Below are 226,936 nucleotides of genomic sequence, written 5' to 3' on the forward strand. Positions count from 1 at the left end.
CGATTCCTACACCCACTTCCCGCTGCTGCGCCTGCGCCGCGCGGCCACCGGTGGCTTCGAGCTGGACGCCTCCTTCGTGCCGCCCAGCCTGTCGGTGCGCAGCGCGCCGCTGCTGTTCCTGCAACTGCGCCGCCTGCTGGACGCGCTGCAGGCCAAGGTCAGCGCGCTGTACGGCCACCACCGCGAGCCGAGCAAGCACGTGATCGAATTCCGCTCGGGCGACATGTCCTCGTTCTGGCTGTTGCATACCGCCAGTTCCGCCTTCGCCTCGCTGACGCACTACTTCCAGCATCCGGCGCTGCATCCGGAGCGGCTGTACGAGCAGCTACTGAGCCTGGCCGGCGCGCTGATGACCTTCTCCAAGAGCTGGACCCTGGCCGACCTGCCGCCCTACTCGCACACCGATCCCGGCCCTGGATTCGCCACCTTGCACCAGATCATCCGCGAGCTGCTGGACACCGTGATATCGTCGCGCTACTTCGCCATCGCGCTGCGCGAGGTCAAGCCGTCCTACCATCACGGCATGCTGGACTCGGGCAAGATCGACGACAAAACCACCTTCTACATCGCGGTCTCGGCGGCCATGCCGGCCAGCGAGCTGGTGGACGTAGTACCGCTGCGCTTCAAGGTCGGCGCACCGGACGACGTCGACAAGTTCGTGCTGTCGGCCATGCCGGGCGTGCGCCTGCAACACGCGCCGCAAGTGCCGGCCGCCGTGCCGGTACGGCCGGACGCGCTGTACTTCTCGATCGAGGCCAAGGGCCAGATGTATGAGCGCATGCTGCAAGCGCAATCGATCTCCATCTACGTTCCCGGCGGCATACACGACCTGCAACTGGAACTGGTCGCCGTCACATCCTGAGGTTACGCACCATGAATACCGTTACCGCACCTTCCCTGATGGGCGCCGCGCCGGCGCCTGCTGCCAGTCACGCGCCGCAAACCTTGCTCGACCTGATGTACGACGGCTTCTACGCCCTGTTCATGCTCAAGAACGGCAATGGTCCGCAGGAAAACGCCGAGTTCGCGCACAAGATGACGCAATTCCTCGACGATTTCGGCCGCGCCGCGCGCAAGCACGGCGCCTCGCCGGACGATATCGACGCCGCCAAGTACGCGTTCTGCGCGGCGGTGGACGAAATCATCCTGCGCTCGCCGTTTGCCATCCGCGATATTTGGGAACGCCGCCCGCTGCAACTGGCGCTGTTTGGCGAGCAGCTGGCCGGGGAAAACTTCTTCCACCGGCTCGAAGCGCTGCGCGCGCGTGGCAGCGCCCATTTGCAGGCGCTGGAAGTGTTCCACATGTGCCTGCTGCTGGGCTTCCAGGGGCGCTACATCCTGGAAGGCTCGGAAAAGTTGAACTATCTGACCGCACGCCTGGGCGATGAAATCGCCCACATGAAAGGCAAGCGCGGCGGCTTTGCGCCGCACGCCGAACGGCCGGACCAGGTGGTCCACAAGCTGCGCAGCGATCTGCCACTGTGGGTGCTGTGCTCCGTGTTCGGGCTGGTGTGCGTGCTGGGCTACCTCGGCCTGCGCACCTCGCTGAACCGCAACACCGAGCAGCAGGTGGCAGCCTATAACGACGTCGTCAAGCTGGCGCCGCGCCAGGCCAACCTGACCATCACCCTGCCGTAATGGATATCGCCTCGCTGATCCCCTCGGCACTGGGGCTGTTCGGCACCGGTCTGAGCCAACACGCGCGGCTGCTGACGCTGGCCAGCGCGCAGGACTCGTCATTGCCGGAAGCATTGGTGCCCGAGCGTTTTTCCGGACGCGAAGGCGTCAACGAACTGTATGCGTTTGAAGTCGACGCGCTCAGCACTTCCACCGATCTGGCGTTGGACCAGTTCATCGGCGAGGAACTGACCGTCACCCTGCTGCAGGCCGACGGCAGCCGCCGCGCCTGGCACGGCATCTGCACCGAGGCCGCCTGGCTGGGCGCCGATGGCGGCACGGCGCGCTATCGCCTGTTGCTGGAGCCGGCGCTGGCACTGCTGCGGCTGCGGCGCGACAGCTACATCTTCCAGGACAAGAACGTGCAGGACATCGTCACCGAGCTGCTGGCCGATTACCCGCAGCTGCGCTTTGAATTCGACGTCACGCAAACGCTGGAACCGCGCGCCATTTGCACTCAGTACCGCGAAAGCGACCTGGAATTTTTGCAGCGTCTGCTGGCCTCGGAAGGCCTGAGCTGGCGCTTCGAGCACGACCAGCCGGACGCGGAATCGACCGATGGGCAGGCCAAACACAAACTGGTGATCTTCGACAGCAAGGCCAAAGCGCTCGACATGCCGGGCGGCGCCGAGGTCCGCTTCCACGGCGTGCGCGCCACCGACAGCGCCGATGCCATCGACCAGTTTGCCGCGCGGCGGCAGGTGCAGGCCAATGCCGTCAGCATCAGCAGCTGGGACCCGGCGCAATTGCTGGCGCCGGGCGCCGAGCAACTGTCCTCGCTGGATGCGGGCGAGCTGCCGGCGCTGGCCGTGTACGACGGCGGCGGCGAACGGATCGCCAGCGCCAGCGGCCAGCCCGAACAAATCAGCCAGCTAATGCTGCAAGCGCTGGAACTAGAGAACAAGGTCTTCGAAGGCGAAGGCGCGGTCCGGCAGTTGGCCGCCGGCCACGCATTTGCGCTGACCCAGCACGAGCGCTACGTGGACGACAACCGTTTCACCGTGCTGTGGGTGCGGCACGAGGCGCGCAACAACGTGCCGTCGCAAGTCAAAAAAATTGGCGACCTGATCGAGGCCGGCACCTATCGCAACAGCTTTGGCTGCGTGCGCGAGGCGGTGGCCATCGTGCCGCGCGCGATTGCCGCGCCGCAGGCGGCGAACGCGCTGGGACCGCAGACCGCCATCGTGGTCGGCGCCGGCGGTGCGGTGGCGACCACCACGCGCGATCATCAGGTGCGCATCCAGTTTGCCTGGCAGCGCGGCCAGGGCGCCAATCCCGGCGGCATCGCCCACGATACCGACGCCAAAGGCAGCGCGCCCGGCGACGACAGCAGCGGCACCTGGGTGCGCGTGGCCGAAGCGCTGGCCGGCCCCAACTGGGGCTCGCAGTTCACGCCGCGCATCGGCACCGAGGTGCTGGTCGACTTCATCGACAACGATATGGACCGGCCGCTGGTGGTGGCGCAGCTGTACACCGGCGCCGACCAGCCGCCGTACGCGGCCGGCGTGGAATCTGGCGCCAATCACGGCGGCACGCTGTCCGGCATCCACAGCCACAACTTCGACGGCGGCGGCTACAACCAGTGGCAGCTGGACGACACGCCCGGCCAGGTGCGCACGCGGCTGGCCACCAGCGGCGCCGCCACGCAGCTCAACCTAGGCTACCTGATCCAGCAAGCGCCCGGCTCTTCCCAGCGCGGCGCCTATCGCGGCTCCGGCTTTGAATTGCGCACCGACGCCTGGGCGGTGGTGCGCGGCGCCGAGGGCGTGCTGCTGACCACCAGCGCGCGCGGCGCGCAAGGCAGCGGCGTGGCCTCGACCCAGATGGATGCCGCCGAAGCCGTGCGCGCCCTGCAAGCGGCGCAGGAACTGGGCAAGGTGCTGGGCGACGTCGCCACCAAGCAGAACGCCCTGCTCAGCAAGGATGCGGCCAAGGCGCAGCAGGACCTGCAGTCACGCATCGATCCCAAGGACAAAGGCAAGCACGACAGCGCGGTCAACGGCCAGGAAGCCAGCAAGGCGCAAAGCGGCGCGCGCGTGCTGGATGCGGGCCAGCCGGTGGAAAAATTCGCCGAGCCGCTGGTGCTGATGGACGCGCCATCCAGCATCAACTGGGCCACGCCGGCATCGACCGTGCTGTTCGCGGGCGAACAGTTGCACTGGACCTCGCAGGGCGACGCGCACCTGACGGCGGCGCACACCCTGTCCTCGGTGGCGGCCAACGCGGCCGGCTACTTTAGCCAGAACGGCGGCATCCAGGCCATCGCCGCCAACGGCCCGGTATCACTGCAAGCGCATACCGACCAACTGGAGATCCTGGCCGACAAAGAGGTCAAGATCATCTCGGTCAACGACAGCATCGAAATCAAGGCCAACCAGAAAATCGTGCTGCAAGCCGGCCAGTCCTCGATCACGCTGGAAGGCGGCGACATCACGTTTGCCTGCCCAGGCAACTTCACCGTCAAGGGTGGGCAGCATGTGTTTGATGGCGGCGCCAGCGCCCCTGCGCAGTTGGCGCAGTTGCCGGAAGGCGAACTGCCGCTGGATACCCTGTACCTGGATCACCGTTATCACGACGATCAACCGGTTGCTGGTGCTGAGTACGTTGTCCGTCTGGCAGATGGAAGTGAACGGAAGGGAAGACTGAATGGCCAAGGTCGAGCCGTCATTCCCAACGTACCCGGAGGCTCCGCTCAGGTACGTTTTGGTCCCATGCCGGGCGCTTTCGAACGTGTGGACAAAACACCGATGCCCAATTACGACCCATCTCCTTCAGATGCGAAGATCAGTAGCCTGATTGAAAAATACTTCACGTCGGATACGGCCGAGGCCATTTCATCCACTTCGCCGGGCAAGGGACAAGCGTAATGAGTCAACATCAGAATCCTCCAGCCGGTTGGACGTGGAGTCAGTTTAAGGCAGTATGTGCCGATGTGGGCAGCTGGACTTGGGGCACCGTTCAGGGGGTATTTAACGAAAAGGCTAGCATTACGCAGATTATCGTGGATGCTGTGATCGGCATGATTCCGCTCGTGGGCGACGCGACCGCTGTCCGCGATCTTATTGCTGTAATCATCGGTTTATCCTCGGATGAGGAAAAGCGTAACTCAAAGTGGGAGTGGATCCTGCTCGTGGTGCTCTTGTTCGCCCTGATACCGGTCTTCGGTGGCATAGTAAAGGGGACTGGGCGCATCGTCGTCAAGGTAGCCAAGGAAGCCGCCGTTCTAGCTGGCGCAGCCAGAATGGCGCATCTGCGTGCCGGGGCAATGGAGGTAATCGAGTTTCTTAACCGAATAGGGGTGAAGAATGCCGAGAAGTGGTTGTTATCGCTTCGGATCGCAGATCATACTTCGGAGTTAATCGGTAAATTCACCCATCTAATGGCTACGCTGGACAACGTGCTGAGCAAAGTACGTCCCAGAATTTCCTCCTTCCCTTCTCTTACAGACCGACTTGACTCACTTCGGACTGGATTGGCCAAAGTACGGGATAAAGGTAAAGAGATGATACCGGCCGCGATAAAGGAGTTCGACCAGCAACTGCGTGAAATTCAAGCCTTTATCCGCTCCGGCGGAGAAACAACTAGCAGGGTAGCATTGCACGAGGTTGCTACTGGACAGCGCGCCACCACACGCGTAGATGAGAGGCGACTGATAGAAGATGGAGTGCTGCCGGTCAGGAACACACGCGGAGGCTTTAGCCAAAATCCAGCCAAAAAAGCAGATGCCGCAAAAATAAACAAGCTTTACCAGCATGAGGCTGGCTACCCTGACTTGATGACCTTAGATGCGAATGGGGAGTACAACAAGATTGCGGCTTATGCTGGGAAGATGGTTAATCGTCAGCTGAAGGACGGCGAACAAGTCTTTCGTTTTTTCGGACCGGCCAGGGTAACACATGGCGTACCGGTGGGCGAAGCCGCCGCTGGCGGAGGGTGGTGGGGAATAGGCCCGGCACCGAAGACCGCCAAAGAATGGCGGGAACTCGCGGCAGTCCTTGACAGTTTCAATGGGGATGGCTTCTTTGTTTCGGCTAAGGTAGTGGGAAGTAAAGGTCCCAAAGCGGTTGTTGGGACCGTGTCCGAACAATTTGGCAAGATACTACCGGGGCAGTATCTCCCCGGTGGTGCCACTCAGGCATTCTTTTATTTGGACAGGGCGTTTTCCGATGCGCTCACTAAAGCGGGCCAAGCCTTTACGAGAGGGGAAAACGTGGGCAAGATAATCGATACGGCTACAGGACTCGAATTTACTTTTCACCGTACTGGATGGAAGGACGCGAACGGCATCTGGGGTTACGTTAGAGGGCCAAGCGCGACCACGACACAGACGGCGCGCGTTGGAACTCGTGAACAAGCAAGCAAAGAAAATAAAGAGGTAATCATTCATCCATGACGCAATCCATCCCCAACAACTTGATCATGTTGCCATCCGATATAGAACGCCGACAAATTTTCTATTGGTTGCGGAAACTTAGTTCTGTGACAGCGTGGCGGCGTATTTTTTCATACTATCAAGCGTGGGCTACTGTCGCGGAACAGAGCCTCAGAGAGGCTGACGCACAGGGTTGGGCTGATAAAACCGCCGTGCCGGAAAGCCATTATGTACTGATCCTGAAAGGCTTGGCGCACTGCGAAGAAGGGGTCCTACGACTGGCCAAGGGCGACAAACGGGTATTCAAATTTGACGCGAATGGCGAATTTGCAATGGCAAGGAGCGTTCTATTTCACTGGGCGGAAATGATCACGCGCGTCGCAGAGGGCGAGAACGTCATCGACGAACAACATACGCCGCTCTGGCTGGAATTTACGCAGGCGCTCACCGCCGTATGCCAAGCCTGGCAAGAATGTGCCGATCAAATACTCGAACCTAGATATCTCGGTGAACCGGCACCGACCCACTATGGCCCTTGGCTTCAACAAGAACTAAAAACGATGGATTTTCCCTTGGGACCAGAAAGCGTTCCCGCCCCCGTCGACAACCAGTTTGTCCGCACCAACGATTACGTTCCCTGCTCCGGCATTTGGGAACCTGTCGAGGCTCCCCCTCTTGCCAAGTCATTGCTACGTAGTTTGTTCACTCGGCCGGATGAGCCTCAAGCTCCGTTTAACATTGCCGGCACAATAAATTATCTGCATGGCGGCTCCAAGTCACCGCAAATTACTGTGGAGACTGGCGATGATAGCCAAGATATCGATACGGTATGGCGGTTACTGTGGCGCGATGAGCGTTATACCAACAGCCCCGTGCCGGAGTATGAGGCTGGATATCGTTTCAACTATCCCAAGCAAGCTGTGGACTCACCACCTGCCGTTTCATCCTCTGACGAAATTATTTGGGGAGAGACCGGCTCGGTGGCTCCGGTCAGTGGCAAGTGGCTGGTCGAATCTGATATCAAAGCCAGCGTTGTGCTTGTCAAGGGAGAAAAGCTGCCATTACATGACGGCCGCGAAGTGCGATGGGTGCTTGCCGAAAGAATTCGACAATAAAACCCACGCTGATGATCTTCCGCCGCGAGGCAAAGGAGCTGGAGATGCCGGGCGGCGCCGAGCTGCCCTTCCACGGCGTGCGCGCCAACGACAACGGCGACGCCATCGACCAGTACGCCGCGCGGCGGCAAGTGCGGGCCAACGCCGTCAGCACCAGCAGTTGGGTCCCGGCGCAACTCCTGGTCCGGTGCGGAACAACTGTCGTCGCTGGATGCGGGCGAGCTGCCGGCGCTGGCCGTGTACGACGGTGGCGGCGAACGGATTGCCAGCGCCAGCGGCCAGCCCGAACAAATCAGCCAGCTGATGCTGCAGGCGCTGGAACTGGAGAACAAGGTCTTCGAAGGCGAAGGCGCGGTCCGGCAGTTGGCCGCCGGCCACGCATTTGCGCTGACCCAGCACGAGCGCTACGTCGACGACAACCGTTTCACCGTGCTGTGGGTGCGGCACGAGGCGCGCAACAACGTGCCGTCGCAAGTCAAAAAAATTGGCGACCTGATCGAGGCCGGCACCTACCGCAACAGCTTCGGCTGCGTTCGCGAGGCGGTGGCCATCGTGCCGCGCGCGATTGCCGCGCCGCAGGCGGCGACCGCGCTGGGACCGCAGACCGCCATCGTGGTCGGCGCCGGCGGTGCGGTGGCGACCACCATGCGCGATCATCAGGTGCGCATCCAGTTCGCCTGGCAGCGCGGCCAGGGCGCCAATCCCGGCGGCATCGCCCACTACACCGACGCCAAGGGCAGCGCGCCCGGCGACTGCTGGTCGACTTCATCGACAACGATATGGACCGGCCGCTGGTGGTGGCGCAGCTGTACACTGGCAGCGACCAGCCGCCGTACGCGGCCGGCGTGGAATCTGGCGCCAATCACGGCGGCACGCTATCCGGCATCCACAGCCACAACTTCGACGGCGGCGGCTACAACCAGTGGCAGTTGGACGACACGCCGGGCCAGGTGCGCACACGGCTGGCCACCAGCAGCGCCGCGACGCAGCTCAACCTGGGCTACCTGATCCAGCAGGCGCCCGGCTCGGCCCAGCGCGGCGCGTAAAGTGTGGGTCACTGACATCACGTATTTGCGCACGTATGAAGGCTGGCTTTACCTCGCAGTCGTTTTGGATCTGTTCTCGCGGCAGGTGATCGGTTGGTCGATGAGTTCAAGTATTGATCGTGACCTGGCAATGAACGCCTTGCTAATGGCAGTGTGGCGCCGCCAGCCAACTGACGAAGTCATGGTTCATTCAGATCAAGGCAGCCAGTTCAGCAGTTACGACTGGCGTGACTTCCTTGCTGCACATGGGCTCGTTCAAAGCATGAGCCGGCGCGGGAACTGTCACGACAATGCCGTGGCGGAGAGTTTCTTCCAGCTTCTGAAGCGGGAGCGCATACGACGCAGAATCTATTCAACCAGGGACGAGGCCAGGCAGGATGTCTTCGACTATATCGAGATGTTCTACAATCCGAAGCGTCGTCACGGATTTAATGAAAAGCTGTCGCCAATCGAGTTCGAAAAGCGGCATTCTTTACTGCTGCGGAATGTCTAGGGGAATGGTGGCGATTCAGTCCGTAGTGCTCGATAATGATGAAGATGGAATTTTGAAAGCGCTGGTCATTGATCAAGAAAGCCACACGATCAAATTTCGGTGGCTGACCCATCCGGACGACAAGGAGCATCAGATAAGCCTCGTAGATGACAAATTCTTACTTCAATAATTTAAGACGAGCCATAGCATGCCTGGCGCTGTTGGGGATAGGTACAGCAACCCACGCCGCGTCGCTTGCAGCCACGCCGGTCGATTTAGGCTATTTGCGGGCCCAGCATTTGCGGACCGATGGTGATCTGGTAAGCGCTCAAATGGTTCATGACCAGCGCGGCGAGCATGTTCTTGTCCTTAGCCGCAAAGCAGGTCCTTCATCCACGGCACCAGGCGCTAAGCGGATAGAGCGCATCGCGCTTCAGGCGGCTTACTATTCGCAACGGAACAGCGTGTGGGAAGAGGACTGGACGGTCCGGGACTTTGTTGATTGTCCCGGGTTGGACGCGGCCGCTGATTTCTTCACCTCGGCACTGAGCGTCACCGATATTAACAGCGACGGCACGGCGGAAGTCACCATACCGTATAAACTGTTTTGCGGGGGCGGTGTGGATTCCTACACTGTGAAGGTGATCTTGCGAGAAGGTCCGCTGAAACTCGCCATTCGCGGCGAGTCCGAGGTCAGGCTGCCCGGCCAGGCGCCCTTCGGTGGCGGGCATCAGCTTGATAGACGGCTGTTGACACAGCCTTACAAACTTTATCGGGAACACTTGGAAAAAGTATGGCGGACAGTTTCGGTAGATACGCGACGATGATGAAACCGTCAGTTGCGAGCACATCACCGCGCCGCAGCATCATGCTGGGCCTGCTGGCGATGTCCATCCTGCTGGTTGCTCAAACGGTACCCGCAGCCCAAGCGGAGACGGGAATTCAACAAGTGCAACAGCTGATACGTACCTTTCGCGCCGCGCACGACACCAATGCGATAGCGGAAGCCATCTCGCTGGCTGATCAGCTTTCTGCCCGCCGGTCATCGCGGGTGCGCGCTCTTTGGCAGGAAATTATTCGCGCGCTGGATGCCGAGATCGTTCCAGAGTTCGATAGCGCCGGCCTTCCCTCGCTTAACGTCGCCCCACCGCCAGAGTCTGGCCTGCCGGCCGGTGTTGCGCCCGACAGTATCGCGGACCCGGCGATGCGCGCGGCCTACAAGCAGGCGCTGGCAGAAAATGCGTTACGATTGCAGCGCTACCAATATCAACGTCAACTGCATGAACAGATGGAACGCGCAAAAGCCGGCTTAAAGAATTTACCAGTGACGGGAAGCCTGTGACTGACAACAATGCGCCAGCCGACGGGCGGGATGAGGGACTGCCGACGGACCTCGAACGGCAGAAAATTTTCTTCTGGCTTAAGAAACTCAGTTCGGTTACTGCATGGCGTCGCGTTCTTGAACACTATGAGGCTTGGGCCACTGCAATCAAAGACAGCTTGCACGTTGCACAGCAAAATGGCTGGGATGATAAAACTTCGCTGCCGCAAGCCGAATACGAACGCATCACGGAGGGCCTTGAACACTGCAAGGAAGCAGTCGCGCGTCTGAGCAAGGGCGATAACCGATCATTGGTTCGCCTGTCATCTTGCGCGACATTTATCGGACCAGCCGGAAGTGCCGGCGTTCCAGGTGCGCACCGGCATCACCGCCCGCAGCGGCGAGTCCCCGCCACGCGCTGGCGTTTACATCAGTCAGGACGATGCGAACGCCGCACCGCAATTTGCCTGGCCCGAGCAAGATCGTGGACAGTTGACCGACAGCAGCACCTTTAACGATGTCGGTCTCGCCGCGCTGCACGCGATTGGCCGCGATGGGCTATGGTTCGACGAACAAAAAATGTATGCGTTTGCAGTAGAGGCCGGCATTCGGCATCCTTCATCGCCACAGGGGGTGATCTCGCCAGGCAGCGCTTCTTCAGCACTTGCCATCCTTGCCCATGCCACGCGGCCGTGCGACTGGTACTATGTCGAGATAATGTCCGAAAGCGAACGGCGCTAACGTTCATTTTCGTACAGTTTGGGGCCAGAAACTGCGTGGCACGGGAGTTGCACTGAGCACTGCATTCACACTGCGGAGGTCACAACATGGCGGAACTTACACTGGGCGCGCGCGGCACGGAACAAAGCATCGCGGTCGATATCAATGCGCGCGGGCAGATGGCTGGCATTATCGAGGAGGAGGATGGCCGTCAGCGCGCCATCCTGTACGACAAGCGCCCTGTCGAGCTGGGCACGCTGGGCGGCAACGACGGCTTCACCCGCGATATCAACAATGAAGGCGATGTGGTCGGCACAGCGCAGAACGCCAGCGGCTACTGGCGCGCTTTCGTGGTCCGCCATGGCGAGCGCATGCAGGACCTCGGCACGCTGGGCGGCAATAGCAGCTACGGCGCCGCCATCAACGACAAGGGCCAGGTGGTCGGCTTTGCCGATACCAGCGACGGCTACTATCGCGCCTTCCTCAGCGATGGCGAGCATGCGCCGCGCGACCTCGGCACGCTGGGCGGCAAGATCAGCTACGCGGCCGGCATCAACAACCTGGGCGACGTGGTCGGCACCGCCGCCCTGCCCGACGGTTACCGCCGCGCCTTCGTCTACAAAGCCGGCGGCAGCATGCAGGACATCGGCACCCTGGGCGGCCGCAGCAGCAGCGCCAGCGCCATCAACGACAAAGGCATCGTGGTGGGCGCCTCCGAAACGCTGGGCCGGCGCTGGCATGCCTTCGTCTGGGAGCAAGGCAAGATGACCGACCTCGGCGCGCTGATCGGCTATGGCGACAGCTTCGCCACCGCCGTCAACGAAGCGGGCCACGTGGTGGGCAGCATCCGCGCCGGCGACGAGCGCCGCTCGTTTGTCTACCGCGACGGCAAAATGACCGTGCATCCGGGCGGATACGGCCTGTATCTGGTCAACGCCATCAACAACCAGGAACTGGTGATCGGCGCCAAATACGCCGGCAAGAAATTCAGCGCCTCGACCATGATCTCCAGCCAGCCGGCGGTGGTCACGCACGGCGGCCAGGACATGCTGCTGGCGATTATCGTGGTGCTGAGCACGGCGACCGCCGCGATGCTGCTCCGCCGCCGCTATCGCGGCCTGCGGCTGCGCAGCCTTGCCTTCTGAAACAAAAAAAACCCGCCATTCGGCGGGCTCTATCGTTTCTGGCAAGGCCAGATCAGGCGCTACGTTTGCGGCGTGCCACCACACCCAGCAGGCCCAGACCAGCGACCAGCATGCCGTAGGTTGCTGGCTCAGGCACTGGCGCCAGCGTGACGTTGACCACGCCAGCATAGCTGCCGCCATACGAGGTGCCGGAGATCGTCAGCACCAGCGGACCGCCCGTGCTGGGCACATACGCGCCAGCTTGGGTGAACGGAATGCTGTTGTTGATGCTAAATGGCGTGCCATTCAGGTTAGCCGAGCTGAAGGTCACCAGCAGGTTCGGATCGTAGTTGTAGTTGCCGTCCAACGAAAAGTTGAAGAAGTAGGCCGAGGCGCTGCTGCCCGGAGTCAGCGTGGGGGTGAAGGTGAAGACGTCGGTAAAGCTGCCCAGCACAGGGGTGTCACCAAACGATGCGGTCAGGTGACCCGGTGTGGTAGGCGTCAAGGCAACCGTGAAGGCGGCTGCCGAGGCGACGCAGGAAGAAGCGGCCAGTATAAAGCCTAATGCCAGCGAGCGAAGTTTCATTTTGATTGTCCGGTAAAGGTTTTAAAAAAACAACTTAACTATCAAATAAACAACAACTTCGAACTCAGCATATCCTCTTATAAAAAAACCATCAACGAATAATTTCCAATCTTCATCCTGGTCGCCATAGATCCGCCCTATCCGCGCGTCAACACCCCCTTAAACGGCCGACAGATCCAGTTCGCAACCGGTCGCAGCGACCAGCTGATCCTTGCTGACGCCCGGCGCCAGCTCGGTAACCTTCAGCCCCCGCTCGGTCACTTCCATGACGCACAAGTCGGTAATCACCAGGTCCACCACGCCGACGCCGGTCAGCGGCAGGTCGCATTTTGGCAACAGCTTGTGCGAGGTTGAGCCGTCCTTGGCGGTGGCCACGTGCTCCATCAGCACCACGACTTTTTTCACGCCAGCCACCAGGTCCATCGCGCCGCCCATGCCTTTGACCATTTTGCCCGGAATCATCCAGTTGGCCAGGTCGCCCTTTTCCGACACCTGCATCGCGCCCAGGATCGCCAGGTTGATCTTGCCGCCCCGGATCATGCCAAACGAGTCGGCCGAGCTGAAGTAGGCCGCGCCCGGCAAGGCGGTCACGGTCTGCTTGCCGGCGTTGATCAGGTCGGCGTCGATCTCCGCTTCGGTCGGAAACGGGCCGATGCCCAGCAAGCCGTTTTCCGATTGCAGGAACACTTCCATGCCCGACGGCACGTAGTTGGCCACCAGCGTCGGCAAGCCGATGCCGAGGTTGACGTAGTAACCGTCCTGCAGTTCCTTGGCCGCGCGGGCAGCCATTTCATCACGAGTCCATGCCATAGTAATCTCCGATATTCTTAGTGTGCGGCGCGGATGGTGCGCTGTTCGATGCGTTTTTCCGGCGTGGTGTTGAGCACGATGCGGTGCACGTAAATGCTCGGCAGGTGCACCTGGTCCGGGTCGATGCTGCCGGTTTCGACGATCTGCTCCACTTCCACGATGCAGACCTTGCCGGCCATCGCCGCATTCGGATTGAAGTTGCGCGCAGTCTTGCGGAACACCAGGTTGCCGGCCTTGTCGGCCTTCCACGCCTTGACCAGCGCCACATCGGCCACCAGCGAACGCTCCATCACGTACTGCTCGCCGTCAAACTCGCGGATTTCCTTGCCGTCGGCGACGATGGTGCCGACGCCGGTCTTGGTGAAGAAGGCCGGAATGCCGGCGCCGCCGGCGCGCAGTTTTTCCGCCAGCGTGCCCTGCGGCGTGAATTCCAGTTCCAGCTCGCCAGCCAGATACTGGCGCGCGAATTCCTTGTTCTCGCCCACGTAGGAAGCGATCATTTTCTTGATCTGGCGGGTTTCCAGCAGCTGGCCGAGGCCGAAGCCGTCGACGCCGGCATTGTTGGAGATGGCGGTCAGGCCGGTGACGCCGGAATCGCGCAGCGCGCCGATCAGCGCCTCCGGGATGCCGCACAGGCCGAAGCCGCCCACGGCAATGGTTTGCCCGCTTTGCACCACGCCGGCCAAGGCGCTGGCGGCGTCCGGATAGATTTTGTTCATATGTGTCCCTTGTGATTTATGTTGCGTGTACCTTGCCAACGTTGTTAAATGCGTTAGCAAAGCAGCGATCCAGCATAGAATACGCACATCAAAAGTTCAATACCGTAGAAATACCTGCCACGCCCCATGAGCGCCCAGCCTGCCATCGATTACGAATCCATTTTCCTGCATGCGCCGGTGGGCATGTGCATCTCCGAAAACCGCATCATCCAGTCCAGCAACGAGGCGCTGGCCACGATGTTCGGCTACAGCCGCAGCGAGCTGGACGGGCTGTCGTTCCGCGCCCTGTACCCGACGATGGACGAATTCCTGCGCACCGGCGACCGCATCATCCCGATCATGAACGCCAAGGGCCGCTATTCGGATGAGCGCATCATGCGCCGCGCCGATGGCGAACTGTTCTGGTGCCACGTGACCGGCCACGCCATGAAGTCCAGCGAACCGCTCGGCCCCGGCATCTGGACCTTTGAAGATGTCAGCGAAAAACGTCCGGTCACGGCCGAACTGACGCCGCGCGAACGCGAAATCGCCGCGCTGCTGGTGGAAGGCAAGACCAGCAAGACCATCGCCCGCCAGGTCGACCTCAGCCCGCGCACGGTGGAAATGCACCGCGCCAAGCTGATGCGCAAATTCTCGGCCGCCACCTCGTCGGAACTGGTCCACAAGCTGGTCGGCGTGCAACTCTAGGTTGCCGTCATGCCGTCGTCGGCGGAGATCACCGCGCCGTTGATGAAGTTGGAATCCTCGCCGGCCAGCAGCAACAGCAGGCCATCCAGGTCTTCCGGCCTTCCCGGCCGCTTGCGCGGCAGCATATCGATCAGCTTCTGGCCCTGCTCGCTGGCGAAATACTCTTCATTGATCTCGGTCGAAATATAGCCGGGGCAGATGGCGTTGGTGTTGATGCCGTACTTGCCCCACTCCACCGCCATCGCCTTGGTCATCTGCACCACGCCGGCCTTGCTCATGCAATACACGCCGATCTGCGGCAGCACCCGCAAGCCGGCCACCGAGGCGATATTGATGATGCGGTGCTTCTTGCTCGGATCGCCCTTGGCGCGCGCAATCATGCGCTTGGCGGTCTGCTGCGCAACGAAAAACGCGCCGCGCAGGTTGGTGTCCATCACGAAGGCGTAGTCTTCCGGCGTGACGTCGGCCAGCCGCTGGGTGGTCGACACGCCCGAGTTGTTGACCAGGATATCGATCGGCCCGGCCTCGGTCTCGGCGTGGGCGATGGCCGACTTGATGCTGGCGTAGTCGGTGACATCGAGGCTGACCACGTGGGCGGCGCCACCATCGGCTTCGATCTCGGCGCGCAACTCCTTGAGGCGCTCGGTGCGGCGCGAGGCCAGCACCACTTGCGCCCCCGCCTGGGCCAGCACTTTGGCAAACCGGGCTCCGAGACCGCTGGAGGCGCCGGTGATCAGCGCGATTTTTCCCTCAAAGTTGACTTCTATGCCCACTGGCTGCTCCTGGTGTTGGTGATAATGTTCTATTAGACGTAATCAGACGTAATCAGACGTAATCATTACACAAATCGCCAGTATTAGATTGCGGTGTCTAATAATGTCGCGGAAAATGGCGTCAATCCAAGCGGAAAAGAAGCACGTTCGTGCTAAAATTTTTACATTCACCACAATCACTATAACAACAGACCATGACACAGCCTCAAAACCTCGTAGAACAGTATGGCCCACGCGACGCGATGGAGTACGACGTCGTCATCGTCGGCGGCGGCCCCGCAGGCTTGTCGGCAGCGATCAAGATCAAACAACTGGCCGCTGAAAAAGGCCAGGAAGTGTCCGTCGTCGTGCTGGAAAAAGGCGGCGAACTGGGCGCCCACACCCTGTCCGGCGCCGTGATGGACCCGCGCGCCCTGACCGAACTGATCCCTGACTGGAAAGAAAAAGGCGCGCCGCTGAACACCGCCGTCACCGAGGACCGCGTGCTGTTCCTGACCGAAACCAAGGCCTACAAAACCCCGAACATGCTGCTGCCGAAGTGCTTCGAAAATCACGGCAACTACGTGATTTCGCTCGGCAACGTGGTGCGCTGGCTGGGCCAGCAGGCCGAAGCGATGGGCGTGGAAATCTTCCCCGGCTTCGCGGCGGCCGAAGTGCTGCACCACGACGATGGCTCGGTCAAGGGCGTCGCGACCGGCAATATGGGCGTGAAACGCGACGGCGAGGCCGGTCCGGACTTCCAGCTGGGCATGGAACTGCACGGCAAATACACCCTGTTCGCCGAAGGCGCGCGCGGCCACCTCGGCAAGCAGCTGATGGCCAAGTACGACCTGAACAAGGGCAAGGATCCGCAATCCTACGGCATCGGTATTAAAGAACTGTGGGAAATCGATCCGGCCAAGCACCAGCCTGGCCTGGTGGTGCACACCACCGGCTGGCCGCTGGACAGCAAGACCTACGGCGGCTCCTTCCTGTACCACCTGGAAAACAACCAGGTGGTGGTCGGCTACGTGGTGGGCCTGAACTACGAGAATCCGTACCTGTCGCCGTACGAAGAATTCCAGCGCTACAAGACCCACCCGGAGATCCGTGGCTTCTTCGAGGGCGCCAAGCGCATCTCGTACGGCGCCCGCGCGATTGCCGCCGGCGGCCTGCAATCGCTGCCGAAGCTGGTGTTCCCGGGCGGCGCGCTGATCGGCTGCGACGCCGGTTTCCTGAACATGAGCCGCATCAAGGGGTCGCACGCCGCCATCAAGTCCGGCATGCTGGCCGCCGAATCGGTGTTCGAGGCGCTGGGCGCCGGCCGCCAGGGCGACGAGCTGGCCACCTACCCGGTGGCGTTCGAACAGTCCTGGCTGCACGAAGAACTGCACGTGGCGCGCAACGTCAAGCCGTGGCTGAGCAAGGGCCTGTACCTGGGCTCGGTGATGGCCGGCATCGACCAGATCGTGTTCCGCGGCAAAGCGCCGTGGACCCTGCGCCACTCGCACGCCGACCACGAATGCCTGAAGCCGGCCTCGCAGTTCGCGCCGATCGTCTATCCGAAACCGGACGGCAAGCTGACCTTCGACCGCCTGTCGTCGGTGTTCATCTCCAACACCAACCACGCCGAAGACCAGCCGATCCACCTGACGCTGAAAAACCCAAGCGTGCCGGTCGACGTCAACCTGGCCCAGTACGCCGGCCCGGAGGCGCGCTACTGCCCGGCGGGCGTGTATGAATTCGTCAAGACCGACGAAGGCACCGACCGCCTGCAGATCAACGCCCAGAACTGCGTGCACTGCAAGACCTGCGATATCAAGGACCCGACCCAGAACATCGTCTGGATCACGCCGGAAGGCGGCGGCGGCCCGAACTATCCGAATATGTAAAAAAGCAACACTTTAAGAACAGCGCGGCTCCCCCCCGCGCTGTTTTTATTCTTGCCCCCACCAGGCAATCGGCCCATAATCGGCGGATGGAAAACGCGGTGGACAGCGATTTTTGGCCTCAGGTAAAAAAATTTTCATAAATTTCTTTAAAGCATTTAATGTACTTCCAGATACGGTCGTCTTGTACTTGGGAGAGCACAAAGGATCCGTTGCTCCGAACTGAATCCACCTACCAGGAGTTATTTCATGCTGAGCCTTCACACTAACGCTGCGGCCCTTTCCGCACAGAACTCGATCTCCCGCACCCAGTCGGCGCTGTCGACCTCGCAGACCCGTCTGAGCACCGGCTTCCGTGTCAATTCGGCCATGGACGATGCTGCAGGCCTGCAAATCGCAACCCGTCTGAAAGCGCAAACCAGCGGCATGGCTATGGCTATGCGCAACACCCAGAACTCGATCTCGATGATGCAGACCGCCGAAGGCGCGCTGGACGAGACCACCAACATCCTGATCCGCATGAAGGATCTGGCCACCCAGGCAGCCGACGCTTCGTCGACCACCGCCGACAAAACCGCAATGCAGTCGGAATTCGACGCGCTGACCCAAGAGCTGTCCAACATCGTCGGCAATACCTCGTTCGGCGGCCAGAAGCTGATGAACGACACCACCGGCACCTTCGCTGCCACCGGCGGCGTGAACTTCCAGATCGGTGCATCGAGCGGCGAGAAAATGAACGTTGACGTGTCGACCCAGATCGCCACCATGCACGCCAGCCTGCTGGCCGGCGCCACCAACTACCTGAACACCGGCGTGGCGCCAGCCACCGTGCCAACCGGCACCGAACTGACCGGCAGCGCTTCGGCCACCATCGACCTGCTGAAAACCGCAATCGACGACGTCGGCGCCGTTCGTTCGGCACTGGGTGCTGCTTCGAACCGCCTGGACCACGTGTACAACAACCTGGCCAACGTATCGACCAACACCAAAGCCGCTACCGGCCGTATCATGGACACCGACTTCGCAAGCGAGTCGTCGAACATGACCTCGTCGCAGATGCTGCTGCAAGCTGGCACCGCCATGCTGAAGCAGTCGAACAGCACCTCGTCGCTGGTTATGTCCCTGCTGCAGTAATCGTAGTAATATCCGGATATCTTCTGATATCCGGATTGCTAAAAGGGCCAACCGGAGCTTTTCGGTTGGCTTTTTTTATACCCGCAATACCAGAAATTCCAGAAAGCGAGCCTGATGGCTGTCGATCGTATCGGACCTTCTTTACGCCCGCTTGGCGTCCCGGACCGGCCGCAAACGCAGCCAGGACCGGTCGCGCGCGTGCCGGGCGAAGCACCGATCGATATCGACTTCCCCGTGGGACCGCTCGGGCCGAGCGGCCCAAACGGCACCGGCGGCCCCAATTCCGTCGGCGCCATCCTTGACGCTCCCGACCACCAGCAAGCACTGCCGCCCTCGCACGCCGAGGCGCTGGCTGCCGCCCTTGGCGAAGTGCCGGACGCCGGCGACCCGGCCGCGATGCGCCCCAACCAGGTGTTCCTGTCGCGCCAGCTGGTCTGGCAACCGCCCGATACCAGCGCAATGGCCGCCTCGTGGCAAGTGATGGTGCGGACCTACAGCGAGCAACGCGCCGCCTGGCTGGAACAAGCCACCGGCCAGCATTTGCCCGCCAGCCTGTTCATGGCCGACAATCCCTCCTCCTCGCTGCGCGACGGCCGTCCCGGCACGCCGCTGGTCACCGAAATGGAGCCGTGGCGCTTTGCCGTCTACGCCTGGGGCGCGGAACGGCTGGTGCTGAAGGTGGTGGTCAAGGACGATGAAGAATACGACCGCAACCGCCGCCGCCGCACGCGCGTGGCCTTGCGGCTGGAACTGATGCTGCCCGGCGTGGGCCGCGTGGTGATCCAGATGGAACCGGCCAGCGGCAACGGCGTGGTGCTGGAAGTGGGCGCGGCCCAGACCTCGGCCATGCAGCACATGCGCGACCTGCTGCCGCAGCTGGCGGCGGTGGTCAGCCGTTCCGGCCTGAGCATCCTGCGCTGCCGCCTGCGCCGCGAACTGCCGGCGTCGACCGGCGAGCATTCCCACCCGAGCCGCATGCACACGGCGGCCCTGACCCAGGCCCTGTTCCGCGCAATGGCGGAAGTGGCGGTGCTGCTGTCGCAGCCCACCATCGCCGACGACCTGTTCTCCGAAAGCGCATGACGCCGGAGCGCCCGGCCCATCCCAGCTTCGGCCAGGCGCTCGCCTATTGGCTCAAACTCGGCTTTATCAGCTTCGGCGGCCCGGCCGGCCAGATCGCCATCATGCACCAGGAACTGGTGGAACGGCGGCGCTGGATTTCCGAACAACGCTTCCTGCACGCCCTCAACTACTGCATGCTGCTGCCCGGCCCCGAGGCGCAGCAACTGGCCACCTACATCGGCTGGCTGCTGCACCGCACGCGCGGCGGCATCGCGGCCGGCGTGCTGTTTGTGCTGCCGTCGCTGTTCATCCTGATCGGGCTGTCGTGGCTGTACATGGCGTGGGGCCATGTGCCGGCCATCGCCGGCGTGTTCTACGGCATCAAGCCGGCGGTGACGGCGCTGGTGCTGCACGCGGCCTGGCGGGTCGGCTCGCGCGCGCTGCGCAACCGCTGGCAGTGGACGGTGGCGGCGCTGGCCTTCGTTGCCATCTTCGCGCTGCAAGCGCCCTTCCCGCTGATCGTGCTGGCCGCCGCCCTGACCGGCTGGCTGGCGCCGCAGCGTTTCCAGGGCGGCGCCGGCCACGGCAAGGCAGGCGGCGCGCACTTGCCATCCCTGATCGACGACGACACGCCGCCGCCCGCGCACGCGCACTTCCGCTGGCCGCGATTCTGGCTGGTGCTGGGCGTGCACCTGGGCTTGTGGCTGGCCGTGATGGCGCTGCTGGTGGCCTGCTTTGGCGTCGACAGTGTGCTGGCGCAGATGGCCTGGTTCTTCAGCAAGGCCGCGCTGCTGACCTTTGGCGGCGCCTACGCCGTGCTGCCCTATGTGTTCCAGGGCGCGGTCGAGCAGCATCACTGGCTGAGCGCGGCGCAAATGATGGACGGCCTGGCGCTGGGCGAAACCACGCCCGGGCCGCTGATCATGGTGGTGTCGTATGTGGGGTTTGCGGGCGGCTGGAACACCGCTTTCCTCGGTCCGCAGGCGCAGTTGCTGGCCGGCGCGCTGACGGCTGCGGTGGTGACGTATTTCACCTTCCTGCCGTCGTTCCTGTTCATCCTGCTGGGCGGACCGTTTATCGAGTCCACTCACGGCAAACTGAAATTCACGGCGCCGCTGACCGCCATCACCGCCGCCGTGGTCGGCGTGATCGTCAACCTGGCGCTGTTCTTCGCCTGGCACACGCTGTGGCCGGCAGGCTGGCAAGGCCATTTCGAATGGCCGGCGATGCTGATCGGGATCGCCGCCGGTATCGCCCTGTTCCGCTACAAGCAGGGCGTGATCCGTGTCATCCTGGCCAGCGGCCTGGCCGGCTGGCTTAGCCTACTGTGCCAATGATGCTGACTTCGCGATTCTCAGGAATCTCGTTGTAGGACAGCACATGCAGGCCCGGCGCGAACAGGCGCGCGTAACGCGCCAGCAGCGGACGGATCTGCGGCAGCACCAGCAGCAGCGGCGGCGTGGCCTGCTGCTTCATCTGCTCGCGCGCCACCGGCATGTTGACCTGCAACTGCGCCAGCAGGTGCGGATCGATCGGGTAGTTGTCCAGCACCACCTTGCCGCTCTGGCGCGCCTGGTTCAGCGAACCTAGCAGCATGTTTTCCAGGTCGCCGCCGAGATTGAAGGCTTGCATCTCGGTCTTCTGCCCGAACAGGCTGGTGACGATCTGGCGCCGCAGCGCGCAGCGCACTTCAGCCGCCAGCAGGATCGGATCCTTGGTGGTTTCCGAGCTGTCCACCAGCGTGGTGGCGATCGGCACGATATCTTTCAGCGAGACGTTTTCCGCCAGCAGCACACGGAACACGCGCAGCATCTGGGTGTGGGTCAGCGCCTTGTCCAGCGCCGCCGCCAACTTGGGCGAGATCGCGGTCAGTCGCTCCATCAGCGCCGGCACGTCTTCGTGGCGGAACAACTCCGGCAAGTATTCGCGGATCAGCTTGGACAAGTGGGTGGCAATCGCGCTCGGCGCTTCCACCACCTGATAACCAAGGCCCAGCGCGTTGGCTTTCTCGCTGGTCTCGATCCACGTCACCGGCATGCCGTAGGCCGGCTCGATGCCGGGGATGCCGTCGATCTGGCCGTACACGTTGGGCGACGGAATCGCCATCAGGCGGTCGGCAAACACTTCCGCCTGCGCCACCACGCTGCCCGACAAGATCACCGAATACTGGGTCGGTTTGAGGCCGAGATCGTCGCGCACGCCGATCGGCGGCAGCAGCAGGCCCATCGCCTCCGAGATGCTCTGGCGCACGCCCTTGACGCGCTTGCTCAGCGGCTCGCCATGCGCCTTGTCGATCAGCGTCACCAGCTTGTAGCCGACCGCGATCTGCAGCGGCTGCACCGCCGGCAGGCTGTACCAGTCGAGGTCGGGCGCGCGCTCGTCGCGCAGCGCCGCCTCGATGGCGTCGAGATTGCTGGTATCGGGCTTTTGCACCCGGTTGAGCAGCTTCCAGCCGACATACGACAGCGCCAGCGCGAACGGCGCGAACATCTGCCACGGCATGCCCGGCACCAGCGCCAGGATCAGCATCATGCCGGCCGCGCTGAACATCACTTGCGGCGAGGTCAGGACCTGGTTGCCGACTTGCTGTTCGAAGTCGCCCGAATCCGAGATACGGGTCACCAGGATGGCGGCGGCGGCCGACAGCAGCAGCGCCGGGATCTGGGCCACCAGGCCGTCACCGATGGTCAGCAGCGCGTATTGGCGGAAGGCGTCGCCGAACGACATGTCCTGCATCAGCGCGCCGATCGCCACACCGCCGACCATGTTGATGATCAGGATCAGGATCGAGGCCACGGCATCGCCGCGCACGAACTTGGAGGCGCCGTCCATCGCGCCATAGAAGTCGGCTTCCGAGGCCACTTCCAGGCGGCGCTGCTGGGCCTTCTCTTGATTGATCAGGCCGGCGTTGAGGTCGGCGTCAATCGCCATCTGCTTGCCCGGCAAGGCGTCCAGCGTGAAGCGCGCCGATACTTCCGAGATCCGTTCCGCACCCTTGGTCACCACCATGAAGTTGATGATCATCAGGATCACGAACACCACGATACCGACCACATAGTTACCACCGACCACCACGTTACCGAAAGCCTCGATCACGTGACCGGCGGCGGCCGTGCCTTCATGGCCGTGCAGCAGCACCACGCGGGTCGACGCCACGTTCAGCGTCAGGCGCAGCATGGTGGTGGCCAGCAGGACCGTCGGGAACACCGAGAAGTCCAGCGGACGCCGCACCGATACCGAGCCCAGGATCACAATCAGCGCCAGCACGATATTGAACGTGAACATCACGTCCAGCAATATCGGCGGCAGCGGCAGCATGATCATCGCCAGGATAATCAGCAAGAATGCCGGGGTGGCAAACTTGTGACGGCGTATCTCCGCAATCATGGTTTGGAAAAAATTCACTGCTTAACCTCGCTCATGGATGTAGGTACAACAACTTCTTTTGGACGTTCCGGTTCGGCGGCGCGCCTTCCGGTACGGAATGCTTGCAACTGCAGCACATAGTTCAACACTTGCGACACCGCCTGGTATAGCTGCACCGGGATCTGCTGGTTGACCTGGCTGGTGTTGTAGATGGCGCGCGCCAGCGGCGGCAGCTCCATCACTTCAATCTTGAATTCGGCCGCCAGCTGCTTGATGTACAGCGCCATCTCGTCGACGCCCTTGGCGATCACGTACGGCGCCTCGGCCTTGGCCAGGTCGTACTTGAGCGCCACCGCGTAGTGCTCCGGGTTGACGATCACCACGTCGGCGCTGGGCACGCTCTTGCGCGCGCTGCGCCGCGCCAGCGCCCGCTGCAACTGGCGGATGCGGCTTTTCACCTCGGGCCGGCCCTCGGTCGACTTGTGTTCTTCCTTCAAATCCTGCTTGGACATGCGCTGGTTCTTGGCGAAGAACCAGGCCTGCGCCGGCACGTCGATCAGCGCGAAGATGACGAACACCGCCACCATCGACATCAGTCCGTCCAGCATCAGGCCCGAGCCTTTCAGCATGGCCTGGCCGATGGTCATCATCTGCAGCTGGGTGTAATCCGGCACACTGGAACGGGCGACATGGATCAGCACCGCAATCAGCACGCCGGCCTTGCCGATCGAGATGGCGGTCTCGAACGCGTGCTTGGCGCTGAACAGGCGGCCGATATTGGCCGCCGGGCTCATGCGCGACAGCTTGGGCTCCCAGTGCTTGGTCGACACCACCCAGCCGCCCGGCACCATCGCGCCCAGCATGATAAACAGCGGCACCACGAACAGCGGCAGCAGCATCTTGATCAACAACCACATCGAGCTGCTGAACACGGTCGACATGGCGTTGTCGATGGCGCCCTCGCTGTCCAGCGGCGCAAAGCTCTGGTGGAAGATCTCGTTGAATTCCATCAGGTAGCCGGGCAGCAGGTAGACGAACAGCTTCAGGCTCACCAGAATGCCGATCGCGGTCGACAGGTCGCGCGAACGGACCACCTGCCCTTCCTGGCGCGACTTCTTCAGCTTCTGCTGTGAAGCCTTTTCTGTTTTATCGCCTGTGCTCTCGTCAGCCATGCGCCACCTGCATTTGCTGACGGATCATCTCCAGCACCATATTCGTCATGCGGATATAGTGTTCGGGGATGAACTTCACCACCTGCGCCAGCATCAGCAGGCCGAAGATGGTGATCACGGAAAAGCCCAGCGCAAACAGGTTGAGGCTGGGCGCGACGCGGTTCAGGAAACCAAAGCCGAGCTGCACCACGATGGTGGAAAACACCACCGGGATCGCCAGCAGCATGGCGGCCGAGAAAATCCACGCCACGTTGTAGGCCACCGCTTCCAGCAAGTGGTTGCCGAAGCCGCTGCCGAGCGGCCAGGCCTTGAAGCTCTGGCCGATCACATTGGCGATCACCAGGTGGCCGTCGATGGCGAAGAACACGATGATGGCCAGGGTCGACAGCAGCGCCGAGGTCACGTCCGACGACTGGCCGTTGAGCGGGTCATTCATCACCGCCATCGACAAGCCCATCTGCGACGACACGATGAAGCCGAGCACGCCGATCACCGACATCGCAAAGTGGAAGGCCAGCCCCAGCACGAAGCCGATCAGGCCCTGCTCGATGGTGGCGACCACGCCATGCATGGAAAACGGGTTGATGGCGGCCGGGCCCCAGTCGACGCCGCTGGTCAGCGGCAGCATCAGGATGGACAGCACCAGCGCGATCAGGATGCGCACCGTCACCGGCGTTACCGCCTCGCCCAGCACCGGCGCGCCCATGAACATCGCCAGGATGCGGCAGAACGGCCACCAGATGGCGGTCAGCAGCGGCAGCAACTGGACGAGGACGGATTCCATGAGGCGCGGATGGGGCAGCTAGCCGACCAGGGTGGCGGCGCGGGTAAAGATGGACACGCAGAAGTCCATCAGGTAAGTCGCCATCCAGCGCCCGGCCAGGATGACGGCCAGCAGCGTGATCAGCAACCTCGGCAGGAAGCTCAGGGTCTGTTCGTTGATCTGGGTGGCGGCCTGGAACAGCGCCACCAGCAGGCCGGTGATCAGGCCCGGCACCACCAGCACCACCACCAGCAGCATCACGATGTGCAGCGACTCGACCACCAGATCGACGGCAATTTCAGGCGTCAGCATGGGATGCGCCTCCTCAGTAGGCCTGCACGCTGGTCACCAGCGTATTCACGGTCAGGGTCCAGCCGTCCACCAGCACGAACAGCAGCAGCTTGAACGGCAGCGAAATCACCAGCGGCGACAACATCATCATACCCATCGCCATCAGCACCGACGACACCACCAGGTCGATCACCAGGAACGGAATGAACAGCATGCAGCCGATCTGGAACGCGGTCTTCAGCTCGGACAGCACGAACGCCGCCAGCTTGACGGTGAAGGCGTGCTGCGACGGTTCGGTAATCTTGTCCTCGCCGGCCAGGTGGGCGATCTGCTGCAGCGCGGCCTTGCTGGTCTGGGCCAGCATGAAGCGCGACACCGGCTTCTCGGCGATTTGCAGCGCGGTTTCCAGGCCGATCTTGTCCTGGTCGTAGGGCACGAAGGCGTTGCTCCAGATCTCGTTGCCGATCGGCCGCATCACCAGCAGCGTCAGGATCAGGGCCACGCCGGTGATCACCCGGTTGGGCAAGCCCTGCTGCAGGCCCAGGGCCTGGCGCAGCAAGGACAGCACGATCACAAAGCGGGTAAAGCTGGTCATCATCATGACCATCACCGGGAGCAAGCCCAGCAAGGTCATGATGATCAGGATTTGCATCTTGACCGTCAGTTCGGTCTTCGCTCCCGGCACCACATTGGCCAGCAAGTCGACCGCGTGGGCCGCGCCCGGCAGGCAGGCCAGGCCCAGCAAGGCAGCAACGGGCGCGAGCGCCAGCAGGCGGCGCCGCCACTGCAAGTTCATACTCCAGGTCATGGAGCCATCATGTCGAGATTCAGGCCGTCGAGGTCGATCACTTTGAGGCCGTAGTTCTCGCCCGCCACCACCACTTCGGCGCGGCCGATGGCGGTGCCGTTGACCTTGATCACCAGCGGTTCGCCGGCCAGCACGTCGAGCTCGACCACGCTATCGGGACCGATGTTCATCAGGTCCTGCAGCGAGATGCGGGCCGAGCCCACCTCCAGCGTCAGCGTCACCGGGATCTTGCGCATCATGGCCGGCAAGTCGCGGCGCGCCGGCGCGGCCGGGAGATCGGTCAGCTCGTTGCCGGGCTGGTCGATAATCATCTCTTCGGACAAGTCTTCCAGCAGGGCGTCGCTAGGGTTGGCTACGTTCATGTTCATCATTATTCGGCGTCTTCAAAAGAGGTTAAACAGAGTTTGCCTTTGTGCTCGGTGACGGCAGCCGTAAACAGGCGGGAATCTTCGAGCAAGACGTCGGCTCTTGCCAGGCTGATCGGGATCACATCGCCGACCTGTAAATCGTACAGGCTGCCCAGCGTCACTTCCTTGCTGGCCAGGCGGCCAATCAGCCCGACCTGCAGGCGCTGCGCCAGCGGCGCCACGGCCTTGGGTTTCTTGCCGGCCTCGCGGTCGCGCAGCAGGCCGCGCAGCACGCTGGTCATCAACTGTTTGTCGAGCGCGAACCAGAACTGGCCGCTGGCGCCGCCGGCGATTTCGCTGACGGTGACGCTAATCACCCAGGTGCCCTTGGGCGGGTGCGAACCGGGGGCCGGCTTGAATTCGGCGTCGGCGGCAGCTTCCTCGGCCTCGCCCTCGGCCAGCGCCGGCTTGTCCATCACGGGTAAATTGAGTTCGATGCGGCCGGCCAGGGTGCCACACAATTGTTGCCCCAGCACCACAGCGAGGCGCTCTTCGGTGGCGGTCACGCGCACCGTGCTCTCGTCGACGGCCGGGGCGGCCTCGGTTTTGGCGTCGGCTTTGGCCTCCGCCTTGGCGCCGCTGCCGTAGCGGTAATTGAGCACGCTGAGCAGCACCTTGCGTTCCATCGAGAAGGCGATGTGCCCGGCCGGCGCGGCAAAACTGAGCCAGCGGCTGCGGATCTCGTTGCCCTCCAGCCGGCTGAACGCGACATCCTGCACCTGGAAACCGCCCCAGTAGCGGCGGTTCATGTTCAGGCGCATGGACTGCGCCAGATCGTCACGCAACTGGGCCGCAAAGATATGCAGCAGGTGCACCGGACGGCCCAGCAGACTGGGGTCCAGGACTTGATGTTGCGTCTGTTTTGTCGTTGTCATGTATTGGCCATGAGGTTAATTCTGCCCTACTCCTCCATCATCGCACCATCCAGCTAAAAACTGGTTACTTCAGGCGCAATTTTTTGGCTTGGTTGCTAATCGTAACTTAAAGTAGGACGATCTCGGAAGCAGCATACAGCAAAATTCACATTATTGCTATTAAACAATATTTGACCAAATAATTTCTTCCGAGACAAATAGCGCTTTACAAGAATGTTGCTAGCCGGTAAGCTTAGTTCAAGTAACAGGCAGCGAAACACACTTCAACAATCGGCGCTTACTAGATGATTTGTAACGAAATTTTCCCGAAGAAAACTGTTTTAAACAAAGTGGAACAAAACAGCTGATTCGACACGGGCACCACCGGTAAGCACGCCAGCCCGATCCGCCAGCCAGGCCAGCGCCTGCCCCGGCATCCCAGCTTGAGCGACAGGCTTACCCTAACTTTCTTACAACACTGTGACATGCACAGCAGATGTGTAGCGCGATTGGTATAAGGCAGCAGAATATCTGCCATTGAGCTTGCTGCTTTTCGGCAATCTCGCTATGGTAGTCATCTGGATTCATTGCAGTAAAAAACGGGTAAAAACAGGGGGTAGCACCATGAGCAACGGATTCTCCAGCCTGATTCAGGCCGACCTGGCGTCGCTGACGAGCGCGGCGCAAAACATGGCAAACAGCAGCGCGCAAACCATCGCTGCCGCCAACCAGTACGGGGCGCAGGACACCCAGTCCGCCTTCTCCTTCGCCCAGTCGATGCAGGGCGCCATCGACAAGGTCAACGGCCAGGACGTGGAGGCGGGCCAGAAAATGGCCGACGTCGACTCCGGCAAGAGCGACGACCTGGTCGGCGCCATGCTGTCCAGCCAGGAAGCCAGCCTGTCCTTCTCGATGTTGATGCAAGTGCGCAACAAGGTGATGGGCGGCCTCGACGAACTCATCAAACTCCCGCTGTAAGCCTCTGCGAAAGCACTCAACGTGATCAACACCATCAAGTCCGCCTTTGAGCGCTGGCGCGCCAATCCGTCTGCGGCGGCGGCGCTGTCCCCCAACCTGCTGAAAACCCTGTACCCCCTGCTGATGCTGGCCATCGGCCTGACCGCGCTGGTGCTGATGTACATGTGGAACAGCCAGTCCAGCTACAAGCCGGTGTTCGGCGCGCGCGAGAAAGTCTCGGCGCCCGACATGATGACCGTGCTCGACGGCGACCACATCCCCTACCGCATCCACCCGGAAAGCGGCCAGGTGCTGGTGCCCGATTCCATGCTGGGCAAGGTGCGCATGCTGCTGGCCGCCAAGGGCGTGACCGCGCAACTGCCGGCCGGGCTGGAGCTGATGGACAAGAACGACCCGCTCGGCGTGTCGCAATTCGTGCAGGACGTGCGCTTCCGCCGCGGCCTCGAAGGCGAGCTGGCGCAATCGATCATGACGCTGGACGCGATCTCGCATGCGCGCGTGCACCTGTCGATCGCCAAGTCGACCTCGTTCGTGTCGTCGGATGGCGAGAAATCCTCGGCCTCGGTGGTGGTGCAGCTGAAACCGGGCGCCACCCTGCAGCCGGAGGCGATCGCCGCCGTGGTCAACATGGTGGCCGGCAGCGTCGCCAGCCTGGCGCCGTCGCGCGTCAGCCTGGTGGACCAGGCCGGCAACCTGCTGTCGGCCCACATCGACCTGGCCGACGGCTTTGACGCCGGCACCAGCGGCAACGACGCCAGCAAGCGCTTTGCCGACGAGGTGAAAACCAATATCAAAGGCCTGCTGGGCCCGGTCATCGGCGACGACAACTACCGCATGTCGGTGGCGGCCGCCGTCGACAACGACCGCGTCGAAGAGACCGTGGAAAAATACGGCGCCGATCCGAAAGTCACCAGCGAAGCCATGCGCGAAGAGCAGGACCGCAACCGCATGGTGATGGGCGTGCCGGGCACCCTGTCCAACCGTCCGCCGCCGGCCGCCGCCAATCCGGCCGCCGCCAACCAGCAGACCGCCGGCGGCGCCAACGATCCGAACGCCGCCCCGGCCGACGGCACCGCGCGCAAGAACGCCACCACCCGCCAGTACGCCTATGACCGCAGCATCACCCAGACCAAGCGCAGCCGTGGCCGCCTTGAAAAGCTGAGCGTGGCCGTGGTGCTGGCGCAAGCGGCCGCACCGTTCCCGAAAACCGGCTGGACCCCGGCCGAAATCGCCAACATCGACAAAATCCTGCGCAACGGCCTCGGCATCAACGCCGAGCGTGGCGACCAGCTGGTGGTGTCGGCCATGAACTTCCCGCGCAAGGCCGCCCCGGTCGAATGGTGGGAAGAGCGCGACAATATCGTCGACATCAGCAAGTACGCCGGCTACGCCATCGCCGCCCTGCTCGGCTACCTGCTGCTGGCCCGTCCGCTGCTGCGCCTGATCACCATGCGCTTCACCCCGGATCCACGCGAAGCGGCCCGCATCGCCGCCGAACGCCGCGCCGCCGAGCAGGCTGCCGTGGCCGCCGCCAAGGAAGCCAAGGAAGCCGCCGCCAAGGAACAGGCCGCGCTGGCTGGTACTGCCGCACCGGGCACGCCGGGCGCCGCGCCGGCACTGGGCGGCGTCGCCGGCGCCGTACCGGGCATGCCGGTGGTGCCGCTGCTGGAAAACTACGACCTGCCGCCTCCGGGCTCGGCGGTCGATGTGATGGTCGATCACCTGAAAGTACTGGCCGCGAAAGAACCAGAGCGCGTCGCCGAAGTCGTCAAACAATGGATGCAGAAAAATGGCCGAACTCAATAACATGGATGATGATGGCGGCGAATACGCCATGCCAACCAAGCTGACCCCGGTGGAACAGGCGGCCATCGTGCTGCTGAGCATCGGGGAAGAGCCGGCCGCAGCCGTGCTGCGCTGCCTGTCGCGCGAGGAATTGCTGGAAGTGACCCAGGTGATGTCGCGCATGAGCGGCATCAAGGTCGAATCGGTCAAGAACGCGATGCAAAAGTTCTTTGACGACTACCGCGAGCAGTCCGGCGTGCATGGCGCTTCGCGCAGCTACCTCAAGCGCTCGCTGGACCTGGCGCTGGGCGGCGACCTCGCCAACACTGTGCTCAACAACATCTACGGCGACGAGCTGCGGCCGAAAATGGCGCGCCTGCAGTGGGCTTCGCCGAAATGGCTGGCCGAGTACATCTCCAACGAACACGTGCAGATGCAGGCGGTGTTCCTGGCCTTCCTGCCGGCCGCGCTGGCCGGCCAGATCATCGACGCCCTGCCGCAGGACAGCCGCGACCTGGTGCTGCTCAACCTGGCCCGCATGGAGGAAGTCGACAGCGATCTGCTGCAGGAACTCGATGAACTGGTGGACCGCTGCCTGAGCTCCTTCGATTCGCAGGGCACCAGCGTGGAAGGCATCCGCCAGACCGCCGAGATCCTCAACCGCCTGCCGAGCAACCGCGCGCAGATGGTGGAATTGCTGCGCGCCCATGACCCGGAAGTGGTGTCCAAGATCGAGCTGTCGATGTACGACTTCTTCATCCTCGGCAACCAGACCGAACAGGCGATCACCCGCATCCTGGAAGACGTGCCGCTCGAGCAGTGGGCCATCGCGCTCAAGGGCGCCGATATCGCCGTGCGCGACGCCGTGCTGAAAACCATGCCGAAACGCCAGGCCCAGGCCTTCGAGGACATGATGCGGCGCGCCGGTCCGGTGCCGATGTCGCGTATCGAACAGACGCGCCAGGAAATCATGGCCACCGTGAAAGCGCTGGCCGACGCCGGCGAAGTCGAGATCCAGCTGTTTGCCGAACAGGTGGTTGAATGAAGCAATTCCGCCCTTACCGCTTCCCGCCGCTGGCGCAGTTCACCACCCAGCGCGCCGCCGCGGCGGCCGCGCACGGCCATGCGCATGGCCACGGCGGCGACGGCGGCGCCCAGTGGGCCGCCTCGGTCAGCGAGGGCTTCGAACAGGGCCAGCGCGACGGCTACGAAATCGGCCTCGCACGCGGCCAGGAAGACGGTTTTGAAGCCGGCCGCCAGGCCGGCCAGGAGCAAGGCCGCGAGGAAGGCCGCCACGAAACCCTGGTGGCCTACGACCAGATGGCGCGCCCGGTCGACGCCATGCTCAAGAGCCTGAAAAAACTGCGCTCCGACTACCGCGCCGCCCAGCGCAAGGAAGTGGTGGACCTGGTGGCGAAAGTCGCACGCCAGGTGATCCGCGCCGAACTGGCCTTGCAGCCGGTGCAATTGATGGCGCTGGTGGAAGAAACCCTGGCCTCGATGCCGCCAACCCGCGATGAAATCGATGTCTACCTGAATCCGGAAGAGCTGAAGCGCATCGCCGAGCTCGATCCGAAGCGCTCCAAGCGCTGGAACCTGATTCCCGACGCCCGCCTCGACGCCGGCGAGTGCCGCATCAAGGCTGGCGATAATGAAGTTGATGCTGGATGTCATCAACGTCTTGCGGCTGTCATGGAACAGGTCGATAATCAATTACAGATCGCCGACAGCGGCGATGAACCGGAGATCGAAGAGTGATCGCAGATGCCTTACGCAATCTGGAACTGGGTTCAGTACCTATGGCGACCCCGACGGGTCGTCTGGTAGGCGCATCCGGTTTATTGCTTGAGGCCGTAGGTTGCCCTTTGCACACGGGTCAACGTTGCCAGATTGAGACAGTCGGCGGCGAATGGCTGGACGCGCAAGTGGTCGGTTTCCGCGACAAATTGTCTTACCTGATGCCGTTCAAGAAAGCCGTGGGCCTGACCACCGGCGCCCGGGTGCTGCCCTCCCCGGAAAAAATCAGCCTGCAGATCGGCTCCGGCTGGCTGGGCCGCATGGTCAACGGCCTGGGCGAGCCGATCGACGGCCTCGGCAAGCTGACCGGCGACTTCCCGCTCGATTCGCAGCCGCCGCGCATCCACCCATTGAAGAAAAAACCGGTCACCGAACCGCTCGACGTCGGCGTGCGCGCCATCAATTCCATGCTGACCCTGGGCAAGGGTCAGCGCGTGGGCCTGATGGCCGGTTCCGGCGTCGGTAAATCGGTGTTGCTGGGCATCATGACGCGCCAGACCGTGGCCGACGTGGTGGTGGTGGGCCTGATTGGCGAACGTTCGCGCGAGGTGCGCGAGTTTGTCGACATGTCGCTGGGCAAGGAAGGCTTGCAGAAAGCCGTGCTGGTGATCGCCCCGGCCGACGAAAGCCCGCTGATGCGCGTCATGGCCACCGAACTATGCCACTCGATCGCCGCGCACTACCGCGACCAGGGCAAGAATGTGCTGCTGCTGGTCGACTCGCTGACCCGCTACGCAATGGCGCTGCGCGAAGTGGCGCTGTCGCTGGGCGAACCGCCGGCCACCAAGGGCTATCCGCCATCGGTGTTTTCGGCCCTGCCGCAGCTGGTGGAATCGGCCGGCAACGGTGAAAACCAGGCCGGCAGCATGAGCGCCATCTACACCGTGCTGGCCGAAGGCGACGACCACCAGGATCCGGTGGTCGACACCGCCCGCGCCATCCTGGACGGCCACATCGTGATGACGCGCGAGCTGGCCGAGCGCGGCCACTACCCGGCGATCGACGTCGCCGCCTCGATCAGCCGCTGCATGGCGCAAGTCATCAGCCACGAGCACGTCATGGCGTCGCGCGCGCTGAAAGCCAGCATGGCGCGCTACGACCGCGTGCGCGACCTGATTCCGCTGGGCGCCTATGTGCCCGGCGCCGACCCGATTACCGACAAGGCGGTGCAGCTGCACGCCAAAGTCGAGGACTTCCTGTGCCAGGGCACCAAGGAAGAAGCGCCGCTCGGCCAGTGCATTGCTCAACTTGAAAAGCTGATGACATCATGAGCCAACAAAAAATCCGTAACCTGACCACGCTGGTGGCCCTGCGCAACACGGAAGTCGAGCGCCTGCAGACGGAAATGGCGGAAAAGGCCAACACGCGCGAACGCTACCAGAAGAACCTGGAGCGCCTCACCAGCCTGTACACCAACAGCGGCGCCAGCGGCAACCTGCACCCCGCCCTGGCCGGCAACTGCGGCGACTACAAGCAGGCCGTGATGGCGATGGCCGACAGCCACCGGCTCGACCTGCACATGCACGAGGCCGACATGGCGGTGTCGCAGCAGGCGCTGAACAAGGCCTGGGCCAAGCGCGAGGTGATGGACATGGTGTTGACCAAGGAACAAAAGGTCTACAACCAGCAGCAAACCGTCAAGGAGCGCAAGCAACATGACGAACTGGCAACCCAAGTGTGGCTGCGCGGACAGAAATAAACTGGTTTAAACGCAGTTACAAAAAAACGTTAGAAATATTTTCATAGGGAAACGGTTAAGGTCGCCTTATATCAGGGTACACTTCACTTATCCTTTCCAGGAGCACGATCATGGCAGTCATCAGCAGCCCCACCTACGATCCGAAGACCACTGCGGAGAATCTGGCTAACGCCTACATCGCCGGCACCTCGGCCATTCTGACCAAGCAATCGAACAAGGCCAGCGCCACTGCGACCGGCCTGACCACGCTGAGCTCGGCGCTGAGCGCCTTCCAGACCTCGCTGTCGGCGCTGGCCAACAGCACCAGTTCGGTGAGCGCCAACACCGCCACCTTCAGCAACACGGCAATTGGCACCGCCACCGCCACCTCGAAAGCCGTGCCCGGCACCTACTCGTTCTACGTCGAGCAGTTGGCCACCGCCGGCCAGGTGTCGTACAACGTGGCCGACAGCGCCGCTGCCGGCGCCGGCGCTATGAATGTGGTGTTGGCCGACGGCTCGACCTTCCAGGTCGACCTGGCCAACGCCGACAGCAACGCCGACGGCACCCTGACTGCCAAGGAAATCGCCGCCGCCATCAACATCGCGGCCGCCAATAATTCGCGCGTGACCGCCTCCACCATGACGGTCAACGGCGTGACCAAGCTGGTGCTGAACTCGACCGAAACCGGGGCCGACAATGCTGTCGCCTCGATCGATGTCAGCGGCTTGGGCAGCGCTTCGCTGCAGTCCGACCTGTCCAGCCAGACCGTGCTGACCTCGGCCAAAAACGCCATCGTCTGGGTCGGCGGCCAGGCCGGCACCAAGGTCGAGCAAGCCTCCAACACCTTCAGCGTCATTGATGACGTCAAGTTCACCATCACTCAGGCCCAGGCCGCAGCGGCCACGCCGGTGACCCTGACCGTGGCGGCCGACAACAGCGCCACCGCCACCAATGTGCAGAATTTCGTCACAGCCTACAACACCTTGCTGGGCGTGTTCAACAACCTGACCGCCCCCGGCGATCACACCCCGGTCAGTTCGAGCGACTCGTCCAGCGTTTCGCCGACTGCGGAAGATGCCGCCTTCTACAACGACGCCGGCGTCACCAATCTGCGCGACCGCCTGGCCGGCGCGCTGCGCACAGCCACCAATGGCGTGTCGCTGATTAACTTCGGCATTTCGGCCGCCAAGGATGGCACGCTGACGCTGGACACCAAGCGCATGAACAAGGCCATCGCCGCCAATCCCGGCACGCTCGACACGCTGTTCGGGCGCGCCGGCCTCGGCGTCGACAGCGGTGTGCTGGGCGCCATGAACAAGCTGACGACGTCCTGGACCACCGCCAGCGGCGGCTACATTGTCGAGCGGCGCGCGCAGAACACCCGCACCCAGAGCGACATCGCCGACCGCCAGGCCACGCTGAAGACCCAGTTCGACAACGCTTACCAGCGCTATCTGGTCCAATTTACCGCACTGCAAACGCTGCAGTCGTCGATGACCAGCACCTCGAATATGTTCACGGCCATGTTCTCCAGCGACAGCAGCAACTAGGCATCAGCCCGCCCCCATTTCAGACCCGTACGGTGAATACCATGTTGAACCACGAAGCTTATAGCAGCTACCACTCCACCAACCTCGACGCCCAAGTCGCCCGGGCCTCGCCGATTGAGCTGGTATTGGTGCTCACCGACGGCTTGCTCGAAGAACTGGCGCGCGCACGCGGCCACATCGTCGGCAAGCGCTACGAGCTCAAGGCCAAGAGCCTGAACAAGTGCACCGATATCATCAACGGTCTGTCGAGCTCGCTCGACTTCGACAACGGCGGCGAGGTGGTGGAAAACCTGGGACGCTTATACGAGTATTGCGCCGGCCGCCTGTACACGGCCGGCGTGGCGCTCGACCCGGCCATCATCGACGAAGTGACCACCTTGCTGACCACGATTAAAAAAGGATGGCTGGGCGTGCAGGCAAAAACCAATGGATAGGCAACGCACACTGCTGCAAATGGCGCAGAAAATGAGCGCCGCCATCGCTTCCGAAGACTGGAAAACGCTGGCGGCGATTAACACGTTAATGGGTACTGTCTTGCCGCAGATGGCGGCACAGGGCAACTGGACCAGCGCCGAACGCGCCGCCCTGTCAGCGCTGCGCCAGATGCACAACGAAGCAGTCAAGCGCTGCGACCGCGCCACCAGCGAACTGGGCAAGCGGTTGCACGATATGCAGGTCAACAAAGAGGGCTGGCTGGCCTATGCCCTCGAAAGCGATATAGCAGAAAGCGGAATCCAAGCATGACCACGACAGTCTCCAGCGCAACGGCAGCGGCCAAGGCCGCGCAAGCCGAACTGACCGCCCCGGTGGCCGCCAACAACACGGCGTCCGGCAGCGGCAAGAGCACGGCTGCGGCCGGCAAGCAGAGCAGCAACACGGAGAGTCCCGCCGGCCAGGCCGCAGCCAAGCCGGCGCCAGCGGCCAACGCCAGCCAGGGCGCAGCCGCCAGCGGCAGCCGCCAGCCGGCCCAGGCCCAAGCCGCTAACCAGTCCGACAACCGCAGCCAGGCCGACGCCGCGCACAGCGCAGCCCAGGCCGCCGCACAGGCGGCTGCCGACGCCGCCCCGCTGGCCGCACCGCTGTTTTCCCAGCTGCTCAACCTGGCCGACGTGGCCGCCGACAGCGGCACCGACACCAGCGCCACCGCCGACAGCGATGACAGCACCGGCTCCGGCAGCGCCGCCGCCGGCAATGTGCTGCCGGCCATGATCACCTCGTTGCTGAACGCCGCTGCACCGGCGCCGGCGCCAGTGGCGCCCGCCGCCGGCCAGGCCGACAGCAGCGCGGTGGACGCCATCAGCGCCACCGCCACCCTGAACCCCAGCGCCACCCGCCTCAACCTGGCCGCCGCCAGCGTGGCGGTCAGCGCCCCGGCCCCGGCCCCGGTCGCCGACGACGTCGCCGCTGCCGCTGCCGCCGCCCAGACGAGTGCCCCGGCCGCCGTGGCGCCGCAAAGCGTCTACGGCCAGACCAACAACCCCACCCTGGCCGCCGTGGCCGCACGCCAGTCCGAGAGCGCAGCACCGGCCCCGGCCAGCAGCGACAGCGCCGCACCAGCGGTCGACGCCGACGCCGCCCTGCCGCTGGCCATCACCGGCGCGCCGCTGCGCGAAGCCTGGGTCAACGGTGTGCGCGTGGTCACCCGCGCCGCCGACACCAGCGCCACGCCAGCCGCCAACAGCGCCGCCCCTGCCGCCGCCAACACTGGCGCCGCCAGCGCCGGCGACGAGCGCAGCTTCGCGCTGGCCGGCACCGCCATCAACGCCAACCACGCCAGCGCCGCCGGCCAGGCCGCCGCGCCGGCCGCCGCCGGCAGCAGCACCGTGGTGCTGAACGGCACGCCGGAGCAGTGGCAGCAGCCGCTGCGCGAAGCGCTGGGCGACCGCCTGCAACTGCAGCTGCAACGCAATAACGAGCAGGCTGTCATCCGCCTGGAACCGCCGAACATGGGCAGCATTGAAATCTCGATCCGCCACAGCGCCGGCGCGCTGCAGGTGAACCTGTCGGCCAACAACAGCGAAGTGCTGCGCCAGCTCAACACCATCGGCGACAGCGTGCGCCAGGACCTGTCGAACCGCCAGTTCAGCGACGTCGCCGTGACCGTGTCCTCGTCGCGCGCCCAGGCGCAAGCCGACCAGGGCGGTGGCCGCAATGGTCAGCAGCGCAGCCAGGACGACGGCCGCGCACCAGGCCGCGCGCTGAATGAAGACGACAGCACCGCCACCTTTGCCATGACCGGGGAGTAAGCCACACAATGAATAAAAAAGTCATCATCATCTTCGCAGCGGTGGCCGTGCTGGCCGCCGGCGTTGCCGGCGGCGCGGTCTGGTTCATGTCCTCCAAGGGCGGCGAGGAACACGCTGCGGAAACCAAGGACGCCAAGAAAAAGCCGGCCAAGAAGGAAGAGAAAAAATCGGAGCTGCCGCCGAAGTACCTGACGGTCGACAAAGTGGTGGTGATGCTCAAGCATGAGGCCAACGAGACGGTCACCCACTATCTGTCGGCCGACCTGGTGGTCGCCACCGACGCCAAGCGCGAGAAGGAAACCAAGGAAAACCTGCCAATGCTGCGCAGCGTGGCGGTGAAGACCTTGTCCAACTTGCCAATGGCCAGCGCGCGGGTGATGACCATCGACCAGTTTGCCGCCGAATTGAACAAGGCCTTCGACCACGAATTCGAGGAAGAAGGCCGCGAGAAGCCGTTTGACGAAGTCATGATAGGCAAGCTCATTGTCGAGTAGGCCGTAGCAGCATGAACACAAGTGGAGCGGGCATGGGATATGTAGAGGAATTTGCAGACGCTTATGCCGAAAGCTACAGCGAGCACGGCGCCAGCGCGCCGGCGCACAGCGTGGCCGACGAGCAAAAGCATCTGCTGGCATATGCGCCGCTGGTCAAGCGCATCGTGCGCCAGCTCAATTCGCAGATCGCCGGCGCTATCGACCGCGACGATATGGAACAGATCGGCCTGATGGGGCTGCTCGAGGCGCTGCGCCGCTACGGCGAGCCCGATGGCGCCTTCGGCAGCTACGCCAGCCTGCGCATCCGCGGCGCCATCCTCGACGAGCTGCGGCGCCAGGACTGGCGTCCGCGCGCGGTGCGCCAGCACAGCCACAAGCTGCGCGACGGCGTGCGCGCCCTGACCCGCAGGCTGGGGCGCGAACCGAGCGAGCACGAGATCATGGAAGCGCTGGCGCTGACGCCGGACGCCTACCAGGCTTACCTGATGGATGAAAACGCCGAGCTGATCGCCAGCTTCGACGAGGTGCTGCAGGAAAGCGTCAGCAACGACAGCGCGCCGAGCCCGGAAGACCAGCTGGTGGTGCGGCGCAGCCTGGAACAGGCGCTGCGCGGGCTCGACGAGCGCGAGCAGCGGGTGGTGCAGATGTACTACGAATTTGAGCTCAGCTACAAGGAAATCGCCGCCGTGCTGGACCTGACCGACGCCCGCGTCTGTCAGCTGAACAAGGCGGCGCTCAACAAGATGAAGGCAGTACTGCAAGGCGCCTGAGCCAGGCTTGGCGCTTTGTGGCTAGGGATTAGAAAAATGACGCGGAAAGGCGAATCATCATGCAGCAAATAGTCGGTCTCCTCATAGTTTTAGGCAGCGTCTTCGGCGGCTTCTTCATGATGGGCGGTTCTTTCCATCAGATCTGGCAGCCGATCGAGCTGATCGTGATCGCCGGCGCCGGCCTGGGCGCGCTCGTCATCGGCAACCCCAGCCACGTGCTGAAGGAGATGATGACGCAGATTAAAAAGATCATCACCAAGAAAAAATACGACTCCGAATTCCAGCGCCAGTTGCTGCTGCTGATGTACGAGCTGCTGCAGCTGGCCGCCGGCGGCCTGAAGGCGCTCGACGCCCACGTCGAGGCGCCGAAAGACAGCCCGCTGTTCCAGCGCTACCCGCGCGTGCTGGAAGAGCCGAAGCTGCTGGCCTTCATCGTCGACAACTTCCGCCTGATGGCGATGGGCAAGATCAACGCGCACGAGCTTGAAGGCGTGCTGGAGCAGGAACTGGAGGCCATCCACACCGAACTGGAACAGCCGGCCAAGTCGCTGGGCAAGATCGGCGAGGCAATGCCGGGCTTCGGTATTCTGGCGGCGGTGCTCGGTATCGTGATCACCATGAACACCGTGAACGAAGGCGCCACCTCGGGCGAAATCGCCGAGCACGTCGGCGCGGCGATGGTCGGGACCTTCATCGGTATTTTCTTCTGCTACGGCCTGATCGACCCGCTGTGCAATATGATGAAGCAGCTGGTCAACTCCGAGGCGGCCAACAAGGAAACCGTCAAAGTGGTGCTGGTGACCCACGTCGCCGGCAAGCCGCCGCTGCTGGCAATTGACGCCGGCCGCCGCCTGGTGCAGCTCAACATCAAGCCGAGCTTCGCCCAGCTCGAGCGCTGGATCAACGATCTGGAAGGCCGCGACAGCGCGCCGGCCGATGATAGCTCTCGTCGTGGAGGCCGTGGTGCTAAAGCCGCATGACAAGGCGCATGACCAGACCATCGTCAAGCGCGGTGGCGGCAAGCACAAGCACGACGACCACGGCGGTGCCTGGAAGGTAGCGTTCGCCGACTTCTGTCTCGCGCTGATGTGTTTGTTCCTGGTGCTGTGGCTGATGGCGGCGCGTAACACCGAGGCGCTCGAGCAAGTGCTGACCGAGGCCGACGGCGCCAAGACCGACCAGGGCAAGGGCGTGATGCCGGAGCAGGTGGGCGGCCCGCGCGGCAGCCTGATCGACCGTTTCCCGATGCCGCACTTCGGCACCTCGGAAGCCGAGGGCAAGAAGAAAGCCACGGCCGAAGTGGCCGAGCAGCCCGATGAGCCCTCCTCCAAGGTCAAGTACGACACCCCGGACGACCTGACCCAGCTGGCCAAGGTGCTGACCAAGATGAGCGCCGAGGCCGGCCTGTCGAGCAACCTCGAGTCGGTGGTGACGCCGTACGGCCTGCGCGTGATGCTGCACGACACCGACCGCCAGGGCATGTTCGTGCGCGGCAGCGCGGTGCCGACCGACAAGTTCCGCGCCCTGCTGCGCAAGATGGGACCGCTGTTCCAGCAGATGGAAAACCAGATGCTGATCGTCGGCCACACCGACTCGCTGCAGTACGCCGACACCAGCTACGCGGCGTTCTCCAACTGGACGCTGTCGGCCAACCGCGCCATGTCGGCCCGCTCGCAACTGCTGGCCGGCGGCATGAACCGCGAATCGGTGCTGCAGGTGGTGGGCATGGCCGACCGCGCGCCGCTCGACACCAAGCGCGCCGACGCCGGCGTCAACCGCCGCATCGAATTGCTGATCCTGACCACGGCCCAGGCCCGCACCATCGCCACCATGTTTGGCATGCCGGAAAGCAGTGATCCGCTGATCCACGACGTCGATACCGCCCTGCCCGATGCCACGCTGCTGCAGCAACTGCGCAGCAAGCTCGGCGGCGATAGCCCGCTGCGTGATCCGCGCCGCAACAAGTAAGAGTAGAGTTAGTATGGAAACCAAGCCAACACGAGGCACACGTATGAGAATTACGACTTCGACCCCGGACGGGATGGCCGTCCAGCGCGTGGCCGACAGCGCCCCGGTGGAAGCGCCGGAAGCGGTCGCCGCGCCGGCCCCGGCGCCGCTGCAATCGAGCGTGCTGCAGCCGGCGCTGCAGGCGCTGCGCGAGATGCCGGAAATCGACCAGGAAAAAATCGACATGCTGCGCGACGCCCTGGCCAAGGGCGAGCTGCCGTTCGACCCGTCCAAGCTGGCCGGCCTGATCCAACGCTTCCACGGGAGCGAGCAGTGAGCGTAGTCAGTAACACGGTGGGCGCCCTGTCCCGCCAGGACGCCATGCGTCAGCTGCTGGCCGGGATCGCCGACGATTTGCTCGCCTATCCGGCCCTGCAAGATTTGCTGCAACAACAATTCCAGGCCGCGCTGCGCCACAAGGCGTCCGAACTGGGCGCCGTGGCCGAGGCCATTTCCACCCTGGTCGACACCATGCAGGCCCGGCGCGAGCTGCGCGTGGCGCTGGTACAACGCCTGGTAGGCCCCCAAGGCACCATGCTGCAGGCTTTTGCCTTGCTGAAAAATGCAGCGCGGGAGAGAATGGAAACAGACTGGAGTACGCTGGAACAGGCCGTCATCGCGTGCAAAGCGCTGAGCAAGCGCAATGGCGACCTGCTGGTGGAGCAATACAGCATCATGCAGCGTGTGCTGCATGGCGAGGAGCAAATTTATGCGCCAGCTTAGCGGGATGCAAGCCACGGCACCCACTGCTGCAACCGTGTCGAATGTCGCCGCCAGCCGCCCTACCGCGGCCACTGGCGGCTTTGCCACGTCCGGCGCCTTCAACGCCGCCTTCCAGCAGGTGCAGGCCGACGTCGCCGCCTACATCGCCAAGGGCGACCTCAGCGTTCCGAACAACGCCCAGCCCTCGTCGCAAGCCATGAGCCTGCAGGCGATGGCCTTGCGCAACCGCGCCGCCGGCGCGCTCGAGGACGAGGAACACGGGGTCGACAGCGCCACCCAGCAGCAATTCCTGGCCTCGATCAAGCCGTGGGCCGAGGAAACCGCCGGCAAGCTGGGCGTGGCGCCCGAGCTGGTGGCCGCGCATGCGGCGCTGGAATCGGGCTGGGGCAAGCAGCCGCTGAAAAACGGCACGGCCAGCGCCAACAACCTGTTCGGCATCAAGGCCGGCAGCGGCTGGCAAGGCGACATCGCCACCGCCAGCACCACCGAGTACGAACACGGCGCCATGCTGCGCAAGACCGAGCGCTTCCGCAGCTATCCCGACACCGCCAGCGCCTTCCGCGACTACGCCAGCCTGCTGAGCAGCAATCCGCGCTACGCGGCCGCGCTCAACACCGGCAGCGACGCCCACGCCTTCGCCGGCGCGCTGGCCAGGGCCGGCTACGCCACCGACCCGCAGTATGCGGACAAGCTGGGCAAGGTGGCCGCCCAGCTGCAGCGCAGCGGCGGCCTGGCCGGCGTCACTGCGACGGAGGACTAGCCGTGACCGGCGCAGACACCGGCTCCACCGTGGCAGCGCCCGTCACCCGGGCACGGATCACCGTGCCGCTGGCATTGCGCACCCGCACCGCGTCGCCGCGCCCACCGGCATCGAGCGCCTCGCCCGCCATGCTGACCTCGACTTCCTCGCGGCGCGCGACGATGCGCACCGGCTCGCCGCGCTTGACCAGCGTCGGCGCCGCCAGCAAACCCTTGCGTAAAATCTCGCCGCTGCGCAGCGCGCGCTTGGCGCTCATGCCCACCGCGTCCTGCGGATCGGCGATGCTGTCGCCGATCGAGGAGATGTCGTGGCGCTCCAGCAACACATCCGTATCGGACAGGACTTTCCCGGCCGCCAACTCGCTTGCCATCACAGCAATGCGCGCCGAGATCTGCGCGCGCACGATGAATTCATACCGCCAGCCATTCGCGCCGCTGCAAACGGCGATGAAACGCATGCGCGCCGGCAAGCGCGTATCGGCGCCCTGCACCGTCACCGGCCCGCTGCAAGGGGCTAGCGGCCGTGTTCCCGGCACCACCGTGATGCCGATCTGCGGTTCGCTCAAGCCGGCTGCCTCGGCCCAGCGCACCACTTGCTGGCGCGCCGCCGTTTCGACCATGCCGGGCAGCTGCTCCGCCGCCACCCCAACCGGGGCAGAAAAACCTGGCGAAATCCGAATGCAAAACAGCAACATTGCCGCCGAAACAGTTACAATACATTTGTTGTACATGAGCAATAACCTCTACTATGATGCGAGAGGTCATTCTACAGGGCGGCTTGCAGTTGCCGCCACTCATGTTGACACGTTTTACCGCAACGTCACCACAGGGGAAGAATATGGGCATTAACTTCAAAGATGCAGCCGGCGTCCACGCCGACGCGCTGGCCTTGCGCGCCGAGCGCACGCGCATCCTGGCGGCCAATATCGCCAATGAGAACACGCCCGGCTTCCAGGCGCAGGACATGGATTTCAGCGCCACCCTGGCCAATGTGCAGGCGGTCGGCAACGGCGACCTCGGCGACGGCGGCGACAGCGCGCTGATGTACCGCGTGCCCTACCACCCTACCCGCGACGGCAACACGGTGGAAATCGGCGTCGAGCAGGCGGCGTTCTCGCAGAACGCCACCGACTTCGCCACCAGCCTGACCTTCGTCAACATGAAACTCAAGGGCCTGGCGAAAGCCATCAGCGGCCAGTAAGGCAGGAACCAGCATGTCCTTCAAGAATATTTCAGAAATCGCCGGCTCGGCGATGGCGGCCCAGTCGGTCCGCCTGAATACCATCGCCTCCAACCTGGCCAACGCCGATTCGGTGGCCGGCACCGAGGCCGAGACCTACCGCGCGCGCAAGCCGGTGTTTGCGGCCGTCATGAGCGACGGCCCGGACGGCATGAGCAGCGCCGGCGGCAAGGTGCAGGTGCTGGACGTGGTGCAGTCGGACGAGCCGCTGCGCCAGGTCTACGAGCCCGGCAACCCGATGGCCAACGCCGAGGGCATGGTGTTCTACCCGAATGTCAACCAGGTGGCCGAGATGACCGACATGATGTCGGCCTCGCGCGCCTTTGAGACCAATGTTGAAGTCCTGGGCCGCATCCGTTCGATGCAGAGCTCCCTCCTTAAACTCGGCGAAGGCTAAGTCATGACCGTCAGTCTCCTCAATAACGGCAGCACCAGCTCGTCGACCACGTCCGGCACCAGCATCACCGGCAATGCGTCGAGCGAAGCGTCGAATATGTTCACCAAGCTGCTGGTGGCGCAAATCCAGAACCAGGATCCGCTGTCGCCCACCGATCCGGCGCAGTTCGTCCAGCAGCTGACCCAGCTGTCGCAGACCGAAACCCTGCAAAACCTGACCAATGTCACCAGCGCCAGTGCCAGCGTGCTGCAAAGCATGCAGGTGCTGGCGCTGGGCGCGCAAGTCGGTTCCAACGTGATGGCCGAAACCAAGTCGGTCACGCTGGACGGCGCCACCAAGGTCACCGGCCAGACCACGCTGGCGGCCTCCAGCACCAAGACCACGCTGGTGCTGACCGGCTCCGACGGCGTCAAGCACGAGGTCAACCTCGGCACCCAGGCCCCGGGCACGGTCGCGTTCACCATCGATCCGGCCAAGCTGGGCCTGAAGGCCGACACCTACAGCCTGGCGGTCCAGACCTCCAGCAAGGAAACCCCGGCGGTCGACATCCAGGGCCGCCTGAACAGCGTGCGCCTGTCGTCCACCGGCAGCGTGGTGCTCAACGTCGGCAACATCGGCGAAACCGCCACCAGCGCCATCACCGCCTTCAACGGTTCCACTTCTGCCACTCAAGCTAGTCTCTAAAGGAAGGTATCCATCATGAGTTTCGATATCGCATTGTCTGGCATCCAGGCCATCAACGATTCGCTGGACGTCACCAGCCACAACATCGCCAACGCCGGCACCTATGGCTACAAGGCCAGCCGCGCCAACTTCTCGACCCTGGTGGCGGGCAACCAGGTCACCGGCGTGCAGGTGGGCTCGACCACCCAGAACATCGGCCTGCAGGGCGGCATCCTCAACACCGGCCGCTCGCTGGACGCCTCGATCAACGGCAAGGGCTTCTTCATCGCCAAGGACGCCGCCACCGGCGAAATCCAGTACACCCGCGTCGGCATCTTCGACGCCTCCAAGGACGGCTACCTGATCGACGCCTCCGGCCGCAAGGTGCAGGGCTACCCGGTCGACGTGCAGACCGGCGTGATGGGCGCACAGGGCGATATCACCATCCCGACCGGTGCGATCCCGGCCGTGGCGTCGGAAAAAGTCAGCTACGTCGGCAACCTGTCGGCCGACTGGGTCGCCCCCAGCGCCGGCTGGACCGCGCCGGCCACCGCCGCCGACGCGCCCGACACCGCCACCTTCAATATGTCCAAGGCCTCGGTCATCTACGACACCCTGGGCGGCAAGCATACTTTGACCCAGTACTTCGCCCGTACCGGCGGCGGCAGCGGCGCCTCGACCGCCAACTCGGTCGACGTGCACTATGTGCTGGACGGCCTGGAAGTCGGCACCCCGACCACCATGACCTTCGACGGCACCACCGGCCAGATGCTGACCCCTGACCCGGCCGCCGACGCCGGCAGCATCACCATCGGCCTGGCCGGCACCACCACCGCCAACGGCGGCGTACTGAACGACATCGTCATCAACTACACCGGCACCACCGGCTTTGCCGGCGAAGCGACCACCTCGACCAACAACGCCGACGGCTACGCCTCGGGCACCTTCAGCGGCGTGACGCTGGGCGAAGACGGCTCGGTGATCGCCAGCTACACCAACGGCCAGAAGCAGACCATCGGCCGCCTGGCCGTGGCCACCTTCCCGGACGAAGGCGCGCTGACCGCCGTCAGCGACACCAGCTGGACCACCTCGATCGCCTCGGGCGAGCCGCTGGTGACCGCAGCCGGCGTCGGCATGGCCGGCACCATCAACGTCAGCACGCTGGAACAGTCCAACGTCGACATCACTTCGGAACTGGTGGGCCTGATGACCTCGCAGCGCAACTACCAGGCCAACTCCAAGGTGATCCAGACCGAGTCGACCATGCTGCAATCGCTGATGCAGGCGATCTGAGGACGGATACATGGACGCGCTGATCTACACCGCCATGAGCGGGGCCGAACGGGCCCTGCGCGGGCAACAGGTGCACGCCAACAACCTGGCCAACATCGACACCGGCGGCTTCCGCGCCAATATGGAGCTGTCGGCGGCGCAGGCCGTCAACGGCTACGGCTACGACGACCGCCACATGTCGCAGCTGCAGGCCAACAGCCTGTCGACCAAGCCGGGCACCATGAAAAGCACCGGCCGCGACCTCGACGTCGCGGTGGCCGGCAACGGCTTCCTGACGGTGCAGAGCGCCGGCGGCGAGGCCTACACCCGCGCCGGCGCGATGGTGCTCGATGAGAACGGCACCCTGCGCGTCAACGGCGACGTGGTGCTGGGCGAAGGCGGCCCGATCACCCTGCCCGAGTACACCGCGATCGCCATCGGCAATGACGGCACCATCTCGATCCAGGCGCCGGGCACCACCACCATGCAGGTGATCGACAAGCTGCGCCTGGTGAAGGCGGAAGCGTCCGAACTGACCAAGAACACCCAGGGCTTGCTGGTCGCGCGCGACGGCAACCCGCTGGCCACCGACCCGGGCGTGGTGCTGCGCCCCGGCCACCTGGAAGGCAGCAATGTCTCGGCGGTGGAAGAAATGGTGTCGGTGATGAGCCTGAACCGTACTTTTGAAATCCAGATGAAATTGTTCACGGCCACCGATTCGATGGCCGAAGCCGGCAACCGCCTGATTAGCGGCAGCTGATCCACACGCGACAAGACACGACAGGGAGAAAATCATGAATCCAGCAATGTGGATCAGCAAGACCGGCGTACAAGCCCAGGACCAGAAACTGCAAGCCATCGCCAACAACCTGGCCAATGCCAACACGGTCGGCTTCAAGCGCGACCGCGTGGTGTTCGAAGACCTGTTCTACTCGGTGGAACAGCAGCCGGGCGCGCAGCGCGCCGACAACAACACCCTGACCCCGTCCGGCGTCCAGCTCGGCAACGGCGTGCACATGGTCGGCACCCAGAAAGTCTTCACCCAGGGCGTGCTGCAAACCACCAGCCGCGAACTCGACATCTCGGTGATGGGCAACGGCTTCCTGTCGGTGCGCCAGCCCGACGGCACCACCGCCTACACCCGCGCCGGCCAGCTGCAGGTCGACGCCAACGGCATCGTGGTCAACGCCAGCGGCCTGCCGCTGATTCCGCAGATCACCGTGCCGGCCAACGCCACCGCGCTGAGCATCGGCGAAGACGGCACCGTGTCGGCCAAGATTGCCGACAACGTCACGCCGCAGCAGCTGGGCCAGCTGACCCTGACCTCCTTCATCAACCCGACCGGCCTGATGGCCCTCGGTGAAAACCTGTTTGCCGAAACGCCGTCGTCGGGCACCCCGACCGAAGGCACGCCGGGCACCGCCCAGTGGGGCAAGATCAAGCAGGGCACGCTGGAAGGCTCGAACGTGCAGGTGGTGGAGGAGATGGTCGACATGATCGCCGCCCAGCGCACCTATGAAATGAACACCAAGGTGCTGTCGGCCGCCGACAATATGCTGCAGTACCTGTCGCAGGCAGCCCGCTGATGAAAACCGCACTGCGGATGCAGCCGATCGTGCTGCTGCTGACGGCGCTTTCGCTGGCCGGCTGCGCCGCATTGCAGCCGCCGGCCGTGCGTCCCGGCCCGTCCGACGAACCGCCGCCGGTGGCGCGCAACAGCGCGCCGCGCGGCGTCTCGGGCGGCGTGTTCAGCACCGATGTCGGCCTGTCGCTGACCTCGGACAGCCGCGCCTTCCGCGTCGGCGATGTGGTCACCGTCAACCTGCTGGAAACCACCCAGGCCAGCAAAAAGGCCGGCACCAGCTTCTCCAAGGAATCGGCCGACAATATCAACGCCCCCAACCTGCTGGGCAAGACCTTCGGCAAGGCGGCGGTCGGCCTGGGCGCCTCCAACAGCTTCACCGGCGACGCCACCAGCACCCAGCAGAACGCCCTGACCGGCGCCATCACCGTGATCGTGCAGGAAGTGCTGCCGAACGGCCTGCTGCGCGTGTCCGGCGAAAAAACCCTGACCCTCAACAACGGCGAGGAATACGTGCGCCTGCGCGGCTACCTGCGCGCGGCCGACATCGACGCCGACAACCAGGTGTCGTCGCAGCGCATCGCCAACGCCCGCATCGCCTATTCGGCGCAAGGCACGCTGGCCGAGTCGCAACAGCCGGGCTGGCTGACGCGCTTCTTCAACGGCCCGCTGATGCCGTTCTAAGTTTTGATACACGGGTGATCCCATGAAATTCCGCAAGCTCCTGCCTGCTTTAACCTTCGCCCTGCCCCTCGCCCTGTCGTTGGCGCTGCCGGCCCACGCCGCGCAGGCGCTGCGCAACCTGGTCGCCATCGAAGGCGTGCGCGACAATCCGCTGGTCGGCTACGGCCTGGTGGTCGGCCTGAACGGCAGCGGCGACTCGACCCAGGTCAAGTTTTCCAGCCAGTCGGTGATCAATATGCTCAAGCAGTTCGGCGTCAAGGTGCCGGACGGCACCGACGCCAAGTCGAAGAACGTGGCCACCGTGATGGTGTCGGCGGTGTTCCCGCCCGGCTACCGCAAGGGCCAGTCGATCGACGTGGTGGTGTCCTCGATGGGCGACGCCAAGAGCCTGCGCGGCGGCGCCCTGCTGCTGACCCCGCTGCGCGCGGCCGACGGCGAGGTCTACGCGCTGGCCCAGGGCAATGTGGTGGTCGGCGGCTTCAGCGCCTCCGGCAAGAGCGGCTCCTCGATCACCGTCAACACCCCGACCTCAGGCCGCATCCCGAGCGGCGCCAACATCGAACGCGAGATCGGCACCGATTTCGCCACCAAGCCGACCGTGCGCCTGTCGCTGCGCCACCCGCACTTCCAGACCGCGATCAACATCGTCGACTCGATCAACAAGAAATTCGGCGACATCGCCAGCGCCAGCGACGCCACCAGCGTCGACGTGGTGGCGCCGGCCAACCCGACCCAGCGCGTGGCCTTCATGGCCAAGCTGGAAGCGATGAATATCGAGGTCGGCGAAGACGCGCCGAAAGTGGTGTTCAATTCGCGCACCGGCACCGTGGTGATCGCCGAAGGCTTGCGCGTGCGCGCCGCCGCCGTCACCCACGGCTCGCTCAAGGTGGTGATTTCCGAATCGACCAAGATCAGCCAGCCGAACGCGCTGGCCGGCGGCCAGACCACCACCGCGCCGCAGTCGCAGGTCACGGCCGACCAGGGCCCGGCGCAAATGTTCAAGTGGCCGGCCGGCGCCAAGCTGCAATCGATCATCGACGTGGTCAACAGCCTGGGCGCCACCCCGGACGACATCATGGCCATCCTGCAGGCGCTGGACCAGGCCGGCGCCATCGAAGGCGAACTCGTGGTTATCTAAGATTATCCAAGGACAACACATGGACTCCTCTTCCTTCGACCCGAGCCGCCTGCTGGCCAACGGCACCGCCGGCCAGCTGAGCGGCACCCACGTGGCGCCGCAACCGGCCCAGGCCGGCGACAGCGTCGACCCGGCCTACCGCGCCAAGGCCACCGAAGCCGCCATCAAGTTCGAGAGCTTCTTCATCGGCAAGATGCTGCACCAGATGCGCGACGGCACCCGCGCCTTCGCCGCCGAGGACAGCCCGAGCAAGAGCAGCATCAACAACGACATGCTCGACATGGCCGACAACCTGGTGGCCGACCAGCTGGCCGGCCAGCGCGCCTTCGGCGTGGCCGACGCCATCCTGCGCCAGCTGTTGCCGCAGCAGCAATCGGCGCCGGCATCGGCGGCCAGCGTCAATGTTGCCGATGCGCAAAAAGTTACGCCGCCGCTTAATCCGCAGCAATAAACGGTCGCCCGTTACTGATATCGGACCAGTGCGCCATCGCACGCACGGGCCCCCAGGACTTCACCAGGAAAGACCCGCTACATGACCATCTCGTACAACGCACTGTCGGGCGCCCTGGCCGCCCAGGCCGCACTGAACACCGTCAGTCAGAACATCGCCAACTCGCAGACCAAGGGCTATACCCGCCAGGGTGTGCTGCTGCAGGCGACCGCCTCTGACCCCGGCACCAAATCGGCCGGCAACGGTGTGCAGATCGGCTCGCTGTTGCGTTTCAGCGACTCCTACAAGTCGCAGCAACTGTGGCGCACCAATTCGGATCTCGGCGCACGCTCGCAAGTGCAGCCGTACCTGACCCAGATGGAAACCGTGATGAGCGACAAAAAGTCGAGCATCAGCTACGGCATCGACACCTTCTTCAAGGCCCTCAACGCGGCCGGCGTCGACCCGACCTCGAGCCCGCTGCGCCAGCAGGTGATCACCGCCGCCGACTCCATGTCGCAGCAGATCAACTCGATCTACAACGTGACCGCCAACCAGCTGGTATCGGTGCTGCAGCAGCAGCAAGCCATCCTGCCGTCGCTGAACCAGTCGATCAAGGATATCGCCGCGCTGAACCAGCAGATCGTCGCGGTCAGCTCGGCCGGCACCAACACCTCGGCGCTGCAGGACAAGCGCGAACAGCTGATCGACAGCGTGGCCTCGCAAGTGGCGGTCGAAGTGATCCACAATCCGGACGGCACCGCCAGCGTCTCGCTGAAGAGCGGCCAGCCGCTGGTGGTCAGCAATCTGTCGGCCTCGCTCAACTATGTCACCACCAGCGGCAGCTCGGTGCTGACCCTGACCTTTGCCGACACCAAGTTCAAGCTCGACGACACCAAGGTCGGCGGCCAGTTGGGCGGTCTCGGCGACTACAAGCAAAACACCCTGCTGCCGCTGCAAGGCTCGATCAAGGAAATCGCCGAGCAGATGTCGACGGCGGTCAACGCCCAGCTGAGTGCCGGCTTCAAGAGCGACGGCTCGGCCGGCGCCGCGCTGCTGGAATTCAACCCGGCCAGCGCCACCGGCCTGCTGCAAGTAACCGCCGGCTTCCAGACCACCGACCTGGCCTTCTCCAGCGACGGCACGCCGGGCGACAGCGGCAACCTGCAAAAAATCATCGACATCAAGGGCCAGCCGATCACCCTGACCACGCTGGGCAGCGTGCTGCTGGGCGACGCCGACACCCAGATCGTCGGCAAGCTGGGCATCGACAGCCAGCAAAACCAGTCGCAGCTGGCCACCGCCACCACCATCCGCACCCAGGCCGAGGACGACTGGAAGTCGACCAGCGCGGTCAACACCGACGAGGAAGCCATCAACCTGGTGGAATTCCAGAATATGTACCAAGCGAACATGAAGGTGATTGCCGTGGCCAACACCCTGTTCGAATCGACGCTGCAAATGTTCGGTTAAGGAGAGCCTGAATGCGTATCGCCACCAGCCAGTTCCAGGCCACCATGAACCGCGGCCTGCAAGACAACCAGAGCAAGCTGGCCTCGCTCACCGCGCGCATGGCCAGCGGCGACAAGATCCAGGTGCCGTCGGACGACCCGGTGACCTCGGTGCGCCTGTCGCGCCTGAGCCGCGAGGAAGCCATCGTCGGCCAGTACCGCGACAATATCTCGGCCATCAAGATCCGCCTGTCGACCAACGAGACCTACCTGACCAGCATGGTCAACGACATCACCCAGAGCCACGACCTGCTGGTGTGGGCCGCCGACGGCAGCAATTCCAGCGACGACCTGAAGTCGATGACGCAAACCATGACCTCGCTGCGCGACAGCCTGTTCTACAGCGCCAACCAGAAAGACCAGGAAGGCCGCTATGTGTTTTCCGGCACCCTGACCAACACCCAGGCCATCAGCTACGACCCGAATGCGCCGGCCGGCTCGCGCTACACCTTCACCGGCAATACCGGGCAGCAGAAATCGGTGGTGGGCAATGGCATCACCCAGACCGTCAACGTCGACGTGTCCGGGCTGGAAACCCTGCTCAACCAGATGGACAGCACCATCGACCAGCTGTCGCAGCCGGGCGTGACGTCCGGCACGCCGGCGCTGCAGGCCGCCATCAAAGCCAATATGGACGGCGCGCTGGACACGATGGAAGCCGTGGCCGGCAAGATCGCCTCGTTTGGCGGCGCGCAAAACGTGATGGAAACCCTGGACGGCAACCACGCCAACGTCAGCCTGTCGAACAAGACCGCGATCCTCGATCTCGGCTCGCTTGACATGACCGACGCCGCCACTGAACTGAACGGCTACAACCTGGCGCTGCAAGCTTCGTACAAGGCGTATTCGAAGATCACCAACCTGTCGCTGTTCAACGTCCTGTAATCCTTTTTAAGCCGACCCGCGTATGCAAATCACGTCCACCTCCACACCCCAAGTCATTGTTCCCGGCGCCCACGCCGGCAATGCCACTGCGGTGGACGGCACCTCGCTGGGACTGAACGGCGAGAACGCCGCCACCGCCACCCCGGTCACGCCGACGCCAAACTCGGCGGCGCCGCTGCGTCGTGGCATCAACAACTGGGACCAGCCGCTGCAGGGCGACATCTCGGGCGCCCAGCAGGCGCTCGACTTCCTCGAGCAGAGCGCGGCCCAGCTGCGCAACCTCAAGGCCGACCTCAGCAACCGCCTGGCCAACCGCCAGCGCTCGGACGGCGTGCTGGAAGCGCGCGTGCGCCAGTTCAGCAACAGCTGGCGCAACCGCAGCAGCGCCTCCGGCGGCACGCTCGATGCGCAGCTCAAATTCAGCAACAAGGGCACCACCACCAGCTTCACCGTGCGCGGCATGAGCCTGGCCAACCTGCGCAACGGCGGCCGCGAAGTGCTGGCGATTTCCATCGGCGGCGGCCAGAACGTACGCTCGGTGGTGCTGGAACCGGGCCTGAGCGACGCCCAGATCGCCGCCCGCTTCGACGAGGCGCTGGCGCCCAACGGCGTGCGCGCCGAGATCAACGACGACGGCCAGCTGGAATTCTCGACCACCGAATCGCAATGGGCCAATGTGCGCGACACCATCGCCGTGCAGGGCGGCGGCGTGCGCTTCCCGACCGGCCAGCTGAACCGTGTCAAAGCCGAGGCCCAGGCGCCGGACGTCGATCCGGACAGCTGGAACACCGCCGACGTCGACGGCATCCGCGCCACCCTGCAGCAAGTGGTGCAGGCGCTGGCCAAGGTGGAAGCGTCGATCGTCTCGGTGCAGCAGGCGCTGGCGCAGGTCAGCGCACGGGTGCAGAACGCCACGCCCGACGCCACCCGCAGCGGCATGGAACAGGTGGCGCAGAACTTCGTCGCCACCAGCAAGCAGCCCGGCTACCAGTCGCTGCTGTCGATCACCTCGGCGCTGGCCGGCATCAGCCGCGACCGCGTCAGCTCGCTGCTGCGCCTGCGCAGTTAATTCAGCAGGCTCAGGCCGCCGCTGGCCAGGGCCAACAATTCCGCAGCCGGCAGCACGCCGGCATACACAAAGCCCTGCGCATAATCGCAGCCGGCCATCGCCAGCAGGCCGCTCTGGGCCGGCGTTTCCACCCCTTCCGCCACCACCCGCAGGCCCAGCTTGTGGGCCATCACGATCAGCGCTTCGCACATGGCAAGGTCGCCGCTGTCGCTGGCCAGGTGCTGGATGAAGCTGTGGTCGAGCTTGAGCAGGTCGATGCCGAAGTGCTTGAGGTGGGACAGCGAGGAATAGCCGGTGCCGAAATTGTCCAGCGCCACCTGCAAGCCCATCTCGCGCAAGTCGCGCAGGCGCTCGCAGGCGCGGGCGGCGCCGTCCAGCAGCACGCCCTCGGTGATTTCCAGCACGATGCTGCGCGGCGGCAGCCCCAGCCGCGCGGCGTGCTGCAGCCAGTCGACGTACAGCGCCGTATCGCCGCGCAGCTGCGCCGCCGACTGGTTGATGCTGACCTGGAAGCCGCTGCCCAGCTCGTCCTGCCAGCGCCTGGCCTGCTGGGCGGCCTGGCGGAACACCCAGTCGCCGATTTCCAGCATCATGCCGCCGGCTTCGGCAAACGGCAGGAATTCGGCCGGCGCCAGCAGGCCGCGCTGCGGATGGCGCCAGCGCAGCAAGGCTTCGGCGCGCTCGATGCGGCCGGTTTGCAGGTTGACGATGGGCTGGTAGTGCAGCTCGAACTGCTCCAGCGCCAGCGCCGAGCGCAGGTCCAGCGTCACTTGCTGGCGCGCCTGCGCCGCCAGCTGCAGGTCGGGCGTGAAGTAGCTGTAGCGGTTGCGCCCGCCCTGCTTGGCGGCGTACATGGCCTGGTCGGCGCTGCGCAGCAGGTCTTCCGGCGAGGCGGCGTCGGCCGGGTACAGCGCGATGCCGACGCTGGCCGACACCGTCGCTTGCGCGCCCTCCAGCGGCACCGGCCGGCTCAGCATCGCCAGCATGCTTTCGGCGATGCGGTCGACGCCGTGGGCGTGCTCGAGGCCGGACAGGATCACGGTGAATTCATCGCCGCCCAGGCGCGCCACCGTGTCCGAGCTGCGCACGCACAGGCCGATACGGCGCGCCGCCTCCACCAGCACGGCGTCGCCCTGCTGGTGGCCCAGCGTGTCGTTGACTTCCTTGAAGCCGTCGAGATCGATGAACAGCAGCGCCAGCTGCAAGCCCTCGCGCCGCGCCTTCTTGATTTCCTGGCCCAGCCGGTCGTTGAACATGTGGCGGTTGGGCAGCGCGGTGAGCGCGTCGAAATTGGCCTGGTGCCAGATCAGCTCGGCCGAGGCGCGGCTGGCGGTGACGTCGGTGACCAGCGCCAGCGCGCCGCGATAGCTGCCGTCGGCGTCGAAAATCGGATTGGTGGCCAGCGTGGCCCACAGGTCGCTGCCATCCTTGCGCAGGAACTTGAACTCGTGGCGCTCCGACAAGCCCTGCTGGCGGCGCGCGATATTGCGCTCGAGGATGCTGCGGCCCTCCTCGTCCATGAAGGCCACCAGCGGCTGCTCCAGCATGTCCTCGATGCTGTAGCCCAGCATCTGCGCCATCTTCGGGTTGACGAAGCTGGTGCGGGCGGCGGCGTCGATCTCCCAGATGCCTTCCTCGGCGTTGTGGACGATGCGGCGGAAGCGTTCCTCGCTGCGCTCGAGCGCGGCCAGCTTGCCCTCGGCCAGCTCCAGCACCACGCGGATGGCCTGGCCGCTGGCGTCGACGCTGGCGCGCAGCGACACCGGGAAGCCTTGCTGGTTGCGCGTGCGCAGCATCTGCAGGTCGCACTGCTCGGGCTGGCCGCTGTTGATGGCGCGCCGCAGGAAGCCGTCGAAATCATCGTAGAAGCGCGGCGCAATGAACTGGCGCAAGCCGGCCCGCTCTGGATTGCTGCGCGCGATGCCGAGCAGGTCGGCGCCGACCACATTCATTTGCAGGATGGTGGTGTCGAACGACAGCACGAAATAGCCGACCGGCGCCAGCAGATAGATATCATTGAAATAAGCCTGGTCGGCGTCGTGACCGTAGTCAGACGCAGCGTAGGGCGCCATGCCGGCTTCCTCGGTGAGGACCGTCAATCCCGGCAGCTCAGCGTGCATAGTCTTATCCATACACCCCCTTATTTGATGTTTTCAGATTAACATTGTGGGGGCTGGATGTCGAGCATCAGGGCTATCGGGAGTGATGTGCGCGGTTCAAGCGTTGTTCCATGCGTCGTTGCAGCGCCTCAAACAACAGACTGAGCATCCAATAGATGGCGGCCGCCGCCAGATACAGCGGCAAGGGCTGGAAGGTGGTGGCGATCACTTCCTTGGTCGACAGCATCAGTTCGGTGAGCGTGATGACCGAGACCAGCGAGGTATCCTTGATCAGGCTGATCAGGGTATTGCTCATGGCCGGCACCGCCACCCGCAGCGCCTGCGGCAGCACCACGTAGTACAGCGTGGCCCAGTAGCCGAGACCGAGACTGAAGCTGGCCGCCCACTGGCCCTTGCTGATGGCGCCGATCGCGCCGCGCAGGCTCTCGGACAGGAAGGCGCCCGAATTCAGGCTGAGCGCGAGGATGCCGGCCGTGACCGGCGTAAATTCAATGCCGATGCTGGGCAGGCCGTAATAGATCACGAACATCTGCACCAGCAGCGGCGTGCCGCGCATCAGGCTCACATACACGCCGGCCGGCCACGACAGCCAACGGTAAGACAGCAGCCGCAGCACCGCCACCGGGAAGCCGCCCAGCATGGCCGCCAGCGCGAACAGCACCGTGTAGCCGGCGCCGCGCAGCATCACCGGCGCCGCTTCGCGCAGCAGCTCCAGCCACTCCATCGCTTACGGCGCCTTGCTGACGTCGACGCCGAACCATTTCAGCGAAATGGCTTTCAGGCTGCCGTCGGCGGCCGCAGCGGCCAGCGCCTGGTTGAGCGCCTGCTTGAATTCGGGATTGCCCTTCTTGAACGGAATGCCCATGCGTTCGACCGCGCCCACTTGCGCGCCGGCCTTGATCGGCAGCCTGGAAATTTTGAGCAGATATGCCGACATCAGGCTATCGTTGAGCGCGGCGTCGATGCGGCCCGAGGCCAGGTCCGACATGGTGTCCGGCGCGGCCGCGTAGCTGCGCACCTCCACGCCCGGCACCGCCTTGGCCTGCTGCTCGTAGACGCTGCCCTGCCCCACGCCGAGCTTCTTGCCCTTGAGGTCGGACAACGACTTGTAGGCCGCCGTCTCGTTGTTGCGCACAATCAGCTGCGGCATCGAGTAAATATACGGCTGCGAGAAATCAAACGCCTGCTCGCGCTTGGGATTGATGCCGACCTGCGAAATGATCACGTCATACTTGCCGGCCGCCAGCCCGGCCAGGATGCTGGCCCACTCGCTGCTGACGAATTCCACCTTCAGGCCCAGCTTGCCAGCCAGCAGGCGCGCGACATCAACGTCATAGCCGGCCAGCTCGCCGTTCTTTTCCTTGAAATTGAACGGCGGGTACGTGCCTTCCAGCGCCACCTTGAGCGTGCCGCGCGCCTTGACGGTGGCCAGCAAATCAGCGGCCGACGCCGGCAACGCCAGCGCGGCGGCCAGCAACAATACGAAATGACGTTTGAGCATGCGACTCCCTTACCAGGCGCCCATACGGCGGCGCAATCCGAAATTATGGCCGACCACCAGGATGGAGCTGGCAATCAGGCCGCTTAATCCTATCATCAACTGCACCAGCTTATCATCGGGCAGCACCCACAGGCGACCCGGCGGCGCTTCCTGCACGCGGGCGGCCGCCATGATCAGCGGCGCCACCCACGACGCCTCTTCCGTCACGTCCAGCACCAAATGGCCGTCCTGCGTGGTTTGCAGGTAGATCTCGCCGCCCTCGGCCAGCGTGAAGCACACGCCGTAGCCGGTTTCGTTGGGGCGGATGTGCTGCTGCAGCGCCTGATTATGTTCCTCGATCCACAGCTCGACGTCGGCCAGCGTTTCCAGCCCGCTCCACGGCACCGGCCGGAAGCGCGGCGGTTCTTGATTGTCCTGCATGGTATTCCTCGACTTGCCAAACCGCCAGTGTAGCCGATCCGGGCTCACCCCTTCCAGGTGCGTTGCAGGCCGGTGTCGGCGTGGATCCAGCCGCCGCTCGGACCGGCGCGGTAGTAGAAGCCGACGCCGCCCTGGCGGAAGCTCTTCACCAGCCCGCCCAGCACTTCGGCGTTCAGGTTGGGGATGCGGATGTCGGCCGCGCGGCCGACCATGTGTAGCGACTGGCGGGCGGCCGGAACGCCGGCCTCGCGCAGCTTGTTATTGGAGGCTGGGGTGCGGTAGCCGGACAGGATTTCCAGCGGGCTGTCGATGCCGTAGCGGCGCACAAAGGCTTGCGTGCCCCATAGCGTCTCAAACAGCTTGGGATCGATATTGCGGGTTTCGTTGCCGCCGTTGACGTCGCGCATCAGGTGGCACAGGTCCTGGTAGGCCGAATCGATGATTTCGCCGTCTTTCCAGTACAGCAGCTTGGCGCGCTCCTTGCTGGCCGGCCGGACTACTTCGATGGTGCGCGGACGCAGCCAGAATTCCAGGTCCAGCGCCTGGGCGTCGAAAATATCGGGAGGCGGTTCCATGCCGACGCCGGAGGGTGCGGGTGCGGGTCCGGGCGCCGCCGGTGTCGAGGAGGGCTTGGCGATGCTGCTGTGCCGCACCGGCACGCTGGAAGCGCAGCCGATCAGCGGCACCGACAAAAAACTCGCGGCGGTCAGCCCCAAAAACTCCCTGCGCGTCGCCATAACCCTCACCCTACCGTAAAAAGCAATATTGCCACTATAGCCTATGCGGAGGGAAAGAAAAACACTCCTAACTTTCGCTTAAGAAATGATACAGCTGCCGCTGCGATACATAAATTTCGTATCAGAAACAATTTTAGTACTTGAGTTATACACATTACTAATGGCCGGCATTCCAACAATAAAGTATTCATATATGCCGCAACGCAGTATAGTTCAGTCGTACCAGATGAGTTTTTCCATCGAACTAACTAATTGGAGCCTACTATGATTATCCGTTCTATCGCCGCCCTGTCCCTGATCGCCCTGTCGACCATCAACCCAGCCAGCGCCGCCGCCCCGGCAAGCCGCCTGAACAACGCCGAGTGCGACGTGCCTAACTACCGCACCTCGTGGCAAGACGACGAACTGGCTGGCAACGTCAAGCTGGCCGTGCTGGTGGACGCCAACGGCAACGTGAAAGACAGCAAAGTCATCTCGTCGAGCGGCTACGTCGCCCTGGACAAAGCTTCGCAACGCGCCAGCGCCGGCTGCAAGTTCAAGCCAGCCACCAATGGCAGCGAACCAGTCTGGGCACAAGTGCAGTACAACTGGGTTCTGAACTAAATCATGCTCATGCCGCCTGTCGCGCCGGCTCCTGCAACAAGGCCGCGCGCGGCTCGTCGAGCAAGTAACCCTGCACCAGTAACGACACACCTGCGGCCGCGCCGAGTTCGCGCAAGGTCGCCAGGTGCTGCGGCGTTTCCAGCCGCTTGAACACCACCTCCACCCGGGACGCAGCACAACGCTGCAGCAGTTCCGCCAATCCCGCCTTGTCCTGCAGCTCGCGCACGTCGAGCTTGAATACGTCAGGCCGCAAGCGCTCCAGCACGCCGAGCCCGTCACGCGGACTGTTGACGTTGACCGCGAAGCGGAAACCGTTGCGGCGATAGTTGTCCGACACATAATTCAACAGCCAGCCCTGCTGCGGCGTCGCCGCCGGCAGTTGCAGCACCACCCGCTCCAGCGGCAATTCCAGCGCATCAAGGATGCGGCGGAAGGCGTGGCCGTGGTTGCTGCTGACCGCGCTCAGCAGGCGATCATGCACGTTCAGGTAGAGCGCGGTGTCACCCTGCCCGGCCTGGCGGAAGAAGTTAATCGCGTGCAGCATGCGGCACAGCCGGTCCAGCTCGATCGACTCATCGTCGCTGGCGGCGTGGTCGAGCAGCTTCCACAGCGACAAGCCCTGGTCCTGCGCCGACACGCTGCGCGCCAGGCCTTCGTAGGCCAGCACCGCACCGCTGTCCAGTTGCCGGATAGGCTGGAACGCGCTGCTCATGGTGCAATTGAAAAACCGCCCTTGCGCCTTGCCCTCGTGATCGAGCCAGATGCTGGAAGCAGCGCCGGTGGCGTCGGATAGACGCGCCAGGTACTTTTGCAGGATGGGAAATGACATGGAACTCCTCGTGGGATGCTGACAATGTCGACAGCGTATGCCCGTGCGCGGCAAAGCAGAACGAATGCTTTCAGCTATGGATATGCCAAAACATTCGTTCCGCCGAGGCAGCGCCGCCGTTATCGTGGAACCATCGTTTAACTCCACGCCCGCCCTATGTGCCAACTCCTTGCGATGAGCAGCCACCACCCCGCCGCCCTGGACTTTTCCTTCACCGGCTTCATCGAGCGCGGCGGCCGCACGGGCGAACACAAGGATGGCTGGGGCATCGCCCTGCACACGCCCGGCGGCTGCCGTCTGTACACCGACTACCTGCCGTCGATCGACTCGCCGCTGGCGGCGCAGTTCAAACAGAGCCAGATCAAGGCGCGCGGCGTGGTGGCGCACATCCGCAAGGCCACGCAGGGCCGGGTGTCGCTGGAGAACAGCCACCCGTTCACGCGCGAGCTGTGGGGCCAGACCTGGTCGTTCGCCCATAACGGCGACCTCAAACTGTACGACCCGAAACCGACGCTGTACGCGCCGTGGGGCGACACCGACAGCGAGCGCGCCTTCTGCCACCTGCTGTCCGGCCTGGCGCAACGCTTCGAGCACCAGCCCGCGCGCCACGAACTGTACGCGGCGCTGGCCGAACTGACGTCCGCGATCGCCGAGCACGGGCCGTTCAATTTCATCCTCTCCAACGGCGATTTGCTGTTTGCGCACTGCAGCACCGAGCTGCATGTGGTGACGCGCGCCTATCCATTTTCGGTGGCGCACCTGATCGACTGCGCGCTGAGCATCGATTTCAGCCACCACAACCAGCGCGACGACCGCATCGCCGTAATCGCCACCCAGCCGCTGACCTCCAACGAACACTGGACACGCTTCGCCGAAGGCGAGCTGAAATTGTTTGAACGCGGGGTGGAGGTAGGCGCGGCGCCGGAACAGCGCGCAGACTTGCGGATGGTGGGCTAGGCGGTATTGCAGTTGCAGAACTTCTTGCGCTTGGGCGCATTCGGGCAGGTCGCCTCATCATCCAGCTGCTTCCAGAAGAACACCGTCTCCACACCGTAGGGCGAGCGCACCTTGCCGGCGTCGGTATAGCCATGCCGGGCGAAGAACTCTTTCCCGGTTGCGGTGCTGTGCAACTGCAGCGCCTTCACGCCCCAGCCGCAAGCCTGTTCTTCCATCCGTTGCAGCAACGCCTTGCCGACGCCCCGGCGGCGCGCCTCCGGCAGCAGATAGCACAGCGCCAGCTTGCCGGCGCCGGTCAGCAATGCGACGCCGACGACGACGCCTTCGCTGACAGCCACCAGCGAAAAATTGGTGGGCGAGCTGAACCAGTTCGCCACCATCTGCGGAGTTTTATTGCCCAGCCAGGCTTCAAGAACGGCGGGATCATTCTTATGATCCAGTTCGCAGCATTCCCTGATCGACCGGCGCAATACATTGCACGCTGCCTCCGCATCCGTCGAAGCAGCAATACGAATTTCAAGACTCATGTACGCTCACAAAAACATTACTTTAGTACTGGGAACGACTATACACTAAGGCGGCTTAAGCCGTCGGATGCTGCCAGACTAGAGCGTACTCCCGTGTTTGCCCACGAATGTTTTCTAAAATCCATATGCGTTTTCTGGTGAACTTCTAAGCATATTACGAAAAATTCGTATCTTTTCCGGTCGAAATTTTACACTATGGACATCTGTTATTACGAAAGCTCATTATGACCACTAAAAATACGACTCGCCGCGTTGTCATCGCTTCCTTCCTGGCCGCTTCGGCCACCCTGCTGGGCCTGCCACAAGCGCAAGCGGCCGACACCGTGCTGCTGAACGCCTCCTATGACGTCACGCGCGAATTGTTCAAGGAGATCAACCCGGTATTTGAAGCCGACTGGAAAAAACGCACCGGCGAGACGATCAATGTCAACCAATCGCACGGCGGCTCCTCCAAGCAGGCGCGCTCGGTGGCGGACGGCATGGAAGCCTCGGTGGTCACCATGAACCAGGCCAACGACATCGATATCCTGGTCGAGCGCGGCGTGGTGACGGCGGACTGGGCCAAGAAATTCCCGAACGGCGCAGCGCCGTTCTACTCGACCGTGGTCTATCTGGTGCGCAAGGGCAATCCAAAACAAATCAAGACCTGGGACGACCTGGCCAAGCCGGGCGTGCAAGTCATCATCCCGAATCCTAAAACCTCGGGCAACGGCCGCTACACCTTCCTGGCCGCGTGGGGCTCGGTGCTGAAAAAAGGCGGCAACGAAGCGCAGGCGCGCGAGCTGGTCGGCAAGATCTTCAAGAACGTACCGATCCTCGACGCCGGCGGCCGTGGCGCCACCACCACCTTCACCCAGCGTGAAATCGGCGACGTGCTGATCACCTTCGAGAACGAGGTCAACCTGGTGCGCACCGAATTCGGCGACAAGTTCGACGTGGTCTACCCTGCCACCTCCATCCTGGCCGAATCGCCGGTGGCCGTGGTGGACAAAGTGGTCGACCGCCGCAACCTGCGCAAGCAAGCCACCGGCTACCTGAATTTCCTGTACAGCGAAGAAGGCCAGGACATCATCGCCAAGCACTCGCTGCGTCCACGCTCGGAAAAAGCATTCAAGAAATACAACGCCAACTTCCGTCAGATCAGCCTGTTCTCGGTGGATGAGCTGTTTGGCGGCTGGAAAGCTGCCCAGAAGAAATTCTTCGACGACGGCGGCGAGTTCGACAAGATCTACAACAAATAATCCGCAGCTCCTGCTGTGACGAAGGCCTGGACACTGTCCGGGCTTTTTTTGTTTTGAATCCTAGACTTACATTCAATAGACGAGAACGGACTTTAATGTTATTGTCTATCCTTAGAGAATATTGCCGTATAGCCAGACTTTTTACGCGCGCCGCACCGCCCTGGTGCGTCCGATAGACTCCTGTTCCCCGAATACTCTTATGCTCAAGAAAATTATTGCTGCATTGCTGACCTCGTTTACTGCGGCCTCGTTCGCCGCAGTACCGCTGGGTTCGCAATCGGTGCTGGTGGTGGAAGACGCCACCGGCAAAGTGTTGCTCGAAAAAAACGCCAACGCCCAAGTGCCGATCGCCTCGCTGACCAAGCTGATGACCGCGATGGTGGTACTGGACGCCAAGCAAGACATGGACGAAAAGATCGCCATCGACCGCTCGGACGTGGATACGCTGAAACACAGCGCCTCGCGCGTGCCGGTCGGCGCAGAATTATCGCGCGGCGATGCCCTGCAGTTGGCGCTCATGTCATCAGACAACCGGGCCGCTGCGTCGCTGGGTCGCACCTATCCTGGCGGCATAGAAGCTTTCCGCGTAGCAGTTAAAAACAAGATCCGTGCGCTGGGTTTGACCCAGACCGTCATTGAAGAGCCGACTGGTTTGTCGCCCCATAACATGTCGACCGCGACGGAACTGGCGAAGATTGCCGCCGCCGCTTCGGCCTACCCGGACATTCGCCGCATCACTACCGACACCAAGGATGTGATCAATATCAAGGGCCGCAAGGTCGAGTATCACAACACCAATCGCCTGGTGGGCGCCAAGGGTTGGGATGTGGGTTTATCCAAGACCGGCTACACCGAGGAAGCCGGCCGCTGCCTGATCATGCGCTTCAAGTCGGCGGGTAAGAATGCCACCTTGGTGTTGCTGAATGCCAAGGCCAACTCGGCGCGTTTGATGGATGCTGTCAACATTCGCCGCTTCATTGCGGGGCCGGATGAGAAACCAAAAGTCATGAAAGCTTCGGTTAGCGGCAAGAAAAAAGCCGCCAAAACCAGCAAGCGCACGCGCCGCGCGATGTAAGCAGCGGCCCTGCCTTACCGAAAGCCGGACCTGCGAGTCCGGCTTTTTTTCGCCTGTTTTCGCAACCCCGCATGGCCGTGCGGGGCAAGTGCCAAGTTTTAGTTTCAATATGCTAATTACTGGCTTAACCCGCGCAAAAAAAAGCTGCGCTGGGGTTGGCGCAGCTCTTCAGCTGCCAAGCAGATGACGCAAGCCACTGGCCCGCTGGGTACGCTGGCCGATCGCATCCAACAGCACCTGGCCGTTCGGCGTCAGTAACGTAAAGTAGTCGCGCGCGCGCGTGATGCCAGTGTAAATCAACTCCCGCGCCAGCATCCCACCGCTGTCTTTCGGCAACACCATCGCCGTATGCGCGAACTCGGAACCTTGTGATTTATGCACCGTCATGGCAAACGCCGTTTCCACATTTCTTAGTCTTGTGGCAAGTACACTGCGCACAGCGTCGCCTTCCGAGAAGTACACCCGCAACGCTCCCGGCCGCGCCGGATCCGCCAAGGTCAGCCCAATATCGCCGTTGAACACACCGGTCGCATAATCGTTCCGCGTCACCATCACCGGCCGTCCGACATACCATTCGCCGGTTTTCTTGAGCAAGCCAGCTGTCTGCAATCTTTGCTCAATTGCATCATTCAAGCCAGCCACACCCCACTCGCCTTCGCGCACCGCGCATAACAAACGGAAGCTTTCAAAGCTTTTCAAAATACCAAGTCGTACGATGTCGTCGGCATTTTCGGGCATATTCTTAATCAATTGCAAATATGGTCGATAGCCCGACAACGCCAGCTGCAACAGGTCCGAAGCCTGCGCCATGTCGGTCCAGGTGACTCTTCCATCTTGCCCTGAACGCAACACTTCCACTGCCTTACCCGCATCGCCGGCATTCACCGCCAGCGCCAGCGCGCCAATCGGGCCGCCGAAACGGCGGCTTTCGCGCAGCATGACGGTCTGCTGGGCAATCGGCCCGCCCTGCCCGGCGTACTGCTCGGGAATCTCCTGGCCGGTGCTGGCATGCACGTAAGATAAAGTTTCCGGCAAATATTCCCCGGCCTCGGCGTTGTGACACAGGTCGCCCAGCACCGCCCCGGCCTCCACCGAGGCCAGCTGATCCTTGTCGCCAAGCAAGATCAACGTCGCATTGGGCGGCAGTGCCGCCAGCAGCGCCGACATCATTTCCAGGTGAATCATCGACGCCTCATCGACAATCAACACATCAACATCGAGCTGGTTGCCGGCGTGATGCTGGAAGGCGCGGGTATCCGGGCGCGCCCCGAGCAGACTGTGCAGCGTTCGCGCCGCGCCCATGCGGGCCGCCAGCTCGCGTAGCGGCAGCGCCGAACCGACCTTTTCAGCCAATTCGTCAAGCGCAATATCAATCGATTGCTTGAGCCGCGCCGCCGCCTTGCCGGTCGGCGCCGCCAGCGCCACCCGCAGTCCCGCCTGACGCGCACCGGCCGTAGCGAACAGCAACGCCAGCAAGCGCGCCACCGTATAAGTCTTGCCGGTGCCCGGACCGCCGGTGATGATGCCGAGCTTGCCGCGCATGGCGACCGCGCACGCCACTTTTTGCCAGTCCGTGCCGCCGCCGCGCGCGGCATGCGGGAACAAAATGTCAAGCCAGCGGCGGATTTCAGCGGTTTCCGCATCGGCATCGGCCGCCAGCACGCCGCCCAGCGCCCGTCCGCGCACGGCCCCGGCCACATGGGTTTCATCCTGCCAGTAGCGGCGCAGGTAGAGACGATCGCCATCCAGCACCAGCGGCTGATTGATATTGTCGCCGCCCACCGGCCAGACCTGTGTGCAAGCGGCCAGCAGATCGCGCCACTCAGCGACGTCTTCCGGCCAGTTACCGACTGATGCGCGAAGATCGCGCCACTCATCGCCGTTCCAGCCCAGCAGCGCGGCCGGATCGGCGTTGAGCTCGCTCAGCAACAGGCAGCTGTGGCCACGGCCCTCCAGTTCGGACAACAGCACGCACGCCGCCATCAGCTGCGGCGAGGCCTCGCCCACCGAGGCGATGAAACGGGCAAACGCCCCGCTCAGGCGGCGCAGCTGGCCAGCCTCGGTCAGGGCGTCGATTTGGTCGAGGAATTCTTTACTCATGAGATGCACCCAGCAGGCTGTCCAGCCCGTCCAGCAATTCGGGATCGGGCTCCATGCGGTAGCAGCCGCGCGTCTGCGCATTGCCTATGCCGCGCAGGAACATGAAGATCGCGCCACCCAGTTGTTCGGACGGATCGTAGGCCTCGCCCAGCCGGCTTTGCAGCAGACGGTGCAGCGCCAGCATATAAATAGCACCCTGGATGTCGTAGCGATGCTCGGCCATCGCCGCCACCAGCGCCGGCTCGTGATAGGCCGCATCGCTGCCGCCCAGCGCGTTCGATTTGTAATCCAGCACCCAGTAGCGGCCCTCGTGCGCAAACACCAGGTCGCAGAAGCCTTTCAGCATGCCGTGCAGCGCGCGCTCCGGCAGCGCCGGCCGAGAGACACCGCCCAGCAGGTGGTTGGCGCACAGCTGGTCCAACGCACCGGTGGCGAGGCGCTCGCTCGGGAACCAGAACTCCATTTCGGGCAGCGCGCCGGCGATGCGGCTCAACGGCGCATCCAGATGCGGCAGCGGCGTGACGGCCACTTCGCGCAGCCACGCCAGCGTATCCTCCAGGCGATTGCCCCAGCCTGCGCGCTCCACGCGGCGCGTCAAACGCGATTCGAACTGCTCGGATTCAGCGATGGCAAAGCCCTCCTGCCCCATCCACTCCAACTGCTCGTGCAGGAAGTTGCCGGGCACCGAGCCACGCGGGAAACGATGCCACGGCGCGTCTTCCACCCGCGTCGGCTGCACGAGGGCCGGCAGGTCGCCGCCTTCCAGCAGCTTTTCCTGCAAGGCGTCGCGCGGCACCAGGCCGTCCGCGCTGATCGCGCCTGTCGGCCCGGTGCGGCGCGCCAGCGAGCTGAAACTGCCGACCGACCAATCGCGTTCGAAATGGCCGGCGTAATGCAAGGGATCCAGCAACGGCGGGCGTTCTTCGACGCGGCTCAGTCGTGTGGCAGGCTGCGCGCCCATCGCCAGCGTGGTGATGCTGATCGCGTTGCAGCCGTGGCAGGCGTGCTGCCAGCGCTCCATCATCAGGTCCGATGGCAGCGGCGAGCCGCCGGTCAGCAGATAGCCGAGCGCCGATTCGTGCAGCGTGTTGTCGCCCGCCTTGCGCGCCGACAGCGCGGTCACGCCCAGCCATAGGAAGTGGCGCGCGCGCGTCAGCGCCACATACATCAGGCGCAGATCCTCTTGCAGGCGCGCGCGTTCGACCAGTTCCAGCGCGGTATCGCTGAGCGCCATGTCGATCTGGCGCACGCCGTCGTCGTCGCTGAATTCGAAGAAGCTGCGGTTGCGCTTATCGACCTTGCGCGCGGTCACGGCAAACGGCAGGTACACCAGTGGGTATTCAAGGCCCTTGGATTTGTGGACCGTGACCACTTTCACCAGCTCCGCGTCGCTCTCCAGCCGCAGCACGCGCTCGTCGCCCGCGCCTTCGCCGCCGTCAATCTGCTCGGCGAGCCAGCGGATCAGGGCCTGTTCGCCATCGAGCTGGCGGCTGGCCGATTGCAGCAGTTCGGCCAGGTGCAGCAGGTTGGTCAGGCGACGCTCGCCGCCCACTTGCTGCAGCAGCGCGGCCGGCAGTTGCAGGTCGTGGATGAAGCGGCGCAGCATGGCCAGCACGCCTTGCCGCTGCCAGATGATGTGCAGCGCTTTCAGTTGTTCGACGCGCTCTTCCCACGCCAGTTCGTCCGAGGACAGGCGCGCCAGTTCGGCCAGTTCCAGCCCTGCGGTGCGGGTGGCGAAGGCGGCGCGCGCTAGTGCGCCGTCGAGCGGATTGGCGACCGCCGACAGCCAGCGCAGCACGTCGGCCGCTTCCTCGCTCTCGGTGACGGAGTCCTTGTCCGACAGGTAGACGCTCGGCACGCCGCGCCGCTGCAAGGCGCGGCGGATGGCGGCAGCCTCTTTGCGGTCGCGCACCAGCACTGCGATGTCGGCAGGCTGGAGGCGTTGAAAGCCTTGCCTGCCGCCGTCAAAGCCGGTGCGCTCGTCGTTCAGGCGCGCCACGATGTCCTCAGCACAGTGGAAGGCAAAGAATTCGCGGTAGCCATCAGCCTTCAGGTCTTGCGCCTCGCTGAGTGCGATCACCAACGCCGGCGCGTCGCCGTTCGCGTCGACCATGCGCTCATCGCGGCCCTTCGCGCCGACCGCTTCGAACGGCAGCGGATTCTCGCGCGAGTGGATATCGCGGAAGCGGAAAGCGCCGCGTGGGAAGCCTTCGCCGTCGGCGCGCCCTTCGGCGTGCAGGAACAGGTGGTTGACGGCTCTCACCACCGCCTCGGTCGAGCGGTAGTTGGTGCCCAGCTGGTAGTGGCGACCGGCGGTGGCGCGGCGCGCCGACAGGTAGCTGTGAATGTCGGCGCCACGGAAGCCATAGATCGACTGTTTCGGATCGCCGATCAGGAACAGGCCTGTCGCCGGGTCGTTGTCCGCCACGCGGTACAGCGCATTGAAGATCTGGTACTGGTTCGGCGCCGTGTCCTGGAATTCGTCGACCAGCGCCACAGGGTACTGGTCGGTGATGCGCTTGCGCAGCGCGGCGCCGTTCTCGCCTTGCAGCGCGGCGTTCAGGCGGTCCAGCATGTCGGCGAAGCCGAACTGGCGGCTGCGTTTTTTCAGTTCCGCCATGCGGTCCGCGACGGCGGCGGCCGCGTGGCGGTACAGCGCATGCGCCAGCGGTTCGATCTCGCGCAGCGCGTTTTTCAGCGGCTGCGTGGCGTCGAAGTCGTCGGGTACCACGGTACTGAAGTTCTTGGCGAAAGCGTCTTCCAATCCTTCCGGCGTGAGGCGGTTCCAGGCGGTGTCCGAGATGTCGGGCATGACGCGGGCCGGGTCCTGCGCCCATTCGCGCAGCCCGTTGAACCAGGCGGTCAGCGAATCGGGCCGCATCTTGTTCCCGTTGAAGCACTTCGGATCGACCGCGCGGTGCTGGGCGATCCACTGCTCCATACGCGTAGCGCGCTCGTACCAGCCGGCCTTCAGCTCCGCAAGCTGCGCCTGCTGCTTGCGCTGCACCTCGGCGATCAACACGCCCAGCGACATGCCGCGTGATGCGCTGTCGCCGATGATATCAGCGCGCTTCACCAGTTCGCGGATGGTGCTTTTCAGCGCGCCCACGTCGCCCCAGCAGGACAGCAGCGCTTCCAGCGAGTTGGCGTTCAACGGATAGACTTGCTGGCGCCAGTAATCGTGCGCCGCGTCCTCGAACAGCGACTGCTCGTCGCTGACCAGCTCTTCGTCGAACAGGCTGCCGCTGTCGAAGGCGTGCTCGCGCAGCATGCGCTGGCACCAGGCGTCGATGGTGAAGATGGCCGCTTCGTCCATCGTTTCCGCAGCCAGTTGCAGGCGGTGCGCGGCTTGCTGCTGGGCGCTGTGGTCGGGATAGGATTCCAGCAGCGCGTCCAGATAGTCGTCACGCTGGCTGCGAGGCTCCGCAGCGCGGAAATAAGCCGCCGCTTCCACCAGCCGTTCGCGCACGCGGTTGGACAGCTCGCGCGTGGCGGCGCGGGTGAAGGTCATCACCAGGATATCGGCCGGCAGCAGCGGACGCTGGTAGCCGTCCGCGCCGCCGTGGCCCAGCACCAGCCGCACGTACAGCGCGGCGATGGTCCACGTTTTGCCGGTGCCGGCGCTGGCCTCGATCAGGCGCGAGCCGTGCAGCGGGAAAGTCAGCGGCGCAAGTTGATTAGCGGTGCTCATGCTGCGCCCTCTGGGTCGATCTGCTCGATCGTCATGTAATGTTCCATCCAGTCCGCCAACGGGCCATACAGGGCGCGCGAGACGTCGTCAAAATCCGCTTGGGCGCTGAGCGCCGCAAAGTCCGGCCACAGGCGCGCCAGGCACAGGTCCGCATTCTCGCCGTCGATATCGAAGCTACCATCGTAGATGGTGCGGGGATCGCCCTCCTGCACCAGCGCCAGCGCGGTCTTGCAGGCGGTCGGCAACGGGCGGTTCATGCCGTCGCGCCACAGGCAGACCAGTTCGCGCAAGGCTTCCTGCGCGGCCTCCGGCGGCAGTGGATTCATGGTGACGATGGCGTCGCGCGCCACCAGCAGGCCCTTGACCTGCATGCCGGTCGCCGAAACCGCCAACTGGCGCAGCCACATCGCAATCAGCTTGTCGCCGCGCGGCTTGCCTTGTTTGTCGGCCACGCGCGATGACATTTGCGCCAGCCAGACGGTTTCGCTGCCGTTGCTGCGCAGTTGGTCGATCCAGTCGTCCAGCGGCACGCCGGCCAGCACCAGATTGAGCGCCACTTTCGGCGCCGGCAGTTCGTAATGCTGGCGCAAAGTCAGCCACGCGATCCGCACCGGCACCAGCGCCTGCACCAGCTGGTGCTGGTACTGCTGGCCAATCAATCCGATCGGCAGCACGCCTTCGCGCGCGAGGCGCTCGGCGCGCTGGGTCAGTTTGTCGTAGACCTGGTCCAGCTCTTCCGGCGTGTCGGCGTCATCGAGCAAGGTGTCTTCGAGCAGGTAGCGCTCCAGGGCGTTGAGCGAAAACGGCTCTTCGTCTTCGCCCACCAGCGCGGCCTCGCCGAACATGACACCCAAACGTTGACGGAAGAAGTAGCGCACCGGCTGGCGCAGGAAGTTGTGCAACTGGCCCAGCTTGAGACGGAATTTGTCGTCGATGTCGAACGGCGGCAGCTCGGCGCTGTCACTGGCCGCAGCGGCGTCGCCGTGCGCCTCACGCCACTCGCGCGCATAGGTCAGCAGGCCGCCGTCCTCGAAGTAGCGGCGGCTGAACGGCTGCAGCGCGTGCTCGGTGGTGCGGGCGTGCAGGTCGCGCGGCTCCATGTCCCAGCCATGCACCAGATAATCGCGCAGCTGCGACACCAGCACCGACGGCGGCTGCTCGCTGTTGTCGCGCACATTGCGTCCGACCCAGCTGATGTACAGCTTGTCGCGCGCGGCCAGCACGGCTTCCAGCATCAGGTAACGGTCATCGTCGCGGCGCGAGCGGTCGCCCGGACGCGCCATGCCCGGCTGCGCCAGCAGGTCGAAGTCGGCCTTCGGCGCGCGGCGCGGGAAGTCGCCGTCGTTCATGCCGAGCAGGCAGACCACGCGGAACGGCACCGCGCGCATCGGCATCAGCGTGCAGAAGGTGACGCCGCCGGAGACGAATTGGTGGTTCAGGGTCGGCTCGTCCATCAGGCCTAGCCAGGCTTCGCGCAGCACCGCCAGCGGCACGGCTTCCTCGTAGCCGGCGCCTTCGCAGGTGTCCAGCCATTTGTTCAGGGCGTCGTCCAGTTGCGCCAGCGTCAGGCGGTCGCCCTCCTCGCTCGCCTTGAAGAAGGCCGCCAGCAGCAAGCGCGCCTGCACGCCCCATTCGGCCGGCGAGCGCGATTCGGCCAGCACGGCGCGCCAGTGCAGCAGCGCTTCCACCAGCTGCGCCAGCGAACCGGCCAGCGCGGCATCCAGCCCGCCGACTTCCGCGTATGGCTCGATGCCGGCGAAGCTGCCGCCACTGTCGCCAAAGTTGCCACCGTTACCGCTGGCGTAACCGAGCAGCATGCGGCGCACGCCGAAGATCCAGGCATTCTGTTCGCCGGCCGGGCCCAGGCCCAAGCCGCTGCGGTGCTGCTGGTCCAGTCCCCAGCGCACGCCCGCGCCTTCGATCCAGCGGCCCAGCGTCGGCAGGTCGTCTTCGTGCAAGCCGAAGCGCGCGGACAGCGCCGGCACGTCGAGCAGGTCGCGCACCTCGCTCTGGCGGCAGCGTTGCTGCGGCAATCGCAGCAACCATTCAAGCGCCACCAGCAGCGGATTGACGCTGCGGTCGTTGACGTCGCCGATCTCGAACGGGATGTAGCGCACGTCGGTGCGGCGGTACTGGGCAAACACGGCGTGGATGGCGGCCGAGAAGGTGTCGATGTCCGGCACCATCACCACCACGTCGCGCGGGCGCAGCGGGCGGCCGCTGTGTTCCGCGTCGGCGAACATTTGCAGCAGCTGGTCGTGCAGCACTTCCACTTCACGCTGCACGCTGTGGGTGACGTGGAATTCGATCGAGCGGTCGTCGTCCGGCGGCGGCGCATGCGGATGCTCGGACAGCGGCAGCAGTTCGCGCACGGCGGCCTGCACTTGCGTCAGCAAGGTATCGCCTTCGCCTTCGCTGAACAGATCGACGCGCAGCGGCGCTACTTCGTCGCTGTCGGCCGCAGCGGCGGCGGCTTGCGCGGCCTCGTCGAATTCATCGAGCATGCGCACGAAGTCACGGCCCTGCCGCCCCCAGCTGGCCAGCAGCGGATGGCTGTGCGCGTGCAGTTCTTCCAGCGGGATCTGGCCCAGGTCCTGGCCGTTGCGCAGCTGCTGGCGGCGGTGCGCACTGCTCAGCAGGTCGCGGCCTTCGATGATGTCGCCCCAGTAGTACTGGCACGGATTCGGCACCGCCAGCAGCACCTGCGTGTGGCGCGCCAGCGAAGCCAATGCCTGCAAGGTCTGGAACGGCAGCGCCGAGACGCCAAAGATCACCACCCGGCGCGGCAGGCGGCCCAGCGGCTCCTCGCCGGCGGCGCTGGCGCGGACGAATTCGGTGTGCACGGTGGCACGTCCCAGGCCGCGTTCATGCGGCTCGACGTCGGCGATCACGGCGCGCCACAACTGGCCTTGCCAGCGCTGGTCTTCCGGCAGCGGCGACACTTCGCCGCGCGCATTGCGCAGCTGGTCGCGGCCGGCGGCCCAGTCGTCCAGCCAGTCTGCCCGATAGACCTGGTACTGGTCGAACAAGTCGGCCAGCCGTTCCGCCAGTTGCAAACGGCGTTCGGCCTCGCCGTCCGCCAGGAAGTGGCGCAGCGGCGTAAACACGGGATCGCCCAGCAGCGCCGGCAGGAGGCGCATCAGGCGCCAGGTCAGCGGGCCTTTGTCGAAGGCGGAGATGGGCGGCACACGATCGCGCCCCAGCATGCCGCGATACGCATCCCACAGAAAACGCGCCGGCAGCGCCACACGGGCGGCGGCACAGATGCCGTTTTCCTCGGCCAGCGCGATTTTTAGCCATTCGGCCACGCCGTTCGACTGCACCAAAAAGATTTCCGGTTCCAGCGCCCCGAGCGGGTGATTGCGCAGCCATTGGAACACGGCAGCGCGCAGCTGCTCCATCTGGTTACCGTGCAAAATCAGCAGGCCGGGGGTGATGCCAGGGTGCATAGGGCTCTTAAATAGGGTCGAAGCCGTATTATCGCTCTAGCCCGGATCGTATGCCAGCAGTTCCTGCTCGATATGCTGGTCCAGCACGGCCAGCATGGCGTGCAGCGCCTGCACCAGCCGCCGCGCGTTGGCGGCGTCGGCGTCGTTGCGCACCTGTTCCAGTTCGTAGCACAGGTTCCCGAACTGCATGGCGCCCACCGCGCGCGCGGCGGACTTGGTGCGATGGCCGAGTTCCGACAGGTGCGCCAGGTCTTCCATCGCCAGCGCCTCATCCATTTCCGCCAGCCCGTCGCGCGCGGAGGTCAGGAACAGCAGCGCGTACTTGCGCATTTTGTCTGGCTTGCCAGAGAAGGTTTCGGCCAGCGCCGCCACGTCGAACAACTCGGCCGGCGCGGCATCGGCGGGTGGCGCGGCAGGGACCAGCGCCGGCGCCGATGTGGCAGGTGCAGCGGCAGCGGCGGCGGCAGCGGCAGCAGCGCCCGCTGCGGCCGGTGCATTGGCGGCCACCGGCGCCTGCCGGGGTGGCGCGGCCGGCGCCATCTGGCGCGGCACGAACACCGGTGGCGTCGGCAGCACCGAGAAGTACGACGGCGGCGGCGGCGCCGGCTTGCGTGACGCATCGGCGGCCTGGCGCGCCCGTTGGCTCATCCACTTGGACAGCATATTGAACAGCAGCTTGGGCGCGATCGGCTTGGTCACGAATTCGTCCATGCCCGCGTCGAGGCAGCGCTGCTGGTCGTCGCGGCCGGCGTTGGCGGTCATCGCGATAATCAGCGTGGCCGACAGCTTGGGATGCGCGCGGATCAGGCGCGTGGCTTCGTAACCATCCATCACCGGCATCTGCACATCCATCAGCACACAATCAAAACGTTCCTTGAGCAGCAGGTCGATGGCTTCCTTGCCGTTGTTGGCCACGCACACCGTGGCGCCGGCGTCTTCCAGCAGCTCCTGCCCCACCTGCTGGCTGAAGATATTATCCTCGACCAGCAAAATGGACGCGCCGCGTATGCTGTCCAGCACATCCGGCTGCACCGACTCGTCGCTCGGCTGCAGGAAGCGCACGCCCTTGGCCAGCCGCGCCGTGAACCAGAAGGTGCTGCCCTCTCCCGGCGTGCTGTCGACGCCAACGCCGCCGCCCATCAGCTCCGCCAGCTGTTTGCTGATCACCAGTCCCAGGCCGGTGCCGCCGTAGCGGCGCGTGGTCGAGGTATCGGCCTGATGGAAGGACTGGAACAGCTGCGCCACCTGCTCCGGCGTCATGCCGATGCCGTGGTCCACCACCTCGAAGCGCACCATGATGTGGGTGTCGCGCTCCTCCAGCGGCCGCGCGCGGATCACCACCTTGCCGTTCTCGGAGAACTTGATGGCGTTGCTGGCGAAGTTGAGCAGCACCTGCTCCAGCCGCAGCGGGTCGCCGCGCAGCTGGTGCGACAGGCCGGGCCAGATTTCATACACCAGTTCCAGCCCCTTGGCATGCGCGCTCTCGCCCAGCTGCGACGAAATATTCGACAGCAGCGTATCGAGCGTGAAGTCCAGCACCTCGAGGTCCATCTTGCCCGCCTCGATCTTGGAAAAGTCGAGGATGTCGTTGATGATGCCCAGCAGATGCTGGCCCGAGTGATAAATTTTTTGCAGATAGTCGCGCTGCTTGGGATGCGTGACCGATTTCAGCGCCAGATGCGCCATGCCGATGATGGAGTTCATCGGCGTGCGGATCTCGTGGCTCATATTGGACAGGAAGTCGCTCTTGGCCTGGTTGGCCGCATCGGCTTCGTCCTTCAGCTGGTGCAGTTCCGTCACGTCGGTCGACATGCCGATCACCGCCGTGAACGAACGGCCCAGCTCCACCGGCACCTTGACTGTCCATTGGTGCTGCACCTCGCCGTCGCGGTCGACGAACTGGGTCTCGCACGAGCGCTTGTTCCCGTCGGCGAACACCGGCCGTTCCAGCGCCCATTGCGCGTCGGCGGCCTTGGTCGGCATCAGTTCGCGATCGAACTTGCCGATGATGTCCTCGGCCGGCAGGCCAAGGCTGTCGGCCATGCGCGCGTTCACGTACAGGAAGCGGCGCTCCTGGTCCTTCATGTACACATGCGCGTCGACGTTATTGAGCACTGTGTCGAGCAACAGCCCTTGCTTGATGGCGCGCCGGCGCGAGGCGTACAGCACGAACACATAGCTGTACAACAGCAGCGTGCCGGCAAAACCGGTCAGCGCGGCGATCCACGGAAAATACAGATCGAAACCGGTGAGCAGCGCCGCCTTGCGCACCTGGAACTGCGCCTTCCACAAGCTGCTATTGAAATCGATCGGCAGCACCGTCTCGAAATAATCGAGGCGCTCCGCCGCTGCCAGCGGCGTCGCCACCATCGCGCCGGTATCGTTGAACAGCAGGCGGTCGGTCGGCTCGATCACCAGCCGGCGCTGCTCGACGTCGGCGCTGCCGTCGGCGTACAAAGTGAGGTGCACCTGCCGCACCGTCATCTCGTCGATGGCGCCCTGCACCAGCTTGGGAATGCTGAAGCCCGCGCCGACCGAGCCCAGATAGGCGGCACGGCGTTCGGCCACGCTCCCCACCGGCATGCCGCGTTTATAGACCGGCAGCCGCACGCCCAGGCCGAAGTGCGGCGTCGGCAGCTTCACGACGATCGGCTGGCCGGACGCCGCCACCAGCCCACTGTCGCGCGACGACGCCAGCATTTTCGCCACCACGGGGTTGGCGGCGATATCGACGCCCAGACGCTCTTCCAGCATCGCCGCCGGTTCAAGATACGTGAGCACCGAATACTGCTCGCGGCGGCCCGGCGGCTTGATGTCGAAATCCGGATAGCCCTCGGCACGCACGCCGGCCACGTAGGCGCTGCGCTGCGCGTCGCTGACCTGCGGCGCCCAGGTCAGTGCTTCAATCGCCGGGAAATGGCGCGGCACATCGAGGCTGGCCACGTACTGGCTAAACTGCTTGCGCGTGACGTTATCGGTGGTCTGGAACAAGGCCGCCAGCGCGCGCGTCAGGTCGGAATAGGATTTGATGCGCGCCGAAATGCCGTACTGCGTGCTGCGCGCGAGATTCTCGAACCGCTGCGCCGCATCGTCATCGACCGTGCGCGCCGCCGCGCTGTACAGCACCGCGCCCACGCCGGCCGCCAACGCGCAGCCCACGCCCCAGAAAATCAGGCGTGAACCGGTGATAAGCTTTCTTCTGTGGGGTGATTTCAGCATGCAGAATCACGCAGATGGGGAAATGTTTTGCATCACTGCAGGATACTATCAATGCCGCCCGGGAACCAGTGGAAGAATTGGTGAGAATTGACGCAGATGGGCGCGGATGCGGGCGTCAATCGTGCGCGCAGGAAAATTTAGTTGCGCTAATATTTTTTATTTTGGAAATGCTGGAAGATAAGTTGGTAAATCGATAAAATAACCGCGTGGATGTTTAACTTTCCTTTCGCAAGCGCCAAACCGCCGTGCAGACTCCCAAAGTTCTCCTCGTCAACGACGACCAGGCCAGCCTGTACGCCCTGGAAAGCCTGCTGCTGGACGCAGCGGACCAGCATGTTTACGAGCTGATTTCCGCCGCCTCGGGCAAGGAAGCGCTGCGCCATGTGCTGCGCCATGAATTCGCGGTGATCCTGCTGGACGTCAGCATGCCCGGCATGGACGGTTTCGAGACCGCCGAGGCGATCCACTCCCACCCGCGTTCGGCCGGCACGCCGATCATCTTCATTACCGCGCACTACGCCGACGAACTGAATCGCCTGAAGGCCTATCAAAAAGGCGCGGCCGACTATTTGTTCACGCCGGTGATCCCGCAAATCCTGCAGGCCAAGGTGGCGGTGTTCGTCGAGATGGCCAAGAAGAATATGCTGCTGCGCATCCAGGCCGAAGAACTGGCGCGGCTCAACCAGGACTTGCGCGTGCAGCGCCTGCAAGACCTGGAACGCATCAACGCCGAGCTGGAACAGGAAGTCAAGGAACGCAAGGCGGCGGAACAGCGCGCGCACGAACTGTCGACCCGCGACGCACTGACCAATTTGCTGAACCGGCGCGCGCTGATCCAACAGCTGGAACACGCGGTGGCCACCTCCGACCGCAGCGGCATCGGCTTTGCGCTGCTGTTCCTCGATCTCGATAAATTCAAGCCGATCAACGACACCTACGGCCACGAGGCCGGCGACGAACTGCTGCGGCAAGTGGCGGCGCGCCTGACGGCGGCGGTGCGCGTGGCCGACATCGTGGCGCGGCTGGGCGGCGACGAATTCGTGGTGCTCATCGAAGGCAAATCCGCCTCGGCCAACGCCGCGCGCGTGGGCCGCAAGATCGAAACCGCCTGCGCCCTGCCCTTCGAGATTGGCGGCCAGCGCGTGAAGACGGCGGCCAGCATCGGCATCGCCCTGTACCCGCAGGACGGCGCCAACGCCCAGGCGCTGATGAAAAACGCCGACACCGCCATGTATCACGCCAAGCAGAATAGCGCCACGCCGGTGCAGTTCTTCCACGAAGAGCTGAATGTGCGCGAGCGTGAACGCGAGCGCTGGACGCTGGAACTGCGCAAGGCGCTGGCTTCCGGCCAACTGGAACTGCGCTATGAGCCGCAGATCGACCTCGATACCGGCCGCATGATCGCGGCCGAAGCGCTGCTGTACTGGCGCCATCCCGCCCACGGCGCGATGGAGGCGGCGCAGTTCCTGCCGCTGGTGCAGGAGCGTGCGCTGCTCGACCGCATCGATGCCTGGGTGGTGGCGCAGTGCTGTTCGCAGGCCGCACTGTGGCAAGGCCTGCATGGCAGCATGCGTAACGTGCCGGCGCCGGCAGCGGCGCGGCAGCTGTGCATCTGGCTTAATCTCGCCACGCCGCAGCTGCATTCCGACCTGCTGCAGGCGCTGCTGCCGGCCATGCGCAAGCACGGACTGGCACCGGGCAGCATCGGCGTCGAACTCAATGAGAAGCTGCTGATCGGCGCCAGCGAACCGCTGGCGCACCTGCTGGCCCAGATGCAGGAAGCCGGTGTGCACATCGCGCTGGACGATTTCGGCAGCGCGCGTTCGTCGCTGGCGGCCTGCAAGCGCTGGCAGCTCAACACCCTGAAGATAGACCGCAGTTTTGTGCACGGCATCGGCAACGACGAAGGCGGAACCGATATCGTGGCCGCCGTGATCCATCTGGCACGGGCCTTGTCCATGCAAGTGGTGGCGCTCGGTGTAGAAACCCGCCAGCAGCTGGAAGTGCTGCAGGCGCAGGGCTGCCACACCTGCCAAGGCGCCCTGTTCTACCCGCCGCTGCCGGCGGCAGGCCTGCTGGAACAAGCCAGCATCGATTTCAATACACATCACACCCTCCAAAGCAATGAGGATATCAGCCATGAATAATATGACCGACCTGGGCGAACAACTGGACGCGAAGGTGTTGCTATCCACCCTGATGGCGCTGAAAAAAGGCGATTTTTCAGTGCGCATGCCATCCGACTGGGTCGGCATGGCGGGCAAGATCGCCGATACGCTCAACGACATCATCGACACCAAGGCGCGCATGGTGCGCGAGGTGACGGAGGTGAGTCGCGTGGTGGGCCGCGAAGGCCGCCTGACGCAGCGCGCCGAGATGCCGAATACCGTCGGCGGCTGGGCCACCATCATCAGCTCCGTCAACACCCTGATCGACGATCTGGTGCGCCCGACTTCGGAAATGGCGCGCGTGATCGGCGCGGTGGCGAAAGGCGATCTGTCGCAGACCATGTCGCTGGAGGTGGACGGCCACCCGCTGAAAGGCCAGTACCTGCGGGCGGCCATGACCGCGAACACGATGGTGGAGCAGCTGTCCTCCTTCTCGTCCGAAGTGACGCGCGTGGCGCGCGAGGTAGGTACCGAGGGTAAGCTGGGCGGCCAGGCGCAGGTGAAAGGCGTGGCCGGTACCTGGAAGGACTTGACCGACTCGGTGAACTCGATGGCGGGTAACCTGACTTCGCAGGTGCGTAACATCGCCGAGGTGACCACCGCCGTGGCCAACGGCGACTTGTCGAAAAAGATTACGGTGGACGTGCGCGGCGAGATTCTGCAGCTGAAGGACACCATCAACGTCATGGTGGACCAGCTGCGCTCCTTCGCATCGGAAGTGACGCGGGTGGCGCGCGAGGTCGGCACCGAGGGTAAATTGGGCGGCCAGGCTTACGTGCCGGGCGTGGGCGGCACGTGGAAGGACTTGACCGACAACGTGAACTTCATGGCGTCCAACCTGACAGGCCAGGTGCGTAACATCGCAGCGGTAACGACGGCGGTGGCGAACGGCGACTTGTCCAAGAAAATCACGGTGGACGTGAAGGGCGAGATTCTGGAACTGAAAAACACCATTAACGTGATGGTGGACCAATTGTCGTCGTTTGCATCCGAGGTGACGCGGGTGGCGCGCGAGGTGGGCACGGAAGGTAAGCTGGGCGGCCAGGCACAGGTGAAAGGCGTGGGCGGCACCTGGAAAGACTTGACTGACTCGGTGAATTCGATGGCGGGTAACTTGACGGGCCAGGTGCGTAACATCGCCGAGGTGACCACCGCCGTGGCAAACGGCGACTTGTCGAAGAAAATCACGGTGGACGTGAAGGGCGAAATTCTTGAACTGAAAAACACCATCAACGTGATGGTGGACCAATTGAACTCGTTCGCATCGGAAGTGACCCGCGTGGCGCGCGAGGTCGGTACCGAGGGTAAGCTGGGCGGCCAGGCGAATGTGTCCGGCGTGGCCGGCACCTGGAAGGACTTGACCGATAACGTGAACTTCATGGCGTCCAACCTGACCGGCCAGGTGCGTAACATCGCGGACGTGACCACTGCCGTGGCGAACGGCGACCTGTCCAAGAAAATCACGGTGGACGTGAAGGGCGAGATTCTGGAACTGAAAAACACCATTAACGTGATGGTGGACCAATTGTCATCGTTTGCATCGGAGGTGACGCGGGTTGCGCGTGAGGTGGGTACGGAAGGTAAGCTGGGCGGTCAGGCCTACGTGCCGGGCGTGGGCGGCACATGGAAGGACTTGACCGACAACGTCAACTTCATGGCGTCCAACCTGACGGGCCAGGTGCGTAACATCGCGGCGGTGACGACGGCGGTGGCGCGCGGCGACTTGTCCAAGAAAATCACGGTGGACGTGAAGGGCGAGATTCTGGAACTGAAAGACACCATCAACGTGATGGTGGACCAATTGTCCTCGTTTGCATCCGAAGTGACGCGGGTGGCGCGCGAGGTGGGTACCGAAGGTAAGCTGGGCGGCCAGGCCAACGTGTCCGGGGTGGCCGGTACCTGGAAGGACTTGACCGAGAACGTCAACCAGCTGGCGGCAAACCTGACCAACCAGGTGCGCGCGATTGCGGAGGTGGCAACCGCCGTGACGCGTGGCGACTTGTCGCGTTCCATCCAGGTGGAAGCGCGCGGCGAGGTGTCCTACCTGAAGGACAACATCAATGAGATGATCCGTAACCTGAAGGACACAACGCTGAAGAACGCCCAGCAGGACTGGCTGAAAACCAATCTGGCGCGCTTCACCCGCCTGCTGCAAGGCCAGCGCGACCTGCAGGCGGTGACGAAACTGATCCTGTCCGAGCTGGCGCCGCTGGTGTCGGCGCACCACGGCGTGTTCTACATGATGGATTCCGGCGACAGTGACGCGCGCCTGCGCATGATCGCCAGCTACGGCTACCGTTCCAGCCGCAAGCTGCCGACATCCTTCCTGCCGGGCGAAGGCCTGGTCGGCCAGTGCGCACTGGAGAAGGTGCGCATCTGGCTGACCGACGTGCCGCGCGATTACATCGTGGTGTCGTCCGGCCTCGGCGCGGCGCCGCCGACCAATATCGTGGTGCTGCCGATTCTGTTCGAGCAGCAGGTGAAGGCGGTGATCGAGATCGCCTCGCTGGACCGCTTCACCGAAACCCACCTCTCCTTCCTCGACCAGCTGATGGAATCGATCGGCGTGGTGCTGAACACCATCGAGGCGAACAGCCGTACCGAGTCGCTGCTGACGCAATCGCAGTCGCTGGCGCAGGAACTGCAGCAGACCAACCAGGAGCTGGCGGAAAAAGCCCGCCTGCTGTCCGAGCAGAATATCGAGGTGGAGCGGAAAAACCGCGAGGTGGAGCAAGCCAAGCTGGCGCTGGAGGAAAAAGCCACCCAGCTGGCGCTGTCCTCGAAGTACAAATCCGAATTCCTGGCCAATATGTCGCACGAGCTGCGTACGCCATTGAATTCGCTGCTGATCCTGGCGCAGCAGCTGGGCGACAACCCGGACGGCAACCTGTCCGGCAAGCAGGTGGAATTCGCCAAGACCATCCACGGCTCCGGCTCCGACTTGCTGACGCTGATTAACGACATTCTCGACCTGTCGAAGATCGAGTCGGGCACGGTCACGCTGGACGTGTCGGAATACCGCTTCCAGAATCTGCGCAACTATGTGGACCGCACCTTCCGCCACATGGCGGAGGCCAAGCACCTTGGCTTCTATGTCGAGCTGAAGGAAAACCTGCCGACCGCGATGATGACCGACACCACGCGCTTGCAGCAGGTGTTGAAAAACCTGCTGTCGAACGCCTTCAAGTTCACCACGCACGGCCAGGTGTCCTTGTCGATCAGCCTGGTGACCAGCGGCTTCACCAGCGACCACGCCAACCTGCTGCATGCGGACGCGGTGCTGTCGTTCGCGGTCAGCGATACCGGCGTCGGCATCGCGGCCGACAAGCTGCAGCTGATCTTCGAAGCGTTCCAGCAGGCCGACGGCTCCACCGCGCGTAAGTACGGCGGCACCGGCCTTGGCCTGTCGATTTCGCGCGAACTGGCGCGCCTGCTGGGCGGCGAGATCCGGGTCGAGTCGGTGGTCGGCAGCGGTTCGACCTTCACCCTGTTCCTGCCTTACAACCGCGCTGGCTTCATCAACTACGACACGGTGCGCGCGCCGCAGGTGCGGCTGCCGGTGCCGACGCCGCAAGTGATCTACACGCCGCCGACGCACACCGAAAACCTGATCGACCTCGATTCCGAACTCGATGAATACACCGGCAGCGACGACCGCGGGCTGGTGGCGCCGGGCGATCCGTCGGTGCTGATCATCGAGGACGACGAGCGCTTCTCGCAGATTGTGCTGGGCTTTGCGCGCGAGAAGAACTTCAAGGGCATCGTCACCATGCAGGGCGATTCGGCACTGAGCCTGGCGCGCGACTACCTGCCGTCGGCCATCTTCCTCGACCTCGACCTGCCGGACATCGACGGCTTCACGGTGCTGGACCGCCTGAAGCGCGACCCGAGCACGCGCCACATTCCGGTGCATGTGATGTCGAGCCTGCGCGAGCGCGAACGCGCGCTGCGCCTCGGCGCCATCTCCTACCTGAATAAGCCGATCAGCAAGGAAACCTTGACCGAGGAATTCAGCCGCATCCAGAAATTCCTGTTGGGCGGGAAGCGCAGCCTGCTGGTGGTGGATGACGAACAAACGCAGCGCGATTCCATCATCGCCCTGATCGGCGATGTGGATATCCACATCGTGGCGGTGGACACCGGCCAGGCCGCGCTCGACGTGTTGCGCGAGCAGCGCTTCGACTGCATGGTGCTGGACCTGACGCTGCCCGACATCAGCGGCTTCGACCTGCTCGACATCATCGGCAAGGACGAATCGCTGCGCGACCTGCCGATCGTGATCAACACCGCCAAGGACTTGAACCGCAAGGAGGTGGCAAAGCTGAAGCGCTACGCCAAGACCATTGTGGTCAAGGATGCGCGCTCGCCCGAGCGCCTGCTGGACGAGACGGCGCTGTTCCTGCACCGTTCGCAGGCCAGCCTGCCGGAAGCCCAGCGCCGCATGCTGGAAGAGATCCACGCGGCCGAAGGCGGGCTGGCGGGGCGCAAAGTGCTGATCGTCGACGATGACTTGCGCAACATCTTCGCGCTGTCGTCGCTGCTGGAGCGGCAGCAGATGCACGTGCTGTTCGCCGAGAATGGCCGCGACGGCATTGAAGTGCTCGAGCGCGACCCGACCATCGAGATCGTCCTGATGGACATCATGATGCCGGAGATGGACGGCTACGATACGATGCGCGCGATCCGGCGCATCCCGAAATTCAAGTCGCTGCCGATCATCACGCTGACCGCGAAGGCGATGAAGGGCGACCGTGACAAGTGCATTGCCGCCGGCGCCTCGGACTACATCACCAAGCCGGTGGACGTCGCCCAACTACTGTCGCTGATGCGCGTATGGCTGCACTGATGGCAGCATTGATGCCGCCCATCAGCGCGGCGGTGCGCCGCCACTCGCCGTCGTCGGTCGAAGAGCTGGAACTGGAACTGCTGCTGGAAGCGCTGTTCCAGTGCTACGGCTACGACTTTCGCGGCTACGAGCGCGCCGTGGTCGCGCGCAAGGTACTGGCCTTGCGCGCGCAGCTCGGCCTGGCCACCACCTCGGCCCTGCAGTCGCGCGTCCTGCACGACTACGAAGCCTACAGCGCGCTGCAGCGCGCGCTCTACGTCGCCCCGGCGCTGATGTTCGACGATCCGCTGGAAGTGTCGATGCTGCGCCTGTCGCTGGGCGCCAGCCTGTACGGCGCCGCCCTGCCGCGCATCTGGCTGGCCGATTGCGCCGGCGCGCAGCAAGCGTGGACACTGGCCATTTTGCTGGAGCAGGAGCAGTTGGCGCCGCGCACCGAAATCTACGCCACCGTTGCCAGCGACACCATGCTGGCCGCCGTCCAGCAAGCCACCCTGCCGATGGCGCGCCTCGGCGAGCTGCAAGCCAACTATGTGCGCAGCGGCGGCATCGGCAAGTTGATCGATTACTTCGACGTCAGCGCCGACGGCCTGCACGCGGTGCTCAAGCCGCACCTGAACAGTCGCATCACCTGGGCCCAGTACAACCTGGTGACCGACGCCTCGTTCAACGAATTCCAGATGATCCTCGGCCACCGCGCCCTGCCCGACTTCGGCCCGGCGCTGCGCAAGCGCGTGCTGCACCTGTTCGACGACAGCCTGGTACCGTTCGGCATCCTGGCGCTGGACCGGCCACTGGACCAGCACGACCCACTCTCGCACCGCTACAAGCCGCTGCTGGCCCACCAGTTCTGGTACAAGCGCATAGCTTAAGGAATTTGACAGCGCCTGCGCTTCACCGTAGATTGTCTGCTTGCCCAAAAGGCCACACAATAAAAGGATAAGCATGCAACGTACTTTGATTTCGCTCGCCGTCGCGGCGGCGCTCGGACTGGCCTTACCGCTGGCCGCCAGCGCCGCAGAGAAAGCAGCCCAGGTCACCACCCAGCTGCCGCGCAACGCCGCCCCCACGCACTACGCCCTGTCGCTCACACCCGATGCCGCCAACAGCAGCTTCAGCGCCAGCGTGACGATCGCACTCAACGTCAAGCAAGCCACCAGCAGCCTGACGCTCAACGCCATCGACCTGAAATTCAGCGCCGCCGCCATCAGCGCCGGTCCGGGCAAGCCAGCGCAGGCGGCAAGCAAGATCGAAGTCAACGACAAGGCGCAAACCGCGACCTTCCACTTTGCCGAGGCGCTCAAACCGGGCAGCTACCAGCTCAAGCTCGATTACACCGGCAAGATCGGCGACCAGCCGGCCGGCCTGTTCTCGCTTGATTACGAAAACGACGGCGCCAGGAAGCGCGCGCTGTACACCCAGTTCGAGGCCACCGACGCGCGCCGCATGATTCCGTCGTGGGACGAGCCGTCGTACAAGGCCACCTTCGCGCTGGAAGCGACCATCCCGGCCGGCCAGATGGCGGTATCGAACATGCCGGTCGCCTCCACCACCAGGCTGGCCGACGGCCGCGAACTGGTGCGCTTCGCCACCTCGCCGAAAATGTCGACCTACCTGCTGTTCTTCGGCCTCGGTGAATTCGACCGCGCCACCGCCGTGGAAGCCGGCGTGGAGCTGGGCGTGGTGACGCAAAAAGGCCATGTGGCGCAGGCCCAGTTTGCGCTCGACAGCTCGCGCGCGGTGCTGAAGGAGTACAACGACTACTTCGGCGTCAAGTTCCCGCTGCCGAAACTGGACAACGTCGCCGCACCGGGCCGCAGCCAGTCGTTCGGCGCGATGGAAAACTGGGGCGCCATCTTCACCTTCGAATACGCGATGCTGCTCGATCCGCGCACCGCCACGCAGGCCGACAAGGAAACCTCCTTCCTGGTGGCCGCGCACGAAATCGCCCACCAATGGTTCGGCGACCTGGTCACCATGTCGTGGTGGGACGACCTGTGGCTGAACGAAGGCTTCGCCTCGTGGATGGAATCGCGCACCACCGACCTGCTGCATCCGGAATGGAACTGGAAGCTGCGCGGCGTCGGCTCGCGCGACTCGGCGATGGAGCGCGACGCGCTGGCCACCACCCACCCGGTGGTGCAGCGCATCCGCAGCGCCGACGAGATCAGCCAGGCCTTCGACGCCATCACCTACAACAAGGGCGCGGCGGTCATCAACATGCTGGAGAACTACGTGGGTGCGGATGCGTGGCGCGCCGGCGTGCGCAGCTACATGGCCAAGCATGCCTACGGCAACACCGTATCGAGCGACTTGTGGGGCGCGGTGGAAAAGGCCGCGCACAAGCCGGTGGTGGCGATCGCCCATGACTTCACGCTGCAGCCGGGCGTGCCGCTGGTGAGCGTGGCGGACGCGGTCTGCAAGAACGGCAAGACCACCGTCCAGCTGACGCAGGGAGAATTCAGCAAGGACCAGGAAAACAAGAAGCCGCTGAGCTGGCGCGTGCCGGTGATCGCCCAGACCGTGGGCAACGCCACCGTGCGCACCGTGATCAACGGCGGCAAGGCCACCCTGACGCTGCCTGGCTGCGGCGCGGTGCTGGTCAACGCCGGCCAGAGCGGCTACTACCGCACGCTGTACGCGCCGAAGGCGTTTGCCGCGCTGGCGGACAATTTTGCCAAACTGCCGGCCATCGACCAACTGGGCCTGCTGGGCGACAGCTGGTCGCTGGGACTGGCGGGCCGGATGCCGGCCTCCGGTTTCCTGGAACTGGCCGCCCGCACGCCGGTCGATGCAGCGCCCGAAGTATGGCAACGTATCGCCAACACGCTGGCCGGCCTGCGCGACAACTACGACGGCAAGCCGGAACAGCGCGCGGTGCTGGACCGCTTCACGCACGCCCGCCTGGCGCCGGTGCTGGCGCGCGTCGGCTGGAACGCCGCCAAGGATGAAGCGGCAACGGTGGCCAACCTGCGCGAGACCTTGATCGCGGCCCTCGGCAAGTCCGGCGACGAGGCCGTGCTGGCCGAAGCGCGCCGTCTGTACGCCGCGTCGCAGACCGACAAGAACGCCCTGCCGGCCGCGCTGCGCCGCCCGGTGCTGGCCGTCATCGCCGCCAATGCCGACCAAGCGACCTGGAACCAGCTGCGCGCCGCCGCCAAGGCCGAATCGTCGGCCAGCATCAAGGACGAGCTGTACGACCTGCTTGGCGCCGCCCGCGACCCGGCGCTGGCGCAGCGCGCGCTGGATCTGGCAATGACCGATGAACCGGGCGCCACCACCGGCGCGTCGATCATCAGCGAGGTCGCCGTGCGCCATCCGGACCTGGCGTTCGACTTTGCCATGACCAACCTGGCGCAGGTGGAGCAGAAGATGGAAGCCTGGTCGCGCAGCCGCTACTTCCCGCGTCTTGGCAGCTTCTCGGCCAATCCGGCCATGATCGGCAAGCTGCAAGCCTACGCCGGGCAGCACCTGGCGGCCGATGCCACCGGCGATACCAAGACCGCGATCGCCGCCGTCGAGTACCGCATCAAGGTGCGCAGCAAGCGCCTGCCGCAGATCGACGCCTGGCTGGCGCAGCACGCCGGCTAAGGTATAGCGGCAAAAAAAAACCAGCATCATCGTGAGATGGTGCTGGTCGCAAAACGCTCGAGAGCGTGGGGATGTTCCGCTGTTCGCCGGCTATGGTGCCGATTGAACGAAATTTGTGCCGGGCTTGATCGGTCCGGCAACCGGGCGCTGGCCTTAACCTCGCGCTATGGGTGCTACTTTGCCAGCTATCGGGAAAGACAGGCTTAGAACTTCATTAAGGAAGCTTAAAACAGCCAATGACGTATCAAAAAGCCATGATTAGGGCGCTCGCTGCGCTGTGTGTGTTGTTTGGGCTGAGCGCGTGCTCGCAGTTGCCGCCACCGGCCGCCCCGCCCGCCTCCGCCCCCGCGCCGGCGCCCATCGCGGCGCCGCTGCCGGCCGTCGCCGGTCCGCAGCTGCAGATCGACAGCACGCGCTCGCTGATCGTTGCCACCGTGCGGCGCGGCGGCGTGCTGGCCCGTCTCGGCCACGACCACGTGGTGGCCAGCCACGCCATCAGCGGCACTGTGGCGCCGCAAGCCAACCGCGCCGATTTCACGTTCCGTCTCGACGAGATGAAAATCGATGAAGCAGACCTGCGCCGCATCGCCGGCCTGGAAAAGCAGCCGTCGGCCGACGCCATCGAAGGCACGCGCCACAACATGCTGACCAAGGTGCTGGACGCCGACCGGTATCCGCTGGTGCAGGTGCAAGCCGAACGCGGTGCGCCGGGCCAGCCGCTGCAAGTGTTGATCACGCTGCACGGCGTCACCCGCACGCTGGCGATTCCGGTCGACCTGCGCGAAGAAAACGGCGTCATCACCGCACAGGGCACGGTCAAGCTGAAACAAACTGATTTCGGCCTGACGCCGTTCTCCGTCATGGCCGGCGCGCTGGCGGTGCAGGACGAGATGGAGCTGCGCTTCGACCTGCGCACAAGATAAAAAAACCCGCAGCACTGGATAAGTGCTGCGGGATCAAAGTTTCAAATCGGGAGAGACTTGAAAGAGCAAGCACAGTATCGCCACCGTGCATGACGCCCTGATGACATCGCGCCCTCCCGAACCAACTTTTTTAGCGCGCGATGATCAGGCGCAGACCGAGGCCGACGAAGATCACACCGGCCACCCGGTCCATCCACTTGCCGGCGCTCGGCGTGCGGTTGATCCACGCACCCACTGCGCCGGAGAAGTAGCCCAGCAACCCAAACAGCACAATCGCCTGCGCCGTGAACAGCAAGCCCAGTTGCGCGGTCTGCCAGCTGGCGTCGCCGCGCTCGGCGACCACGAACTGCGGCAGGAAGGACAGGAAGAACAGCACCACTTTCGGATTGATCGCATTCGCGAACAGGCCCTTGGTAAACAGCTTGCCCAGGCTTTCATCCGGCAAGCCTGCGCCTTCGACGCGCGCGCCGCCACGGCTACGCAAGGCGCCGAAACCGAGCCAGATCAGATACAGGCCACCCGCCACTTTCAACGCGGTGAAGGCAAGCGGCGACGCCTTGATCAACGCGCCCACGCCCAGCGCGGCCAGTACCGTGTGACTGAGGCAGCCCAGCGCGCAACCGAGGCCGAACATCATGCCCTGGCGCCGCCCGCGCGACATGCCGACACTCAGCACCATCAGGTTGTCCGGGCCGGGAGAGACGGTAATCAGCAGCGCGGCGCTGAGAAAGCCAATGAATTGTTCTGGAGAGATCAGCAAGGTATTTTCCTGATGTGCAAAAGCACCATCATACCAAATAGTTAAGTTCTCGTTTAAAATGGGAATAACCATCTTTCACTGACGCCGGCGCACGGAATACGAATGAGCATAGCGAGCATCATCCAACGCTTGACCGCGCCCTTGCTGCCCTTGCTGCTATTGCCGCTATTGCCGCTATTGCCGCTATTGCTGCTGGTACTGTGCGCAAGCGCCGCGCAGGCGCAAACCATCGGCTTGTCATCTGCTAGCGTCGATCTGGCCAAAAGCGGTCGCCTGTACGTCGACGACGGCGAGCCGTATCCAGTCAACGCCTCCGGCCTGCCGGCCATGCTGGCGCGGCTCAAGCCCGCGTCCAAGGTCGACCTGCTGGGCGGCAGCTACTGGCTGTATGCGGAGCTGCGCAACGACAGCCTGCAGCCGCACTGGGTGATCGATCCCAACGACACCTTGATCGACATGGTCGATATCCAGGTCTACGGCGAAGATGGCAGCATCCGCCAGATGCTGACCGGCTACCGTCAACCGCACTCCTACCTGCTCCACTACGGCAAGGATATCGACCTGCAACCGGGCCAGCGCTATCGTGTGCTGATACGCTTCTCCAGTCCCTACTACGCGCGCACGCCGGTGTTCTCGGTGCTGCAGCGGACCGCCTACCAGCAGTTGGTGGCGCAAGAGAATGTGCTGATCATCGGCTCTATCGGCGCGCTGCTGGCGCTCACCGTGTTCAACTTCTTCATCTACTCCATCACCCGCGACCGCTCCTCACTGTACTACTCGCTGTATGTGCTGTGCTACGCCATCGCATGGGGCATGACCTTCCACCTGTCGGCCGATTTGTTCGGCTGGCACAACCTGCACTGGCACTACGTGCCCTTCTTCCTGCTGCCGGTACTGAGCACGCTGTTCTACACCACCTTCCTGCGCCTGAAGGAAAACGCACCGCGCCTGTACTGGCTTAGCCGCGTGAACATTGTGCTGCCGCTGGTGACGCTGCCAAGCTGCTTCCTGGCGCTCAGCTACGCGCACACCATCGCCACCGTCGTCATCACTATCTGGATGACGATGGCGCTGGCCAGCGGCATCATCGTCTGGCGGCGCGGCTACTACCCGGCGCGCTTCTTCGTGCTGGGCTTCGTGGCGCTGATGATACCGGGGCTGGCGATCCTGCCGGCCAACGTCGGTCTGATTCCGGCGCTGGTCGCCAACGCGCAGCTGTTCACCTTATTGGGCGGCACGCTGGACGGCGTGCTGCTGGCGTTCGCGCTGGCCGACCAGATCCGCCTGCTGCGCAACAACCTTGAACAGCGCGTGAACGAACGCACGGCCGAACTGACCGAGGCCAAGGAGCACGCGGAAATCGTCAGCCGCCACCGTATCGACTTTTTGTCAGCCATGAGCCACGACATCCGCACCCCGCTGGCCGGCGTGATCGGCATGATCAAGTTCGCCATGCGCGACCAGTCGCTACGCGGCCGCACGGAGGAATACCTGCGTATCGGCCTGCAGAACAGCGAATCGCTGCTGGCCATCCTCAACGACATCCTCGACTTCTCCAAGATCGACGCCGGCCGGCTGGCGATAGAAACCGTGGACTTCGACCTGGTCACGCTGATCGACGACGCCATCGGCATCCTGCAACCGCAGGCCGACGCCAAGAGCCTGCTGCTGCGCTACGAACTGGCACTGGACCTGCCGCGCTACGTGCGCGGCGACCCGACGCGCCTGCGGCAAATCCTGCTTAACCTGCTGGGCAACGCCATCAAGTTCACCGATCGCGGCGAAGTGCGGCTGGATGCCTCGGCGCTGCAAAGTGCCGATGGCCACACCAGCATCAGCATCGACGTCACCGACACCGGCCCCGGCATCCCGCCCGATACGCTGCCACGCCTGTTCCGCAAGTTCGAGCAGGCCGACCATTCGACCACGCGCCGCTATGGCGGCACCGGCCTGGGGCTAGCCATCTGCAAGGAGCTGGTGGAGCTGATGGGTGGCTCGATCGCGGCCGAAAGCCGCGTCGGCGCCGGCTCCACTTTCAGCTTCACCGTGCCGCTGCAACTGGGCACGGTGCCGGCCGTCGATCCGGCCACGCTGCCGCGCAAGGAGCATCACGCCTACCGCCTGCGCGTGCTGTGCGCAGAAGACGTGCGCACCAACCAGATCATCGTCAGCACGCTATTGGAAAGCATGGGCCACGATATCCGCATCGTCGAAAACGGCCTGCAGGCGCTGCACGCGCTGAGCACCGCCGCCTATGACATGGTGCTGATGGACGGCCGCATGCCGATGATGGACGGCGAACAGGCCGCGCGCCTGATCCGCGCCGGCGGCAGCGAGGACTACCGCGTGCTCGATCCCGGCATCCCCATCATCGCGCTAACCGCCAACGCCAGCGACCATGACCGCGCGCGCTATCTGGCAGTGGGCATGGACGGTTTCCTCAGCAAGCCGGTGGATGAACGGCTGCTGTACGACCAGGTGGAGAAAGTAATCGCCCAGCACCTGAGCCGCGGCCGTCCACTGCGCCCTACCGATGCGGCGCGGCTGGCGGCCGAGCGCGCGGCGGCGCTGGACCAGCAGTTTGGGGTGGCGCCGGCCGAGGGTGCGCAGGCTGCTACGGTGGTCGATCCCGGCATGGTGCACATCATGCCGCTGGCCGGACTGTCGCATAAGCACATGCAGCGTATCACCCAGGCCTTCCTCGACGAAGCGCCGCGCCGGCTGGCCACGGCGCGCGCGGCGGTCGCCGCCGGCAACGCCAACGCGGCGGTGGCGGCCATCCACGCGCTCAAAGGCAGCGCCGGCTACCTCAACTCGTCCCACCTGCACTCGCTGTGCCACGCGATGGAAGCGGCTGCCAGCGACGGCAACCTGGGCGAAGTCACCGGCATGCTGCCCGGCGTGGAAGCGGCGCTCGACAAAGCCTGTACTGACCTGCGTAATGCCCATGCACACTCCTGACGCCACTCCTGACGCCCATCCTGACGCGACGCTGGCGCAACGCGACGGCTTGCCGCCGGGGGCGCGCCGGCTGGCCATGCTGTCAGTGTCCATCGGCGTCGGCATGGCGTCGCTCGACACCGCCATAGCCAACACCGCGCTGCCGGCGATTGCCGACCAGTTGCACACCACGCCCGCCGCCTCGGTCTGGATCGTCAACGTCTACCAGCTGGCGATGGTCGCCACCCTGCTGCCGTTCGCCGCGCTGGGCGAAGTGATCGGCTACCGGCGCGTGTGCATCTTCGGGCTGGCTGTGTTCACCGCCGCCTCGCTGGCCTGCGCTCTGGCGTGGTCGCTGCCGTCGCTGGTACTGGCGCGGCTGTTCCAGGGCATCGGCGGCGCCGCCATGATGGGCGTGAACACCGCAATGGTGCGCACCATCTTCCCGGCGCGGCTGCACGGCCAGGGCTTCGGCCTTAATTCGCTGGTGGTGGCGGTGGCGTTCGCGGTCGGCCCCACTGCGGCCTCGCTGATACTGGCGGTGGCGCCGTGGCCCTGGCTGTTTGCCATCAACGTGCCGCTGGGCGTGGTCGCCGTGCTGCTGGCGCGCCGCGCGCTGCCGCATTCGCCGCGTGCCAGCCACGCCATCGACGCGCCTACCGCCATCCTCAACGTGCTGGCCTTCGGGCTGCTGATCCTGGCCTTCGGCGACGCCGCACACCAGGAAGGCTGGCACAAGCTGCTGCCGGAACTGGCGGCCACGCTGCTGTTCTTCGTCCTGCTGCTGCGGCGCCAGGCCGGCCACGCGGCGCCCATGCTGCCGGTGGACCTGTTCAAGCGGCCGCTGTTCACGTTGTCCGCGCTGACGGCGGTGTGCACCTTCGCCGCGCAGGGACTGGCCTTTGTCTCGCTGCCGTTTTATTTCGAGCACACGCTGGGCCGCTCGCCGATTGAAACCGGCTTCCTGATGACGCCTTGGGCGGTGCTGGTGGCGGTGATGGCGCCCATCGCCGGCCGCCTGAGCGACCGCTATCCGCCCGGCGCGCTGGGCGGCATCGGCCTGGCCTTGCTGTCGTCCGGACTGGTGGCGATGCTGATGCTGCCGGCGCAGCCTTCGGCCTTCGATATCGGCTGGCGCATGGCGTGGTGCGGCATCGGCTTCGGCTTCTTCCAGGCGCCCAACCTGAAAGCCATCATGGGCAGCGCGCCGCCGCACCGCGCGGGCGGCGCCAGCGGCATCGTCGCCACCGCGCGCCTGATCGGGCAAGCCACCGGCGCGGCGCTGGTGGCCTACTGCTTCACCGTCTCGGCCACGCGCGGCACCGCCTACGCGCTGGTGCTGGCCGCCGCGTTTGCGGGCGTGGCCAGCGTCGCCAGCTTCGCGCGGCTGGCGGTCACTTCGGCCGCACCGGAGTAATGCTGGCGTCGGGCTTGCTCACCGTGCCGCTGCGCACCTGCGCGACGGCGGCAGCCACCGCCCGCGCCACATTGCGCACCTCTTGCTGCAGCGATTCGTCCTTGTCGAGCGCTTCGTGGCTGTCGGCATAGGGCTTGTAATAGCCCACATAGCGGTCCAATGCCGACAGCTGGCCGGCATCGATTAAGCCCATCCAGTCCAGCCAGTCCGCCAGGTTGCGGCGCAGGCTTTCCGTGCCTGCCACGTCCCCATGCACGACCAGCCCGTAGGCGCGGCCTGCCAGGTGCTTGGGATAGTCCCAGCCCTTCAGCTCCAGCGCCTTGGCCTCGGCGGCCTTTTTGCCGTGCGTGCTGGTGGGATCGGGATTGCCGCCGTCGGCGCACACCAGCCGGTCGATCATCAGCTTGAGCGGGGACGGAGCCTGATACCAATACACCGGCGTCAGGATGATGACGCCGTGCGCCGCCACCCATTTCTCGTAGATTTCCGCCATCCAGTCGCTAGTCTGGCGCGTGGCGTGATTCGGGTAGCAGCTGCACGGCCAGTGACACAGGGGCATGGCAGTCGATACGCAGCCTTTGCAGGGATGGATGTGCAGGTCGTAGCTGGAAGTCAGCAAACTCAGATCCAGCACGTCGGTATCGATCGCCAGCCCGGCCAGCACTTCCTGCGCCCATAGGCTCATGCGGTACGTCTTGGAGATCTCGCCCGGACAAGTGCCGTCGTTGCGCGCCGCGCCGATGATGAGCAGCACCCGTGAACGTGATTGCGCATCTTTCTGCCGCTGCTCCGCAGCCAGCAGACGGTCGCGCGTGGCCTTCCATTCCACCGACAGGTCGTACTCCGGATCGGCAAATTCGCTGCCCGCCTTTTGCGTGACGGGCGCCTTGCGCCCCGCGTCATAATTTTGCCATGCCACCTGCTCCACCTGCGCCAGCGCGTCCTTGACCGGCTCGAATGCCGGATCGGCAAATGAGCGCATGAACTGCAGTTTGAATTCATCGCGCGCCAGCGGCGATGGCGCCTGCCCTCTTCTTACCTCAGCCATAGTGACCTCCGTGAGCCGCCAGCTTGGCACGCCGACTGTGCCGCCACTGTGCGCTGACGCACTGTCCTACAAAGCCACGGCGCGCGCTCCTATGCCCGCTTCCGACGAGACGGCCTAGGATGAAATTTTCCACAAGGAGACGCATTATGAGCCAGCCAAACAAACCCAGTGAAAAAGGCTTCAAGCCGGGCGCCAACATGCCGCACGAAGGCTATGATCCCAATACCGAGGGCATGTCGCAGAGCGGCAATCACGCCAGCGGCAGCCGGGCCAACGACACGCCGACCAACCAGCAGAGCGCCGCCACCACGGCCAAAGCCGTTACCCACCGCGACCGCACCGCCGGCGCACGCGGCGACAAAGCCGACGGCAAACGCTGATTCCAGTTTACTGGACATGGATTTCCTGTAAAATGGAAATCCATGAACATCAATCTTCTCATCGCCCGCCGCGTTCGGGAACTGCGCGACGCCGCCGGCCTGTCGCTCGATGCGCTGGCGGCGCGCAGCGGCGTCAGTCGCTCCAATATCTCGCTGATTGAACGCGGCGAAAGCAGCCCCACCGCCGCAGTACTGGACAAGCTGGCCAGCGCGCTCGGCGTGGCGCTGGCCGCGCTGTTCGAAGACAAGGGCGCGCCGGAAGATGCGCCCTCGCCGCTGGCGCGCGTGGCCGAGCAGCCGGTATGGACCGATCCCGCTTCCGGCTACATGCGCCGCAGCCTGTCGCCCGCCGCGCCGTCGCCGCTGCAGCTGGTGGACGTGGTCTTCCCTGCCGGCCAACGCGTGGCCTACGACAGCGTGCCGCATAACGCCGACATCCATCAGCAAGTGTGGATGATTGAGGGCGCGATGGACATCAGCGTCGGTGAGCAGCACTGGCGGCTGGCGGCCGGCGATACGCTGGCCATGCATCTCGACCGCCATATCGTCTATCACAATCCCACCCGCAAGCAGGCACGCTATCTGGTCGCGCTGACTACACAACCAAGCAGCAGGAGAACCGCATGAGCATCACCATCCGCCGTATCAGCGCCAACGAAGCGCGCGAGCGTGACGCAGCGCTGGCCGAAGCCTTGTCCGATGTATTGATAGATTGTGTGGAAGGCGGCGCGTCGGTCAGCTTCATGCTGCCGCTGCCGCGCACGAAGGCGCTGGCGTTCTGGCGCGGCGTGCTGGAAGGCGCGGCGCGCCATGAGCGCGTGCTGCTGGTGGCGCAAACCGCCGAGAGCCGCATCATCGGCACCGTGCAGCTGATCACCGCCCTGCCCGACAACCAGCCGCACCGCGCCGACATCGCCAAGATGCTGGTGCACCGCGATGCCCGTCGCCAGGGCGTGGCGGCGCAGTTGATGGCGGCAGTCGACCAGGCTGCGCATGAGGAAGGCAAGACGGTGCTGGTGCTGGACACCGTCACCGGCGGCGACGCGGAGCGGCTGTACCTGCGGGCAGGCTGGCAAGTTGCGGGCGTGGTACCCAACTACGCGCTGATGCCGGACGGCGCCTACTGCGGCACCACCTTCATGCACAAGCAGCTTGCAGTGTAAAATCGGCGCATGGCCAGATCACAACACGAACACCGCGCCTGGGTGCGCATGCCATCCGGACGCCGGCTGGATTTGCTCGACCCCACGCCCTTCGATTGGGACGACAGCGATCTGGCGCTCGGCCTCGCGCGCACCTATCGCTGGGGTGGACATTCGGCGTGGCCCTTGCCGCTGTCAGTAGCGCAGCACTCGCTGACCGTGATGCACGTGCGCGCCACTGCGTGCCAGGCCGCCGGACTGACACTGCCACCGATCGCCGCGCTGCGCGAACTGCTGCATGATGCGGAAGAAGGCTTGCTGGGTTTCGATTGCGTCTCGCCGCTCAAGCCCTTTATGGGCGAGGCCTTCAAAGCGCTGACCGTGAAACTGGAAGCCGCCGTGTTCCTGCGCTACGGCCTGCCGCGCTGGACGCAGAAAGAACACGCCGCCCACAAGGTAGCCGACCGTCTGGCCGCCGCCAGCGAAGCCGTCCACGTCGCCGGCTGGTCGGCGCAGGAAGTAAAGCAAACGCTGAAAATCACCGTGCCGCCGCTGAGCGACGATCCGCTGCAAGCCATCTACGGCGGCACCGCCTGGGAACCCTGGCCCCCCGCCCTCGCCGCCGAACGCTTCCTCGCCGAACTCGCCAGGCTCAAACAACTGAGCGCCTGACTTCTAGTAGAAGCGTATTCCCGGTCGGAGCAAAACCTGGAATATCAGAAGCAAACTCAGGACCGCCGCCAGCGGCGGCGCCAGCGATCCCGCCACCGGGTTATCGCCTGCCGCCTTGCCGCCGGCGCGCCAGGCGCCAGCCTGAATCCACACCACGCCAACCACGCTGACCACTGCCGGAACCAGCAGCACTTCAATCCACTCACGCGGCAAGCGGAACAGGATGATTAACGGCAATGCCAACAGTGCGGGCAAAGTGGCAGCCCCGCAGACAAATTGTTGCCGCTCTCTCGTGCTGGCGGATAGCGCCGGTCCGCCCAGTCGGCCCAGCAACAGGCTACCGAGCCAGACAGCCGCCAGCGGAATGAGCGCCAGCGCGGCCAGAGCAGCGCATGTTTTGCTGGTTGTGCCGAGGCCGAAGTAACGCATCGCCATGCCGATATCACTTTGATCGCTGAGTGCGCCGATGACGACCTGGGGCAGCGCCATGAACACGCCGCTGTAAGCCATCCAGAATAGAAACAGGCGTTGCGCTAATGGCCAGCCCCTGCCGCAGCCGAGCAACATCGCGCAAACGCCGCCGCTCACCAGCGTCGCCAGCGCGCCTGTGCCCTGGAATAAGCTCGCCAGCGGGTTTGCGCCTTTCCAGATGTGATTGTTGTGAAACAGCGTGGGCTGCAGGCCCGGTGTCAGCGCCTTGGGCAGTACCAGGAACAGCTCCTGGATGAAGAAGGTAAGATTGAAAGCAAGCACATACATCAGCGTCGACATCACCGTCAGTTTCACGCTCCACGCCTCGCCCCGGCCCAAGGCTGGCAATGCGCGAGGTGTTCCAAACCAGCCTGCTAAAGCAAGCGATAAGGGGCCTGCAAAAACTGTCAATATCACGGCTAACATGATCACGCTTGCACTCGTCATGACGCTTCCTCTTGAATGATTATTGCAGCATTGTAGGCCGTTCACCGCCACGGGTGTCGATACAGCATGCAACCGTTTAACCTGCCTATACCTTCGTATAACTATACGGAACGGGCAAGGTTGAAGAAAATGGCTCCATCAACTTCCACTGGAGCCAGACCATGAATACCGCTTCCGTCGTCATCGCCGATGTCCACCCGCTGATCCGCGCCGGCATGGCTGCGCTGATTGAGTCCGATGGCAAGTTTACGCTGCTCGGCCAGGCCAGCAACGGCAGCCAGGCGCTCGAGATGTGCGAACGCCTACAGCCCGACTTGCTGCTGATGGATCTGAACCTGCCCGATTGCGACGGCATCCAGGCGCTCGGCCGTATCCGCGCCCAGCATCCGGGCGCCAAGGTGATTATCCTCAGCGGCCACGATGGCGAAGAGGACGCCGACCGCAGCATGCGCGCCGGCGCCCACGCCTACATGCCGAAAAACGCCCCGCTCGACGATCTGATGACCTGCATCCACACCGTCCTGCAAGGCCGCAAGTTCATGATGCCGGAACTGGCGCTGAAGCTGGCCAGCCGCATCCACGGCAATCAACTCACCCCGCGCGAACGCGATATCCTGGTGCATCTGGCCAGCGGCATGAGCAACAAGGTGATCGCGCGCGCAGCCGGCATCGGCGTCGGCACGGTCAAGTTCCACGTCAAGAGCATTATGTCCAAGCTGAATGTCTGCACCCGCACCGAGGCCGCGATGGTCGCCGCGCGCCGGGGCCTGGTGCATCTGAATTGAAACCTAAGGCAGAGGCGGCGCGCTGGCGTACCGGTTAGTATCAGCAGCATGAAAACTGCCCTGATCCGCACTGCCGCCGCCATCGCCATCTGCGCGCTGGTCGGCGCCTCCCATGCCGCCGCGCCGATGTCGCACACGCCCGCCGCCGGCTTTTATCGCACCACGCTTGGCCAATATGAAATCACCGCGCTGTCGGACGGCACCCACCCTTTCCCGGTCGATACGGTGATGACCAATATCAGCCAGCAGCAAGCCCTGCAAGACCTGGCCGAGGCCGATCTGGCGCTGCCGCTGCAAGGCTCGATCAACGCTTTCCTGATCAACACCGGCAGCAAGCTGATCCTGATCGACACTGGCGCCGGCGCACTGTATGGCGATTGCTGCGGCAAGCTGGTCGCGCACATGCGCGCCGCCGGCTACCAGCCGGAGCAGGTCGACGAAATCTACATCACCCATCTGCACAAGGATCACGCCGGCGGCGTAGCGGCCTTCCCCAACGCCGTGCTGCGCCTCTCGCAAGCCGAGGCCGATTATTGGCTGACGCCGGCCAACAGGGCCAAGGCGCCGGCCTTCCTGTCGACTTTCTTCGACGCCGCGCAAGCCGCAGTGGCGCCGTACCAGGCCGCCGGCCGCTTCCGTCCATTCAAGGACTTCGGCCCGCTGGAAGCCGGCATCGAGGCCGTGCCCGCGCCGGGCCACACGCCCGGCCACGCCAGCTACCTGATCCAGAGCGCTGGCCAGCAATTGCTGGTGTGGGGCGATATCGTGCACGTCGCGCCGGTCCAGCTGGCGCATCCAGTGGCGACCGTCAAGTACGACAGCAGCGAGGCCAATGCGCAAACCACGCGCGTTCAATTGCTGCGGCAGGCGGCGGAGCAGCACTGGATCATCGGCGCCGCCCACATTGCATTTCCGGGACTTGGTCACATCCGCCGCCGTCAGGGCGAATACCAATGGCTGCCGCTGAATTACGACGAAACGCCCTAAACGCAAAAAACCGCATCCAGGCCACCGCAATGGCGGCCTGGATGCGGCTAACTCAGCGTGCCCTGATTACTTGGCTGGCACTGGCGCCAGCACTTTGTGGGTGCTGTGGGTGCGTTCAGGCGCTTTGTGCACCATCGTGTAGGCATAGTCCACGCCCATGCCGTAGGCGCCCGAGTGTTCGCGCACGATGGCCATAACGGCGTCGTAGCTGTCGCGATGGGCCCAGTCGCGCTGCCATTCCAGCAGCACTTGCTGCCAGGTCACCGGCACCACGCCGGCCTGGATCATGCGCTGCATGGCGTAGTCGTGGGCCTCCTTCGAGGTGCCGCCCGATGCATCGGCCACCATGTAGATTTCGTAGTCGCCTTCCAGCATGGCGCACAGGGCGAAGGTGGTGTTGCAGACTTCAGTCCACAGGCCGGCCACGATGACTTTTTTCTTGCCGTTGGCTTTCAGCGCATCGCGCACTTTCTGGTCATCCCACGAGTTCATCGAGGAGCGTTCGAGGATGTCTTTTTCCGGGAACACGTCCAGCAGTTCTGGATAGGTGTGGCCCGAGAAGGCTTCGGTTTCAACAGTGGTGATGGTGGTCGGGATGCCGAACACTTTGGCGGCCTTGGCCAGCGCCACGGTGTTGTTCTTCAACACCTGACGGTCGATCGATTGCACGCCAAACGCCATCTGCGGCTGATGGTCGATGAAGATCAGCTGGCTGTTGTGAGGGGTCAATACTTCTAACTTGGGATTGCTCATGATGGCTTCCATGTGGTGTGAAAAGAAGCATCATCTTAGGACGGGCACGGCTGAAAAACTATCTGCCTAAATGCAGGCTTTGCACTCACCCTGCCTCTGCTAAGATGGCGTCATGAATACACAACTCCACCAATTGGCGCGCGCCCTGCGCGACCTGCACAAACAGCTGATCCATCTCGAGAGCCAGTACTTCGGCAATGTCGGCAGTCCGCTCGAACAGTTGCAGCTGATCACCAACCACCCGCATTTCGCCTGGCTGCAAAAGCTGTCCGGCCTGATGGCGCAGATCGACGAACGGCTCGACGACAAGGAGCCGGTGACGCCGGCCGAGGCCAAGGCCTTCCGCCAGTCGCTGGAAATGCTGATCGGCCCGTGCGAGGAAGGCGACCAGGAATTCCGCGCCAAGTACAACGCCCTGCTGCACGACGGCCCGGAACTGGTGATGGCGCACGGCGCGGTGCGCAAGCTGCTGGCCGCTATCTAACGCGGCTGAGCCAGCCAAGCCAACGCCGCCAGCCGGACGGCGCGGCGGCGGTATAGGCGCGCGCCGCCGGCACGCTCAGGCGCACGCTGGTGCCGCCGTGCTCGCGCGGCGCGATCTCCATCTGGCCGCCGATGCGGGCGGCGCGTTCGAATAATCCAGTCAATCCCCAATGGCCGGCGCGGCCGTGACGCACCACGTCCGCATCGATGCCCTTGCCATCATCCAGCACTTCCAGCGTGAATTGCGCGGCGCCGTAGTCCAGCACCACCTGTACGCTGGCCGCTTCCGCGTGACGGAAGGCGTTCATCATGGCCTCGCGGCCGATGGCGTAGCTTTCGCACGCCGCCTGCTCCTGCAAGGCGCGCGGCTTGCCGGCGCTACGCAGGCTGAACACGCTGCGGTGGCTCTCCTGCAGCACCTCGCCCACCAACAACAGACCTTGCGCCAGGTCACCATCGCGCATGGCGCCGGAGCGCAGCTCCAACACTTCGTTGCGCCCCTCATCCATCACCTTGTCGGCCATCAGCAGCACGCGCTCGATCTTGTGGCGCGCCGCCGATTCCTTGGGCAGGCCACCCAGCGCCGACTGGAAACTCAGGGTCAGGCCGTGCACGCTTTGGAGGTAACTGTCGTGCAGGGCGCGCGCGATGCGTTCGCGCTCGGCCATGCGGGTGCTGATGCGCAGCGTGGCGGCACGCAGCCACAGCCAATGCAGCAGGTACAGCAGACCGGCCACCGCCAACGCACACAGGGCGTAGAACAGCGGCGTCTGGGTGATGGTTGGCAGGATGCGCAGCGTTAACGCCGCCTCCTGCGCGCTCCACTGGCCGAACTGGTCCACCGCCGCTACGCGGAAGCGGTACTCGCCCGGCCCCAGGTTCGAGTAGGAGATCGCACGACGAGCGCCGGCATCCTGCCAGCCCGCATCCACGCCCTCCAGCTGGTAGCGGAAGCGCAAGCCTTCCGGCATGGTGTAGCTGAGCGCGGTGTATTCGATGCGCAGCGACGTGGTGCCGGCCGCCAGCGTCAGCGGCCGTTCCAAGTCGAGATGGCGCTGCCCCTCGGCCACCAGGGTTTCTATCTTCGGCAGCGGCGCGTGCGGCAGCGGGTAGCGGCCCACGCTGTCGAGCCGGGCGATGCCGCTGACGCCGGCAAACCAGAGCTGGCCATCGACATCGGCCATCGCGCTCGGCAGGCGGTTGGCGGTGGCGGCAAAGTCGGGATAACCGTCCAGCACGCCGTACACCGTGTAGCGCAGTGGCTGCTGCGGCGCCGACAGCGCCGCCTGCCAGTCGGCGGCGCGCACATGCACCACGCCCTTGCGACCGTTGAACCAGTGGTCGCCGTTGGCCGCGATCACCACGCCGGAGACCCGCGCCAGCACGTCCGGGTCGGCTGCCGTCAGACGCTGGAAGCGGCCGCCGCGCAGTACCGCCAGCCCGACGTTGCCGGCCGCGATGACCTCGCTGCCGCCATGCAGCAAGGTGATGGCGCCGATCTCGTCCGCGCCTTGGGCGGCATAGCGGGTAATGCGGCCCTGATCGAAGTGCAGCACCAGGCCGTCGTTGTAGCCAAGCCAGGCCGCGCCGACGGCGCCCGGCGCCACGAAGAAGATCCCCGGCGGCAAACCCAGTTCCTGCTCGTTCTGCCATGTGCCGTCATGCAGGCGGAAGGTGCCGCGCCCGCTGATGGTAATCCAGAGGTCGCGGCCATCGTCGAGGATGCGGGTCACGCGGACTTCGCCGCGCTGGCCGTCCGGCTCGGGCGGATAGGCGATGCGCTGCACCCGGCCGCCGTGGCGGCGCTCGATGTGGTCGGCGCCAGCCACCAGCAGCGCGCCATCGGCGCCGTTGGCCACCACGCCGAAGGTGCCGGGCGGCTGGCGCTCCACCACCGTGGCCGGCGCATCGGCGCGCAGCTGCCAGAGCTCGCCGGTCGGCCGGGCCCGCGCCAGCACGTGACCGCTGGCGTCCAGCGCCAGGCTGAACATGCGCTCGCCGCCATTCAGGCGCGCCACTTTCAGGCGGTTGTTGCGGAAGCGCTCGACACCGGCCTGGGTGCCGATCCAGATGTTGCCGTCGCGGTCTTCAAACAGCGCATTGCCGGTCAGGCTGCTGACTTGCCAGGGCTGGTCGAGCTTGCTGCTGGGCCTGGCGTTCGGCGTGTGGATCGCCGATGGCTGCAGGCCAAGGCCGTCGGTGCGGCACACGCCGGGACAGGCCAGCGTCCAGTAATTGCCGTCGCGGTCGAACAAACCGCTCTCCTGGCCCTGGGACTGCGCCAGCCAGCCGGGGCGCGGCAGCAGCGGCCCGTCGTGCTGCGGCGGCACCGGCACCAGTTGGGACTGAGTGTCCAGCCACAGGCGTCCGTCCGGCGAGGCGCTCAGGTTGACCGCGTCATAGCCGCTCAAGACCAGGCGGAAGCGCGCGCCGCCGCGCGGCATCGCCAGCAGTTGCTGGCCGACCGCCACCCACAGTTGCTCGTACTGGTCGAGGATCAGGTTTTCGGTGCGTCCCGGCGGCAGGCCCAGCGCTTCGCCAGCGCGCTCCCAGGCGCCGTTCTTCAGCCGCAGCAAGCCGTTGTTGGTGGAGGCCCACAACACGCCGTCGGCGTCGCGCACCGTGCTGATCACCGGCCCCATCAACAACGGCCCGAGGGTCGACGGCGTGTGGCTCAGATGCCCCTTGCTGAGCACGCTCACGCCGCCGTAGATGTAGCCGATCAGCAGGTCGCCGTTGCGCAGCGCGTTCAGCGCAGTGATCGGCCGGCGCGGCAGGCTCTCGCCGGCCAGCGCCTCGAAGCGGCGGAAGCGCACGCCGTCGAAGCGGTACAGGCCGTTGCTGCTGGCGATCCACAGCCAGCCATCGGTGGTCTGCGCGATGGCGGCAATCTCGCCGGGCGCGCCATCCTTGCTGGTCCAGATATCGTGGTGATAATCGGCTAGGCTGGCGCGGCTGTCCAGCGCCCATGCGCGCGGCGTCCCCGCCAGCATGGCCAGCAGGCACAGGAAGAGGTGAACTTTTTGCATCGCAGCATCATAGAGCAAAAGGCGGAAATGTAAAAACCTATCAAAACAATAGAAACAATAAACTTTACCTATATTTATCCCGGCGTTAATCTGGCAGCAATTCCAACGCATTACGAGAGCCCATCATGAAACGACTGCACCAGCTGCCCCTGCCCGCCAGCACCCTCGCCCTGCTGGCCGCCTTCGTGCTCGGCACCCTCGACTACCAGACCGCCGGCTGGGCCTGGTTTGGCATCGGCATCGTGGCCTGGCTCAAACTGGACGCCAGGCAACTGCTGAAATCCGACCGCTACGGCTTGTCGCCGGCGCTGGCAGTGCTGGCCTACCCGGCGCTGGCCGGCGCCCAGGCCAGCACGGCCGTGACCTTCGCGCTCGCGCTGCACGCGCTGGTGGTATTCCTGATCCTGCTGAGCCGCCATCTGTCGGAAGACATGGCACAAGCGTTTTCTCAGCAAAAACGCATAAGTCAGCGTATCTAAAGTGGTTTTTGCAGATATCCACATCAACTGTGGATAAGGGTGTGCATAAGCGCCTCTTGACAGCCGGGATCGCCTGTAACCACGGGCGAAACAATAAAATGCCTAATCCACAGGCAGATTTTTTCGCCAATTAAATCAATAACTTACAAAATGCCAAAAGTCGCCGCCCGGCGGCTTTTGGGCGTCTTGAAAAAAAATTTTATGTGCATAAGTACATAGCGCCACACCGTTGTTTCGCCGCATTGCGAATTCTTTGACAAAAGTGCTAGCAAGGAATAGTGTCACTCTGAGATCGGCCTGTTCGACTTAACTGGGATTGATGCATGAATCAGAACGACGACGATACCGATTGGATGATAGAGGACGAGGCGCCGCCCAGCGGCCAGCAGCGCGCGGACAAGGCCAATGCCGGCGGACCGCCGCCGTGGCGCGTGCTGATCGTGGACGATGATGTGGACGTGCACGTGGTCACCAAATTCTCGCTCAGCAATGCCTGTTTCCTCGGCCGCCGGCTCAGCTTCCTGCATGCCTACAGCGGCGAGGAAGCGCTCAACGTGCTGCGCAATACGCCCGACATCGCGCTGGTGCTGCTGGACGTCATCATGGAAACCAGCGACGCCGGCCTGCTGGTGGCGCGCCAGATCCGCGACCAGCTGCACAACCAGCTGGTGCGCATCGTGCTGCGCACCGGCCAGCCGGGCCAGGCACTGGAGCACAGCATCATCCTCGACTACGACATCAATGATTTCTGGTGCAAGACCGACCTGACCACGCGCAAGTTGTTCACCACGGTGATTTCCTCGCTGCGCGCGTATGCCGGGCTGGAAGAGGCGCACCGCCACACACTGGCGCTGCAAGCCGAACTGGACAAGGCGCGCCGGCTGCTGGGTGCGGTCGACCAGCACGCGGTGATCGCCACGCTCGACGAGCGCGGCCGCATCGCCACCGTCAACGATAAATTATGCGCGGTGTACCAGTTCAGCCGCGAAGAACTGGTCGGCGCCGATCCGCGCCTGCTGCATCCATCGCCCTACCCGCAGGACCAGCTGGCCGATGCGCTGCAAGCGCTGAAAGACGGCGAAACCTGGACCGACGTGATCAGCACCTGGCGGCGCGACGGCCAGGAAGTGCGCCTGCGCCTGACCGCCAGCAGCGACGACGGCGGCGCCGTCCTGGTGGGCAGTGTGCTGCAGGCGCTGAAAAAACCGCTTTAAGCTTCGCTTAAGTCCCGGATCCTAAAGCGTTTTTTCGGATATCCACAATAGCTGTGGATATCTATGTGGACAGCCCCCCATTGACAACGAATACCGCCTGTAACGGCGCGGTTTACTACAAACTGCCCATCCAACAGGCAAAAACATTTCCCTTAAAAATCAACGACTTAAATTTTCACGAATTGTAACAAGAAAACTTTTCAAAAAAATTCTTGTCATCATGATTTGTGCATAAGTAAACGCGCGGCGCGCATATCAATGCACGGCTTTTCGGCGCTGATCCGGGTGCAATAGCACCCGTTCGATGACTTTCGGGTGGACGTTGTGCGATTTCAGGTACTCGATCGCGCACATGGTGTTAAAGCTGGTCTGCACGGTAATGCCACGCTCGACCACCGCACTGCTGGCCTCGTCGTGGCGCTGCTGGACTAGGGTAACGTTCATCATGATCCTTGGTGAAAGTAGGGGCTGCCGCCCGATCGGTGATGCGCCCAAGGAGTATGGCCGACGATGGCACAAAGTCAATGGCAGGCTCCTATCATTCCGCAATTAAAGTTGCGCCGTTCTATAATGCGGTATGACTCCCGAGCCGACCCGTCCCCGCCCCGCCTCCCTGCTGGATTTATTTGTCTCGTTCACCATCCTGGCCTTGCAAGGCTTTGGCGGCGTGCTGGCGGTGGTCCAGCGCGAATTGGTCGAGCGCAAGCAATGGCTGACGCCGGAGGAATTCATTGAGGACTGGGCGGTGGCGCAAATCATGCCCGGCCCCAACGTGGTCAACCTGTCGCTGATGATCGGCGACCGCTACTTCGGCCTGCGCGGCGCGCTGGCGGCGCTGGCCGGGATGCTGTGCGTGCCGCTGCTGGTGGTGCTGGGCCTGGCGCTGCTGTATGCGCAGTACGGCAGCCATCCGGGCGTGGCCGGCGCGCTGCGCGGCATGGCGGCGGTGACCGCCGGGATGATCGCCGCCACCGGCCTCAAGCTGGCGTCGGCCTTGCGCTCGCATCCGTTGCCGCGCTGGCTGACCACGGTGATTGCCGCGCTGTGCGTGGTGTTCGTGCTGGTGCTGCAGCTGCCGCTGGCCTACACGCTGCTGGTGCTCGGCGGGCTGGGCTATGCCCTCACTTACCGCAAGCTGAAGGGAGCGGCGGCATGAACGAGGCGCCCTTGCACATCGTCCTGAGCTTCGGTGACTGGCTGAGTTTGTTCGGGCATTACATGCTGCTGTCGCTGATGTCGATCGGCGGCGCGATTTCCACCACCACCGAAATGCACCGCTATCTGGTGGTCGAGCATCACTGGCTGACGCAGGAGCAATTCAATAACTCGATCGCCATCGCGCAGGCGGCGCCGGGACCGAACGTGCTGTTCGTGGCGCTGATGGGCTGGAATATGGGTCTGAACGCGGGCAGCTACACGCTGGCGTTCGCTGGCGTGGGCGTGACCATGCTGGGCATCCTCGCGCCCGCTACTACCCTGACCTATATGGCGGCGCGCTGGGGCCATCAGAACCGCGAACTGCTCGGTGTGCGCGCCTTCAAACAGGGGCTGGCGCCGGTGGTGGTGGGCCTGATGGTGTCGGTGGGCGTGATCCTGGCCAAGGCCGGCGGCAACCCTGCCGCCGACTGGCCGCTGTGGCTGGTGTCCGGCCTGGCCGGCCTGCTGATCTGGCGCACCCGCATCCACCTGCTGTGGCTGCTGGCTGCGGGCGCGCTGGTCGGCTGGTTCCTGGGCTGATTACTTGTTCTGGTAGCCGCCGTAGTATTTAACGGGGCTCCAGTCCGGCGCGACGTCCAGTTTGGCCGGCGCGTATTGCTGGTACGCCGGCGCCGCGTACACCACTTTGCCGTTGACGATGGTCAGGCTGGCTTCGAGGTTTTTGATTTTCTCCACATCCATCGTGAAGTAATCCTGCGGCAGGATCACCAGGTCGGCGTACTGGCCCTTGGCCAGCGTGCCCTTGAGTTTTTCCTCGCCACTCATCCACGCGCTGCCTTGCGTCATCAGCTTGAGCGCCTGATAGCGGCTCAGCACATCCTTGTCCTGCCAGATCTTCAGGCCACCGGCGGTCTTGCCGCTCACCGCCCAGTAAATCGACGGCCACGGGCCATAGCTCGACACACGGGTGCCGTCAGTGCCGAGGCCGACCGGGATCTTCATCGCCAGCATCTTCTTAATCGGCGGCATCTGGCGGCTTTGTTCGCCGTAGCGCTTCCAGTACAGCTCGCCCTGGAAGTACATGCGGTCTTGCACCGCGATGCCGCCGCCCAGCGCTTTCACGCGCGCCAGCTGGCCGTCGGTGATGGTTTCGGCGTGGTCGAAGAACCAGCGCAGGCCGTTGAGCGGCGTATCCTTGTTGACTTTTTCGATCACCGCCAGATCGCGGTCGATACTTTCGCCGTAGGTGGCGTGGATGCGGAACGGCCAACGGTTCTTGACCAGCAGGCGCAGCACCGGCTCCAGTTCGCTTTCCATGTGGGCCGGCATGTCGGGACGCGGCTCGAGGAAGTTTTCAAAGTCGGCCGCGCTCCACACCAGGTTCTCGCCACCGCCCTCGGTGTTGTAGCCGTTGGCATAGAACAGGTGGTCGTTCTTGTCCGGATGGGTTTGCTCCAGCCAGCGCTGGTAGTCTTCCAGTTCCTTGCCCGGCTTCTGCGCGAACAGGTAATAGGAGGTGCGCACCGTCAGCTTGCCGTTTTTCGCCAGCTCAAGGCTGACGGCGTAATCGTCCGGATAGGCCTGGCCGCCGCCGCCGGCGTCGATGGCGCTGGTCAGGCCGAGGCGGTTGAGTTCGGTGTAGTACTGCTGGGTCGAGTTCAGCTGCTGCTCGCGCGGCAGCACGTTGGTCTTGGCCAGCGTGCCGTACAGGATGGCCGCATTGGGCTTGGCGATCAGCTTGCCGGTCGGCTTGCCGTCCGCGCCAAGCTCGACCACGCCATCCTTGAATTTGGTGTCGGCGCTGTAGCCGAGCGTGGCGATACCCTTCTGGTTCAGGAAGCCCAGGCCGTACAGGTAGAGGATGAAGACCGGCTTGTCCGGCACCGCTGCATTGATTTCTTCCAGCGTCGGCAGGCGTTTCTCTTCGAACTGGTATTCGTTCCAGCCGCCCACCACCTTCACCCAGGCGCCGTCCGGTGTGCGGGCGGCCTGCTCCTTCAGCATCTGCAAAGCTTGCTTGAGCGAGGTGACGCCGTCCCAGCGCAGTTCGGCGTTGTAGTTCAGGCCTTCGCGGATGATGTGCAGGTGCGAGTCGTTGAGGCCGGGGATCACGGTCTTGCCGGCGGCATCGATGACTTGCGTGGTGGCGGTCTTGCGCTTGAGGATTTGGGCGTTCGTGCCCACGGCTTCGATCTTGCCGTCCTTGATGGCGAGGGCTTGCGCGAACGCGCCCTCTTTGGTCATGGTGGCGACCTTGCCGTTGGTGATGATAAGGTCGGTCGCTTGCGCATAAGACGCGCAGGCGAAGGCCGCCGCGAACGCGAGCTGCTTCAATTTCATAACTACTCCCAAAAAATAAAAAGCCGGCGCCGTTGGGGAACAGCGCCGGCAGCGTGTCAGAGAATTGAGGCCAGCCCAGTTCTCGTGAATTAGTCTTTCAGCGCTTCGATGGCGAACGACAGGGTCACGTCATCGCCCACGTGCGGCGCGTATTTGCCGGCGTTGAACTCGGTGCGCTTGATGGTGGCGGTGGCGTTGGCGCCGCAAGCCAGTTTCTTCATCATTGGGTGGTCCATGCACTGGAAGTGGGTGATGGTCAGGGTCACTGGCTTGGTCACGCCTTTCAGAGTCAGGTTGCCTTCCACGGTCGACGGCACATCGCCCTTGAAGTTGACCTTGGTCGACTTGTAGGTGATGGTCGGGAACTTGGCGGTGTCGAGGAAATCTTCGCCCTGGATGTGGCCATCGAACAGCTTGGAGCCGGTGTCCACCGATTTGGCGTCAATCGTCGCTTCCACCGAGCCGGTCTTGGCGGCACGGTCGATCGTGAACTTGGCGCTGGTGTTGTTGAAGCGGCTTTGCTGGGTCGAGTAGCCGAAGTGGCTGTAGCTGAAGCTCGAGAAGGTGTGGTTAGCGTCCGACGAGAAGCTTTCCGGCGCGGCGAAAGCGGTCAGGGAAACACCAGCGGCGAGCAGCAGGGCAACGATTTTTTTCATTTAGTAACTCCAATGTGGTTGAACAGGATTGTTCTAGCGAGAATGATTATGCTCGCGACATTTAAAGTTGTAAAACGAAAAATTTACCGCTTTACTATCGATAAAATCGATCATTGCCGCATGCCGTTATGATAACCGTGCGATAGGAAAACGGCATCTGCCTTAAGGCGTGTGGCCGGCTTACCCAGCGGGGTGAGCCCGGCCAGCGGGCATGGCGGCTCAGGCCGGGCTGAGGACTTGCTTCAGTGTCTGCGCCTCCGGCAACGCATCGCCCCATGCTTCCAGCTGATCGAGGCTGGCTTTATCCAGCTTGCGCTGGGCAGCCTGCGATAGCGGCCCGAAGCGCCGGATCAGTTGGCGCCGCAACAGCGCGGCCGCGCCTTCCTTGCGGCCTTGTTCCAAACCTTGTTCCAAGCCTTGCTCAAGACCTTTCTTCAAGCCTGCTTCCTGCCCCTTCTTCCATCCTTTGTCGATGAATGATTGCTCTACTGGCCCGATCCACATCATCTTGCGCTCCTTCTCGAAACGATCGATAGCTCGCCAATAACGCTCTTGATGAGGTTGAGGCAAAGCCATCATCCAATTAATCACATTGAATAAAATTAGTATGCGCTTTTTGCGCCAGCCATGCTGATACAGTAGCTTGGTCAATTGCCACTTGGCTGCGTACAGCGCGTCAGGGCAGCTTTCCACGGCGAGTCATAACGGGCGTACGGGGCGGGATTGGGCATCCCGCCAGTCTACGGACTCACCGGCATACGCCTTTGCGATAATCCAAACTATGCCGCGATTGCGGTCTCGGTTTGGTTGAGGATGCGCGACAGCAGGCGTTGTTCCAAGGCGGCGAAGGCGGCGTTGCCACGTGCACTGGCGCGCGGGCGCGGCAGGTCGACTTGCAGGTCGAGCGTGATGCGGCCGTCTTCGATCAGCACCACGCGGTCGGCCAGGGCCAGCGCTTCCTGCACGTCGTGCGTGACCAGCACGGCGGTGAAGCCGCGCGCCAGCCACAGTGATTCGATCAGCTGCTGCATCTCGATGCGGGTCAGCGCATCGAGCGCACCGAGCGGCTCGTCGAGCAGCAGCAACTGCGGCTCATGCAGCAGCGCGCGCGCCAGGGCCACGCGCTGGCGCTGCCCGCCCGACAGCTCCGACGGCCAATCGTTGGCGCGTTCGGCCAGCCCCACCGTGGCCAGCGTGGCCGCCGCCGCGTTCAGCGAATGCGGCAAGCCGATCGCCACGTTCTCCAGCACCGACTTCCACGGCAGCAGGCGCGCTTCCTGGAACATGATGCGGATGCTGGCCGCGATACTGCCCTTGCCCACTGCGATGCTGCCCCGGTCCGCCGTCTCCAGTCCCGCAATCGCGCGCAACAGCGTGCTCTTGCCGCAGCCGCTGCGACCAACGATGGCGACAAACTCGCCGGCCTTCAGCTCCAGCTGCACGTCGTTCAGGACTTGCCGCGTGCCGAACGATTTGCTGACCTGGTCCAGTTCCAGCGACACGCCCTGGCGGCGCGGCGGCTGCGACGCGGTCCACGTGGCGTCCTCGCGCGGCAACGCGCCGGTATCGAATAAAGCGGTTGATACGAACATGCGATCTCCTTAACGGTATGCGGGATTCCAGCGCAGGAAATGCTTCTCCATCGCGCGCGACACCAAATCAGCCAGCTTGCCCAGTATTGCGTACAGCAGGATCCCGACCAGCACCACGTCGGTCTGCAAAAACTCGCGCGCATTCATGGTCATGTAGCCGATGCCCGCTTGTGCCGAAATCGTCTCGGCCACAATCAGCAGCACCCACACGAGGCCCAGCGAGAAGCGCACACCCACAAGGATCGACGGCAGCGCCGCCGGCAGGATCACGTCGCGGTACAGCGGCCAGCCGGACAAGCCATAGCTGCGCGCCATCTCGATCAGGCCCTGGTCGGCCGAGCGGATGCCGTGGAAGGTGTTCAGGTACACCGGGAAGAACACACCCACCGCCAGCAGGAACAGCTTGGCCGTTTCGTCGATGCCGAACCACAGGATCACCAGCGGAATCAGCGCCAGCGCCGGGATGTTGCGGATCATTTGCAGCGTGGTGTCGAGCAGCGTTTCGGCGCGGCGGAAACTGCCGGTCAGCAGTCCAAGCAGCAGGCCAAGGCCCGCACCGATAGCGAAACCGCTGGCCGCGCGCCACAAGCTGGTACGCAAATGCACCCACAGCTCGCCGGAGACAGCCAGCGCCCAGAAGGCTTTCGCCACCGCCCACGGTTCGGGCAAGATGCGGCTCGACAGCCAACCCAGTTGCGACGACGCTTGCCACACCACGATCAGCAGCACCGGCAGCACCCACGGCGTCCACGCGCTCTCGCGTGCTTTCGGTTTGCTCATCTTATGCCGCCTTCTTGCTCGGCACGATGTCGCTGGCCATGATCTCGCCGAATGGGCCGGTCAGCGACTGCTCGCCGTGGTCCTTGCCCTTGCCCAGCAGCGGGAACACCAGCTCCGCGAAGCGGTACGACTCTTCCAGATGCGGGTAGCCCGAGAAGATGAAGGTCTCGATGCCGAGATCCGCATACTCCTTGATGCGCGCCGCCACGGTTTCGGGGTCGCCCACCAGCGCGGTCCCGGCGCCACCACGCACCAGTCCCACGCCGGCCCAGAGGTTGGGCGATACTTCCAGCTTGTCGCGACGGCCACCGTGCAGGGCCGCCATGCGCTGCTGTCCAACGGAATCCATTTTGGCGAATGCCGCCTGCGCCTTGGAGATGGTTTCATCGTCCAGGTGCGAGATCAATTCATCGGCGGCGCGCCACGCTTCCTCATTCGTCTCGCGCACGATCACGTGCAGGCGGATGCCGAATTTCACCTTGCGGCCATGCTTGGCGGCGCGGGCGCGGATGTCGTCCAGCTTTGCCGCCACCGCCGCCGGCGGTTCGCCCCAGGTCAGGTACACGTCCATCTGCTCCGCAGCCAGTTCGTGCGCCGGTTCGGACGAACCGCCAAAGTACAAGGGCGGATATGGCTTCTGTACCGGCGGATACAGCGTCTTCGCACCCTTGACCTGAATATGTTTGCCCTCGAAATCGTAGCCCTTGTCGCCGCCCTCCCCGGCCAGCGAGGCGCGCCAGACGCGGATGAATTCATCCGAAATTTCGTAGCGCTTGGCGTGGTCGGCAAACAGGCCGTCCGCTTCCAGCTCGCCTTGATCGCCGCCTGTGACGACGTTGATCAGCAGGCGGCCGTTCGACAAACGGTCGAAGGTCGACGCCATGCGAACGGCCAGGCCCGGCGTGGTCAGGCCGGGACGGATCGCCACCAGGAACTTGAGCTTTTGCGTCACGTGGATCAGCGACGACGCCACCACCCACGCATCTTCGCAGGAGCGGCCGGTCGGCAGCAGCACGCCGTCGTAGCCCAGCGTATCGGCGGCCACCGCCACCTGTTTCAGATAGTTGGCGTCGATCGGGCGCGCGCCCTTCGAGGTGCCGAGATAGCGGCTGTCGCCGTGGGTCGGGATAAACCAGAACAGATTGAGAGACATGGTGATTCCTTATTGCGCCGCCAGCTTTTGCGCCGGCAACTGTGCATCCTTGACGACGATAGGCTTGGGTATCAGTTTCAGATTGGCGAAGGTGTCGGCCAGTTTCTGCTGCTGTTCCAGCACATCGGCGGTGATCGGCTTGACGCCGTAGCTGTAGCGCGAGGCGGCCAGCGCCACCACGTCCACATCGAGGCCGGTTTGCGCCGACAGGATCTGCGCCACGTCCTTCGGATTCTTCGCGCCCCAGTCGTCGACCTTGGCGATTTCTTCCAGCACGATGCGCACGATGTCGGCGTTCTTCTCCGCATACGGACGCGCGGCCAGATAGAACTGGTGGTTGGCCACCAGCCCTTTGCCATCGGCCAGCACGCGGGCGCTCAACTGCTTCTCGGCGGCGGCCAGGAATGGGTCCCAGATCACCCATGCATCCACCGCACCGCGTTCAAACGCCGCGCGCGCATCGGCCGGCGGCAGATAGATCACCTCGATATCCTTGTAGCCGAGGCCCGCTTTTTCCAGCGCCTTCACCAGCAGGTAGTGCACATTGGAGCCCTTGTTCAGCGCGACCTTCTTGCCCTTCAGGTCCGCCACGCCGCGCAGCTTGGAATCCTTGGGCACGACGATCGCCTCGCTGCCCGGCGACGGCGGCTCGTTGCCGACATAAACCAGATTGGCGCCGGCCGCCTGCGCAAAGACAGGCGGCGCTTCGCCCACGGTGCCGAAATCCACGCTGCCGACGTTCAAACCTTCCAGCAGCTGCGGGCCGGCCGGGAACTCGGTCCACTTGACCGTGACGTTGCGCTGCGCAAGGCGCTGCTCCAGCGTGCCTCGCCCTTTCAGCAGCGTCAGCGTGCCGTATTTCTGGTAGCCGATGCGGACTTCCTGCTTGGCCGGCGTCTGTGCGTTGGCTTGTCCGCCGCTGGCGGCCATCACGCCCGCCGCGAACAGCAAGCCCAAAGTGTGGCGGCGTGCCGCGCGTTTCTGATCGATGCTCATCTTGTTCTCCTTATCGTGCCAGTCGCACTGGCTGAGCGTTGGTGACAAATACTTGTTCCGGTTCGCGGCGCAGTGCGTTCAACGCCGCCGACAGCGCGTCGACGCCGGCCTGCACGCGCCAGGCGACGGCAGGGTCCACGGTCAGGCCGCTGACGTCACTCCACGACAGCTGCTGCGAGGTGGCGTAGATACTGGTGAATACCTGACGCGCGTCCAGCGCTTGCAGCACCGGGCGCAGCGCATAGTCCAGCGCCAGCATGTGCGACTGGCTGCCGCCGGTGGCCAGAGGCAGCACCAGCTTGTCCTTCAAGCCGTCTTGCGGCAGCAGGTCGAGGAAGGCTTTCAGGATGCCGGTGTAGGACGCCTTGTATATAGGCGTGGCGATCACGATGGCGTCCGCTGCGGCCACGGCATCGACCGCACGCTTGAGCGCCAGGTCGGCGAAGTCCGCATGCAGCAGCGCTTTCGCCGGCAGGTCGCGTACATTCAGCTTGCTCTGACGATGGCCCAGCGCGGCCAGTTTGTCGCCGACGTGGTCCAGCAACCGGCCGGTGCTGGAAGGTGCTGCGGGGCTTCCGCCGAGTAGAAGAATGCTCATGGTCTGTCCCCTGTTTCGTATGGTGGCGCCAGATTAAAGCCGTCCGTTTGAAATCAAAACGAATAGTTTTACGTTTTGATATGCGAAAAGCGAAGCATGATTTTTCCGCATATGAAAAGCCGGAATTCTTCGTGTACTGCGTTTGGGGCCGGATGCAATACTAAAAACACCGATACCAAGACCACGGACATACCATGTCTCAAGCACTACTCAAAGCGGCGCACGACCGTGCCCGCGAACCGCTGCAAGTCGCGGCCGAACTGGCGCAGCGGCTGGCCGCCACCGCCAACGTCCGCGACCAGGCCGGCGGCCACGCAGCGCAGGAACGCGAATGGATCCGCGAATCCGGCCTGCTCACCTTGTCCATCCCCACCGCATACGGCGGACAGGGCGCGGACTGGCCGACCGTCTATCAAGTGATCCGCATACTGGCCCGCGCCGACAGCGCGCTGGCGCACATCTTCGGCTTCCATCACCTGCAACTGGCGGGCATACAGCTGTACGGCAGCGCCCAGCAGCAGCGCCGCTTCCTGACGCAGACGGTGGAACAGAATCTTTTCTGGGGCAACGCCCTTAACCCGCTCGACAAGCGCACCATTGCCAGCGATGCGGACTACGGCTTCCAGCTCGATGGCGTGAAGAGTTTTTCTTCCGGCTCGGTGGGCTCGGACTGGCTCACCATCTCGGCCTGGCACGAGGCCACGCAGAGCGCCCTGATCGGCGTGGTGCCGACGCGCCAGCACGGCGTGGCGGTGCAGGCGGACTGGGATGCCTTCGGCCAGAAGCAGACCGACAGCGGCAATGTGCACTTCAATCAGGTGTCGTTGCCGTCGACGCAGGTGCTGCAAGCGCCGGGCGCCAAGCCGACCGCACAAGCGACGCTGCGCTCGCAGGTGGCGCAGCTGATCATGGCCAATCTCTATCTCGGCATCGGCGAAGGTGCGTTCGAGGCGGCGCGGCATTATCTGGCGCATGAGGCGCGGCCGTGGTTCGCGTCCGGCGCGGCGTCGGCCGGCGCCGATCCGCTGGTGCAGCATCGCTTCGGCCAGTTGTGGCTCAAGCTGCGCCCTGCCGCCGTGCTGGCCGACCAGGCGGCGCAAGAGCTGGAGCGCTTGTTCCGTCTCGGCGCCGCCGTCACCGCGCAGCAGCGCGGCGAGCTGGCGATATCCGTGGCCGAAGCCAAGGTGCTGGCGCATCAGGCAGGCGTGGATGTCAGTAACGAGATCTTCGAACTGACGGGCGCGCGCTCGACCTCTGCCAAATTCGGCTTCGACCGCTACTGGCGCAACGTGCGCGTGCATACCTTGCACGACCCGGTCGACTACAAAATCCGCGACCTCGGACGCTATGCGCTCGACGGCACGCTGCCTGAACCTACTGCTTATTCGTGATGACTACTCCCCTGATTCGCATCGAGCATGCGAGCAAAGCGTTTGGTGATTTCCATGCGGTGCGTGATGTGTCGCTGGACGTGGCCCAAGGCGATATCTTTGGCCTGATCGGCAAGAGCGGCGCCGGCAAATCCACACTGCTTCGTTTGATTAACCTGCTGGAGCGGCCGGATGACGGCGCGATTACGGTCGATGGCCGCGAGCTGACGTCGCTGTCCAAGCGCGATTTGCGCGATGCGCGCGCCAACATCGGCATGATCTTCCAGCAGTTTAATCTACTACAAAATGCCAGCGTGTTTGAGAATGTGGCGTTCCCGTTGCGCATCCACGGCGGTCGGTCGAAGCAGCAGATTGCTGCGCGCGTGGCGGATTGCCTTGAGCTGGTGGGCTTGAGCGACAAGAGCGCCAGCTATCCGGCGCAGCTGTCGGGCGGGCAGAAACAGCGTGTCGCCATCGCGCGGGCGCTGGCCAGCGGACCGGCGGTGCTGCTGTGCGACGAGCCGACATCGGCGCTGGACGCCGAAACCACGCGCGCGCTGCTGGCGACGCTGAAGGATATTAATCAGCGGCTGGACGTGACCATCGTCATCGTCAGCCATGAATTGGACGTGATCGGCGAAATCTGCAACCGCGTGGCGGTGATCGAGGATGGCGCCATCGCCGAACAATTCGCGCTTGACGACGCCACCAGCCTGTCCGCCCCGCGCCGCACCGCGCTGGGCCGCGAACTGGCCGCCGCCGTTGCGGCCCGCACACCGGCCGCCACGACCGCGACCGCGCCGCGCGTCGGACTAGCCCCTGCGGCGGACAACGCGCATCTCGTCGCCGCGAGCGCCGCCAACACACTCGCGGCCCGCGCCCCGCTTCCGGAGACCGCCCATGTCTGAACTCATCTCCTCGCTGGCCGTGTCGGCTGGCGCCATCTATGCCATGCTGCCTGAAATGTGGGAAGCGCTCGGACAGACGCTGCTCATGCTCGCCATCGGCCTGTCGGCCGCAGTGCTGATCGGCGGCCCGCTCGGCATCGTGCTGTTCCTGGTCGCCGACGGCCAGTCGCTGCAAAACCGCCCTGCCGCGCTGGTCCTCGGCTGGCTGGTGAACACCGTGCGCTCGTTCCCGTTCATCATCCTGCTGGTGGCGCTGGTGCCGCTGACGCGCGTGATTGCCGGCACCTCCATCGGTCCGCTGGCCGCCGCCGTGCCGCTGTCGTTCGCCGCCGTCCCCTACTTCGCGCGGCTGGTCGAGCAAAACCTGCGCGAAGTGCCGCGCGGCGTGATCGAAGCTGCCCACGCAATGGGTGCATCGGAACTGCAAATCATCCTGCGCGTGCTGCTGGTGGAAGCCCGTTCCGGCCTGGTGCTGGCGTTGACCGTGCTGTCGATCAGCTTCCTGTCCTACTCCGCCGTGGCCGGCGTGGTGGGCGGCGGCGGCATCGGCGACCTCGCCATCCGCTACGGCTACTACCGCTTCGAAACCGACATTATGGTCGCCACCGTGGCCGTGTTGATCCTGCTGGTGCAACTTATCCAGTTCACCGGCAACCGCATCGCAAAACGCATCGATAAACGATAAAAGGAATTACCATGAACACCCGCCGTCAACTCCTGCTGGCCGTCACGGCTGCCGCCATCAGCTTCGCCGCCCACGCCAAGGATCCAAAAGAACTGGTGATCGGCACCAGCGCCGGCCCTTACGCAGATCAGGTCAAACTGGGCATCAAGCCTATCCTGGAAAAGCAAGGCTACAAAGTCAAGCTGGTGGAGTTCAACGACTACATCCAGCCCAACTACGCGCTGGCTGAGGGCTCGCTGGACGCCAACATCTTCCAGCACATCATCTACCTGACCAAATTCTCGGCCGACCACAAACTGGCGCTGTCGGAACTGATCAAGATCCCGACCGCGCCGATCGCCATCTACAGCAAAAAGCACAAGACGCTCAACGATGTGAAGGAAGGCACCACCGTCGCCCTGCCGAACGATCCGACCAACCAGGCGCGTGCGCTGGTGCTGCTGGACCAACTGGGCTGGATCAAGCTGAAGCCGAACACGGACCCGCTCAAGGCGTCGGAAAAAGACGTCGCCACCAATATCAAGAAAATCAAACTGCTGCCGCTGGAAGCTGCGCAATTGCCGCGTTCCCTGCAGGACGCCGACTACGCCTTCGTCAACGGCAACTACGCGCTGGCCTCCGGCCTGAAACTCAAGGATGCGCTGATTACCGAGAAAATCTCGCCGTCGTATGCCAACCTGGTGGCCGTGCGTACCGCTGACAAAGACAAGCAGTTCGCCAAGGACATCGCCGCAGCCTATCGCTCGCGTGAATTCCTGGAGATCACCAACAAGCATTTCGCGGACTACGCCAAGACCGACTACCAGCTCGCGCTGGAAAAGTAATGCGCAAACTCATACGCTTCAACGCCTTCCAGATGAACACCGTGAGCCACCAGTCGCCCGGACTGTGGACTCACCCGCGCGCGGAGGCGCACCGCTACACCGATCCGGACTACTGGGCCGAACTGGCGCGGCTGCTGGAACGCGGCTTCTTTGACGCCATCTTCCTGGCCGACGTGCTGGGCGCCTACGACGTCTACCAAGGCAGCGCCGATGCGGCCTTGCGGCACGCGGTGCAGGCGCCGCTGAACGATCCGCTGGCGCTGGTGCCGATCATGTCGCAAGCCACCACGCACCTCGGCTTCGGCGTGACGTGCGCGCTGACGTATGAGCATCCGTACACCTTCGCGCGCCGCATGTCGACGCTGGACCACCTGACGCGCGGCCGCATCGGCTGGAACATCGTCACCGGTTACCTCGACAGCGCCGCGCGCAACCTCGGGCTGGACCAGCAACTGAGCCACGACGAGCGCTACGACCTCGCCGATGAATACATGGAGGTGGTCTACAAGCTGTGGCAGAAAAGCTGGGACGACGATGCGGTGGTCAATGACAAGCAGCGCGGGGTGTACGCCGAGCCGTCGCGCATTCACCCAATTGCGCATGAAGGCAAGTACTTCAAGGTGCCCGGCTTCCACCTGTGCGAACCGTCACCACAGCGCACGCCGCTGCTGTACCAGGCCGGCACCTCGCCGCGCGGCACGGCGTTCGCGGCCAAACATGCCGAATGCACCTTTGTCAGCGGGCCTAGCATCCGCGTGGTGAAAAAGTACGCCGACGACCTGCGCGCCGCCGTACGCGCGGCCGGCCGCAATGGCGACGACCTCAAAATCTACGCGCAAGCGTTGATCATCACCGCGCCGACCGAAGCCGAAGCGCGCGCCAGGCATGAGGATTACAAGCGCCACATCGACATCGAAGCGGCGCTGGCCTTGCTGTCCGGCTGGACCGGCGTGGACTTCAGCCGCTTCCCGCTGGACGCCACCATCGAATACATCGACTCCGACGCCGGCCGCTCGGCGCTGGCTTCGTTCAGCGCAGCGGACCCGAACCGCAAATGGAGCGTGCGCGAGGCGGCCGAATTCATCGGCCTTGGCGGACGCGGGCCTGTACTGGTGGGCGATCCGCATCAAGTGGCCGACCAGCTGGAAATGTGGCAGGACGAAACCGGCATCGACGGCTTCAACCTGGCCTACGCCATCGCCCATGAAAGCATGGCCGACGTGGTCGACCTGATCGTCCCCGAACTGCAGCGGCGCGGCCGCTATCGCACCGAATACACCGCCGGCACGCTGCGCGAAAAAATCTTCGCTTAGTCGTTGCGCATCTGCGCTTGGGAGACGTTGCTGGCTGGCGGCACGCTCTGGGTCAGCCACACGTTGCCGCCGATGGTGGAGCCGGCGCCAATGGTGATGCGGCCCAGTATCGTGGCGCCGGCGTAGATCACCACGTCGTCTTCCACGATCGGGTGGCGCGGCACGCCTTTGATCAAGGCGCCCTGCTCGTCGGCCGGGAAGCGTTTCGCGCCCAGCGTCACGTGCTGGTACAGGCGCACGCGCTGGCCGATGATGGCGGTCTCGCCGATCACCACGCCGGTGCCGTGGTCGATGAAGAAGCTGCCGCCGATTTGCGCCGCCGGGTGGATATCAATCCCGGTCAACGAATGCGCGATGTCGGAAATCAGCCGCGCCAGAAACGGCGAGCCGAGACGGTGCAGGCTGTGCGCCAGCCGGTAGTACAGGATCGCGATGGTGCCCGGATAGCACAGCATGATCTCGGCCACCGAGGTCGCCGCCGGGTCGCCGGAAAACGCAGCCTGCACGTCGGACACCAGCAAGGCGCGCACCTCCGGCAGCCCCGCCGCGAACTGGCGCGTGATGTCGTGCGCCTGGCGCGTCAACGCATCCTCGTCCGGCACCGCTTCCTCAGCCGAGAACTGCAAGCCGCGCCGCACTTGCTCGGCCAGCCGGTTCAGGGTGGTGTTCAGCGTATCGCCGACGAAGAAATCGATACTCTCGTCGGTCAGATTCGGACGGCCGTAATGGGTCGGGAACAGCACCGCCTGCAGGCCGTTGACGATGGTGGTCAGCGCATCGCGCGACGGCAGCTCGCGCACACGGCCATGATGGCGGATGTTGTGGGTCGCCTCGCGCGACACGCGCAGCTGTTCAATCACGCTGCCGAGGTTCCAGTGCGAGGGCTTGACGGCGGTGCCGTCAAAGGTGTCTATGGTCATGATCTGTCGATTATCGCGTAAAATGCCGGGTCTTACGAAGAATACGCGATTCATGAATATTTTGCTGACGCTGCTGCTGGCAGGCCTCTCGATGGTCGGTCCCCTGGCCATCGATACCTATCTGCCATCATTCCCGGCCATCACCCACGCCTTCGACGCCAGCCCGCTGCTGGTGCAGCAGACGCTGTCGATGTTCCTGTTCTGCTTCGCCTTCATGATGCTGTTCTACGGGACGCTGTCCGATTCCTTCGGCCGCCGCCCGGTAATCATGGTGTCGCTGGTGCTGTACATCGCGGCGTCGGTGGTAGCGGCGATGGCGCCGTCGATCGGCGTGCTGCTGGCTTGCCGCATCGTGCAGGGCCTGGCCGCCGGCGCCGGCTCGGTGGTCGGCCGCGCCATCGTGCAGGACCGCTTCTCCGGCGCCGCCGCGCAGAAGATCCTGTCGCATATCATGATGGTGTTCGGCCTGGCGCCGGCGATCGCGCCGGTGCTGGGTGGCTGGCTGCAGGTGAGCTTCGGCTGGCGTTCGATCTTCTGGTTCCTCAGCGCCTTCGGCATCCTGATGCTGGTGGCCGTGCAGCGCGCGCTGCCGGAAAGCCTGGCGGTGAAGGACCGCCACCCGTTCCACCTCGGCGTCATCGCGCGCAATTACTGGAAGGTGCTGTGCCACTACCACTTCCTGCTGCTGTCGGTGGCGGTCGGCATGTGCTTCGCGGGCGTGGCGCTGTACATCGGCTCCGCCGCCTACTTCGTGATGAACATCCTGCATCTGCCGGAGACCGCGTTCGCGTGGATGTTCGTGCCGCTGATTAGCGGCATGGTGATCGGCTCCGCGCTGTCGGGCAAATTCGCGCACAAGTTCTCGCGCAAGCAGCAGGTGTGGCTGGGCTTTGCCGTGATGATCAGCGCCGGCATCATCAACGTCGCCTACAACCTGGCCTTCGTGGCTGCCGTGCCGTGGGCGGTGATGCCACTGTTTATCTACTCCTTCGGCCTGGCGCTGGCCATGACGCCGCTGTCGCTGATCGCGCTGGAGTACTTCCCGAACAACAGCGGGCTGGCGGCGTCGATGCAGTCCTTCATCCAGATGCTGCTGTTTGCGCTGGTGTCGGGCCTGGTGGCGCCACTGCTGTTCGACAGCGCCTTGAACCTGGCGTGGGGCGTGCTCGCAAGTCTGGTCCTGAGCCTGATCGCGTGGCTGCTGGCGCAGGCCGGCAAGCCGGTGGTGCACGACTAATCACGGCCACGGCGCGGGATTCATATCGACATACTGCGCCCCGCCCTGTTCCGGCTCCGGTTCCTGGCGACGCAAAGCCAGTATCTCCTTGCGCGACGCGGTGAAGTCGGCGCTCGACAGCGGATGCTCTTTATCGGGCCAGTTTTCCTCGGCCCAAGCCTGCAACTGCTCGAAGCGCTGCCACAATTCGCTGGTGAAGCGGCGGCGCTGTTCTTCCATGTCCATACTGCCTCCCTTGGTATGACGCCAGTGTGGCCCGAAGCAGCGCCGGCGTCGGTACGCAAGATCACGCCGAGCATGTAAAATAGCCGGATGCGCCTCACATCCTTTACCGATTATTCCCTGCGAACGCTGCTCTACCTGGCAGCCAATCGGGATCGACTGGTTACCATCCAGGACATCGCCGACTTGCACGTCATATCAAAAAATCACTTAATGAAAGTAGTGTATCAGCTCGGCTTGTCCGGATTGGTGGAGACGATACGCGGCCGCAACGGCGGCCTGCGGCTGGCGAAAGAGCCGAAAGACATCAACATCGGCGCGCTGGTGCGCGCCACCGAGACCGATTTCTTCATGGCCGAATGCTTCGACCGCAGCGCAGACACCTGCCCGCTGACGCCAAACTGCAAACTCAAACACACCCTCAGCGACGCCACTAAAGCCTTCCTCGCGGTGCTCGACCAGCAAACGCTGGAAGACATGCTCCCCGCCTCCGAGCCGGAGTCCAAGCCAGTACGCATCATGCGTAAAGCATCAAATCACTAGACTTATTTTGCCGGCAGGGGCTTCCAGTCTGAGAGCGTTTGCCGGAATGCGACCTGGCCTGTTTTAAATAGCATGGAAATGCTGTATCTGAGCTGAAACTCCGACGGTAGGACAAGGCCACTTTCGCTGGTCGCGTACTGTAGGAGAAAGGTCGCATTTTTCACGCCGGGCAGCGGTAACTTTTCTATCGTCCCTTCGATTTTGACTGGGGCATCTGTTGTCTGTTCGATCCATATCTTGGCTAAAACCGGAATATTCCCCTTCCCGATACGCCCCTTCACTTCATACACCAATGCTGGCTTGCCATTAACGTTTTCGTCGCCAAGGAGAACTATCGATGATGGCGACGACACAAACCCTTCCGGCCGATTCGCGGCATATGCCGCCAGAGAAAGGCTCAGTGTATCCATTTTGTAGGCATCCGCTGATTCTTTGCCGCTACTATCAAGCTCTCTTAACGGAATACCGTTCTGATCCAATTGACGAACGCGGGTGGAATACTGGCCGATTTCCGGAGCGGAGTCTCCCAATAGCTCGAAATTTGAAGCAATCTCATATGCAATCAGCCCGTCATTTTTCTTAAGCTGCTGCTGCATGCGATCCCACGGAAGTTGGGAGGACTGCGCCATCGAAAGCATCGGACAAGCCAGGAGGATGGCCAATAAACCGCATCCATATGAAGTTCTATTTTGGGATTTCATCATTTTCTCCCTCATGACTTTGAGCCTATCCAGAACAGAAACTTGAAGATGGCGACGATCAAATTTGCAAGGTCAAGCCAGAAGCCAGACTCGATAGGGAGAGCAAAGTTCCCGCAGATATATTAGTGATGAGTTTTTAATAATTAAATCTGATAATCAACATTGCTTGACTTCAGTCAATTCCAGGAATGTCAAGCGGCGCCGAAATGAACGAATTACGGGCGTCTTTACACAGTTGTGGCAGGGAGGAGGTCGGAAAAGGGCCGGCCCTCGATCATGACGAGTTCGTGCAAAATCACGGTAAGCCTGCAAAGATGGAGTGATTACGCGGCGTCTTGCCTCAGCTGCGGCAGGGAGGCCATCAGGTCGGAGAAGCGCTGGCCCTGGATCATGACGTGTTCGCGCAGCAGTTGGGCGGCCAGGTCGCCGTCGCCGGCGAGGATGGCTTGCACTACGCCGTCGTGTTCGTGGTAGGAGGTGGCCAGGCGGTTGCGTACCCGCAGTTGCAGGCGGCGATACGGGCGCAGGCGGCGGTACAGGGCGCGCGTCTGCTCGATTAAAAACTGGTTGTGGCTGCCCGCGTAGATCGCTTCATGGAAGACTTCGTTGCGGTAGTAGTAGACGTCCGGTTCCTGAGCGTCCAGCGCTTCCTGGCAGGCCTGATGCGCCGCCAATAAAGCCTGCTGCTCTTCCGGCGTCATGCGGCGCGCGGCAAGGCGGCCGCAGGTCGATTCCAGTTCCGACATCACTTCGAACATTTCCACCAACTGCTGCGGCCCCAGCTCCGCCACGATGGCGCCCCGGCGCGGCCGGATCACCACCAGCCCCATCGAGGCCAGCTGGATCAGCGTCTCGCGGATCGGCGTGCGCGACACGCCAAAGCGCGTGGCCAGCTCGGTCTCGTCCAGATGTTGCCCCGGCTTCAGCTCGCCAACGGCGATCAGCTCTTCGATTTGCTCGCGCAGGGTGGTGGGATGGGTGGTCATGTCTGCATTATATCGCTTGACAATGTATTCGCAACCGCTATTCTTGTATACATAAGACCGAACGTTGCATAATTCACCCACCCTTGGAGGATGTATGAGCGCTATCACCCGCAGGTCCGTACTGGCCGCTTTGGCCGCCAGCCCTTTGTTGCTGCAACCTGTCTGGGCGCAGACCGGGCTGAAAATTTCCCACCAGTTCCCCGGCGGGACGCTCACGGAGGGTGATTTCCGTGACCGCCTGACCCGCATGTTCGCAGCCGAAGTGGAAAAGCGCTCCAAGGGCGCGCTCAAGTTTTCCATTTATCCCGGCTCCTCGCTGATGAAAACCAACGCCCAGTTCTCGGCCATGCGCAAGGGCGCGCTGGATTTGTCGCTGGTGCCGCTGTCCTACGCCGGCGGCGAGGTCCCGGAAGTGAACATCGGCCTGATGCCCGGCCTGGTCACCTCCTACGACCAAGCCTACGGCTGGAAGAATGCGGAAGTGGGCAAGGAGCTGGCGCGCATCCTGTATGACAAGGGCATCGTGATGTTGAGCTGGATCTGGCAAGGCGGCGGCATGGCTTCGCGCGGCAAGCCGGTGGTCGATCCGGACGACGCCAAGGGCATGAAGATACGCGGCGGCTCGCGCGAGATGGACTTGATGCTGAAGGCCGCCGGCGCCGCCGTGGTCACGCTGCCGTCCAACGAAATCTACGCCGCCATGCAGACCGGCGCGATGGAAGCGGCGCTCACCTCCTCCACTTCGCTGATCTCGTTCCGTCTTGAAGAAGTATCGAAATCCCTGACCACCGCGCGCGCCGGTTCCTACTGGTTCATGCTGGAACCACTGATGATGTCGCGCTCCGTGTTCGACCGCCTGCCGAAGGAACAACAGCAAATCCTGCTGACCGTCGGCGCCGAGCTGGAAGCGTTCGCGCTCAAGTCGTCCAAGGAGGATGACCAGCAAGTGGCCGCCGTCTACCAGAAGACCGGCGCCAAAGTAGTCGATATGAATCCGGGCGCGCTGAAGAAATGGCAGGACATCGCCAAGGCCACCGCGTGGAAGGACTACGGCGAGAAGAACCCTAGCTGCGCCAACCTGCTCAAACTCGCGGAGAAAACGCTGTGAGCCACGGCGTCGAACTGCAGCCGTCACGCGGCCCCGCACCGCCGGACAATCCCGTCATTGCGGCGCTGACAGCGTGGATGGACAAACTCAATCGCTTGCTGATGGCGCTGTCCATGATCGCGCTGGTGCTGACGGCGCTGGTGCTGACGTACTCGGTGGTATCGCGCTATTTCTTCCACGCGCCCACCGACTGGCAGGACGAGGCCTCGGTATTCATGCTGGTCGGCGTGACTTTTTTCTGCACCGCCTACGTCCAATATCATCGCGGCCATATCGGCATTGAAGCGGTGGCCGGCCTGCTGCCGCGCCGCGTGAATGCGGTGCGGCTGTTCTTTGTGGATCTGGTTTCGATGCTGTTCTGCGCGTTCTTCACGTGGAAATCGTGGCTGCTGTTCCATGAGGCGTGGGTCGATGGCCAGACCACCTCCTCCACTTTCGCGCCGCCACTGTGGATCCCCTACTCCATGATGGCTGCCGGCATGACCCTGCTGACGCTGCAGATTGTTCTGCAAACGCTGGCCCGCCTGACCAACAAACCGGAGCAAGCAGCATGAGTGACCTGACCCTGGGCGCGCTGTACGGCGCCGTCACGCTGGTGGTGATGTTCTCCGGGATGCCGATCGCATTCGCGCTGGGCGTCGTGGCCACTGGCTTTATGTACTTCTTCATGCCGGCATCGTCGCTGGACACCATCACGCAGAATGTGTACGAAGAGATGGCCTCCATCACGCTGTTGTCGATCCCGCTGTTTATCCTGAAGGGCGCGGCCATCGGCAAGTCACCGGCGGGTAAGGACTTGTACTCCGCCATCCACACCTGGATGCACAAAGTCCCCGGCGGCCTTGGCATCGCCAACGTGTTCGCCTGCGCGCTGTTCGCGGCGATGGCCGGCTCGTCGCCCGCCACCTGCTCGGCCATCGGCTCGGCCGGCATTCCGGAGATGCGCAAGCGCGGCTACTCGCCGGGCTTCGCGGCCGGCATCATCGCGGCCGGCGGCACGCTTGGTATTTTGCTGCCGCCGTCGATCACTATGATTCTGTATGCTGTGGCGGCCGAGCAGTCGCTGGGCCGCTTGTTCCTGGCCGGGATCGGCCCTGGCATCCTGCTGGTGATCCTGTTCGCAGGCTATGCCGTCTACCGCGCCCGCAAGGAATACCGCATGGCGCTGGACATTTACCAGAAAGGCGGCGAGAAGTCGGCCTATCTCGAAGATGAGCATTTCACGCTGCGCGAAAAAGTCGAAATGCTGCCGCGCGTGCTGCCCTTCATCGTGCTGCTGATCGGCGTGATGGTGGCGCTGTATGGCGGCTTCGCCACACCGTCCGAAACGGCAGGCCTCGGCGCGCTGCTCGCACTGGCGCTGCTGGCCGTGATCTACGGCGTGTGGCGGCCGAAGGATTTGTCGCCCATCCTCGGCTCGTCGATCAAGGAATCGACCATGCTGTTGCTGATCATCGGCATGTCGCTGCTGTACTCCTATGTGATGAGCTACCTGCACATCAGCCAGTCGGCAGCTGCATGGGTGGTCAGCCTGCACCTGTCGAAGTGGGTGCTGCTGGCGGTGATCCTGCTGATGGTGATCGTGTTCGGCTTCTTCCTGCCGCCGGTGTCGATCATCCTGATGACCGCGCCGATCATTCTGCCGCCACTGCGCGAAGCCGGCTTTGACCTGATCTGGTTCGGCATCGTGATGACGGTGGTGATGGAGATGGGCCTGATCCATCCGCCGGTGGGGCTGAATATCTTCGTTATCAAGAACATCGCGCCGGACATTCCGCTCAAGGATGTGGTCTGGGGCGTGTTCCCCTTCCTGTTGCTGATGGTGCTGGCGGTGCTGCTGCTGTGCGTCTTCCCGTCGATTGCAACCGGTCTGCCTGACATGATTATGGGAGCTAAATAAAATGTCCTGGAACACCTTGCAGCAAAACCGCGCGGCGCGATTGCAGCGTGCCGGCGCGGCGCTGGGCGCGGAACTGGACGGCAAAAGCCTGCCGGCCGCGCGCATCGCCGATCTGCTGCATGCGGTCATCGAATGCGGCGACCGCGTTTGCCTCGAAGGGAACAACCAGAAGCAGGCCGACTTCCTCGGCCATGCCCTGGCCAACCTGGATGCGGCGCGCGTCAACAACCTGCACATGCTGCAATCGGTGCTGGCGTTGCCGGAGCATCTCGATGTATTCGAGCGCGGCGTCGCTTCGCGGCTGGATTTTTCCTTCTCCGGCCCGCAGGCGGCGCGGGTGGCGCGGCTGGCTTCCGCCGGCAAGCTGAATATCGGCGCCATCCACACCTATCTTGAGCTGTTCAGCCGCTACTTCATCGACCTGCCGCCGCGCGTGTGCCTGATCGCGGCGGAAGCGGCGGACCGCCACGGCAACTTGTACACCGGCCCGAACACCGAGGACACGCCGGCCATCGTCGAGGCCACGGCGTTCAAGCAGGGCATCGTCATCGTGCAGGTGAATAAGCTGGTGGACAAAGTGCCGCGCGTCGACGTGCCGGGCGACTGGGTGGATTTCGTGGTGCAGTCGCCGCGCCCCTACTACATCGAACCGCTGTTCACGCGCGACCCGGCGCAGATTTCGGAGATCCAGGTGCTGATGGCGATGATGGCCATCAAAGGCATCTACGCCGAGTATGAGGTGCAGCGCCTGAACCACGGCATCGGCTTCGACACCGCAGCCATCGAACTGCTGCTGCCGACTTACGCCGAGTCGCTTGGCCTGCGCGGCAAGATCGGCAAGCACTGGGCGCTGAATCCGCATCCGGCGCTGATCCCGGCGATTGAAGCGGGCTTCGTCAGCTCGGTGCATTCGTTTGGTTCGGAGCTGGGCATGGAGGACTACATCCATGCGCGGCCGGACGTTTTCGCGATCGGCCCGGACGGCACCATGCGCAGCAACCGTGCGCTGTGCCAGGCCGCCGGCCACTATGCCTGCGACATGTTCATCGGTTCGACCTTGCAGATTGATTTGCAGGGCAACTCGTCCACCGCGACGGCGGGCCGCATCGCCGGCTTTGGCGGCGCATCCAATATGGGTGCGGATGCGCGCGGACGGCGTCACGCCAGCCCGGCGTGGCTCAAGGCCGGCCAGCAGGCGCGCGAGGGCCGCAATACCATCCCGCGCGGCCAGAAGCTGGTGGTGCAGATGGTGGAAACCTTCCGCGAGCATATGCAGCCTGCCTTCGTTGAAAAGCTCGATGCGTGGGTGCTGATGGAGCAAGCCAAGATGGCGATTCCGCCGGTGATGATTTACGGCGACGACGTTACCCACATCCTGACCGAGGAAGGCATCGCCAACCTGCTGCTGTGCCGCAGCGACGAGGAACGCGAGCAGGCGATACGCGGCGTGGCAGGCTACACGCCGGTCGGACTTGGCCGCGACCGGCGCATGGTGGAGAATTTGCGCGATCGCGGCGTGATTACCCGCGCCGAGGATCTCGGCATCGACAAGCGTCTCGCCACGCGCGACCTGCTGGCGGCCCGCAATATGAAGGACCTGGTGCGGGCATCGGGCGGCTTGTACAACCCGCCCAAGCGTTTCCGCAACTGGTAAGGAGCACGGACATGGAAACTCTCAACTATCGATTTGAACAAGGAACGCGCCGCCTCACCGCCGCACCGGAAGTGGTGGGCGTGGTCGGCTCGGGTAATCTTGAAGTGCTGATCGAGCCGGCCGCGCTGGATGGTGCGTGCACCATCGAGATCAGCACCGCCGCCGTCGGCTTCGGCCCGATCTGGGCAGCGGTGATGCGCGACTTCCACGCGCGCTGGCTGCTGGCCGATACGCGTATTTCGATCAACGACATGGGCGCGACGCCGGCCGTGGTCAGCCTGCGTCTGGACCAGGCCGTGCAGACCATGCTGGGAGACGCAGCATGAGCCGCGCAATCAGCTATCAGGAAGCGACTGCGCGCGAGCGCTTGCAGCTTCTATTCAATGCCGGCAGCTTCGAGGAATTCATTCCACCGTCGGCGCGCGTCACCAGCCCTCACCTCGCACAATTGAATGCGCCGGTGGCGTTTGACGATGGCGTGGCTATCGGCCGCGCATTGCTTGGCGGCGTGCCAGTGTACGTGGCGGCGCAGGAAGGCGCATTCATGGGTGGCGCGGTCGGCGAGGTGCATGGCGCCAAGCTGGTCGGCCTGCTGCGCAAGGCGGTTGCAGATGGCGTGGCAGCCGTGGTGCTGCTGGTGGAGTCGGGCGGCGTGCGCCTGCATGAAGCCAATGCGGGCCTGATCGCGGTGTCGGAAGTGATGCGCGCCCTGCTCGATGCGCGCGACGCCGGCGTTGCGGTGATTGCGCTGGTGGGCGGCGCCAATGGCGCGTTTGGCGGCATGGGCATCGTCACGCGCTGCGCGAATGTGGTCATCATGTCGGAGGAAGGACGGCTGGCGATGTCCGGGCCGGAGGTGATCGAGACCGCCAACGGCGTGGAGGAATTCGATTCACGCGACCGCGCGCTGGTGTGGCGCACCAGCGGCGGTAAGCACCGCTATCTGCTGGGCGATTGCCAGCGTATCGTGGCCGATGACGTGGCGGCCTTCCGCAGCGCCGCGCAGGAGGCGGTGGCGGCGCTGTCTGGCGGCGCCACCGGCCTGACGCTGGAAGCGCTGGAGGCCGAGCAGCAGATGCTGGAAGCGCGCTTGCAGAACTTCGGCGCCCTGCCCGATCCGGTCGATATCTGGAGCGCGATGCAGATGCCGGATGCGGCCAATATTCCCATGCTGGATGTGGATAGCTTTATCGCGGCGTCGGCAACGCGCCGCAAGGGAGCCTGAGATGGACTGGAAAAAACTGGCGGATGCGCTGTTCCCCGAGGGGCACGCCATCGTCGAGCAGAACGAATTCCTGAGTGGTAGCGCGCAAGTCGACGGCCGTGCGGTGGCGGTGATCGGCACCACTAATCACACGCCGATCGGTGTGGAGATCGCGCTGGCGCAAGCGCAGGCGATCCTGCGCACGGTGCGCGAGAATCCCGGCATGCCGATCCTGATGCTGATCGATACGCAAGGCCAGCGCCTGCGCCATCGCGACGAGATGTTGGGCATTAACAGCTACATGGCGCATCTGGGCAAGTGCGTGGATCTGGCGCGACGCAAGGGCCACAAGATTATCGGTCTGGTGTACGACCAGGCGTTGTCGGGCGGCTTTATCACCAGCGGCTTGATGGCGGATGCCTGTTACGCCCTGCCCGATGCGACCATTCGTGTCATGGGCTTGCCGGCGATGGCGCGCATTACCAAGGTGGCGGAGGAATTGTTGACCGAGCTGGCGCAGAGCAATCCGGTGTTTGCGCCGGGGCCGGAGAATTATCTGCGCATGGGCGGGCTGGAATCGATCTGGAATGGCGACCTGGCAGCGCATTTGCGTGCGGCGCTGGCGCAGCCGTCGGCCGGCGATCAGCGCAGCGCCTTGGGCTTGCAGCGCGGCGGCCGCAAGTTGGCGCAGCCGGTGATTGATGCTGTGGTATCGGGCGGCCATGTCCACGCTTGAACGTCATATGCTGGTGTGGCTCAGCGAGGCTGGCTGGGAAGCCGCGCGTGCTACCCAGTCGCAGCATGCGGCGGCGTTGACGCAGTGGCAGCGCCGCAACTGGCCTGCGGTAGTGAGGCGGCAGGATGTGGATGCTTCGCTGGATGAAGTTTGCCTTGGCCTGCCGGTGCCGCCAGATACTGCCGGCGTGAAGACGCGGATTGCCTTGCGCGTAAAGGCTGCCGATGTGGTGCGGTCGTCGGCGGCGATGGGGCTACGGGCGGCGTTGCCATTTTCCGGCGCCTGGCATGCGCGCTTGACGGCATTGTGCGATGAGGCTTCGGCGCTGCACCTGCGCGTCTTTGGCTCGCTGGCGATGCAGGCGTTGACTGGCTTGCAGTACGTGTCGCCGGCTTCGGACGTGGATCTGCTGTTTCATCCGGCCAGCCGGCAGGAATTGGATGATGGTTTGGTGCTGCTGGAGCGTCACACGAAGCATCTGCCGCTCGATGGCGAGATTGTATTCCCCGGCGGCGCGGCGGTGTCGTGGAAGGAGTGGCAGATGGCGGTGCGCCATCCGGCCAAGGTGATGGTCAAGGAGTTGCACACGGTGCGCTTGACGAATACTGCTTCGCTTCTGGCGACACTGGATGCGCAGGAGGTACAGCGATGCGCATGATCACAGTGCGCCAGCGCGGCGCGGCGGCTCAACCCGCATCGCAGCTTGCGGGGTCCGCGCGCGCAATCGGCCGCACCGCACGGCGAGCATTTGCGCGGCAGGTAACGCGGCTGGCGGTGCGCAGCCTGCACGCGGAGCTGTGCCTGTATCCGAAGCCGGGACTGGTGTCGCCGGTGGATAGCGGCAGCCACGATGACATGGATGCGGGCACCTTCATGCACAGCATGTTCGCGCTGCGCCACTACTTCCGCAAAATCTGTTTGGCAGGTTGGGATGACGCGCCGTTTGCGCAGTTGAAGCAGTTGGGCATCGCGGCGGAGGAAGCGATGCTGAAAGCGACACGCGGCATCAACACGCATCGCGGTGCGATCTTCAGTCTCGGTATGCTGTGCGCCGCCGCCGGCCGCGCGCGTGCGCAAGGCACGCCGCTTACCCCTGCCGCCCTGCGTGCCGCGATGCTGATCCGCTGGGGCGAGGAACTCGCGGGCCACGCGGCTCCTGCAGCAACTGCGCAAACGAATGGTTTGCGCGTGGCGGCGCGGTATGCGGTGAGCGGCGCGCGGGAGGAAGGCGCGCTGGGATTGCCGTCGGTGTTTGAGGTTGGCCTGCCGGCCCTGCTGGCGGCGCGCGCACGTGGCGCTTCGGTCACAGAGGAGCGCGTCGATACGCTTTACACGCTGATGGCGCACATCAGCGACAGCAACGTCTATCACCGCGCCGGTCCGCAAGGCGCGCAGATCGTGCGCGATCATGCGGAGCGTTTTCTGGCGTTGGGCGGGACGGCAAGCGCGGGCTGGCGCGTAAGGGCCATCGCCAGCCATCACGTCTTCATCGAGCACCGGCTGTCGCCGGGCGGCGCGGCGGATCTGCTGGCGGCGTGCTGCCTGGTGCAAGCCATCGCAGCGCTGGACCAGCAATGAGCCGCGCGCGCCTGCTGCTGCTCTGTCCCGGCCAGGGAGACCAGCATGCCGGGATGTTCAACCTCGCGCGCACCAACCCCGCCGCGAATGCACTGGCTGACCGTCTGACCGCGCTCGCTCCCATGCCCTCCACCGCAAACCGGGCCGGCAGCGTCGCCGACAGCGCGCCAGACGGCTTGGCGCGGCCAAGCGATGGTGACCTGTTCGCCAACCGCGTCGCGCAACCGTTGATCGTCGCGGCCACGCTGTGCATGTGGGAGGCCATCCGCGATTTCGCGCCGCAGCCGGCGCTGGTGGCTGGCTACAGCATTGGCGAGTTGTCTGCGCATAGTGTGGCCGGTGCCTTCATGCCTGAGCAGGCGGTCGTGCTGGCGGCGCAGCGTGCGCAATTGATGGACGATTGCCAGCGCGCCGCACCCGGCCAGGCGCTGCTGACCATCACCGGCCTGCCGCTTGCCAGCGCCAGCAGCCTGGCCGCGCATCATGGCTATCACGTCAGCATCGAAACCGGGGAAGATACCTGCATCGCCGGCGGGCCTGCCGCGCAGGCCGACCAACTGCAGCAGGCGATTGCGGCAGCCGGCGCGCGCAGCAAGCGCCTGCCGGTGGAGGTGGCGTCGCACACGCCTTACATGGCTGGCGCGGTGGCGCCGTTCGCGGCGGCGTTGAGCGCGGCTGCGTCCCTGCCGATGCAAGCGCCAGTGATGGCCGGGATAGACGCCGCTCCCGTCAGCGATCAAGCACGCGCGGTCGAAACGCTATCACGCCAGCTGGCAGAAAAGATCCGCTGGCTGGCGTGCATGGACGCCGCCGCCGAAGCCGGCATCACCGTCGCACTGGAACTCGGCCCCGGCGCGGCGTTGTCGCGCATGCTGCAGAACCGGCATCCGCACATCAACACCCGCTCGGTGGCGGACTTCCGCACGCTGGACGGCATCCGCAAATGGCTGGAGCGCGCCAGCGAGGGGTGACACAACGCTGATCAGCGGTTGTTCTGCATCGCCCACGCGACGATGTTTTGCGCATCCATCGCGCCGGGCTGGCGCGCCACTTCGCGGCCGCCTTTGAACAGCGCCAGCGTCGGGATGCTACGGATGGCGTAGCGCGCCGCCAGATCCTGCGCCTGTTCGGTGTCCACCTTCACCACGCGGAACTGCGGCTCCAGCCGCTGCGCCGCCTGCGCATAGAACGGCGCCATCGTGCGGCACGGGCCGCACCACGGAGCCCAAAAGTCCACCAGCACGGGAATGTCGCTACGCTCGATCTGCTTCAGAAACCGCGCGCTGCCCAAGTCCACCGGCGCCCCGGTGAACAGCGCCTTCTGGCACTTGCCACACACCGGCTCCGCCGCCAGCCTGGCCGCCGGCACCCGGTTCACCGCATCGCAATGCGGACACACAATATGCAGCGACTCCGGCTGCGCAGGACTGGTATTGCTCATCGTGATTCTCCCAACATCAAGCTGAGCATGATAATGCAGCGCTGAAAAAATAGCGATTCACGAGTCAACGGGGCGTACCAAAAAAACCTGCTTTAGCGATTGCGCAGCGCCCAGCGCATCGCTCCATGCCTCCACTTGCGCCAGGTTAGCTTTGGCCAGCTTGGCCTGGGCAGTTTTCGGCAACGGCCCGAAGCGCTTGGTTAGCTGACGTTCCAGCAGAGCGATAGCACCTTCGGCGCGCCCTTCTTCCCTCCCTTTCTTCAGTCCTTGTTGCAGTCCTTTTTCAAGCCCTTCTTGATGCCATCATCGATAAGCATTTGCTCCAATGGATTGTACAGTTCCATTTAGCGCTCCTTTTCCATCCGTTGCAAGGCCCTCCAGTAACGTCGCTCATAAAGCTCAGGCAAGACCATCATCAGTCTGCCGCCAGACGCCGCTGCACCATATGACAAACAGCAAAAAAAATGCCGCGCCGTGCGAGTGGTTCGCGCGGCGCGGCGGGTTACGGCGGGGAGCCGCGATCAGGTTTCTTTACGGGCGCCCGACTGCTTGCCGGTCTGGCTGGCGGCCTGGGCTGCGGTCTGGGCCTGGGTGGCCTGGCCGCCTTGCATATGACCGCTCTCACGGCCTTCCGCGCCGTTCTGGCCACTTTGCAGGGTCTGGCTGCCGCGCCCTTCATTGCCGCGCGACTGGTTGGCGCCATCCGAACGGAACGACGAGAACGGATCAGTGAAGCGCTCCACGGCCTCCTGCTGGCTGCGCAGGTTTTTTTCCGTTTCTTCCGAGGTCACGCGCGCCACTTCGTCGGCCAGCGCCTTGGCGGTGCGGCTGGTTTCCTGCACGTGCTCTTCTGCCACCTTGGACAGGTCGACGTGGGTATCGGCGGCAATGCGCGACAGGTGTTGCTGATACGCGCGCAGCTTTTCAGCGGTCGGCTGGGCGTGGGATGCAGCGGCGGCCAATACCTCGGTCGCGCGGTGCGCCGTGATGACCTGCTGGCCGGCCTGCGTGGATTCTTCCAGCAGGGTCTGCGCCAGTTGGATGTTCAGGTCGCTGTACTGCTGGACGGTGCGGAACAGGGATTTCGACATGTCGTTGAAGAACGACAGTTGCGCTTCCATGTGGTTCTTTGCAGCGGGGGTAACGATTTGGGAAAATGGGTACATAGATTGCCTCGAAGGTTAAGTGCCAGGGAAATGATCCGCGCTGCGGTTGCAGCGCGAACGTCAAGGCTACGTTAACCTCACCGGGCACGTTTGATAAATATCAAACGTGCCGGCATACCCGAATATTCCTACTTAAACAGGACAGCGGCTTTCTGCACGGTAATGGCAATGCCGATCGCCAGCGGAATGCCCACCGCCAGCCAGCCGAAGGCCACCGCCACCGGACTGGTGACGCCGTTCGAAGCCACCACCGTGCCGGTCGATGCCGCCGCATCGCGCTCGTGCGCCAGCTTCTTCTCGGCCGCCAGTTCGGCGTCGGTCATGAAGTGCTTGTCGGCCACCGGACGCACCAGCAGGTTGCAGATCAGGCCCACCACCAGCAGGCCGGCCAGCACATACATGGTGATGTCGTAGGCTTGCGCTTTCGGCACGCCGTTGGCGATCTGGTACTCGCGCACGTAGTTGACCAGGATAGGACCGAACACGCCAGCCGCCGCCCACGCTGTCAGCAGGCGGCCGTGGATGGCGCCCACCATCTGCGTGCCGAACAGGTCGGCCAGGTAGGCCGGCACGGTGGCAAAGCCGCCGCCATACATCGACAGGATGATGCAGAAGAAGCCGACGAACAGCGCCAGGTGGCCGCCATGCGCCATCGACGGAATCGAGGCATACAGGCCCAGGCCCAGCACGAAGAAGATGCCGTAGGTAACCTTGCGGCCCAGGAAGTCCGAGCACGACGCCCACACGAAACGGCCACCGATGTTGAACAGCGACAGCAGCCCGGTGAAGCCGGCCGCGATGGCGGCGATCTGCGCTTTTTGCGCGGTGTCCAGTTCATTGAAGGTCTTGGCCACGCCCAGCAGCTGGCCGCCGAAGATTTCCTGCAGCAGCGGCGAAGCCATACCCAGGATGCCGATACCGGCCGTCACGTTCAGGCACAGCACCCACCATACCAGCCAGAACTGCGGAATGCCCCACACCTTGCTGGCGTGGACGTGTTTGGTGGTGATCATGGCGTTGGCGTTGGTGGCCGGCGGGGTCCAGCCCGCTGGCTTCCAGCCGGTCGGCGGCACGCGGTAGGACAGCGCGCCGGCCATCATGAACACGAAGTAGATCGCGGCCATGACCAGGAAGGTTTGCCACACGCCCACCGAGTCAGCGGTGGCGAAGAATTTCATCAGCTTGTCGGCCAGCGGTGCGCCGATCATGGCGCCGCCGCCGAAGCCCATGATGGCCATGCCGGTCGCCATGCCGCGACGGTCCGGGAACCATTTGATCAGGGTCGACACCGGCGAGATGTAGCCCAGCCCCAGGCCGATACCGCCGATCACGCCGGAGCCCAGCCACATCAGCCAGATCTGGTGCTGGTACACGCCCAACGCCGAGATCACCAGGCCGCCGCACCAGCACACCGCCGATACGACACCGGCCTTGCGCGGACCAGCGTGCTCGAGCCAGCCGCCGAACAGCCAGGCCGACAGGCCGAGGAACACGAAGAACATGGTGTACATCCAGCCCAGCATCGAGATCTGCCAGTCGCAGCTCGACGACAGGATGCGTTCCAGCACGCCGATATCGGCCGGGCACGCCAGCGCTTCCTTGATGCCCAGCGCCTTCGACAGCGGCAGCCAGAACACCGAGAAGCCATAGGCCATGCCAATGCACAGGTGAATTGCCAGCGCCGCAGGCGGCACTAGCCAACGATTAAATCCGGCACCGGCGACGGTGCGTTCCTTTTCCAGAAAATCAAACAAAGCCATTCTTTTTTTCCCCAATGAGTGTTTCTCAAAAACAATATCGGGCGCAAGAATAGCACAAGTGCAATAACTATGGGATACGTTTAAGGTCGTCCAGGGTGAACCACAACTCCCTGCGGCTGAGCGGCGTTTGCGGCGGCAGCAAGGGGTTGGGCAGGTTGATCAGCACGCGCTTGTCGAGCCGGGCTTGGCGGATCTGCTTGCCGTAGTAGGCGTAGAACAGTTTTTCAAAGCTGCCGTCTGCCAGCGCCGCTTCCAGGCCGCGGCGGATGGCCTCGGCCAGCGCGCTGTTGTTGCGGTTGACGAAGAAGTAGTCGGCGGTCGGGTAGCGCAGCACCACGTAAGGATCAATCGCCAGCTCGGGATGGCGCGCCGCCTCGGCCCAGATTTCATTGGCCGAACGCGGCGCCCAGTCGTAGCGGTCGGCTTTCAGCAGGCCGAACAGGTTCTGGTAGATCGCCACCGGCTGCACCGGCAAGCCGCTATGGCGCAGGATCCCGGTGTCCGGCCAGTCCTGGCCCTGCCCGGCAGTGAATTGGCGCAGGTCATCCAGGCCGCGCACCGCCTTCAGCAGCTCGCGGCGGTCGGCGCGCAGCAGGCCGATGCGCCAGCCGATCAGGCCGCGCGTCATCGGGATGCGCACCGGCAGCATTTTCGCTTCGCGCTCGATCGAGGTCATGGTGGCGACCACGTCGACGCTGCCACGCGGCGATTGCAGCTCGGCCAGCGCGCGGTTTTGCTGCATGTGCGTCGGCGAGATGTCGACACGGTAGTGGCCGCCGGCCTTGGACAGCGCCAGTTGCAGCAATGCGACGCCATAGTCGCCCTGGGCGCCGTCACCGTTCGAGCGCGGGAAGCGGACGGCCGTCGGCTCGGCCGCCGCCAGACCGCACCACAGGCAGAGTATCCACAGCAGTCGCATGAGCAGTCACTTCCATGAAGGATCGCTTTCGATGCTACGCCTGCCCAGGGATATTATCAAGCTGCCAAGAGAAATTGCAACAGCTTAGTTTGCGGTGTACACTGTAGTCTTATTGCCGAAGGGAAATGTCATGGCCATTGCCGCACTGAGTTCTGGAGTTACCGGTCTCAACGCCGCCGAGCGCGCGTTGGGCAACAGCGCACATGCCATTGCCAACATCGGCACCCAAGGCTTCCAGCCGTCACAGGCGGTATTCAGCGAAAATGCCCCGGCCGGGACCGGCGTGTCGATTTCCACGCGCGGACAGGAATTGCTGCAAGTGGATGCGCCGAGCGCCACCAACCTCGCCACCGAAACCACCAACTCACTGGTGTACAAGGCCCAGTTCGACCTGTCGGCGAAGGTGATCCAGGCTGCCGACCAAAATCTGGGCACCCTGATCGATATCCAGGCTTGACACCACGCCGCGCGCCAGAATGCCGGCGGCGCACGGTTCATGATCGGTCGCCCTGCCGGTGAGGGCGTCTAAACGCTAGCGTCAGCGATCATTCTTGTTGCTTTGACGGCCCGCTTCCGCATGCTGCTCGGGCGTGCCGCCGCGCGTGCCACCACTGCCGCCGCCGCTGCCGCCGCTACGGCTGTTGTCGTCGCTTTGCTGGCTGCCGCCGCGGCTACCGCCAGTTTTGCTACCCGACCCGCCGCTGCCGCTTTGCTGGTTGCCGTCGTTCTTGTGGCTCTGGCTGCCGGCTTGGCGCGCTTCTTCGGAATCGAACTCGTGCGCGTTACCGGAAGCATGGGCGGCGCGGCCACCTTCGGCGGCGATTTCACGCTGGCGTTCCGGATCCATCGAAGCGAAACCGCGATTGCTGGTATCGCTCTGCTGGCTTTTGCCGCCCTGGCTACCTTGGTTGCCCTGGTTGCCCTGATTACCTTGCTTGCCTTGGTCGTCCTGTTTCGAGTTGGCCATGATAGGTCTCCTGTAGTGTGAATTGAACCTAGTGCCGATGCACTAGAGGACCACCATCCTAAGGCTGGCGCGGCAATGCGAGTAGAGCCGCTCGCCCCTTCGTCATGTAGGACATTCCTTGCTTGTTTAAACCAACGGTCGTCTCCTGTTCAGCCCAACGGTTTCACTGCGCGTAGCGGGCGACTGCTGACGTCGACGTATGGCACACTAAGCGCATCATCACCCGAGACAGGCAGGAACCAGCATGAGCGCCGGCCCCGACGACCAAGACCCGCCGCAAGCCAATCCGCAACGCCGCGCCTCCGACCACGGCGACCGCCGCCAGCACGAGCGCAAGACCCATCACGATCAAGCCACGCCGCGCTATCTCGATCCCGGCGACACCGTGTTCAGCCTGTGGGGCCGGGTCATCATGGCGCGCTACCGGCGCATCGCGGCGGCGGCCACGCGCCACATCATCCAGCGGCCACTGCACATCGGCGTGTCAGCACGCATCTTCCATCCCGAGCCCGGCGCCACCGGCCTGCGCAGCAAGAACCTGCAATACCTGGAAGAGTCAATCGCGCAGTGGGTGATGTCGCGCGACGTGCTGGTGTTCATGATCCCGACCGTCAACACCGAGGGCCTGCTGCATCCGTCCAACATCCGCCTGCGCGACTACGCCAAGCATCTCGACGGACTGGTGCTGCAAGGCGGCGCCGACGTCTCGCCGCAAAGCTATTCCGAAACGCCGACCCGGCCCGAATGGGGCGGCGACCGCGCGCGCGACATGTACGAACTGGAACTGCTGCATGAATTCGTCGAGGCGGGCAAGCCGGTGCTGGGCATCTGCCGCGGTTGCCAGCTGATCAACGTTGCCTTCGGCGGCACGCTGTACCAGGACATCGCTACCGAGATGCCCGAATCACTGGCCCACGTCAACGACGAGTACGACCGCAACCGCCACGAAATCAGCTTCCCGGCCGGTTCCTCGCTGGCGCGCCTGTTCAAGGGCCGCGCCACCGGGCTGGTCAACTCCATCCACCATCAGGCGGTGAAGACGCTGGGGCGCGACATGGCGGTGGAAGCGCTGTCGGTGCCGGACAATATGGTCGAGGCCATCCGCTACCGCAAGGCGCCGTTCGTGATGGGCCTGCAATGGCACCCGGAATTCCACCGCGCCGGCGGGGTCGAGCTGCTCGACTGCACCGCCATCCTCGACAATTTCCTGCGCGTGGCGCGGGAGACACGCTTCTAGGCATCAAAATGATGCCATTAAAAAATGTATTTTGATTTTGTGTCATCACCGGGTGTAGACTGACGGTCTTCGAAATGCAGGATAGATCTTCATGAAATGCTCCGCCGTCGTTGCCGCTAGCCTGCTGCTCGCACCGCTGACCTGCGCGGCGGAAGAGATCATCCAGGCCACCTATAGCGACCGCCCGCCCTACCTGCTGCCGCAAGCAGACGGCTCGCCGGCCGGCCTGACGGGCACGCCCGCCGCCGCCGCATTCAAGGGCTCCGGCGTCGCGGTGCGCTGGGCCCGCATGCCGACCAACCGCCAACTGGCGCTGATCAAGGATCCGCACAGCCTGAGCTGCGCGATCGGCTGGTTTGCCACGCCGGAGCGCATGGAATACGCCAAATTCACCAAGGCCATCTACCGCGACAAAAGCTGGATGCTGCTGGCCAATGCCGCCTTCGCGGCGCGCGGCATCAGCAGCATCAGCGAACTGGAGAGCCATCGCGATATCCGCGTGCTGGTCAAGGACAACTACTCCTACGGCGGCATCGACAAATTCATCCAGAAATGGAATCCGGTGGTGGCCGTGTCCACCGCCTCCACCATCAAGATGCTGCAATCGGTGGCCAAAGGCGCGGTGGACATGATGTTCGTCTCGGAAGACGAAGGCAATTACATCCTCAAACACGAGGCCGGCGAATATGCCGCCAACCTGCGCCTGCTGACGCTGAAAGACATGCCGCGCGGCGGCGAACGCCACATCATGTGCAGCAAAGGCGTGCCGGATGAAGTCATCAACCGGCTGAACAAGGCCATCACCTTCAAATAATCACGACCTGCGGAAGCGCTGGATGGCCGCATCCACCACGCCTTCCACGCTACCGCTGCTGTCGAACTGCTGGCGCAGATAGTGGGCGTCGCTGCCCTCGTGCGTGACCTGCACCAGATGCTGCAGGCCGGCAGTGCCGCCCAGCGCCGCCGCATGCGGCTCCATCTTGCGCAGCGTGGTCAGGATGTCTTCGCGCAGCGACAAATTCTCGTAGGTCTTCGGATGGACGATGGCGCCGTCGAGGCCAAAGCGGCAAGCCTGGAAGCGGTTGTAGTTGTAGACCAGGTAATCGTCTTCCGCCGGCGCTTCCTCACGCCGTTCCAGCAGGTAGCGGCAAAGCGCCTGCAGGTACACCGCCAGCGCCGCCGCCCGTTCCACCGTCAGCGGCGTGTCGCACACGCGCAGCTCGATGGTGCCGTATTCCGGCTTGGGGCGGATATCCCAGTAAAAATCCTTCATGCTCTTGATGACGCCCGTGTGCTCCATCTTGGCAAAGTATTCGTGCTCGAAGGTGGACCAGCTTTGCGTGAACGGCGCGCGGCCGCTCATCGGAAACGCGAACACGGAATTCAGGCGCGCGGAGTTGAACAGCGTGTCATTCCCCTGCACATACGGCGACGACGAGGACAGCGCGATAAAGTGCGGCACGTAGCGGCTCAGCGAATGCAGCAGGAACAGCGCATCGTCGCCCGAAGCGCAACCGATATGCACGTGCTGGCCGAAGATGGTGAACTGCTTGGCAAGATAGCCATACAGCTCCGACACTTCCTTGAAGCGCGGCTTGGAGAAGATGCGCCGCTCCGACCATTTCTGGAACGGGTGGGTGCCGCCGCCGCAAATGCCGATGTTGAGCTGCTCGCCGGCCTGCACCAGCGTGTCGCGGATCACCTGTAGCTGCTTCACCAGTTCCGTGTGATTGGTGTGCACGTCGCTGTTAATCTCGATCATGCTCTCGGTGATCTCCGGCGTGACGTTGCCGGGGAAAGGCTTGCGGCCCAGCAGATGCAGCAAGTCCGGGCTCGATGCGGTCAGGTCGAAGTCCGACAGGCTGACCAGTTGCAGCTCCAGCTCCACGCCCATCGTAAGCGGCTGCGATGATTTGAATGCTTCCAATGCCATTATTTTTCCTCCTGTGGCGTTTCGTTCGCCCAGTGCAGCGCGCGCTGCGTGATCACGGGGCCGACCACTTCCAGCAGCAGCGTCATCGCCGCCAGCGCGGCCAGTTCATCCACCAGCACGATGCCCATGTATTTGGTCTGTTCCAGCAGCAGCGTGACGAACACCGACATCGGCGACAGCGCGATGCCGGTCAACAGTCCCTTGCGCCAGGTGATGCCGCCGGCGCGCGAGAACGCGGCCACGCTCAGTGCCTTCACCACAAAGCGCGCCAACAGCAGAACCGCCGCCAGGCCGGCGCCATCGACCACGCGCTCCCATTCCAGCGTCGACACGGCGAACACGAACAGCAGCACCGTCAGCAACTCGCCGATGCCGCCGAAATTGCGCTCGGTGCGGCTGAAGGCCACGCGCTTATGGCGTGCCGTCAGGCCGAAGGTGAGCGTTGCCAGCACCGGCGACACGTCAAACGCGCGCGACGCCGCCACCAGCAGGATCACGCCGAGGGCAAACGCGATGGTGCCATCCTGTGCCAGCGCGCCAAGGCGACGCAGCACCAGCGGCACGATAAAGCCCATCAGCGCGCCCATCGCGGCCGACACCAGCAGCTCGATGCCGCTATGAGAAATCGCTTGCGTCAGACTGCCCGAGGTCTGGAACACCCAGAAGCCCACCACCACCTTGAACACGAACAGCGCGATCACGCTGTTGATGGCGACCAAATGCAGCACGCGCTCGGTGACCTGACCCGAGCTGTCTTCTTCATTAATCACGCGCAGCACACCGGCCGGCGAAGTGGACATGGCCAGCGAGGCCAGTAACAGAGAGGTCAAAGGCGGCATGCCGGTGAGATGCGAGATGAGGTAGACCACGCCGAAGGTGGCGGCCGATTCGGCCAGCCCGCTGACCGCGATCCAAGGATTAATCCGCAGCCAGTGCAGATTGATGCGGTAGCCAAACTCAAACAAGATCAGGCCAAAAGCCAAGTTCGCGAGGATGGTCACATTGCTGGAAGCGCCGCTGCTGAGCGCATCCGGAAAAGCCTGTGCCAGTAAAAAACCAACCAAACCGTAGACACTGATGCGCGGTAGGCGCGTCCAGCGATGCACGAATTCCCCCGTCAGCCACGCCACGGCAATCGCCAGCGGCCAGCCCAGATCGGCCAAAATGACCTGAATATCCGGCATGTACTTCTCCTTTTTAAAGATACTTGTACAATTCTGGGCTATTGCCAGCTTTTTCACTGTGCGCTGGGGAACATAAGGAAATAAATATGCTGGAACTTGTCAGCGAACACGCTTGCTACGGCGGCGTACAGCGCTTCTACCGTCATGAATCGCGCGAGATCGGCCTGCCGATGCGCTTCTCGGTTTTCATTCCGCCCCAAGCGGAGCAAGGCCCGGTGCCGGCGCTGTTCTACCTCGCGGGACTGACCTGCACCGAAGAGACCTTCATGATCAAGGCCGGCGCGCAGCGCGTGGCGGCGGAACTGGGCCTGATGCTGATCGCGCCGGACACGTCGCCGCGCGGCGCTGGCGTTGAAGGCGAAACGGCGAGCTGGGATTTCGGCGTCGGAGCCGGCTTCTATCTCGATGCGACGCAGCCGGCGTGGGCGAAGCACTATCGCATGTACAGCTACATTCACGAGCTGCGCGAGCTGGTGACGAAAGAGCTGCCCGCCGACGACGCGCGCATCGGCATCTTCGGCCACTCGATGGGCGGACATGGCGCACTGACGTTGGCGCTGAAACGGCCGGACGTATTCCGTTCGGTGTCGGCGTTTGCGCCGATTGCCGCACCGTCGAAATGCCCGTGGGGCGTGAAAGCCTTCAACGGCTATCTGGGCGAGGACAAGGCCGAGTGGGCGCAGTACGACGCCAGCATGCTGATGGCGCAGTCGAAGACGCCCTTCCCGGCCGGCATCCTGATCGACCAGGGCCTGGGCGACAAATTCCTGCAAGAGCAGCTGTATCCGCAAGCGTTTGAAGCCGCGTGCATGACCGCAGCGCAGCCGCTGACCTTACGTCGGCACGAGCGCTACGATCACGGCTACTACTTCATCTCGACGTTCGTGGAAGACCACCTGCGCTTCCACGCCAAGAACCTGGCTACAGCTTAATCTCCGTACCCAGCTTTTGCAGGAACTGCGCAATCCACGCCGGATGCGCAGGCCAGGCCGGCGCGGTGACGAAAATGCCATCGGTGACCGCCTGGTCGACCGGTATATCGGCATAGTTGGCGCCAGCCAGCTTGACCTCCGGCGAGCAGGCCGGGTACGCGGAGATGGTCTTGCCTTTGATGACTTCCGCAGCCGCCAGCAACTGCGCGCCGTGGCAAATCGCAGCGATCGGCTTGTTGGCGGCGGCGAACTGCTGCACCAACTCGATCACGCGCGGATTCAAACGCAAGTACTCCGGCGCACGGCCGCCGGCGATGGCCAGCGCATCGTACTTGCTCACATCGGCGTCGGCAAAATTGGCGTTGAGGGTGAAGCGGTGGCCGGGTTTTTCGGTGTAAGTCTGATCGCCTTCGAAATCATGGATGGCGGTCTTGATGGTGTCGCCGGCCTGCTTGTCCGGGCAGACGGCATGCACCGTGTGGCCAACCGCCTGCAGCGCCTGAAACGGCACCATCGTCTCGTAATCTTCCGCAAAATCACCCGTCAAAAACAGTATCTTTTTCGCTGCCACGGTAGATCCTTTCTTAGAAGTTAAAAGGGCCTCAATGTTCCCATTGTGACCACGCCATACTAACCTCTTTACCCGCCCTCTGCTCGCCCAGAGCCGAGACGCCCAAGCGCTTCTTACCTGAGTGAGAATTTGTTAACTTTGCCGATGCGCAAAATGCTATGCTCAAACTCAATCAGCCGAGTTGATCGCTAGCTGACGGCTGGAGAACTGTAGAACAATTAAAAGGAACTATGATGTTTCGCAAATTGATGCCCGTTGTATGCGTTCTTCTGTTTGCTGGATGCGCCCAAGTTCAGGGGGCATACAACGATTACCAAGATGGGCAAGAAATGGCATACGTAAATAAAGCTAAGACAGCCTGCACCCGTTTTGGGTTCACGCCAGGCACCGACGCATTTGCAAGCTGTATTGATAAGAACGTGAACGCTGAAAAAGACCGAGATGCCCTGAAAAATGCAGCATTTCATTCCGATTCAAAAAAATGACATTGCAAGTGGTCGTAGCCACCGTTCACGAAGTCCGCACGAGGTCGAGTTCCAAGTCGCAAGTCGGGGTCAGCCAGTCGGCACAGTCGAGGGGCAGCTCCGGCAATCTGACAAATGACGCTTTGCCGGAACTCCCCAAAGGTTTGAAATGATGAGTTGACGCCAAATTCGGCCAAAGCTGCCTTTAAAAAATTAGTTAAATAAAAAAACAGAGGGAAGAAATGATTAACTTTCGCCAACCAACTGTGCTTTTCGTTGTACTTTTCCTTGCAGGCTGTGCATCACCTAAGTACAACTACGCTGCAAAGGTAACTGCAATTAGTGAGCCACTGCTCAACACAACCCAAATAAGCAGTGTTGGCGATACCTTATTAAGGCAAGGGAAATACAAGGAACATGATGCGCTTTATCTCTCGACCAAAGGGGACGTAAGCTGGGCCTATAGTTTACTTGCAGGGTATTACTTAAAACATGGCGAGGATGAAAGTGCTGAATACTATCTCCCTGCCAAAGGTGACGATGCAGGCGGAGTGGATAAGGCCGCGCTGGCAGACCCTTGGAAGAGCGTCATGGCAAAGAAGGATGGCAAAACGATCTGCATAGTTACGGTGTTCAATGCCACGTCCTGTGATGACAAAGTGAACTTCGAGAGAACTAAGAAGCCAATTCTTACGATGGACTCCTTCCAACAAACTCTCATCTACAGCGGGAAGGTCGGTAATAAGATCAACATCGGATACAGGGAGTCATCGGGAAACCTTGCTCGGCCAGCATTCAGCAACAATGTTGAATATGACCTATCAGAATCGTCCACGATAGGCTATAAAGGTGCTCAGTTGGAAATTCTTGAGGCTACTAACCAGTACATCAAGTATCGCGTTATTCGGAACTTTAATTACGCACAACAATGAGGAACTGACCCCGAGGGTGCAAATATAATACGGAGCCCGCATGTCTCAACAGGAATTATTAGATTCGAACACACCTTTACTTTCCAAGCCTGCGACGGAACTGCTGTCGGCCTTTGGTTCCGGTAAAGCTTCCCCAGGATCTGGTAGTGCAGCCGCCTTAATGGGCCTGCTGTCAGCTAAACTGATATTGACTGTTTGTTCAATTAGTAAAAATAAGCCCGAGTGCAAGAAGGATGACGCGACTTTTGATATTATTATCGAGAAAATACGTGAGGACATTGAGCCGCGTCTCCGAGAACTTTTCGAAAGTGATGCAAGAGACTTCGATCGAGTAGTCGCTTTAAGAAAATTGCGTGATCAAGCGACCACGTCAAAAGAGAAAAGCGATTTTTCGCGAGAGTCGAATGAACTATTGGAAAAGGCTACCGATTACGCGTTCGAAATTGCTGAACTTTCCATGCGTCTCATAGATCATGGAATTATCATCTTTGACCACGGATGGCATGCAGTGAGAGGAGACTCAGGGGCTGCGATTAGCGCGGCTGTTTCTGGAGTTATGTCCGGAATATTTATTATTAGCCTTAACCTAAAAACACTTAAAGATAGAAAATATTCACGAGATAAAATCGCACGATGTCACGATCTATATTTATCTATGCAAGGTAAGCAGGCTGCGGCATTTAAATGCGTAACGTCTATTAATGCGGAAGCAATATCGGCTGTACAGCTGGAGCTTCCCGTTGGTATTTGAAAGCCCAAAAAAATTGAACAATATTAATTTTATGGCGGAATATCTCACGTGATGAGAGTTGATGAAAATTTTCGTCTATAGGGCAACAGGGGCAAGCCCTCCATTTCTACAAGTTCTCGGCCGTAGATGATGCTTATTGATAAGTTCGTACCTGCCTCCCGACGCCCTCCAGGCGTATCTTGCTGCGCGAGGTTTAGCGGCTGCGCCGGAAGGGGCGGTGCACTCCGCTGCCCTTTGGTGCGTCGATATGGCGGAAAGTAATCCGGCCCTTGTCCAAATCATAAGCGGACAACTCCAGGGTTACGCGATCACCAGCCAGAATGCGGATGAAATTCTTTTTCATGCGGCCCGCAGAATAGGCAATCAGGCGATGGCCGTTATCCAGCTCAACGCGGTATCGGCTGTCCGGCAAGATTTCCTGCACCACGCCCTGCATCTCAATAAGGTCTTCTTTCGCCATGATCAGAGCCGCCGCACCACATGAATCTGGGTCGCGCGCCCGCCAAGCGCCGACGTGTCCAACTGATAAGCAACGAGCTTATGGGCCAGCGCCCCTGGAGCTTGTGTCTCGACGAAATCATCGATATTTGCCATGACGTCGTGCCCCCCCCCTGCATCCGGCCTGATTTGACCAATGTCTTCCAATCGACTGAACCAATGAATAGTTCCTGTATGCGTAATCATGCTGCTCCTTGCTATAGACGAACGAACCCAACTCTCAAGTAGAGCCAGTGGTCGAGCATCAGACAGGAGTGGCGGGGCAGCCTAATCAGGAAGGAGACAGGACGGTGACAGAGTACCGAAATGGGAGTGGGACTCCACAGGAATTCAGAGCAATCACCTAATGATAGTTAAAATTTAAATGCCTATGCAGGCAAAATTATCCCGACAGTGGCTAGCTGGAATGCAGCATGACTAAAACCCGTTAATAAAAAAGGCCGTAACGTCACCGCTACGGCCTTTTCCCACAATGCTTGCGTTTAAGCGGCGGTTGCTGCCTTACCCAGCACGCTGCGGATAGTGCCGGCCAGATCTTCGGCAGAGAACTTCGCTACATACGCATCGGCGCCCACGCCTTTGACGTGGTCTTCGTTGGTCTTGCCCGACAGCGAAGAGTGAATCACCACCGGGATCTTGCCGAAGCGCGGATCCTGCTTGATCAGACGGGTCAGCGTGAAGCCGTCCATCTCCGGCATTTCCAGGTCGGTCAGCACCATCGCCACGCGGTCGGTGATCGGCAGGCCTTCGGCCTTGGCGCCTTCCGCGATCGATTGCAGGCGGTCCCACGCTTCCTTGCCGGACTTGGTCATGATGAAGTGCACACCCATCGCTTCCAGGCCTTTTTCGATCAGGTTGCGCGCCACCACCGAGTCGTCGGCAGCCAGCACCACCGAACCCGGCTTGAGCAGCACTTTCGGGCCGATGGTTTCCGGATCGATGTCGTCGCGTTCCGGCGGCACCAGTTCGCGCAAGATGGTTTCCACGTCCAGCACCTGCGCCAGGCGGGTGTTCTGGGTGTCGCCGTCGACGCGGGCGATACTGGTGACTTTGCCGCCAGCCGTGCCTTCGGCGGTCAGCACCTGGCTCCAGTCCAGGCGCACGATTTCATCCACTGACTCGACCGCGAACGCTTGCGTGGTGCGCGCGAATTCAGTGACCAACATGATATTCAGACCGGTTTTTGGGGTCACACCGACGATGCCGGGCAAATCCAGCACCGTGATGATTTGTCCGCGCAGGTTCACAACACCCAGCATGTGTGGCGGGGATCCGGCCACAGCGGTGACTTCGGGCATGGCCACGATCTCGCGGATTTTGAAGACGTTAATGCCGAACAGCTCGGAATGTTCGCCCTTGGCGTCGCCGCCCAGGCGGAACAGGAGGAGTTCGAATTTGTTGGAGTTGGTCAGGTTACTGCGCTCATCAACTTCCTGTTGAACAGATTTCATGGATTTCGTCTCCTTCGGTGGTCCTCACCCAGTATAACGTTTGCAATGCAAAGTTGTCGTATTGGATGTTGCGGATGTTGTATTGGAGAACGATAAACAACAAAAAAGGAAGCCCGTGGGCTTCCTTTTTCATGTACTTGAATTCTGGAGCGGGAGAAGAGTCTCGAACTCTCGACCTCAACCTTGGCAAGGTTGCGCTCTACCAACTGAGCTACTCCCGCAGAAGGCAATATTATGACAGAAAGATTTCCGTTCCGCCAGAGCCAGCTGCCAACTTTTTGTCGAACTTCCAATAGTGTAAGCTTAGTCCGTTTTTGCTATGTAGAAGGACGGGAATGGATTCGATCGAAGTTGTACTGATCATGCTGCTGGCGGTGGTGGCCAGCGCCTACATCCGGCGCTTGCTGCCGCGCACGATCCCGCTGCCGCTGGTGCAGATCGGGCTGGGCGCGCTGATCGCGGCCAAGTCCTCGCATGGCGTCGATCTGGAACCGGACCTGTTCTTCCTGGTGTTCCTGCCGCCGCTGCTGTTCCTCGACGGCTGGCGCATCCCCAAAAGCGGCCTGCTGCGCGACAAGGGCACTATTCTTGAACTGGCGTTCGGGCTGGTGGTGTTCACCGTGGTGGGCGCCGGCTTCCTGATCCACTGGATGATCCCGGCCATGCCGCTGCCAGTGGCGTTCGCGCTGGCGGCCATCGTCTCGCCGACCGATCCGATTGCGGTCAGCTCGATTGCATCGAGCTCGCCGATTCCCAAGCGCCTGATGCACATTCTGGAAGGCGAATCGCTGCTGAACGACGCCTCGGGACTGGTGTGCTTCCGCTTCGCCGTGGCGGCGGCCATGACCGGCGTGTTCTCGATCGAAACCGCCGCCCTCACCTTCGTCTGGCTGGTGGTGGCCGGCATCGCCGCCGGCGTCGGCCTGACGCTGGTGGTGACCTGGGTGCAGCGCTGGCTGGTACGCCATTTCGGCGAACCGCCGGGTTCCCCGATTCTTGTCAACCTGCTGATTCCTTTCGGCGCTTACCTTGTGGCTGAGCGCCTGCATGCTTCCGGCATTCTGGCAGCGGTGGCGGCCGGCATCACCATGAGCTACGTCGAGTTGAGCGGCCATGCGCACGCCAACACCCGCATCCAGCGTTCGGCCGTGTGGGACACGGTGCAGTTTGCGCTCAACGGCGTGATGTTCGTGCTGCTCGGCGAACAGCTGCCGGACATCTTCCGTCTCGCCGGCGCCTCGCTGGAGGAAAGCGGCCATGTGAACCGCTGGTGGCTGGTGGCGTATGCGTTTGCGATTACCGGCGGCCTGCTGGCGCTGCGAATGGCGTGGGTATGGGCTTCGCTGCGGCTGACCATCTTCAAACAAAAGATGCGGCACCAGCCGCGCCACAAGATCAAACTACGGCTGCTGCTGGCCACCACGCTGGCCGGCGCGCGCGGCACCATCACGCTGGCCGGTGTGCTGACGCTGCCGCTGGTGCTGCCGGACGGTTCGCCGTTCCCAGCGCGCGCGCTGACCATCTTCCTGGCCTGTTCGGTGATTCTGATTTCGCTGCTGGTGGCCAGCATTGCCTTGCCTCGCTTGCTGGCCGGCGTCACCTTCCCGGCCGAGCCGGAAGAACAGCAGGAAGAGGATCTGGCACGGCGCGCGGCGGCCAATGCGGCCATCAGCGCCATCGAGCAAACACAGATCGAATTGATGGAGGCCGATGGCTGCGTCGATCCGGAAGTGTATCCGCAAGCGGCGGCACGGGTGATCGCGTTCTATGAGCACAAGCTGAAGGAAGTGGATCCGGAAAGCGAGCAGGCATGGCGCAAGACCGACTCCGCCGAGAAAGAACTGCGACTGGCGGCGCTGGAAGCCGAGCGCCGCACGGTGTGGGACCTGGCCAGGCATGACCACATCTCCGACGAAATCTCGCGCAAGCTGGTGCGCGAAATCGATTTGATGGAAGCGCGCTATCGTTAATCCTATGCAGAGAACCCGCACCATCATCGCCATCGCGTGGACCCTGTTCTGGATCCTGATGGTTTCCACTTCGGTGCAGGAATACCTGCGCGACCACGATCACGGCATCTGGAAGCCGATGCTGTGGGAGACCTCGTCCGCGCTGACCGGCACGGTGCTGCTGATCCTGCAGCGCCGCTACACCCGTAAGTATGATGTGTTTATATCCAACGCGCCAGTACGCTGGTTCGCGCGGCAGCTGGCGTGGCTGCCTGTGTACTGGGTGATGTTCGTACCGGCCGCGTTCAGCATGCGGCACGCGGTGTATGGGCTGATGGGCGAAACGTATACACATGAAGGATGGGCCAAGGTCTATCTGTATGAAGACATCAAAATGACGGTGTTCTTCAGCATTTTCGTGGCGATTACTTTTGGCGTGCTGTCGTTCCACGCCATGCTGGACGAGAAGGTACGCGTGGAGCGGGCCAACGCTTCCTTGCGCGAGGCGCAGCTGCTGCGGCTTAGCCAGCAGATGCAGCCGCACTTCCTGTTCAATGCGCTGAACACGATATCGTCGCTGATGTACAGCGACGTGGCGCGGGCCGACGCCATGCTGGTGCAGCTGTCCGACGTGCTGCGCGCGACGCTGGATGTGGGCGAGCGCCATCTGGTGCCGCTGGAGACAGAACTGCGCATCCTGCGCGGCTATGCGGCGTTGATGAGCGAGCGCTTTGCGGATCGCGTCAGCATCGCGTGGGATATCGATGATTCGCTACTGGCATGCGAGGTGCCGGTGATGAGCATGCAACCGCTGTTGGAGAACATATTCAAGCATACCGTCGAAAAGCGCCGCCAGCCAACCGCGATCAGCATCAGCGTCCACCGCGCCGACGGTGCACTGGTGCTGCGTATCGAGGACGACAGCGGCACGCTTCCTGCGGCCGCCAGCCGGGCGGGAGACAGCTCGGTGCGCGGCGCGGACGAAGCCGGTGCGACGGGCGGCGGCATCGGCGTGCGCAATCTGCGCGAGCGGTTGGATGCGCTATACGCTGGCCGCGCCGCCTTCGACCTGATCGCGCTGTCGCCAGCCGGCGTGCGCGCAGAAGTGAGGCTGCCATGCGCATCCTGATCGTTGACGACGAACGCCCGGCGCGCGACAAGCTGCGCCGCATGCTGGCCTCCGAGCCCGGCATCACTGCCATCGAAGAAGCGCGCGACGGCGTGGAAGCGCTGGAACGCCTGCCCGCCTTCGCCCCCGACGTGCTGCTGCTCGATATCCAGATGCCCGAAATCACCGGCCTCGATGTCGCCGCCTCGCTGCCCTCGCCCGCGCCGCTGGTGGTGTTCGTGACCGCCTACGACGAATACGCCATCCGCGCCTTCGACGCCAACGCCATCGACTACCTGCTCAAGCCCTACGACCAGCCACGCCTGCAGCGCGCCTTGCAACGGGTGCGCGAACGCCTCGCACAGCAAAGCGCCGCAGCAGCGCAGGCCACGCCCGCTCCGGCCGCCGCCCCGCTGCCGGCCATCACCCAGCTACTGGTACCGGAACGCAGCGGCACGCGCGTGGTCAAGGTCGACCAAATCCAGTGGATCGAAACTGCCGACAACTACGTCATCCTGCACACCGCCGACGGCGCACCGCTGATGCGCCAAACGCTGGCCGGCCTGCTCGACAAACTCGGCCCGCGCTTCCTACGCTGCCACCGCCGCGCCGCCGTGCAAGTGAGCCATATCGCCAGTATTGCCAACCTCGATAAAGGCGACGGCGAAATCATCCTCCACACCGGCGCCCGCGTCCCGCTCAGCCGCCAATACCGCACCGACCTGGAAGCCCGACTTGTATCGGAATGTAAAAGGTGACAAACCGCGTATATCTTCGCAACTAAGTGTCCCTACAATTCCGTAATCTCATCAACGGAAAGGTTGCGACATGAAGACGATATGGCTTGCAGGGATGGCGGCGCTGGCAATGCTACAAGGCTGCGCCTCCGTCAGCGTCGACCAGATGACGCCGACCGGCGGGATGGTCACCAGCGCGCGCGGTGGCGGCGGCTGGGACGAAACGCCAATGAAGCAAATCAAGCAGCGCGACTCGGTGGTGGTGCTCACCCATTTGAAATGGGATCCGCAAGCCGGCAGCGCCGGCAACCACGCCGTGAAGTGGACCTGGTACAGCGAAGATAAAGTAGTCGCCATCCGTGAAAAAGAGGTCAAGTTCGACAAGACGCCAATGCGCCTGAACTGGCATCTCCCTGCCGGCAATTTCGATCCCGGCCACTACCGCGTCATCGTCACGGTCGATAACAAGATCATGGATACGCAGGAATACGACATCGTCCGATAGCGTCCATCCAACTCGCCCCACGGCGCGCCCATTTCGCCCCATCGCGGTGGACGCGCGTGGTGGGCGTCCGTAATCTGGCTCCATTCACAAGGAGCCAAGAATGAACAACAACCGCCTCTACTTCCTCGACTGGATCCGCATCTTCGCGTTCTGTTTGCTGATCTTCTACCACACCGGCATGTACTATGTGACATGGGACTGGCACGTGAAAAGCCCGTTCGCCAGCAACGCCATCGAGCCGCTGATGATCCTGTCGTCGCCGTGGCGCCTCGGCCTGCTGTTCATGATTTCCGGCGTGGCCACCGCCTTCATGTTGAAGAAATTTCGCGTTGGCGCGCTGCTCAAGCAGCGTAGCTGGCGGCTGCTGGTGCCGCTGGTGTTCGGCATGTTCGTCATCGTGCCGCCGCAGGCCTACTTTGAAATAGTCGAGAAAATTGCTTACCAGGGCGGCTACGCCGAATTCATGCGACTTTACGTGAGCGGATACGAAGGCTTCTGCCGTGGCAAGGATTGCCTCGACATGCCGACCTGGAACCACCTGTGGTTTGTGGCCTACCTGTGGGTCTACACCATGCTGGGCGGCTTGATCGTGTGGCTGCTGGGCGCGCGCTTCGATGCAGTCTCGGACGCGCTGGGCCGGCTACTCAGCGGCTGGCGCCTGATCGTGCTGCCAGTGGCGATACTGGCCCTGGCGCGCTTCACGCTGGCCGACCGCTTCGAATCGACACACGGTCTGGTCGACGATTGGTACAACCACGCGCAGTACTTCTTCCTGTTCGCACTGGGCGCGATGCTGGCGGCACAAAAGCAGCTGTGGGCCAGGATGGATGCGCTGCGCTGGACCAGCCTCGGACTGTGGCTCGCCAGCTGGGCGCTGATCGTCTGCTACTGGTCGATTCCGGAAGCGTTGGCCAACACGCCTGAAGTGCAGCAATGGAAGCCGGTATTCCGCACCATCTACTGCCTGTGCCAGTGGATGCCGATCCTGACCGTGTGCGGCTTCGGCCACCGCCACCTGAACTTCGACAGCGCCAAGCGCCGCTACCTGACCGAAGCCGTGTTCCCGGTCTACATCCTGCACCAGACGCTGATCGTGGCGATGGCGCACTGGATGAAACCGATCAAGCTCGCCCCCGGCATCGAAGGCGTGTTCCTGATCGTGCTGACCTTCGCCATCAGCTTCGGCGTGTTTGAGGTGGTGCGCCGCATCGCCGTGCTCCGCCCACTGTTTGGACTGGGGCCGCTTACTTCACAAACGTCAGCGTATGCTGCGCAGGCCCCGGCAGCAGCGGCGACGCCCGGCCGGTAAGCCAGTCGGTGCGGCCATCGAGGAAGTACGGCGACAGCGGATGGCCGCTCTGCCCTCCCGGCATGTTGAAGATACCTTGCTCCTCATGGCCCGGCGACACGGTCAGGCGCTCCGACTGGCCGAAGTTGGGACCGGACACGCGCGGCATGTGCTGGTCGCCCGGCAGCATATCCGGCGCCACTTTCAGGTATTTGCCGAGCAGCGGGATCGCCGACGCCATCGGATGCGCGCTGGTGGCGGTGTTGCGCTGGCCCCAGGTGGCAGCCGATAGCGGCTGGCCATCCTTGGTCAGGTCCTTGATCACGCGGTCCATCGCGGCGACCTGCAAGGCCTGCCAGTCCGCATACTGCGATGGCAGCCAGGCCGCAGGCTGCTGGTCCAGCAGGCGCGCCAGCACCACAGGCCAGCGTGAGCTGACCGAGGCCATGCTGGATTTTGGATCGATCTTCGCCAGTTCGGCGTTGGCGTTTTCGTAGACGATGTCGTACACCGCGTACATGAAGCCGCGCGTGATGCGGTAGCTGACCGAATCCACGCTGGCCTTGCCGCTCCATTCATCCTTCAGCAGCTTGAGCGCTTCGGTGCGCTGGGTGTTGCCGGCGACGGCTTTGGCGTCCAGCGCCGCGATGGCACGCTCGCGCCACGCTGTCAGGAACACGGCGCGGTCATCGAGGCCAATGGCGTAGACTTCCTTCACATCCGTCTTCGGACCGAGTGCGGCCAGATCGTCGCGCACCTGATGCGTGCGCGCGCCGAGATCGAAACCGCCGTCGCCGATCAGCGCCGCGTTGGCGCCAGCCAGCTGGCGGCTGTTGGCGGTGGCAAGGTGGCCGTCCGCAGGATTCACCACTTTCGGATATTCCGCAGGCGACAGCCAGCCTTGCCATACGCCGGCGGTGTCGTCGGCGCTCATCGGATAAGTCGAGGCCACACCAGCCGGCGCGCGGCGCGGCAGCGGGCCGGCGATGGTCCAGCCGATATTGCCCTTGTCGTCGCCGCCGACAAAATTCTGCGCAGGGACACCCAGCGTGGCGGCAACCTCCAGCGCCTGATCCAGCGTGTCGGCCGATTCCATGCGCGCCAGATTGAAGTTGACGGCGCCCGGCAGATGCGCGGTCCAGTGCAGCGCATAGCTGCGGCCCGACGCTTCGCGGATCGGGCCGAGCGAAGTTTCGCGCACGGCCAGCTTGGCGGCAGGCGCGCCTTTCACCAGGATGGTTTCTTCATGCACCACCGGCGTCTCCCAGCCCGCTTGCGTGCGCACCTGGCCCGGCTTGGCCGCATCGCTATCGAGCGCGATGAAGTCCATGTAATCGCCGTAGCTGTTGGTGAAGCCCCATGCCACCTTGCCGTTACTGCCGACCACCACCAGCGGTGCGCCCGGCAGCGTGACGCCGACCATGCGGCGCTGGCCGCCCTTCCCGTCCGGGAATTGCAGCGCGGCGCGATACCAGATGGTCGGCAGCGAGATCCCGAGGTGCATGTCGTCGGCGACGATGGCCGCGCCGGTGTCGCTGCGCGCGCCGGACACCGCCCAGTTGTTACTGCCCAAGGTGTTGAGGAATTCGGCAGCGGCCACCTTGGTGGGCGCCGGCGCGTCGGCCGCTTTCGGCTTGCCCCACCATGCAGGCGGCGCGGCAGGGATCACCACATCGGCGGCTGCGATGGTCTGCGCATCAAGCGGAGCGTCCCACGGCGAGGACTCCGGCGCGAGGAAGGCGCGCTGCTCGTCGGTCGCGTGGTCCTTGAACCAGCCGCGCGCCAGTTCGCGCGGTTCCTGACTGCCTTGCAGGTCGAAGTACATGGCCCAGATGACCAGCATAGTGTCAGCCGGCTGCCATGCGCGCGGCGGCAGGCCGACCAGCGCATATTCAAACGGCTTGGCGCTGAGCGCATTCAAGCCGTCGTTGACGCCGGCGACGTAACGGTCCAGCAGCGCGCGGTCGGCCGGCGACATGGTTTTCAACGCAACTTCGGCACGGGCGCGGAAACGGTGCAGGCGGTGCGATTTATCGAGCGGCAGCGCGCGTTCGCCAAACAGCTCGGACAATTCGCCGGCGGCCACACGGCGCAGCAAATCCATCTGGAAGAAGCGCTCCTGCGCGTGCACGAAACCGGTGGCGTAGGCCACGTCGGCCCGGCTGCCGCCGCTGATGAGCGGCACGCCCTGTGCATCGCGCGCCACGCTGGCGGTGGTTTCAAGACCCGCCGCCTGGCGCGAACCCTCCAGCTGCGCGAGGCTGCCGCGCAAATACAGCCACGCTGCGGCGATCGCCAACAACAGCAGCCCTACTGCGCCAATCAACACCCGCCTGGACCACACCATCACACGGTTTTTCTGCATACCATCCCCGTTATATGAAACATGAAGTTGGCAATACTGCCAGAGAGACGGGGTACGGGCAATCAGCTATTTATAGAGGAAGTTCCCAAGTTTCGTTGACCATGTCCTTGCCGAAGGCGTGCACCGGCTCCTCGGCCACCAGCACATAACCTTTGTTCTGGTAGATGTGGCGCGCTTCCTTTTGCTGATCCGTGGTCCACAGGCGCATCTTGCGGTAGCCGGCGGCGCGCGCGAAGCTGTGGCATTCATCCACCAGCCGCGAGCCAAGGCCATAGCCGCGCGCTTGTTCCTCCACCAGCAGCAGTCGCAGCTTGGCCACGCCCTCCTCACCGCTGCGCGCCAGTGCGATCGAGCCAACCGGCTGGCCGTTCATCTCGGCGATCCAGCAGTGTTCCAGCGCCGGATCGAAATCGCGTTCGAAATCGGCGCAGATCTGGCCGACGAGCGCTTCAAAGCTGCGGTCCCAGCCCTGATTAGCTTCATAGGTTTCGCCGTGGCGGCGCGTGATCCACGCCATGTCGCCGGGGCGGTGCGCACGCAGCACGAACGGCTGCGCGTATTTCATGCCGCTTTCGGCATCGAGCAGATCGCGGATGGTGCGCATGGCGTCGAGCATGCGCAGCTGGTCCGACTCGCCGAAGCGCGACAGCATGTCGCCTACTTCCTCGCGCGAGCGGCGGTCCAGCGGTTCATAGATGGCGCGGCCATGATCGGTCAGGTGCAACAGCTTGGCGCGGCCGTCGGTGGCCGAGGGCACCTTGCTGACCAGCCCCGCGCTTTCGAACTTGGCGATGATGCGGCTCAGGTAACCGCGATCCAGCCCGAGGTCGCGGCACAGCGCGGCGGACGGCTGGTCGCCATGATGCGCCAGCTCGTACAGCACGCGCATCTCTGTCAGCGTAAATTCGCTGTGCAGCAGGCCTTCGCGCAGCACGCCGATCTGGCGGGTGAAAAAGCGGTTGAACGAACGGACCGCCGCAACGCGGTCGTTAAACACAGGAACAGGCATGGGCACTCCGGCTATCGTATGCGGCAATTTTGCGACAGATTGCTGACTGAGTCAACATTATAGCTAAGCCGATGATGCTAGAGTAAGCACAACACGACTACGCGGCCATCGCGCCGTCTCTTGCCATGTTAGCTGCGCCTATCCCCGACAACGACCGCGAACGCCTCATCGCTCTGCGCGAGATGCTGATCCTCGACACGCCGCCGGAAGAACGCTTCGACAAGGTGGTGCAATTCGCGGCGCAGGAATTTGACGTGCCGGTCGCGCTGATCTCGCTGATCGATGAAAACCGCCAGTGGTTCAAAGCCCGGGTGGGGCTGGATGCTTGCGAGACCGGGCGCGATGTTTCGTTCTGCGGCCACGCCATCCTGCAGCCGGACATCTTCATCATCCCCAACGCGCGCGAGGACGAACGCTTCGCCGACAACCCGCTGGTGACCAGGCCGCCGCACGTGATCTTCTACGCCGGCGCGCCGCTGCGCATGCCGAACGGCTACGCGATCGGCACCCTGTGCCTGATCGACCACCATCCGCGCGCAACGCTGGACAGGACCGAGCTGGCCATCCTCGGTTCACTGCGCGACTTGCTGGTGGAAGAGCTGACCGGTGCTGCGGAGGTGCCCGATGCCTGAAGCACCGTCGCAAAACCTCAACATGCTGCTGGTGGAAGAGCAAAGCCTGCTACGCAAAACCGTCTCGCTGACGGCCCGCTCGCTGGGCCTGGGCACCGTGCACGAAGCGGCCACCATCCAGAGCGCCGAACGCATGCTGCGCGAGCGCGCCTTTAACGGCGCGGTGATCTCCATCGATTGCGGCGCGGACGGCGACTGCCTGTACAACCTGAGCCTGCTGGACAAAGTCCGCAACGGCATGTCCGCCAGCGCCGCCACCATTCCGATCGCCGTGATGGTGGACCACGCCACCGCAGAGCTGATGTACGAACTGCGAGAGCGCCAGGTCAGCCGCGTCATCCTCAAACCCTTCCGCGCCAAAATCCTGCTGGAAGCGTTCGAGGCCTTCGGCAAGTAGCCCGTTTCCTAAATTCAATTCAGGGTCAGCTCTGTCATTTGGACACGCACACACATTCTTTGAGAAATATCAAAGCGCACACCTCAGATATCGCAGCTTAAAAAGAAGTTGGCCGCGATTGGAAAACCATAAAAATACGGTTAAGGCATTGATCTAGCACAAACATGGTTCCCGCCTGTCCAAATGACAGAGCTGACCCTGAATTTAGTAGCCGGATTATTTTTTGCTGACTTGGCGCGCGGTGTCGTGGTACTGCCAGAGTACGTTGACGATCTTCCATGTGCCGCTCTGGTTTTTGTAGAGGTGCATATAGTCGATCCACTCGTCGGCAGTCAGCTTGACGGTCGCCACGCGCTGGTCGATATCGAGGATCTTGATGCCGACGCGCGGCTGCGCCGGGAATTTGGTGCCGTCCTTGTTGTAGTTGCGGGCGACCTTGACCATCGTATCGAAGTCGGTATTCATGACAAACTCCGAACCGTCGGCCTTCTGCCAGTAGGTGCGCTTGGCCAGTTGGGGATCAAGGCTACGCTCCATGCGGGCCGGGTCGACCTGGTGCTGCGACTCGATGTAGTCGCGCACCGCGTGCTCAATCAGCTGCTCATCGGTGGCGTCGGCAGCTTGCGCTGCCAGCGGCGACACCGCACACAGGAAAATCATCAAAGACTTTTTAAGCGCCACCTGCATCTGCCCCTCCGTCCGCCATCTGGTTTCAGTAGATTTCGCGTGCAACCTCGCGCACCGATTTTAGCAGCAGTTCGGCGCCTGGGGAGAGGATGTGGCCATCCACGGTGATGATGCCGAAGGCGTCCATCCGGCACGGCAGTTCGATCGGCAGGATGTTCAGCACGCCCTGCGATTCGTAGTACTTGGCCACCGCGATCGGCATGACGTTGAGCGCGTCGGTCTGCTGCAGCAGCGGTTTAATCAGCAGCACCGCCGTGGTGTCGACCACGTTGATCGGCACTTCCAGGCCAGCGCGGCGGAACATCAGTTCGCAGCGCGCGCGCAGGATGGAGCCTTGCGGCGGCAGGATCCACGGCTGGTTGGCGATGTCGCGCAGTTGCAGGTTTTTCGACGCCAGCAGCGGATGGCCGGCACGCACCACCGCGCACGCCGGCTCGTCGCCCAGTTCTTCGTAGCTCAGCCCTTCCGCGCTTTCACGCTCCGGAATGCGGCCGATCATGAAGTCGAGACGGCCGCGCTGCAGCTGCTCCAGCAGCACGTTGGACTGCTCCATCTCGACGCCGATGCGCAGCTTGGGAGCGGCCTGTTTGGTGCGCGTGATCGCCTGCGGCAGCAGCGCGATCCCCGGCGTCATGATGGTGCCGATGTCCACCTGCCCGGACAAGCCGGCCTTGATGGCGACGATGTCTTCATGCGCCAGCGAGAGACTGGTCAAGGCCATGCGCGCGTGGCGGATCATGGTCTCGCCGTAGATGGTCGGCTCCATGCCGCGCGGCAGGCGCTCGAACAGCTGCACGCCCAGCATTTCCTCGAGATCCTTGAGCTGCTTGGACGCGGCGGGCTGCGTCATGTGCAGCTCTTCCGACGCACGGTGGATGTTACGTTGTTCGTCCAGCGCGATCAGCAGCAGCAGCTGGCGCGTTTTCAGGCGCGCGCGCAGGAACCAATTCGGATTCGTATCCATAGTCACTTACAAGCAGCACTTGGGTTGGCCGCCGGGCCTTCCTTAGTCTGTTTGATGAACGGGATGGTGCCGTCAGCATTGTACGTGAATTCCTCCACCGCTACCGAACGGCGGAACTCCGCGCCGCCCGGCAGTTTGGCGTTGTGGTAGAAGATGTAGTTCTTGCCGTTGAACTCGACGATGGCCTGGTGGATGGTCTTGACCTTGGCGTTCTTCGACATGATCACGCCCTGGTATTTCCACGGCCCGGTGGCGCCCGGGCCGGTGTAGTACGCCGTCTCTTCCGGGAAGTCGCGCGAGTAGGACAGGTAGTAGGTGCCCTTATGCTTGTGCAGGTACGGCGCTTCGGTGAAACGGTCCATGCCGACGGTGTGGATCGGGCCATCCAGCTCGGTCATGTTGGCTTTCAGCTTGGCGTACTTCAGGATCGTGTTGCCCCAGTAGAGGTAGGCCTGGCCATCGTCGTCGATGAATACCCCCGGATCGATGTCGTCCCACGCAATCGGCGCTTCCAGCGTCATGTTGTTGGTGATGAGCGCCGAGCCGCGCGCGTCGACGAACGGGCCTTCCGGTTTGTCCGACACGGCGACGCCGATGGCGCGCCCCGGAATCGTCGCGTGATCGACGGTGGCGTAGAAGTAGTATTTTCCATCGCGCTTGGTGATGTCGGCCGCCCATGCGTCGACTTTGCCTATCGCCCATTTGAAGGCCGATGGCTGGATCGGCGAGCCACGGTCGGTCCAGTTCTTCATGTCGCAGCTGCTGTACAGGCGCCATTCCTTCATGACGTAGTCCTTGTCGGTCGGCGATGCCTGGTCGTGGCCGACGTACAGGTAGACGGTGCCGTTTTCGACAAAGGCCGCAGGGTCGGCGGTGAACAGTTCAGGCAGGATGGGATTGGCCGCATTTGCGGCGCAAGCCAGCAGGCTCGCCGCAGCGAACATCAGACTTTTTTTCAAGGTGCTCTCCAGTGTTTATCTAATTATTTTTTTGTGCCACGCAGCGACATCAGACGCTGTACCACGCAGAAGATGAACAGCAAGCCGCCGATGACGATCTTGGTCCACCATGAACTGAGCGTGCCGTCGAAGGCGATCAGGGTCTGGATCGAGCCCAGTACCAGCACACCGGTCAGCGCGCCGGCCACGTAGCCGTAGCCGCCGCTCAGCAGCGTGCCGCCGATGACTACCGCCGCAATCGCATCCAGTTCCGTGCCCTGCGCATGCAGGCCGTAACCGGACAGCATGTAGAACGAGAACAGCACGCCAGCCAGCGCGGCGCAAAAGCCGCTGAATGCATAGATCAGCACTTTGGTGCGCGCCACGCGCAGGCCCATCATCAGCGCCGATTGCTCGTTGCCGCCGATGGCGTAGATGGCGCGGCCGAAAGGCGTGCAGTGCGCGACGTAGATGGCTGCAGCCAGCGTGATCAGCGCGATCAAGGCGCCCGGCGAGATGAAGCAGTCGCCGATTGGCAGCTGCGTTTGCGACAGCGCGACGAAGAACGGATCTTCGATGGTGATCGAGTTGATGCTGATCAGGTAGCACAGGCCGCGCGCCAGAAACATGCCGGCCAACGTGACGATAAACGGCTGCAGTTTGAAGTAGTGGATCATCGCGCCCATCGCCGCGCCGAACAGCGTGCCGACGGCCAGGCCGATGGCGATCACCAGCAGCGGCGGCAGGTGCCAGGTTTGCAGCATCCACGCGCAGATCATCGTGGTCAGCGCCAGCACCGAACCGACCGACAGGTCGATGCCGCCGGACAGGATGACGAAGCTCATGCCGACCGCGATCACCAGCAGGAATGCGTTGTCGATCAGGAGGTTGAACAGCACTTGCAGGGACAGGAAGCCTGGATAGGCCGCGCCGCCCGCGCCCAGCAGGACTACCAGCAGGAAGACGGTAATCAGCGATGTGAAATACGGCGATGATGCGATCGACGGCTTCGGAAGACTCGCGGTGCTCATTGTGCTCATTGTGCTCATTTCCCGTTTCCTCCGCGTGCGCCTGGGAAGGCACGGCGCCACATGGTTTTGAATTCCGCCGATTGCGACACGCAGATTACAAACACCACGACCGATTTGACCACCATGTTGACTTCCGGCGGCAGGCCGAGGGAGTAGATGGTGTAGGTCAGGGTCTGGATAATCAGCGCGCCGATCACGCTGCCGGCCAGGCTGAATTTGCCGCCGGCCAGCGAGGTGCCGCCCAGCGTGACGGCCAGGATGGCGTCCAGTTCCAGCAGCAGGCCGGCGTTGTTGGCGTCCGCGCTCTTGATGTTGGAGGTGATCATCAGGCCTGCCAGTCCGGCGCAGGCGCTGCAGAAGACGTAGACGAAGAAGATCAGCACTGCGGTCTTCAAGCCAGCCAGCCGCGCGGCCACCGGGTTGATGCCAACCGACTGGATGAACAGGCCAAGCGCCGTTTTCCGCAGCAGCAGCGCGGTCACGATGAATACGGCGGCAACGATGAACAGCGAGAACGGCAAGCCAAGCAGGTAGCCGCTGCCGAGGAAGAAGAACGGCTGGTAGTAGACGGTGATGATCTGGCCGTCGGTGAACAGCTGCGCCAGGCCGCGCCCTGCCACCATCAGGATCAGGGTGGCGACGATGGGCTGCAGGCCGAGGCCGGCCACCAGTGCGCCGTTCCATGCGCCGCACAGCAAGGCGGTGCCCATTGCGACGGCCAGTGCGATCCACATCGGGGTGTTGGCGACGTATTCGGGCACGCCGTTATTCATCACCATTGTGCCGCCGACCAGCATGGCGGCGACGGTGCCGCTGATGGCGACGGTGGCGCCGACCGAGATGTCGATGCCGCGCGTGGCGATTACCAGTGTCATGCCGATGGCCGCCAGGATCAGCGGCGCGGCGCGGTTGGCGATGTCGATCAAGCTGCCGTACAGGTGGCCGTCCTTGATTTCAAGGTGGAAGAAGCCGGGGACCATGAACAGGTCGATCAGCAGCAAGATCGCCAGCGCGGCCAGTGGCCGGAATAAAGGATGGTGCAGCATGGGTAGATTCGATTGGATTGATTTGCCGCCGCGCGCAGCGGCCGCAGGCGCGGCGGTGAGCGTCGCGGAGCCGGCGTCGCCGACGGGCTTATGCATGCTGGTCTCCTGCGGCGATCACTTGCAGCACGGAGGTTTCGTCCAGCGCGCCGCGCGGGTATTCGCCGCCGGCTTTGCGGTCGCGCATGACGACGATGCGGTCGCTCACGCGCAGCACTTCGGGCAGTTCGGACGAGATGAACAGGATGGACATGCCTTTCTTGCACAGGGCCGAGACGTAGTCCATGATTTCCTGCTTGGCGCGCACGTCGATGCCGCGCGTTGGTTCGTCCAGGATCAGCAGTTTTGGATCGGTGACCAGCCAGCGCGCCAGCAGCACTTTTTGCTGGTTGCCGCCGGAGAGTGAGCCGATCGGCGTTTCGATGCTGGCGGTTTTGATGCCGAGCGCTTTGACGTATTCTTCGGCCAGCTGCTGCTGGCGTTTGAGCGGGATGGCGCGCATGATGCCACTGCGGGCTTGCAATGCGAGGATCAGGTTTTCGCGCACCGACAGGTCGAGGATGGCGCCTTCGTGTTTGCGGTCTTCGGAGCAGAAGCCGATGCCGGCGGCGATGGCGTCGCGCGGCGAAGACAGGCTGCGCTCCTTGCCGTCGATGGTAATAACACCGCTATCGGCTTTGTCGGCGCCGAACAGCAGGCGCGCGGCTTCGGTGCGGCCGGAACCCAGCAGGCCGGCAAGGCCCAGCATTTCACCTTCGCGGATTTCCAGATCCATCGGCGTGAGCGCACCCTTGCGGCCCAAACCGACGGCGCGCAGGAAGGACTTGAAGCGCGACGGCGTGGCGTCGACGGCGATGGGAGCGGCGGCGGGTGTCGCGGTCTCGCTGGCGGCTGGTGCGCCGACCATCTTGTTAACGAGCTCCACGCGCGACAGATCGGCGGCGAGGTACTCGCCTTCCCGCTCACCGTTGCGCATGACTGTGATGCGATCCGAAATCGCATAGGTCTGGTCGAGGAAGTGCGTCACAAACAGAATCGCCATTCCCTGCTCGCGCAGGCCGCGCAAGACGCTGAACAACAAATCAACTTCCTTCTCATCGAGCGAAGAAGTCGGTTCGTCCAGAATCAGCACCTTGGCCGACACCAGCAGCGAACGCGAAATCGCCACCATCTGCTGGATCGCCAGCGGATAGTGCGCCAGCGGCACCGTCACATCAATTTTGATCTGCATGCGCTCAAGCAGTTCAGCCGCCTGCTGCGCCATGCCGGCCCAGTCGATGCGGCCGAACTTGCGTGGATAGCGCCCAATGAAGATATTCTCCGCCACCGACAAATTCGGGCAAAGATTCACTTCCTGATAAACAGTGCTGATGCCGTGGTTCTGTGCATCCAGCGTGGACTGCGGCTGAATCGACTGGCCTGCCAGCACGATCTGGCCGTGATCCGGCGTATAAACGCCGGTCAGCACCTTGATCAGCGTAGATTTGCCGGCGCCGTTCTGGCCCATCAGCGTGTGCACCTCACCCGGATACAGGTTGAGCGACACGCCATTCAGCGCCTGCACGCCGGTGAACGCCTTGCTGATGCCGCGCAGCTCCAGCACCGGCGCGGTAGATATCGTCGTCATCGCAATCAGTATTTACGGTTCGGGAATTCCTTGGCCGCGACTTCTGCCGGGAACACGCCTTCTTGCGTCACAACGCGCTTAGGTACAGGCTTTCCGGCCGCGACGTCCTTGGCGATCTGCATCAGCTGAGGGCCGAGCAGCGGGTTGCATTCCACCGTCACATTCAGCTTACCGGCGATCATGGCTTCGAACGCGCCTTTTACGCCGTCGATCGAAATCACGATGATGTCCTTGCCCGGTTTCAGGCCGGCTTCTTCGATGGCCTGGATGGCGCCGATGGCCATGTCGTCGTTGTGCGCGTACAGTACGTTGATCTTCTTGCCCTCGGCCTTGAGGAAGGCTTCCATCACTTCCTTGCCTTTGGCGCGGGTGAAGTCGCCGGTCTGGGAGCGGATCACTTTCAGCTTGGCGTTACCGGCGATGACTTCCTCGAAGCCCTTCTTGCGGTCCAGCGCAGGCGCGGAGCCCACGGTGCCTTGCAGTTCAACGATATTCAAAGCAGCATCAGGGGTTTTCTTCTGACGCTCGACCAGCCAGCGGCCGGCGCGGCGGCCCTCTTCCACGAAGTCCGAACCGAGGAAGCTGACGTACAGCGACGGATCGCTGACATTGACCGCACGGTCGGTCAGGATCACTGGAATGTTGGCGCGCTTGGCTTCGCGCAGCACGGTGTCCCAGCCCGACTCCACCACCGGCGAGAACGCAATCACGTCCACGCGCTGGGCGATGAAGGAGCGGATGGCCTTGACCTGGTTTTCCTGTTTTTGCTGGGCGTCGGCGAATTTGAGGGTAACACCTTCCTTCTTGGCGGCGTCCTTGATCGAGACGGTGTTCGCGGTGCGCCATTCGCTTTCGGCGCCAACCTGCGAGAAGCCGATCACCAGCGGCTTGGCGGCGAAGGCCGGTGCGCTCAGGGCGACGGCGGCGGCCAATGCGGTGGTCAACAGGGTTCTACGCTTCATCATGGTCAAGTCTCCAATTAGGTTTTATGTTTTTCAGATAAATACTATGAGAATTACAAATATCTATCCAATGATATTTTCGTATTCTTCGATATCGATTTTGATATATCAGCGCAGCAGGCGCAGGCCGTACAAGCCGCCGGCGACCGAGTTTTCCCGCGCCACGAACTTGACGACCAGCTTGCCGGCCAGTGCGGCGCCGGCCGGAATAGCGTAGTCGCGGGTGTACAGGTCCGCAGGCGCGGTGGCGTCAAGGCGGACTTCCGCCAGCAGTTGTTCGTTGATTAAGATATCGAAGCGGCGGCCGGCGTCTGCTTTTGAGTATGTCAGCCGCAGGGTGCGGGCTTCGCCATGCTTGTCGGTCAGCTCGTAGCTAAACCAGCCGCGCGCATGGCGCCAGTGCTTGCCCTTGTTGACGCCCGCATCCGCGCCTTCGGCCTTGAAGAAGTGGTCGGACTCGGGCTGCTGCTCGCCGGGCGCCACCTGGTCGATGGTTTGGGCGTCCAGCGCGAGGCGTTCTTTTTCGTCGGCTGCGGCCTTGGCGCGGCGTTCTGCCAGGGCAGCGGGCGTGGCGTACGGCCAGTAGACCACGTAGCGCGCGTCGTGCACGCGGAAGAATGGGACGAAGGTGGTCGGGCCGCTGGCCGGCGATTGCACCAGACCCGGTGCGGTGAAGGTCAGCGGCCGACCGGGCACTGAGCGGAAGCGGCCGGCGAAGGATGCGCTCTCGCTGACCAGCACCGGCGCCTGCTCCAGCGGGCATACCGGGCCGCTGGCGATGTGCCCCATGCGGCTGTCGTCTGCCAGATAGTCAAGCTGCTCACCCGGGAATGGATTGGTTTTCGCGGCCAGCACCACGGGGCCGTGCAGTACGGCGTAGTAGTCGGATTTATCGGGCATCTGCTCGAGGCGCGTGGTCATCGGCAGGTGCAGTTCGAGCTGGTCGCCATCGCGCCATGCGCGGCGCACGTTGACGTAACGGTCGGCGCCGACGGCAGCGGCAACCGGCTTGCCGTTGACGGTGATGCGCAGCGCGCCTTGCCCCACCCATTCCGGGTAGCGGATCTTGAGCGTGAAGGTCTTGTTGCCCTTGATGGTGATGGTGCTGCGCTCTTCGTCCGGGAAGCGGTTGGACTGGCGGATTTGAACGCCCTGCTCGCGCCAGTCCAGCGTGGACGGGATGAACAGGTTGACATACAAGCTGTCGCCGCGATGAGCGTAGATGAATTCCCCGTACTTGGCGTGGTTCTCGATACCGGAGCCGACGCAGCACCACATGGCCTTCTGCGCTTGCGAGTAGACGCGGTAGTGGTTGGGCCGCATCGGCGTGAAGTAAACGAAGCCACCGCTGTCGGGACGCTGCGAGGACAGGATATGGTTGTACAGCGCGCGCTCGTAGTAATCGGCGTAGCTGGCTTTGGCGTCACCGAGGAACAGCAGTTCGGTGAGCTTCAGCATATTGTAGGTGTTGCAGGTCTCCGGGCCTTCCACTTCCTCGATCATGGAGGTGTAGTCTTTGTCGTCGTGGAAGTGCTCACGCACGCTGTTGCCGCCGATGGCGACGGTGCGATGGTCGTGGACGGTCTGCCAGAAGAAGGCTGCGGCCTTTTGCCAGTCCTTGCGCTGCGTGATGTCGCCGATGCGTTTGAAGCCGATGACTTTCGGGATTTGCGTGTTGGCGTGCAGGCCGGTGAGCTGGTCCTTGCCCTCTTCCAGCGGCCGCAGGATGGCCTGGTGCGAGAAGCGGATGGCCAGGTCCATGTATTTCTGCTGGCCGGTCATTTGCGCGACGTCGGCCAGGACTTCGTTCATGCCGCCATGTTCGCTGCGCAGCATGGATTGCATTTGCTCTTCGGTGAGGTGCGATGTCAGCTCAAGCGTCCAGTCGCACAGGGCGATCAGCATGGTGCGGGCGTCGGCGTTGTTGGCGTGGACGTAGGCGTCGCGCAGGCCGGCGTAGGTTTTGTGGAGGTTGTACCACGGGACCCATTTGCCATTCACCGAGAAGTTGTCGGCGTGGAGCTGGCCTTGGGCGATGTCCTTCCATGCCGCCGCGCCGCCAGGGACGCCGCCGATGTAGCCGTTGCCGTTGGCTTGCTGGCAGCGTTTGAGTTCTGCAATGGTGTAGTTCAGGCGCTCGAGGACTTGCTGGTTGCCAGTGGCGGCGTACATGAGGGCCAGCGCCGATAGGTAGTGGCCGCCCATGTGGCCATCGAGGCCGGAGGATTCCCAGTTGCCGTAGCTGGGCTGCTTGAACGGCAGGCCGGCTTCGCGCAGGAATGGCACCAGCAGGCGGTCCGCATCCAGCGAGAGGATGTAGCGCAGGTCGGTCTGTTGGGCTTCCAGGAAAGGACTCGGCCCGAGGCGCACTGCGTTCAGCGGGAATAGCGACAAGCCACCGCCCGCCGCATCCGTACGTGCGGCTGGCGTGGCGGCAAGTGCGCCGTGCGATGCAACGGTGGCGGCCGCGCCGGCAGCGAGCTTCAGCGCTCGACGGCGGGATAGCGTGCGCAAGGCGGCCACTATTTCGCTGGCAGCTGGATGCTGCGGTATTTGTTCAGGTCTGCCTGCTCGACCGACGGCCAACCGGCGGCGTCGAATTTCATTTCCATGATCTTCAGCTTTTGCAGGTAGTTGTCGGCCGTCTCGTAAGCGTGCAGCACCAGATAGTCTTTGCCGTCCATCGTGTAGGCGCTGTTGTGGCCCAGGCCTTTCCAGTCCTTGTCGCCGGCGATAAGCAGCGAGCCGCCGCCTTTCATCATGTCGACGCCGTTCTTATCGACATACGGCCCGGTGATGTCCTTCGAACGCCCGACCACCACATGATAGGTACTATCGCCCTTGCGGCAACACAGCCCAAATGACGCAAACAGGTAGTAATAATCACCCTTCTTGAAAATGTAAGGCGCTTCGATCTCGCCAACGCCGGCCTGCTCGCCCGCACCACTGGCGCCATTGGTGCGGCTGGCGATGGCGTGCCACTCCTGCGGCTCGGCCAGCGCCGTCCAATCCGCATTCAGCTTCACCAGTTTCAGTCCGCTCCAGAAGGAACCGAAAGACATCCACGCATTGCCCTTGCCATCCTCGATCACATTCGGGTCGATGGCGTTCCAGTCGTCGCGATACGGCACCGACTGCAGCACCATGCCCTTGTCCTCCCAACGATAATCGGGCGAACGCGGGTCCAGCGTTTTATTGACGGTGACGCCGATGCCGGAGGTGTTCTTGCCAAATCCCGAAACGGAATAATACAAATAGTATCGACCGTTATGGAACTGGACGTCCGGCGCCCAGATATGACCGTCGAACGTCGGTGCAGCCTTCTTGGCCCACACCGGCTGCTCCTTGAACACGCGGCCTTCCAGCTGCCAGTTCTTCATGTCCTTTGAACTGTAGAACGTAATACCCGGCCCCGTGCTGAACACGTAGTAGGTATCGCCCTGCTTGGCCATCACCGGATCGTGCACGCTGACTTCCTTGGCCGTGCAGCCAACTGCAGCCAGCGCAAACGCCGCCGTCAATAAAACATACTTCATCACCTACCTCGTTTAGTTGCCAGTCCGTGCGCCCCAGATGGACACACCGTCCACCGATTGCGCCGTCCACGTCACCACGAACGCGCTGGCGTTGGTATTCCACTGACGCGACAACACGCCAACGAAAGTCCCGGTCGCGCCGAGCGAAATGGTGATCTTGTTGCTGCCATCGTGCTTCCACGTGCCGCTGGCGGATCCGGACACCGTGCCATTCGCCGCCAGCACCACTTCCTGCGAAGCCTTGATGGTGGTCGAAATGTCTTTGCCGTGATTGATCATCTTGTACGTGCCCGCCGCATCGGCCGCAGTCACCTCGGCCGACAAGGTGGTCGCGTTCTTGCTCAGCGGCGCGTAACGGAACGGCGCCACCACTGGCCAACCGTCGGCATTGATGAACATCTCGTGCACGCGGATCTGGTGCAGCTCTCCCGTACCAGGGAAGCGGGTATGGAAGATCAGGAAGTACTGGCCAGTCGACGGCTCGTAGTAGGCCGAGTTGTGGCCCGGCGATACGTAGCCCAGCGGCGTGCCGGTCTCGCCAGCCGCCAGCGCGAACTGGTGGTTGCCCATGATCTTCTGGCCAAACGGCGCGATGGTCGCATCGTCGAACAGCGGCAGCGCGGGATTCGACTTGACGTTGGCCATGTCGTTGCCCTTCGCGTCCAGGTACGGACCGTCCGGATTCAGCGAACGCGATACACGCATGTTGTACGCGCCGTTGGCATCCAGCCCGCCAAAGGACGTGAACATGTAGTAGTACTTGGACTGCGGGCTATACAGCACATACGCGCCTTCGATGCGGCTGTGGTTCCCGCCGATCAGGTGCTTGCCGTAGCCCTGCCCCGGCTTTTGCAGGCCGGTGCTGGTGTCCATCTCGAGGATGAAGATGCCGCCCGAGTACGAGCCGTAGATCATCCACAGCTTGCCCTGCTGGTCGAAGAAGGTGTTCGGATCCACCACGTTCGGCATGGTCAGCGCGTCGTAGATGGTGACGCCGTCTTCGCCCGGCCCGCCCCAGTTGCCCGACTTGAGCAGGATTTGCTTGTTGACGTATGGGCCTTCTACCTTGTCCGCCACCGCGAGACCCAGCGCCGAGCGCGGGGAGTCGCCCTTGCAGGCGCAGTAGTAGTGATAGAACTTGCCGTCGGCGAGCTTCACCACATCCGGCGCCCACAGGTCCGTCACCTGTGCCCAGGCGAAGGTGTCGGCCAGTGAGGTCACCACGTTGTTGAACAACGGGTTGGCCGCGTTGACGCCGTCGGCGATCTTGGTCCAGTTCATCAGGTCCGTCGACTTGGCGGCGGCGAGGTGCGAACCAAACACGTAGAACGTGCCGTCCACCTTAATCACGGATGGATCGTGTACCGAAGCGTCCATGAATGTGATGCTGGTTGGCGTTGGCGTTGGCGTCGGCGTTGGCGTCGGCGTTGGTGTCGGAGTAGGCGTCGGCGTTGGAGTGGGCGTCGGCGTCGGGGTAGGCGTTGGCGTAGTGCCACCGCCACCGCCGCCGCAACCGGCCAGCACCAACGCCACGCCGCCGGCCGAAATGACCTTCCGGCGAGTGATGTTGATATCGTCCATGAGCTTACTCCACTGCCACCACGATCACGGCCTTGGCAGGCACTTTGACCGTCAGTTTGCCGTCGGCGCCGGCGGTGGCGCTGAACGCTGCAGGCTTGATCGCTTGCGGCGCGGCGAAGGTGTTGTGCGTATCCATCGCGGTGGAGGTCAGCACGCGGCCTTTCACAGCCTTCACGCTTTGGCCAGGAATATTCAGCGCGACATCCGAAGCCTTGTTCGGATTGGTGTTTACCAGCGCCACATACAGTTTGCCGTCGGTGCCGCGCGCGGCCGATGCGCTGATCTCAGGCACCTTCACGTTGCCGACGCTGTAGTCCGGATTGTCCTTCAGCGACACCGGCAGCGAGGTCGCGTTCTGGAACGGCACATACATCTGGTACGCGTAGTAGGTCGGGGTCAGGATCATCTTGTCCTTGTCGGTGATGATCATCGCCTGCAGCACGTTGACCATCTGCGCGATATTGGTCATGCGCACGCGGTCCGCGTGAGCGTGGAAGATGTTGAAGTTAAGCGCAGCGACAACCGCATCGCGCAGGGTGTTCTGCTGGAACAGGAAGCCAGGATTGGTGCCCTTTTCCACGTCGTACCAAGTGCCCCACTCGTCCACGAACAGGCCCAGTTTCTTCTCCGGATCGTGCTTGTCCATTACGGCGGTGTTCTTCTGGATGTGGTCTTCCATGCGCAGCGTGTTGGACATGGTGGAGATCCACTCGTTTTCCTGGAAGCCGGTCGAGGCGCCCTTCACTTCCCATTTACCGGTCGGCAGGGTGTAGTAGTGGAAGCTGATGCCGCTGGTCTGGTTCTTCAGCTGCTTGCTCAGCACATCGGTCCAGGTCACGTCATTGTCGTTGCCGCCGCTGGCGATGATCTGCGGGCGGTACTGCTTCGGTGCGCGCAGGAAGGTCTCGGCTTGCTTGTACAGGTCCGAGTAGTACTGCGGGCTCATATTGCCGCCGCAGCCCCACGCCTCGTTACCGACCGCGAAGTAGGCCACCTTGAACGGCTTGTCGCGGCCATTCTTGCGTCGCATATTGGCCAGCGTGGATTTGCTGTCGGAGGTCATGTACTCGACCCACTCCGACATTTCTTGCGAGCTGCCGGTGCCAAGGTTGCCGTTGACGTAGGCGTCCGCACCCAGCAGGTCGACCAGGTCAAAGAATTCATGCGTGCCGACAGCGTTGGATTCGTCCACGCCGCCCCAGTTGGTGTTGACCTTGACCGGTCGCTTCTCGCGCGGGCCTACGCCGTCGCGCCAGTGGTATTCGTCGGCAAAGCAGCCTCCCGGCCAGCGCACCAGCGGCACCTTGATGTCTTTCAGCGCGCCGACCACGTCGTTGCGCCAGCCCTTGGTGTTGGGGATCTTCGATTTAGGGCCGACCCAGATACCTTCGTAGATGCCGGTACCAAGGTGCTCGGCGAACTGGCCGTAAACGTCCTTGTTAATCACCGCGCCCGGCTTGGCCGCGTCGATGGTCAGTTCAACAGCGAATGCGCTGCCGGAAGCCAGCATGCACAGTGCGAGGACACCACGTTTGATTGGATTCACTCTCAGTCTCCTTGGGTTTTATAGTTGGATGACGAAGCCGCCGTGCGGCTTGACGATTACTGCTACTTTTTTGCCGGCAGCGATGCTGCGCTGGCTGAAGCTGCGGGGCTGGTCGCCATCGGTGAAGATGACGCCCTGCTTTTTGCCGACGAAGGACAGGTCCAGCATCAGCGTTTTTCCCTGGTCGGTGCCGTTGATGCCTGCGATGTACCAGGTGTCACCGGCGCGGCGCGCGATGACAGCGTACTTGCCGGGATAGCCGTCCACCAGCCGGCTGTCGTCCCAGCTGCGCGGCAGGTTTTGCAGGAATTGCTTGACGTAGGCCGGCGCGGTGGCCATGCCTTCCGGCGTGTCGGCGAAGTGCTGGATGCCGGACAGGTAGAGCACCGAGGTGGCCAGTTCAAAGCCGTTGCTGCTGGCGCGCTTGATGTTGGGGATGTCGCCGAACACCATCGGCGTGAAGTCCATCGGGTCGAACAGGTTGCGCGTGAACGGCAGCATGGCGGCGTGGCTTGGCATCAGGTCCTGGTCCTTCTGCTCGAAGGTGGTGAATTCGAAACCGCGAATCGCTTCCATCGTCATCAGGTTAGGCCAGGTGCGCGCCCAGCCGCGCGGCAGCGTGGAGCCGTGGAAGTTGACCAGCAGGCCGGCATCGGCGGCGTCGCGCAGGATGTCGTTGTAGTAGGCGATCATGGACTGGCCATCGCCGGCAAAGAAGTCGATCTTCAGGCCTTTGACGCCAAGCTCGCGCACGCGCTTGAATTCCTTGACGCGCTGTTCGCGAGTCAGCAGTTGGCCTTTCGGCGAGTATTCGGTTTTGTTCCAGGCGCCGGACGAGTTGTACCAGAGGATAAGGCCGACGTTTTTGGTGGCGGCGTAGTCGGCCAGCTCCTTGATTTTGTCGTAACCGATGTTGCGGTCCCAGTTCACGTCAATCAACGTGTAGTCCCAGTGCATGTCGGCGGCGTAGTCGATAAACTTTTTCTGGACGTCGTAGACGATGGAGTCGTCTTTCAGGATGGCCCAGCTCCACGAGGCGTGGCCGGGCTTGACGCGCGCTGCATCGAAGGCGACGGCCGGTGCGGCCAGGTCGGTGCCGAGCGTGGAGTTGGTGACGGTGGCCAGCGGGCCCAGTACGATCACGCGCCACGGCGAGGTCAGTGTGCCCTCCACTTCGGCCATCAGGCCGCCGTTGGTGTACACCTCGGCCGGCATTGGGTTGTCGATGCTGTATTTACCGCCGGTGGAATCGGCGGCCAAGCGCGAAGCTTGCCAGGTCCCGTCCATATTGGCTTCGGAGATGGCGAGCCAGTTGGCGCCGGTCTTGAACAGGGCCGGGAATACCCAGCCTGCGTCGGTCGGCGCCTTGGTCCCGGCCGGGATCTCCATCTGGTAGTGTTCTTCGTAGGATGGATTGGTGTTGCTCCAGCCGGTTTGCGCGACCGCCATCGGCTGCAGCCAGGCTTTCGCACCGGTTGGCAGGGCGAAGCTGGTGTATTCCTGCACCAGTTTTTTCAGCGGCAGCGATGGCTCGGCGACGACGTAGCGGAAGGCGACACCGTCGTTCGATACGCGGAATACGATGTCGATTTTCTGCTGTTTGGCGTTTTGCAGCGAGTACGTTTGCTCGTTGGCGCGGTAGGTGATGTCTCGCTTTTTGCCGACTGCCATCTGGTAGCGGTCTTCCACCACGCGCGGGGCGCTTGCGGCCAGTAGCGTAAGGTCGTTGCGCAGATCGGCGCCGGCGAGTTGCAGGCCAAGGTCGGAGGCCAGCAGGACTGGCTTGCCGTCGCGGGCGATGGCGTATGTCAGCTTGCCGTCTTCCGCGCGAACGGTGACGGCGACATGTTTGTCCGGGCTGCGCAACGCTGTTGACTGCGCGGCGTGGGCGGGTGCGATAATTGCCGCAGCGCTCAGCGCGGCGGCTATGGTTGTCTTCACCATGTTCCTACCATTTTCTATGGTTGCTATACCCCGCCGCGTCGATGCGCGGTGTCTCCGGGGGCGAACGGTGCTACTGCAGGCGGCTTACACCCAGCCTGCGTCGACGATGAATTCCTGAGCGGTACACATGGCGCCATCATCGGCAGCCAGGAACAGCACCATCGATGCCACGTGCTGCGGCATCAGTTTGTTTTGCAGGCACTGGTTACGCTTGATATCCTGCTCGCCGGCGTCGTCCAGCCACAGGTCGATCTGGCGCTGGGTCATCACCCAGCCCGGCGTGACGGTGTTGACGCGGATGCCGTGGGCGCCGTACTCGCGCGCCAGGCCACGGGTCAGGCCGTGCACTGCGGCCTTGGTGGTGGCGTAGGCCGGGTAGCCGGCGTTCTTCACGTGCCACGAGATCGAGCCGACGTTGATGATGGAGCCAGCTCCCTTCTTCTTCATGCCTTCCAGGACCGCCTGGCAAGTGAAGAACATCGGGCGCTGGTTGATGGCGATGCACTTGTCCCAGAATTCCTGCGTGACTTCGGCGGTGTCGTGGCGCTGGTCGTTGGCGGCGTTGTTGACGAGGATGTCGAAGTCGCCGATCAGGCCAGCCATTTCGGTCATGGTGGCTTGCAGTGCCGGGATGTCGGTGATGTCGCACTGGCGGAACAACGGCTCGGGATAGCCGGCTTCCTTCACACGGCGAATCAGCGCGAGGCTGGCGTCGCGCGCGATGTCGACGAAGGCCACTTGCGCGCCCTGCTCCGCAAAGGAAATCACCATCGCTTCACCGATGCCGGTGCCGCCGCCAGTAATGAATACGCGCTTGCCGCGCAGGCTGCCAAACTTGGCCAGTTGGGTCATACAGTCTCCTGTTATCCGTCGCACCGGCGAAGGCCGGTGCCCAATTAATGCTTGCGCAGCATTGGATTCCGGCCTTCGCCGGAATGACGACGGGTCTTTTAGTTGCGGGTCAATTCGCCTTCGCGGCGCAGCCATTTGGCGCTGCCGTTGTCACGCAGGACTTCCGGCAGCAAGGCTTGCGACAGGTTCTGGTAGCACACCGGACGCAAGAAGCGCGAGATCGCGCCAGTGCCGACCGAGGTACTGCGGCCATCCGATGTCGAAGGGAACGGGCCACCGTGCACCATCGAGCTGCAGACTTCCACGCCAGTCGGATAGCCGTTGGCCAGAATACGGCCAACCTTGCGTTCCAATACCGGCAGCAGCGCTTGCGCAGCTTCCAGATCACCTTCGTCCATCATCAGCGTGGCGGTCAGCTGGCCTTCCAGCTTATCCGCGACGGCGCGCAGCTCGGCCACGTCCTTGCAAGCCACCACCAGCGATGCTGGGCCAAAGATTTCCTCTTGCAGCGCATGCTGCGACAGGAAGGCCGACGCCGACGACACGAACAGCGCCGGAGCGCCCTTGCCTTCGGCTTGCGGCGCCAGGGCGAGCGTGGTCACATCCGCATGCTCCGCCAGCTGGCTCACACCGCGCGCGAAGTTCCCGGCAATACCCGGCGACAGCATAGAGCAAGCCGCGCCGCCCACCAGCGCCTGCGAAGCCGCAGCGTTGAAGCGGTCCAGCTCAGGGCCGGCGATCGCCAGCACCAGGCCAGGATTGGTGCACATCTGCCCCACGCCCAGCGTCAGCGAACCGGCGAAACCGGCGGCGATGTCTTCGGCGCGGTTCTTCAGCGCCTGCGGCAGCAGGAACACCGGATTGATCGAACTCATTTCGGCATACACCGGAATCGGCACCGGACGCGCAGCCGCAGCGGCCATCAACGCCAGGCCGCCGCCACGCGAGCCGGTAAAGCCGACCGCCTTGATGGCTGGATGGCGCACCAGTGCTATGCCCAATTCATTGCCCACGCCGGTCAGCAGCGAGAACACGCCGGCCGGCAGGCCGCAGATCTCAACCGCTTTCACGACCGCGCGGCCGACCAGCTCCGAGGTGCCCGGATGCGCAAAGTGCGCCTTCAGCACCACCGGGCAACCGGCGGCCAGCGCCGACGCGGTGTCGCCGCCTGCTACAGAAAAAGCCAACGGGAAGTTACTGGCAGCGAAAACGGCCACCGGGCCAAGGCCGATCATGCGCATGCGCAGGTCCGGACGCGGCGGCGTCCGATCCGGCAGGGCTTTGTCAAAACGCACGTCGTGCCACGATCCTTCGCGCAGCAAGTTGGCAAACAGTTTGAGCTGGCCGACAGTGCGGGCGCGCTCGCCTTCCACGCGCGGGCGCGGCAGGCTGGTTTCGGCCATCACACGTTCAACCAGCACATCGCCCAGTTCCATGATCTGGTCGGCGATGGTGTCGAGGAAGGCGGCACGCTTCTCGTCGCTCAGCGAGCGGAAGGTGTCGAAGGCTTCGTCGGCCAGGCGGCAAGCCTGATCGATTTGCGCCGCGTCCACGGTGCGGAATTCAGGCTCGATCACCTGCTGCGTAGCCGGGTTGTAGGCGCGGACGCCCGCGCCGGTGCCTTTGACGGATTGGCCGCCGATCAGCGCATCGCCGGTGATGATCATAATGCCTTCACCTTGGCCACTTCGGTTTTGTAGACGGCCAGCTTGTTGCGCAGGGCCGGGCCGAATTGCGGCGAATGGATCTCGAAGGTTTCACCCGGCTGCACCGAGATGTTGTCCGCCACACTCAGGGTCGCGGTGCCGAAGAAGTGCACATGCACGTCGCCCGGACGCTTGAACAGCGAGTACTTGAAGTGGTGGTGTTCCAGGTTGGCGATGGTGTGCGACATATTCTGTTCGCCGCTGAAGAATGGCTTCTCCCAGCGTACCTTGCCTTCCTTGTCGAGAATGCGCGAGATGCCTTCGATGCTGGCCGGCGCTTCGCCCACCAGCAGCGCAGGACCGAGACCGCATACGCGCAGCTTGGAGTGCGCGAGGTACAGGTAGTTCTGGCGTTCGGTCACGTGGTCCGAGAATTCGTTACCGATGGCGAAGCCGACGCGGTAAGGCTGGCCGTCGTCACCGATGACGTACAGGCCTGCCACTTCAGGCTCTTCGCCGCCGTCCAGCGCGAAGTCCGGCATGTTCAGGTCCTGGCCGCTGGCGGCGACGATCGAGCCGTCGCCTTTGTAGAACCATTCCGGCTGCACGCCTGCGGCGCCGGCGGCTGGCTTGCCGCCTTCCACGCCCATGCGGAACATCTTCATCGAATCGCTCAGCGATTCAACATCGCCGCCGATTTTCTTGTGCATGGCGTCGCGGGTGTCGGCGGAGCCCAGATGGGTCAGGCCGGTGCCGGTGACGTAAGTGTGGGCGTCGTCCGAGTGATCCAGCGGCGACAGCAGGCGGCCGGCTGCGGCCACTGCGTCGAACGAGGTGGTTTGCGCGCCGATGGCTTTTTCAGCCAGCGTGGCCAGCGATACCGATTTGCGGATCGCATCCTGCGCCAATGCGTAGGTGGTGCTGTAGCCGTCGATGATGCGGATGATTTCTTGTTCCAGCACGCCGATTTTACGCGCGCCTTGTTCGTTTTTAAATTGAACCAATAACATATGAATCTCCTTGCCGTCGCCCCGGCGAAGGCCGGGGTCCATGCTGAGCATGCGTTCTATGGGTCCCGGCCTGCGCCGGGACGACGTGGGTTTAGTGCGAGTGACGTGGAACGGCCGAACCGCGATTACCGACCAGGAAGTCGAAGTCGCAGCCTTCGTCCGCTTGCAGCACGTGCTCGATGTACAGCTGCTGGTAGCCGGTCTTCGGACCTGGCGCGCTGCCTGCCACGCGGGCGGCCTGGCGTGCGGCGATTTCTTCGTCCGACACTTCCAGATTCAACTGACCGCCTGCGCAATCGAGCGTGATGTAGTCGCCATCCTTGACGATGCCCAGCGGACCGCCGGCCATCGCTTCCGGCGCCACGTGCAGCACCACCGTGCCATACGCCGTACCGCTCATGCGCGCATCCGAAATACGCACCATGTCTTTCACGCCCGCTGCCAGCAACTTGGGCGGCAGGCCCATATTGCCTACTTCCGCCATGCCCGGATAACCTTTCGGGCCGCAGTTCTTCATCACCAGGATGGAGTCTTTATCGACGTCCAGGTTCGGATCCATGATGCGCGACTTGTAGTGTTCGAAGTCTTCAAACACCACGGCCTTGCCGCGATGCTGCATCAGTTCCGGCGTTGCGGCCGATGGCTTCAGCACCGCGCCGCGCGGCGCCAGGTTGCCGCGCAAGATGCAGATGCCGCCGTCCTTGCGGATCGGGTTGTCCAGCGTGCGGATCACTTCTTCGTCGTAGATCGGCGCATCCACGCAGTTTTCCCAGATGGTCTTGCCGTTGACGGTCAGCGCGTTCGGGTGCGGCAGGATGTTACCGTCGCCCATGCGGCGGATTACGCCCGGCAGGCCGCCGGCGTAGTAGAACTCTTCCATCAGGAAGCGGCCCGATGGCAGCAGGTCGACGATGGTCGGGGTGCCGCGGCCGACACGGGTCCAGTCTTCCAGTTCCAGATCCACGCCGATACGGCCGGCGATGGCTTTCAGGTGGATCACGGCGTTGGTCGAACCGCCGATGGCGGCGTTGACGCGGATCGCGTTTTCAAAATTCTCTTTGGTCAGGATCTTCGACAGCTTCAGGTCCTGCTTCACCATCTCGACGATGCGGATGCCCGACATGTGGGCCAGCACGTAGCGGCGCGCGTCGACAGCTGGGATGGCGGCATTGTGCGGCAGCGAGGTGCCCAGCGACTCGGCCATGCAGGCCATCGTCGAGGCAGTGCCCATCGTGTTGCAGGTGCCGGCGGAACGCGAGTGGCCCGCTTCGGCGCCAATGAACTCGTGCATCGAGATTTCACCGGCTTTGACTTGTTCGTGCAGCTGCCAGACGGCGGTGCCGGAACCGATATTTTTGCCGTTCAGTTTACCGTTCAGCATCGGGCCGCCGGTAACAACGATGGTCGGAATGTCGACCGAGGCAGCGCCCATCAGCAGCGCCGGAGTGGTCTTGTCGCAGCCGACCAGCAGCACCACGCCGTCCATCGGATTGCCGCGGATCGATTCTTCCACGTCCATCGAGGCGAGGTTACGGGTCAACATGGCGGTCGGACGCAGGTTCGATTCGCCGTTGGAGAATACTGGGAATTCAACCGGGAAGCCGCCGGCTTCGTAGATGCCGCGCTTGACGTGTTCCGCCAGTTTGCGGAAGTGGGCGTTGCATGGGGTCAGTTCGGACCAGGTATTGCAGATGCCGATAATCGGCTTGCCTTCGAATTCGTGATCAGGGATGCCCTGATTCTTCATCCAGCTCCGGTACATGAAGCCGTTTTTGTCTTGGGTACCAAACCACTCGGCGGAGCGCAGCTTCACCTTTTTGTCATTCTCAGACATGCATTTCTCCTCAGTATTTTCCTGTGCAGGGACGTGAATGTCATGTCCCCGCATCGATAAGGCATACTAAGGCGGACTGAGATAACTTTCCAATAAATTGTTTATCGATATCGATATCGAAATCGATATACCTAGACGGTGGTGAAGCGGTAAGCCATCACCGTGCTGTACTCCTCGCCCGGACGCAGGATCGTCGACGGGAAATCAGGACGATTCGGCGAATCCGGGAAGTGCTGCGGTTCGAGGCAAAAGCCGCTGCGATGACCGTAGATGCGCCCTTTTCCACTGACCGAGTCGTTCAGGAAGTTCCCGCTGTAGAACTGGATGCCCGGCTCCTGCGACAGCACTTCCAGCACACGGCCCGACGACGGATCGACCACCCGGGCCGCCAGTTCCAATGCGCCCGGAGCAGATTTATTCAGCACGAAGTTGTGGTCGTAGCCGGAACCGAGTGCCAGCTGCGCATCTTGCTGATCGATGCGCGCGCCGATGGCGGTCGCGCTGCGGAAGTCGAACGGCGTGCCGGCTACTGGCGCCGGCGCACCGACCGGAATCAGGCCGGGACCGACCGGGGTGATGGCGTCGGCCGGGATAGTCAGCTCGTGGCCCAGGATGTCGCCCTTGCCGGCGAGGTTGAAGTAGGCGTGGTTGGTCAGGTTCATCGGCGTGGCCTTGTCGGCCACGGCGTGGAAGGCGATGCGCAATTCGTTATTGTCGCGCAGCTCGTAGATGGCGGTGATTTCGGCGGTGCCGGGATAACCCTGGTCGCCGGCGATGCTCAAATAAGTCAGGATCACGCCCGCCGATTTCGGCGTGGTGAAGATTTCGGCCTCCCACAGCTGGCGGTGGAAGCCATCGGCGCCGCCGTGCAGGTGGTTGACGCCATCGTTGACGTCCAGCTGCCAGGTCTCGCCGTCCAGCGTGAAGCGGCCGTTGGCGATGCGGTTGCCATAGCGGCCGATCAGCGCGCCGAAGTACTCCGATTTACCGAGGTAGGCGTCGACGTTGTCGAAGCCGTGGCAGACGTCGGCCAGCACGCCGTCGCGGTCCGGCACGTGCAGTTCCGTGATCACGCCGCCAAGGTTGCTGATCTTGGCGATCATGCCGTTGGCGTTGGTCAGGGTGTAGAGGGTGGCTGCGCGGCCGTCCGGCAGCTGGCCAAATGGGGATTCGGTGATCGTTGCTTGCATGTTGACTCTCTAATGACAAGGCGGCCGAGAGGTTCCCCTGCTCGGCCGCCGGAATATGTGCGCTCGCTTATTTTAGGCGATCGACGGCTTTCCGAAAACGGGCATACCCTGCTCGTCCCACTTCAGCGGTTTAACGTAGGTGTGACGGTCCGGATTCCACAGCGGGTCGCCGATAATCTCGGTGTAGGTGCGTGCATGATAAACCAACATGACAGTTTCGCCATCATCGCCAACGGTGAAACTGTTGTGGCCGGGGCCATACACCTTGTGCTCGAAGCAGGTCTGCAGCACCGGCTCCTTGGCCTTGGTCCACGACTTCGGATCCATCACGTCGGCGTTTTCGTCCGCCCACAGCAGGCCCATTGCGTAGTTCTCGTCGGTGGCGCTGGCCGAATAGCTGAGGAAGATCTTGCCGTTCTTTTTGAGGATGGACGGACCTTCGTTGACCCAGAAGCCGCGAATCTCCCAGTCGAATTCCGGCTTGCTCAGCATGACCGGCGCACCGCCCAGCTGCCACGGCGTTTTCATCGGCGCGATGTAGATGTTGGAGTTGCCCTCGATGGCGTTGTCCTTCTGCGCCCACACGTAGTACAGCTGATCCTTGTGGGTGAAGGTGGTGGCGTCCAGGCAGAAGGTGTCGATGCCGGTGTCGATCTGGCCTTTGAACTCCCACTCGCCTTCCAGCGGATTGGCGGCGGCGGTGCTGATCGCGTACATGCGGTGCTGGAACAGCTTGTACTTGATCTCGCGGCTAGGCGCGGCGGCGAAGTAGACATACCACGCGCCCTGGTTGAAGTGCAGCTCGGGCGCCCAAACCAGTTCGCTGTACGGGCCAGTATCGGGCTTGCGCCAGACGGTGACCTTCTCGGCGTCGACAAGGCCGGCGATGGTCTTGGCGCGGCGCAGTTCAATGCGGTCGTACTCCGGCACCGAGGCGACGAAGTAGTAATAGCCGTCGGTGTGGCGATAAATATGAGGATCGGCGCGCTGCTCGATCAGCGGGGTGAGGATGTTTTCCATTTCAAGTTCCAAAAAATTAGACTGCCACATAGCCTTTCGCTCCCATCTCTTCCTTGACCTGCGCGTAGTAGCCGTCGTTGAGGCGGTACTTGAACATGAGCAGGCCCATGACGGTATGGAAGAAGCCAGGAATCAGCGTCATCATCAGCACGATGCCGTGCAATGCGAAATCGGTTTGCTCAACGTTGGGTACATAGGCGAAGTACGCCAGCAGCTTGCCGACCACGATGCCGGCGATGCCCATACCGGCCTTCTGGCAGACCGAGATGCCGCCGAAGGCGAAGCCGGAGACGCGCTTGCCGGTCTTGAGCACGCCGTAGTCGATGGTCTCGGCGATGGCCGACCAGAACACCGGCGCGTGCAGGTCCACCACGAAGGACAGCAGGAAGTACAGCACGAAGGCCAGCGCCACGTCGCCCGGCTTGACCAGGAAGTAGATGGCGGCGCTGATCAGGCCCACAGCGATCTGGGTCCAGCGGAACAATTTGATCTTGCAGTAAAACTTGGTGATCCAGGTCGATGCCACCATCGACAGAATGGCCGCCACCACGCCGGTCGACAGGAATGCCGAGATCAAGGCGGCATCGGCATGCAGGTAGTATTTGGCGTAGTAGATGGCCACCGAACCGCGCAGCACATAGCCCACAGTGCCGGTGATGCACACGCCGCACAGGATCAGCCACTGGTCGTTGCGCACCAGGACTTTGATTTGCTCCCACAGCGGCTGGCGCTTGATTTCGTGCTGCACGCGCTCCTTGGTGGTGAAGAAGCAGAACAGGAACAGCGCCACGCCCATCGCCGCCATCACCGCCATCGCCAGCTCATAGCCGGCAGCCGCGTTGCCGTGGCCCAGGCGTTCGGACAGCAGCGGCACGATCACGGTCACCATGAAGGCGCCGATCTTGGCGAAGAACAGGCGGTAGCCGTTGGCCGACAGGGTTTCCTGCGGATCCTTGGACAGCACGCTAGGCAGCGAGATATAGGGAATGCCCACGCCCGCCGTCATGACGGTCATGATGATGTAGGTGGAATAAGCCCACACCAGTTTGGCGCTGTAGTCCCAGTCCGGCGTGAGGAACACGAAGAACACGCTGACGCCGTAAGGCACGGCCAGCAACAGCAGCCACGGACGATAACGTCCCCAGCGCATGGTGACGCGGTCGGTGATCTGGCCCATCACCAGATCGGCCATCGCGCCGACAAATTTCACGACACCAAACATCAGCGCCAGGTCCGTGGTCTTCAAGCCGTAGATATCGGTGTAGAAGAAGGTAATGATCAACATCATCGACGAGATCACCACATTCAGCGCCATGTCGCCCGCGCCAAAACCGATTTTCTCCAGCACCGACATTTTTTGATTCGACATCGTGACTACCTCAAAGTGCGAGGCCGCGCCCTCGCTCAGGCGGGGACGCGGCCGATTTGCATCAACCAAGCTTCAACTTACTCAGATCTTCCAGTTCAGGAACAGGCCAACCGAACGATCGTATTTACGCGTATCGCGTGGATACAGGTTCTTGTCGTTCCAGTAGTCGGTGTACTTGAAGTTCAACAGGTTGGTGCCGGTCAGGGTGATCGAGGTGTTCTCGTTGATCTTGTAGCCCAGCGAACCATCCAGCGAAGACATCGGCGATGCGATCAGGTCCTTGCCGTCGCCGGTATCATTGTAGACCTGGGTGAACTTCGAGCGCCAGTTGTAGGCCAGGCGGCCCGAGACGCCATACTTCTCATACAGCGCCACCACGTTGTACGACCATTTCGACATGCCGGCGAACGGCTTGCCGTTGGCTGCATTGTCCACCACCGAGGAGGTGGTGGTCTTGCCTTCAGTGTAGGTCGCATTCGCCTCTACGCCAAAGCCGCTCATCCAGCCCGGCAGCTTGTCGAAGAAGCTGCGGTACGATACTTCTGCGCCTTGCAGGTAACCGTCGTCGGTGTTGAACGGACGATTGGTGTCATACACCACACCGTCGAAGGTCTCCTTGACCTTCTTGGTCATGATGTAGCCTTTGAACTCGTGGCGGAACAGCGCGACACTGGCCATGCCGGTCGACGAGAAATACCACTCCAGCGAGCCGTCGTAGTTACGCGCGGTGAACGGCTTCAGGTCCGGATTGCCGCCGCTTGCCGATGCCTCCACCGTATTGCCGTTGGGTTTAATATAGGCGGTGCCTGGATTCAGCTGCGCGAAATCCGGACGGGTCATCGTCTTGGTCACGGAGAAGCGGCCGATCACGTCGTCACGCAGTTGCAGCTTGAAGTTTGCGCTCGGCAGATACGCCGTGTCACTGCCGCTGCTACCGGTATCGACATACGTGGTGGGCTGACCTACAACGCTGATGCCAAGTTTGCCGAGCAGTTTGGAATCGGTCTTGGTGACGCGCATACCGAGCACGCCATCGACCGGAATGCCGGCCACTTCCCAGCCCAGATGGGCCTTGCCGTACAAGGCGTAGTTCTTTTCCTCGTCGGCGAAGTACGAGCCGGGATCGATCGCCTTGGCAGCGCTGCTGCCAGTGACGGCCTTGCGCACGGCGGCGGTGTTGGTAATCAGGTAGTCCGCGCATGGGGTGTACCACGAGGTGGTGCCCCAGTTGTTTTGCATCTGCGCGGTGCAGCTCATGCCTTGCAGCGAAGCGGCGCTGACGCCAGCCGTTGCCGGCACCGAGCCTTCGAGCGACTTGATCGACGCGGCGGTGCGCTTGGCGGCGCGCACGCCGAAACCGAAGTCCTTGAACAGACCCTCGTCCTGCAGGGTGTAGGTGCCGTCGGCGCGCCAGTCGGTCGATGCGCCCTGGTCGTGGCCATAGCGGTCGAACAGCTGCGACAGCGTGTACTTCGACGGATCGTTCAGATCCATGCCGCCGTAGGCGACGTAGGAGCTGCCGCCGACATTGGTGTTCACGTTCGCGTTCGGCACGTTGGTGATGGTGTCGAGGATAGGATTCTGCCAGTCGTAGTCCGACAGCGTGCGGGCAAGCTCGGTGCTCAGGCGCAGGCCCGGCGCAGCATTCCAGCGGCCGCCGATGGCGTGCTGCTGGGTCACGTTGCTGGCGCGGTTGGCCTGGGTCGACATGATGGTGTTGACGTTGTGCGAATTGAGCGTCTGCAGTTGGTCCGAACCCGGGATTTTGGTGGCGGTCATTTGATCGCCCGGGCCCCACCACGGCAGGCCGACGAAGAAGTCGGTCTCGAAATTGTTCAGGTAGTGCGAAGACAAGCCTTCCGCATACACTTCAACGTCGCTGTTCGGTTTCCACTGCAAGGCGTAGTTGGCGGCGCTGCGGCGGCGGTCGCCCTTGATGCTTTCCAGGCCCACCAGGTCAGGACCGGTCAGATTCGGCAGCAGCCAGTTCTTGTTGATCGGTTTGGTGTTGAAAACGCGTTCTTCGGTGTAGTGGTTGCGCAGATAAGACACGCCAACCAGGGCGCCGAATTCGCCGATGTCGGTTTTCCAGCGGTTCGAGATCATGCCGCTGACGTTGGGGTCGGTGCGCTCGGCCTGCGAGTTGTTGGTGGCGCCTCCATTGACCACGGCGGTGAAGCCCTTGAAGTCGAACGGACGGTTGGTGCGCACGTCGATCACGCCGGCGATGCCGCCCTCGGGCAGGTCCGCACTCTGCGATTTGTACACGTCCACGCGCTGCAGCATGGTCGACGGGATATCGGCCAGCTGGATGTAGCGGCCGACGGTGCTGAACATCTCACGGCCGTTCAGCAGCGTGGCGATGCCCGGCAAGCCGCGGATCAGCACGGTGTTGGCTTCGCCGCCGTCGCGGCGCACTTGCACGCCGGTGACGCGGGCGATGGTTTCGGCCACGTTGGTGTCCGGGAATTTACCAATATCGTCGGCGACGATGGAGTCGATAACGTTATCTGCATCCTTCTTGATCTTCTGGGCGCTTTGCGCGGCGCGGCGAACACCGGTCACGGTCACGGTCGATTGTTCGGCCACGGCGGCCACTGGGGTATCGCCAGCCTGCTGGGCCATTACCGGGAGGGCATTCAGCAGGCCTGCGGCTGCCAGCACGGCAACGCCGGATTTCAGGACGAGACGATGCTTGGCCTGGGACTCGCAAGTCCCGGATACGGTGTGTTTCATAGGTCTCCAGTAGTGTCTGTTTTTCTTAGGAGCGGCGAGGGGGAGCGCCGTCTGGAGCAAATCTTAGGTGCTGGGGGAAAAACAAACCAATCAATTTTTGGCGGTTTTCGATACCAAAAAAGATATCAGCCAACGGCCGCCGCGCGCGGCGGCCGTGGTAACGCTATCAATTTTGTAGTCAATGCACAACACACTGACGGGCAAGTGCCGCCTGCTCCTACTGGAAGGCCACTTCCGTGAAGCTGCGCAGCTTGCGGGAGTGAAGCTTGTCCACGCCCAGCGCGCGCAGCAGCTCCATCGCGCGGATGCCGATGCGCAGGTGCTGGTCGACACGGTCGCGGTAGAACTGGTTGGCCATGCCCGGCAGCTTGATCTCGCCGTGCATCGGCTTGTCGCTCACGCATAGCAGCGTGCCATACGGGACGCGGAAGCGGAAGCCGTTGGCCGCGATGGTGGCGCTTTCCATGTCCAGCGCGATCGCCCGGCTCTGGCTGAAACGGCGCTCGGGCGTCCGCTGCGGCATCAACTCCCAGTTGCGGTTGTCGGTGCTGGCCACGGTCCCGGTGCGCATCACGCGCTTGAGGTCATGGCCGGTCAGCTGCGTGACTTCGGCCACTGCCGCCTCGATCGCCACCTGCACCTCGGCCAGCGGCGGGATCGGCACCCACAGCGGCAGGTCTTCGTCGAGCACGTGGTCCTCGCGCACGTAGCCGTGCGCCAGCACGTAATCGCCCAGTTCCTGCGTGTTGCGCAAGCCGGCGCAGTGGCCCAGCATCAGCCAGGCGTGCGGGCGCAGCACCGCGATGTGGTCGGTGATGGTCTTGGCATTGGCCGGGCCGACGCCGATGTTCACCATCGAGATGCCGGTGCCGTCGGCGCGAATCAAGTGATAGCCCGGCATCTGCGGCATGCGCGGGGGCGCGGCGCCCAGCGCATCGCCCGGCTGTACCGACTGCCCTACCCTGCGCGTCACCAGGTTGCCCGGTTCGACAAAGGCGATGTAGTCGTCGCCCGGCGCGCCGGATGGATGGGACATCAACTCGTGCCCCAGCCGGATAAATTCGTCGATGTAGAACTGGTAGTTGGTGAACAGGACGAACTTCTGGAAATGCTCGCACGAGGTGCCGGTGTAGTGGCGCAGGCGCAGCAGCGAGTAGTCGACGCGCGGCGCGGTGAACAGCGACAGCGGCTGCGCCTCGCCCATCGGCGGCTCGTGGGTACCGTTGGCGATGCCGTCGTCCATTGCCGCCAGATTAGGCAGGTCGAACACGTCGCGCATCAGCAGGCGGCGTTCCGCCGTCAGGCTGCCTTCGATGTGTTCATGTTCGGCGAACGAGAAGTGGATCGGAATCGGCTGCGAACTGGTGCCGACTTCCAGCTTGACGTGGTGGCTGCCGTGGTTCTTCAGCAGCAGCTTGAATTGCTGGAGGTAGTAGCGCGCGAACAGGTCGGGCCGGGTGAGCGTGGTTTCGTAGGTGCCGGGGCCGGCGACGAAGCCGAACGCCAGCCGCGAATCGGCGCGCGCCACGGTGTCGGTATGGACCCGCACAAACGGATAGCAGGCCCGCACATGTTCACCCACGTCTTCGCCGGCGACGAAGCGCTTCATGGCGTCGCGCAGATAGGCGATGTTGGTGTCGTAGATGGCCAGAACCTGGTCGTAGGCGGCTTGAGCGTCGTCAAACTGCATGGGGGCGATGAATGGGCGGTGCGTAGACATGCGGCTCCTTAGTTTCGGCTCGTATGTCCTATTGTAAAGGCTGTAAGCAGAACTTGCATTCCCCCCCTATCGGATACAATGACGGGCTGAATTCGAATAAAGTATCAGCATGAATCAACCCGTAATACCGCTCAATCCAGACGTTCTATTTGGCCCATCGCAGGCGGACCTGCTGCGCGATGAGATTCTGGCCGATTTGCTGGAGGCCAGCGCCGCGCGCCATCCGGAGCGGATCGCGCTGGTTTTCGGCGAGCGCTCGCTGAGTTACGGGGAGTTGAACGCGCAGGCCGATCTGGTGGCGGCGCGCTTGATCGCGGCCGGCGTGCAGCCGGGCCAGATCGTCGGCCTTTGGCTGCCGCGCGGGATCGAGCTGCTGGTGCTGCAGGCGGGGATCGCCAAGGCCGGCGCCGCATGGCTGCCGGTCGATGAGGATACGCCGGTCGAGCGCTTGCAGGTTTGTCTTGATGATGCTTCTGGCGCCGGCGTGCTCACTTGCTCGGCGTTTGCGCCGCGTTTGGCCGATGTTGCCGATGCGGCCAATGGCGGGCGCGCGGTATGGACGGCGGAGGCGCTGCTTGCGCCGCCGGCGGCTGGCGAAGTGCTGACGCGGCGCGGCGCGGTGTCGCCGGACGTTCCGGCTTACGTCATCTACACTTCCGGTTCGACCGGCAAGCCGAAAGGCATCCTGATCACCCAGCGCAGCATCTGCCATTTCCTGCGCAGCGAGAACGCGGTGCTGGGCGTGACCGGCGAGGACAAGGTGTATCAGGGCTTTTCGGTGGCATTCGACATGTCGTTTGAAGAGATCTGGATCGCCTACCTGGTTGGCGCGACGCTGTGGATCGGCCCCAAGGAAATCAGCGGCGATCCGGAGACGCTGCCGCGCATGCTGGCAGAGAATGGCGTAACGGTGCTGCACGCGGTGCCGACGCTGCTGGCGCTCTTTAATCAGGAGGTGCCGAGCCTGCGCCTGATTAACCTCGGCGGCGAGGCCTGCCCGGAATCGCTGGTGCAGCGCTGGTGGCGCGAAGGCCGGCAAATGTTCAACACCTACGGCCCGACCGAGGCGACCGTCTCGGCCAGCCTCGCGCGCCTGCAACCGGGCCAGCCGGTCACCATCGGCACGCCGCTGCCCAACTACGGCCTGCTGGTCATCGATGCCAATACCGAACAGGGTCTGCGCCTGCTGGCGCGCGGTGAAATCGGTGAGCTGTGCATCACCGGTCCCGGCCTGGCCGCCGGCTACCTTGGCCGCCCTGACCTGACGGCCGAGAAGTTCCTGTCCAATCCGTGGTCTGCCGGCCCGCACGACGCGCGCCTATACCGCACCGGCGACCTCGCGCGCATTGGCGTTGACGGCGAAGTGGTCTGCCTCGGCCGCGCCGACGACCAAGTGAAAATCCGCGGCTTCCGCGTCGAACTGGGCGAAATCGAAGCGCTGCTGGCGCAACAGCCAGGCGTCGGCACCGTCGCCGTCCTGCTGCGCAAGGACGATGGCATCGACCAACTGGTCGCCTACATCGTGCCGGAAGGGACGTCCGCGATTGATGCACGCGCGCTGCGCGCCGCCCTCGCCGCCAAGCTGCCGCCCTACATGGTCCCCGGCCGCTACGAAATGCTGGACGCCATGCCGCGCCTGACCTCCGGCAAAATCGACCGCAAGACACTGAAAGCCGCGCCGCTGCAAGTCGCGCCAGCCGGCAGCGCCGAAGACTCCGACCTGCCCGAAACACCGGCCGAAGAAGCGCTGTTCGCCGCATTGGCCGCCCTGTTTCCCGGCCAGCCCATCCTGCGCAACGCCGACTTCTTCACCGACCTTGGCGGCCACTCCTTCTTCGCCGCCCGCCTGGCCTCCTCGCTGCGCGCCGACCCGCGCTACGCCCACGTCACCGTGCGCGACATCTACCAGCAGCGCCAGATCGGCAAAATCGCCCAGACGCTGGCCGACGCGCCCACCACCGGCGCGGAAGAACAGGACTGGACGCCGCCGCCCACGCTCAAGCGCTGGATCTGCGGCGCGGCGCAAGCGGCCGCCATGCCGCCGCTGGTCACGCTGCGCATGGCGCAGTGGCTGGCGCCGTTCTTCACCTACCACTTCTACACCGGCGATCCCGGCGACTCGGTGGCGCGCGCCATCGCCGCCTCGGTCGGCGTGTTCCTGCTGGCGACCATCGGTGAATTCGCCGTCGCCATCCTTGGCAAATGGTTGATCGCCGGCCGCCTGAAGGCCGGCGTCTACCCGTTGTGGGGCCTCACCTACTACCGCTGGTGGCTGGCCGACCGGCTGGTCGAAGCCGCGCCAGCCTACCTGCTGAGCGGCTCCTCGCTCAACACATGGTGGCTGCGCGCGCTCGGCGCGAAAATCGGCAAGGACGTCATCATCGGCTCGATGACGCTGCGTGCGCCGGACCTGCTGCACATCGGCGACCGGGTCAGCATCGGCAACGCCGCCAACTTCGAAAACGCACGCGTCGAACGCGGACAACTCTACCTCGGCCAGATCACGCTGGAACAAGATGCCTGCGTCAGCTCCTTCGCCATCATGGAAGGCAACACCCGCGTTGAAGCGCTGGGCCACCTCGAAGGCCAATCGGCATTGAGCGACGGCGGCGTAGTGCCGGCCGGCCGCGTATGGGCCGGTTCGCCGGCGCGCGACATGGGCGCGTTCGAGAACCAGCTGCCGCCGCGCCCAAGCGCCAGCGCCGCGCGCCGCGCCGGCGAGGCGCTGTTCTTCATCTTCGGCATCCTGCTGGTGGTGACGCTGTTCTTCATGCCGGTGTTCCCAAGCTTCGTCATGATCGACTGGTTCGACGAAGCAGGCTGGCTGCCGTGGATCCAGGGCGAGGACATGCGCATCCGCCTGCTGCGCTACTTCCTGCTGGCCTTCCCGGCCAGCACCGTGCTGATTATCCTGACCGCGCTGGTGTCGGCCGGCATCCGCTGGAGCGCCTTGCCGCGCCTGAAGCCGGGCCAGTTCCCGGTGCACGGCAACACCTACTGCGCCAAGTGGCTGGTGAGCCAGATCCAGGAATCGAGCCTCAACGTCTTGCACGGCATTTACGCCACCGTGTTCGCGCCGTACTGGTATCGCCTGCTGGGCGCCAAAGTCGGCAAGGATGCCGAGATCTCCACCGCGCTGGGCGTGGTGCCGGACATGCTGACCCTTGGCGACGAAACCTTCATCGCCGACGCGGTCATGCTGGGCGACGAGGAAATCGACGGCGGCTGGATGGTGATGAAACCGACCGTGGTCTCGCACCGCAGCTTCGTCGGCAACGGCGCCTACATCCCGGACGGTACCGTGCTGCCCGAGCATGTGCTGATCGGCGTGCATTCGCGCGCACCGGACAATGCGCAGATGAACAGCGGAGATACGTGGCTTGGCTCTCCGCCGATCAACCTGCCCGCGCGCGAGCAGACCAGCGGCTATCCGGAGTGGCTGACCTTCCATCCATCGCCGTTGCGCCGTTTGGGGCGGGGCTTGATCGAAGCGTTCCGCATCGTCGCGCCGCATGCGCTGGTGATCGCGGTCGGCTACACGCTGGTACTGGCGGTGATGCCGGCCGCCGGCGCGGGCCGCTGGGGTGAGGTGATCTGGGACTTGGCGCTGGCCGGCTTGGTCTACGGCGTCGGCAACTACGTGTTCGTGGTGCTGCTCAAGTGGCTGCTGATCGGACGCTATCGCAAACAATCGGAGCCGATGTGGACGCCGTTTGTGTGGCTGTCGGAAGGCGTGACCAATCTGTACGAAGGCATCGCCGTGCCGAACTTCATGCGCTACCTGCGCGGCACGCCGTGGCTGCCGATGGCCTTCAATCTGCTGGGCTGCCGGATCGGCAAGGGTGTCTACATGGACACCACCGATATCACGGAGTTCGATTGCGTGCATATCGGCGACCATAGCGAGCTGAATGCGTTGAGCTGCCCGCAGACGCACTTGTTCGAGGACCGCGTGATGAAGATCGATCACGTGATGATCGGCGAGCGTGTCTACATGGGCGCGCGGGCGTCGGTGCTGTACAGCGCCAGCGTCGGCAACAACGCGCGGCTCGGCGCGCTGACGCTGGTGATGAAGGGCGAGACCATTCCGGCCAACGGCAACTGGGCCGGCTGCCCGGCCGCCCCGGCGCGCAAATGACCGCGCTGGCCGTCCACCTCTGGCCCGGCCCCGCGCCGACGCCGCAGGACGGCCTGTTCGCAATCCTGATCCGCACCGCCGACGCAGCGCAACCGTCGCCGGCGGCCCAGCGCGACGCCGCCCGCCGCGCGATCCGGCTGGCCGCACGCGAGGCGCTGGCTGCGGTACTGGGCGTGCCCATCGCCGACATCACCATCGCCTCCTCGCCCGGCACGCCGCCGGCCATCCTGCTGGCTGAGCGAGCCAGCATCATCGGCTGCTCCTTCAGCCACGACACCAACTACACATTGGCCGCCTTCAACCTGCGAGGCCCGATCGGTGCGGACCTCATACAGGTGCAGGACATCCCCGACTGGCAAACCGTCGCCCGCGACTACCTCGGCCCGCACATCGCCGCCGCGCTGCAAACCGCCGCCGACAAACCACGCGCCTTCACACAAGCATGGACACAACGCGAAGCCGCGTTAAAATGCCATGCCCAACAAATCAGCGAATGGCAAGCCGACCTTCCCGGACGATCCATCCCGCTAGCCCTGCCGGTGACCGGCCTGCTGGGCCACATACATATCGGAGACAGAAGCGCATGAAAGTACTCGCATTGATACTGGCAGCACTTGCAGGAACCGCCACCGCCGCCGACTGCGGCCCGGATAAACTGAATACCTCCCGCACCCTCACCCTGAAACGCGAAGGCGCAGCCTACGGCGCCAACCAGCACGCCGCGCTGCCGCTGGCCAAAGGCGAAGTCGTCCTGACCTTCGACGACGGCCCATCGCTGGAAAACACCCCTGCCGTCCTCAAAGCCCTGTCCGACCAATGCGCGAAAGCGACCTTCTTCATGATCGGCCAGAACATCGTGCAGCAAACCGAACTCGCACGCCGCGTGGTGCGCGAGGGGCACTCCGCCGGCATCCACAGCGACACCCATCCGCACCTGGCTTCGATGACAGCCGAGCAGCAGCTGGAAGACCTGAAGCGCAGCCGCGCCGCCTACAAAACCGCCTTCGGCGTTGAAACGCCCGCTTACCGCTTCCCCTTCCTCGAAGAGACCCCGGCCCTGCTGGACGCGCTCAAGCAAGCCAACATCACCGTCGCCTCGATCGACCTCGGTATCGGTGACTGGGTTCCCGAAGACACCACCGCCATCCTGGCCCAGCGTCTAACAGAAAGCCTCGACAAAGCTGGCAGCGGTATCATCCTGATGCACGACGCGAACGGACCGACGGCCAAAGCCCTGCCGACACTGCTGCAAGTCCTGAAAGACAAAGGCTACAAAGTCGTCCACCTTGAATGGCAATGAGAGGAGACCTATGAGCAACGACAAAGTTGACGCCTTCCTGGAGCGGGCCAAAAGCTGGCAGGAAGAATTCGCCGCCCTGCGCGAAATCATCGCCGCCAGCGGCGACCTGACCGAAGACCTCAAATGGGGCCAGCCCTGCTACACGCTGGAAGGCCGCAACGTGGTGCTGATGCACGGCTTCAAAGAATACTGCGCGCTGCTGTTCTTCAAAGGCGCGCTGATGCAAGACCCGAAGAACCTGCTGATCCAGCAAACCGAAAACGTGCAGGCCGCGCGCCAGATCCGCTTCAAAAGCCTGGCCGAAATCACCAAGCACAAGACCGCCCTGAAGAGCTACATCAAGGACGCCATCGCCCTTGAAAAGTCCGGCGCAAAAGTCGAACTGAAAAAGACCGCCGAATTCTCCTTCCCCGAAGAACTGGAGCACGCGATGGACGACCAGCCCGCCCTGCGCACCGCCTTCGAAGAATTGACGCCGGGCCGCCAGCGCGCCTACCTGCTGCACTTCTCGTCCGCCAAACAAGCCAAGACCCGCATCGCCCGCATTGAAAAATCCACCCAGCGCATCCTCGACGGCAAAGGCTTGGATGACTAAAACCAATTCAGGGTCAGCTCTGTCATTTGGACAAGCGCACAAGCTTTTTGAGCAAGATCAATGCAACGTTTAATTCTGCGCGTACCAACCTCATCAGCAAAGAGCTAGATTACAAAGCCAGGACTGCCCACAAGAGCTTAGCTTGCCTCAAGAAACAAAACCTCATGCCTTGAGAAATATCAAATGTGCAGGTGGCGTGTCCAAATGACAGAGCTGACCCCGAACTAGAGATGCCTCACTTCATCCGGTGGGGTTTCCCAGTTATCGTTTTTCCCGTCGAGGTAGGTGATCGGTGCGTTCACCAGTTCTTCGGTACTGACGTCATCAAGACAGGTTACGTTGACGGAGTAGAATTCGCCCCAGCGCGGCGAGCGACCGGTGCCGAATGCGCGCACGCCGCAATGACGGCAGAACAGATGGCGGTCGGTCTTGGTAAGGAACTGATAGAGCGTCAGTTCCCCCTCGCCCGATTTGAGCCTGAATGCCTCCGGCTTGATGATGGCCGGCCAGTAGCGCGCCTTCACGCAGATCGAGCAGTTGCAGCGCAGCGTGCCTTGACTCAGATCGATGTCGGCTTCAAAAGTCACTGCGCCGCAGTGACAACTACCGTGATAGGTTTTCAGCATAGCTGCACAGCGGTGTTGTTGCGCGGGGTGGCGTCTTCATGGAACAGGTCGGACAGGTATTCGCACAGGCCTGCTTCCGCCACGTCGCCGGGTATGACAAAATCTGCCTCGCGGCGCTTGCCTTCGGCGCCGAAGTAGTAGGCGCGCCATGCGCCGGCCTGGCCGGTGACGGCGATGTGGCGGCCAAAGATCTTGAAGCGCAGCTCTTTCATCGGAATGCCTCGATCACGATTTTCGCCGCTTCGCCGTGGATTTCGGGCCGCGTCTTGTCGTCTTTGTTCGGCTGCGTGGTGTACACCGCCAGCACGATCGGCGCTTTGCCCGGCGGCCAGATCACGGCGATGTCGTTGACGGTGCCATAATCGCCCGAGCCGGTTTTATCGGCCACCGGCCAGCCGGCCGGCACGCCCGCCCGGATGCGCGTCGCGCCGGTGGTGTTCCCCAGCATCCAGTCCTTGAGCTGCTTGCGCGCCGCCGCCGGCAGCGCTTCGCCCAGCACCAGCTTTTGCAGCGACTTCGCCATCGCCAGCGGCGTGGTGGTGTCGCGCACGTCGCCCGGCAGCGCGGTGTTCAGCGCCGTCTCCCAGCGCTCCTGGCGGAATTCGGTATCGCCGATAGAACGCGCAAACGCCGTCACCGCCGCCGGTCCGCCGATCTGCTTCATCAGCAGGTTGGCGGCGGCGTTGTCGCTGATTTGCAGGGTCGCTTCGCACAACTCGGCCACCGTCATGCCATCGGCCACGTGCTTGCTGGTGACCGGCGAGTACGACACCAGATCGCTCTTGTGGTACTTGATGCGTTTTTTCAGCAGCGCCGGTTCGCGCGACAGGATCGCCGCCGACAGCATCATCTTGAAGGTGCTGCAAAACGGGAAGCGTTCATCGGCGCGATGCAGCACCTGCCGCCCGTCCGCCGTGTTCAGTGCCGCCACGCCCAGCCGGCCGCCATACTCCTTTTCCAGCCCCGCCAGCAACGCCGCCGGCGTCTGCGGCGCGGCGGCCGGTGCATGGTCCAGCAGGTCGGCGGCACGCGCCAAGGGAGTGGAGACCAGCGCCAGCATCAGCGCGCGACGGGTTGTGAAATGCTTCATGGGCGACGTATAACAGTTAAGTAAATATAAACACATCATAACAGCGCCCCGGCAAAAATGCTTCACTGTTGTGCGCACCGCATTTCGGCTTGGTTGTAGACTATTTTCATGGCTACCCAAGTGCTCATCGTCGGTGCCGGTCCTACCGGTTTGGTGCTCGCTATTGCGCTGGCGAGACGGGGCGTCGCTGTCCGCATCATCGATAAAAACAGCGGGCCGGGCCTGGCCTCCCGCGCGATGGCGGTCCACGCCCGCACGCTGGAATTCTATCGCCAGCTGGGGTTCGCCGAAGTGGTGGTCAATCAAGGCATCAAGATAGAAGCCATCCACCTGCGCGAACATGGCGCCGATATCGTCGAGCTGCCGCTCAAGGATATCGGCGCCGGCCTCAGTCCCTATCCTTTCGTGCTGGCCTACCCGCAGGACGACCACGAACGTTTCCTCGTCGCGCAACTCGCCGCCGAAGGCGTGCAGGTGGAATGGGACACCGAGCTCGAATCATTCACGCAGGATGAATGGGGCGTGCGCGCCGTGCTGCTGAAGGACGGCGAGCGCCACGCCTGCAGCAGCGCGTACCTGTGCGGCTGCGACGGCGCCCGCAGCCGGGTGCGCGAATCGCTGCGGCTCGATTTCAGCGGCGGCACCTACCAGCACCTGTACTACGTGGCCGACGTGCAGACCGCCGGCCCGCCCAACCACGATCTGGTCGCCCACCTGGCCGCCAACACTTTTGCGCTGATGCTGCCGGTGCGCTCGCGCGGCATGCAGCGTCTGATCGGCATCCTGCCGGACGACGCCCCGCCCGAGCCGGACTTCGAAGCGGTGCGCCCTATGCTTGAGCCGCTGTTCGGCATCCGCGTCGAGCAGGTCAACTGGTTCTCGACCTACCGCGTGCACCACCGCGTGGCCGCGCACTTCCGCGCCGGCCGCTGCTTCCTGTCCGGCGACGCCGCCCACATCCACAGCCCGGCCGGCGGCCAGGGCATGAATACCGGCATCGGCGACGCCGTCAACCTGGCCTGGAAGCTGGCCCACGTGCTGCAAGGCCGCGCCCACGCCGCGCTGCTCGACACCTACGAGGCCGAGCGCATCGTCTTCGCCCGCAAGCTGGTCGCCACCACCGACCGCGCATTCCAGCTGATCGTCTCGCAAGGCACCGGCGGACAGCTGTTGCGCCACTGGCTGCTGCCGCACATAGCGCCGGTACTGAGCGGCTTTGCGGCGGCGCGCCGCACGCTGTTCAAGACCGTGTCGCAAGTGCTGATCCATTATCCCGACAGCCCGCTCAGCGGCGGCCGCGCCGGCGAGGTTATCGGCGGCGACCGGCTGCCGTGGCTCCCGTCCGATAATTTCAGCGCCCTGCAATCGCTGGACTGGCAGTTGCATGTCTACGGCCGCACCGATCCCGTGCTGGCCGCCGCCGCCCAAGCCCTGCGCCTGCCCTTGCATGCCTGGCCGTGGAGCGAGGACGCCGCCCGCGCCGGCCTGCTGGAGGATGCCGCCTACCTGGTTCGCCCCGACATGCACGTGGCGCTGGCCCTGCCCCGGCAGGAAGCCGACGTGCTGCAGGAGCTGGCCGCGCGCTTCGCATTACGGTTCAGCAGGGATAGCTAAATGCCATTGACATCCCGGCGGCGGACGAGCTAAGGTCATCGTCCCGCTGTTTCCACTCGAAGGATGCCATGACTTATTCCCGCCGCGAGTTCCTGCTGGCCGCACTTTCCGCTTCCGCCGTTCCGAGCCTGTCCTGGGCCGGCACCGACGCCGGCTCCGCCGATGCCAATTTCAGCCAGCTGCTGGCCGACATCGCGGAAGAAGTCCTGCGCCTGTCACCAACCAGCGCCACCGGCCTTGGTCTCGACAAGGGCGCGCGTGCCGGACTGAAAGCGCAGCTGGAAGACCTGTCGCCGGCCGGCGACGCCGCCTGGGCTGCCGAAGTCAAAGCTATCGCCGCGCGCCTGCGCGCCATCGACCGCAAGGCCCTGAGCGCGGACGCGCAAACCCGCTACGACAGCGTCGCCTACGCGGCCGAATCGGGCCTCGCCGGCCTGCGCTTCCCGTTCGGCGGCGCGGCCAGCGGCTTCAATGGCGGCACCGCGCCCTTCCCTGTCACTCAGCAGGACGGCACGCTGACCCGCGTCCCGGAATTCCTCGATTCGCAGCACAGCATCGCCGACGCCGCCGACGCCGAGGCTTATCTCGAACGCCTGGCCGGCATGGCCAGAATGCTGGACCAGGAAACCGCGCGCATCGCCGAGCAAGCCGCCAAGGGCATCATGCCGCCGGACTTCATCTGCCGTACCGCGCTGGCCCAACTGCAGGACTTCCGCAAGACCGCCGCCGCCGGGCAAAAGCTGGTGACCTCGATCGCCGAGCGCACGCAAAAACAAAACATCGCCGGCGACTGGCAGGCGCGCGCCCTGAAACTGGTGGAAGGTTCGATCTACCCGGCGCTGGAACGCCAGATCGACACCTTCGCCAAGGCCTCGGCCAAGGCCACCAGCGTGGCCGGCGTACACCGCCTGCCGGACGGCGCGGCCTACTACGAGTGGGCGCTGCGGCTCGGCACCTCGACCACCCGCAGCGCCAAAGAGATTCACGCCATCGGACTGGAACAGAACAAGCAACTGCAAGCGCGCATCGACGCCATCCTGAAAAGGCAAGGCATCACCCAAGGCAGCGTGGGCCAGCGCCTGCTGGCGCTGTCGAAGGACCCGCAGCGCTTCTACGCCGACAATGACCAGGGCCGCGAACAGCTGATCGCCTACTGCAATGAGCGCGTACTGGCGGTACGCAAGCTGATGCCGCAGATTTCGCACCTCGACATGAAAGTGCCGCTGCAGATCAAGCGCGTGCCGCTCGATATCGAAGCCGGCGCGCCGCTCGGCTATATGAACTTCGCCTCGCTCGACGGCTCGCGCCCGGCGATCTACTACATCAACCTGAAATCGACCACGCTGTGGCCGAAATCGGAAATCGCCACCTTGACCGCGCACGAAGGCCTGCCGGGCCACGCCTGGCAAGGCGCCTATCTGGCCGAGCATCACGAGCAGCTGCCGCTGATCTCCTCGCTGATCGGCTTCAACGCCTTCATCGAAGGCTGGGCGCTGTATGCGGAACAGCTGTGCGATGAATTCGGCCTGTACGCCAACGATCCGTTCAGCCAGATCGGCTATCTGCAAGCGCAGCAATTCCGCGCCTGCCGTCTGGTGGTGGACACCGGCATGCACGCCATGAAATGGACGCGCGAGCAGGCGATCCGCTTCCTGGTCGAGAACACAGGCCGTGGCCAGCAAGCCATGACCAGCGAAATCGACCGCTACACCGTGTCGCCGGGCCAGGCCTGCGGCTACAAGATGGGCCACAACGAAATCCTGCGCCAGCGCGAACGCGCCAAGGCGGCGCTGGGCGCGAAGTTCGACCTGGCCGGCTTCAACGACGCGCTGGTGACCAGCACCGGCGTGCCGCTGACCGTACTGCCGAGTGTCATCGACCGCTATATTGCATCGCAGCGCGCGAAACAACAGAAAGCATAAAATCTGTTCCGGCGCCGATGGTTTTCTTGTAACATTGCTATGCAAATCATGAAAACCATCGCCATCATCGGCGGCGGCGTCACCGGAGTGACCACCGCCTACGCCCTCGCCAAGCGCGGCTTCGCCGTCACCCTGCTGGAACGCCACCGCTACGTGGCGATGGAGACCTCGTATGCCAACGGCGGCCAGCTGTCGGCCTCCCATGCGGAAGTGTGGAACCACCGCGCCACCATCGCCAAGGCCCTGCAGTGGATGCTGCGCAGCGACGCGCCGCTGCTGGTGCACCTGCACCCGACCTGGCACAAGCTGTCCTGGTTCGCCGAATTCATCGGCGCCATGCCGCACTATCACGACAACACCATCGCCCTCGCCCGCATGGCCGTCGCCGCGCGCGAGCACCTGTTCCAGTGGGCCGCCGATGAGGGCATCGCATTTGACCTGAAGCGGCAAGGCATCCTGCACCTGCACCGCGACCGCGCAGAGTTCGAGCATGCGGTGGCGGTCAGCAAGCTGCTGGAACGCGGCGGCGTGCCGCGCCGCGCCGTCACGCCGGAAGAGATGCGCGCGATTGAACCGGCGCTGCAAGGCCAGTACTACGCCGGCCACTACACCGAAAGCGACAGCAGCGGCGACATCCACAAATTCACCACCGCCCTGGCGCAGGCCGCGCAGCGACTGGGCGCGCAGCTGCGCTTCAACCAGCAGGTGGTGCAGCTGGGCGTGAGCGATGACGGCGTCGGCGTCACCGTGCTGCAAGGCGACAGCGCCGACACCACCGATTACGACGCAGTGGTGATCTGCGCCGGCGCCGCCAGCCGCGCACTGGCCGCGCAAGTAGGCGACGACGTCAACGTTTACCCGGTCAAAGGCTACTCGGTCACCGTGCAGTTGGACGATGCGGCCAGCCGTGCCGCAGCCCCGCAAATCAGCCTGGTCGACGATACCGCAAAGCTGGTCAGCAGCCGCCTGGGCGAAGACCGCCTGCGCGTGGCCGGCACCGCCGAGTTCCACGGCTTTAACCGCGACATCCGCGCCGACCGCATCGCGCCGCTGACCGACTGGGTGCAACACAACTTCCCCGGCGTCAGCACACGCAACATCACGCCGTGGGCCGGCCTGCGGCCGATGATGCCGGACCTGATGCCGCGCGTCGGTCCCGGCAAGGCGCCGGGCGTGTTTTACAACACCGGCCACGGCCATCTGGGCTGGACCCTGTGCGCGGCCACCGCCGACATGGTCGCCGCCAGCATCGCCGCAGCACGCGATTCTGTGTCGCAGCGCACGGCAGGCCCCTTGAAATTGGCATAAACTGGCTTCATCTTAGGCCTGTCTTCAACAGGAGGTAATCAAATGACGGCGAAATCTATTGCACGTATCACCATGCTGGCCGGCGCACTTGCGTTCGCGGCCCCTGTATTTGCCGCCGAGCCCACGATTCACGACGTGTATGTGGCCGCCGAAGCGGGCAAGTACGCCGAAGCGCAAGCGATGATGGATCAGGTGCTGAAAGCGCACCCCAACAGCGCCACCGCCTATTTTGTCGAAGCCGAACTGCAGGCCAAGCAAGGCCAGTTCGTTGCTGCGCAAGCCTCGCTGGCGAAAGCCGAGCAGCTCTCGCCCGGCCTGCCGAAGGTGAAGCCGGAAGCCCTCGCCAAGCTGAAAACCCTGCTGGCGGAAGGCCAGAAGACCAATTACGCGCAGCAGCCCGCGCGCCACGCCAATAACGGCGGCGGCAGCAATTACGGCAACGGCGGCAACGCCAACCCAGTGCCAAGCAGCGGCATTTCGTTCAGCGGCATCCTGATTATCGGTCTGGGCCTGGCCGGCTTTATCTGGTTGGCGACCCGCTTCATGCAGCGCCGCCAGCAGCAACAGGCCAACGATGGCTTCAGCCCGACCGGTTACAACCCGGGTGCGGCGCCGGGCTATCCTCCGGGCGGCGGCTATCCGCAGCAAGGCTATGGCCAACCGGGCTACGGTCAGCCGGGCTATCCGCAGCCTGCGCAACCGGGCATGGGCTCGCGCATCATGGGCGGCCTGGCGACCGGCGCGGCGGTGGGTGCGGGCATCGTCGCCGGTGAAGCGATTGCGCGCCAGTTCACCGGCAACCACGATTCCAACTCGGGCAATCACGACCAGCCGCGCAACGATATCGTCTACGACGATCCATCCTCGCGCGATGAGCTGCTGCGCCGCGACGACATGGGCGGCAACGACTTCGGCACCAGCGGCGGCTGGGACGATGGCGGCGGCAGTGGCGGCGGCGATAGCGGCGGCGGTGGCGGCGACTGGGACTGATCCGCGCCACGCGCTAGTTTCACCTCACGGGGCGCGGCGCTCGCCCGCCCCGGCAGCCTCCATCGCAAGGTCCCAATACGTGGGACTGCCGAAGTACTCCTTCAAATGACGTATCAACAGCTGCGCCTTGCCCTGATTCGAGCGGCCCGGCATATGCACCGCATGGATCGCCGGCTCGTTCGGATCGCGCCGCGTGGTTGGCGTATCGCGTTCCACCGGCAGCATCGGAAACACCGGCACCAGCTGGCCGGAGACAATGGCGTCGCTGGCCAGCCAGTTCGCCAGATGCACGATCCCCGCGCCGCTGATGGCCGCGTGCAGCAGCGAATCGGTATCGTCGCACCGCAAGCGGCCCTTGACCGGCAAGGGCTGGTAGCCGTTCACTCCCTCGAAGCGCCACCAGCCGCGCGGCGGCACGCGGCCGTTCACCGTCAGGCATTCATGATTGAGCAGGTCTTGCGGCGTGGCTGGCCAGCCGTAGCGCTCCAGATAGGCCGGGCTGGCGCTGACCACGCGGTTCATGCCGGCCAGCCGCGTCGCCACCAGATCGCTGGCCGGCAGCACGCCGGCGCGCACCGCCACATCGACGCGGCGCGCCGACAGGTCCACCACGTCGTCGCTCACATGCAGATCCACCTCGATCTTTGGATGGCGCTGCAAAAACGAGGCCACGGCCGGCGCCACGTGCAAGCGGCCGAAGGCGGCCGGCGCGGTCACCGTCAGCAGGCCGCGCGGTTCGCTGTCCAGCTCCTGCACCGCGCTGCGGCCATCCGCCAGCTCGGCCAGGATATTACGGGCGCGCGGCAAAAAACGCTCGCCCGCATCGGTCAGAATCACCTGCCGCGAACTGCGCAGCAGCAGGCGCGCGCCCAGTTCCTGTTCCAGCGCATCGATCTTGCGCGACACCGAGGACACCGCTATTTCCAATTGCACCGCCGCGCGCGACAAGCTGCTGAGTTCCACCACTGTAACGAAGCATTCCAAAGCATCAATCATCATTTCTCCATCGCCAGACAACTTTGCAGATTCCGCAAAGCGCTTTTCCTCGTTTGCGTATTGTGCCATTTATTGCAAAGCAGCATACTGCTGCTTATCGACAAATTGTTAAGGAAGATCGCAATGAAATTCACACCGCTGCTGGCCGCACTGGCCATCTCCGCTCCCGCCTTTGCCGCCGCGCCGCTGGCCGGCACCAACGCTCCCGGCTTCCATCGCATCATGCTGGGCGACTTTGAAATCACCGCCATCAGCGACGGCACCGTGGACCTGCCGGTCGACAAACTGCTGCACCAGCCGGCCGCCGCCACCACCAAGGCGCTGGCCCGCAACTTCCAGAGCGTGCCGACCGAGACCTCGGTCAACGGCTTCCTGGTCAACACCGGCAGCAAGCTGATTCTGATCGACACCGGCGCCGGCGGCCTGTTCGGCCCTACCCTCGGCAAGCTGGCGGCCAACCTGAAGGCCGCCGGTTATCAGCCGGAGCAGGTCGACGAAATCTACCTGACCCACTTGCACCCGGACCACGTGGGCGGCCTGGCTGCCAACAGCCAGTCGGTATTCCCCAACGCGGTGGTGCGCGCCGACCAGCGCGATACCGATTTCTGGCTGAGCCAAGCCAACCAGGATAAAGCGCCGGCCGACAGCAAGGGCTTCTTCCAGGGTGCGGTGGCCTCGCTGTCGCCGTACGCGGCGACCCAGCACCTGAAGCCATTCAGCGGCGACACCGAACTGGCGCCGGGCGTGCGCGCCACCTCGACCTACGGCCACACGCCGGGTCACACCATCTATACGGTGGAGAGCAAGGGCAAGAAGCTGGTGCTGCTGGGTGACCTGATCCACGTCGGCGCGGTGCAGTTCGACCATCCGGAAGTGACCATCGGCTTTGACAGCGACGCCAAGGCGGCGGCAGCGGCGCGCGCCAAGGTGTTCCAGGCAGTGGCCAAAGACGGCGCCCTGGTCGGCGTGTCGCACCTGTCCTTCCCTGGCCTGGGCCACTTGCGCAGCAACGGCAAGGGCTACCAGTGGGTGCCGGTGGCTTACACGCAGTTACGCTAAGTTGCGTTGATATGGACGACACCATCTCAGTCCTGGTCGTCGACGACCACCCGCTGCTGCGCGCTGGTCTCGGCGAAGCCATCTCCGCGCAGCCCGACATGCGCGTGGTCGGCGAAGCCTGCAACGGCCATGAAGCCGTGGAGGCCTGGCAGCGGCTGCGGCCCGACGTCACCATCATGGACATCGCCATGCCAGTGATGGACGGCGTCGCCGCGCTGCAGGAGATCCGGCGCGAGCATAACAACGCCCGCGTCGTGATGCTGACCACTTACAAGGGCGACGCGCAGATCCTGCGCGCCGTACAAGGCGGCGCCGCCGGCTTCCTGTTGAAGAGTACTTTGCGCAAGGACTTGCTGGATACGGTGCGCGGCGTGCACATGGGGCAGCGCCGCATTCCGCCGGAGATCGCGATGGAACTGGCCCAGCACATGGGCCAGGGTCCGTTAAGCTCGCGCGAAATGGAAGTGTTGCACTACGCGGCGAGCGGCAATTCGAATCGCCGCATCGCCGAGCGCCTGTCGATTTCCGAGGAAACCGTGAAGGCGCATATGAAGAACGTGCTGGCCAAACTGGCCGCGAACGATCGCACTCACGCGGTGACGATCGCCCTGAAACGCGGGATTATTACAATCTAATCCTTCGCTGCCGCCGCGAGCCACACCAGGATCGCGCAGGGCAGCAGCAGGCCGTGGAAACCGGCCAGCACAAACGCCACACCGCCGCTCATGCAGCCGGCGGTGAAAGCCAGCACCGGCCACGTCAGTTTCTTGCAGCGGCCGATCGCTTCCGCGTCGCCGCGCAGCGAGTCCACCAGCTCGATCACCAGCGTGGTCACATTCCCCGTCATCACCGTCGTCGCTGCGGCCTTGCCCAGCAATAGCTTGCCGTAGGCGTTTTGCACCGCCATCGCGCCGGCGCACAGGGCGCCGGTCAGCAGCGTCAGTGGCGCCGAGGCTTCGATCACGGGTGCGGCCTGCCACGCGCAGAGCACCGTCGCCAGCATCGTGAACAGCTGGAACAGGAAGCTGTTGCGCAGCGACTTCGCGCCGCTGCGATCCCAGTGCAGTATCGCCAGCCGCGCCAGCGCCACGAACAGGATAAACACCGGGAACACCATCAGCTTGATGGCGATGGTTTGCGAGGGTTCGATCAGCGCGCGGCCAATCAGCACGAAGTTGCCGGTCACGTGGGCCGTGAACAGGCCGAATAGCCCGACGAAGCCCAGCGTGTCGACGTAGCCGGCCAAAAAGCCCAGCGCCACGCCTAGTTTGATATCACTACGTTCCATTACTACCTTTCTGTAAATCCAGCCAGGCCACCAGCAGGAAGGCGCCGGTCAGGCCGAGGTGTTCGAAGAAGCTGTTGGCCGCCATGAAGCGATCATGGCCGCCCATCTCCCAGAAGCGGTTGGCCACAAAGGTCGCCATCAGCGTGAACACGCCGAGGAAGCCCGCGCCCAGCCAGCGATAGTAGCCGGTCAGGATGGCCAGCGAGGCGCCCAGTTCCAGCGCAATCACCAGCGCAGCCAAAGGCGCCGCCGGCGACAGGCCGAAATGCTGCATCTCGCCGACCGCCGCATCGAAGTCGAGCAGCTTGTTGATGCCGCCCTGCAGATACGCAGCGCACAGCAGCAACAGGCATACCCAGTGTATCCACGGCGCGCGTTCGGCCAGCGAACGCGCGGAGGTTGCAATCGACGGCGCCCGCATCACACCGCCCAGCAGGCGCAGCCCAGCGCGCCCCAGAAGCTCTTGAGGTCCGACACCGGCATCTTGCTGGCCCACGAGTTGGCGTGCTGGTGGCCGTGCACATTGCAGTTGTTGGCGCAGCCGCAGGCGGCGGCCTGCTGTTCACGCTCGCGCTTCTGCTTCAACTGGCGCTGTTCCAGTTCCTTGAGCGCGGCGCGGCTGGTGCCCTGCTTCTCGCCCCATCCCGCGTAGCCGCCGAAACGGCGCACCGGCGACCAATCCGGCATGGCCGGCGGTGGCAACGTGTCGTGGCTGGCGAAGGCGCCGGCCGCGTACACGATCTTGCCGCCAACGACCGTCAGGTTGGAGGTCAGGTCCCAGATCTCGCTTTCAGCGCAGGCAAAGAAGTCCTTGTCCGGCACGATCAAGTCGGCCAGCTGGCCAACCTGGATGCGGCCCTTCTTGCCTTCCTCATTGGAGAACCAGGTGGTGTTCTCGGTCCACATGCGCAGCGCGGTTTCGCGGTCCAGGCAATTGGCGCGCGGGTAGAGTTGGGCGCCGCTCACGGTTTTACCGGTGATCATCCACGCCAGCGACACCCACGGATTGTACGAAGCCACGCGAGTGGCGTCGGTGCCGGCCGACGTTTTCACGCCCGCTTCGATGATCTTCTTGATCGGCGGCGTGGCTTCGGCCGCGCCGTGGCCGTAGCGCTCGATGAAGTATTCGCCCTGATAGGCCATGCGGTGCTGCACCGCCACGCCGCCGCCCAGCGCCGCGATGCGGTCGATCGAACGGTCCGAAATGGTTTCGGCGTGGTCGAAGAACCAGTTCAGGCCTGCCAGCGGAATTTCCTGATTCACGCGCTCGAACACGTCCAGCGCGCGGCTGATGGTTTCGTCGTAGGTGGCGTGCATGCGCCACGGCCAGCGGTTCTGCGCCAGCACCCGCACCACGCCTTCCAGATCGTCCTCCATATTGTCCGGCATGTCGGGACGCGGCTGGCGGAAGTCTTCAAAGTCGGCCGCCGAGAAGGTCAGCATTTCGCCGGCGCCGTTGTGGCGGAAGTAGTCGTCGCCCTGCTGGTACTTTACGCTTTGCGTCCAGTTCAGGAAGTCTTCCTTCTCCTGCTTTGGCTTCTGCGTGAACAGGTTGTAGGCCATGCGGATGGTCAGCTGCTGGGCGTCGGCCAGTTGCTGCACCACTTCGTAATCGTCCGGGTAGTTCTGGAAACCGCCGCCGGCGTCAATCACGCCGGTCACGCCGAGGCGATTCAGCTCGCGCATGAAGTGGCGGGTCGAGTTGACCTGGTATTCAAGCGGCAGCTTCGGCCCCTTGGCCAGCGTCGAATACAGGATGGAGGCGTTCGGCTTGGCCAGCAGCAGGCCGTTCGGATTACCGGCGCCGTCGCGCAGGATCTGGCCGCCCGGCGGTTCCGGCGTGTCCTTGGTGTAGCCGACGGCGCGCAGCGCGGCGCCGTTCAGCAGCGCGCGGTCGTACAGGTGCAGGATGAACACCGGCGTGTCCGGCGCCACCGCGTTCAGTTCTTCGATGGTCGGCAGGCGCTTCTCGGCGAATTGATGTTCGGTGAAGCCGCCTACCACGCGCACCCACTGCGGCGCCGGCGTGATCGCCACTTGCGCCTTCAGCATCGCCATCGCGTCGGCCAGCGAGCGCACGCCGTCCCAGCGCAGTTCAAGGTTGAAATTCAGGCCGCCGCGAATGATGTGGCAGTGATTATCGATCAGGCCTGGCAGTACGCGCTTGCCTTGCAGGTCGATCACCTTGGTCTGCGGACCGGCCAGTGCCATGATCTCGTCGGCGCGGCCGACGTGGGTGAAGCGGCCATCCTTGATGGCGACCGCTTCGGCATGCGGGTTGCTGCGGTCCAGCGTGGTGAACAGGCCTCGATGGAGAATCAGATCCGGGGATTGCGACATTAAGAGCTCCTGGTTTCATCGGTCTTCTGCGCGGATGGCAGCTGGCCGAAGCAATGTGGTTTGACGTGGTCTTCGATCCACGATACTTGTTTGGCCTCGGTCTGGCGCAGCTGCCGCAGCAGCGGTGGTATCTGCTCGCCGAGCAGGATACCCAGCAGGCCAACCAGCGCGATCACCGGCGGCGCCGGCGAACGCACGTTGAGGAAGCCATAGATCAGCCCAACCAGCAGGCCAACCGCCAACGACACGATATACATTTTCATGATTTAGCGTAGCTCCAAAAGATAATAGTTAAATCGTGCCCACAGTGTAAAGACGCACGCGCTTTATGACATCACCGGTATTGATCGTGCGTGCCCCTCCCATTTGGGGGATCCCGGCTAGCGCATGGATAGGTGCTAAAATTATCAGATGACTACTGCGCGCGCATCCCTGCTCCTGCAAGCCGCAGCCTTGTGCGGCCTGCTGTGGTGCGCGTCGGCGCCGGCGCAGCAGCCGCCTTCCCAGCTGCAGGAACAATACACCCACACCGCATGGAGTGCGCTCGATAACGCGCCGGTCGACATCCTCAACATCGCCCAGACCAGCGACGGCTGGTTATGGCTGGCCGCCGGCACCGGTTTGTACCGCTTCGACGGCCGCCGCTACGAACGCATGGACAGCGTCGAAGGCCATGCTCTGCTCTCCTCCAACGTGCGCACCTTGTACGCACCGCCCGAAGGCGGCCTGTGGGTCGGCTACCGCATGGGCGGCGGCATCAGCTACTTCCACAACCATCAGGCGCGCCACTACGCGGCCGGGGATGGGCTGCCGGCCGGCGCCATCACCAGCATCGTGCGCGCGCCGGACGGCGTGCTGTGGGTGGCGGCGCGCGACGGCCTGGCGCGGCTGGACGGCGAACGCTTTGTCACGGTCGGCGCGGAAGCTGGCCTGCCGCAGCGGCGCGCGCGCCAGGTGCTGTTCGACCGCAGCGGACGGCAATGGGTGGCCATGCAAGGCGGCGCCTACAGCCGCGCCGACCAGCAAGCGCCGTTCCGCCCCGCCTGGCCGCAGGGTGACTTCAGCAGCCTGTCGCTGGCGCCGGACGGCACGGTGTGGGCCTCCGACGCCGACAACTACTACCGCATGCTGCCCAGCGCACCGGCGGGCGACGCCACCGCCCGGCCCGAGCTTGGCGGCAGCAATATGCATTACGACCGCGATGGCAACCTATGGCTGTTCCGCGCCGGCGGGCTGGAACGGCGCAGCGCCAGCGACGCCGAAAGCGGCGAGACGGCGCAGCAGCAAAACCTGAACGGCGGCCTGCCGCAAAGCTTTTTCCAGGACCGCGAAGGCAACGTATGGATCGGCACCTCGGCCGGCCTGAATCGCTTCCGCCGCAACCGCCTCCTGACGCTGCCGCTGCAAGCGATCTTCAATCATCCGGCCATCGCACCGGCGGCCGGCGGCGGCGTCTGGGCCGGAGACCGCAACGGCGCGCTGCATGCGCTGGGCGTCGGCGGCGAGCGGCGCAGCGTGCTGTCCGGGCGCATCTCGGCTTTGTACCGCGATCCCGACGGCGTGCTCTGGGCCGGCAACAGCGAAGAAGTGTGGAGCGTGAACGGCGCCCCGGGCGGCCGCGTCGAGCGCTATCCGCTGCCGCCGGAAGCGCGCAGCTACGAGGTGCAGGCCATGAGCCGCGCCGCGCAAGGCGGCTTGTGGGTCTCAGTGGTGCGCGAAGGCCTGTACCTGCTCAAGGGCGGCCAGTGGCGGCGCCAGGCTATCCCGCCGCTGGCCATGCCCGGCATGGCCGACCAGTTCCCCACCAGCCTGGCCGATGGCGGCGATGATGTGCTGTGGGCCGGCTACATCCGCAACCACATCGTGCGCCTGGCTGGCGGCATGGCCACGGTATACGGCATCGAGCGAGGCGTTGAACTGGGCAACGTGCTGACCATGCACCGCGCCGGCGGCCAGCTATGGGCCGGCGGCGAGCGCGGTGTGGCATGGTTCGACGGCGCGCGCTTCGTGCCGCTGCACGGCCGCAACGGTGAGATGTTCCGTGGCGTGTCCGGCATCGCCCGCACCGCGCAGGGCGACCTGTGGCTGTTCGGCACCGAAGGCCTGAGCCGCGTCAGCGCCGACCAACTGGCGCATGCGCTGAAGGAACCCGGCTACGAAGTGGACTACGAACGCTTCGACGCCCACGACGGGCTGCTCGGCGCGGCCTCGCAGCTGCGCCCCATGCCGTCGCTGGTGCTGGGCGACGACGGCCTGCTGTGGATGGCCACCGCCAACCGCATCAACTGGATCGACCCGTCGCGCATCGTGCGCAACCCGGTGCCGCCGGCGGTGCTGGTGCAGGGCCTGGCCATCGGCGAGCAGCGCTACAGCGCCCTGCCCGGCCTCAAGCTGCCGGAATCGACCACCAGCCTGCGGCTCGACTACACGGCCCTGAGCCTGAGCGTGCCGGAGCGGGTGCGCTTCCGCTATCGCCTCGATGGCGTCGACCGCGACTGGCAAGACCCCGGCACGCGCCGCCAGGCCTTCTACACCAACCTGGCGCCCGGCGACTACCGCTTCCGCGTGATGGCCGCCAACGAGGACGGCGTGTGGAATCCGCAGGAAGCCGAACTGGCGTTCAGCATCCCGCCCACCTTTATGGAAACCGCGTGGTTCAAGCTACTGTGCGCGCTGGCGGCCGGCCTGCTGCTGTGGGTCGCCTATCGCCTGCGCCTGCAGCACGTCACGCGCCAGCTGCGCCGCCGGCTGGAAGATCGCGCCGAGGAACGCGAACGCATCGCCCGCACGCTGCATGACACCTTCCTGCAAAGCGTGCAAGGCCTGATGCTGCGCGTGCAGACGCTGCTCAAGCGCCTGCCGCCGGACAGCGAAGCCTATCTGCTGGTGGAGAAAATCCTCAACCAGGCCGACGGCGTTCTCGCCGAAGGCCGCAACCAGGTCAACGGCCTGCGCGCCGTCACCGCGTGGCAGCATGACTTGCCGCGTTTGTTCAGCGAACTGGGACAACAGCTACGCGAAGAACACGCGGCCGATTTCGCGCTGATCGTCACCGGCCAGCTGACCGCCCTGAACGAACCGGCCGGGGAACATCTTTACCACATCGGCCGCGAAGCGCTGCTCAACGCCTTCCGCCACGCGGGCGCCTGCCGCATCGAGCTGGAACTGGGCTACGCGCAGGAGCACATCACGCTGCAGGTGCGCGACGACGGCGCCGGCATACCGGAAGATGTGCTGGCGGCCGGCGAGCTGCCCGGCCACTGGGGCCTGACCGGCATGCGCGAACGCGCGCTGCAAATCGACGCCACGCTGGAGTTCTGGTGCCGCCCCGGCCTGGGGACGGTGATGGAATTGCGGGCGCCGGCGGCAACGGTGTACCAGCGCCGGCGCGGCGCGCTGCGGCGCTGGCTGGCGCGCGAAGCCGCTTGAATTCTTACTGAATCACGCCGCAGGCATGCAGGTCGAGGATGCCGCGTTCGATCGCCATCGTCACCGCATGGGTGCGGTCGCTGGCATTGAGCTTGGCGAGGATGCTCTTCATGTGCACCTTGACCGTTTCTTCCGAAATCGCCAGATGCATGCCGATGCGCTTATTGCTCTGGCCTCCGGCCACCAGCTGCAGCACTTCCACTTCGCGCTTGCTCAGCGCTCCCTCGTGCCAATGCTCGGCGATGCCGCTAGCCACCGCCGCCGGAATGCTGCGCCGTCCCTCGTGCACGCAGCGGATGGTCGCCAGCAGCTCCTTGCGCAGCATGCTTTTCAACAGATAACCGGTGGCGCCGGCGGTAATGGCGCGCTGCGCCAGCACGTCGCCTTCGTAGGTGGTCAGCACCACGATGCGGGCGTTGGGGAATTCCTTGCGAATGGCGATGGTGGCGTCGATGCCGTTCATTTCAGGCATCTGGATGTCCATCAGTGTGACGTCTGGCTGCAAGCGACGGTAGGCCTCGACCGCCTGCACGCCGTTGGTGGCTTCTTCCACCAGCAGCATATCGGCTTCGTCGGCGATTACGCTGGCTATGCCCTCGCGGAACATGGGGTGATCATCCACACTCAGGATGGTTATAGGCGGCGCGTTCATATCTCAAGCATGACATAAACGCAAGCGTTTGCCTATACCTCCATCTAGGTAGGGGCTACCTCCCGGATCGGGGCGTGGCAAAGCGGATTGGAAACCTTATCCTTCTGTTCATGCGGGGATTCAGTTCCAGTTTTCCGCGCGGTGGCGCGGGTGCCGGCCTCTTGATACTGAGGGTAGCCGTGGGATTGCAGCTGATGATCGAAAGCGGCTGCGGCGGCGTCACGCCCTGGTGGCTGGCGTTGCTGGAACTGGTGCTGGCACTGGCCTTGGCAGTGGGCGTATTGACGCCGGTGGCGGCACTGGTCAGCGCCGTTTTTTATGCAGCCTGCCTGCTGCATGCCGACTGGCCGCATGCCGCCGCGCTGATGATCGCGACCATGACGCCGATCGCGCTGGTGCTGCTGGGCGCTGGCGCCTATTCCGTGGACGCGCGCCTGTTCGGGCGGCGCCGGCTGGTGCTGCCGCCCGACCCGATGGACAGCAATTGATTTGAGTTTTTATATTGAGGAGAGTGACATGCAAGACGAGCAAGTGAGCGTCAGGATCGCCCATGCGGACCCCATCGTCAGCGCCGGCCTGGCCGCGCTGCTGGGCGCACACAGCGACATGGAAATCACCGGCGCCGAGCAGGCCGACGTGATCATCTTCGATCATCGCGGCGGCCTGGAACACATGCGCCGCTGCGCCAACGCGCCGCACAACGACGCCCAGCCGCGCGTGCTGATCGTCACCCAGCTGGAACGCGAATGGGAAGTGCGCACCGCCATGATGGCCGGCGTGCACGGCTACCTGCTGCAAAACGCCGGGTCGGAACAGCTGCTGACCGCCGTGCGCTCGCTGAGCCGGGGCATGCGCTACCTGAGCGCGGAGTTGAGCCGCTGCGTGGCCGACAGCTTCACCCGCATCGGCCTGACCAGCCGCGAGACCGACGTGCTGCAACTGCTGGCGCAAGGCCAGTGCAACAAATCGATCGCGCGCGAGCTGGGCATCGGCGTCGGCACCGTCAAGACCCACGTCAAAGGCCTTTTTGACAAGCTTGGCGCAACGGCACGCACCCACGCCGTGGTGCTGGCCACGCGGCGCGGATTAGTCGGCGACTCGTATCTCAATCAGCCACATTGATTCAGCCGCATTGATGTAAAATCGCGGGATGCACGCAACAGCCATCAACCACAGCAAGCCACATCGCCAGACGCGTTATCAACGCGTCATGATGTTCTTCGTGCTGCTGTTCCTGGCCTTGCAACTGCTGGGCGCGAACTCGCACAGCCACGCCTACACCGACCACGAACCTGATTGCGCCGCCTGCTCGGTGGTGCACCTGCCGGCCGGCGGCGTGCCACCGGCGACGTTGTCGGTGGCTGCGCCGGCGCCGCAAGCCGGCCTCGCGCTGGTCGCACCGCAAGCCGTGGCGCCACTGCCGCAGACCCATTACCTCCTCCCACCATCTCAAGCGCCGCCCGGCGTTGCTGTTTCCTCCATCTGAATTTAGTTCGCTATCCGCCTGGGTAGCGTCGTACCTGCACATTCAAGGATTTAACATGCAACTCCGTACCATGCCGCTGCTGATCGCAGCCATTTTCTGCACTCACGCCCGCGCCGAAGACGATGCGGTGATCCCGCAAGTCGAAGTGACCGCCGCGCACATGAAAAATGCGCGCATCGATTTATCGCCCAACGTGGGCACCACCATCTACAGCATCGACAAGCACATGGTCGACCAGCTGGGCCAGGGCGACAACACGCCCTTCAATGAAGTGCTGCTGCGCCTTCCCGGCGTGAGCCAGGATTCGAAAGGCTCCGGCTCCATCCACGTGCGCGACGACCACGGCAACGTGCAGTACCGCGTCAACGGCGTGCAGCTGCCGGAATCGATCAGCGGCTTCGGCCAGTCGATCGACACCCGCTTCGTCGAATCGACCGATTTCATTACCGGCGCGCTGCCGGCGCAATTCGGCCTGCGCACCTCCGGCATCGTCGATATCCAGACCAAGGAAGGCCAGCCGAATAACGGCGGCCGCATCGGCGTACTGGTGGGCAGCCATGATCACGTCGAGCCGAGCGCGGAATTCTTCGGCACGCAAGGCGCGTTCAACTACTACCTGTCCGGCAGCTATGTGACCAACAAGCTCGGTGTCGAAAATCCGCTGCCGAGCACCAGCGCGCTGCACGACCACACGCAGCAAGCCAAATCGTTCGGCACCCTGTCCTACTTCCTCGACGACGACACCCGCCTCGGTCTGATGTTCGGCACCTACAACGGCCGCTTCCAGATTCCGAACAATCCGGACCAGCAGCCGGCCTACACCATCGCCAACACGCCGGATTCGGCGCAACTGGACCAGCGCCAGCGCGAACTGAATCGCTTCCTGGTGCTGTCGCTGCAAAAAAGCGTGGGCGACCTGAATTACCAGCTGTCCGGCTTCCACCAGTATTCGGAGCTGCACTACACGCCCGATCCGGTGGGCGACCTGGCTTACACCGGCGTGGCCTCCAATACGCTGCGCTCCAACTCGGCCAACGGCCTGCAGTTCGACGCCAGCTACAAGCTGAATGACACCCACACCCTCCGCGCCGGCCTGGCCTACACCCGCCAGACCACGCACAGCGACAACAGCGTCGGCGTGTTCGACCTGAATGACGACGGCACGCAAGCCAGCACCACGCCGCGCACCATCATCGACAACGGCAGCAAGACCGGCAAGCTGTCCAGCGTCTACCTGCAGGACGAATGGCATATCGGCGCGCCGCTGACCATCAACTACGGCGTGCGTTTCGATAAAGTGTCGGCCTACGTCGACGAGCAGCAATGGAGCCCGCGCGTCAACGTGGCCTACCAACTGGCCAAGGGTACGGCGCTGCACGCCGGCTATTCGCGCTACTTCACCCCGCCGCCGCAGGAACTTGCGGCACAGTCCAGCATCGATAAATACGCCGGCTCCTCGAACGCGCCGGAAGTGGCGGTATCGGATAACGTGAAATCCGAGCGCACACACTACTTCGACGTCGGCGCCAGCCACCAGATCAGCGACGCGCTGACCGTGACGGTGGACGCCTACTACAAAAAGATCCGCAACATGCTGGATGAAGGCCAGTTCGGCCAGGCGCTGATCCTGTCCCCGTTTAACTATGACCGTGGCTACGCCAAGGGACTTGAGCTGTCCGCCGTCTACAACCAGAAGAACTGGGGCGGCTTCCTGAATGTGACCACGCAAAAGGCCGAAGGCAGCAACATCATCTCCGGCCAGTCGCTGTTCGCACCCGACGAACTGGCCTACATCGCCAGCCACTACATCCACGTCGACCACGACCAGACCGTGACGCTATCGGGCGGCGCCCACTACCATTGGGGCGACTCGCAAGTCAGCGGCGACTTCCTGTATGGCAGCGGCTTGCGCATGACGCCGGACGACGCCGCACCGAACTCCGGCCACCTGCCGCACTACACCACCGTCAACCTGGCGCTGACGCACACGTGGAAAGCGACGCCGGTGGGCACGGTCGAGGGCCGCCTCGCCCTGATCAACGCCTTCGACAAGTCCTACCTGCTGCGCGACGGCTCCGGCGTGGGCGTGGGCGCGCCGCAGTACGGCGAGCGCCGCTCCCTGTACGCAGGGCTGTCGACCAGCTTCTAAATTTGATTAGGAGTCCTTGCTAATTCAAAATAGCTGTATATAATGCGAAGCATGGACACCAAATCTAAAAAGCCGTGGCACGATACGCCTGATGTTTCAGCGCGCATCGTCACCTCTATCGGACGCATCGCCAGTGTGATGCGCTCCGGTATGTGGGAGTTTGCCACGGCCGAAAATCTGAATCCTACCCAGGCCGAGATGCTGCAACTGCTGCAGGGTCGCAAGCAAGGGGTGCGCTTGTCGTGGTTGGCGTCGCAGTTGTCGATCAGTGCGGCCAGCGCCAGTGATTCGGTATCGGCCTTGGTGTCCAAGGGTTTGCTGTACAAGGCGCGCGCAGAAGATGACGGCCGCGCCACTGCACTCTTCCTCACCCCGGAAGGTGCGGTGATGGCGGCCCGTATCGGTAGCGCCCTGGATTTTGCCGACCAAGCTGCGGCCGCCCTGCCTGCGTCACAACAGGCGGAGCTGCTTACCGGCTTGTTCAAACTGATCGCGCAGTTGCAAAAGACGGATCGCTTCCCCGAGATGCGTGCCTGCCTGTCGTGCCGGTTCTTCGAACCGAATCGCCATCCAGGCAAGCCAGCCCCGCACCACTGTGGTTTGGTGAATGCGCCGCTGTCGGTGCCGCTGTTGCGCATGGATTGCCTTGAACACGAGCCGGCCGATCCGGCAGCCAAGGCGCGTAACTGGAAAGTTTTTGCTTAGTTTTTTAACCGCGTTTTTTTTGCTTAATTTACTTAGGAGTCCTATCATGTCGCGTATAAATCTTATCACTGAAGCCACCGGCGAACGTCAACAACTGCTGGCCCAGATCCACAGCGCGTTCGGCGCCACGCCCAATATGTTCAAAGCCGTAGCCAACTCCACCGCCGCGCTGAAAAGCATGTGGGGCTCGTTCGGCGCGCTGGGTAGTGGAGTCATCAACGCCAAACTCGGCGAACAAATCGCCGTCGCCATCGCCGACCGCAACGATTGCGAATACTGCCTCGCCGCGCACACCGTGCTGGGTCGCAAGGCCGGCGCCACCGCCGAAGAAATGAGCGCCGCGCAAGCCGGCCAATCGGCCGATCCAAAAACCGCCGCCGCCCTGCGCTTCGCCGTCGCCGTGGTCAACAACCGCGCGCAAATCTCGGACGAAGAAGTGAGCAACCTGCGCGAAGTCGGCTACACCGACGAAGAAATCGTCGAGATCCTGGCCCACGTGGCGCTCAACCTGTTCACCAACTACGTCAACGTGGCGTTCAAGGTGCCGGTCGACTTCCCGTCGGTTAAACTGCGCGCCAAATAAGGAGCCGCCATGTTCCCTATCGCCACCGAACTGCGGGTCGCGGAATGGCTGAACACCGCCAAGCCGCTGTCCTTGCGGCAGTTGCGCGGCAAAGTCGTCGCCATCTACGCCTTCCAGATGCTGTGCCCCGGCTGCGTTTCGCACGGCATCCCGCAGGCCAAAAGCATCCGCGCCGTGTTTGATGAGCAGGACGTGGCGGTGCTCGGGCTGCACTCGGTGTTCGAGCACCACGCGGTGATGAACCGCGCCGCGCTGGACGCCTTCGTGCACGAGTACCGCATCGGCTTTCCGGTGGCGATAGACCAGCCGTCCACCGACGGCACGATTCCGCTGACGATGGAGCAGTACCAGCTGCGCGGCACGCCGACGCTGATCCTGATCGATCGCCAGGGACGGCTGCGGCTCAGCCACTTCGGCCGCGCCGAAGACATGCAGGTCGGCGCGCTGATCAGCCAGCTGGTGGCAGAACCCGCGCCGCAGCAGGCCCGGTGCGACGACGACGTCTGCAGCATCCGCTAGCGCTTCCGGATTGCTTATTTTGTAACGTATAATCGGCCATCCTTTATCACGATGGCCGACATATGATCGAACTGGCGCTGGCGTTCTACCTGGTCTTCATCCTGCCCGGCAGGCATCTGTGGCGCAGCATTCGTCCGAATGATGCGCCAAAACGTGAACTCACCGCGCGCTATCTCGAATCGATGCGCGACATCGGCCTGACGCTGCTGGTGCTGTTGGCGATCTGCTGGTGGAACGGCTACAGCGCCGCCGACATGGGCCTCTCCGCCCCCACCGCCGGCGCGCCGCTGTGGTGCCTGGTCGTTGCCGCCGTCGCCATGACCGCGCTGCTCGTCGGCGGCGCCATCCAGACCGCGCGCATGTCGCCCGCCAAAGCCAAGGAAGCACTGGACAAGGGCGCCGATGCCGGCATGCCCGCCAGCGCCGCCGAACTGCGGCTGTTCCTGCCCCTGGCCGTGATGATCGGCGGCGGCTGGGAACTGCTGTATCGCGGCTTCCTGCTGCTGGTGCTCACGCCCTACGTCGGCGGCTGGGGCGCGGTGGCGGTGTCCGGCCTGGCCTACGGCGCGGCGCACGGCTACAAGAACCCCAAACAGTTTGCCCTCAGCGTGGCCTCCGCGCTGCTGTTCGCCACTGGCTATCTCCTTAGCGGCAGCTTGTGGTGGCTGATGGTGATCCACATCGTGCTGCCGCTGAGCGGAGCGGTCAGCATGGTCCAGCTGCGCCAACGCGACTTCAACTAGCTTCATTTGATACGCCAAACCGGCCCGATTGTGTTCGTTCCGCGTCACATGGGCCGGTACTTCTTGAGTATTTGGCATTGTTATAGGCATAATCGATGCGACTTTAATGATCGCGCCGACCTGTGAATCCTATTGTCTTTGCCATTCCTGTCTTCATGGCTTCCATCCTGCTGGAAGTCTGGATCGCCCGCCGCCGGGGCCTGCAAGCCTACGACGCGGCGGACGCTCTCACCAGCCTGCACCTCGGTGTCCTGAGCCAGCTCACCGGCCTATTCGTTAAACTGGCGGCGCTCGGCATCTACGCCGCCGTCTACGAAGAATGGCGCTTCACTAGCTTGCCGATGACTAGCCTGTGGGTCTGGCTCGGCGCACTGCTGGCCTACGATTTCTTCTACTACTGGGCGCACCGCATGGGCCACGAGGTGGCGGTGCTGTGGGCCGCGCACGTGGTGCATCACTCGTCCGAGTTCTACAACCTGTCGACCGCGCTGCGCCAGACTTCCAGCGGCTGGATCTTCGGCTGGATCTTCTACCTGCCGATGGCGCTGGCCGGCGTGCCGCCTATCGTGATGGGCGCGGTGGCGCTGATCGACCTGCTGTACCAGTATTGGGTGCACACAGAAATGGTAGGCCGCCTCGGATGGCTGGACCGCGTATTCGTCACGCCGTCCAACCACCGCGTGCACCACGGCCAGAACGACTACTGCATCGACCGCAATTACGGCGGCATCCTGATCCTGTGGGACCGCCTGTTCGGCACCTTCGCCGATGAACGCGACGACGAGAAAATCATCTACGGCGTGCGCTCGCCGCTGCGCAGCCTCAATCCGCTGTGGGCCAACCTGCATTACTACGCCGACCTGTGGCGCTCCACTGGCGAAGCCAAAGGGCTGCGCAAGAAGCTGCAAGTCTGGCTGGCTCCTCCCGGCGCCTGGACCGGCGAACCGCTGGCCCATTTCGACGGCGCCAAATTCGAACGCTACCGCCCGGCCACGCCGGCGCCGGCCGCCGCTTATGGTGTGCTGCATTTCGCGCTGCTGGCGCCGTGCGTGATGCACCTGATCGCGACCGCCACCTCGCAACCGGCGCCGTCGCTGGTGCTGTACGCGCTGGTGATCGCCGCCAGCACGCTGTCGCTGGGCGGCTTGCTGGAAGGCCGCCGCCTCGGCGCGCGCATCGAGCAGGCGCGCGGCGCGGCGCTGGGCCTGGCCTTCGCGCTGCTGCCGGACTGGTTTGGATACGAAGCACCGTTGTTGTTGCGTGCAACGGTGTTGGTGCTGACGCTGGGCGCCGCTGTATGGTTGGACAAAAACATAAAAACACATCAATGGGAGATATCATGAAAACGCATCGCACCGTCATCGCGGCCAGCCTGGCTGCAGCCTTCTTCATTCCACCGGCGTGGGCCGCCGACGACATCCAGTCGGTGGTGGTGACCGCGCAAGCCCGTAAGCAGCTGGTGCAGGACGTGCCAATGACCATGCAGGTGGTGACGGCCAAGGACATCGCCGCCGTCGGCGCCAAGGATCTGTCGGACCTGAACGGCTACATCCCAGGCCTGGTGGTGGATGCGATTGAGCCTACCCAGCCATCGTTCGGCATCCGTGGCGTGCATGCGGGCGACTTCGGTATCGCCACCGATTCGCCGGTCGGCATCTATGTTGATGGCGTCTACACCGGCAAGACCGGCGGCGCGCTGATGAACTTCATCGACGTGCAGCGCATCGAAGTGGTCAAGGGCCCGCAAGGCACGCTGTTCGGCCGTAACAGCGCGGCCGGTGCGATTTCCATCACCGCCAATGAGCCGGGCAAAGACGTCGACGCCAGCGCCCACGTCAAGCTGGGCCGCTTCGGCCGCGCCGATGCAGATGTGATGCTCAACTTCCCGATCACCGACACTTTCGCCACCCGCCTGGTGGTGGTGCGTTCGGGTAGCGAGGGCTGGGCCGACAACACTGCCACCGGCAAGAAGTCCGGCGGCGACAAGGACTGGGCCACCCGCCTGTCGTTCCGCAAGGACTTCGACGCGGCCAAGCTGGTGTTCTCGTGGGAGCATGAGAACATGGAGCAGTATGGCCGTCCGGCCTTCGGCGTGATCAAGAATCCGGCGCTGCCGCTGGGCGGCTATCGCGGCGTGTACGACGCGGCCTACACCGCCAACTTCGTCAACCCGTTCGATGTCCCGCTGGCCAACGACCAGCAAGGCAGCGAGGGCCGCATGTTCGACGGCGCCACCCTGCGCTTCGAAACGCCGCTGGCCGGCATGACCTTCAACTCGATCACCGCCTACCGTCGCTTCAACACCCACAACCTGACCGACAACGACGGCGGCGACCGCGCCAGCCTGCACCTGACCACCCAGGATGCCAAGAGCGCGCGCAGCTTCCAGCAGGAGTTCAAACTGTCCGGCAAGACCGACCAGCTGGACTGGATCGCAGGCCTGAGCTTCTACCATAACAATGAGCACCAGGATGCCGGCGCCTACATCACCACCGGCACGCTGGACACCCTGAGCCAGTTCCAGGGCGGCGATCCGAATTTCGCCATGCTGTTCGGCGGCCTGGCCGCAGCCGGCCTGCCGGGCATCAGCCCCAACACGCAGTTCAGCTGGGACGAAACCCACTATAGCGACGTGCGCACCAAGTCGGCCTCGATCTACGGCGACACCATCTGGCACCTGACGCCGCAAACCAACGCCACCGTCGGCCTGCGCTACACCAAAGACACCAAGAGCATGCGCTGGCATGTGCCGGGCCGCGTATCGCCGCAGCTGGACGATTTCCTCAACAGCTTCGGCCCACTGGCCGGGCTGGATGCCTCGTCGTTCCCGTCCAACGTGGTGTTTGCCACCGCCGCGCAACTGGCCGCCACGCCGGTCTCGCGCGAGAAGGACTGGACCGACTGGAGCCCGCGCCTGGTGCTCGATCATAAGCTGGACAAGAACACCCTGCTGTTCACGTCCCTGTCGCGCGGCTACCAGGCCGGCGGCTTCAATATCTTCACGCCGCCGAATCCTGCCTCCACCACCAATGCCGGCAAGGATCCGAGCTTCGAGCCGGAGAAGATGACCAACTTCGAAGTCGGCGCCAAGCTGGTGCTGCCGGAGCTGAACGCCACCGTCAATGCCTCGCTGTTCGCCTACAAGTTCAAGAACCTGCAGGATATCCAGCTGTACAGCGTGGGCACCTTCCCGACCTACAACGTGATCTCCAGCGACCAGAAGGCGCACGGCCTTGATGTCGATGGCCGCATTCGCCTGTCGCCGCGCGTGACGCTGTTCGGCGGCTTCGAATACATCAACCAGACCTACACGCGCTACCAGCGCCTGGACGCAGCCGGCAACGTCACGCTGGACTTGGGCGGCCAGCCGGTCGGCACGCCGCGCCTGACCGCGATGGGCGGTGTGAATGCCAACTGGGAGATGGCCGACGGCCGCGCCAGCATCAACTTCCAGGGCACCCACGCCAGCGCCTACCGCTGCAACAGCGACAACGCGGACCTGAGCTGCCTGACTACCGCCAAGCTGAAAACCGGCACCGCCAAGACCAAGTTCGACCTGCGTCTGGGCTGGGACAGCCCAAGCTCGCGCTACGGCGTGGCGCTGATCGTCAACAACGTGTTTGACAAGCGCTACATCGAATCGCTGGGCGGTCAAACGGAACAATACGGTGCGCCGTACGCTTACATCACGCCGCCGCGCGCCATCGGCGTGGAATTCCGGGCTAGCATGTAATGACATCAAAAATCGTACGAACTGCTGCGGCAGTAGTGGTGGTTGCAGCGGTAAGTGCGGCGGCTCTGGCGGTGGTGTTGGCAACCAAGCCGCCGGAGTTGTTGAAGGTCGGCGCCAATTACGGCGCCAAGATCGTGTGCTCCAATGTATTTATCGCCGGGCGCGACGCGCAGGCCGTGCTGGCCGACGATGTGCAGGCGCCCGGCCATCCTGTCCTCAAGCACCTGAGCGTGAAGGTCGACACCGAACGCAAGACGGTGCGCGCGCAGTTCCTTGGCTTTATCGGCGACGGCATGGCGGTCTATCGTCCCGGCACTGGCTGCGCTGCGGTGCCCGACGGCGATGTGGCGCAGGCCGCGCAGCATCAATTCAAACCGATTCCGATCTGGGCGCCCTCGCCCAACGTCGCCTGGCCTACCGGCTCGCAGGCCGAGGCCAATCCGGCGGTGCAAGCCTTGTTGGAACAGGATGCACTGGCGGGACCGGGCGTGCGCGGCATGGCGGTGATTCATCGAGGCCGTCTGATCGCGCAGCGCTACGCCGAAGGCTTCAACGCCGCCACGCCGCTGCTCGGCTGGTCGATGACCAAGACCGTCACCGCAGCACTGGTCGGCATGCAGATCGCGGACGGCAAGCTGTCCCTGGCGCAGAGCGGTTTCTGGCCCGACAAGGCCGACCAGCGTGCGCAAATCACGCTGGCGCAGCTGATGGCCATGAGCAGCGGCTTGCGCTACAACGAAGGCTACGGCGACGTGTCCGATGTCACGCGCATGCTCTACCTCGAACAGGACATGGCGTCGTTCACGGCGGCGCAGCCGCTGGAAGCAACACCGGGCAGCAAGTGGAATTATTCAAGCGGCACCACGGTGCTGCTGTCGCGCATCTGGCAGCGCGCGGCGGGCGGCGGCGTGGATGCGCTGGCGCTGCCGCACAACCGCCTGTTTGCGCCGCTGGGCATGAACAGCGCGGTAATGGAGGCCGACGCGCGCGGCAATCTGGTCGGGTCGAGCTATATGTACGCCAACACGCTGGACTGGGCGCGCTTCGGCCAGTTCCTGCTGCAGGACGGCGTCTGGCAGGGCAAGCGCATTTTGCCGGAAGGTTTTGTGCAAGGCATGCAGCAAGTGGCGCCGGCCTCCGGCGGCCAGTATGGACAAGGACAGGTGTGGCGCTGGGGACCGGGCGGCGACACGCCGGAAGGCCAGGATCCGGACGCGCGTTTCAAGCTCCCCGCCGATACCTATTGGATGGAAGGCCACGACGGCCAAAGCATCGCCATCGTGCCGTCGCAGCAGTTGGTGGTGGTGCGGCTCGGATTGACGCCGCACCGGCTGCTGTACCAGCCGCAAGGCTTGCTGGCTGCGGTGCTGAAGGCGGTGCAACCATGATGGCTGACGTGCCTTACAGCCTGCTGCGCCATCAAGGCCCGATGCTGCTGACCGGCGCACGCGTAGTGGGCCATACGATCTTGAATACGCTGTCGCCGGCATCCAAGCCATCGGCTGATACGCGCATCGCCCCAGTAACGCGCGTGATCGCCGCGCCGCCGCACGACCTGGTGGAACAATACATCGCATGGGCCGGCGCCACGCGCTGCTACGACGGCCTGCTGCCGCCGCACATGGTGTCGCAATGGAGCTTGCCGCTGGTAGGCGAACTGCTGCTGCGCATGCCCTACCGCCTGACCAGCGTCATCAACCAAGGCGTCAGCCTGCGCGTGTGCGGACCGCTGCCACGCGACGTGCCGCTGCACCTGAGCGCCGCCGTCGAGAAAATAGAAGAGACGCCCGGCCGCATCAAGGTGGTGGTGGCAGTGGCCACCGGCACCGCCGAACAGCCCTCGCTGGTGGAAGCCCGGCTGCATATGAGCTTTCTGCTGCCCGGCCCGCGCGCGCCGAAACCGAAACAGGATCGCGGTCCGGAGCCGGACTGGATCACGGCAGGCCTGTGGCACGCCGACGCGCGCGATGGCCTGCGCTTCGCGCTGTTGACCGGCGACTTCAATCCGATACACTGGTGCGCTCCGCTGGCGCGGCGTTCGGTATTTCGCGGCATGGTGCTGCATGGTTTCGGCAGCTTCGTGCGCAGCTACGAAGTGCTGGCGCAGCAAGGCGTGCGCTTCGACGAAATCGACGTCCGCTTCGTCAAGCCGGTGGCCCTGCCCTGCACTGCACTGTCGGTGCAGGTGGCGCCGGAAGCGGCGGCCGACGCGGAAGGCTGGCGCGCGCTGCGCCTGGCCGGCAGCGGCGAAGCCGTACACCTTGCGGGCAGGCTACGATAAAACGCTCCGTTGCGTCACGAACGACGCGCTGCCTTCATCGCCCCTGTGAATTCATATACAATCCATTTTTTTAAAAGCAAATGTGGGCAGGGAGAAGTTATGGCAGATTGGACCGGCGGTTATGTTGCAGATCTCGGCTATACCTTCGGCTACTATCCCGACCTGAACCCGCTCCGCAGCCAGCTCTTGCTCTTGCATGCGCGCCAGGCCATGCCCAAGCTGAGCACCGCCTGCGAGCTGGGTTTCGGACAGGGCGTCAGTGTCAACGTCCATGCTGCTGCCTCCACCACCCGTTGGTACGGTACAGACTTCCACCCCTCGCAGGCCGGATATGCGCAACAGCTGGCATCCAGCTATGCCGACGGCGCCCAGCTTTACGACCAGTCGTTTGCCGAATTCTGCGCGCGCGATGACCTGCCCGATTTCGATTTCATCGCCCTGCATGGCATCTGGAGCTGGATCTCCAACGAGAACCGCGCCATCATCGTCGACTTCGTCCGCCGCAAACTCAAGGTCGGTGGCGTGCTATATATCAGCTACAACACGCTGCCCGGCTGGACGCCGATGGTCCCGGTGCGCAATCTGCTGGTGCAGCATGCGGAAATCATGACGCCATCTGGCGCCGGCGTGGCCAGCAAGGTGGAAAACGCGGTGGCCTTCGCGCGCAAGCTGTGGGCCACCAATCCAGCCTACGCGCGCGCCCATCCGGCGTTAGGCGACAAGCTCAAAACCATCGCCGCGCAGGACCCGCACTACGTCGCGCACGAGTACTTCAACCGCGACTGGATGCCCATGTCGTTTGCCGAGATGGCCGACTGGTTGGACGACGCCAAGCTCGATTTCGCGACCTACGGCAGCGCCATCGAAAATATCACCGAGACGCAATTGACGCCGGAGCAGATTGCACTGCTCAATGAATTACCCGATACCACCTTCCGCCAGACCGTGCGCGATTTCATGGTCAACCAGCAGTTCCGTCGCGACTACTGGATCAAGGGTCCGCGCGAACTGACGCCGCTGGACTGCATGGAGCTGATGCGAGCGCAGCGCGTCGTCCTGTGCATGCAACACGATGAGGTATCGCTTACGCTCGACAGCCCGGTAGGCAAAAGCGCCCTGAATCCTTCCATCTACCGGCCTCTGCTAGAACTGCTGGCGGACTTTCGTCCGCGCACGCTGGGTGAAATCGAGCAGGAACTGGCGCGCCCCGATATCAAGCTTGGACAAATCCACCAGGCGACGACGGTGCTGCTGCATAAAGGCGCGCTGGGACTGGCACAGGACCACGAGACCATCTTCCGCTGCCGCCCACGCACCGATAGCCTGAACCGCCTACTGCTCGAACAGGCGCGCAGCCGTGCGGAGGTCACCTGCCTGGCCAGTCCTGTGTTGGGAGGCGGTTTCCTAATCTCGCAGCTCAACCAACTGCTACTGTTGGCGCGTAACAGCGGCTTGCGCGAGCCGCACGAGTGGGCTGCCTATGTAGATCAACTGCTTAAATCACAGGGCCAGTGCGTGCTGAAAGATGGTGTTGCGCTCAACGATCCAGTCGCCATGCTGCAGTATCTGAACGAGCTGGCCGACGTCTTCAACCGTCGGCAGCTGCCCCTACTGCTCGCGCTCGGCATCGCCTGAACACAAACTGACTGGCCCGCTGATCGGCGTGCGCCGGTTCTAGCGGCATTTGCCGCGCACGACGTACGCAGCACGACAGCATGCAGCAGTCCGGCAAGGCGGCGATGGCCCTCATGTTGCAGCCTCGGTCGCAGTCTGCGCTACCCGCACCGCGTTGCGGCCGCCCTGCTTGGCGGCATACAGCATCTTGTCGGCCTGCTCCAGCCACTCGGCCGGTTCGGATGCCTGGTCCATATAGGCTACGCCGATGGAGATGGTGATCGGATGCCCTTCCAGCAGCGTGGCTGCTGCCACCGCCGTGCGCAAGCCTTCGGCCAGCCGCGCCGCCGCGCTCAGTCCCGCGCCACTGGCAAGAATCGCAAACTCTTCACCGCCGTAGCGGAAGATGCGGTCCGAGGAACGCGTGTGTCGGCGCATCAGCTCCGCCAGCCGGATCAGCACCTTGTCGCCCGCCGCATGGCCGTATTGGTCGTTGACCTGCTTGAAATGGTCGAGGTCCAGCAGCAGCAAGCTCGCTTCCAGTTGCGGCCTGCGCTCCTGCGCATGCTCCGCCAGCTTGCGCTCCAGCGCGCGGCGGTTGCCGACGCCGGTCAGGAAATCCAGCTCCACCGCCGTGTGCAACTCCTTGTTCTGCAAGCCGGTGCGGTAAGCGAAGATGTAGGCGAACAGGTTCACCAGCCCGATGGTGACCACGATGGTCAACAGGTTCACCACTTCCAGCCGACTCACGAGTATCGTCACCAGCACCGCCAGTCCGACGCTGTTGATGGCCAGCGCCAGCGTCGGCCGCAACACGAAATAGGCGGCGATCATGGTCGGGTACACCCAGTAGACCAGCGCCACGCCGCGCAGATAGACGGTGACCAGCATGCCGGCTGAATAAAAAATCGTCACGCCAATGCTGGCGACCTGATAACGGCCGGTGCGCCACACGTGCACAATCACCGCCAACATGCCGATCACCAGCGCCATATCCACCGCCGCCGAGGCCCAGCTGCCCTGCAGCAGCCGGTACACGCCGAACGGCAGGATGCTCGGGATACTCAAGGCGCACAGCAGCATCAGGATGACTTCCTCCTGGCGCCGCTGGCGGCCTCCCGACAGCCAGCGCCAGCGCCCTCCCCCTGCCTGCGCCGGCTGGTTCATGGCGGTGCTCAGTGGGCACCTTGCGGCGCAGGCGTCTCGGCCGCCGTGGCCTCCGCCTTATGCTCGCCCGCGAGGAACATATACATGGCCGGCACCACGAACAGCGTGAACAAGGTGCCGATCGACAGGCCGGTGAAGATCACCAGCCCCATTGCGTGACGGCCCGCCGCGCCGGCGCCCGACGCGATCACCAGCGGCACCACGCCAAACACCATCGCCGCAGTGGTCATCAGGATAGGACGCAGGCGCGTGGCCGATGCTTCCTCGATCGCCTCGCGCTTGGACTTGCCGGCCGCACGCAGGTGGTTGGCCACCTCCACGATCAGAATACCGTGCTTGGAGATGAGGCCCATCAGCGTCACCAGCCCCACCTGCGTGTAGATGTTGATCGAGGCGAAGCCGAGGAAGATGAAGGTCATCGCGCCGAACAGCGCCATCGGCACCGAGAACAGGATCACGATCGGATCGCGGAAGCTCTCGAACTGCGCCGCCAGCGCCAGGAACACGATAATCACCGCGAACAGCATGGTCACCAGGAAGCCGCCCGACTCTTTCGAGTACTGGCGCGATTCGCCCGAGAAGTCCGCCGTGTAGCCGGACGGCGCCACTTCCTTCAGCGCGTCGCGCAGGTACTGCTGGATCTCGCCCTGGGTGGAACCGGTCACGCCGGAGATGGTGGCGGCGTTCAGCTGCTGGAAGCGGTTGATCGATTCCGGCTGCACGCTGTACTTGATGCTGGCCACGGTGCTGGCCGGGATCATGTCGCCGGCCGGCGTCTTGATATGGAAGTCCAGCACGTCGTTTGGATTCAGGCGATCCACCTGCTGCACTTGCGGGATCACCTTGTACGAGCGGCCCGAGATCGAGAAGTAGTTGACGTAGCCGCCGCCCAGCGCCGCCGCCATCGCGTTACCGAAGTCCTGCTGCGTCAGGCCCAGCGTGGCCAGCTTGTCGCGGTCCACTTCGACCCGCGCTTGCGGCGTGTCGATCTTCAGGTCGACGTCGGCGAAGTAGAACTTGTTGTCCTTCTGCGCTTTTTCCAGCACCGCATGCGCCACCGTGTTGAGGTTTTCAAACGGCTCGGTGGTGGTGATCACGAACTGCACCGGCAGGCCCGAGCTGCCCGGCAGCGCCGGGAACTGGAACGCCGCCACGCGGCCGCCGGCGATGTTGTTCCACTTGGCCTGCAGCTCCTGCTGGATCTCGTGCGCCGAGCGGGTGCGCTTATCCCACGATTTGAACAGCACACCGCCGATGCCGGAATTCGTGGTCGGCACACCGGTGATCTGGAACATCTGCTCGTACTCGGGCAGTTCCTTGGCCACTTCGAAAATCTGCTTGGCGTAAGCCTGCATCTGGTCCGAGGTGGCGGTCGGCGCGCCGACCACCTGCGACAGCACGATACCCTGGTCCTCTTCCGGCGCCAGTTCGGACTGCGACATTTTGAACTGCACGATCAGCAAACCGAACACGATCACGCCGAACACGATCAGCACCGGCCAGGTGTTGAGCAGCGAATGCAGCAGGCGTAGATAGCCGTTGTGGACCTTCTCGAACACCTTGTCAATGGCCTTGACGAACTTGCCCTCGTCCTGCGTGTGGTCGAAGAAATGGCCGCACATCATGGGCGACAGCGTCAACGCCACGATGCCGGACACCGCCACTGCGCCGGCCAGCGTGAACGCGAACTCGGTAAACAGCGCGCCGGTCAGGCCGCCCTGGAAGCCGATCGGTACGTACACCGCGATCAGCACCACCGTCATCGCCAGGATCGGGCTGCCCAGCTCGCGCGCGGCGACGATGGCGGAATCGAACGGCGTCATGCCGGCCTTCATGTGGCGGTCGACGTTTTCCACCACGATGATGGCGTCGTCCACCACCAGCCCGATGGCGAGCACGATCGCCAGAAGCGTCAGCAGATTAATCGAGTAGCCCAGCATCAGCATCACGAAGAAGGTGCCGATCAGCGATAGCGGCATCGCCACCACCGGCACGATCACCGCGCGGAAGCTGCCGAGGAACAGGTAGATCACCACCGTCACGATCAGCAGCGCTTCCACCAGCGTCTTCACCACTTCCTCGATCGAGGTGTTGATGAACTCCGTGGAGTCGTAGACGATTTCGCCGGTCAAGCCGGCCGGCAGCTGGTCGCGGATCGGCGGGAAGGCCTCGCGCACGCGCTTGGCGACGTCGAGGATGTTGGCGT

At 63.6% G+C, this 226,936-nt stretch carries 208 protein-coding genes, 1 tRNA gene and 3 pseudogenes (2 of these 212 only partly in view); 124 read left to right on the forward strand and 88 right to left on the reverse strand.

What is annotated here, in order from left to right:
• From tssK to BMZ70_RS07640, 13 genes and pseudogenes are all read left to right on the forward strand, one after another.
• On the forward strand, nt 1-862 hold the 3' portion of the coding sequence (tssK, locus tag BMZ70_RS07590; protein WP_092271871.1) for a type VI secretion system baseplate subunit TssK. Its footprint begins 476 nt before the window's first position; the window shows 862 of its 1,338 coding nt (coding positions 477-1,338); its start codon lies off the left edge, out of view; it ends in the stop codon at nt 860-862.
• Nucleotides 863-873: 11 nt separating this feature from the next.
• Complete coding sequence (gene icmH / locus BMZ70_RS07595; RefSeq protein WP_092271874.1) at nt 874-1,638, forward strand: type IVB secretion system protein IcmH/DotU; 765 nt, start codon at nt 874-876, stop codon at nt 1,636-1,638.
• Nucleotides 1,638-4,544 (forward strand): type VI secretion system Vgr family protein, encoded by a 2,907-nt coding sequence (locus BMZ70_RS07600; RefSeq protein WP_092271877.1) that lies wholly within the window; start codon nt 1,638-1,640, stop codon nt 4,542-4,544. The genes icmH and BMZ70_RS07600 overlap by 1 nt, the downstream gene beginning before the upstream one ends.
• On the forward strand, nt 4,544-6,070 hold the full coding sequence (locus BMZ70_RS07605; protein ID WP_092271880.1) for a hypothetical protein: 1,527 nt from the start codon (nt 4,544-4,546) through the stop codon (nt 6,068-6,070). Before BMZ70_RS07600 ends, BMZ70_RS07605 begins: the two co-directional genes overlap by 1 nt.
• Nucleotides 6,067-7,164, forward strand: coding sequence for an Imm71 family immunity protein (locus tag BMZ70_RS07610; RefSeq protein ID WP_229205331.1), 1,098 nt, complete (start codon nt 6,067-6,069; stop codon nt 7,162-7,164). The genes BMZ70_RS07605 and BMZ70_RS07610 overlap by 4 nt, the downstream gene beginning before the upstream one ends.
• A gap of 237 nt (nt 7,165-7,401) precedes the next feature.
• Nucleotides 7,402-7,566: pseudogene (locus BMZ70_RS28775) on the forward strand (contractile injection system protein, VgrG/Pvc8 family); the annotation flags it as partial.
• Nucleotides 7,567-7,943: 377 nt separating this feature from the next.
• Nucleotides 7,944-8,210 carry a type VI secretion system Vgr family protein gene (locus tag BMZ70_RS28780; protein WP_229205332.1) on the forward strand — a complete coding sequence of 89 codons (267 nt, stop codon included), beginning with the start codon at nt 7,944-7,946 and terminating at the stop codon, nt 8,208-8,210.
• A pseudogene (locus BMZ70_RS07620) lies at nt 8,209-8,703 on the forward strand (IS3 family transposase); the annotation flags it as partial. The gene BMZ70_RS28780 and the pseudogene BMZ70_RS07620, both read left to right, overlap by 2 nt.
• A gap of 146 nt (nt 8,704-8,849) precedes the next feature.
• Nucleotides 8,850-9,509, forward strand: coding sequence for a M949_RS01915 family surface polysaccharide biosynthesis protein (locus BMZ70_RS27935; protein WP_130300864.1), 660 nt, complete (start codon nt 8,850-8,852; stop codon nt 9,507-9,509).
• Nucleotides 9,476-10,024 (forward strand): hypothetical protein, encoded by a 549-nt coding sequence (locus BMZ70_RS07630; RefSeq protein WP_130300862.1) that lies wholly within the window; start codon nt 9,476-9,478, stop codon nt 10,022-10,024. The genes BMZ70_RS27935 and BMZ70_RS07630 overlap by 34 nt, the downstream gene beginning before the upstream one ends.
• A pseudogene (locus BMZ70_RS29285) lies at nt 10,021-10,299 on the forward strand (Imm71 family immunity protein); the annotation flags it as partial. The gene BMZ70_RS07630 and the pseudogene BMZ70_RS29285, both read left to right, overlap by 4 nt.
• A 76-nt stretch (nt 10,300-10,375) precedes the next feature.
• Nucleotides 10,376-10,744 carry a hypothetical protein gene (locus tag BMZ70_RS27940; protein WP_229205333.1) on the forward strand — a complete coding sequence of 123 codons (369 nt, stop codon included), beginning with the start codon at nt 10,376-10,378 and terminating at the stop codon, nt 10,742-10,744.
• 86 nt (nt 10,745-10,830) lie between these two features.
• Nucleotides 10,831-11,868 carry an HAF repeat-containing protein gene (locus tag BMZ70_RS07640; protein ID WP_092271892.1) on the forward strand — a complete coding sequence of 346 codons (1,038 nt, stop codon included), beginning with the start codon at nt 10,831-10,833 and terminating at the stop codon, nt 11,866-11,868.
• Nucleotides 11,869-11,920: 52 nt separating this feature from the next.
• Here BMZ70_RS07640 and BMZ70_RS07645 read toward each other — a convergent pair whose 3' ends face one another.
• The 3 genes from BMZ70_RS07645 to BMZ70_RS07655 form a co-directional block, all read right to left on the reverse strand.
• The gene (locus BMZ70_RS07645; protein ID WP_092271895.1) at nt 11,921-12,433 is read right to left on the reverse strand and encodes an FxDxF family PEP-CTERM protein; all 513 of its coding nucleotides are present in this window, start codon (nt 12,431-12,433) and stop codon (nt 11,921-11,923) included.
• 159 nt (nt 12,434-12,592) lie between these two features.
• Nucleotides 12,593-13,243 (reverse strand): CoA transferase subunit B, encoded by a 651-nt coding sequence (locus BMZ70_RS07650; protein ID WP_092271898.1) that lies wholly within the window; start codon nt 13,241-13,243, stop codon nt 12,593-12,595.
• 17 nt (nt 13,244-13,260) lie between these two features.
• Entirely contained in the window at nt 13,261-13,962 is a 702-nt protein-coding gene (locus BMZ70_RS07655; RefSeq protein WP_092271901.1) for a CoA transferase subunit A, read from the reverse strand.
• Between the two features lie 126 nt (nt 13,963-14,088).
• On the opposite strand from BMZ70_RS07655, the gene BMZ70_RS07660 reads away from it, so the two are divergent.
• Complete coding sequence (locus tag BMZ70_RS07660; RefSeq protein ID WP_092271904.1) at nt 14,089-14,649, forward strand: LuxR C-terminal-related transcriptional regulator; 561 nt, start codon at nt 14,089-14,091, stop codon at nt 14,647-14,649.
• Here BMZ70_RS07660 and BMZ70_RS07665 read toward each other — a convergent pair.
• Complete coding sequence (locus BMZ70_RS07665; RefSeq protein ID WP_092271907.1) at nt 14,646-15,422, reverse strand: SDR family oxidoreductase; 777 nt, start codon at nt 15,420-15,422, stop codon at nt 14,646-14,648. The genes BMZ70_RS07660 and BMZ70_RS07665 overlap by 4 nt on opposite strands.
• A 194-nt stretch (nt 15,423-15,616) precedes the next feature.
• Between BMZ70_RS07665 and BMZ70_RS07670 the strand changes: the two genes are divergently transcribed.
• The 4 genes from BMZ70_RS07670 (at nt 15,617) to chrA (ending at nt 20,823) form a co-directional block, all read left to right on the forward strand.
• Nucleotides 15,617-17,293, forward strand: a complete 1,677-nt coding sequence (locus tag BMZ70_RS07670; protein WP_175500762.1) for an electron transfer flavoprotein-ubiquinone oxidoreductase — start codon at nt 15,617-15,619, stop codon at nt 17,291-17,293.
• Between the two features lie 246 nt (nt 17,294-17,539).
• Nucleotides 17,540-18,424, forward strand: coding sequence for a flagellin N-terminal helical domain-containing protein (locus tag BMZ70_RS07675; protein ID WP_092271913.1), 885 nt, complete (start codon nt 17,540-17,542; stop codon nt 18,422-18,424).
• A 114-nt stretch (nt 18,425-18,538) separates the two neighbouring features.
• On the forward strand, nt 18,539-19,507 hold the full coding sequence (locus BMZ70_RS07680; protein ID WP_092271916.1) for a hypothetical protein: 969 nt from the start codon (nt 18,539-18,541) through the stop codon (nt 19,505-19,507).
• Entirely contained in the window at nt 19,504-20,823 is a 1,320-nt protein-coding gene (chrA, locus tag BMZ70_RS07685; protein WP_092271919.1) for a chromate efflux transporter, read from the forward strand. The genes BMZ70_RS07680 and chrA overlap by 4 nt, the downstream gene beginning before the upstream one ends.
• Here chrA and BMZ70_RS07690 read toward each other — a convergent pair.
• From BMZ70_RS07690 to BMZ70_RS07720, 7 genes are read right to left on the reverse strand one after another with little or no spacing between them, the layout of a single operon-like run.
• Complete coding sequence (locus BMZ70_RS07690) at nt 20,804-22,873, reverse strand: flagellar biosynthesis protein FlhA (RefSeq protein WP_175500794.1); 2,070 nt, start codon at nt 22,871-22,873, stop codon at nt 20,804-20,806. The two genes, chrA and BMZ70_RS07690, sit on opposite strands and share 20 nt — an antisense overlap.
• Nucleotides 22,874-22,887: 14 nt before the next feature.
• Nucleotides 22,888-24,024 carry an EscU/YscU/HrcU family type III secretion system export apparatus switch protein gene (locus BMZ70_RS07695; protein WP_092271925.1) on the reverse strand — a complete coding sequence of 379 codons (1,137 nt, stop codon included), beginning with the start codon at nt 24,022-24,024 and terminating at the stop codon, nt 22,888-22,890.
• Nucleotides 24,017-24,808, reverse strand: a complete 792-nt coding sequence (gene fliR / locus BMZ70_RS07700; RefSeq protein ID WP_092271928.1) for a flagellar biosynthetic protein FliR — start codon at nt 24,806-24,808, stop codon at nt 24,017-24,019. The genes BMZ70_RS07695 and fliR overlap by 8 nt, the downstream gene beginning before the upstream one ends.
• A gap of 18 nt (nt 24,809-24,826) precedes the next feature.
• A complete protein-coding gene (fliQ, locus tag BMZ70_RS07705) occupies nt 24,827-25,099 on the reverse strand; it encodes a flagellar biosynthesis protein FliQ (RefSeq protein ID WP_092271931.1) in 273 nt (90 codons plus the stop codon).
• Between the two features lie 13 nt (nt 25,100-25,112).
• On the reverse strand, nt 25,113-25,886 hold the full coding sequence (fliP, locus tag BMZ70_RS07710) for a flagellar type III secretion system pore protein FliP (protein WP_092271934.1): 774 nt from the start codon (nt 25,884-25,886) through the stop codon (nt 25,113-25,115).
• Nucleotides 25,883-26,254 (reverse strand): FliM/FliN family flagellar motor switch protein, encoded by a 372-nt coding sequence (locus BMZ70_RS07715; protein ID WP_175500795.1) that lies wholly within the window; start codon nt 26,252-26,254, stop codon nt 25,883-25,885. Before BMZ70_RS07715 ends, fliP begins: the two co-directional genes overlap by 4 nt.
• 2 nt (nt 26,255-26,256) lie before the next feature.
• The gene (locus BMZ70_RS07720; RefSeq protein ID WP_092271941.1) at nt 26,257-27,168 is read right to left on the reverse strand and encodes a FliM/FliN family flagellar motor switch protein; all 912 of its coding nucleotides are present in this window, start codon (nt 27,166-27,168) and stop codon (nt 26,257-26,259) included.
• Between the two features lie 603 nt (nt 27,169-27,771).
• Between BMZ70_RS07720 and BMZ70_RS07725 the strand changes: the two genes are divergently transcribed.
• From BMZ70_RS07725 to BMZ70_RS07805, 17 genes are all read left to right on the forward strand, one after another.
• Nucleotides 27,772-28,125, forward strand: coding sequence for a flagellar hook-basal body complex protein FliE (locus BMZ70_RS07725; RefSeq protein WP_092271944.1), 354 nt, complete (start codon nt 27,772-27,774; stop codon nt 28,123-28,125).
• A gap of 21 nt (nt 28,126-28,146) precedes the next feature.
• Nucleotides 28,147-29,931 carry a flagellar basal-body MS-ring/collar protein FliF gene (gene fliF / locus BMZ70_RS07730; protein ID WP_092271947.1) on the forward strand — a complete coding sequence of 595 codons (1,785 nt, stop codon included), beginning with the start codon at nt 28,147-28,149 and terminating at the stop codon, nt 29,929-29,931.
• Nucleotides 29,915-30,955, forward strand: a complete 1,041-nt coding sequence (locus BMZ70_RS07735; RefSeq protein WP_092271950.1) for a flagellar motor switch protein FliG — start codon at nt 29,915-29,917, stop codon at nt 30,953-30,955. The genes fliF and BMZ70_RS07735 overlap by 17 nt, the downstream gene beginning before the upstream one ends.
• Nucleotides 30,952-31,668: a flagellar assembly protein FliH gene (gene fliH, locus BMZ70_RS07740; protein ID WP_092271953.1), complete on the forward strand. Its 717-nt coding sequence runs from the start codon at nt 30,952-30,954 to the stop codon at nt 31,666-31,668. The genes BMZ70_RS07735 and fliH overlap by 4 nt, the downstream gene beginning before the upstream one ends.
• Nucleotides 31,665-32,978, forward strand: coding sequence for a flagellar protein export ATPase FliI (gene fliI, locus BMZ70_RS07745; protein WP_092271956.1), 1,314 nt, complete (start codon nt 31,665-31,667; stop codon nt 32,976-32,978). The genes fliH and fliI overlap by 4 nt, the downstream gene beginning before the upstream one ends.
• Nucleotides 32,975-33,406, forward strand: a complete 432-nt coding sequence (fliJ, locus tag BMZ70_RS07750) for a flagellar export protein FliJ (protein WP_092271959.1) — start codon at nt 32,975-32,977, stop codon at nt 33,404-33,406. The genes fliI and fliJ overlap by 4 nt, the downstream gene beginning before the upstream one ends.
• Before the next feature lie 110 nt (nt 33,407-33,516).
• A complete protein-coding gene (gene fliD, locus BMZ70_RS07755; protein WP_092271962.1) occupies nt 33,517-34,938 on the forward strand; it encodes a flagellar filament capping protein FliD in 1,422 nt (473 codons plus the stop codon).
• A 41-nt stretch (nt 34,939-34,979) separates the two neighbouring features.
• Nucleotides 34,980-35,372 carry a flagellar export chaperone FliS gene (gene fliS / locus BMZ70_RS07760; protein ID WP_092271964.1) on the forward strand — a complete coding sequence of 131 codons (393 nt, stop codon included), beginning with the start codon at nt 34,980-34,982 and terminating at the stop codon, nt 35,370-35,372.
• Nucleotides 35,373-35,403: 31 nt separating this feature from the next.
• Nucleotides 35,404-35,682: a hypothetical protein gene (locus BMZ70_RS07765; RefSeq protein ID WP_229205335.1), complete on the forward strand. Its 279-nt coding sequence runs from the start codon at nt 35,404-35,406 to the stop codon at nt 35,680-35,682.
• Nucleotides 35,679-37,184 carry a flagellar hook-length control protein FliK gene (locus BMZ70_RS07770; protein ID WP_092271970.1) on the forward strand — a complete coding sequence of 502 codons (1,506 nt, stop codon included), beginning with the start codon at nt 35,679-35,681 and terminating at the stop codon, nt 37,182-37,184. The genes BMZ70_RS07765 and BMZ70_RS07770 overlap by 4 nt, the downstream gene beginning before the upstream one ends.
• Nucleotides 37,185-37,192: 8 nt before the next feature.
• A complete protein-coding gene (locus BMZ70_RS07775) occupies nt 37,193-37,678 on the forward strand; it encodes a flagellar basal body-associated FliL family protein (RefSeq protein ID WP_092271973.1) in 486 nt (161 codons plus the stop codon).
• 32 nt (nt 37,679-37,710) lie between these two features.
• Complete coding sequence (locus BMZ70_RS07780; RefSeq protein WP_092271976.1) at nt 37,711-38,448, forward strand: FliA/WhiG family RNA polymerase sigma factor; 738 nt, start codon at nt 37,711-37,713, stop codon at nt 38,446-38,448.
• Between the two features lie 59 nt (nt 38,449-38,507).
• Complete coding sequence (gene motA, locus BMZ70_RS07785) at nt 38,508-39,428, forward strand: flagellar motor stator protein MotA (protein ID WP_092271977.1); 921 nt, start codon at nt 38,508-38,510, stop codon at nt 39,426-39,428.
• On the forward strand, nt 39,412-40,416 hold the full coding sequence (locus BMZ70_RS07790; protein ID WP_229205336.1) for a flagellar motor protein MotB: 1,005 nt from the start codon (nt 39,412-39,414) through the stop codon (nt 40,414-40,416). Before motA ends, BMZ70_RS07790 begins: the two co-directional genes overlap by 17 nt.
• Nucleotides 40,417-40,459: 43 nt before the next feature.
• On the forward strand, nt 40,460-40,732 hold the full coding sequence (locus BMZ70_RS07795; protein WP_092271982.1) for a flagellar biosynthesis anti-sigma factor FlgM: 273 nt from the start codon (nt 40,460-40,462) through the stop codon (nt 40,730-40,732).
• The gene (flgN, locus tag BMZ70_RS07800) at nt 40,729-41,178 is read left to right on the forward strand and encodes a flagellar export chaperone FlgN (protein WP_307183636.1); all 450 of its coding nucleotides are present in this window, start codon (nt 40,729-40,731) and stop codon (nt 41,176-41,178) included. Before BMZ70_RS07795 ends, flgN begins: the two co-directional genes overlap by 4 nt.
• Nucleotides 41,165-41,938 (forward strand): glucosaminidase domain-containing protein, encoded by a 774-nt coding sequence (locus BMZ70_RS07805; RefSeq protein WP_092271985.1) that lies wholly within the window; start codon nt 41,165-41,167, stop codon nt 41,936-41,938. Before flgN ends, BMZ70_RS07805 begins: the two co-directional genes overlap by 14 nt.
• Here BMZ70_RS07805 and flgA read toward each other — a convergent pair.
• Nucleotides 41,919-42,632 (reverse strand): flagellar basal body P-ring formation chaperone FlgA, encoded by a 714-nt coding sequence (flgA, locus tag BMZ70_RS07810; protein WP_229205337.1) that lies wholly within the window; start codon nt 42,630-42,632, stop codon nt 41,919-41,921. The genes BMZ70_RS07805 and flgA overlap by 20 nt on opposite strands.
• A 143-nt stretch (nt 42,633-42,775) precedes the next feature.
• Here flgA and flgB point away from each other — a divergent pair, with 143 nt between their 5' ends.
• The 12 genes from flgB to BMZ70_RS07870 all read left to right on the forward strand — a co-directional run bounded on the left by flgB (nt 42,776) and on the right by BMZ70_RS07870 (nt 52,808).
• Nucleotides 42,776-43,138: a flagellar basal body rod protein FlgB gene (flgB, locus tag BMZ70_RS07815; RefSeq protein ID WP_092271991.1), complete on the forward strand. Its 363-nt coding sequence runs from the start codon at nt 42,776-42,778 to the stop codon at nt 43,136-43,138.
• A 13-nt stretch (nt 43,139-43,151) separates the two neighbouring features.
• Nucleotides 43,152-43,574, forward strand: a complete 423-nt coding sequence (gene flgC / locus BMZ70_RS07820) for a flagellar basal body rod protein FlgC (protein ID WP_092271993.1) — start codon at nt 43,152-43,154, stop codon at nt 43,572-43,574.
• Nucleotides 43,575-43,577: 3 nt separating this feature from the next.
• Nucleotides 43,578-44,258, forward strand: a complete 681-nt coding sequence (locus BMZ70_RS07825; protein ID WP_092271996.1) for a flagellar hook capping FlgD N-terminal domain-containing protein — start codon at nt 43,578-43,580, stop codon at nt 44,256-44,258.
• Between the two features lie 15 nt (nt 44,259-44,273).
• Entirely contained in the window at nt 44,274-45,530 is a 1,257-nt protein-coding gene (locus tag BMZ70_RS07830; protein WP_092271999.1) for a flagellar hook protein FlgE, read from the forward strand.
• Nucleotides 45,531-45,540: 10 nt separating this feature from the next.
• The gene (locus BMZ70_RS07835; protein ID WP_092272002.1) at nt 45,541-46,269 is read left to right on the forward strand and encodes a flagellar basal body rod protein FlgF; all 729 of its coding nucleotides are present in this window, start codon (nt 45,541-45,543) and stop codon (nt 46,267-46,269) included.
• Between the two features lie 34 nt (nt 46,270-46,303).
• Nucleotides 46,304-47,095 (forward strand): flagellar basal-body rod protein FlgG, encoded by a 792-nt coding sequence (flgG, locus tag BMZ70_RS07840; protein ID WP_175500763.1) that lies wholly within the window; start codon nt 46,304-46,306, stop codon nt 47,093-47,095.
• Entirely contained in the window at nt 47,095-47,775 is a 681-nt protein-coding gene (gene flgH, locus BMZ70_RS07845; protein WP_092272008.1) for a flagellar basal body L-ring protein FlgH, read from the forward strand. Before flgG ends, flgH begins: the two co-directional genes overlap by 1 nt.
• 22 nt (nt 47,776-47,797) lie before the next feature.
• Nucleotides 47,798-48,913: a flagellar basal body P-ring protein FlgI gene (locus BMZ70_RS07850; RefSeq protein ID WP_092272010.1), complete on the forward strand. Its 1,116-nt coding sequence runs from the start codon at nt 47,798-47,800 to the stop codon at nt 48,911-48,913.
• 19 nt (nt 48,914-48,932) lie between these two features.
• The gene (locus tag BMZ70_RS07855; protein ID WP_092272013.1) at nt 48,933-49,364 is read left to right on the forward strand and encodes a rod-binding protein; all 432 of its coding nucleotides are present in this window, start codon (nt 48,933-48,935) and stop codon (nt 49,362-49,364) included.
• 81 nt (nt 49,365-49,445) lie between these two features.
• Nucleotides 49,446-50,816: a flagellar hook-associated protein FlgK gene (gene flgK, locus BMZ70_RS07860; RefSeq protein WP_092272016.1), complete on the forward strand. Its 1,371-nt coding sequence runs from the start codon at nt 49,446-49,448 to the stop codon at nt 50,814-50,816.
• An 11-nt stretch (nt 50,817-50,827) separates the two neighbouring features.
• The gene (flgL, locus tag BMZ70_RS07865) at nt 50,828-51,739 is read left to right on the forward strand and encodes a flagellar hook-associated protein FlgL (protein ID WP_092272019.1); all 912 of its coding nucleotides are present in this window, start codon (nt 50,828-50,830) and stop codon (nt 51,737-51,739) included.
• Between the two features lie 22 nt (nt 51,740-51,761).
• Entirely contained in the window at nt 51,762-52,808 is a 1,047-nt protein-coding gene (locus BMZ70_RS07870) for a hypothetical protein (protein WP_092272022.1), read from the forward strand.
• Here BMZ70_RS07870 and BMZ70_RS07875 read toward each other — a convergent pair.
• From BMZ70_RS07875 to BMZ70_RS07895, 5 genes are all read right to left on the reverse strand, one after another.
• Nucleotides 52,805-54,940: a putative bifunctional diguanylate cyclase/phosphodiesterase gene (locus BMZ70_RS07875; protein ID WP_092272025.1), complete on the reverse strand. Its 2,136-nt coding sequence runs from the start codon at nt 54,938-54,940 to the stop codon at nt 52,805-52,807. The genes BMZ70_RS07870 and BMZ70_RS07875 overlap by 4 nt on opposite strands.
• Nucleotides 54,941-55,001: 61 nt before the next feature.
• The gene (locus BMZ70_RS07880; RefSeq protein WP_092272028.1) at nt 55,002-55,652 is read right to left on the reverse strand and encodes an amino acid ABC transporter permease; all 651 of its coding nucleotides are present in this window, start codon (nt 55,650-55,652) and stop codon (nt 55,002-55,004) included.
• Between the two features lie 3 nt (nt 55,653-55,655).
• Nucleotides 55,656-56,429, reverse strand: coding sequence for a transporter substrate-binding domain-containing protein (locus BMZ70_RS07885; protein WP_092272031.1), 774 nt, complete (start codon nt 56,427-56,429; stop codon nt 55,656-55,658).
• Between the two features lie 9 nt (nt 56,430-56,438).
• On the reverse strand, nt 56,439-56,849 hold the full coding sequence (locus tag BMZ70_RS07890; RefSeq protein WP_092272033.1) for a hypothetical protein: 411 nt from the start codon (nt 56,847-56,849) through the stop codon (nt 56,439-56,441).
• Nucleotides 56,850-56,893: 44 nt separating this feature from the next.
• Nucleotides 56,894-57,586, reverse strand: coding sequence for a YcbK family protein (locus BMZ70_RS07895; protein WP_165403501.1), 693 nt, complete (start codon nt 57,584-57,586; stop codon nt 56,894-56,896).
• Between the two features lie 264 nt (nt 57,587-57,850).
• Between BMZ70_RS07895 and BMZ70_RS07905 the strand changes: the two genes are divergently transcribed.
• The gene (locus BMZ70_RS07905; protein ID WP_092272041.1) at nt 57,851-58,189 is read left to right on the forward strand and encodes an energy transducer TonB; all 339 of its coding nucleotides are present in this window, start codon (nt 57,851-57,853) and stop codon (nt 58,187-58,189) included.
• 7 nt (nt 58,190-58,196) lie between these two features.
• On the opposite strand, the gene BMZ70_RS07910 is transcribed toward BMZ70_RS07905, so the two are convergent.
• Entirely contained in the window at nt 58,197-59,018 is an 822-nt protein-coding gene (locus tag BMZ70_RS07910) for an EAL domain-containing protein (RefSeq protein WP_092272044.1), read from the reverse strand.
• Nucleotides 59,019-59,174: 156 nt separating this feature from the next.
• On the opposite strand from BMZ70_RS07910, the gene BMZ70_RS07915 reads away from it, so the two are divergent.
• Nucleotides 59,175-59,975, forward strand: coding sequence for a class II glutamine amidotransferase (locus BMZ70_RS07915; RefSeq protein ID WP_092272047.1), 801 nt, complete (start codon nt 59,175-59,177; stop codon nt 59,973-59,975).
• Here the strand turns inward: BMZ70_RS07915 and BMZ70_RS07920 are convergent.
• Nucleotides 59,972-60,502 carry a GNAT family N-acetyltransferase gene (locus tag BMZ70_RS07920; RefSeq protein WP_092272050.1) on the reverse strand — a complete coding sequence of 177 codons (531 nt, stop codon included), beginning with the start codon at nt 60,500-60,502 and terminating at the stop codon, nt 59,972-59,974. The genes BMZ70_RS07915 and BMZ70_RS07920 overlap by 4 nt on opposite strands.
• A gap of 224 nt (nt 60,503-60,726) precedes the next feature.
• On the opposite strand from BMZ70_RS07920, the gene BMZ70_RS07925 reads away from it, so the two are divergent.
• The gene (locus BMZ70_RS07925) at nt 60,727-61,743 is read left to right on the forward strand and encodes a sulfate ABC transporter substrate-binding protein (protein WP_092272053.1); all 1,017 of its coding nucleotides are present in this window, start codon (nt 60,727-60,729) and stop codon (nt 61,741-61,743) included.
• A gap of 199 nt (nt 61,744-61,942) precedes the next feature.
• Nucleotides 61,943-62,818, forward strand: coding sequence for a serine hydrolase (locus BMZ70_RS07930; RefSeq protein ID WP_092272056.1), 876 nt, complete (start codon nt 61,943-61,945; stop codon nt 62,816-62,818).
• Nucleotides 62,819-62,986: 168 nt separating this feature from the next.
• Here the strand turns inward: BMZ70_RS07930 and recD are convergent, their stop codons facing one another.
• The 4 genes from recD to BMZ70_RS07950 are packed head-to-tail and all read right to left on the reverse strand — an operon-like array spanning nt 62,987 to nt 75,277.
• On the reverse strand, nt 62,987-64,918 hold the full coding sequence (gene recD, locus BMZ70_RS07935) for an exodeoxyribonuclease V subunit alpha (RefSeq protein WP_092272059.1): 1,932 nt from the start codon (nt 64,916-64,918) through the stop codon (nt 62,987-62,989).
• A complete protein-coding gene (recB, locus tag BMZ70_RS07940; RefSeq protein ID WP_092272062.1) occupies nt 64,911-68,609 on the reverse strand; it encodes an exodeoxyribonuclease V subunit beta in 3,699 nt (1,232 codons plus the stop codon). The genes recD and recB overlap by 8 nt, the downstream gene beginning before the upstream one ends.
• Nucleotides 68,606-72,058, reverse strand: a complete 3,453-nt coding sequence (recC, locus tag BMZ70_RS07945; RefSeq protein WP_092272065.1) for an exodeoxyribonuclease V subunit gamma — start codon at nt 72,056-72,058, stop codon at nt 68,606-68,608. The genes recB and recC overlap by 4 nt, the downstream gene beginning before the upstream one ends.
• A 36-nt stretch (nt 72,059-72,094) precedes the next feature.
• Nucleotides 72,095-75,277, reverse strand: coding sequence for a CHASE domain-containing protein (locus tag BMZ70_RS07950; protein WP_092272068.1), 3,183 nt, complete (start codon nt 75,275-75,277; stop codon nt 72,095-72,097).
• A 245-nt stretch (nt 75,278-75,522) separates the two neighbouring features.
• On the opposite strand from BMZ70_RS07950, the gene BMZ70_RS07955 reads away from it, so the two are divergent.
• The 5 genes from BMZ70_RS07955 to BMZ70_RS07975 all read left to right on the forward strand — a co-directional run bounded on the left by BMZ70_RS07955 (nt 75,523) and on the right by BMZ70_RS07975 (nt 86,802).
• Complete coding sequence (locus BMZ70_RS07955; protein ID WP_092272072.1) at nt 75,523-77,424, forward strand: putative bifunctional diguanylate cyclase/phosphodiesterase; 1,902 nt, start codon at nt 75,523-75,525, stop codon at nt 77,422-77,424.
• Nucleotides 77,417-82,291 (forward strand): HAMP domain-containing protein, encoded by a 4,875-nt coding sequence (locus tag BMZ70_RS07960; RefSeq protein WP_092272075.1) that lies wholly within the window; start codon nt 77,417-77,419, stop codon nt 82,289-82,291. Before BMZ70_RS07955 ends, BMZ70_RS07960 begins: the two co-directional genes overlap by 8 nt.
• A complete protein-coding gene (locus BMZ70_RS07965; protein ID WP_092272078.1) occupies nt 82,279-83,160 on the forward strand; it encodes a CheR family methyltransferase in 882 nt (293 codons plus the stop codon). Before BMZ70_RS07960 ends, BMZ70_RS07965 begins: the two co-directional genes overlap by 13 nt.
• Before the next feature lie 73 nt (nt 83,161-83,233).
• Nucleotides 83,234-85,879 carry a M1 family metallopeptidase gene (locus tag BMZ70_RS07970; protein ID WP_092272081.1) on the forward strand — a complete coding sequence of 882 codons (2,646 nt, stop codon included), beginning with the start codon at nt 83,234-83,236 and terminating at the stop codon, nt 85,877-85,879.
• A 254-nt stretch (nt 85,880-86,133) separates the two neighbouring features.
• A complete protein-coding gene (locus BMZ70_RS07975) occupies nt 86,134-86,802 on the forward strand; it encodes a YceI family protein (protein ID WP_229205339.1) in 669 nt (222 codons plus the stop codon).
• 130 nt (nt 86,803-86,932) lie between these two features.
• Here BMZ70_RS07975 and BMZ70_RS07980 read toward each other — a convergent pair whose 3' ends face one another.
• A complete protein-coding gene (locus BMZ70_RS07980; protein ID WP_092272087.1) occupies nt 86,933-87,562 on the reverse strand; it encodes a LysE family translocator in 630 nt (209 codons plus the stop codon).
• Nucleotides 87,563-87,664: 102 nt separating this feature from the next.
• On the opposite strand from BMZ70_RS07980, the gene BMZ70_RS07985 reads away from it, so the two are divergent.
• Together BMZ70_RS07985 and BMZ70_RS07990 are read left to right on the forward strand one after the other, a co-directional pair.
• Nucleotides 87,665-90,523 (forward strand): hybrid sensor histidine kinase/response regulator, encoded by a 2,859-nt coding sequence (locus tag BMZ70_RS07985; RefSeq protein WP_092272090.1) that lies wholly within the window; start codon nt 87,665-87,667, stop codon nt 90,521-90,523.
• Nucleotides 90,510-91,919, forward strand: coding sequence for an MFS transporter (locus tag BMZ70_RS07990; protein WP_175500765.1), 1,410 nt, complete (start codon nt 90,510-90,512; stop codon nt 91,917-91,919). The genes BMZ70_RS07985 and BMZ70_RS07990 overlap by 14 nt, the downstream gene beginning before the upstream one ends.
• On the opposite strand, the gene BMZ70_RS07995 is transcribed toward BMZ70_RS07990, so the two are convergent.
• Entirely contained in the window at nt 91,897-92,967 is a 1,071-nt protein-coding gene (locus tag BMZ70_RS07995) for a flavodoxin family protein (RefSeq protein WP_092272096.1), read from the reverse strand. The genes BMZ70_RS07990 and BMZ70_RS07995 overlap by 23 nt on opposite strands.
• A gap of 146 nt (nt 92,968-93,113) precedes the next feature.
• On the opposite strand from BMZ70_RS07995, the gene BMZ70_RS08000 reads away from it, so the two are divergent.
• Genes BMZ70_RS08000 through BMZ70_RS08015 form a run of 4 tightly spaced genes read left to right on the forward strand, consistent with a single transcriptional unit; the run spans nt 93,114 to nt 95,161 of the window.
• Entirely contained in the window at nt 93,114-93,347 is a 234-nt protein-coding gene (locus BMZ70_RS08000) for a hypothetical protein (protein WP_092272099.1), read from the forward strand.
• A gap of 42 nt (nt 93,348-93,389) precedes the next feature.
• Nucleotides 93,390-93,974 (forward strand): helix-turn-helix domain-containing protein, encoded by a 585-nt coding sequence (locus BMZ70_RS08005; RefSeq protein WP_092272102.1) that lies wholly within the window; start codon nt 93,390-93,392, stop codon nt 93,972-93,974.
• A complete protein-coding gene (locus BMZ70_RS08010; RefSeq protein ID WP_092272104.1) occupies nt 93,971-94,510 on the forward strand; it encodes a GNAT family N-acetyltransferase in 540 nt (179 codons plus the stop codon). Before BMZ70_RS08005 ends, BMZ70_RS08010 begins: the two co-directional genes overlap by 4 nt.
• 9 nt (nt 94,511-94,519) lie before the next feature.
• On the forward strand, nt 94,520-95,161 hold the full coding sequence (locus BMZ70_RS08015) for a phosphohydrolase (protein WP_092272106.1): 642 nt from the start codon (nt 94,520-94,522) through the stop codon (nt 95,159-95,161).
• 3 nt (nt 95,162-95,164) lie between these two features.
• Here BMZ70_RS08015 and BMZ70_RS08020 read toward each other — a convergent pair whose 3' ends face one another.
• Entirely contained in the window at nt 95,165-95,947 is a 783-nt protein-coding gene (locus BMZ70_RS08020) for a hypothetical protein (RefSeq protein ID WP_207231519.1), read from the reverse strand.
• A 293-nt stretch (nt 95,948-96,240) separates the two neighbouring features.
• Here BMZ70_RS08020 and BMZ70_RS08025 point away from each other — a divergent pair, with 293 nt between their 5' ends.
• Nucleotides 96,241-96,864 carry a response regulator gene (locus tag BMZ70_RS08025; RefSeq protein WP_092272111.1) on the forward strand — a complete coding sequence of 208 codons (624 nt, stop codon included), beginning with the start codon at nt 96,241-96,243 and terminating at the stop codon, nt 96,862-96,864.
• A 48-nt stretch (nt 96,865-96,912) separates the two neighbouring features.
• The gene (locus BMZ70_RS08030) at nt 96,913-97,851 is read left to right on the forward strand and encodes an MBL fold metallo-hydrolase (RefSeq protein WP_092272114.1); all 939 of its coding nucleotides are present in this window, start codon (nt 96,913-96,915) and stop codon (nt 97,849-97,851) included.
• 66 nt (nt 97,852-97,917) lie between these two features.
• On the opposite strand, the gene BMZ70_RS08035 is transcribed toward BMZ70_RS08030, so the two are convergent.
• Entirely contained in the window at nt 97,918-98,604 is a 687-nt protein-coding gene (locus BMZ70_RS08035; RefSeq protein WP_092277660.1) for a hydrolase, read from the reverse strand.
• A 112-nt stretch (nt 98,605-98,716) separates the two neighbouring features.
• Between BMZ70_RS08035 and BMZ70_RS08040 the strand changes: the two genes are divergently transcribed.
• Nucleotides 98,717-99,088, forward strand: a complete 372-nt coding sequence (locus BMZ70_RS08040) for a hypothetical protein (protein ID WP_092272118.1) — start codon at nt 98,717-98,719, stop codon at nt 99,086-99,088.
• Here BMZ70_RS08040 and BMZ70_RS08045 read toward each other — a convergent pair.
• The gene (locus BMZ70_RS08045) at nt 99,081-102,116 is read right to left on the reverse strand and encodes a sensor histidine kinase (protein ID WP_092272121.1); all 3,036 of its coding nucleotides are present in this window, start codon (nt 102,114-102,116) and stop codon (nt 99,081-99,083) included. The genes BMZ70_RS08040 and BMZ70_RS08045 overlap by 8 nt on opposite strands.
• Nucleotides 102,117-102,241: 125 nt before the next feature.
• On the opposite strand from BMZ70_RS08045, the gene BMZ70_RS08050 reads away from it, so the two are divergent.
• A complete protein-coding gene (locus BMZ70_RS08050; RefSeq protein ID WP_092272124.1) occupies nt 102,242-102,595 on the forward strand; it encodes a hypothetical protein in 354 nt (117 codons plus the stop codon).
• A 323-nt stretch (nt 102,596-102,918) separates the two neighbouring features.
• Nucleotides 102,919-103,809 (forward strand): PAS domain-containing protein, encoded by an 891-nt coding sequence (locus BMZ70_RS08055; protein ID WP_092272127.1) that lies wholly within the window; start codon nt 102,919-102,921, stop codon nt 103,807-103,809.
• Between the two features lie 255 nt (nt 103,810-104,064).
• Here BMZ70_RS08055 and BMZ70_RS08060 read toward each other — a convergent pair whose 3' ends face one another.
• A complete protein-coding gene (locus BMZ70_RS08060; protein WP_229205340.1) occupies nt 104,065-104,256 on the reverse strand; it encodes a hypothetical protein in 192 nt (63 codons plus the stop codon).
• 130 nt (nt 104,257-104,386) lie between these two features.
• On the opposite strand from BMZ70_RS08060, the gene BMZ70_RS08065 reads away from it, so the two are divergent.
• Nucleotides 104,387-104,965, forward strand: coding sequence for a chromate transporter (locus BMZ70_RS08065; protein ID WP_092272130.1), 579 nt, complete (start codon nt 104,387-104,389; stop codon nt 104,963-104,965).
• Nucleotides 104,962-105,546, forward strand: coding sequence for a chromate transporter (locus tag BMZ70_RS08070; RefSeq protein WP_092272133.1), 585 nt, complete (start codon nt 104,962-104,964; stop codon nt 105,544-105,546). Before BMZ70_RS08065 ends, BMZ70_RS08070 begins: the two co-directional genes overlap by 4 nt.
• Here the strand turns inward: BMZ70_RS08070 and BMZ70_RS08075 are convergent, their stop codons facing one another.
• The 8 genes from BMZ70_RS08075 to ssuE form a co-directional block, all read right to left on the reverse strand.
• Nucleotides 105,547-107,307: an amidohydrolase gene (locus BMZ70_RS08075; RefSeq protein ID WP_092272136.1), complete on the reverse strand. Its 1,761-nt coding sequence runs from the start codon at nt 107,305-107,307 to the stop codon at nt 105,547-105,549. It lies immediately after the preceding gene.
• 89 nt (nt 107,308-107,396) lie between these two features.
• Nucleotides 107,397-107,963, reverse strand: coding sequence for a YceI family protein (locus BMZ70_RS08080; protein ID WP_092272138.1), 567 nt, complete (start codon nt 107,961-107,963; stop codon nt 107,397-107,399).
• 219 nt (nt 107,964-108,182) lie between these two features.
• Nucleotides 108,183-108,614: a DUF4351 domain-containing protein gene (locus BMZ70_RS08085; RefSeq protein ID WP_092272141.1), complete on the reverse strand. Its 432-nt coding sequence runs from the start codon at nt 108,612-108,614 to the stop codon at nt 108,183-108,185.
• A gap of 128 nt (nt 108,615-108,742) precedes the next feature.
• Nucleotides 108,743-109,555, reverse strand: a complete 813-nt coding sequence (locus tag BMZ70_RS08090) for an ATP-binding cassette domain-containing protein (protein WP_092272144.1) — start codon at nt 109,553-109,555, stop codon at nt 108,743-108,745.
• A 9-nt stretch (nt 109,556-109,564) separates the two neighbouring features.
• Complete coding sequence (gene ssuC / locus BMZ70_RS08095; protein ID WP_092272147.1) at nt 109,565-110,335, reverse strand: aliphatic sulfonate ABC transporter permease SsuC; 771 nt, start codon at nt 110,333-110,335, stop codon at nt 109,565-109,567.
• Nucleotide 110,336: 1 nt separating this feature from the next.
• The gene (gene ssuD, locus BMZ70_RS08100) at nt 110,337-111,488 is read right to left on the reverse strand and encodes an FMNH2-dependent alkanesulfonate monooxygenase (RefSeq protein WP_092272150.1); all 1,152 of its coding nucleotides are present in this window, start codon (nt 111,486-111,488) and stop codon (nt 110,337-110,339) included.
• 9 nt (nt 111,489-111,497) lie between these two features.
• Nucleotides 111,498-112,484: a sulfonate ABC transporter substrate-binding protein gene (locus BMZ70_RS08105; protein WP_092272153.1), complete on the reverse strand. Its 987-nt coding sequence runs from the start codon at nt 112,482-112,484 to the stop codon at nt 111,498-111,500.
• A gap of 10 nt (nt 112,485-112,494) precedes the next feature.
• Nucleotides 112,495-113,082 carry an NADPH-dependent FMN reductase gene (ssuE, locus tag BMZ70_RS08110; RefSeq protein ID WP_092272156.1) on the reverse strand — a complete coding sequence of 196 codons (588 nt, stop codon included), beginning with the start codon at nt 113,080-113,082 and terminating at the stop codon, nt 112,495-112,497.
• Nucleotides 113,083-113,276: 194 nt separating this feature from the next.
• Here ssuE and BMZ70_RS08115 point away from each other — a divergent pair, with 194 nt between their 5' ends.
• From BMZ70_RS08115 to BMZ70_RS08135, 5 genes are read left to right on the forward strand one after another with little or no spacing between them, the layout of a single operon-like run.
• Complete coding sequence (locus BMZ70_RS08115; protein WP_092272158.1) at nt 113,277-114,473, forward strand: acyl-CoA dehydrogenase family protein; 1,197 nt, start codon at nt 113,277-113,279, stop codon at nt 114,471-114,473.
• A complete protein-coding gene (locus BMZ70_RS08120) occupies nt 114,473-115,360 on the forward strand; it encodes a methionine ABC transporter ATP-binding protein (RefSeq protein WP_092272160.1) in 888 nt (295 codons plus the stop codon). The genes BMZ70_RS08115 and BMZ70_RS08120 overlap by 1 nt, the downstream gene beginning before the upstream one ends.
• Nucleotides 115,353-116,045, forward strand: coding sequence for a methionine ABC transporter permease (locus tag BMZ70_RS08125; RefSeq protein ID WP_175500766.1), 693 nt, complete (start codon nt 115,353-115,355; stop codon nt 116,043-116,045). The genes BMZ70_RS08120 and BMZ70_RS08125 overlap by 8 nt, the downstream gene beginning before the upstream one ends.
• Nucleotides 116,046-116,056: 11 nt before the next feature.
• Entirely contained in the window at nt 116,057-116,869 is an 813-nt protein-coding gene (locus BMZ70_RS08130; protein WP_092272163.1) for a MetQ/NlpA family ABC transporter substrate-binding protein, read from the forward strand.
• Nucleotides 116,869-118,182 (forward strand): LLM class flavin-dependent oxidoreductase, encoded by a 1,314-nt coding sequence (locus BMZ70_RS08135; protein ID WP_092272165.1) that lies wholly within the window; start codon nt 116,869-116,871, stop codon nt 118,180-118,182. The genes BMZ70_RS08130 and BMZ70_RS08135 overlap by 1 nt, the downstream gene beginning before the upstream one ends.
• On the opposite strand, the gene epsC is transcribed toward BMZ70_RS08135, so the two are convergent.
• Nucleotides 118,179-119,102, reverse strand: a complete 924-nt coding sequence (epsC, locus tag BMZ70_RS08140; RefSeq protein ID WP_092272169.1) for a serine O-acetyltransferase EpsC — start codon at nt 119,100-119,102, stop codon at nt 118,179-118,181. The genes BMZ70_RS08135 and epsC overlap by 4 nt on opposite strands.
• A gap of 52 nt (nt 119,103-119,154) precedes the next feature.
• Here epsC and BMZ70_RS08145 point away from each other — a divergent pair, with 52 nt between their 5' ends.
• Complete coding sequence (locus BMZ70_RS08145; RefSeq protein ID WP_092272172.1) at nt 119,155-120,339, forward strand: multidrug effflux MFS transporter; 1,185 nt, start codon at nt 119,155-119,157, stop codon at nt 120,337-120,339.
• Here BMZ70_RS08145 and BMZ70_RS08150 read toward each other — a convergent pair whose 3' ends face one another.
• Complete coding sequence (locus BMZ70_RS08150) at nt 120,340-120,564, reverse strand: hypothetical protein (protein WP_092272175.1); 225 nt, start codon at nt 120,562-120,564, stop codon at nt 120,340-120,342.
• An 87-nt stretch (nt 120,565-120,651) separates the two neighbouring features.
• Here BMZ70_RS08150 and BMZ70_RS08155 point away from each other — a divergent pair, with 87 nt between their 5' ends.
• The gene (locus BMZ70_RS08155; protein ID WP_092272178.1) at nt 120,652-121,104 is read left to right on the forward strand and encodes an RrF2 family transcriptional regulator; all 453 of its coding nucleotides are present in this window, start codon (nt 120,652-120,654) and stop codon (nt 121,102-121,104) included.
• A 2-nt stretch (nt 121,105-121,106) separates the two neighbouring features.
• On the opposite strand, the gene BMZ70_RS08160 is transcribed toward BMZ70_RS08155, so the two are convergent.
• Both BMZ70_RS08160 and BMZ70_RS08165 read right to left on the reverse strand, forming a co-directional pair.
• Nucleotides 121,107-121,808, reverse strand: a complete 702-nt coding sequence (locus BMZ70_RS08160) for a hypothetical protein (RefSeq protein WP_130300856.1) — start codon at nt 121,806-121,808, stop codon at nt 121,107-121,109.
• A gap of 320 nt (nt 121,809-122,128) precedes the next feature.
• Nucleotides 122,129-122,791 (reverse strand): GntR family transcriptional regulator, encoded by a 663-nt coding sequence (locus BMZ70_RS08165; RefSeq protein ID WP_092272184.1) that lies wholly within the window; start codon nt 122,789-122,791, stop codon nt 122,129-122,131.
• 94 nt (nt 122,792-122,885) lie between these two features.
• Between BMZ70_RS08165 and dctP the strand changes: the two genes are divergently transcribed.
• From dctP to BMZ70_RS08215, 10 genes are read left to right on the forward strand one after another with little or no spacing between them, the layout of a single operon-like run.
• Complete coding sequence (gene dctP / locus BMZ70_RS08170) at nt 122,886-123,899, forward strand: TRAP transporter substrate-binding protein DctP (RefSeq protein WP_092272187.1); 1,014 nt, start codon at nt 122,886-122,888, stop codon at nt 123,897-123,899.
• The gene (locus BMZ70_RS08175; RefSeq protein ID WP_175500767.1) at nt 123,896-124,453 is read left to right on the forward strand and encodes a TRAP transporter small permease; all 558 of its coding nucleotides are present in this window, start codon (nt 123,896-123,898) and stop codon (nt 124,451-124,453) included. The genes dctP and BMZ70_RS08175 overlap by 4 nt, the downstream gene beginning before the upstream one ends.
• Nucleotides 124,450-125,799, forward strand: a complete 1,350-nt coding sequence (locus tag BMZ70_RS08180; protein WP_092272189.1) for a TRAP transporter large permease — start codon at nt 124,450-124,452, stop codon at nt 125,797-125,799. The genes BMZ70_RS08175 and BMZ70_RS08180 overlap by 4 nt, the downstream gene beginning before the upstream one ends.
• A gap of 1 nt (nt 125,800) precedes the next feature.
• A complete protein-coding gene (mdcA, locus tag BMZ70_RS08185; RefSeq protein WP_092272192.1) occupies nt 125,801-127,453 on the forward strand; it encodes a malonate decarboxylase subunit alpha in 1,653 nt (550 codons plus the stop codon).
• An 11-nt stretch (nt 127,454-127,464) separates the two neighbouring features.
• The gene (mdcC, locus tag BMZ70_RS08190) at nt 127,465-127,779 is read left to right on the forward strand and encodes a malonate decarboxylase acyl carrier protein (RefSeq protein WP_092272195.1); all 315 of its coding nucleotides are present in this window, start codon (nt 127,465-127,467) and stop codon (nt 127,777-127,779) included.
• Entirely contained in the window at nt 127,776-128,678 is a 903-nt protein-coding gene (locus tag BMZ70_RS08195; RefSeq protein WP_092272198.1) for a biotin-independent malonate decarboxylase subunit beta, read from the forward strand. Before mdcC ends, BMZ70_RS08195 begins: the two co-directional genes overlap by 4 nt.
• A 1-nt stretch (nt 128,679) precedes the next feature.
• Nucleotides 128,680-129,393, forward strand: a complete 714-nt coding sequence (mdcE, locus tag BMZ70_RS08200; RefSeq protein WP_092272201.1) for a biotin-independent malonate decarboxylase subunit gamma — start codon at nt 128,680-128,682, stop codon at nt 129,391-129,393.
• The gene (gene mdcG, locus BMZ70_RS08205) at nt 129,380-130,051 is read left to right on the forward strand and encodes a malonate decarboxylase holo-[acyl-carrier-protein] synthase (protein WP_229205341.1); all 672 of its coding nucleotides are present in this window, start codon (nt 129,380-129,382) and stop codon (nt 130,049-130,051) included. Before mdcE ends, mdcG begins: the two co-directional genes overlap by 14 nt.
• Nucleotides 130,042-130,971 carry a triphosphoribosyl-dephospho-CoA synthase MdcB gene (gene mdcB / locus BMZ70_RS08210; RefSeq protein ID WP_092272206.1) on the forward strand — a complete coding sequence of 310 codons (930 nt, stop codon included), beginning with the start codon at nt 130,042-130,044 and terminating at the stop codon, nt 130,969-130,971. Before mdcG ends, mdcB begins: the two co-directional genes overlap by 10 nt.
• On the forward strand, nt 130,968-131,942 hold the full coding sequence (locus tag BMZ70_RS08215; RefSeq protein ID WP_092272209.1) for an acyltransferase domain-containing protein: 975 nt from the start codon (nt 130,968-130,970) through the stop codon (nt 131,940-131,942). Before mdcB ends, BMZ70_RS08215 begins: the two co-directional genes overlap by 4 nt.
• An 11-nt stretch (nt 131,943-131,953) precedes the next feature.
• Here the strand turns inward: BMZ70_RS08215 and trxC are convergent, their stop codons facing one another.
• The 5 genes from trxC to BMZ70_RS08240 form a co-directional block, all read right to left on the reverse strand.
• Nucleotides 131,954-132,412 (reverse strand): thioredoxin TrxC, encoded by a 459-nt coding sequence (gene trxC, locus BMZ70_RS08220; protein WP_092272212.1) that lies wholly within the window; start codon nt 132,410-132,412, stop codon nt 131,954-131,956.
• A 57-nt stretch (nt 132,413-132,469) separates the two neighbouring features.
• Entirely contained in the window at nt 132,470-132,688 is a 219-nt protein-coding gene (locus BMZ70_RS29290; protein ID WP_092272215.1) for a DUF4351 domain-containing protein, read from the reverse strand.
• A 245-nt stretch (nt 132,689-132,933) separates the two neighbouring features.
• Nucleotides 132,934-133,533, reverse strand: coding sequence for a phasin family protein (locus BMZ70_RS08230; RefSeq protein WP_229205342.1), 600 nt, complete (start codon nt 133,531-133,533; stop codon nt 132,934-132,936).
• A gap of 173 nt (nt 133,534-133,706) precedes the next feature.
• Complete coding sequence (locus BMZ70_RS08235) at nt 133,707-135,338, reverse strand: OFA family MFS transporter (RefSeq protein WP_092272220.1); 1,632 nt, start codon at nt 135,336-135,338, stop codon at nt 133,707-133,709.
• 67 nt (nt 135,339-135,405) lie between these two features.
• A complete protein-coding gene (locus BMZ70_RS08240; RefSeq protein WP_092272223.1) occupies nt 135,406-136,257 on the reverse strand; it encodes a substrate-binding periplasmic protein in 852 nt (283 codons plus the stop codon).
• A gap of 130 nt (nt 136,258-136,387) precedes the next feature.
• On the opposite strand from BMZ70_RS08240, the gene BMZ70_RS08245 reads away from it, so the two are divergent.
• Complete coding sequence (locus BMZ70_RS08245) at nt 136,388-136,714, forward strand: flagellar basal body rod C-terminal domain-containing protein (RefSeq protein ID WP_092272225.1); 327 nt, start codon at nt 136,388-136,390, stop codon at nt 136,712-136,714.
• A gap of 81 nt (nt 136,715-136,795) precedes the next feature.
• Here the strand turns inward: BMZ70_RS08245 and BMZ70_RS08250 are convergent, their stop codons facing one another.
• Nucleotides 136,796-137,224 carry a KGG domain-containing protein gene (locus BMZ70_RS08250; RefSeq protein WP_092272228.1) on the reverse strand — a complete coding sequence of 143 codons (429 nt, stop codon included), beginning with the start codon at nt 137,222-137,224 and terminating at the stop codon, nt 136,796-136,798.
• A gap of 244 nt (nt 137,225-137,468) precedes the next feature.
• On the opposite strand from BMZ70_RS08250, the gene BMZ70_RS08255 reads away from it, so the two are divergent.
• The gene (locus BMZ70_RS08255) at nt 137,469-138,461 is read left to right on the forward strand and encodes a gamma-glutamyl-gamma-aminobutyrate hydrolase family protein (RefSeq protein WP_092272230.1); all 993 of its coding nucleotides are present in this window, start codon (nt 137,469-137,471) and stop codon (nt 138,459-138,461) included.
• Nucleotides 138,462-138,552: 91 nt separating this feature from the next.
• Entirely contained in the window at nt 138,553-139,275 is a 723-nt protein-coding gene (locus tag BMZ70_RS08260; protein WP_092272233.1) for a substrate-binding periplasmic protein, read from the forward strand.
• Here BMZ70_RS08260 and BMZ70_RS08265 read toward each other — a convergent pair whose 3' ends face one another.
• Together BMZ70_RS08265 and BMZ70_RS08270 are read right to left on the reverse strand one after the other, a co-directional pair.
• Nucleotides 139,276-140,394 carry a YbdK family carboxylate-amine ligase gene (locus BMZ70_RS08265; protein WP_092272236.1) on the reverse strand — a complete coding sequence of 373 codons (1,119 nt, stop codon included), beginning with the start codon at nt 140,392-140,394 and terminating at the stop codon, nt 139,276-139,278.
• Nucleotides 140,394-141,578: a cation:proton antiporter gene (locus BMZ70_RS08270; protein ID WP_092272239.1), complete on the reverse strand. Its 1,185-nt coding sequence runs from the start codon at nt 141,576-141,578 to the stop codon at nt 140,394-140,396. The genes BMZ70_RS08265 and BMZ70_RS08270 overlap by 1 nt, the downstream gene beginning before the upstream one ends.
• Nucleotides 141,579-141,664: 86 nt before the next feature.
• Between BMZ70_RS08270 and fghA the strand changes: the two genes are divergently transcribed.
• Nucleotides 141,665-142,510, forward strand: a complete 846-nt coding sequence (gene fghA, locus BMZ70_RS08275; RefSeq protein ID WP_092272242.1) for an S-formylglutathione hydrolase — start codon at nt 141,665-141,667, stop codon at nt 142,508-142,510.
• Here the strand turns inward: fghA and BMZ70_RS08280 are convergent.
• Nucleotides 142,500-143,081: a DJ-1/PfpI family protein gene (locus tag BMZ70_RS08280; protein WP_092272245.1), complete on the reverse strand. Its 582-nt coding sequence runs from the start codon at nt 143,079-143,081 to the stop codon at nt 142,500-142,502. The genes fghA and BMZ70_RS08280 overlap by 11 nt on opposite strands.
• Before the next feature lie 230 nt (nt 143,082-143,311).
• On the opposite strand from BMZ70_RS08280, the gene BMZ70_RS27945 reads away from it, so the two are divergent.
• The 3 genes from BMZ70_RS27945 (at nt 143,312) to BMZ70_RS08290 (ending at nt 145,228) form a co-directional block, all read left to right on the forward strand.
• Nucleotides 143,312-143,566: a hypothetical protein gene (locus BMZ70_RS27945; RefSeq protein ID WP_130300854.1), complete on the forward strand. Its 255-nt coding sequence runs from the start codon at nt 143,312-143,314 to the stop codon at nt 143,564-143,566.
• Nucleotides 143,567-143,787: 221 nt separating this feature from the next.
• Entirely contained in the window at nt 143,788-144,477 is a 690-nt protein-coding gene (locus BMZ70_RS08285) for a hypothetical protein (protein WP_092272248.1), read from the forward strand.
• 40 nt (nt 144,478-144,517) lie between these two features.
• Nucleotides 144,518-145,228, forward strand: coding sequence for a cyclodeaminase/cyclohydrolase family protein (locus tag BMZ70_RS08290; protein ID WP_092272251.1), 711 nt, complete (start codon nt 144,518-144,520; stop codon nt 145,226-145,228).
• Nucleotides 145,229-145,421: 193 nt separating this feature from the next.
• On the opposite strand, the gene infA is transcribed toward BMZ70_RS08290, so the two are convergent.
• The 4 genes from infA to BMZ70_RS08310 all read right to left on the reverse strand — a co-directional run bounded on the left by infA (nt 145,422) and on the right by BMZ70_RS08310 (nt 147,398).
• The gene (gene infA, locus BMZ70_RS08295; RefSeq protein WP_092272254.1) at nt 145,422-145,688 is read right to left on the reverse strand and encodes a translation initiation factor IF-1; all 267 of its coding nucleotides are present in this window, start codon (nt 145,686-145,688) and stop codon (nt 145,422-145,424) included.
• Nucleotides 145,689-145,690: 2 nt separating this feature from the next.
• Nucleotides 145,691-145,912: a hypothetical protein gene (locus BMZ70_RS08300; protein ID WP_092272257.1), complete on the reverse strand. Its 222-nt coding sequence runs from the start codon at nt 145,910-145,912 to the stop codon at nt 145,691-145,693.
• A gap of 296 nt (nt 145,913-146,208) precedes the next feature.
• A complete protein-coding gene (locus BMZ70_RS08305; protein WP_092272260.1) occupies nt 146,209-147,177 on the reverse strand; it encodes a chemotaxis protein in 969 nt (322 codons plus the stop codon).
• 145 nt (nt 147,178-147,322) lie between these two features.
• Nucleotides 147,323-147,398: transfer RNA gene (locus tag BMZ70_RS08310), tRNA-Gly, on the reverse strand.
• A gap of 114 nt (nt 147,399-147,512) precedes the next feature.
• Between BMZ70_RS08310 and BMZ70_RS08315 the strand changes: the two genes are divergently transcribed.
• The 5 genes from BMZ70_RS08315 (at nt 147,513) to BMZ70_RS08335 (ending at nt 152,785) form a co-directional block, all read left to right on the forward strand.
• Nucleotides 147,513-149,147, forward strand: coding sequence for a Na+/H+ antiporter (locus BMZ70_RS08315; RefSeq protein WP_092272263.1), 1,635 nt, complete (start codon nt 147,513-147,515; stop codon nt 149,145-149,147).
• Nucleotides 149,148-149,151: 4 nt separating this feature from the next.
• Entirely contained in the window at nt 149,152-150,255 is a 1,104-nt protein-coding gene (locus BMZ70_RS08320; RefSeq protein WP_092272266.1) for a sensor histidine kinase, read from the forward strand.
• On the forward strand, nt 150,243-150,992 hold the full coding sequence (locus BMZ70_RS08325; RefSeq protein WP_092272269.1) for a LytR/AlgR family response regulator transcription factor: 750 nt from the start codon (nt 150,243-150,245) through the stop codon (nt 150,990-150,992). Before BMZ70_RS08320 ends, BMZ70_RS08325 begins: the two co-directional genes overlap by 13 nt.
• A gap of 70 nt (nt 150,993-151,062) precedes the next feature.
• Nucleotides 151,063-151,476 carry a hypothetical protein gene (locus BMZ70_RS08330; RefSeq protein WP_130300852.1) on the forward strand — a complete coding sequence of 138 codons (414 nt, stop codon included), beginning with the start codon at nt 151,063-151,065 and terminating at the stop codon, nt 151,474-151,476.
• A 100-nt stretch (nt 151,477-151,576) separates the two neighbouring features.
• Nucleotides 151,577-152,785, forward strand: coding sequence for an acyltransferase family protein (locus BMZ70_RS08335; protein ID WP_092272275.1), 1,209 nt, complete (start codon nt 151,577-151,579; stop codon nt 152,783-152,785).
• On the opposite strand, the gene BMZ70_RS08340 is transcribed toward BMZ70_RS08335, so the two are convergent.
• Together BMZ70_RS08340 and BMZ70_RS08345 are read right to left on the reverse strand one after the other, a co-directional pair.
• Entirely contained in the window at nt 152,721-155,129 is a 2,409-nt protein-coding gene (locus BMZ70_RS08340) for a penicillin acylase family protein (RefSeq protein WP_092272278.1), read from the reverse strand. The genes BMZ70_RS08335 and BMZ70_RS08340 overlap by 65 nt on opposite strands.
• A 70-nt stretch (nt 155,130-155,199) precedes the next feature.
• The gene (locus tag BMZ70_RS08345; RefSeq protein ID WP_092272281.1) at nt 155,200-156,138 is read right to left on the reverse strand and encodes a bifunctional helix-turn-helix transcriptional regulator/GNAT family N-acetyltransferase; all 939 of its coding nucleotides are present in this window, start codon (nt 156,136-156,138) and stop codon (nt 155,200-155,202) included.
• 125 nt (nt 156,139-156,263) lie between these two features.
• Between BMZ70_RS08345 and BMZ70_RS08350 the strand changes: the two genes are divergently transcribed.
• Together BMZ70_RS08350 and BMZ70_RS08355 are read left to right on the forward strand one after the other, a co-directional pair.
• Complete coding sequence (locus tag BMZ70_RS08350; RefSeq protein WP_092272284.1) at nt 156,264-156,770, forward strand: GAF domain-containing protein; 507 nt, start codon at nt 156,264-156,266, stop codon at nt 156,768-156,770.
• Nucleotides 156,763-157,167, forward strand: coding sequence for a DNA-binding transcriptional response regulator (locus BMZ70_RS08355; RefSeq protein ID WP_092272287.1), 405 nt, complete (start codon nt 156,763-156,765; stop codon nt 157,165-157,167). Before BMZ70_RS08350 ends, BMZ70_RS08355 begins: the two co-directional genes overlap by 8 nt.
• Nucleotides 157,168-157,383: 216 nt before the next feature.
• Here the strand turns inward: BMZ70_RS08355 and BMZ70_RS08360 are convergent, their stop codons facing one another.
• From BMZ70_RS08360 to BMZ70_RS08460, 21 genes are all read right to left on the reverse strand, one after another.
• Nucleotides 157,384-157,827: a nuclear transport factor 2 family protein gene (locus BMZ70_RS08360; RefSeq protein ID WP_165403499.1), complete on the reverse strand. Its 444-nt coding sequence runs from the start codon at nt 157,825-157,827 to the stop codon at nt 157,384-157,386.
• Nucleotides 157,828-157,879: 52 nt separating this feature from the next.
• A complete protein-coding gene (locus BMZ70_RS08365; RefSeq protein WP_092272293.1) occupies nt 157,880-158,818 on the reverse strand; it encodes a LysR family transcriptional regulator in 939 nt (312 codons plus the stop codon).
• Between the two features lie 2 nt (nt 158,819-158,820).
• Nucleotides 158,821-159,762 carry a glycoside hydrolase family 43 protein gene (locus tag BMZ70_RS08370; RefSeq protein WP_092272296.1) on the reverse strand — a complete coding sequence of 314 codons (942 nt, stop codon included), beginning with the start codon at nt 159,760-159,762 and terminating at the stop codon, nt 158,821-158,823.
• A 38-nt stretch (nt 159,763-159,800) separates the two neighbouring features.
• A complete protein-coding gene (gene yjfF, locus BMZ70_RS08375) occupies nt 159,801-160,805 on the reverse strand; it encodes a galactofuranose ABC transporter, permease protein YjfF (protein ID WP_229205343.1) in 1,005 nt (334 codons plus the stop codon).
• The gene (locus tag BMZ70_RS08380; protein WP_092277668.1) at nt 160,802-161,833 is read right to left on the reverse strand and encodes an ABC transporter permease; all 1,032 of its coding nucleotides are present in this window, start codon (nt 161,831-161,833) and stop codon (nt 160,802-160,804) included. The genes yjfF and BMZ70_RS08380 overlap by 4 nt, the downstream gene beginning before the upstream one ends.
• Nucleotides 161,834-161,921: 88 nt before the next feature.
• Nucleotides 161,922-163,457, reverse strand: a complete 1,536-nt coding sequence (locus BMZ70_RS08385) for a sugar ABC transporter ATP-binding protein (RefSeq protein ID WP_175500768.1) — start codon at nt 163,455-163,457, stop codon at nt 161,922-161,924.
• A gap of 5 nt (nt 163,458-163,462) precedes the next feature.
• On the reverse strand, nt 163,463-164,419 hold the full coding sequence (locus BMZ70_RS08390) for an ABC transporter substrate-binding protein (protein ID WP_139212886.1): 957 nt from the start codon (nt 164,417-164,419) through the stop codon (nt 163,463-163,465).
• 108 nt (nt 164,420-164,527) lie between these two features.
• Nucleotides 164,528-166,933: a glycoside hydrolase family 127 protein gene (locus BMZ70_RS08395; RefSeq protein WP_307183651.1), complete on the reverse strand. Its 2,406-nt coding sequence runs from the start codon at nt 166,931-166,933 to the stop codon at nt 164,528-164,530.
• A gap of 8 nt (nt 166,934-166,941) precedes the next feature.
• Nucleotides 166,942-167,955, reverse strand: coding sequence for an arabinan endo-1,5-alpha-L-arabinosidase (locus BMZ70_RS08400; protein ID WP_092272308.1), 1,014 nt, complete (start codon nt 167,953-167,955; stop codon nt 166,942-166,944).
• 12 nt (nt 167,956-167,967) lie between these two features.
• On the reverse strand, nt 167,968-169,536 hold the full coding sequence (locus BMZ70_RS08405; RefSeq protein ID WP_092272311.1) for a glycoside hydrolase family 43 protein: 1,569 nt from the start codon (nt 169,534-169,536) through the stop codon (nt 167,968-167,970).
• A gap of 4 nt (nt 169,537-169,540) precedes the next feature.
• Nucleotides 169,541-171,082: an alpha-N-arabinofuranosidase gene (locus BMZ70_RS08410; protein ID WP_092272314.1), complete on the reverse strand. Its 1,542-nt coding sequence runs from the start codon at nt 171,080-171,082 to the stop codon at nt 169,541-169,543.
• Nucleotides 171,083-171,100: 18 nt separating this feature from the next.
• Complete coding sequence (locus tag BMZ70_RS08415) at nt 171,101-173,026, reverse strand: glycoside hydrolase family 97 protein (RefSeq protein ID WP_092272317.1); 1,926 nt, start codon at nt 173,024-173,026, stop codon at nt 171,101-171,103.
• 84 nt (nt 173,027-173,110) lie between these two features.
• On the reverse strand, nt 173,111-173,878 hold the full coding sequence (locus BMZ70_RS08420) for an SDR family NAD(P)-dependent oxidoreductase (RefSeq protein WP_092272320.1): 768 nt from the start codon (nt 173,876-173,878) through the stop codon (nt 173,111-173,113).
• A gap of 98 nt (nt 173,879-173,976) precedes the next feature.
• On the reverse strand, nt 173,977-175,545 hold the full coding sequence (locus BMZ70_RS08425; RefSeq protein WP_092272323.1) for an aldehyde dehydrogenase (NADP(+)): 1,569 nt from the start codon (nt 175,543-175,545) through the stop codon (nt 173,977-173,979).
• On the reverse strand, nt 175,542-176,534 hold the full coding sequence (gene araD1, locus BMZ70_RS08430; RefSeq protein WP_092272326.1) for an AraD1 family protein: 993 nt from the start codon (nt 176,532-176,534) through the stop codon (nt 175,542-175,544). The genes BMZ70_RS08425 and araD1 overlap by 4 nt, the downstream gene beginning before the upstream one ends.
• A 91-nt stretch (nt 176,535-176,625) precedes the next feature.
• Nucleotides 176,626-178,368, reverse strand: a complete 1,743-nt coding sequence (locus tag BMZ70_RS08435) for an IlvD/Edd family dehydratase (protein WP_092272329.1) — start codon at nt 178,366-178,368, stop codon at nt 176,626-176,628.
• 131 nt (nt 178,369-178,499) lie between these two features.
• Complete coding sequence (locus tag BMZ70_RS08440) at nt 178,500-179,558, reverse strand: aldose epimerase family protein (RefSeq protein ID WP_092272332.1); 1,059 nt, start codon at nt 179,556-179,558, stop codon at nt 178,500-178,502.
• A gap of 72 nt (nt 179,559-179,630) precedes the next feature.
• Entirely contained in the window at nt 179,631-180,578 is a 948-nt protein-coding gene (locus tag BMZ70_RS08445) for a glycoside hydrolase family 43 protein (protein WP_092272335.1), read from the reverse strand.
• A 16-nt stretch (nt 180,579-180,594) separates the two neighbouring features.
• Entirely contained in the window at nt 180,595-181,947 is a 1,353-nt protein-coding gene (locus BMZ70_RS08450; protein WP_092272338.1) for an MFS transporter, read from the reverse strand.
• Nucleotides 181,948-182,028: 81 nt separating this feature from the next.
• A complete protein-coding gene (locus tag BMZ70_RS08455) occupies nt 182,029-184,683 on the reverse strand; it encodes a TonB-dependent receptor (RefSeq protein WP_092272341.1) in 2,655 nt (884 codons plus the stop codon).
• 217 nt (nt 184,684-184,900) lie between these two features.
• Entirely contained in the window at nt 184,901-186,403 is a 1,503-nt protein-coding gene (locus BMZ70_RS08460) for an AMP nucleosidase (RefSeq protein WP_092272344.1), read from the reverse strand.
• A gap of 109 nt (nt 186,404-186,512) precedes the next feature.
• Between BMZ70_RS08460 and BMZ70_RS08465 the strand changes: the two genes are divergently transcribed.
• From BMZ70_RS08465 to BMZ70_RS08475, 4 genes are read left to right on the forward strand one after another with little or no spacing between them, the layout of a single operon-like run.
• Nucleotides 186,513-190,541, forward strand: a complete 4,029-nt coding sequence (locus BMZ70_RS08465) for a Pls/PosA family non-ribosomal peptide synthetase (protein ID WP_092272347.1) — start codon at nt 186,513-186,515, stop codon at nt 190,539-190,541.
• Nucleotides 190,538-191,128, forward strand: a complete 591-nt coding sequence (locus BMZ70_RS28315; protein WP_165403498.1) for a 4'-phosphopantetheinyl transferase family protein — start codon at nt 190,538-190,540, stop codon at nt 191,126-191,128. The genes BMZ70_RS08465 and BMZ70_RS28315 overlap by 4 nt, the downstream gene beginning before the upstream one ends.
• On the forward strand, nt 191,125-191,841 hold the full coding sequence (locus tag BMZ70_RS08470) for a polysaccharide deacetylase family protein (RefSeq protein ID WP_165403497.1): 717 nt from the start codon (nt 191,125-191,127) through the stop codon (nt 191,839-191,841). Before BMZ70_RS28315 ends, BMZ70_RS08470 begins: the two co-directional genes overlap by 4 nt.
• A gap of 10 nt (nt 191,842-191,851) precedes the next feature.
• Complete coding sequence (locus BMZ70_RS08475) at nt 191,852-192,436, forward strand: YdeI/OmpD-associated family protein (protein ID WP_092272353.1); 585 nt, start codon at nt 191,852-191,854, stop codon at nt 192,434-192,436.
• Between the two features lie 224 nt (nt 192,437-192,660).
• Here the strand turns inward: BMZ70_RS08475 and BMZ70_RS08480 are convergent, their stop codons facing one another.
• The 3 genes from BMZ70_RS08480 to bla are packed head-to-tail and all read right to left on the reverse strand — an operon-like array spanning nt 192,661 to nt 194,152.
• Complete coding sequence (locus tag BMZ70_RS08480) at nt 192,661-193,062, reverse strand: GFA family protein (RefSeq protein WP_092272356.1); 402 nt, start codon at nt 193,060-193,062, stop codon at nt 192,661-192,663.
• Nucleotides 193,056-193,274 carry a DUF7661 family protein gene (locus BMZ70_RS08485; protein WP_092272359.1) on the reverse strand — a complete coding sequence of 73 codons (219 nt, stop codon included), beginning with the start codon at nt 193,272-193,274 and terminating at the stop codon, nt 193,056-193,058. Before BMZ70_RS08485 ends, BMZ70_RS08480 begins: the two co-directional genes overlap by 7 nt.
• Nucleotides 193,271-194,152, reverse strand: coding sequence for a class A beta-lactamase (gene bla, locus BMZ70_RS08490; RefSeq protein ID WP_092272362.1), 882 nt, complete (start codon nt 194,150-194,152; stop codon nt 193,271-193,273). The genes BMZ70_RS08485 and bla overlap by 4 nt, the downstream gene beginning before the upstream one ends.
• Before the next feature lie 108 nt (nt 194,153-194,260).
• Here bla and BMZ70_RS08495 point away from each other — a divergent pair, with 108 nt between their 5' ends.
• The 4 genes from BMZ70_RS08495 to BMZ70_RS08510 all read left to right on the forward strand — a co-directional run bounded on the left by BMZ70_RS08495 (nt 194,261) and on the right by BMZ70_RS08510 (nt 199,986).
• The gene (locus BMZ70_RS08495; RefSeq protein ID WP_092272365.1) at nt 194,261-195,766 is read left to right on the forward strand and encodes an FAD-dependent monooxygenase; all 1,506 of its coding nucleotides are present in this window, start codon (nt 194,261-194,263) and stop codon (nt 195,764-195,766) included.
• A 68-nt stretch (nt 195,767-195,834) separates the two neighbouring features.
• Nucleotides 195,835-197,688, forward strand: coding sequence for a DUF885 domain-containing protein (locus tag BMZ70_RS08500; RefSeq protein WP_092272367.1), 1,854 nt, complete (start codon nt 195,835-195,837; stop codon nt 197,686-197,688).
• Between the two features lie 48 nt (nt 197,689-197,736).
• On the forward strand, nt 197,737-198,996 hold the full coding sequence (locus BMZ70_RS08505; RefSeq protein WP_092277672.1) for a D-amino acid dehydrogenase: 1,260 nt from the start codon (nt 197,737-197,739) through the stop codon (nt 198,994-198,996).
• Nucleotides 198,997-199,038: 42 nt separating this feature from the next.
• A complete protein-coding gene (locus tag BMZ70_RS08510) occupies nt 199,039-199,986 on the forward strand; it encodes a tetratricopeptide repeat protein (protein ID WP_092272370.1) in 948 nt (315 codons plus the stop codon).
• A 24-nt stretch (nt 199,987-200,010) separates the two neighbouring features.
• Here the strand turns inward: BMZ70_RS08510 and BMZ70_RS08515 are convergent, their stop codons facing one another.
• The gene (locus tag BMZ70_RS08515) at nt 200,011-200,985 is read right to left on the reverse strand and encodes a LysR family transcriptional regulator (protein WP_229205344.1); all 975 of its coding nucleotides are present in this window, start codon (nt 200,983-200,985) and stop codon (nt 200,011-200,013) included.
• 120 nt (nt 200,986-201,105) lie between these two features.
• Between BMZ70_RS08515 and BMZ70_RS08520 the strand changes: the two genes are divergently transcribed.
• Nucleotides 201,106-202,041 (forward strand): MBL fold metallo-hydrolase, encoded by a 936-nt coding sequence (locus tag BMZ70_RS08520; protein ID WP_092272376.1) that lies wholly within the window; start codon nt 201,106-201,108, stop codon nt 202,039-202,041.
• An 11-nt stretch (nt 202,042-202,052) separates the two neighbouring features.
• Nucleotides 202,053-202,676, forward strand: a complete 624-nt coding sequence (locus BMZ70_RS08525) for a response regulator transcription factor (RefSeq protein ID WP_092272379.1) — start codon at nt 202,053-202,055, stop codon at nt 202,674-202,676.
• On the opposite strand, the gene BMZ70_RS08530 is transcribed toward BMZ70_RS08525, so the two are convergent.
• Genes BMZ70_RS08530 through BMZ70_RS08545 form a run of 4 tightly spaced genes read right to left on the reverse strand, consistent with a single transcriptional unit; the run spans nt 202,673 to nt 205,932 of the window.
• Nucleotides 202,673-203,329 carry a YoaK family protein gene (locus BMZ70_RS08530; RefSeq protein ID WP_092272382.1) on the reverse strand — a complete coding sequence of 219 codons (657 nt, stop codon included), beginning with the start codon at nt 203,327-203,329 and terminating at the stop codon, nt 202,673-202,675. The genes BMZ70_RS08525 and BMZ70_RS08530 overlap by 4 nt on opposite strands.
• Nucleotides 203,319-203,750, reverse strand: coding sequence for a DoxX family protein (locus BMZ70_RS08535; protein WP_092272384.1), 432 nt, complete (start codon nt 203,748-203,750; stop codon nt 203,319-203,321). The genes BMZ70_RS08530 and BMZ70_RS08535 overlap by 11 nt, the downstream gene beginning before the upstream one ends.
• Nucleotides 203,750-205,669, reverse strand: coding sequence for an amidohydrolase (locus tag BMZ70_RS08540; RefSeq protein WP_092272387.1), 1,920 nt, complete (start codon nt 205,667-205,669; stop codon nt 203,750-203,752). Before BMZ70_RS08540 ends, BMZ70_RS08535 begins: the two co-directional genes overlap by 1 nt.
• Complete coding sequence (locus BMZ70_RS08545; protein ID WP_092272389.1) at nt 205,669-205,932, reverse strand: DUF1427 family protein; 264 nt, start codon at nt 205,930-205,932, stop codon at nt 205,669-205,671. Before BMZ70_RS08545 ends, BMZ70_RS08540 begins: the two co-directional genes overlap by 1 nt.
• A gap of 148 nt (nt 205,933-206,080) precedes the next feature.
• Here BMZ70_RS08545 and BMZ70_RS08550 point away from each other — a divergent pair, with 148 nt between their 5' ends.
• The gene (locus BMZ70_RS08550; RefSeq protein ID WP_092272392.1) at nt 206,081-209,098 is read left to right on the forward strand and encodes a ligand-binding sensor domain-containing protein; all 3,018 of its coding nucleotides are present in this window, start codon (nt 206,081-206,083) and stop codon (nt 209,096-209,098) included.
• Between the two features lie 4 nt (nt 209,099-209,102).
• Here the strand turns inward: BMZ70_RS08550 and BMZ70_RS08555 are convergent, their stop codons facing one another.
• Nucleotides 209,103-209,750 carry a response regulator gene (locus BMZ70_RS08555; RefSeq protein WP_092272395.1) on the reverse strand — a complete coding sequence of 216 codons (648 nt, stop codon included), beginning with the start codon at nt 209,748-209,750 and terminating at the stop codon, nt 209,103-209,105.
• A gap of 179 nt (nt 209,751-209,929) precedes the next feature.
• On the opposite strand from BMZ70_RS08555, the gene BMZ70_RS08560 reads away from it, so the two are divergent.
• The 13 genes from BMZ70_RS08560 (at nt 209,930) to BMZ70_RS08620 (ending at nt 223,584) form a co-directional block, all read left to right on the forward strand.
• The gene (locus BMZ70_RS08560; RefSeq protein ID WP_207231518.1) at nt 209,930-210,238 is read left to right on the forward strand and encodes a hypothetical protein; all 309 of its coding nucleotides are present in this window, start codon (nt 209,930-209,932) and stop codon (nt 210,236-210,238) included.
• 28 nt (nt 210,239-210,266) lie between these two features.
• Nucleotides 210,267-210,872: a LuxR C-terminal-related transcriptional regulator gene (locus BMZ70_RS08565; protein WP_092272401.1), complete on the forward strand. Its 606-nt coding sequence runs from the start codon at nt 210,267-210,269 to the stop codon at nt 210,870-210,872.
• Between the two features lie 28 nt (nt 210,873-210,900).
• On the forward strand, nt 210,901-211,236 hold the full coding sequence (locus BMZ70_RS08570; protein ID WP_092272404.1) for a hypothetical protein: 336 nt from the start codon (nt 210,901-210,903) through the stop codon (nt 211,234-211,236).
• A gap of 55 nt (nt 211,237-211,291) precedes the next feature.
• Nucleotides 211,292-213,385, forward strand: coding sequence for a TonB-dependent receptor (locus BMZ70_RS08575; RefSeq protein ID WP_092272407.1), 2,094 nt, complete (start codon nt 211,292-211,294; stop codon nt 213,383-213,385).
• Between the two features lie 51 nt (nt 213,386-213,436).
• Nucleotides 213,437-214,090, forward strand: coding sequence for a MarR family transcriptional regulator (locus BMZ70_RS08580; protein WP_092272410.1), 654 nt, complete (start codon nt 213,437-213,439; stop codon nt 214,088-214,090).
• Between the two features lie 46 nt (nt 214,091-214,136).
• The gene (locus BMZ70_RS08585; RefSeq protein WP_092272413.1) at nt 214,137-214,673 is read left to right on the forward strand and encodes a carboxymuconolactone decarboxylase family protein; all 537 of its coding nucleotides are present in this window, start codon (nt 214,137-214,139) and stop codon (nt 214,671-214,673) included.
• Nucleotides 214,674-214,682: 9 nt separating this feature from the next.
• Nucleotides 214,683-215,192 (forward strand): redoxin domain-containing protein, encoded by a 510-nt coding sequence (locus BMZ70_RS08590; protein ID WP_092272416.1) that lies wholly within the window; start codon nt 214,683-214,685, stop codon nt 215,190-215,192.
• A 62-nt stretch (nt 215,193-215,254) separates the two neighbouring features.
• On the forward strand, nt 215,255-215,935 hold the full coding sequence (locus tag BMZ70_RS08595; protein WP_092272418.1) for a CPBP family intramembrane glutamic endopeptidase: 681 nt from the start codon (nt 215,255-215,257) through the stop codon (nt 215,933-215,935).
• Between the two features lie 122 nt (nt 215,936-216,057).
• Nucleotides 216,058-217,278, forward strand: coding sequence for a sterol desaturase family protein (locus BMZ70_RS08600; RefSeq protein ID WP_229205345.1), 1,221 nt, complete (start codon nt 216,058-216,060; stop codon nt 217,276-217,278).
• Nucleotides 217,275-219,668: a TonB-dependent receptor gene (locus BMZ70_RS08605; protein ID WP_092272424.1), complete on the forward strand. Its 2,394-nt coding sequence runs from the start codon at nt 217,275-217,277 to the stop codon at nt 219,666-219,668. The genes BMZ70_RS08600 and BMZ70_RS08605 overlap by 4 nt, the downstream gene beginning before the upstream one ends.
• A complete protein-coding gene (locus BMZ70_RS08610) occupies nt 219,668-221,056 on the forward strand; it encodes a serine hydrolase domain-containing protein (RefSeq protein ID WP_092272428.1) in 1,389 nt (462 codons plus the stop codon). Before BMZ70_RS08605 ends, BMZ70_RS08610 begins: the two co-directional genes overlap by 1 nt.
• Nucleotides 221,053-221,949, forward strand: coding sequence for a MaoC/PaaZ C-terminal domain-containing protein (locus BMZ70_RS08615; protein ID WP_092272431.1), 897 nt, complete (start codon nt 221,053-221,055; stop codon nt 221,947-221,949). The genes BMZ70_RS08610 and BMZ70_RS08615 overlap by 4 nt, the downstream gene beginning before the upstream one ends.
• Nucleotides 221,950-222,048: 99 nt before the next feature.
• Nucleotides 222,049-223,584, forward strand: coding sequence for a class I SAM-dependent methyltransferase (locus BMZ70_RS08620; protein WP_092272435.1), 1,536 nt, complete (start codon nt 222,049-222,051; stop codon nt 223,582-223,584).
• A 111-nt stretch (nt 223,585-223,695) separates the two neighbouring features.
• On the opposite strand, the gene BMZ70_RS08625 is transcribed toward BMZ70_RS08620, so the two are convergent.
• Both BMZ70_RS08625 and BMZ70_RS08630 read right to left on the reverse strand, forming a co-directional pair.
• Nucleotides 223,696-224,730, reverse strand: a complete 1,035-nt coding sequence (locus BMZ70_RS08625; RefSeq protein WP_092272438.1) for a GGDEF domain-containing protein — start codon at nt 224,728-224,730, stop codon at nt 223,696-223,698.
• A gap of 8 nt (nt 224,731-224,738) precedes the next feature.
• A protein-coding gene (locus BMZ70_RS08630; RefSeq protein ID WP_092272441.1) for an efflux RND transporter permease subunit crosses the window boundary here: on the reverse strand, nt 224,739-226,936 show its 3' portion. 865 nt of this gene lie beyond the right edge of the window; only the last 2,198 of its 3,063 coding nucleotides appear in the window; its start codon lies off the right edge, out of view; its stop codon occupies nt 224,739-224,741.

The organism is Duganella sp. CF402 (genome assembly GCF_900109645.1).
In the GTDB taxonomy this organism is placed as follows: domain Bacteria; phylum Pseudomonadota; class Gammaproteobacteria; order Burkholderiales; family Burkholderiaceae_D; genus Rugamonas.

Excerpts from the sequence above, each read along its gene's own strand:
- icmH (WP_092271874.1), top strand. The coding sequence starts at position 874 with ATGAATACCGTTACCGCACCTTCCCTGATGGGCGCCGCGCCGGCGCCT.
- BMZ70_RS07600 (WP_092271877.1), top strand. The coding sequence starts at position 1,638 with ATGGATATCGCCTCGCTGATCCCCTCGGCACTGGGGCTGTTCGGCACC.
- BMZ70_RS07605 (WP_092271880.1), top strand. The coding sequence starts at position 4,544 with ATGAGTCAACATCAGAATCCTCCAGCCGGTTGGACGTGGAGTCAGTTT.
- BMZ70_RS07610 (WP_229205331.1), top strand. The coding sequence starts at position 6,067 with ATGACGCAATCCATCCCCAACAACTTGATCATGTTGCCATCCGATATA.
- BMZ70_RS28780 (WP_229205332.1), top strand. The coding sequence starts at position 7,944 with ATGGACCGGCCGCTGGTGGTGGCGCAGCTGTACACTGGCAGCGACCAG.
- BMZ70_RS27935 (WP_130300864.1), top strand. The coding sequence starts at position 8,850 with ATGACAAATTCTTACTTCAATAATTTAAGACGAGCCATAGCATGCCTG.
- BMZ70_RS07630 (WP_130300862.1), top strand. The coding sequence starts at position 9,476 with ATGGCGGACAGTTTCGGTAGATACGCGACGATGATGAAACCGTCAGTT.
- BMZ70_RS07640 (WP_092271892.1), top strand. The coding sequence starts at position 10,831 with ATGGCGGAACTTACACTGGGCGCGCGCGGCACGGAACAAAGCATCGCG.
- BMZ70_RS07645 (WP_092271895.1), bottom strand. The coding sequence starts at position 12,433 with ATGAAACTTCGCTCGCTGGCATTAGGCTTTATACTGGCCGCTTCTTCC.
- BMZ70_RS07650 (WP_092271898.1), bottom strand. The coding sequence starts at position 13,243 with ATGGCATGGACTCGTGATGAAATGGCTGCCCGCGCGGCCAAGGAACTG.
- BMZ70_RS07655 (WP_092271901.1), bottom strand. The coding sequence starts at position 13,962 with ATGAACAAAATCTATCCGGACGCCGCCAGCGCCTTGGCCGGCGTGGTG.
- BMZ70_RS07660 (WP_092271904.1), top strand. The coding sequence starts at position 14,089 with ATGAGCGCCCAGCCTGCCATCGATTACGAATCCATTTTCCTGCATGCG.
- BMZ70_RS07670 (WP_175500762.1), top strand. The coding sequence starts at position 15,617 with ATGACACAGCCTCAAAACCTCGTAGAACAGTATGGCCCACGCGACGCG.
- BMZ70_RS07675 (WP_092271913.1), top strand. The coding sequence starts at position 17,540 with ATGCTGAGCCTTCACACTAACGCTGCGGCCCTTTCCGCACAGAACTCG.
- BMZ70_RS07680 (WP_092271916.1), top strand. The coding sequence starts at position 18,539 with ATGGCTGTCGATCGTATCGGACCTTCTTTACGCCCGCTTGGCGTCCCG.
- chrA (WP_092271919.1), top strand. The coding sequence starts at position 19,504 with ATGACGCCGGAGCGCCCGGCCCATCCCAGCTTCGGCCAGGCGCTCGCC.
- BMZ70_RS07690 (WP_175500794.1), bottom strand. The coding sequence starts at position 22,873 with ATGATTGCGGAGATACGCCGTCACAAGTTTGCCACCCCGGCATTCTTG.
- BMZ70_RS07695 (WP_092271925.1), bottom strand. The coding sequence starts at position 24,024 with ATGGCTGACGAGAGCACAGGCGATAAAACAGAAAAGGCTTCACAGCAG.
- fliR (WP_092271928.1), bottom strand. The coding sequence starts at position 24,808 with ATGGAATCCGTCCTCGTCCAGTTGCTGCCGCTGCTGACCGCCATCTGG.
- fliQ (WP_092271931.1), bottom strand. The coding sequence starts at position 25,099 with ATGCTGACGCCTGAAATTGCCGTCGATCTGGTGGTCGAGTCGCTGCAC.
- fliP (WP_092271934.1), bottom strand. The coding sequence starts at position 25,886 with ATGACCTGGAGTATGAACTTGCAGTGGCGGCGCCGCCTGCTGGCGCTC.
- BMZ70_RS07715 (WP_175500795.1), bottom strand. The coding sequence starts at position 26,254 with ATGAACATGAACGTAGCCAACCCTAGCGACGCCCTGCTGGAAGACTTG.
- BMZ70_RS07720 (WP_092271941.1), bottom strand. The coding sequence starts at position 27,168 with ATGACAACGACAAAACAGACGCAACATCAAGTCCTGGACCCCAGTCTG.
- BMZ70_RS07725 (WP_092271944.1), top strand. The coding sequence starts at position 27,772 with ATGAGCAACGGATTCTCCAGCCTGATTCAGGCCGACCTGGCGTCGCTG.
- BMZ70_RS07735 (WP_092271950.1), top strand. The coding sequence starts at position 29,915 with ATGGCCGAACTCAATAACATGGATGATGATGGCGGCGAATACGCCATG.
- fliH (WP_092271953.1), top strand. The coding sequence starts at position 30,952 with ATGAAGCAATTCCGCCCTTACCGCTTCCCGCCGCTGGCGCAGTTCACC.
- fliJ (WP_092271959.1), top strand. The coding sequence starts at position 32,975 with ATGAGCCAACAAAAAATCCGTAACCTGACCACGCTGGTGGCCCTGCGC.
- fliD (WP_092271962.1), top strand. The coding sequence starts at position 33,517 with ATGGCAGTCATCAGCAGCCCCACCTACGATCCGAAGACCACTGCGGAG.
- fliS (WP_092271964.1), top strand. The coding sequence starts at position 34,980 with ATGTTGAACCACGAAGCTTATAGCAGCTACCACTCCACCAACCTCGAC.
- BMZ70_RS07765 (WP_229205335.1), top strand. The coding sequence starts at position 35,404 with ATGAGCGCCGCCATCGCTTCCGAAGACTGGAAAACGCTGGCGGCGATT.
- BMZ70_RS07770 (WP_092271970.1), top strand. The coding sequence starts at position 35,679 with ATGACCACGACAGTCTCCAGCGCAACGGCAGCGGCCAAGGCCGCGCAA.
- BMZ70_RS07775 (WP_092271973.1), top strand. The coding sequence starts at position 37,193 with ATGAATAAAAAAGTCATCATCATCTTCGCAGCGGTGGCCGTGCTGGCC.
- BMZ70_RS07780 (WP_092271976.1), top strand. The coding sequence starts at position 37,711 with ATGGGATATGTAGAGGAATTTGCAGACGCTTATGCCGAAAGCTACAGC.
- motA (WP_092271977.1), top strand. The coding sequence starts at position 38,508 with ATGCAGCAAATAGTCGGTCTCCTCATAGTTTTAGGCAGCGTCTTCGGC.
- BMZ70_RS07795 (WP_092271982.1), top strand. The coding sequence starts at position 40,460 with ATGAGAATTACGACTTCGACCCCGGACGGGATGGCCGTCCAGCGCGTG.
- BMZ70_RS07805 (WP_092271985.1), top strand. The coding sequence starts at position 41,165 with ATGCGCCAGCTTAGCGGGATGCAAGCCACGGCACCCACTGCTGCAACC.
- flgA (WP_229205337.1), bottom strand. The coding sequence starts at position 42,632 with ATGTTGCTGTTTTGCATTCGGATTTCGCCAGGTTTTTCTGCCCCGGTT.
- flgB (WP_092271991.1), top strand. The coding sequence starts at position 42,776 with ATGGGCATTAACTTCAAAGATGCAGCCGGCGTCCACGCCGACGCGCTG.
- flgC (WP_092271993.1), top strand. The coding sequence starts at position 43,152 with ATGTCCTTCAAGAATATTTCAGAAATCGCCGGCTCGGCGATGGCGGCC.
- BMZ70_RS07825 (WP_092271996.1), top strand. The coding sequence starts at position 43,578 with ATGACCGTCAGTCTCCTCAATAACGGCAGCACCAGCTCGTCGACCACG.
- BMZ70_RS07830 (WP_092271999.1), top strand. The coding sequence starts at position 44,274 with ATGAGTTTCGATATCGCATTGTCTGGCATCCAGGCCATCAACGATTCG.
- BMZ70_RS07835 (WP_092272002.1), top strand. The coding sequence starts at position 45,541 with ATGGACGCGCTGATCTACACCGCCATGAGCGGGGCCGAACGGGCCCTG.
- flgG (WP_175500763.1), top strand. The coding sequence starts at position 46,304 with ATGAATCCAGCAATGTGGATCAGCAAGACCGGCGTACAAGCCCAGGAC.
- flgH (WP_092272008.1), top strand. The coding sequence starts at position 47,095 with ATGAAAACCGCACTGCGGATGCAGCCGATCGTGCTGCTGCTGACGGCG.
- BMZ70_RS07850 (WP_092272010.1), top strand. The coding sequence starts at position 47,798 with ATGAAATTCCGCAAGCTCCTGCCTGCTTTAACCTTCGCCCTGCCCCTC.
- BMZ70_RS07855 (WP_092272013.1), top strand. The coding sequence starts at position 48,933 with ATGGACTCCTCTTCCTTCGACCCGAGCCGCCTGCTGGCCAACGGCACC.
- flgK (WP_092272016.1), top strand. The coding sequence starts at position 49,446 with ATGACCATCTCGTACAACGCACTGTCGGGCGCCCTGGCCGCCCAGGCC.
- flgL (WP_092272019.1), top strand. The coding sequence starts at position 50,828 with ATGCGTATCGCCACCAGCCAGTTCCAGGCCACCATGAACCGCGGCCTG.
- BMZ70_RS07870 (WP_092272022.1), top strand. The coding sequence starts at position 51,762 with ATGCAAATCACGTCCACCTCCACACCCCAAGTCATTGTTCCCGGCGCC.
- BMZ70_RS07875 (WP_092272025.1), bottom strand. The coding sequence starts at position 54,940 with ATGGATAAGACTATGCACGCTGAGCTGCCGGGATTGACGGTCCTCACC.
- BMZ70_RS07880 (WP_092272028.1), bottom strand. The coding sequence starts at position 55,652 with ATGGAGTGGCTGGAGCTGCTGCGCGAAGCGGCGCCGGTGATGCTGCGC.
- BMZ70_RS07885 (WP_092272031.1), bottom strand. The coding sequence starts at position 56,429 with ATGCTCAAACGTCATTTCGTATTGTTGCTGGCCGCCGCGCTGGCGTTG.
- BMZ70_RS07890 (WP_092272033.1), bottom strand. The coding sequence starts at position 56,849 with ATGCAGGACAATCAAGAACCGCCGCGCTTCCGGCCGGTGCCGTGGAGC.
- BMZ70_RS07895 (WP_165403501.1), bottom strand. The coding sequence starts at position 57,586 with ATGGCGACGCGCAGGGAGTTTTTGGGGCTGACCGCCGCGAGTTTTTTG.
- BMZ70_RS07905 (WP_092272041.1), top strand. The coding sequence starts at position 57,851 with ATGATTATCCGTTCTATCGCCGCCCTGTCCCTGATCGCCCTGTCGACC.
- BMZ70_RS07910 (WP_092272044.1), bottom strand. The coding sequence starts at position 59,018 with ATGTCATTTCCCATCCTGCAAAAGTACCTGGCGCGTCTATCCGACGCC.
- BMZ70_RS07915 (WP_092272047.1), top strand. The coding sequence starts at position 59,175 with ATGTGCCAACTCCTTGCGATGAGCAGCCACCACCCCGCCGCCCTGGAC.
- BMZ70_RS07920 (WP_092272050.1), bottom strand. The coding sequence starts at position 60,502 with ATGAGTCTTGAAATTCGTATTGCTGCTTCGACGGATGCGGAGGCAGCG.
- BMZ70_RS07925 (WP_092272053.1), top strand. The coding sequence starts at position 60,727 with ATGACCACTAAAAATACGACTCGCCGCGTTGTCATCGCTTCCTTCCTG.
- BMZ70_RS07930 (WP_092272056.1), top strand. The coding sequence starts at position 61,943 with ATGCTCAAGAAAATTATTGCTGCATTGCTGACCTCGTTTACTGCGGCC.
- recD (WP_092272059.1), bottom strand. The coding sequence starts at position 64,918 with ATGAGTAAAGAATTCCTCGACCAAATCGACGCCCTGACCGAGGCTGGC.
- recB (WP_092272062.1), bottom strand. The coding sequence starts at position 68,609 with ATGAGCACCGCTAATCAACTTGCGCCGCTGACTTTCCCGCTGCACGGC.
- recC (WP_092272065.1), bottom strand. The coding sequence starts at position 72,058 with ATGCACCCTGGCATCACCCCCGGCCTGCTGATTTTGCACGGTAACCAG.
- BMZ70_RS07950 (WP_092272068.1), bottom strand. The coding sequence starts at position 75,277 with ATGCTGAAATCACCCCACAGAAGAAAGCTTATCACCGGTTCACGCCTG.
- BMZ70_RS07960 (WP_092272075.1), top strand. The coding sequence starts at position 77,417 with ATGAATAATATGACCGACCTGGGCGAACAACTGGACGCGAAGGTGTTG.
- BMZ70_RS07965 (WP_092272078.1), top strand. The coding sequence starts at position 82,279 with ATGGCTGCACTGATGGCAGCATTGATGCCGCCCATCAGCGCGGCGGTG.
- BMZ70_RS07970 (WP_092272081.1), top strand. The coding sequence starts at position 83,234 with ATGCAACGTACTTTGATTTCGCTCGCCGTCGCGGCGGCGCTCGGACTG.
- BMZ70_RS07975 (WP_229205339.1), top strand. The coding sequence starts at position 86,134 with ATGATTAGGGCGCTCGCTGCGCTGTGTGTGTTGTTTGGGCTGAGCGCG.
- BMZ70_RS07985 (WP_092272090.1), top strand. The coding sequence starts at position 87,665 with ATGAGCATAGCGAGCATCATCCAACGCTTGACCGCGCCCTTGCTGCCC.
- BMZ70_RS07990 (WP_175500765.1), top strand. The coding sequence starts at position 90,510 with ATGCACACTCCTGACGCCACTCCTGACGCCCATCCTGACGCGACGCTG.
- BMZ70_RS07995 (WP_092272096.1), bottom strand. The coding sequence starts at position 92,967 with ATGGCTGAGGTAAGAAGAGGGCAGGCGCCATCGCCGCTGGCGCGCGAT.
- BMZ70_RS08000 (WP_092272099.1), top strand. The coding sequence starts at position 93,114 with ATGAGCCAGCCAAACAAACCCAGTGAAAAAGGCTTCAAGCCGGGCGCC.
- BMZ70_RS08005 (WP_092272102.1), top strand. The coding sequence starts at position 93,390 with ATGAACATCAATCTTCTCATCGCCCGCCGCGTTCGGGAACTGCGCGAC.
- BMZ70_RS08010 (WP_092272104.1), top strand. The coding sequence starts at position 93,971 with ATGAGCATCACCATCCGCCGTATCAGCGCCAACGAAGCGCGCGAGCGT.
- BMZ70_RS08015 (WP_092272106.1), top strand. The coding sequence starts at position 94,520 with ATGGCCAGATCACAACACGAACACCGCGCCTGGGTGCGCATGCCATCC.
- BMZ70_RS08025 (WP_092272111.1), top strand. The coding sequence starts at position 96,241 with ATGAATACCGCTTCCGTCGTCATCGCCGATGTCCACCCGCTGATCCGC.
- BMZ70_RS08030 (WP_092272114.1), top strand. The coding sequence starts at position 96,913 with ATGAAAACTGCCCTGATCCGCACTGCCGCCGCCATCGCCATCTGCGCG.
- BMZ70_RS08035 (WP_092277660.1), bottom strand. The coding sequence starts at position 98,604 with ATGAGCAATCCCAAGTTAGAAGTATTGACCCCTCACAACAGCCAGCTG.
- BMZ70_RS08040 (WP_092272118.1), top strand. The coding sequence starts at position 98,717 with ATGAATACACAACTCCACCAATTGGCGCGCGCCCTGCGCGACCTGCAC.
- BMZ70_RS08045 (WP_092272121.1), bottom strand. The coding sequence starts at position 102,116 with ATGCAAAAAGTTCACCTCTTCCTGTGCCTGCTGGCCATGCTGGCGGGG.
- BMZ70_RS08050 (WP_092272124.1), top strand. The coding sequence starts at position 102,242 with ATGAAACGACTGCACCAGCTGCCCCTGCCCGCCAGCACCCTCGCCCTG.
- BMZ70_RS08055 (WP_092272127.1), top strand. The coding sequence starts at position 102,919 with ATGAATCAGAACGACGACGATACCGATTGGATGATAGAGGACGAGGCG.
- BMZ70_RS08060 (WP_229205340.1), bottom strand. The coding sequence starts at position 104,256 with ATGATGAACGTTACCCTAGTCCAGCAGCGCCACGACGAGGCCAGCAGT.
- BMZ70_RS08065 (WP_092272130.1), top strand. The coding sequence starts at position 104,387 with ATGACTCCCGAGCCGACCCGTCCCCGCCCCGCCTCCCTGCTGGATTTA.
- BMZ70_RS08070 (WP_092272133.1), top strand. The coding sequence starts at position 104,962 with ATGAACGAGGCGCCCTTGCACATCGTCCTGAGCTTCGGTGACTGGCTG.
- BMZ70_RS08075 (WP_092272136.1), bottom strand. The coding sequence starts at position 107,307 with ATGAAATTGAAGCAGCTCGCGTTCGCGGCGGCCTTCGCCTGCGCGTCT.
- BMZ70_RS08080 (WP_092272138.1), bottom strand. The coding sequence starts at position 107,963 with ATGAAAAAAATCGTTGCCCTGCTGCTCGCCGCTGGTGTTTCCCTGACC.
- BMZ70_RS08090 (WP_092272144.1), bottom strand. The coding sequence starts at position 109,555 with ATGTTCGTATCAACCGCTTTATTCGATACCGGCGCGTTGCCGCGCGAG.
- ssuC (WP_092272147.1), bottom strand. The coding sequence starts at position 110,335 with ATGAGCAAACCGAAAGCACGCGAGAGCGCGTGGACGCCGTGGGTGCTG.
- ssuD (WP_092272150.1), bottom strand. The coding sequence starts at position 111,488 with ATGTCTCTCAATCTGTTCTGGTTTATCCCGACCCACGGCGACAGCCGC.
- BMZ70_RS08105 (WP_092272153.1), bottom strand. The coding sequence starts at position 112,484 with ATGAGCATCGATCAGAAACGCGCGGCACGCCGCCACACTTTGGGCTTG.
- ssuE (WP_092272156.1), bottom strand. The coding sequence starts at position 113,082 with ATGAGCATTCTTCTACTCGGCGGAAGCCCCGCAGCACCTTCCAGCACC.
- BMZ70_RS08115 (WP_092272158.1), top strand. The coding sequence starts at position 113,277 with ATGTCTCAAGCACTACTCAAAGCGGCGCACGACCGTGCCCGCGAACCG.
- BMZ70_RS08120 (WP_092272160.1), top strand. The coding sequence starts at position 114,473 with ATGACTACTCCCCTGATTCGCATCGAGCATGCGAGCAAAGCGTTTGGT.
- BMZ70_RS08125 (WP_175500766.1), top strand. The coding sequence starts at position 115,353 with ATGTCTGAACTCATCTCCTCGCTGGCCGTGTCGGCTGGCGCCATCTAT.
- BMZ70_RS08130 (WP_092272163.1), top strand. The coding sequence starts at position 116,057 with ATGAACACCCGCCGTCAACTCCTGCTGGCCGTCACGGCTGCCGCCATC.
- BMZ70_RS08135 (WP_092272165.1), top strand. The coding sequence starts at position 116,869 with ATGCGCAAACTCATACGCTTCAACGCCTTCCAGATGAACACCGTGAGC.
- epsC (WP_092272169.1), bottom strand. The coding sequence starts at position 119,102 with ATGACCATAGACACCTTTGACGGCACCGCCGTCAAGCCCTCGCACTGG.
- BMZ70_RS08145 (WP_092272172.1), top strand. The coding sequence starts at position 119,155 with ATGAATATTTTGCTGACGCTGCTGCTGGCAGGCCTCTCGATGGTCGGT.
- BMZ70_RS08150 (WP_092272175.1), bottom strand. The coding sequence starts at position 120,564 with ATGGACATGGAAGAACAGCGCCGCCGCTTCACCAGCGAATTGTGGCAG.
- BMZ70_RS08155 (WP_092272178.1), top strand. The coding sequence starts at position 120,652 with ATGCGCCTCACATCCTTTACCGATTATTCCCTGCGAACGCTGCTCTAC.
- BMZ70_RS08160 (WP_130300856.1), bottom strand. The coding sequence starts at position 121,808 with ATGATGAAATCCCAAAATAGAACTTCATATGGATGCGGTTTATTGGCC.
- BMZ70_RS08165 (WP_092272184.1), bottom strand. The coding sequence starts at position 122,791 with ATGACCACCCATCCCACCACCCTGCGCGAGCAAATCGAAGAGCTGATC.
- dctP (WP_092272187.1), top strand. The coding sequence starts at position 122,886 with ATGAGCGCTATCACCCGCAGGTCCGTACTGGCCGCTTTGGCCGCCAGC.
- BMZ70_RS08180 (WP_092272189.1), top strand. The coding sequence starts at position 124,450 with ATGAGTGACCTGACCCTGGGCGCGCTGTACGGCGCCGTCACGCTGGTG.
- mdcA (WP_092272192.1), top strand. The coding sequence starts at position 125,801 with ATGTCCTGGAACACCTTGCAGCAAAACCGCGCGGCGCGATTGCAGCGT.
- mdcC (WP_092272195.1), top strand. The coding sequence starts at position 127,465 with ATGGAAACTCTCAACTATCGATTTGAACAAGGAACGCGCCGCCTCACC.
- BMZ70_RS08195 (WP_092272198.1), top strand. The coding sequence starts at position 127,776 with ATGAGCCGCGCAATCAGCTATCAGGAAGCGACTGCGCGCGAGCGCTTG.
- mdcE (WP_092272201.1), top strand. The coding sequence starts at position 128,680 with ATGGACTGGAAAAAACTGGCGGATGCGCTGTTCCCCGAGGGGCACGCC.
- mdcG (WP_229205341.1), top strand. The coding sequence starts at position 129,380 with ATGTCCACGCTTGAACGTCATATGCTGGTGTGGCTCAGCGAGGCTGGC.
- mdcB (WP_092272206.1), top strand. The coding sequence starts at position 130,042 with ATGCGCATGATCACAGTGCGCCAGCGCGGCGCGGCGGCTCAACCCGCA.
- BMZ70_RS08215 (WP_092272209.1), top strand. The coding sequence starts at position 130,968 with ATGAGCCGCGCGCGCCTGCTGCTGCTCTGTCCCGGCCAGGGAGACCAG.
- trxC (WP_092272212.1), bottom strand. The coding sequence starts at position 132,412 with ATGAGCAATACCAGTCCTGCGCAGCCGGAGTCGCTGCATATTGTGTGT.
- BMZ70_RS08230 (WP_229205342.1), bottom strand. The coding sequence starts at position 133,533 with ATGGAAGCGCAACTGTCGTTCTTCAACGACATGTCGAAATCCCTGTTC.
- BMZ70_RS08235 (WP_092272220.1), bottom strand. The coding sequence starts at position 135,338 with ATGGCTTTGTTTGATTTTCTGGAAAAGGAACGCACCGTCGCCGGTGCC.
- BMZ70_RS08240 (WP_092272223.1), bottom strand. The coding sequence starts at position 136,257 with ATGCGACTGCTGTGGATACTCTGCCTGTGGTGCGGTCTGGCGGCGGCC.
- BMZ70_RS08245 (WP_092272225.1), top strand. The coding sequence starts at position 136,388 with ATGGCCATTGCCGCACTGAGTTCTGGAGTTACCGGTCTCAACGCCGCC.
- BMZ70_RS08250 (WP_092272228.1), bottom strand. The coding sequence starts at position 137,224 with ATGGCCAACTCGAAACAGGACGACCAAGGCAAGCAAGGTAATCAGGGC.
- BMZ70_RS08255 (WP_092272230.1), top strand. The coding sequence starts at position 137,469 with ATGAGCGCCGGCCCCGACGACCAAGACCCGCCGCAAGCCAATCCGCAA.
- BMZ70_RS08260 (WP_092272233.1), top strand. The coding sequence starts at position 138,553 with ATGAAATGCTCCGCCGTCGTTGCCGCTAGCCTGCTGCTCGCACCGCTG.
- BMZ70_RS08265 (WP_092272236.1), bottom strand. The coding sequence starts at position 140,394 with ATGGCATTGGAAGCATTCAAATCATCGCAGCCGCTTACGATGGGCGTG.
- BMZ70_RS08270 (WP_092272239.1), bottom strand. The coding sequence starts at position 141,578 with ATGCCGGATATTCAGGTCATTTTGGCCGATCTGGGCTGGCCGCTGGCG.
- fghA (WP_092272242.1), top strand. The coding sequence starts at position 141,665 with ATGCTGGAACTTGTCAGCGAACACGCTTGCTACGGCGGCGTACAGCGC.
- BMZ70_RS27945 (WP_130300854.1), top strand. The coding sequence starts at position 143,312 with ATGATGTTTCGCAAATTGATGCCCGTTGTATGCGTTCTTCTGTTTGCT.
- BMZ70_RS08285 (WP_092272248.1), top strand. The coding sequence starts at position 143,788 with ATGATTAACTTTCGCCAACCAACTGTGCTTTTCGTTGTACTTTTCCTT.
- BMZ70_RS08290 (WP_092272251.1), top strand. The coding sequence starts at position 144,518 with ATGTCTCAACAGGAATTATTAGATTCGAACACACCTTTACTTTCCAAG.
- infA (WP_092272254.1), bottom strand. The coding sequence starts at position 145,688 with ATGGCGAAAGAAGACCTTATTGAGATGCAGGGCGTGGTGCAGGAAATC.
- BMZ70_RS08300 (WP_092272257.1), bottom strand. The coding sequence starts at position 145,912 with ATGATTACGCATACAGGAACTATTCATTGGTTCAGTCGATTGGAAGAC.
- BMZ70_RS08305 (WP_092272260.1), bottom strand. The coding sequence starts at position 147,177 with ATGAAATCTGTTCAACAGGAAGTTGATGAGCGCAGTAACCTGACCAAC.
- BMZ70_RS08315 (WP_092272263.1), top strand. The coding sequence starts at position 147,513 with ATGGATTCGATCGAAGTTGTACTGATCATGCTGCTGGCGGTGGTGGCC.
- BMZ70_RS08320 (WP_092272266.1), top strand. The coding sequence starts at position 149,152 with ATGCAGAGAACCCGCACCATCATCGCCATCGCGTGGACCCTGTTCTGG.
- BMZ70_RS08325 (WP_092272269.1), top strand. The coding sequence starts at position 150,243 with ATGCGCATCCTGATCGTTGACGACGAACGCCCGGCGCGCGACAAGCTG.
- BMZ70_RS08330 (WP_130300852.1), top strand. The coding sequence starts at position 151,063 with ATGAAGACGATATGGCTTGCAGGGATGGCGGCGCTGGCAATGCTACAA.
- BMZ70_RS08335 (WP_092272275.1), top strand. The coding sequence starts at position 151,577 with ATGAACAACAACCGCCTCTACTTCCTCGACTGGATCCGCATCTTCGCG.
- BMZ70_RS08340 (WP_092272278.1), bottom strand. The coding sequence starts at position 155,129 with ATGCAGAAAAACCGTGTGATGGTGTGGTCCAGGCGGGTGTTGATTGGC.
- BMZ70_RS08345 (WP_092272281.1), bottom strand. The coding sequence starts at position 156,138 with ATGCCTGTTCCTGTGTTTAACGACCGCGTTGCGGCGGTCCGTTCGTTC.
- BMZ70_RS08350 (WP_092272284.1), top strand. The coding sequence starts at position 156,264 with ATGTTAGCTGCGCCTATCCCCGACAACGACCGCGAACGCCTCATCGCT.
- BMZ70_RS08355 (WP_092272287.1), top strand. The coding sequence starts at position 156,763 with ATGCCTGAAGCACCGTCGCAAAACCTCAACATGCTGCTGGTGGAAGAG.
- BMZ70_RS08360 (WP_165403499.1), bottom strand. The coding sequence starts at position 157,827 with ATGATTTTCCTGTGTGCGGTGTCGCCGCTGGCAGCGCAAGCTGCCGAC.
- BMZ70_RS08365 (WP_092272293.1), bottom strand. The coding sequence starts at position 158,818 with ATGGATACGAATCCGAATTGGTTCCTGCGCGCGCGCCTGAAAACGCGC.
- BMZ70_RS08370 (WP_092272296.1), bottom strand. The coding sequence starts at position 159,762 with ATGTTCGCTGCGGCGAGCCTGCTGGCTTGCGCCGCAAATGCGGCCAAT.
- yjfF (WP_229205343.1), bottom strand. The coding sequence starts at position 160,805 with ATGAGCACAATGAGCACAATGAGCACCGCGAGTCTTCCGAAGCCGTCG.
- BMZ70_RS08380 (WP_092277668.1), bottom strand. The coding sequence starts at position 161,833 with ATGCTGCACCATCCTTTATTCCGGCCACTGGCCGCGCTGGCGATCTTG.
- BMZ70_RS08385 (WP_175500768.1), bottom strand. The coding sequence starts at position 163,457 with ATGACGACGATATCTACCGCGCCGGTGCTGGAGCTGCGCGGCATCAGC.
- BMZ70_RS08390 (WP_139212886.1), bottom strand. The coding sequence starts at position 164,419 with ATGAAGCGTAGAACCCTGTTGACCACCGCATTGGCCGCCGCCGTCGCC.
- BMZ70_RS08400 (WP_092272308.1), bottom strand. The coding sequence starts at position 167,955 with ATGAAGTATGTTTTATTGACGGCGGCGTTTGCGCTGGCTGCAGTTGGC.
- BMZ70_RS08405 (WP_092272311.1), bottom strand. The coding sequence starts at position 169,536 with ATGGACGATATCAACATCACTCGCCGGAAGGTCATTTCGGCCGGCGGC.
- BMZ70_RS08415 (WP_092272317.1), bottom strand. The coding sequence starts at position 173,026 with ATGGTGAAGACAACCATAGCCGCCGCGCTGAGCGCTGCGGCAATTATC.
- BMZ70_RS08420 (WP_092272320.1), bottom strand. The coding sequence starts at position 173,878 with ATGACCCAACTGGCCAAGTTTGGCAGCCTGCGCGGCAAGCGCGTATTC.
- BMZ70_RS08425 (WP_092272323.1), bottom strand. The coding sequence starts at position 175,545 with ATGATCATCACCGGCGATGCGCTGATCGGCGGCCAATCCGTCAAAGGC.
- araD1 (WP_092272326.1), bottom strand. The coding sequence starts at position 176,534 with ATGTTATTGGTTCAATTTAAAAACGAACAAGGCGCGCGTAAAATCGGC.
- BMZ70_RS08435 (WP_092272329.1), bottom strand. The coding sequence starts at position 178,368 with ATGTCTGAGAATGACAAAAAGGTGAAGCTGCGCTCCGCCGAGTGGTTT.
- BMZ70_RS08440 (WP_092272332.1), bottom strand. The coding sequence starts at position 179,558 with ATGCAAGCAACGATCACCGAATCCCCATTTGGCCAGCTGCCGGACGGC.
- BMZ70_RS08445 (WP_092272335.1), bottom strand. The coding sequence starts at position 180,578 with ATGGAAAACATCCTCACCCCGCTGATCGAGCAGCGCGCCGATCCTCAT.
- BMZ70_RS08450 (WP_092272338.1), bottom strand. The coding sequence starts at position 181,947 with ATGTCGAATCAAAAAATGTCGGTGCTGGAGAAAATCGGTTTTGGCGCG.
- BMZ70_RS08455 (WP_092272341.1), bottom strand. The coding sequence starts at position 184,683 with ATGAAACACACCGTATCCGGGACTTGCGAGTCCCAGGCCAAGCATCGT.
- BMZ70_RS08460 (WP_092272344.1), bottom strand. The coding sequence starts at position 186,403 with ATGTCTACGCACCGCCCATTCATCGCCCCCATGCAGTTTGACGACGCT.
- BMZ70_RS08465 (WP_092272347.1), top strand. The coding sequence starts at position 186,513 with ATGAATCAACCCGTAATACCGCTCAATCCAGACGTTCTATTTGGCCCA.
- BMZ70_RS28315 (WP_165403498.1), top strand. The coding sequence starts at position 190,538 with ATGACCGCGCTGGCCGTCCACCTCTGGCCCGGCCCCGCGCCGACGCCG.
- BMZ70_RS08470 (WP_165403497.1), top strand. The coding sequence starts at position 191,125 with ATGAAAGTACTCGCATTGATACTGGCAGCACTTGCAGGAACCGCCACC.
- BMZ70_RS08475 (WP_092272353.1), top strand. The coding sequence starts at position 191,852 with ATGAGCAACGACAAAGTTGACGCCTTCCTGGAGCGGGCCAAAAGCTGG.
- BMZ70_RS08480 (WP_092272356.1), bottom strand. The coding sequence starts at position 193,062 with ATGCTGAAAACCTATCACGGTAGTTGTCACTGCGGCGCAGTGACTTTT.
- BMZ70_RS08485 (WP_092272359.1), bottom strand. The coding sequence starts at position 193,274 with ATGAAAGAGCTGCGCTTCAAGATCTTTGGCCGCCACATCGCCGTCACC.
- bla (WP_092272362.1), bottom strand. The coding sequence starts at position 194,152 with ATGAAGCATTTCACAACCCGTCGCGCGCTGATGCTGGCGCTGGTCTCC.
- BMZ70_RS08495 (WP_092272365.1), top strand. The coding sequence starts at position 194,261 with ATGGCTACCCAAGTGCTCATCGTCGGTGCCGGTCCTACCGGTTTGGTG.
- BMZ70_RS08500 (WP_092272367.1), top strand. The coding sequence starts at position 195,835 with ATGACTTATTCCCGCCGCGAGTTCCTGCTGGCCGCACTTTCCGCTTCC.
- BMZ70_RS08505 (WP_092277672.1), top strand. The coding sequence starts at position 197,737 with ATGAAAACCATCGCCATCATCGGCGGCGGCGTCACCGGAGTGACCACC.
- BMZ70_RS08510 (WP_092272370.1), top strand. The coding sequence starts at position 199,039 with ATGACGGCGAAATCTATTGCACGTATCACCATGCTGGCCGGCGCACTT.
- BMZ70_RS08515 (WP_229205344.1), bottom strand. The coding sequence starts at position 200,985 with ATGATGATTGATGCTTTGGAATGCTTCGTTACAGTGGTGGAACTCAGC.
- BMZ70_RS08520 (WP_092272376.1), top strand. The coding sequence starts at position 201,106 with ATGAAATTCACACCGCTGCTGGCCGCACTGGCCATCTCCGCTCCCGCC.
- BMZ70_RS08525 (WP_092272379.1), top strand. The coding sequence starts at position 202,053 with ATGGACGACACCATCTCAGTCCTGGTCGTCGACGACCACCCGCTGCTG.
- BMZ70_RS08530 (WP_092272382.1), bottom strand. The coding sequence starts at position 203,329 with ATGGAACGTAGTGATATCAAACTAGGCGTGGCGCTGGGCTTTTTGGCC.
- BMZ70_RS08535 (WP_092272384.1), bottom strand. The coding sequence starts at position 203,750 with ATGCGGGCGCCGTCGATTGCAACCTCCGCGCGTTCGCTGGCCGAACGC.
- BMZ70_RS08540 (WP_092272387.1), bottom strand. The coding sequence starts at position 205,669 with ATGTCGCAATCCCCGGATCTGATTCTCCATCGAGGCCTGTTCACCACG.
- BMZ70_RS08545 (WP_092272389.1), bottom strand. The coding sequence starts at position 205,932 with ATGAAAATGTATATCGTGTCGTTGGCGGTTGGCCTGCTGGTTGGGCTG.
- BMZ70_RS08550 (WP_092272392.1), top strand. The coding sequence starts at position 206,081 with ATGACTACTGCGCGCGCATCCCTGCTCCTGCAAGCCGCAGCCTTGTGC.
- BMZ70_RS08555 (WP_092272395.1), bottom strand. The coding sequence starts at position 209,750 with ATGAACGCGCCGCCTATAACCATCCTGAGTGTGGATGATCACCCCATG.
- BMZ70_RS08565 (WP_092272401.1), top strand. The coding sequence starts at position 210,267 with ATGCAAGACGAGCAAGTGAGCGTCAGGATCGCCCATGCGGACCCCATC.
- BMZ70_RS08570 (WP_092272404.1), top strand. The coding sequence starts at position 210,901 with ATGCACGCAACAGCCATCAACCACAGCAAGCCACATCGCCAGACGCGT.
- BMZ70_RS08575 (WP_092272407.1), top strand. The coding sequence starts at position 211,292 with ATGCAACTCCGTACCATGCCGCTGCTGATCGCAGCCATTTTCTGCACT.
- BMZ70_RS08580 (WP_092272410.1), top strand. The coding sequence starts at position 213,437 with ATGGACACCAAATCTAAAAAGCCGTGGCACGATACGCCTGATGTTTCA.
- BMZ70_RS08585 (WP_092272413.1), top strand. The coding sequence starts at position 214,137 with ATGTCGCGTATAAATCTTATCACTGAAGCCACCGGCGAACGTCAACAA.
- BMZ70_RS08590 (WP_092272416.1), top strand. The coding sequence starts at position 214,683 with ATGTTCCCTATCGCCACCGAACTGCGGGTCGCGGAATGGCTGAACACC.
- BMZ70_RS08595 (WP_092272418.1), top strand. The coding sequence starts at position 215,255 with ATGATCGAACTGGCGCTGGCGTTCTACCTGGTCTTCATCCTGCCCGGC.
- BMZ70_RS08605 (WP_092272424.1), top strand. The coding sequence starts at position 217,275 with ATGAAAACGCATCGCACCGTCATCGCGGCCAGCCTGGCTGCAGCCTTC.
- BMZ70_RS08610 (WP_092272428.1), top strand. The coding sequence starts at position 219,668 with ATGACATCAAAAATCGTACGAACTGCTGCGGCAGTAGTGGTGGTTGCA.
- BMZ70_RS08615 (WP_092272431.1), top strand. The coding sequence starts at position 221,053 with ATGATGGCTGACGTGCCTTACAGCCTGCTGCGCCATCAAGGCCCGATG.
- BMZ70_RS08620 (WP_092272435.1), top strand. The coding sequence starts at position 222,049 with ATGGCAGATTGGACCGGCGGTTATGTTGCAGATCTCGGCTATACCTTC.
- BMZ70_RS08625 (WP_092272438.1), bottom strand. The coding sequence starts at position 224,730 with ATGAACCAGCCGGCGCAGGCAGGGGGAGGGCGCTGGCGCTGGCTGTCG.